This is a genomic window from Mesorhizobium shangrilense (assembly GCF_028826155.1).
GTDB lineage: Bacteria > Pseudomonadota > Alphaproteobacteria > Rhizobiales > Rhizobiaceae > Arvimicrobium > Arvimicrobium flavum.
Genome location: NZ_JAQGPN010000001.1, coordinates 4,154,563 through 4,381,313 on the forward strand (window position 1 = coordinate 4,154,563; position 226,751 = coordinate 4,381,313).

Annotated in this window: 209 protein-coding genes, 3 tRNA genes and 4 pseudogenes (2 of these 216 only partly in view); 97 read left to right on the plus strand and 119 right to left on the minus strand. The window is 65.0% G+C overall.

What is annotated here, in order from left to right; translation table 11 throughout:
* From PD284_RS20130 to fdnG, 6 genes are all read right to left on the minus strand, one after another.
* Positions 1-387: the 5' portion of a tetratricopeptide repeat protein gene (locus PD284_RS20130; RefSeq protein ID WP_411956236.1), read on the minus strand. 396 nt of this gene lie to the left of the window's left edge; only the first 387 of its 783 coding nucleotides appear in the window; the start codon lies at positions 385-387; its stop codon lies off the left edge, out of view.
* A complete protein-coding gene (gene selA / locus PD284_RS20135) occupies positions 362-1,762 on the minus strand; it encodes an L-seryl-tRNA(Sec) selenium transferase (RefSeq protein ID WP_274629914.1) in 1,401 nt (466 codons plus the stop codon). The genes PD284_RS20130 and selA overlap by 26 nt, the downstream gene beginning before the upstream one ends.
* A 15-nt stretch (positions 1,763-1,777) precedes the next feature.
* The gene (fdhE, locus tag PD284_RS20140; protein ID WP_274629915.1) at positions 1,778-2,695 is read right to left on the minus strand and encodes a formate dehydrogenase accessory protein FdhE; all 918 of its coding nucleotides are present in this window, start codon (positions 2,693-2,695) and stop codon (positions 1,778-1,780) included.
* 85 nt (positions 2,696-2,780) lie between these two features.
* Complete coding sequence (locus PD284_RS20145; RefSeq protein ID WP_274629916.1) at positions 2,781-3,527, minus strand: formate dehydrogenase subunit gamma; 747 nt, start codon at positions 3,525-3,527, stop codon at positions 2,781-2,783.
* A complete protein-coding gene (gene fdxH, locus PD284_RS20150; RefSeq protein WP_274629917.1) occupies positions 3,524-4,501 on the minus strand; it encodes a formate dehydrogenase subunit beta in 978 nt (325 codons plus the stop codon). The genes PD284_RS20145 and fdxH overlap by 4 nt, the downstream gene beginning before the upstream one ends.
* A 14-nt stretch (positions 4,502-4,515) precedes the next feature.
* The gene (gene fdnG / locus PD284_RS20155; RefSeq protein WP_274629918.1) at positions 4,516-7,596 is read right to left on the minus strand and encodes a formate dehydrogenase-N subunit alpha; all 3,081 of its coding nucleotides are present in this window, start codon (positions 7,594-7,596) and stop codon (positions 4,516-4,518) included.
* 197 nt (positions 7,597-7,793) lie between these two features.
* Between fdnG and selD the strand changes: the two genes are divergently transcribed.
* From selD to PD284_RS20175, 4 genes are all read left to right on the plus strand, one after another.
* Positions 7,794-8,846, plus strand: a complete 1,053-nt coding sequence (selD, locus tag PD284_RS20160; protein WP_274629919.1) for a selenide, water dikinase SelD — start codon at positions 7,794-7,796, stop codon at positions 8,844-8,846.
* A 68-nt stretch (positions 8,847-8,914) separates the two neighbouring features.
* Entirely contained in the window at positions 8,915-9,505 is a 591-nt protein-coding gene (locus PD284_RS20165) for a prolipoprotein diacylglyceryl transferase (RefSeq protein ID WP_274629920.1), read from the plus strand.
* 379 nt (positions 9,506-9,884) lie between these two features.
* Positions 9,885-10,829: a bifunctional enoyl-CoA hydratase/phosphate acetyltransferase gene (locus PD284_RS20170; RefSeq protein WP_274629921.1), complete on the plus strand. Its 945-nt coding sequence runs from the start codon at positions 9,885-9,887 to the stop codon at positions 10,827-10,829.
* Positions 10,826-11,938: an acetate/propionate family kinase gene (locus PD284_RS20175; RefSeq protein ID WP_274629922.1), complete on the plus strand. Its 1,113-nt coding sequence runs from the start codon at positions 10,826-10,828 to the stop codon at positions 11,936-11,938. The genes PD284_RS20170 and PD284_RS20175 overlap by 4 nt, the downstream gene beginning before the upstream one ends.
* A gap of 60 nt (positions 11,939-11,998) precedes the next feature.
* On the opposite strand, the gene PD284_RS20180 is transcribed toward PD284_RS20175, so the two are convergent.
* From PD284_RS20180 to PD284_RS20195, 4 genes are read right to left on the minus strand one after another with little or no spacing between them, the layout of a single operon-like run.
* Positions 11,999-13,030, minus strand: a complete 1,032-nt coding sequence (locus PD284_RS20180) for a hydroxyacid dehydrogenase (protein WP_274629923.1) — start codon at positions 13,028-13,030, stop codon at positions 11,999-12,001.
* Positions 13,031-13,074: 44 nt separating this feature from the next.
* Positions 13,075-13,998, minus strand: coding sequence for a ribokinase (gene rbsK / locus PD284_RS20185; protein WP_274629924.1), 924 nt, complete (start codon positions 13,996-13,998; stop codon positions 13,075-13,077).
* Between the two features lie 5 nt (positions 13,999-14,003).
* Complete coding sequence (locus tag PD284_RS20190) at positions 14,004-14,459, minus strand: RbsD/FucU family protein (protein WP_274629925.1); 456 nt, start codon at positions 14,457-14,459, stop codon at positions 14,004-14,006.
* 34 nt (positions 14,460-14,493) lie between these two features.
* On the minus strand, positions 14,494-15,552 hold the full coding sequence (locus PD284_RS20195; protein WP_274629926.1) for an ABC transporter ATP-binding protein: 1,059 nt from the start codon (positions 15,550-15,552) through the stop codon (positions 14,494-14,496).
* A 265-nt stretch (positions 15,553-15,817) separates the two neighbouring features.
* Here PD284_RS20195 and PD284_RS20200 point away from each other — a divergent pair, with 265 nt between their 5' ends.
* From PD284_RS20200 to PD284_RS20210, 3 genes are all read left to right on the plus strand, one after another.
* Positions 15,818-17,467, plus strand: a complete 1,650-nt coding sequence (locus PD284_RS20200) for an extracellular solute-binding protein (RefSeq protein WP_274629927.1) — start codon at positions 15,818-15,820, stop codon at positions 17,465-17,467.
* Positions 17,468-17,574: 107 nt separating this feature from the next.
* On the plus strand, positions 17,575-18,678 hold the full coding sequence (locus PD284_RS20205) for a carbohydrate ABC transporter permease (protein WP_274629928.1): 1,104 nt from the start codon (positions 17,575-17,577) through the stop codon (positions 18,676-18,678).
* Positions 18,675-19,592: a carbohydrate ABC transporter permease gene (locus PD284_RS20210; RefSeq protein WP_411956237.1), complete on the plus strand. Its 918-nt coding sequence runs from the start codon at positions 18,675-18,677 to the stop codon at positions 19,590-19,592. The genes PD284_RS20205 and PD284_RS20210 overlap by 4 nt, the downstream gene beginning before the upstream one ends.
* A gap of 5 nt (positions 19,593-19,597) precedes the next feature.
* On the opposite strand, the gene PD284_RS20215 is transcribed toward PD284_RS20210, so the two are convergent.
* The 7 genes from PD284_RS20215 to PD284_RS20240 all read right to left on the minus strand — a co-directional run bounded on the left by PD284_RS20215 (position 19,598) and on the right by PD284_RS20240 (position 24,269).
* On the minus strand, positions 19,598-19,867 hold the full coding sequence (locus PD284_RS20215) for a type II toxin-antitoxin system VapC family toxin (RefSeq protein WP_338036670.1): 270 nt from the start codon (positions 19,865-19,867) through the stop codon (positions 19,598-19,600).
* Positions 19,849-19,989 (minus strand): hypothetical protein, encoded by a 141-nt coding sequence (locus PD284_RS26885; protein WP_338036671.1) that lies wholly within the window; start codon positions 19,987-19,989, stop codon positions 19,849-19,851. The genes PD284_RS20215 and PD284_RS26885 overlap by 19 nt, the downstream gene beginning before the upstream one ends.
* The gene (locus PD284_RS20220) at positions 19,989-20,234 is read right to left on the minus strand and encodes a type II toxin-antitoxin system VapB family antitoxin (protein WP_274629929.1); all 246 of its coding nucleotides are present in this window, start codon (positions 20,232-20,234) and stop codon (positions 19,989-19,991) included. The genes PD284_RS26885 and PD284_RS20220 overlap by 1 nt, the downstream gene beginning before the upstream one ends.
* A 72-nt stretch (positions 20,235-20,306) precedes the next feature.
* Positions 20,307-20,861, minus strand: a complete 555-nt coding sequence (locus PD284_RS20225; protein ID WP_274629930.1) for an SIS domain-containing protein — start codon at positions 20,859-20,861, stop codon at positions 20,307-20,309.
* Positions 20,858-22,351, minus strand: coding sequence for an FGGY-family carbohydrate kinase (locus PD284_RS20230; RefSeq protein ID WP_274629931.1), 1,494 nt, complete (start codon positions 22,349-22,351; stop codon positions 20,858-20,860). Before PD284_RS20230 ends, PD284_RS20225 begins: the two co-directional genes overlap by 4 nt.
* Positions 22,348-23,451, minus strand: coding sequence for a M42 family metallopeptidase (locus tag PD284_RS20235; protein WP_274629932.1), 1,104 nt, complete (start codon positions 23,449-23,451; stop codon positions 22,348-22,350). Before PD284_RS20235 ends, PD284_RS20230 begins: the two co-directional genes overlap by 4 nt.
* Before the next feature lie 5 nt (positions 23,452-23,456).
* Entirely contained in the window at positions 23,457-24,269 is an 813-nt protein-coding gene (locus PD284_RS20240; protein WP_274629933.1) for a BtpA/SgcQ family protein, read from the minus strand.
* Between the two features lie 130 nt (positions 24,270-24,399).
* Between PD284_RS20240 and PD284_RS20245 the strand changes: the two genes are divergently transcribed.
* Both PD284_RS20245 and PD284_RS20250 read left to right on the plus strand, forming a co-directional pair.
* Positions 24,400-25,428: an aldo/keto reductase gene (locus PD284_RS20245; RefSeq protein ID WP_274629934.1), complete on the plus strand. Its 1,029-nt coding sequence runs from the start codon at positions 24,400-24,402 to the stop codon at positions 25,426-25,428.
* A gap of 214 nt (positions 25,429-25,642) precedes the next feature.
* Positions 25,643-26,488: an amidohydrolase family protein gene (locus PD284_RS20250; protein ID WP_274629935.1), complete on the plus strand. Its 846-nt coding sequence runs from the start codon at positions 25,643-25,645 to the stop codon at positions 26,486-26,488.
* A gap of 102 nt (positions 26,489-26,590) precedes the next feature.
* On the opposite strand, the gene PD284_RS20255 is transcribed toward PD284_RS20250, so the two are convergent.
* The 7 genes from PD284_RS20255 to hutI all read right to left on the minus strand — a co-directional run bounded on the left by PD284_RS20255 (position 26,591) and on the right by hutI (position 33,684).
* Entirely contained in the window at positions 26,591-27,073 is a 483-nt protein-coding gene (locus tag PD284_RS20255; protein ID WP_274629936.1) for a copper chaperone PCu(A)C, read from the minus strand.
* A gap of 74 nt (positions 27,074-27,147) precedes the next feature.
* Positions 27,148-27,474 (minus strand): hypothetical protein, encoded by a 327-nt coding sequence (locus PD284_RS20260; protein ID WP_274629937.1) that lies wholly within the window; start codon positions 27,472-27,474, stop codon positions 27,148-27,150.
* Between the two features lie 162 nt (positions 27,475-27,636).
* Positions 27,637-28,230: a HutD/Ves family protein gene (locus PD284_RS20265; protein ID WP_411956238.1), complete on the minus strand. Its 594-nt coding sequence runs from the start codon at positions 28,228-28,230 to the stop codon at positions 27,637-27,639.
* A gap of 40 nt (positions 28,231-28,270) precedes the next feature.
* Positions 28,271-29,947 (minus strand): urocanate hydratase, encoded by a 1,677-nt coding sequence (hutU, locus tag PD284_RS20270; RefSeq protein ID WP_274629938.1) that lies wholly within the window; start codon positions 29,945-29,947, stop codon positions 28,271-28,273.
* 148 nt (positions 29,948-30,095) lie between these two features.
* A complete protein-coding gene (gene hutG, locus PD284_RS20275; protein WP_274629939.1) occupies positions 30,096-30,914 on the minus strand; it encodes an N-formylglutamate deformylase in 819 nt (272 codons plus the stop codon).
* Positions 30,911-32,455 carry a histidine ammonia-lyase gene (gene hutH / locus PD284_RS20280; protein ID WP_274629940.1) on the minus strand — a complete coding sequence of 515 codons (1,545 nt, stop codon included), beginning with the start codon at positions 32,453-32,455 and terminating at the stop codon, positions 30,911-30,913. Before hutH ends, hutG begins: the two co-directional genes overlap by 4 nt.
* Positions 32,452-33,684, minus strand: a complete 1,233-nt coding sequence (hutI, locus tag PD284_RS20285) for an imidazolonepropionase (protein ID WP_274629941.1) — start codon at positions 33,682-33,684, stop codon at positions 32,452-32,454. The genes hutH and hutI overlap by 4 nt, the downstream gene beginning before the upstream one ends.
* 87 nt (positions 33,685-33,771) lie before the next feature.
* Between hutI and PD284_RS20290 the strand changes: the two genes are divergently transcribed.
* Together PD284_RS20290 and hutC are read left to right on the plus strand one after the other, a co-directional pair.
* Positions 33,772-35,124, plus strand: a complete 1,353-nt coding sequence (locus PD284_RS20290; RefSeq protein WP_274629942.1) for a formimidoylglutamate deiminase — start codon at positions 33,772-33,774, stop codon at positions 35,122-35,124.
* 56 nt (positions 35,125-35,180) lie between these two features.
* Positions 35,181-35,924: a histidine utilization repressor gene (hutC, locus tag PD284_RS20295; protein ID WP_274629943.1), complete on the plus strand. Its 744-nt coding sequence runs from the start codon at positions 35,181-35,183 to the stop codon at positions 35,922-35,924.
* Positions 35,925-35,977: 53 nt separating this feature from the next.
* Here hutC and PD284_RS20300 read toward each other — a convergent pair whose 3' ends face one another.
* Both PD284_RS20300 and PD284_RS20305 read right to left on the minus strand, forming a co-directional pair.
* A complete protein-coding gene (locus PD284_RS20300) occupies positions 35,978-36,322 on the minus strand; it encodes a RidA family protein (protein WP_274629944.1) in 345 nt (114 codons plus the stop codon).
* Between the two features lie 24 nt (positions 36,323-36,346).
* The gene (locus PD284_RS20305; protein ID WP_274629945.1) at positions 36,347-37,459 is read right to left on the minus strand and encodes an NAD(P)/FAD-dependent oxidoreductase; all 1,113 of its coding nucleotides are present in this window, start codon (positions 37,457-37,459) and stop codon (positions 36,347-36,349) included.
* A gap of 184 nt (positions 37,460-37,643) precedes the next feature.
* Here PD284_RS20305 and pcaD point away from each other — a divergent pair, with 184 nt between their 5' ends.
* Both pcaD and PD284_RS20315 read left to right on the plus strand, forming a co-directional pair.
* Positions 37,644-38,438: a 3-oxoadipate enol-lactonase gene (gene pcaD, locus PD284_RS20310; protein ID WP_274629946.1), complete on the plus strand. Its 795-nt coding sequence runs from the start codon at positions 37,644-37,646 to the stop codon at positions 38,436-38,438.
* Positions 38,439-38,560: 122 nt separating this feature from the next.
* Positions 38,561-38,902: a protein tyrosine phosphatase family protein gene (locus PD284_RS20315; protein ID WP_274629947.1), complete on the plus strand. Its 342-nt coding sequence runs from the start codon at positions 38,561-38,563 to the stop codon at positions 38,900-38,902.
* Between the two features lie 97 nt (positions 38,903-38,999).
* On the opposite strand, the gene PD284_RS20320 is transcribed toward PD284_RS20315, so the two are convergent.
* From PD284_RS20320 to PD284_RS20340, 5 genes and pseudogenes are all read right to left on the minus strand, one after another.
* A complete protein-coding gene (locus tag PD284_RS20320; RefSeq protein ID WP_274629948.1) occupies positions 39,000-39,281 on the minus strand; it encodes a HepT-like ribonuclease domain-containing protein in 282 nt (93 codons plus the stop codon).
* A gap of 21 nt (positions 39,282-39,302) precedes the next feature.
* Entirely contained in the window at positions 39,303-39,602 is a 300-nt protein-coding gene (locus PD284_RS20325) for a nucleotidyltransferase family protein (RefSeq protein ID WP_274629949.1), read from the minus strand.
* Positions 39,603-39,673: 71 nt separating this feature from the next.
* Positions 39,674-39,784, minus strand: a pseudogene (locus tag PD284_RS20330) (Lrp/AsnC family transcriptional regulator); the annotation flags it as partial.
* A gap of 18 nt (positions 39,785-39,802) precedes the next feature.
* On the minus strand, positions 39,803-40,339 hold the full coding sequence (locus PD284_RS20335; protein WP_274629950.1) for a hypothetical protein: 537 nt from the start codon (positions 40,337-40,339) through the stop codon (positions 39,803-39,805).
* Between the two features lie 53 nt (positions 40,340-40,392).
* On the minus strand, positions 40,393-40,863 hold the full coding sequence (locus PD284_RS20340; RefSeq protein WP_274629951.1) for an Lrp/AsnC family transcriptional regulator: 471 nt from the start codon (positions 40,861-40,863) through the stop codon (positions 40,393-40,395).
* A 131-nt stretch (positions 40,864-40,994) separates the two neighbouring features.
* On the opposite strand from PD284_RS20340, the gene hppD reads away from it, so the two are divergent.
* The gene (gene hppD / locus PD284_RS20345) at positions 40,995-42,107 is read left to right on the plus strand and encodes a 4-hydroxyphenylpyruvate dioxygenase (protein WP_274629952.1); all 1,113 of its coding nucleotides are present in this window, start codon (positions 40,995-40,997) and stop codon (positions 42,105-42,107) included.
* 104 nt (positions 42,108-42,211) lie between these two features.
* Positions 42,212-42,448, plus strand: a complete 237-nt coding sequence (locus PD284_RS20350) for a hypothetical protein (protein ID WP_274629953.1) — start codon at positions 42,212-42,214, stop codon at positions 42,446-42,448.
* Here the strand turns inward: PD284_RS20350 and PD284_RS20355 are convergent.
* The 4 genes from PD284_RS20355 to hmgA form a co-directional block, all read right to left on the minus strand.
* Positions 42,443-42,979: a DinB family protein gene (locus PD284_RS20355; protein ID WP_274629954.1), complete on the minus strand. Its 537-nt coding sequence runs from the start codon at positions 42,977-42,979 to the stop codon at positions 42,443-42,445. The two genes, PD284_RS20350 and PD284_RS20355, sit on opposite strands and share 6 nt — an antisense overlap.
* A 23-nt stretch (positions 42,980-43,002) precedes the next feature.
* Positions 43,003-44,010 carry a fumarylacetoacetate hydrolase family protein gene (locus PD284_RS20360; RefSeq protein WP_274629955.1) on the minus strand — a complete coding sequence of 336 codons (1,008 nt, stop codon included), beginning with the start codon at positions 44,008-44,010 and terminating at the stop codon, positions 43,003-43,005.
* Positions 44,011-44,020: 10 nt separating this feature from the next.
* Positions 44,021-44,374: a DUF1428 domain-containing protein gene (locus tag PD284_RS20365; RefSeq protein ID WP_274629956.1), complete on the minus strand. Its 354-nt coding sequence runs from the start codon at positions 44,372-44,374 to the stop codon at positions 44,021-44,023.
* A gap of 98 nt (positions 44,375-44,472) precedes the next feature.
* Positions 44,473-45,786 carry a homogentisate 1,2-dioxygenase gene (gene hmgA, locus PD284_RS20370; protein ID WP_274629957.1) on the minus strand — a complete coding sequence of 438 codons (1,314 nt, stop codon included), beginning with the start codon at positions 45,784-45,786 and terminating at the stop codon, positions 44,473-44,475.
* A 67-nt stretch (positions 45,787-45,853) separates the two neighbouring features.
* On the opposite strand from hmgA, the gene PD284_RS20375 reads away from it, so the two are divergent.
* The 3 genes from PD284_RS20375 to PD284_RS20385 all read left to right on the plus strand — a co-directional run bounded on the left by PD284_RS20375 (position 45,854) and on the right by PD284_RS20385 (position 47,919).
* Entirely contained in the window at positions 45,854-46,315 is a 462-nt protein-coding gene (locus tag PD284_RS20375) for a MarR family winged helix-turn-helix transcriptional regulator (RefSeq protein ID WP_274629958.1), read from the plus strand.
* Positions 46,316-46,392: 77 nt separating this feature from the next.
* Entirely contained in the window at positions 46,393-47,079 is a 687-nt protein-coding gene (locus PD284_RS20380; RefSeq protein WP_274629959.1) for a hypothetical protein, read from the plus strand.
* A gap of 3 nt (positions 47,080-47,082) precedes the next feature.
* Positions 47,083-47,919, plus strand: coding sequence for an alpha/beta hydrolase (locus PD284_RS20385; protein WP_274629960.1), 837 nt, complete (start codon positions 47,083-47,085; stop codon positions 47,917-47,919).
* A gap of 4 nt (positions 47,920-47,923) precedes the next feature.
* On the opposite strand, the gene PD284_RS20390 is transcribed toward PD284_RS20385, so the two are convergent.
* On the minus strand, positions 47,924-48,433 hold the full coding sequence (locus tag PD284_RS20390) for an HPP family protein (protein WP_274629961.1): 510 nt from the start codon (positions 48,431-48,433) through the stop codon (positions 47,924-47,926).
* Between the two features lie 334 nt (positions 48,434-48,767).
* On the opposite strand from PD284_RS20390, the gene PD284_RS20395 reads away from it, so the two are divergent.
* Positions 48,768-49,160: a type II toxin-antitoxin system VapC family toxin gene (locus tag PD284_RS20395; protein WP_274630714.1), complete on the plus strand. Its 393-nt coding sequence runs from the start codon at positions 48,768-48,770 to the stop codon at positions 49,158-49,160.
* Positions 49,161-49,163: 3 nt separating this feature from the next.
* Here the strand turns inward: PD284_RS20395 and tdh are convergent.
* The 5 genes and pseudogenes from tdh to PD284_RS20420 form a co-directional block, all read right to left on the minus strand.
* Positions 49,164-50,198 (minus strand): annotated as a pseudogene (gene tdh, locus PD284_RS20400) (L-threonine 3-dehydrogenase).
* Positions 50,199-50,328: 130 nt separating this feature from the next.
* Positions 50,329-50,703 carry a YybH family protein gene (locus PD284_RS20405; protein WP_274629962.1) on the minus strand — a complete coding sequence of 125 codons (375 nt, stop codon included), beginning with the start codon at positions 50,701-50,703 and terminating at the stop codon, positions 50,329-50,331.
* 219 nt (positions 50,704-50,922) lie between these two features.
* Positions 50,923-52,113, minus strand: coding sequence for a glycine C-acetyltransferase (locus PD284_RS20410; protein ID WP_274629963.1), 1,191 nt, complete (start codon positions 52,111-52,113; stop codon positions 50,923-50,925).
* 89 nt (positions 52,114-52,202) lie between these two features.
* Positions 52,203-53,150 carry a 50S ribosomal protein L3 N(5)-glutamine methyltransferase gene (gene prmB, locus PD284_RS20415; RefSeq protein ID WP_274629964.1) on the minus strand — a complete coding sequence of 316 codons (948 nt, stop codon included), beginning with the start codon at positions 53,148-53,150 and terminating at the stop codon, positions 52,203-52,205.
* Positions 53,151-53,384: 234 nt separating this feature from the next.
* On the minus strand, positions 53,385-54,587 hold the full coding sequence (locus PD284_RS20420) for an acyl-CoA dehydrogenase (protein ID WP_274629965.1): 1,203 nt from the start codon (positions 54,585-54,587) through the stop codon (positions 53,385-53,387).
* Between the two features lie 239 nt (positions 54,588-54,826).
* Here PD284_RS20420 and PD284_RS20425 point away from each other — a divergent pair, with 239 nt between their 5' ends.
* Positions 54,827-56,869, plus strand: coding sequence for a putative bifunctional diguanylate cyclase/phosphodiesterase (locus tag PD284_RS20425; RefSeq protein ID WP_274629966.1), 2,043 nt, complete (start codon positions 54,827-54,829; stop codon positions 56,867-56,869).
* Positions 56,870-56,935: 66 nt separating this feature from the next.
* Here PD284_RS20425 and PD284_RS20430 read toward each other — a convergent pair whose 3' ends face one another.
* Positions 56,936-58,981, minus strand: coding sequence for an NADH:flavin oxidoreductase (locus tag PD284_RS20430; protein WP_274629967.1), 2,046 nt, complete (start codon positions 58,979-58,981; stop codon positions 56,936-56,938).
* A 53-nt stretch (positions 58,982-59,034) separates the two neighbouring features.
* Between PD284_RS20430 and queF the strand changes: the two genes are divergently transcribed.
* A complete protein-coding gene (queF, locus tag PD284_RS20435; RefSeq protein ID WP_274629968.1) occupies positions 59,035-59,496 on the plus strand; it encodes a preQ(1) synthase in 462 nt (153 codons plus the stop codon).
* Positions 59,497-59,588: 92 nt separating this feature from the next.
* Here the strand turns inward: queF and PD284_RS20440 are convergent, their stop codons facing one another.
* Entirely contained in the window at positions 59,589-59,789 is a 201-nt protein-coding gene (locus PD284_RS20440; protein ID WP_274629969.1) for a type II toxin-antitoxin system RelE/ParE family toxin, read from the minus strand.
* Between the two features lie 274 nt (positions 59,790-60,063).
* On the minus strand, positions 60,064-61,629 hold the full coding sequence (locus tag PD284_RS20445; RefSeq protein WP_274629970.1) for a trimethylamine methyltransferase family protein: 1,566 nt from the start codon (positions 61,627-61,629) through the stop codon (positions 60,064-60,066).
* Positions 61,630-61,859: 230 nt separating this feature from the next.
* Between PD284_RS20445 and PD284_RS20450 the strand changes: the two genes are divergently transcribed.
* Complete coding sequence (locus tag PD284_RS20450; RefSeq protein ID WP_274629971.1) at positions 61,860-62,297, plus strand: YqaA family protein; 438 nt, start codon at positions 61,860-61,862, stop codon at positions 62,295-62,297.
* A 19-nt stretch (positions 62,298-62,316) separates the two neighbouring features.
* Here PD284_RS20450 and PD284_RS20455 read toward each other — a convergent pair whose 3' ends face one another.
* Positions 62,317-63,300 carry an NAD(P)H-binding protein gene (locus tag PD284_RS20455; RefSeq protein WP_274629972.1) on the minus strand — a complete coding sequence of 328 codons (984 nt, stop codon included), beginning with the start codon at positions 63,298-63,300 and terminating at the stop codon, positions 62,317-62,319.
* 79 nt (positions 63,301-63,379) lie between these two features.
* On the opposite strand from PD284_RS20455, the gene PD284_RS20460 reads away from it, so the two are divergent.
* The 3 genes from PD284_RS20460 to PD284_RS20470 all read left to right on the plus strand — a co-directional run bounded on the left by PD284_RS20460 (position 63,380) and on the right by PD284_RS20470 (position 66,574).
* Positions 63,380-64,315, plus strand: a complete 936-nt coding sequence (locus tag PD284_RS20460) for a LysR family transcriptional regulator (protein WP_338036672.1) — start codon at positions 63,380-63,382, stop codon at positions 64,313-64,315.
* Between the two features lie 63 nt (positions 64,316-64,378).
* Entirely contained in the window at positions 64,379-66,226 is a 1,848-nt protein-coding gene (mutL, locus tag PD284_RS20465) for a DNA mismatch repair endonuclease MutL (RefSeq protein WP_274629973.1), read from the plus strand.
* Between the two features lie 114 nt (positions 66,227-66,340).
* Positions 66,341-66,574, plus strand: a complete 234-nt coding sequence (locus PD284_RS20470; RefSeq protein WP_274630716.1) for a DUF2093 domain-containing protein — start codon at positions 66,341-66,343, stop codon at positions 66,572-66,574.
* A 5-nt stretch (positions 66,575-66,579) separates the two neighbouring features.
* Here PD284_RS20470 and lpxK read toward each other — a convergent pair whose 3' ends face one another.
* The 9 genes from lpxK to PD284_RS20515 all read right to left on the minus strand — a co-directional run bounded on the left by lpxK (position 66,580) and on the right by PD284_RS20515 (position 75,997).
* Entirely contained in the window at positions 66,580-67,596 is a 1,017-nt protein-coding gene (lpxK, locus tag PD284_RS20475; protein WP_274629974.1) for a tetraacyldisaccharide 4'-kinase, read from the minus strand.
* A 13-nt stretch (positions 67,597-67,609) separates the two neighbouring features.
* Entirely contained in the window at positions 67,610-68,923 is a 1,314-nt protein-coding gene (gene waaA / locus PD284_RS20480) for a lipid IV(A) 3-deoxy-D-manno-octulosonic acid transferase (protein ID WP_274629975.1), read from the minus strand.
* A complete protein-coding gene (locus PD284_RS20485; RefSeq protein WP_274629976.1) occupies positions 68,920-69,672 on the minus strand; it encodes a lysophospholipid acyltransferase family protein in 753 nt (250 codons plus the stop codon). Before PD284_RS20485 ends, waaA begins: the two co-directional genes overlap by 4 nt.
* Positions 69,673-69,687: 15 nt before the next feature.
* Positions 69,688-69,936 (minus strand): DUF4170 domain-containing protein, encoded by a 249-nt coding sequence (locus tag PD284_RS20490; RefSeq protein WP_274630717.1) that lies wholly within the window; start codon positions 69,934-69,936, stop codon positions 69,688-69,690.
* 67 nt (positions 69,937-70,003) lie between these two features.
* Positions 70,004-70,777 (minus strand): 3'(2'),5'-bisphosphate nucleotidase CysQ, encoded by a 774-nt coding sequence (locus PD284_RS20495; protein WP_274629977.1) that lies wholly within the window; start codon positions 70,775-70,777, stop codon positions 70,004-70,006.
* A gap of 10 nt (positions 70,778-70,787) precedes the next feature.
* Positions 70,788-72,131: a TldD/PmbA family protein gene (locus PD284_RS20500; RefSeq protein ID WP_274629978.1), complete on the minus strand. Its 1,344-nt coding sequence runs from the start codon at positions 72,129-72,131 to the stop codon at positions 70,788-70,790.
* Between the two features lie 135 nt (positions 72,132-72,266).
* A complete protein-coding gene (locus tag PD284_RS20505; protein ID WP_274629979.1) occupies positions 72,267-73,130 on the minus strand; it encodes a patatin-like phospholipase family protein in 864 nt (287 codons plus the stop codon).
* Positions 73,131-73,211: 81 nt separating this feature from the next.
* Positions 73,212-73,766 (minus strand): 16S rRNA (guanine(966)-N(2))-methyltransferase RsmD, encoded by a 555-nt coding sequence (gene rsmD / locus PD284_RS20510; protein WP_274629980.1) that lies wholly within the window; start codon positions 73,764-73,766, stop codon positions 73,212-73,214.
* Entirely contained in the window at positions 73,766-75,997 is a 2,232-nt protein-coding gene (locus PD284_RS20515) for a pseudouridine synthase (protein WP_274629981.1), read from the minus strand. The genes rsmD and PD284_RS20515 overlap by 1 nt, the downstream gene beginning before the upstream one ends.
* A 101-nt stretch (positions 75,998-76,098) precedes the next feature.
* Between PD284_RS20515 and PD284_RS20520 the strand changes: the two genes are divergently transcribed.
* The gene (locus tag PD284_RS20520; RefSeq protein WP_274629982.1) at positions 76,099-76,551 is read left to right on the plus strand and encodes a nucleoside deaminase; all 453 of its coding nucleotides are present in this window, start codon (positions 76,099-76,101) and stop codon (positions 76,549-76,551) included.
* 6 nt (positions 76,552-76,557) lie between these two features.
* On the opposite strand, the gene PD284_RS20525 is transcribed toward PD284_RS20520, so the two are convergent.
* On the minus strand, positions 76,558-77,253 hold the full coding sequence (locus PD284_RS20525; RefSeq protein WP_274629983.1) for a hypothetical protein: 696 nt from the start codon (positions 77,251-77,253) through the stop codon (positions 76,558-76,560).
* 228 nt (positions 77,254-77,481) lie between these two features.
* Positions 77,482-80,439 carry an isoleucine--tRNA ligase gene (gene ileS / locus PD284_RS20530; protein ID WP_274629984.1) on the minus strand — a complete coding sequence of 986 codons (2,958 nt, stop codon included), beginning with the start codon at positions 80,437-80,439 and terminating at the stop codon, positions 77,482-77,484.
* Between the two features lie 293 nt (positions 80,440-80,732).
* Between ileS and PD284_RS20535 the strand changes: the two genes are divergently transcribed.
* Together PD284_RS20535 and vapC are read left to right on the plus strand one after the other, a co-directional pair.
* Positions 80,733-80,942 carry a type II toxin-antitoxin system VapB family antitoxin gene (locus tag PD284_RS20535; protein ID WP_274629985.1) on the plus strand — a complete coding sequence of 70 codons (210 nt, stop codon included), beginning with the start codon at positions 80,733-80,735 and terminating at the stop codon, positions 80,940-80,942.
* Positions 80,939-81,334 carry a type II toxin-antitoxin system VapC family toxin gene (gene vapC / locus PD284_RS20540; RefSeq protein ID WP_274629986.1) on the plus strand — a complete coding sequence of 132 codons (396 nt, stop codon included), beginning with the start codon at positions 80,939-80,941 and terminating at the stop codon, positions 81,332-81,334. The genes PD284_RS20535 and vapC overlap by 4 nt, the downstream gene beginning before the upstream one ends.
* On the opposite strand, the gene PD284_RS20545 is transcribed toward vapC, so the two are convergent.
* From PD284_RS20545 to PD284_RS20555, 3 genes are all read right to left on the minus strand, one after another.
* Positions 81,331-82,137, minus strand: coding sequence for a MipA/OmpV family protein (locus PD284_RS20545; RefSeq protein ID WP_274629987.1), 807 nt, complete (start codon positions 82,135-82,137; stop codon positions 81,331-81,333). The genes vapC and PD284_RS20545 overlap by 4 nt on opposite strands.
* A 150-nt stretch (positions 82,138-82,287) precedes the next feature.
* On the minus strand, positions 82,288-83,274 hold the full coding sequence (locus PD284_RS20550; RefSeq protein WP_274629988.1) for a bifunctional riboflavin kinase/FAD synthetase: 987 nt from the start codon (positions 83,272-83,274) through the stop codon (positions 82,288-82,290).
* A gap of 8 nt (positions 83,275-83,282) precedes the next feature.
* A complete protein-coding gene (locus PD284_RS20555; protein WP_274629989.1) occupies positions 83,283-84,146 on the minus strand; it encodes a TIGR01459 family HAD-type hydrolase in 864 nt (287 codons plus the stop codon).
* Between the two features lie 187 nt (positions 84,147-84,333).
* Here PD284_RS20555 and PD284_RS20560 point away from each other — a divergent pair, with 187 nt between their 5' ends.
* From PD284_RS20560 to PD284_RS20575, 4 genes and pseudogenes are all read left to right on the plus strand, one after another.
* Positions 84,334-85,437, plus strand: coding sequence for an EAL domain-containing protein (locus tag PD284_RS20560; RefSeq protein ID WP_274629990.1), 1,104 nt, complete (start codon positions 84,334-84,336; stop codon positions 85,435-85,437).
* A gap of 137 nt (positions 85,438-85,574) precedes the next feature.
* Complete coding sequence (locus PD284_RS20565; RefSeq protein WP_274629991.1) at positions 85,575-87,446, plus strand: pilus assembly protein TadG-related protein; 1,872 nt, start codon at positions 85,575-85,577, stop codon at positions 87,444-87,446.
* A 224-nt stretch (positions 87,447-87,670) separates the two neighbouring features.
* Entirely contained in the window at positions 87,671-89,443 is a 1,773-nt protein-coding gene (locus PD284_RS20570) for a tetratricopeptide repeat protein (protein ID WP_274629992.1), read from the plus strand.
* 275 nt (positions 89,444-89,718) lie between these two features.
* A pseudogene (locus PD284_RS20575) lies at positions 89,719-90,750 on the plus strand (FecR family protein); the annotation flags it as partial.
* On the opposite strand, the gene PD284_RS20580 reads toward PD284_RS20575, so the two are convergent.
* Positions 90,639-93,131 (minus strand): CHASE2 domain-containing protein, encoded by a 2,493-nt coding sequence (locus PD284_RS20580; RefSeq protein WP_338036673.1) that lies wholly within the window; start codon positions 93,129-93,131, stop codon positions 90,639-90,641. The pseudogene PD284_RS20575 and the gene PD284_RS20580 overlap by 112 nt on opposite strands.
* Positions 93,132-93,546: 415 nt before the next feature.
* Between PD284_RS20580 and PD284_RS20585 the strand changes: the two genes are divergently transcribed.
* From PD284_RS20585 to groL, 6 genes are all read left to right on the plus strand, one after another.
* Positions 93,547-93,954, plus strand: coding sequence for an OsmC family protein (locus PD284_RS20585; protein ID WP_274629994.1), 408 nt, complete (start codon positions 93,547-93,549; stop codon positions 93,952-93,954).
* 28 nt (positions 93,955-93,982) lie between these two features.
* Positions 93,983-95,119, plus strand: coding sequence for a TRAP transporter substrate-binding protein (locus PD284_RS20590; protein WP_274629995.1), 1,137 nt, complete (start codon positions 93,983-93,985; stop codon positions 95,117-95,119).
* A gap of 6 nt (positions 95,120-95,125) precedes the next feature.
* Entirely contained in the window at positions 95,126-95,590 is a 465-nt protein-coding gene (locus PD284_RS20595; protein ID WP_274629996.1) for a TRAP transporter small permease, read from the plus strand.
* Entirely contained in the window at positions 95,590-96,894 is a 1,305-nt protein-coding gene (locus PD284_RS20600; protein WP_274629997.1) for a TRAP transporter large permease, read from the plus strand. Before PD284_RS20595 ends, PD284_RS20600 begins: the two co-directional genes overlap by 1 nt.
* Positions 96,895-97,223: 329 nt before the next feature.
* Entirely contained in the window at positions 97,224-97,520 is a 297-nt protein-coding gene (gene groES / locus PD284_RS20605; RefSeq protein WP_274629998.1) for a co-chaperone GroES, read from the plus strand.
* 76 nt (positions 97,521-97,596) lie between these two features.
* On the plus strand, positions 97,597-99,240 hold the full coding sequence (gene groL / locus PD284_RS20610) for a chaperonin GroEL (protein ID WP_274629999.1): 1,644 nt from the start codon (positions 97,597-97,599) through the stop codon (positions 99,238-99,240).
* A gap of 132 nt (positions 99,241-99,372) precedes the next feature.
* Here groL and PD284_RS20615 read toward each other — a convergent pair whose 3' ends face one another.
* Entirely contained in the window at positions 99,373-100,194 is an 822-nt protein-coding gene (locus PD284_RS20615; protein ID WP_274630000.1) for a M15 family metallopeptidase, read from the minus strand.
* Positions 100,195-100,462: 268 nt separating this feature from the next.
* Between PD284_RS20615 and PD284_RS20620 the strand changes: the two are divergent.
* Positions 100,463-100,645, plus strand: a pseudogene (locus PD284_RS20620) (TSUP family transporter); the annotation flags it as partial.
* 240 nt (positions 100,646-100,885) lie between these two features.
* Here the strand turns inward: PD284_RS20620 and PD284_RS20625 are convergent.
* Positions 100,886-101,509 (minus strand): DUF2239 family protein, encoded by a 624-nt coding sequence (locus PD284_RS20625; RefSeq protein ID WP_274630001.1) that lies wholly within the window; start codon positions 101,507-101,509, stop codon positions 100,886-100,888.
* A 103-nt stretch (positions 101,510-101,612) separates the two neighbouring features.
* On the opposite strand from PD284_RS20625, the gene PD284_RS20630 reads away from it, so the two are divergent.
* Positions 101,613-101,948 (plus strand): GIY-YIG nuclease family protein, encoded by a 336-nt coding sequence (locus PD284_RS20630; RefSeq protein WP_274630002.1) that lies wholly within the window; start codon positions 101,613-101,615, stop codon positions 101,946-101,948.
* A gap of 29 nt (positions 101,949-101,977) precedes the next feature.
* On the opposite strand, the gene PD284_RS20635 is transcribed toward PD284_RS20630, so the two are convergent.
* Entirely contained in the window at positions 101,978-103,087 is a 1,110-nt protein-coding gene (locus PD284_RS20635; RefSeq protein WP_274630003.1) for a metallophosphoesterase, read from the minus strand.
* Positions 103,088-103,352: 265 nt separating this feature from the next.
* Here PD284_RS20635 and fumC point away from each other — a divergent pair, with 265 nt between their 5' ends.
* The gene (fumC, locus tag PD284_RS20640; RefSeq protein ID WP_274630004.1) at positions 103,353-104,747 is read left to right on the plus strand and encodes a class II fumarate hydratase; all 1,395 of its coding nucleotides are present in this window, start codon (positions 103,353-103,355) and stop codon (positions 104,745-104,747) included.
* A 123-nt stretch (positions 104,748-104,870) separates the two neighbouring features.
* On the plus strand, positions 104,871-105,287 hold the full coding sequence (locus PD284_RS20645) for a DoxX family protein (protein WP_274630005.1): 417 nt from the start codon (positions 104,871-104,873) through the stop codon (positions 105,285-105,287).
* Positions 105,288-105,414: 127 nt separating this feature from the next.
* Here PD284_RS20645 and hisG read toward each other — a convergent pair whose 3' ends face one another.
* From hisG to PD284_RS20665, 4 genes are all read right to left on the minus strand, one after another.
* A complete protein-coding gene (hisG, locus tag PD284_RS20650; RefSeq protein WP_274630006.1) occupies positions 105,415-106,116 on the minus strand; it encodes an ATP phosphoribosyltransferase in 702 nt (233 codons plus the stop codon).
* A complete protein-coding gene (locus tag PD284_RS20655) occupies positions 106,113-107,231 on the minus strand; it encodes an ATP phosphoribosyltransferase regulatory subunit (RefSeq protein WP_274630007.1) in 1,119 nt (372 codons plus the stop codon). The genes hisG and PD284_RS20655 overlap by 4 nt, the downstream gene beginning before the upstream one ends.
* Positions 107,232-107,424: 193 nt before the next feature.
* A complete protein-coding gene (gene hisS, locus PD284_RS20660; protein ID WP_274630008.1) occupies positions 107,425-108,885 on the minus strand; it encodes a histidine--tRNA ligase in 1,461 nt (486 codons plus the stop codon).
* 590 nt (positions 108,886-109,475) lie between these two features.
* Positions 109,476-110,138: a DNA-3-methyladenine glycosylase I gene (locus PD284_RS20665; RefSeq protein WP_274630009.1), complete on the minus strand. Its 663-nt coding sequence runs from the start codon at positions 110,136-110,138 to the stop codon at positions 109,476-109,478.
* 200 nt (positions 110,139-110,338) lie between these two features.
* On the opposite strand from PD284_RS20665, the gene PD284_RS20670 reads away from it, so the two are divergent.
* Complete coding sequence (locus PD284_RS20670; protein WP_274630010.1) at positions 110,339-111,142, plus strand: L,D-transpeptidase; 804 nt, start codon at positions 110,339-110,341, stop codon at positions 111,140-111,142.
* Between the two features lie 164 nt (positions 111,143-111,306).
* Positions 111,307-112,227 carry a bile acid:sodium symporter family protein gene (locus PD284_RS20675; protein ID WP_274630011.1) on the plus strand — a complete coding sequence of 307 codons (921 nt, stop codon included), beginning with the start codon at positions 111,307-111,309 and terminating at the stop codon, positions 112,225-112,227.
* Here PD284_RS20675 and glcF read toward each other — a convergent pair.
* The 7 genes from glcF to PD284_RS20710 form a co-directional block, all read right to left on the minus strand.
* Positions 112,214-113,545, minus strand: coding sequence for a glycolate oxidase subunit GlcF (glcF, locus tag PD284_RS20680; protein WP_274630012.1), 1,332 nt, complete (start codon positions 113,543-113,545; stop codon positions 112,214-112,216). The two genes, PD284_RS20675 and glcF, sit on opposite strands and share 14 nt — an antisense overlap.
* The gene (locus tag PD284_RS20685) at positions 113,545-113,898 is read right to left on the minus strand and encodes a PIN-like domain-containing protein (protein ID WP_274630013.1); all 354 of its coding nucleotides are present in this window, start codon (positions 113,896-113,898) and stop codon (positions 113,545-113,547) included. Before PD284_RS20685 ends, glcF begins: the two co-directional genes overlap by 1 nt.
* Positions 113,895-114,119: a DUF433 domain-containing protein gene (locus PD284_RS20690; protein WP_274630014.1), complete on the minus strand. Its 225-nt coding sequence runs from the start codon at positions 114,117-114,119 to the stop codon at positions 113,895-113,897. The genes PD284_RS20685 and PD284_RS20690 overlap by 4 nt, the downstream gene beginning before the upstream one ends.
* 33 nt (positions 114,120-114,152) lie before the next feature.
* Positions 114,153-115,355 (minus strand): glycolate oxidase subunit GlcE, encoded by a 1,203-nt coding sequence (gene glcE / locus PD284_RS20695; RefSeq protein WP_274630015.1) that lies wholly within the window; start codon positions 115,353-115,355, stop codon positions 114,153-114,155.
* Between the two features lie 85 nt (positions 115,356-115,440).
* The gene (locus PD284_RS20700) at positions 115,441-115,866 is read right to left on the minus strand and encodes an endonuclease domain-containing protein (protein WP_274630718.1); all 426 of its coding nucleotides are present in this window, start codon (positions 115,864-115,866) and stop codon (positions 115,441-115,443) included.
* A gap of 91 nt (positions 115,867-115,957) precedes the next feature.
* The gene (locus PD284_RS20705; protein WP_274630016.1) at positions 115,958-117,454 is read right to left on the minus strand and encodes an FAD-linked oxidase C-terminal domain-containing protein; all 1,497 of its coding nucleotides are present in this window, start codon (positions 117,452-117,454) and stop codon (positions 115,958-115,960) included.
* A 106-nt stretch (positions 117,455-117,560) separates the two neighbouring features.
* Positions 117,561-118,880: a DUF3422 family protein gene (locus PD284_RS20710; RefSeq protein WP_274630017.1), complete on the minus strand. Its 1,320-nt coding sequence runs from the start codon at positions 118,878-118,880 to the stop codon at positions 117,561-117,563.
* Between PD284_RS20710 and PD284_RS20715 the strand changes: the two genes are divergently transcribed.
* The 4 genes from PD284_RS20715 to PD284_RS20730 all read left to right on the plus strand — a co-directional run bounded on the left by PD284_RS20715 (position 118,879) and on the right by PD284_RS20730 (position 121,893).
* A complete protein-coding gene (locus PD284_RS20715) occupies positions 118,879-119,070 on the plus strand; it encodes a hypothetical protein (RefSeq protein WP_274630018.1) in 192 nt (63 codons plus the stop codon). The genes PD284_RS20710 and PD284_RS20715 overlap by 2 nt on opposite strands.
* Positions 119,067-119,876, plus strand: coding sequence for an FCD domain-containing protein (locus tag PD284_RS20720; RefSeq protein ID WP_274630019.1), 810 nt, complete (start codon positions 119,067-119,069; stop codon positions 119,874-119,876). The genes PD284_RS20715 and PD284_RS20720 overlap by 4 nt, the downstream gene beginning before the upstream one ends.
* Before the next feature lie 72 nt (positions 119,877-119,948).
* Entirely contained in the window at positions 119,949-121,088 is a 1,140-nt protein-coding gene (locus PD284_RS20725) for an alpha-hydroxy acid oxidase (protein ID WP_274630020.1), read from the plus strand.
* Positions 121,089-121,140: 52 nt separating this feature from the next.
* A complete protein-coding gene (locus PD284_RS20730) occupies positions 121,141-121,893 on the plus strand; it encodes a metallophosphoesterase family protein (protein WP_274630021.1) in 753 nt (250 codons plus the stop codon).
* Between the two features lie 3 nt (positions 121,894-121,896).
* Here the strand turns inward: PD284_RS20730 and PD284_RS20735 are convergent, their stop codons facing one another.
* The 3 genes from PD284_RS20735 to PD284_RS20745 form a co-directional block, all read right to left on the minus strand.
* Complete coding sequence (locus tag PD284_RS20735; protein ID WP_274630744.1) at positions 121,897-122,028, minus strand: hypothetical protein; 132 nt, start codon at positions 122,026-122,028, stop codon at positions 121,897-121,899.
* Positions 122,029-122,233: 205 nt separating this feature from the next.
* Positions 122,234-122,941 carry a type 1 glutamine amidotransferase gene (locus tag PD284_RS20740; protein WP_274630022.1) on the minus strand — a complete coding sequence of 236 codons (708 nt, stop codon included), beginning with the start codon at positions 122,939-122,941 and terminating at the stop codon, positions 122,234-122,236.
* A 114-nt stretch (positions 122,942-123,055) separates the two neighbouring features.
* The gene (locus tag PD284_RS20745) at positions 123,056-123,544 is read right to left on the minus strand and encodes a hypothetical protein (RefSeq protein ID WP_274630023.1); all 489 of its coding nucleotides are present in this window, start codon (positions 123,542-123,544) and stop codon (positions 123,056-123,058) included.
* 412 nt (positions 123,545-123,956) lie between these two features.
* Here PD284_RS20745 and PD284_RS20750 point away from each other — a divergent pair, with 412 nt between their 5' ends.
* The 8 genes from PD284_RS20750 to PD284_RS26950 all read left to right on the plus strand — a co-directional run bounded on the left by PD284_RS20750 (position 123,957) and on the right by PD284_RS26950 (position 130,591).
* Positions 123,957-124,271 (plus strand): hypothetical protein, encoded by a 315-nt coding sequence (locus PD284_RS20750; RefSeq protein WP_274630024.1) that lies wholly within the window; start codon positions 123,957-123,959, stop codon positions 124,269-124,271.
* Between the two features lie 235 nt (positions 124,272-124,506).
* A complete protein-coding gene (locus PD284_RS20755; protein ID WP_274630025.1) occupies positions 124,507-125,175 on the plus strand; it encodes a hypothetical protein in 669 nt (222 codons plus the stop codon).
* 57 nt (positions 125,176-125,232) lie between these two features.
* Positions 125,233-125,967: a 16S rRNA (uracil(1498)-N(3))-methyltransferase gene (locus PD284_RS20760; RefSeq protein WP_274630026.1), complete on the plus strand. Its 735-nt coding sequence runs from the start codon at positions 125,233-125,235 to the stop codon at positions 125,965-125,967.
* A 112-nt stretch (positions 125,968-126,079) separates the two neighbouring features.
* On the plus strand, positions 126,080-127,453 hold the full coding sequence (locus PD284_RS20765; protein WP_274630027.1) for a glutamate--cysteine ligase: 1,374 nt from the start codon (positions 126,080-126,082) through the stop codon (positions 127,451-127,453).
* 347 nt (positions 127,454-127,800) lie between these two features.
* Positions 127,801-128,592 carry a phytanoyl-CoA dioxygenase family protein gene (locus PD284_RS20770; RefSeq protein ID WP_274630028.1) on the plus strand — a complete coding sequence of 264 codons (792 nt, stop codon included), beginning with the start codon at positions 127,801-127,803 and terminating at the stop codon, positions 128,590-128,592.
* A gap of 297 nt (positions 128,593-128,889) precedes the next feature.
* Entirely contained in the window at positions 128,890-129,801 is a 912-nt protein-coding gene (locus PD284_RS20775; RefSeq protein WP_274630029.1) for a DUF937 domain-containing protein, read from the plus strand.
* A gap of 96 nt (positions 129,802-129,897) precedes the next feature.
* Positions 129,898-130,287, plus strand: a complete 390-nt coding sequence (locus PD284_RS20780) for a hypothetical protein (protein ID WP_274630030.1) — start codon at positions 129,898-129,900, stop codon at positions 130,285-130,287.
* On the plus strand, positions 130,196-130,591 hold the full coding sequence (locus tag PD284_RS26950; RefSeq protein ID WP_411956282.1) for a hypothetical protein: 396 nt from the start codon (positions 130,196-130,198) through the stop codon (positions 130,589-130,591). The genes PD284_RS20780 and PD284_RS26950 overlap by 92 nt, the downstream gene beginning before the upstream one ends.
* A 135-nt stretch (positions 130,592-130,726) precedes the next feature.
* Here the strand turns inward: PD284_RS26950 and PD284_RS20785 are convergent, their stop codons facing one another.
* A complete protein-coding gene (locus PD284_RS20785) occupies positions 130,727-131,008 on the minus strand; it encodes a DUF1127 domain-containing protein (protein ID WP_274630031.1) in 282 nt (93 codons plus the stop codon).
* Positions 131,009-131,185: 177 nt separating this feature from the next.
* Between PD284_RS20785 and PD284_RS20790 the strand changes: the two genes are divergently transcribed.
* Positions 131,186-132,148: a LysR substrate-binding domain-containing protein gene (locus PD284_RS20790; RefSeq protein ID WP_274630032.1), complete on the plus strand. Its 963-nt coding sequence runs from the start codon at positions 131,186-131,188 to the stop codon at positions 132,146-132,148.
* 63 nt (positions 132,149-132,211) lie between these two features.
* Entirely contained in the window at positions 132,212-133,810 is a 1,599-nt protein-coding gene (gene xseA / locus PD284_RS20795) for an exodeoxyribonuclease VII large subunit (RefSeq protein WP_274630033.1), read from the plus strand.
* 24 nt (positions 133,811-133,834) lie between these two features.
* Here the strand turns inward: xseA and PD284_RS20800 are convergent, their stop codons facing one another.
* Positions 133,835-135,709, minus strand: coding sequence for a mechanosensitive ion channel family protein (locus PD284_RS20800; protein WP_274630719.1), 1,875 nt, complete (start codon positions 135,707-135,709; stop codon positions 133,835-133,837).
* Positions 135,710-136,276: 567 nt separating this feature from the next.
* The gene (locus tag PD284_RS20805; RefSeq protein WP_274630034.1) at positions 136,277-136,606 is read right to left on the minus strand and encodes a helix-turn-helix domain-containing protein; all 330 of its coding nucleotides are present in this window, start codon (positions 136,604-136,606) and stop codon (positions 136,277-136,279) included.
* Between the two features lie 161 nt (positions 136,607-136,767).
* Here PD284_RS20805 and PD284_RS20810 point away from each other — a divergent pair, with 161 nt between their 5' ends.
* From PD284_RS20810 to PD284_RS20820, 3 genes are all read left to right on the plus strand, one after another.
* Positions 136,768-140,415, plus strand: coding sequence for a beta strand repeat-containing protein (locus PD284_RS20810; protein ID WP_274630035.1), 3,648 nt, complete (start codon positions 136,768-136,770; stop codon positions 140,413-140,415).
* Between the two features lie 567 nt (positions 140,416-140,982).
* Positions 140,983-144,591 carry a calcium-binding protein gene (locus tag PD284_RS20815; protein WP_274630036.1) on the plus strand — a complete coding sequence of 1,203 codons (3,609 nt, stop codon included), beginning with the start codon at positions 140,983-140,985 and terminating at the stop codon, positions 144,589-144,591.
* A gap of 126 nt (positions 144,592-144,717) precedes the next feature.
* Positions 144,718-146,244, plus strand: coding sequence for a class I SAM-dependent methyltransferase (locus PD284_RS20820; protein WP_274630037.1), 1,527 nt, complete (start codon positions 144,718-144,720; stop codon positions 146,242-146,244).
* A gap of 343 nt (positions 146,245-146,587) precedes the next feature.
* Here the strand turns inward: PD284_RS20820 and PD284_RS20825 are convergent.
* Together PD284_RS20825 and PD284_RS20830 are read right to left on the minus strand one after the other, a co-directional pair.
* A tRNA-His gene (locus PD284_RS20825) sits at positions 146,588-146,664 on the minus strand.
* A gap of 268 nt (positions 146,665-146,932) precedes the next feature.
* Positions 146,933-147,394 carry a phasin gene (locus PD284_RS20830; protein WP_274630038.1) on the minus strand — a complete coding sequence of 154 codons (462 nt, stop codon included), beginning with the start codon at positions 147,392-147,394 and terminating at the stop codon, positions 146,933-146,935.
* Positions 147,395-147,638: 244 nt separating this feature from the next.
* On the opposite strand from PD284_RS20830, the gene PD284_RS20835 reads away from it, so the two are divergent.
* The 3 genes from PD284_RS20835 to PD284_RS20845 all read left to right on the plus strand — a co-directional run bounded on the left by PD284_RS20835 (position 147,639) and on the right by PD284_RS20845 (position 154,442).
* The gene (locus PD284_RS20835; RefSeq protein ID WP_274630039.1) at positions 147,639-151,406 is read left to right on the plus strand and encodes a histidine kinase dimerization/phospho-acceptor domain-containing protein; all 3,768 of its coding nucleotides are present in this window, start codon (positions 147,639-147,641) and stop codon (positions 151,404-151,406) included.
* 210 nt (positions 151,407-151,616) lie between these two features.
* Positions 151,617-152,657, plus strand: coding sequence for a Fe(3+) ABC transporter substrate-binding protein (locus tag PD284_RS20840; RefSeq protein ID WP_274630040.1), 1,041 nt, complete (start codon positions 151,617-151,619; stop codon positions 152,655-152,657).
* A 102-nt stretch (positions 152,658-152,759) separates the two neighbouring features.
* The gene (locus PD284_RS20845) at positions 152,760-154,442 is read left to right on the plus strand and encodes an ABC transporter permease (RefSeq protein WP_411956283.1); all 1,683 of its coding nucleotides are present in this window, start codon (positions 152,760-152,762) and stop codon (positions 154,440-154,442) included.
* A gap of 272 nt (positions 154,443-154,714) precedes the next feature.
* Here PD284_RS20845 and PD284_RS20850 read toward each other — a convergent pair whose 3' ends face one another.
* Positions 154,715-156,670 (minus strand): acetoacetate--CoA ligase, encoded by a 1,956-nt coding sequence (locus PD284_RS20850; RefSeq protein ID WP_411956239.1) that lies wholly within the window; start codon positions 156,668-156,670, stop codon positions 154,715-154,717.
* A gap of 169 nt (positions 156,671-156,839) precedes the next feature.
* Here PD284_RS20850 and PD284_RS20855 point away from each other — a divergent pair, with 169 nt between their 5' ends.
* Positions 156,840-158,702: an AsmA family protein gene (locus tag PD284_RS20855; protein ID WP_274630042.1), complete on the plus strand. Its 1,863-nt coding sequence runs from the start codon at positions 156,840-156,842 to the stop codon at positions 158,700-158,702.
* A gap of 129 nt (positions 158,703-158,831) precedes the next feature.
* Here PD284_RS20855 and PD284_RS20860 read toward each other — a convergent pair whose 3' ends face one another.
* The 6 genes from PD284_RS20860 to PD284_RS20885 form a co-directional block, all read right to left on the minus strand.
* Positions 158,832-159,650, minus strand: coding sequence for an ABC transporter permease (locus PD284_RS20860; protein WP_274630043.1), 819 nt, complete (start codon positions 159,648-159,650; stop codon positions 158,832-158,834).
* 5 nt (positions 159,651-159,655) lie between these two features.
* Positions 159,656-160,618, minus strand: a complete 963-nt coding sequence (locus tag PD284_RS20865) for an ABC transporter permease subunit (protein ID WP_274630044.1) — start codon at positions 160,616-160,618, stop codon at positions 159,656-159,658.
* A gap of 8 nt (positions 160,619-160,626) precedes the next feature.
* Positions 160,627-161,766: an ABC transporter ATP-binding protein gene (locus PD284_RS20870; protein ID WP_274630045.1), complete on the minus strand. Its 1,140-nt coding sequence runs from the start codon at positions 161,764-161,766 to the stop codon at positions 160,627-160,629.
* 61 nt (positions 161,767-161,827) lie between these two features.
* Positions 161,828-162,925 (minus strand): polyamine ABC transporter substrate-binding protein, encoded by a 1,098-nt coding sequence (locus PD284_RS20875; RefSeq protein WP_274630046.1) that lies wholly within the window; start codon positions 162,923-162,925, stop codon positions 161,828-161,830.
* Positions 162,926-163,078: 153 nt separating this feature from the next.
* Positions 163,079-164,032, minus strand: coding sequence for a DMT family transporter (locus tag PD284_RS20880; protein WP_274630047.1), 954 nt, complete (start codon positions 164,030-164,032; stop codon positions 163,079-163,081).
* A 186-nt stretch (positions 164,033-164,218) separates the two neighbouring features.
* Positions 164,219-165,664, minus strand: a complete 1,446-nt coding sequence (locus tag PD284_RS20885; protein ID WP_274630048.1) for a helix-turn-helix domain-containing protein — start codon at positions 165,662-165,664, stop codon at positions 164,219-164,221.
* A 241-nt stretch (positions 165,665-165,905) separates the two neighbouring features.
* Here PD284_RS20885 and aceA point away from each other — a divergent pair, with 241 nt between their 5' ends.
* The 6 genes from aceA (at position 165,906) to PD284_RS20915 (ending at position 171,481) form a co-directional block, all read left to right on the plus strand.
* Positions 165,906-167,195 (plus strand): isocitrate lyase, encoded by a 1,290-nt coding sequence (gene aceA, locus PD284_RS20890; protein ID WP_274630049.1) that lies wholly within the window; start codon positions 165,906-165,908, stop codon positions 167,193-167,195.
* Between the two features lie 102 nt (positions 167,196-167,297).
* Entirely contained in the window at positions 167,298-167,543 is a 246-nt protein-coding gene (locus PD284_RS20895; protein ID WP_274630050.1) for an SMc00767 family acetate metabolism repressor, read from the plus strand.
* A gap of 208 nt (positions 167,544-167,751) precedes the next feature.
* Entirely contained in the window at positions 167,752-168,204 is a 453-nt protein-coding gene (locus PD284_RS20900) for a DNA-binding transcriptional response regulator (RefSeq protein WP_274630051.1), read from the plus strand.
* Positions 168,205-168,266: 62 nt separating this feature from the next.
* Positions 168,267-169,700, plus strand: coding sequence for a glutamine synthetase family protein (locus PD284_RS20905; protein ID WP_274630052.1), 1,434 nt, complete (start codon positions 168,267-168,269; stop codon positions 169,698-169,700).
* Between the two features lie 68 nt (positions 169,701-169,768).
* The gene (locus tag PD284_RS20910; RefSeq protein ID WP_274630053.1) at positions 169,769-170,137 is read left to right on the plus strand and encodes a four helix bundle protein; all 369 of its coding nucleotides are present in this window, start codon (positions 169,769-169,771) and stop codon (positions 170,135-170,137) included.
* A 57-nt stretch (positions 170,138-170,194) separates the two neighbouring features.
* Complete coding sequence (locus PD284_RS20915; protein WP_274630054.1) at positions 170,195-171,481, plus strand: NAD(P)/FAD-dependent oxidoreductase; 1,287 nt, start codon at positions 170,195-170,197, stop codon at positions 171,479-171,481.
* Between the two features lie 73 nt (positions 171,482-171,554).
* Here PD284_RS20915 and PD284_RS20920 read toward each other — a convergent pair whose 3' ends face one another.
* Both PD284_RS20920 and PD284_RS20925 read right to left on the minus strand, forming a co-directional pair.
* Positions 171,555-172,367 carry a hypothetical protein gene (locus PD284_RS20920; protein WP_274630055.1) on the minus strand — a complete coding sequence of 271 codons (813 nt, stop codon included), beginning with the start codon at positions 172,365-172,367 and terminating at the stop codon, positions 171,555-171,557.
* 149 nt (positions 172,368-172,516) lie between these two features.
* Positions 172,517-173,266 (minus strand): SDR family oxidoreductase, encoded by a 750-nt coding sequence (locus PD284_RS20925; protein ID WP_274630056.1) that lies wholly within the window; start codon positions 173,264-173,266, stop codon positions 172,517-172,519.
* A 236-nt stretch (positions 173,267-173,502) separates the two neighbouring features.
* On the opposite strand from PD284_RS20925, the gene zwf reads away from it, so the two are divergent.
* The 5 genes from zwf to PD284_RS20950 are packed head-to-tail and all read left to right on the plus strand — an operon-like array spanning position 173,503 to position 178,260.
* A complete protein-coding gene (gene zwf, locus PD284_RS20930; protein WP_274630057.1) occupies positions 173,503-174,975 on the plus strand; it encodes a glucose-6-phosphate dehydrogenase in 1,473 nt (490 codons plus the stop codon).
* Positions 174,957-175,676 carry a 6-phosphogluconolactonase gene (pgl, locus tag PD284_RS20935; RefSeq protein ID WP_274630058.1) on the plus strand — a complete coding sequence of 240 codons (720 nt, stop codon included), beginning with the start codon at positions 174,957-174,959 and terminating at the stop codon, positions 175,674-175,676. The genes zwf and pgl overlap by 19 nt, the downstream gene beginning before the upstream one ends.
* A 52-nt stretch (positions 175,677-175,728) precedes the next feature.
* A complete protein-coding gene (edd, locus tag PD284_RS20940) occupies positions 175,729-177,549 on the plus strand; it encodes a phosphogluconate dehydratase (protein ID WP_274630059.1) in 1,821 nt (606 codons plus the stop codon).
* Positions 177,550-177,604: 55 nt separating this feature from the next.
* Positions 177,605-177,856, plus strand: coding sequence for an AbrB/MazE/SpoVT family DNA-binding domain-containing protein (locus tag PD284_RS20945; protein ID WP_274630060.1), 252 nt, complete (start codon positions 177,605-177,607; stop codon positions 177,854-177,856).
* Positions 177,853-178,260 (plus strand): type II toxin-antitoxin system VapC family toxin, encoded by a 408-nt coding sequence (locus tag PD284_RS20950; RefSeq protein ID WP_274630061.1) that lies wholly within the window; start codon positions 177,853-177,855, stop codon positions 178,258-178,260. Before PD284_RS20945 ends, PD284_RS20950 begins: the two co-directional genes overlap by 4 nt.
* A gap of 6 nt (positions 178,261-178,266) precedes the next feature.
* Here PD284_RS20950 and PD284_RS20955 read toward each other — a convergent pair whose 3' ends face one another.
* The 3 genes from PD284_RS20955 to PD284_RS20965 all read right to left on the minus strand — a co-directional run bounded on the left by PD284_RS20955 (position 178,267) and on the right by PD284_RS20965 (position 182,516).
* Entirely contained in the window at positions 178,267-179,229 is a 963-nt protein-coding gene (locus PD284_RS20955; RefSeq protein WP_274630062.1) for a GlxA family transcriptional regulator, read from the minus strand.
* Between the two features lie 61 nt (positions 179,230-179,290).
* Positions 179,291-180,190, minus strand: a complete 900-nt coding sequence (gene folD, locus PD284_RS20960; RefSeq protein ID WP_274630063.1) for a bifunctional methylenetetrahydrofolate dehydrogenase/methenyltetrahydrofolate cyclohydrolase FolD — start codon at positions 180,188-180,190, stop codon at positions 179,291-179,293.
* A gap of 109 nt (positions 180,191-180,299) precedes the next feature.
* On the minus strand, positions 180,300-182,516 hold the full coding sequence (locus PD284_RS20965) for a GumC family protein (protein WP_338036674.1): 2,217 nt from the start codon (positions 182,514-182,516) through the stop codon (positions 180,300-180,302).
* 382 nt (positions 182,517-182,898) lie between these two features.
* On the opposite strand from PD284_RS20965, the gene PD284_RS20970 reads away from it, so the two are divergent.
* Positions 182,899-184,194: a lipopolysaccharide biosynthesis protein gene (locus PD284_RS20970; RefSeq protein WP_274630065.1), complete on the plus strand. Its 1,296-nt coding sequence runs from the start codon at positions 182,899-182,901 to the stop codon at positions 184,192-184,194.
* Between the two features lie 28 nt (positions 184,195-184,222).
* On the opposite strand, the gene PD284_RS20975 is transcribed toward PD284_RS20970, so the two are convergent.
* Genes PD284_RS20975 through PD284_RS20985 form a run of 3 tightly spaced genes read right to left on the minus strand, consistent with a single transcriptional unit; the run spans position 184,223 to position 187,099 of the window.
* Positions 184,223-185,137: a DUF6492 family protein gene (locus PD284_RS20975; protein ID WP_274630066.1), complete on the minus strand. Its 915-nt coding sequence runs from the start codon at positions 185,135-185,137 to the stop codon at positions 184,223-184,225.
* 25 nt (positions 185,138-185,162) lie between these two features.
* A complete protein-coding gene (locus PD284_RS20980) occupies positions 185,163-185,930 on the minus strand; it encodes a WecB/TagA/CpsF family glycosyltransferase (RefSeq protein WP_274630067.1) in 768 nt (255 codons plus the stop codon).
* Positions 185,927-187,099, minus strand: a complete 1,173-nt coding sequence (locus tag PD284_RS20985) for a glycosyltransferase family 4 protein (RefSeq protein WP_274630068.1) — start codon at positions 187,097-187,099, stop codon at positions 185,927-185,929. Before PD284_RS20985 ends, PD284_RS20980 begins: the two co-directional genes overlap by 4 nt.
* A 196-nt stretch (positions 187,100-187,295) precedes the next feature.
* Here PD284_RS20985 and PD284_RS20990 point away from each other — a divergent pair, with 196 nt between their 5' ends.
* The 3 genes from PD284_RS20990 to proC are packed head-to-tail and all read left to right on the plus strand — an operon-like array spanning position 187,296 to position 190,445.
* Positions 187,296-188,288 carry a glycosyltransferase family 2 protein gene (locus PD284_RS20990; protein WP_274630721.1) on the plus strand — a complete coding sequence of 331 codons (993 nt, stop codon included), beginning with the start codon at positions 187,296-187,298 and terminating at the stop codon, positions 188,286-188,288.
* Positions 188,251-189,579, plus strand: coding sequence for an O-antigen ligase family protein (locus PD284_RS20995; RefSeq protein WP_274630069.1), 1,329 nt, complete (start codon positions 188,251-188,253; stop codon positions 189,577-189,579). The genes PD284_RS20990 and PD284_RS20995 overlap by 38 nt, the downstream gene beginning before the upstream one ends.
* 50 nt (positions 189,580-189,629) lie before the next feature.
* Positions 189,630-190,445: a pyrroline-5-carboxylate reductase gene (gene proC, locus PD284_RS21000; protein WP_274630070.1), complete on the plus strand. Its 816-nt coding sequence runs from the start codon at positions 189,630-189,632 to the stop codon at positions 190,443-190,445.
* A 5-nt stretch (positions 190,446-190,450) separates the two neighbouring features.
* On the opposite strand, the gene PD284_RS21005 is transcribed toward proC, so the two are convergent.
* The 9 genes from PD284_RS21005 to PD284_RS21045 form a co-directional block, all read right to left on the minus strand.
* Positions 190,451-190,696 carry a PIN domain-containing protein gene (locus PD284_RS21005; protein WP_274630071.1) on the minus strand — a complete coding sequence of 82 codons (246 nt, stop codon included), beginning with the start codon at positions 190,694-190,696 and terminating at the stop codon, positions 190,451-190,453.
* Between the two features lie 147 nt (positions 190,697-190,843).
* Positions 190,844-191,074, minus strand: coding sequence for an AbrB/MazE/SpoVT family DNA-binding domain-containing protein (locus PD284_RS21010; RefSeq protein WP_274630722.1), 231 nt, complete (start codon positions 191,072-191,074; stop codon positions 190,844-190,846).
* Positions 191,075-191,131: 57 nt separating this feature from the next.
* Positions 191,132-192,445: an NAD(P)H-dependent oxidoreductase gene (locus PD284_RS21015; protein WP_274630072.1), complete on the minus strand. Its 1,314-nt coding sequence runs from the start codon at positions 192,443-192,445 to the stop codon at positions 191,132-191,134.
* Positions 192,446-192,568: 123 nt separating this feature from the next.
* Positions 192,569-192,742, minus strand: a complete 174-nt coding sequence (locus PD284_RS21020) for a hypothetical protein (protein WP_274630073.1) — start codon at positions 192,740-192,742, stop codon at positions 192,569-192,571.
* A gap of 257 nt (positions 192,743-192,999) precedes the next feature.
* Entirely contained in the window at positions 193,000-193,776 is a 777-nt protein-coding gene (locus tag PD284_RS21025; RefSeq protein WP_274630074.1) for a SapC family protein, read from the minus strand.
* A 108-nt stretch (positions 193,777-193,884) separates the two neighbouring features.
* Positions 193,885-196,659 (minus strand): beta strand repeat-containing protein, encoded by a 2,775-nt coding sequence (locus tag PD284_RS21030; RefSeq protein ID WP_274630075.1) that lies wholly within the window; start codon positions 196,657-196,659, stop codon positions 193,885-193,887.
* Between the two features lie 182 nt (positions 196,660-196,841).
* Complete coding sequence (locus tag PD284_RS21035; RefSeq protein ID WP_274630076.1) at positions 196,842-197,009, minus strand: hypothetical protein; 168 nt, start codon at positions 197,007-197,009, stop codon at positions 196,842-196,844.
* A 27-nt stretch (positions 197,010-197,036) separates the two neighbouring features.
* The gene (locus PD284_RS21040; RefSeq protein WP_274630077.1) at positions 197,037-199,499 is read right to left on the minus strand and encodes a GcvT family protein; all 2,463 of its coding nucleotides are present in this window, start codon (positions 199,497-199,499) and stop codon (positions 197,037-197,039) included.
* Between the two features lie 167 nt (positions 199,500-199,666).
* Positions 199,667-199,741: transfer RNA gene (locus tag PD284_RS21045), tRNA-Thr, on the minus strand.
* 145 nt (positions 199,742-199,886) lie between these two features.
* Between PD284_RS21045 and PD284_RS21050 the strand changes: the two genes are divergently transcribed.
* The 10 genes from PD284_RS21050 (at position 199,887) to PD284_RS21095 (ending at position 205,875) form a co-directional block, all read left to right on the plus strand.
* Positions 199,887-200,072 (plus strand): hypothetical protein, encoded by a 186-nt coding sequence (locus tag PD284_RS21050; RefSeq protein WP_274630078.1) that lies wholly within the window; start codon positions 199,887-199,889, stop codon positions 200,070-200,072.
* 131 nt (positions 200,073-200,203) lie between these two features.
* Complete coding sequence (gene murA, locus PD284_RS21055) at positions 200,204-201,496, plus strand: UDP-N-acetylglucosamine 1-carboxyvinyltransferase (RefSeq protein ID WP_274630079.1); 1,293 nt, start codon at positions 200,204-200,206, stop codon at positions 201,494-201,496.
* A gap of 121 nt (positions 201,497-201,617) precedes the next feature.
* Positions 201,618-202,052, plus strand: coding sequence for a DUF2948 family protein (locus PD284_RS21060; RefSeq protein ID WP_274630080.1), 435 nt, complete (start codon positions 201,618-201,620; stop codon positions 202,050-202,052).
* A gap of 3 nt (positions 202,053-202,055) precedes the next feature.
* The gene (gene hisD, locus PD284_RS21065) at positions 202,056-203,348 is read left to right on the plus strand and encodes a histidinol dehydrogenase (protein ID WP_274630081.1); all 1,293 of its coding nucleotides are present in this window, start codon (positions 202,056-202,058) and stop codon (positions 203,346-203,348) included.
* Between the two features lie 7 nt (positions 203,349-203,355).
* On the plus strand, positions 203,356-203,841 hold the full coding sequence (locus PD284_RS21070) for a UPF0262 family protein (RefSeq protein WP_274630082.1): 486 nt from the start codon (positions 203,356-203,358) through the stop codon (positions 203,839-203,841).
* The gene (locus PD284_RS21075) at positions 203,838-204,290 is read left to right on the plus strand and encodes an arsenate-mycothiol transferase ArsC (protein ID WP_274630083.1); all 453 of its coding nucleotides are present in this window, start codon (positions 203,838-203,840) and stop codon (positions 204,288-204,290) included. Before PD284_RS21070 ends, PD284_RS21075 begins: the two co-directional genes overlap by 4 nt.
* 85 nt (positions 204,291-204,375) lie before the next feature.
* Positions 204,376-204,594 carry a translation initiation factor IF-1 gene (gene infA, locus PD284_RS21080; protein ID WP_085465451.1) on the plus strand — a complete coding sequence of 73 codons (219 nt, stop codon included), beginning with the start codon at positions 204,376-204,378 and terminating at the stop codon, positions 204,592-204,594.
* A 31-nt stretch (positions 204,595-204,625) separates the two neighbouring features.
* On the plus strand, positions 204,626-205,255 hold the full coding sequence (locus PD284_RS21085) for a Maf-like protein (RefSeq protein WP_274630084.1): 630 nt from the start codon (positions 204,626-204,628) through the stop codon (positions 205,253-205,255).
* Complete coding sequence (gene yacG, locus PD284_RS21090) at positions 205,252-205,467, plus strand: DNA gyrase inhibitor YacG (protein ID WP_274630085.1); 216 nt, start codon at positions 205,252-205,254, stop codon at positions 205,465-205,467. The genes PD284_RS21085 and yacG overlap by 4 nt, the downstream gene beginning before the upstream one ends.
* 332 nt (positions 205,468-205,799) lie before the next feature.
* Positions 205,800-205,875 (plus strand) — tRNA-Phe (locus tag PD284_RS21095).
* Positions 205,876-206,040: 165 nt separating this feature from the next.
* On the opposite strand, the gene PD284_RS21100 is transcribed toward PD284_RS21095, so the two are convergent.
* The 11 genes from PD284_RS21100 to ehuR form a co-directional block, all read right to left on the minus strand.
* Positions 206,041-207,267, minus strand: coding sequence for an MFS transporter (locus PD284_RS21100; protein WP_274630086.1), 1,227 nt, complete (start codon positions 207,265-207,267; stop codon positions 206,041-206,043).
* Positions 207,268-207,376: 109 nt separating this feature from the next.
* Positions 207,377-208,387, minus strand: a complete 1,011-nt coding sequence (gene doeB / locus PD284_RS21105) for a N(2)-acetyl-L-2,4-diaminobutanoate deacetylase DoeB (RefSeq protein WP_274630087.1) — start codon at positions 208,385-208,387, stop codon at positions 207,377-207,379.
* A gap of 55 nt (positions 208,388-208,442) precedes the next feature.
* Positions 208,443-209,624, minus strand: coding sequence for an ectoine hydrolase DoeA (gene doeA / locus PD284_RS21110; protein ID WP_274630088.1), 1,182 nt, complete (start codon positions 209,622-209,624; stop codon positions 208,443-208,445).
* A 41-nt stretch (positions 209,625-209,665) separates the two neighbouring features.
* Positions 209,666-210,658, minus strand: a complete 993-nt coding sequence (eutC, locus tag PD284_RS21115) for an ectoine utilization protein EutC (protein WP_274630089.1) — start codon at positions 210,656-210,658, stop codon at positions 209,666-209,668.
* A gap of 280 nt (positions 210,659-210,938) precedes the next feature.
* The gene (eutB, locus tag PD284_RS21120) at positions 210,939-211,955 is read right to left on the minus strand and encodes a hydroxyectoine utilization dehydratase EutB (protein WP_274630090.1); all 1,017 of its coding nucleotides are present in this window, start codon (positions 211,953-211,955) and stop codon (positions 210,939-210,941) included.
* Entirely contained in the window at positions 211,952-212,719 is a 768-nt protein-coding gene (gene eutA / locus PD284_RS21125; protein WP_274630091.1) for an ectoine utilization protein EutA, read from the minus strand. The genes eutB and eutA overlap by 4 nt, the downstream gene beginning before the upstream one ends.
* A gap of 136 nt (positions 212,720-212,855) precedes the next feature.
* Positions 212,856-213,515 carry an ectoine/hydroxyectoine ABC transporter permease subunit EhuD gene (gene ehuD, locus PD284_RS21130; RefSeq protein ID WP_274630092.1) on the minus strand — a complete coding sequence of 220 codons (660 nt, stop codon included), beginning with the start codon at positions 213,513-213,515 and terminating at the stop codon, positions 212,856-212,858.
* On the minus strand, positions 213,515-214,174 hold the full coding sequence (gene ehuC / locus PD284_RS21135; protein ID WP_274630093.1) for an ectoine/hydroxyectoine ABC transporter permease subunit EhuC: 660 nt from the start codon (positions 214,172-214,174) through the stop codon (positions 213,515-213,517). The genes ehuD and ehuC overlap by 1 nt, the downstream gene beginning before the upstream one ends.
* 168 nt (positions 214,175-214,342) lie before the next feature.
* A complete protein-coding gene (gene ehuB, locus PD284_RS21140) occupies positions 214,343-215,197 on the minus strand; it encodes an ectoine/hydroxyectoine ABC transporter substrate-binding protein EhuB (protein ID WP_274630094.1) in 855 nt (284 codons plus the stop codon).
* A 59-nt stretch (positions 215,198-215,256) separates the two neighbouring features.
* Positions 215,257-216,042: an ectoine/hydroxyectoine ABC transporter ATP-binding protein EhuA gene (gene ehuA, locus PD284_RS21145; RefSeq protein WP_274630095.1), complete on the minus strand. Its 786-nt coding sequence runs from the start codon at positions 216,040-216,042 to the stop codon at positions 215,257-215,259.
* A gap of 108 nt (positions 216,043-216,150) precedes the next feature.
* On the minus strand, positions 216,151-217,536 hold the full coding sequence (gene ehuR / locus PD284_RS21150) for a MocR-like ectoine utilization transcription factor EhuR (protein WP_274630096.1): 1,386 nt from the start codon (positions 217,534-217,536) through the stop codon (positions 216,151-216,153).
* Between the two features lie 86 nt (positions 217,537-217,622).
* On the opposite strand from ehuR, the gene PD284_RS21155 reads away from it, so the two are divergent.
* The 6 genes from PD284_RS21155 to PD284_RS21180 all read left to right on the plus strand — a co-directional run bounded on the left by PD284_RS21155 (position 217,623) and on the right by PD284_RS21180 (position 223,109).
* Positions 217,623-218,111 carry an Lrp/AsnC family transcriptional regulator gene (locus tag PD284_RS21155; RefSeq protein WP_274630097.1) on the plus strand — a complete coding sequence of 163 codons (489 nt, stop codon included), beginning with the start codon at positions 217,623-217,625 and terminating at the stop codon, positions 218,109-218,111.
* A gap of 74 nt (positions 218,112-218,185) precedes the next feature.
* Positions 218,186-218,437, plus strand: coding sequence for a type II toxin-antitoxin system Phd/YefM family antitoxin (locus tag PD284_RS21160; RefSeq protein ID WP_274630098.1), 252 nt, complete (start codon positions 218,186-218,188; stop codon positions 218,435-218,437).
* Complete coding sequence (locus tag PD284_RS21165) at positions 218,358-218,855, plus strand: type II toxin-antitoxin system VapC family toxin (protein WP_274630099.1); 498 nt, start codon at positions 218,358-218,360, stop codon at positions 218,853-218,855. The genes PD284_RS21160 and PD284_RS21165 overlap by 80 nt, the downstream gene beginning before the upstream one ends.
* Positions 218,856-218,997: 142 nt before the next feature.
* Complete coding sequence (locus PD284_RS21170; RefSeq protein WP_274630100.1) at positions 218,998-220,491, plus strand: NAD-dependent succinate-semialdehyde dehydrogenase; 1,494 nt, start codon at positions 218,998-219,000, stop codon at positions 220,489-220,491.
* A gap of 49 nt (positions 220,492-220,540) precedes the next feature.
* Positions 220,541-221,926 carry an aspartate aminotransferase family protein gene (locus PD284_RS21175; protein WP_274630101.1) on the plus strand — a complete coding sequence of 462 codons (1,386 nt, stop codon included), beginning with the start codon at positions 220,541-220,543 and terminating at the stop codon, positions 221,924-221,926.
* Between the two features lie 79 nt (positions 221,927-222,005).
* Positions 222,006-223,109: an alcohol dehydrogenase family protein gene (locus PD284_RS21180; RefSeq protein ID WP_274630102.1), complete on the plus strand. Its 1,104-nt coding sequence runs from the start codon at positions 222,006-222,008 to the stop codon at positions 223,107-223,109.
* Positions 223,110-223,241: 132 nt separating this feature from the next.
* Here PD284_RS21180 and PD284_RS21185 read toward each other — a convergent pair whose 3' ends face one another.
* Positions 223,242-224,777 (minus strand): UxaA family hydrolase, encoded by a 1,536-nt coding sequence (locus PD284_RS21185; RefSeq protein WP_274630103.1) that lies wholly within the window; start codon positions 224,775-224,777, stop codon positions 223,242-223,244.
* 155 nt (positions 224,778-224,932) lie between these two features.
* Positions 224,933-225,928, minus strand: a complete 996-nt coding sequence (gene galE / locus PD284_RS21190; RefSeq protein ID WP_274630104.1) for a UDP-glucose 4-epimerase GalE — start codon at positions 225,926-225,928, stop codon at positions 224,933-224,935.
* Positions 225,929-226,164: 236 nt separating this feature from the next.
* Between galE and hemA the strand changes: the two genes are divergently transcribed.
* On the plus strand, positions 226,165-226,751 hold the 5' end (the start) of the coding sequence (gene hemA, locus PD284_RS21195; protein WP_274630105.1) for a 5-aminolevulinate synthase. It continues 691 nt past the right edge of the window; 587 of the gene's 1,278 nt are visible here — the first part of the coding sequence; it begins with the start codon at positions 226,165-226,167; its stop codon lies beyond the right edge, outside the window.

The window sequence follows — 226,751 nt, forward strand, 5'->3', positions numbered from 1 at the left end:
CCACGACAGCATGTCCTGCGCGGTCGCATCGCCCTGATCGGCGGCGAGCCTATAGAGCCGCATCGCCTCGCCGTCGTCCTGCGGCACGCCCTCGCCGCGAAAGTGCAGCGTGGCGAGGTTGCGCTGCCCGACCGGATCGCCCGAGGCCGCCGAAAGCTGCAGCCATTTGGCTGCGAGTTCCGCGTTCTCCTCGACGCCGTATCCGCCGGAAAAACAGGCCGCGATGTTGTTCTGCGCCCGCGCGTTGCCTGCGCGCGCCTTTGGCTCCCAGATCGACAGTGCAGTCTGGTAGTCGCCAGCGCGGGCAGCTGAGAGCGCGGTCGCCATCTCGTCGAGGGCCGCGGTCGTTCGGCGGAAGCGGTCAAGCCAGGCCACGGCCGAGCCCATCGAGATTGGCGGCAAACGCCTGGGGATCTTCCAGGCATCGCAGGTCCAGAACCAGCGCACCATCGGAAATGCGGCCGATGACCGGAACCGGCAGGCCACGCAGCGCGGCGGCCAGTCGCTCGAGTGCGCCGCCGCTGCCATCTGCCGGCCGGAACGAAAGCCCGGAAGACGGCAGGGTGTCGAGCGGCAGCGCGCCCGAACCGATCTGGCTGGCGCAGGCGGCAACCTCGACCCGGTAGCCCGATCCGGCCGCAGCAGAGACATCCGCAAGCAGCCTCGCCGCCATTGCCTCAATGTCGTCCTGCTTGCGCGAAAGCAGCCGCAGCGTCGGCAGGCGTTCGGCGAGCCGGTCGGGATCGCGATAGAGTTTTAGCGTGGCTTCCAGCGCCGCCAGCCGCATCTTGTCGAGGCGCAGCGCGCGCTTCATCGGGTTGCGGTTGATCGCTGCGATCAGATCCTTCCTGCCGACGATGAAGCCAGCCTGCGGTCCGCCGAGCAGCTTGTCGCCCGAGAAGGTGACGACGTCCGCGCCTTCCGAGACCGCCTCGCGGACGCTCGGCTCGCGCCGCAATCCCCAGCGGGTCAGATCGGCGAGCGTTCCGGAGCCGAGATCGTTGACCAGCGGCACACCTGCCGCCCCGGCCATGCGCGCCAGCGCCGGAGCCGCGACTTCCCTGGTAAAACCTTCGATCCGGTAGTTGGAAGTATGGACCTTCAGGATGAGCGAGATCCCCTCCTCGTCGAGCGCCGCCTTGTAGTCCTTCTCGTGTGTTCGGTTTGTGGTGCCGACCTCCATCAGCCGTGCACCGGCGCGGGTCATGATGTCCGGCATGCGGAACGCGCCGCCGATCTCGATCAGTTCGCCGCGCGAGACGACGGCCCCGCCGCCATGGCCGGCAAGGGTGTTGAGGGTGAGAAGGACGGCGGCCGCGTTGTTGTTGACCAATGTCGCGTCTTCCGCACCCGTCAGTTCGCAGACCAGCGCCCGCAGATGATCGTCGCGCTCGCCCCGCTTGCCGGTATCGAGATCAAATTCGAGCCCCACCGCGCCGCGCATCGCCTCTACAGTCGCTTCGATCGCCGCTTCAGCGAGGAGTGCGCGGCCGAGATTGGTGTGAAGCACCGTGCCCGTGAGATTGAAAACCGGCCGCAGCGAACTCGTGGAGGATGTCTCCAGTTCGGTCAGCGTAAGCGCCCCCACTCCCTCGGCGTCGCGCAGCGCGCTGCCTTGCTGGGCGGCTGCCCGCTCGCGATCGAGCAGGGTGCGGATGCGTGCCGTTGCCTCCGCACGTCCGAATCTCTCGACAACAGCTTGGCCGGACGACGACCGCAGCACCGCGTCGACGGAAGGGATGGCGCGGAAGCTTGCGTTCATCACCCGACGCCTGCCCTAGTAGCCCAGCAGGAACGGATTGAATGCCGCGCGGCGGAACTTGGTCTCACGCATCAGGAGGTCGATGCCGAGGCTGCCGACATCGTCGGCGAACGGATCGAGCGACACGTCCTTCTGCTGGTTGAATATCTTCACGTAGCAGCTGCATTCGTCACAGGTTTCCGCCTTGATCGTGCCCGGCCCGTCCTCGATCTCCTGATAGCGGATGCCTTTCGTCGAGGAACAGATCGCGCATTTGATGCGCACGTGATGCCACAGCGTCCCGCATAGGGCGCAGGAGCAGAAGCGCGCGCCGCCTGCCTGCGGCCAGCCGACGATGACCGAACTGACCGGCGGCCCGCCACAGGCCGGGCAGGCCCCGTCTCCGACCGCCTTCAGCCGGCGCTCCGGCAGCGTCGACGCGGCGCGCGCGAAATGGAGTTGCAGGGCGGCGGCGACATAGGCGTATTCCGCCATCGATTCCGCAGGCACCGAATCCGCCATCAGGTCGCCGACGACAGAAGACATGCGGGCATGGTCATAGGCAGCTACCGCCGAGAGCGCGGATTGCGCCACAGCCGGCTTGTCCCCGCTCTCCAGCGCGCCGAACAGCCTATCGCTCAGCGATCGAAAGTCGTCGCCGGGCCGGAACGCATTGCGGTCGAGCGGCGGCATGCCGAACGCGACGGAGCGGTCGAGCTTCTCCTCGTCCATCGCTTCGGGTTCGGGCAGAGCTTCGGCAACCGCCTGCTGCGCTTCGGCTATCGCCGCCATGAAGCCGAGATAGGGTCCTATACCATCGGAATGTTCGAGTTGGCGAAACCGCCTTGCGCGACGCTCGAAGAGGCGAGCCGGCTCCGGCACGCGGGCGAAGGGGGGCGACTTGACCTCGCCAATCGCCGTCATGTCTCCCGCAACGGGTATTCTACGGGGCATTCACTCCTCCACGAGCCGCACGGGCCACGCGGCATTCTAGGGTAACGCCCGGCGTGCTGTCACGCCGGGCCAAGTTCGAGCCAGATCAGGCGGACTTGCCGCTGTCCGGCCGGTCGTCCCGCTTGCCGTAGGCGGCGAGCGCCCGCAGCCACTTGCGATGGTGCCGCCACGCCCATCCGCCGCTGACACTGCCGCGCGTCATCGCGCGGAACGTGCCCTGCACCCAGAAGGCGGCATACACGTGGATGATCCACACGCAGATGATGGCCACCGCGGCGATCGAATGGATCAGCACGGCGACGCGCATCTGCGGAATGGTCAGGTAGTCGGCGAAATACTGTTCCCACACGCCGAGGCCGGACAGGATCAGGACCACGATCAGGATCGACATCGCCCAGAACACGAACTTCTGACCAGCATTGTACTTGCCGACCTCGGGAAGCTTCTCCTCGTTGGCTCTCAACACGTCGCCGATGCGGGCGGCCCACTGCGCATCCTCCCGCGCCGGCAGATTCAGCCGGAAGAACCGGATGAACAGGCCGGCGAAGGAGAAGAACAGCACGACGCCGATCCATGGATGGATTGCCCGCGTCCACTGCCCGCCACCGAACAGGCTCGTCAGCCAGAAGAGCGAGGGGTGGAAGAGCGCCAGCCCCGACAGCGCCAGCAGGACCAGGCTGATCGCCGTGATCCAGTGGTTGAGGCGCGCCCATCCGGTGTAGCGGTCGACCACCACCTCCCGGCCGACCCGCAGCCGGTCGCTGCGATCGAAGTCGGCCTTGGTGACCGGCTGTGCGGGTCGATCGTGCCCGTGCATGGTACTGTCGGTCATGACAGCGGCTCCTGGCCCGGGTCGAGAGGCTCCGCGCCGGGCGCATTCCTGGCCAGGCGACGCGCCTCCTCGTCATCCTCGACCGATACCCGGTTGCGTCCGGAGATCGCCATGTGGACGACACCGGCGGCGGCCGCGATGCCCATCACGGCGAGACCGGCATACTTGGTCACGCCCTTCCAGGCCTCGACCACTGGCGAGATCCGCGGCTCGTCCGGCAGGCCGGCATAGATCGACGGCTTGTCGGCGTGATGCAGCACATACATGACGTGCGTCCCGCCGACGCCCGGCGGATCGTAGAGGCCTGCATTGGCGAAGCCGCGCGAGTTCAGGTCCTTGATCCGCTCGGCGGCGTGCGCCTTCATCTCCTCCTTGGTGCCGAAGACGATCGCCTTGGTCGGGCAGGCCTTGGCGCAGGCCGGCCCCTGGCCCACCGCGATGCGGTCGGAGCAGAGCGTGCACTTGTAGGCTCGGCTGTCGACCTTGGAGATGCGCGGGATGTCGAACGGACAGCCCTTTACGCAGTAACCGCAGCCGATGCAGTTCTCCTTCACGAAGTCGACGACGCCGTTTGAGTACTGCACGATCGCGCCGGGCGCTGGGCAGGCCTTGAGGCAGCCAGGATCGGCGCAGTGCATGCAGCCGTCCTTGCGGATGAGCCACTCGAGATTGTCCGTCTCGGGATTCACCCACTCGGTGAAGCGCATCAGCGTGAAGGTGTTCGGCGTCAGGTCATGCGGATTGTCGTAGACACCCGTGTTGACGCCGACTTCCTCGCGCAGGTCGTTCCATTCGAGGCATGCCGACTGGCAGGCCTTGCAGCCGATGCACTTCGACACGTCGATGAGCTTCGCGACCGGCTCGAGCTGGCGAGCCGGAGCAGGCACGGTGGATGCGGACCGCCGGATATAGTCCTGCGGCCCCATCTGCATGGCGGTGTCCGGGGCGACGGGAGGATTGACGTTGATGGTCATGGCTCAATCCTCCCTCATGCCGTCGCCGGTCCGTCGGACCGTTCGATGTTGACGAGGAACGCCTTGAACTCCGGCGTCTCGATGTTCGCATCGCCGACGAATGGGGTCAGCGAGTTCGGCCCCATGCCGTTGCGGGCCGCGCCCATGAAGCCCCAGTGCAGCGGGATGCCGACGATGTGCACCGGCTTGCCGTCGCACATCAGCGTCTGGATGCGCTTGGTGACAACCGCCTTGGCGAAGACCGTGCCGCGCTTGTTCCACACCCGGCACCAGCCGCCCTTGTCGATGCCCTTCTCCGCCGCGAGCGCTTCCGAGATCTCGACAAAGAATTCCGGCTGAAGGACGGCGTTCACCCAGACGTGCTTGGTCCAGTAGTGGAAGTGCTCGGTGAGGCGGTAGGAGGTCGCCGCATAGGGGAACTCCGCCGCGTCGCCGAAGGTATCGCGGTCGTTCTTGAAGACGCGGGCCACCGGATTGCCCCGGATCTCCGGCGCAATGACGTTGGCCACGGGCGACTCGAACGGCTCGTAGTGCACCGGGAACGGCCCGTCGCGCATCATGCCGCGGGTGAACAGTCGGGACTGTCCCTCCGGGTTCATGATGAACGGCCCGACATCGCGCGGATTGGACGTCGGCGGGATATCCGGCACGTCGTAGCCGGCCCACTTCTGCCCGTCCCACTCGATCAGCTTGCGGCTCGGGTCCCAGGCCTTGCCGTCGAGGTTGGCCGAGGCGCGGTTGTAGAGGATGCGCCTGTTGGCCGGCCACGAGAACGCCCACTTGGAATAGGCGCCCGTCTCGTCCGGATCGGTGTTGTCGCGCCGCGCCATCATGTTGCCGGCCTCGGTGAAGCTACCGGAGTAGATCCAGCAGCCGCTGGCGGTCGAGCCGTCGGCGCGCAGCGCCGCGAAGCCCGGAAGCTGCTTGCCGGCCTCGACCAGGACCTTGGTCGGGTCGTTCGGATCGCGAAGTTCTGTGACGGCGTAGCCGTTCATCTCCTTCGTGATCTCGTCCGACGTTGGCGCGCCCGGATCGGCATAGGGCCAGTGCAGGTTGACAATGGCGTCCGGGAACGGGCCGCCCTCGTCCTGGCAGAGCTTCTTCAGCCGCAGATACAGCTGCGCCATGATCCAGGTGTCGTGCTTGGCCTCGCCAGGCGGGTTCTGCGCCGGCCAGTGCCACTGCAGCCAGCGGCCGGAGTTGACCAGCGCGCCCTCGTCCTCGGCAAAGCAGGTCGACGGAAGCTGGTACACCTCCGTCTGGATCGAGGCCGTTTCCACGTCGTTGTAGACGCCGTGGTTCTCCCAGAAGCGCGCCGTCTCCGTCTCCAGCGGATCGATGATCACCAGGAACTTGAGCTTCCCGAGAGAGCGCGTGATCTTGCCGCGATCCGGGAAGGCGAGCAGCGGGTTGAAGCCCTGGCAGAAGTAGCCGTGCATCTGCCCCTGGTCCATCATCTCGAAGGCCCGCAGAACATCGTAGGCCGGCAGGTCGAGCTTCGGCAGGTAGTCATAGGCGAAGTCGTTCTGTGGCGTCGCCGCCGAGCCCCACATCGCCTTCATGAAGGAGACGAAGAACTTCGGGTAGTTCTGCCAGTAGCTGATCTGGTTCGGCCGGAGCGGCTTGAACCCGCGCGAGCCGATATAGGTTGCGTAGTCGACCTCCCTTTCGGTCGGAATGTTGAGATAGCCCGGGATCAGGTTCGACATCAGCCCGATGTCGGTCAGGCCCTGGATGTTGGAGTGGCCGCGGAGCGCGTTCATGCCGCCGCCGCGCACGCCGATATTACCCAGGATCAGCTGCAGCATCGCCATGGAGCGGATGTTCTGCGAGCCTTTCGAGTGCTGCGTCCAGCCCAGCGCGTACATCGACGTCATCGTCTTCGTCGGCGTCGAGCATTCCGAGATCATCTCGGCCACCTTCAGGAACTTGTCCTTGGGGGTGCCGCAGATGCGCTCCACCATCTCGGGCGTGTAGGTCGCGACGTGAGCCTTCAGGAGGTTCCAGACGCAACGCGGGTTCTGCAGCGTCTCGTCGACGACGGCAAAGCCGTCCTCGCCGATCTCGTAGTCCCACGTCGCCCGGTCGTATTCGCGCTTCTCCGCGTCGTAGCCGGTGAAGAGGCCGTCCTTGTAGGTGAAGCCTTCCTTCACGATGTAGGCGGCGTTGGTGAAGGCGCGCACGTAATCCCACTGCACCTTGTCGTTCTGGATGCAGTAGTTGATGACGCCGAGCAGGAAGGCGATATCCGTCCCCTGCCGGATCGGCGCGTAATAGTCGGCGACCGACGCCGAGCGCGTGAAGCGCGGATCGACGACGATCAGCTTGGCGCCACGGTTTGCCTTGGCCTCCGTGACCCACTTGAAACCGCAGGGATGCGCTTCGGCGGCATTGCCGCCCATGATGACCACCAAATCCGTGTTACGGATATCCGTCCACGAATTCGTCATTGCACCACGACCGAAAGTTGGGCCCAGACTGGACACCGTGGGGCCGTGTCAGACCCTCGCCTGATTGTCGAAGACCACGATACCGGCCGAACGCACGGCCTTGTAGGTCAGGAACGCCGTCTCGTTGGTCGTCGCCGACGCTGCGAGGAAGCCGGTTGAGGTCCAGCGGTTGACCTGGACGCCATCCATGTTGCGCTCGATGAAGTTCGCGTCGCGATCGTCCTTCATGTGACGCGCGATGCCGTCGAGCGCCTCTTCCCAGGAGATTTCCTCGAAGCGGTCCGAGCTGGGGCGGCGAACCTTCGGCTTCGTCAGGCGTGTCTCGGCCTTGATGAAGTCCATCAGGGCGGCGCCCTTCGGGCACAGCGTGCCGCGATTGGTCGGATGATCGACGTCGCCTTCGAGGTGGATCGCTTCCGCGTTGCCCTGGCTGATGTCGCCCTTGGAGTAGATGATGACGCCGCAGGCCACCGAGCAGTACGGGCAGGTGTTGCGCGTCTCGGTTGTACCCGCGAGCTTGTAGGGCCTCAGGCCCTCCACGAATGCGGCTTCCGCTTCCCCGAAGCCGAAGGCGCCAAGCGTCGTAACCGCGACGCCGGCCCCGGCTCCCTTCAGGAAACTTCGCCGAGAGATTTCCATATTCATGCAGAGACCTCCCTCTGACAGCGATCCCGATCACGCCCGATCGGATTCTGAGGTGGATGCTACTGTTGCACACATGTTCTGTCAAAGAACTAAAACATGACGATTATAGTCATGAATAGTCTTCGACGACACGCTCTGGACCTCGTTGCTTCAACGGGCCAGTATTGTCTGCTTTCGACCTCGAAAGGGAGAATGCGATGCACGCGCCCGTTGAGAAACCACGTCTTACCAGCCTCGCACATGGCGGCGGTTGTGGCTGCAAGCTGGCGCCCGCTGTACTTCAGGATCTCCTGAGCGAGATGCCCAAGGCCGGCCCGTTCGCCAACCTCCTTGTCGGCACCGAAACGGCCGACGACGCGGCGGTGTGGGACCTCGACGGCCGCACCTCGATCATCGCAACGACCGACTTCTTCATGCCCATGGTCGACGACCCGCACACCTTCGGCCGCATCGCCGCAACCAACGCGATCTCCGACGTCTATGCGATGGGCGGCACTCCGATCTTCGCGCTCGCCATCGTCGGCATGCCTATCGACAAGATGGACCCTGCGGACATCCGCCAGATTCTCGCGGGCGGCGCATCGATCTGCGCCGAGGCCGGCATTCCCGTCGCCGGCGGGCATTCAATCGACTGTCCGGAGCCTGTCTACGGCCTCGCCGTGATCGGCACGTGCCCGACCGCACAGGTCAAGCGCAACTCGGTCGCCAGGCCCGGCGACAGGCTGATCCTCACCAAGGGCATCGGCATCGGCATCTACTCGGCCGCAATCAAGAAGGGCCAGCTTCCGGAAGATGCCTACCCGGAAATGGTCGGGTCCACGACCTTGCTCAACCGCATCGGAGCCGATCTGGGCTCCGATTCCGCCGTCAGCGCGATGACCGACGTGACGGGCTTCGGCATCCTCGGCCACTCGCTCGAGATGGCGCGAGGCGCCGGCGCGACGATCCGCCTCGAGCTCGAAGCCCTCCCCTTCCTCGACCAGGCGGCCCGCCTCGCCGAGGCAGGCTTCGTCACCGGCGCATCACACCGAAACTGGAGGAGCTACGGCGACGGCGTGGTCCTGCCGGACGGCCTTCCGGACTGGCGACGCCATCTCCTGACGGACCCGCAGACGTCCGGCGGTCTCCTCGTCGCCGTGGAGCCGGGGCATGCGGACAAACTGGTGAAACGCATCCGCGACAGCGGCTATCCCCGCGCTGCGGTCGTCGGCAGCGTGGCGGCCGGAGCCGCAAGGGTCATCGTCTCCTAGCAACGCATTTGCGGGCAACGAAGTCGCGTCTCGCGAGTTCTATCCTCCACCGACCGTGGAGGTTCAGCATGAAACGCATTCTGGTTGCGCTCCCGCTCGCCGGCATGATGTTTGCCGCGCCGGGCGCATTCGCCCAATCTGCGCCACCGACCGCAACCGGCGAGGCCCCCCCTCAGCTTGGCGAACAGGCCAAACAGGACAGGCTGCAACCCAAGCGCGGTGACTGCGTCGACCTGACGGACGGCGCCGCAGCCGGCGCCCAGCAGCAGACCGGGGACAATGCAGATGCCGCGGCAGACACAGGCAACGAAACGGACAAGGCGACGGCCGCGATTGGCGGAGCCGCTGAGGAGGTGGCCCGGGCCCCTGCGCAGTCGGAAACCCAGCCGGTCGCCGGCCCCGATGCCGGCACCGCGCCGGGCGGATCAGGCTCGAGCGCCTGGACAGGCGGACTTGGAGGCTCGGACATCGGCACCAGCCAGGCGAAGGAACTCGACAGTTCGCCGAAAAAGGACCACCCGCCGGTCGCCTCCGGCCTCGATCCTATCAGCGGCGAAACGGCGGCCGAAGGTCCTCAGGCGCCGGCAACGCTCGACGGCGATGCTGCCATGACTCCGACCGCGCCCGCCACGGAGAGCTCGAAGGAAACTCCCTGCTGAGATCCGGCGGCGCGCCCATCGCGCCAGATCCCGGTGCCTGCCGACCAATTTCCTTCCCAGTCTCTCCGACCACAAGCACGCGAGCGCCCTCCCACAACGGGTGGTCAATAGTATTGGCAATAGCCTTTTGCAGGACGCGAGCAGGAGAGCCTTGCCCTGACCACTTTCGAACGAGACACTGCGTCAGTGAGCGCCCACCCGGCCGACCGCCAATCATTGCTTGCCAAGGGCGAACCCAAGCCCTCACTATTGGTACCGGCGGAAGGCAGGACGCCGGGATCCGCCGGAGGCGCGTCGGCTGCGGGCGTCGCGACCTGTTCACGTTCCCCCGGCAAGGACGCCCACCGTCCCGCCAAGCCCTGAGGAAAACGGCCGCCGCATGACGACCAGCCCGACCGTCGACCACTACCAGCAGATCCTGGGCCTGTGCCGGCCGCTGCCGCCGGTTCACACGGCCGTCGTGCATCCCGTCAAGGTAAATGTCCTCACGGCGATTGCCGACGCCGTCGCAGCGAAGCTGATCACGCCGACGCTCGTCGGTCCGAGGGAGCGGATCGTCGCAGCCGCCGCCGAGTGTGGGACGGACATCTCGGGCTTTGAGCTGATCGACACCGAGCACAGCCACGCCGCGGCCGCCACGGCTGCCGAGCTTGCCGCGGCCGGCAAGGTGCAGGCGATCATGAAGGGGTCGCTGCACACCGACGAGCTGCTGGGCGCCATCGTGGCGGCCGCGTCCGGACTGCGCACGGAGCGCCGCATCTCGCACGCCTTCCTGATGAGCATTCCCACCTATCCGAAGCCCTTCATCATCACCGACGCCGCGGTCAACATCGTGCCTGACCTGCCGGTGAAGGCCGACATAACGCAGAACGCCGTCGACCTGTGGCGGGTCGTATTCGGTTCTGACCGGAAGCCCAAGGCCGGCGTCCTGGCCGCCGTGGAGACGGTCAACGCGAAGATGCAGGCCACGCTCGACGCCGCCGCGCTCTGCAAGATGGCCGACCGCGGGCAGATCGCCAACGCCATCGTTGACGGCCCCCTCGCGTTCGACAATGCGATCAGCGCCGCGGCTGCCTTGGAGAAAGGCATCGTGTCACCGGTCGCGGGCGACGTGGACATCCTCGTCGTCCCGGATATCGAATCTGGCAACATGCTCGCCAAGCAGCTGATCTTCCTGGGCGGCGCGGATGCCGCCGGCATCGTGCTCGGCGCGCGCGTGCCGGTCATCCTGACCAGCCGCGCGGACGGGCTGCGCGCCCGCCTTCTATCCTGCGCGCTCGCTACGCTGATGGCCGAGGCGCGCCGCACGGGACAGCTGAAATGATTGACACGCTGCTGGTGCTCAATGCCGGGTCCTCGAGCCTGAAGTTCCAGGTCTTCGCGCTATCCGACCTCGCGATGCTGGCTGGCGGCCAGGTCAGCCGGATCGGCGGCGAGGCAACCTTCAAGGCCTCGCTGGCGTCCGGCGAGAAGGAGGCGGGCAATCTCGCCCCAGGCACAGACCACACGGCTGCTCTGGCCGCCGTGCTGGAGTTCGTCGACCGGCACGACGACGGCTGGCGCGTTGCGGCGGTTGTTCACCGCATCGTCCATGGCGGCACGCAGTATGTCGACCCGGTGTTCGTCACGCCCGAGGTGATGGACGACCTTGCCGCGCTGTCCCCTCTGGCGCCGCTGCACCAGCCGCACAATCTGGCGGCGATCACGGCTTCCGAGGCGCTCGTCGGCGACGTGCCCGACATCGCCTGCTTCGACACCGCCTTCCATGCGAACCGCGAAGACCTTTTCACCACCTTCGCGATCTCCGGCGATCTGCGCGCCAAGGGCGTGCGGCGCTATGGATTCCACGGCATCTCCTACCAATGGATCGCACGCGTACTTGCCGAAGAACACCCACGGCTCGCCGCAGGGCGGGTCGTCGCTGCGCATCTCGGCAACGGCGCGAGCCTCTGCGCGATCGAGCGAGGCAGGAGCGTGGACACGACCATGGGCATGACCGCACTCGACGGACTGCCGATGGGCACGCGCTGCGGCGCCATCGACGCCGGCGCCGTCATCTACATGCTGCGCGATCTCGGCATGAGCACGGACGAGGCGGAGGCCGAACTCTACAACCGGTCGGGCCTGCTCGGTCTCTCTGGCCTGACCAACGACGTGCGGGAACTGCTCGCCAGTGCCGAACCCAGCGCCAGCCTCGCGCTCGACTACTACGCGCTCAAGGTCGCCCAGCATTCTGCGATGATGGCCGCATCGATGGGCGGTATCGACGCCCTGGTCTTCACGGCCGGGATCGGCGAGCACGCGACACTCGTGCGCGAGGCTATCCTCGCGAGGCTCGGGTTCCTCGGCGCGTTCGAGACCCTGGTGATCCCAGCGAACGAGGAGCTGATGATGGCGATCGACGCGAAGGCGCTGCTGGAAGCTTCGGCCTGAAAATGCAGACGGGGTTTCGGGCCCGGCTCTCACAACACGGACGCTGATATTTTCCCCAGCCTAATTCCGATCGACGGGTTTTGAGCGCATCCGCGAAACGGTCTCGCGTTCGGCGCGCCGGCAGCGCATCGGCGGCAGACCGCGGTCCATCAGGTCGAAATCCTCCAGAACCATGTCGCCCATGCGCTTGAAAGCGATGTCCAGCGCGCCGGCGCGGTGCGCGGAACGCAGGAAGTTCGGCAGCGAGCGCACCCGATGGTCGATCGCAAGCGGTTCTTCCGGGAAGACGTCGCTGGCGGCGACGATGTCTCCGCTCTCCACCGCATCCATCAGCGCGTCGAAGTCGACGACGCCGGCGCGGCTGAGCAGGATGAAGGCCGCGCCCCTGCGCATCTTCGCGAAGGCTTCGGCGCCCAGAAAACCCTGGTTGTCGCTGGTCACCGACGCGACGACGAAGACGAAGTCGCTGCCTGACAGGACCTCGTCCAGCGATGCCGGCTCGACGCCGTGGTCGCGCAGCGTCGACGGCGGCAACCACGGGTCGTACACCTTGGTGCGCGTGCGGAACCCCGAGAGAACCCGGTTCAGCGCCTTGCCGAGGTCGCCGAAGCCGACGATGCCGACATCCGCGCCGGAGAGAAGCCGCGCCGTCTGGTTGCCGTCGCCGCCCCAGAGTTCCCTCCCCTGCCGGAACGCGAGGTCCGCATCGACAATGTCGCGCGCGAGGTTGAGCGCCATGGCGAGCCCGAGCTCGGCGACGGGCTCCGCAAACACCGAGCCGGGCATGATCACATGGATGCCGCGCTCGAACAGCGTTTCGTACGGCATGTTGTTGAGCAGGTTGGTCTCGACGTTCGCTACGCAGCGCAGCGAATTCATCTTCGCCAGCGTGTCCGCCGAAATTGGCGGCTGGCCGATGATGTATCGCGCCTCGGCGAGGGTCGCGTTGGGCAAGGAGGCGAACTCGGGATCCGTAGTCTCGACGATCCGGTAGTTCCTCCTCAGCAGCGCGAGTTGGTCCGGTGTGAAGATGAGCTCCAGCGAGCGCGGGGCCGGGCAACTGATGACGAGAGGTTTTCCGACGTCTGCCATTTTCGCTTCCAACGTATCGATTGCGAGCCGTTCGCGGCTTTGGATCAGCCGAGCAGGTTGCGGACTTCATCAAGCGTGGGCATCGACGGCGCGGTGCCCGGGCGCGTCACCGAGACGCCGGCCACGGCGCAGGCGAAGCGCACGGCAGCAAGCGGATCCTCGCCGCGGGCAAGCGCCGCCGCGAAGCCGCCGTTGAAGGCATCGCCCGCGCCGGTCGTCTCGACCACCGGCCCCGCATCGACAGCGGGAACCAGCTCGGAGACGCCCACCGCATGGTAGAGGGCGCCCTTCTCGCCGAGCGTGACGACCGCGGCGCCCGCGCCCTTGCCGATCAGCACGTCGGCGGCGCGGCGCGCGCCGTCGAGGCTGTCCACCTTCACTCCGGTCAGTCCCTCGGCTTCGGTTTCGTTCGGCGTGACGTAGTCGCAGAGCGGGAATATCTCTGCCGGCAGCGCCGCCGCTGGCGCCGGATTTAGGATGGTCGCAACGCCGGCGTCGCGCGCGATCTGAAGTGCCTTCAGAGCGGCAGCGATCGGCTGCTCGAGCTGGGTGACGAATACACCTGCGCCACGGATCAGCGCGGCATTGGCCTCGATGTCCGCCGGCGAGATCAGGGTCGCGGCGCCCGGACACACGATGATCGCGTTGTTGCCCGTCGTCTCCTCTACGAAGATGTAGGCAGCGCCCGTGTAGCTTTCGGGCGTCTCGATGACGGCCGGCTTTACGCCAGCGTCCCGCCAGGTGGCGAGCGCCATATCTGCGAACGGGTCGCGGCCGAGCCGGGTGATGAAGGAAACGTCGGCGCCCAGCTTGCCGGCCGCCACCGCCTGATTCGATCCCTTGCCGCCCGGACCAAGCTTGAATGAACTGCCGAGTATGGTCTCCCCCATGCGCGGAGCGCGCGGGGCACGATAGGCCGTGTCCGCGACGAAGACGCCGAGGATCACGATGGGTTTTTGGGCGGCCATGGCCATTAGCCCGCGTCCGGCGGAACGACGCCCTTGCGGAACGCGAAGCAGCCGTAGAAGCGTCGCTCGCCCGTCTGGATCACGGCGTAGGCCTGCTTGGCGCGCTCGTAGAAGGCATAGCGCTCGACGCCGATCATCGGCCAGGACTTGCCCTCGGCGGCGTCGACCGCCTTCTGCACCTCGGCCTGGACAGGCGGCACCTCGTCGGGCTTGCCGACGATCTCCATCCGGGCTGCGGCATCGTCAACGAAGGAATCGAGCGGATAGACGGAGAGCACCGCCTGCGCCACCTCGGCCGCGGTCGTGTTGTCGATGCGCAGCAGCTTTCCGAGCCGCGTCTGCCGCGCGACGGAATCGGCGGGGAAATTGGTGTCGCAGATGATCAGGTCGTCGCCGTGGCCCATTGCGCGCAGAGCGAAGAGCACGTCGGCATTGAGCAGCGGATGGATGCCTTTCAGCAAGTGATGTCCCCTCCCAGGGTGTGTTGTGCGTGGTCTAGAGCCGCCGTCCCGACGTCGGGTCAAAAAGATGCACGACGTCCTCGCGAGGCTTGAGATTGAGCGTATCTCCGGGCTTGAAGTTGTGCCGTTCGCGGAAGAGCGCCGTCAGTTCGTGGTCGCCGAAGCGCAAGAACACCATGGTTTCCGATCCGGTCGGCTCGATCACCGAGATCTTCGCCGGGAACCCGTCTGCGGCGATCTGCAGGTGCTCGGGACGCACGCCGTAGATGACCGGTTGGCCGTCCTGGACCTCATGCGCGCCGGAGAACGGAAGGAGGACGCCGCCAACCTCGACGCCGGGCCGGTCGCCGCCACGCACCACGCCCTTCAGCATGTTCATCGCAGGCGAACCGATGAAGCCGGCCACGAACAGGTTTGCGGGCTTGTCGAACAGTTCCAGCGGCGCGCCGATCTGCTCGATGCGGCCGGCCTGCATGACGACGATCTTGTCGGCCATGGTCATGGCCTCGACCTGGTCGTGCGTCACGTAGATGGTTGTCGTCTTCAGCCGCTGGTGCAGTTCCTTGATCTCGGTCCGCATCTGCACGCGTAGCTTGGCGTCGAGGTTGGACAGCGGCTCGTCGAACAGGAAGACTTGCGGGTCGCGGACGATGGCGCGGCCCATGGCGACGCGCTGGCGCTGACCGCCCGAGAGCTGGCGCGGATAGCGGTCGAGATAGGGTTTCAGATCGAGGATCTCGGCGGCCTTGTCCACCCGTTCGGCGACGATCTTCGAGTCTATCTTCCTGAGCTTCAGCGCAAACGCCATGTTGGCGCGCACTGTCTTGTGCGGATAGAGCGCGTAGTTCTGAAAGACCATGGCGATGTCGCGCTTGGCGGGCGGCAGATGGTTCACCGTGCGTTCGCCGATCTGGATGGCGCCGCCAGTTATGTTCTCGAGGCCCGCCACCATGCGAAGCAGCGTGGACTTGCCGCAGCCTGAAGGGCCGACCAGCACGACGAACTGGCCGTCGGCGATGTCGACGTTCACCCCATGTAGGACCTTAACCGCTCCGAACTCCTTCGAAACGTCGCGGATTGCAACCTGCGCCATGTTTGTGGACGTCCCTCCCGAAACTGCCGCAGAAGCTAGCCAAGCGTCAGTGCCGAGTCCACCATATTTTGGTCAGACCAATTCACCAAGTCGCGTTGACACTTCCGTGAATTCGCTCTTACTCTTCGCCTGCTGTTTGCAGCCTTGCATCCGGTCATGGCGGGGGGAGAATTCGGCCATCGGGCCTTCGAGGTCGCAGGAGCTTTTGACGCGTCCACATACCCAGCGTCGGTATGCGCGCAGCACACTTTGGGAGGAGTGAAACATGAAGGTAGATATCTACAACCAGCTTGTCCGCGCCAGCGCCACACGCCGCGACGTGTTGCGTGGCGCGGCAAGCCTTGCGGCGCTCGGCGCAGCTACCGGCACGGGGCTCGGCGCCCTCGTCGGCAGCGCTTCAGCGCAGGAAGACCTGCGCGCGCAGATCCTGCAAATTCCGGGCGTCGGCAAGGGATCGCCGACCGATGCAGACTGGCAAAAGGTCGGCGAGCTGTGCCTCGGCGCAACCAAGTCCAGCGTCAAGGAAGGCGAGTTCGCCGGCGTCGAACTCACCTTCATGGGCCTGAACAACCAGAACCTGCACAACTTCCTGTTCCGCGGCTTCCTGAAGCCCTGGGAGGCCTATACGGGCGCCAAGATCAACTGGATCGACCTCGCCCAGGCCGACTACAACGCGCGCCTGCAGCAGTCGATCGCCACAGGCACGGTCGACTTCGACGTTATCGAGATGGGTGCGCCGTTCGAGGGCGATACCGCCAGCAAGGGCCTGCTCGACGAGATGCCCGACTGGGTGAAGACCCAGATCGAGGCCGACGACATCGTCGGCTATCTCAAGCCTCCGGTCGGCACCTGGGACGGCAAGACGTACCGCATCACCATCGACGGCGACTGTCATACCTTCGCCTACCGCAAGGACTATTTCGGCGACGGGTCGATCACCGGCATGGCCGACGCACCGAAATTCTGGGACGAGGTCAACGCGGCCTCGATCGCCGTCAAGGGGAAGACCGATCCGCTGACCGGGCTTCCCGCCTACGGCTTCCTCGACCCGCTGAAGGGCTGGGGCGGCTTCGGCTTCTACTTCCTGGAAGACCGTGCTTCAGCCTACGCCAAGCACCCTGACGATCCGGCATGGCTGTTCGACCCGGAGACAATGAAGCCCAGGGTCAACAACCCTGCCTTCGTGCAGGCGATCCAGGACGTCATGGACCTGATCGCCGCGGGCGCCTATCCGCCGGACCAGATCAATGCCGACCCGGGCACGACCGCCTTCCAGCAGTTCCTCGCCGGCACCGGCGCTGCCCTGACATGGTGGGGCGACGTCGGCTCGATGGCGCGCACGTCGGACACGTCCGTCGTCGGAGACGTGGTCAGCTTCTCGATCAATCCGGGCGCTAAGAAGGTGTACAACTCCAAGACCAGCGCCTGGGAGGAGAAGGAGAACTTCGCGCCGAACATGGCCTATATCGGCTGGGGCGTCTATGTGACCTCGCGCGTCTCGGGCGACGAGAAGAAGCGCAAGGCGGCCTGGTCGGCCGCGGCGCATCTCGGCGGCAAGGACCTCTCGCTCTGGACAGCGGCCTATCCGTCCGGCTTCCAGCCCTATCGCCAGTCGCACTTCCAATACGACGAGTGGGAGAAGGCGGGCTATGACCGCGCCTTCGTCGAGGACTATCTCGGCTCCAACGCGGACAGCTACAATCATCCGAACGCCGCCATCGAGCCCCGCATCCCCGGCATCTTCCAGTACTACTCCGTTGCGGAGGACGAACTGGCGAAGGGTTTTGCCGGCCAGTACAAGTCGGCGCAGGAAACGGCGGACGCCATCGCCGCCGCCTGGGAGAAAATCACCGACCAGATCGGCCGGGAGAGCCAGATCAAGCTCTACAAAGCCTCGCTCGGCATGCAGGCATAAGACGAAAATGGGGGTGCGCGCGTACATTCGCGCGCGCACCCGCCTTCTTGTCCGGGCGGCTGCAAGGATGCCGCCTTTGCTGTTCCGGAAGTGATCATCGGGGGCGCATGAACCAGGCCGATCTCCTTCATGTCGTCACCGCGGACGACATATCCGACCGACGAAAACTGTTCGGGCGGGCTATCGTATGGGCGTCGGCGTTGATTGTCGCGCTGGTTGGCGCCGCTCAGGCGGCCCAGCAGATGGGCATTGCCCATTTCGGTTTCCAGACCTGGCGTCCCACCCTCTATGCCTACATCCTCTGGGCGGTCTGCCTCTGCTGGAGCCAGGTGCTGGTCCGCGGCGAGCATGGCAAACGCACGCTTTTCGTTTTGCCGGCCGCACTCTTCGTCGTCTCGCTGACGGTCTTCCCGCTGCTGTTCGGACTGGTCATCGCCTTCTCGAACTGGAACCTCTCCTCGCCGCTCGGCCGCCAGTTCAACGGCTTCGACAATGTCGTCCAGATGTGGAACGACCCGTTCTACTGGAACGCGTTGCGCAACATGGTCTGGTACAGCCTGGCCATCCTGGTCGAATATGCGATCGCCTTCGGCCTTGCCTTGCTGCTCGCCGCCGAGATCCGCGCTCGAAAATTCTTCCGCGTCGCCTTCCTGCTGCCGCTGATGCTGTCGCCGGTGGCGGTGAGCTGGATGGTCGGCAAGTCGATGCTGGAAATCCGTTTCGGTCCGATCTCGCGCTTCGCGCGCTGGCTCGGCTGGGACAGTCCGTCCTTCTTCGGCTCCCCCGAGATCGCCCGCTTCACCATCATGGTTCTGGACGCATGGACCTTCATCCCGTTCATGATGATCATGATCCTCGCCGGGCTGCAGGCCATTCCCAAGGAACTCACCGAGGCGGCCAAGGTCGACGGCGCCGGCCCCTGGAAAACGTTCTGGGAGATCACCTTCCCGCTGATGCTGCCGGTTTCGGTCACCGCCATCCTGATCCGCATCATCTTCAAGCTGAAGCTCGCCGACATCGTTATCAACCTGACCGCCGGCGGCCCGGGCGGGGCGACCGACACCGTCACCTCCTTCATCTTCCGCGAGTACCGTGACCGGTCGAATGTCGGGTACGGGACGCTGCTCGCTATGATCTACCTGGTCATCATCATCATCGCGATGACTATCCTGATGAAACTCGCCGAACGGTTTGCGAGGCCCCGCACATGAGCCACGCCATTTTTCGCGACAGCGATGCCGATCTGTCATTCCGTGCGCGGCGCTTCGCCGGCAAGACGATGATCTACACGCTGCTGATCATCTGGGCGATCGTCTGCCTGTTCCCGATCTATTGGACGATAACGACGAGCTTCAAAACGGCTCCCAACGTCATGCAGGGAGCGCTTATCCCCTGGGTCGACTACACGCCGGCCTGGCTCGGCTGGCGCTCGCTCGGCCTGTCGCCCGAAACGATCGGCGCCGAAAGCACCGTTCGCAGTGAGTTCATGAAGCGCTTCTTCAATTCCGCCACCACGGCGATCGCCTCTTCCGCCATCGCCGTGATGCTCGGATCGCTGGCCGCCTACGGCCTGTCGCGCTTCTCCTACAAGTTCGGCTTCATGCGGAACACGGACATCTCGTTCTTCTTCCTGTCCCAGCTCATCCTGCCGCCGGTCGTGCTCGCCCTGCCCTTCCTCGTGCTCTACAAGCAGCTCGCGCTGCTCGACACGCGGATCGGCCTGATCCTGCTCTACACGCTCACCGTGCTGCCCATCGTCATCTGGATCATGCGCGACCAGTTCGAATCTATCCCGACCGAACTGGAGGAAGCGGCGCTGGTCGACGGACTTTCGATCTGGGGCGCCTTTTTCAGCGTCATCCTGCCGATCGCGCTGCCCGGCATGGTTGCGGCGTTCATCCTCAGCCTCGTGCTCACCTGGAACGAGTACTTCTTCGCCGCCCTGCTGACATCGACCCACGCGAACACGCTGCCGGTCATGGTCGCCTCGCAGACCGGAAGCCAGGGCATCAGCTGGTGGTCGATGGCGGCTCTCTCCTTCGCCGCGATCGTGCCGCTCATCATCCTCGGCATCGCGCTCGAGCGCTACCTGATCAAGGGCATGACGGCGGGCGCCGTGAAGTAGGACGGTCAGGCGCGCACGATATCGGTAAGCGCGAAGTCGTCTCCCTTGTACAGCAGCGGCTGGCCGTAGTGCCGCGCACACGCGTAGCTGAAGCAATCGCCCATGTTTAGCTTGGCCGGATGCCGGCCCTTGCCGAAGCGGTCGAAGGCATCGAGAGCCAACGCTGCGACCTCTGGCGGAACAGCGACGGGCTCTATTTGCGCAAGCGCCAGGTATTCTTCGACGCGCTGCTGCGCAACCGAAATGTCTAGGGCTGCTATCCGCGATACGGCCACGGCAGCTTCCCAGACGGCAATCGGCGAGGTGATGTCTTTGCACGCTCGACCTTTGCAAAGAGTTCGAGCGCGTCATCTTCAACCATCATCAATGCCGTCAACGCCGAGGCATCGATGAACATCAATCATCCTCGTAGAGACTGTCGATAAAATCCTTGTCGGCAGGCTTGCCCAGTTCGGGGCGCCCCGTTGCGCGGAGACGTTCCGCGAATTTCCTGCTCTTTTCAAACAGGGAGGGCTGATGCGATGTCCGTTCCAGCTCGTTCTCCAACGCTGCATGCACGGCCTCGGTCAATCCCATGCCCTTCAAGGTGGCGACCTTGCGTGCCAAGGCATCGGTCTCAGGATTTCGAATGTGGAACGCCATCGGTTCGCCTCCATTGGGCTAGCCTAATATATGCGTGCGGCTAGCCGACGACAACCGTCACCGCGTTGGCGCTCACTCCATGTTCGTGTGCCGCGCGCGCATCTCGTCTGGCGACGCGGCAAGCAGGTCCTTGAGCTTCAGAACCATGACTTCGAACAGCACGAAGAGTGCGCCCTCGAAGGCAGATCCCATCGGCAGGACCGACGTCTTCGCCAGGCCCTGATCGGTCGCCATTGTCTGCGCGGGAACCAGCAGCGTGACATCTGCGAGCTTTGCCGCGCTGCCCTCGGCTTCGGCAGTCAGCAGGACTACGGTCGCGCCGGCCTCTTTCGCGACCTTCATCAGGGTCAGGATCGTGGTCGTCTCTCCCGGGCCTGATGACGTGAGGAACACGTCACCCGTCCCGAGCGGCGGCATCGTCATGTCGCCCAACACGCCGACCGGCATGCCAAGATGGAACATGCGCATGGCGAAGCCGCGCATCTGCAGACCCTCGCGACCGAGCCCGTGCGTGCCCACCTTGTTGGCTGCCGCAAGCAGGCGGCAGACCTCGTCAACGCGCGCCTCATCGATGCGTCCCAGGACAGCCGCCAGTTCATCCAGGGCCGTCTGGAACAGCGCCGTCATGAGAGCTCCGCCATCAGCCCCTTCGACTGTCCGTACAGATCTTTGAAGATGCGGTACTGCTTGTCGTAGACATGCCGATGCTTTGTGCGCGGGGTGACCTTGCGCGCCGACGGGTTCCACGCGCCGATGTCGCTCTTCTTCGCCGCCCCGACCGCCAGCGCGGCCAGGAACGCGTCGCCGTAGCTTGCGCCCAGAGTCCGCTCCCTCACCGTCTGCGGCAGGCCGGATACATCCGACGTAGCCTGCAGCCAAACCGGGTTCTTGGTGCCGCCGCCAACGGCCAGCAGCGTCTTGGGCGGCTCGCCGATCTCGCGGTAGGTCTCGAAGATCCTGTTGGTGCCGTAGGCGATGCCTTCGACCGCAGCCCGGTAGAGGTCGCCGCGATTGTGCGTGAGGTTGAGCCCGAAGATCACGCCCTTCGCATGCGAATCGTGGATCGGCGTGCGCTCGCCGGACATGTGCGGCAGCATGATGACCCCGTTCGCGCCCGGAGGCGAGGCGTTGGCTTCCTCGGTCAGGGTCCGGAAGGCGGTTTCGAACGGCAGATCCTTGGCGAACTGGTCGCGGAACCAGTGGGTGAGCGTGCCGCTCGTCGCCAGCCCCGACATCGACGCGTGCTCGCCGGGGAACAGCCACGGCGCATACCACAGCCGCCCGTCCTGAATGCGCTTCGATGACAGCATGATGATGAAGATGGTCGAGCCGTACATGACCATCATGTCGCCCGGCCGCGTGACGCCCACGCTGAGCGCCTCCGCAGCGGCGTCGATCGTACCGGCGATCACCGGCGTGCCGGCGGCAAGGCCGCTTTCCCTGGCCGCTTTCTTCGTGACCTGTCCCGCAACATCGGTCGTCCACATCACCCGCGGCAGCCGATCGAGGTCGACGATGTTCGGGGCCAGCGCATTGCTCCAGCCCTTCGCGTCGATTTCGTAAAGCGGCGAGAAGTTCGCCGCGGAGTAGTGATCGACGACGCACTCCCCGGTCAGCTTCTGCACCAGATAGGTGGTCGAGGTGACGATCTTTGCCGCCTTGTCGAACAGTTCCGGACGGTTCTTCTGCAGCCACAGGATCTTGGGCCCGACCGATTGCGTCGTCAGCGCATTGCCGCAGCGGTCCAGGATGCGTTCGACTCCGATCTGGACGTCGAGTTCCTCGATCTCGGCCACTGCGCGGTTGTCGACGCCGTAGAGCGCGGCGTTGGACATCGCCTCGCCATCCTGGTCGACCGGCAGCATGCAGGGACCGATAGCGCTGGTCCCGACCGCCTTGATCGCCTTCGGGTCGATCCGGCTGTCGGCCAGCATCTTCTTCGCGATGAAGCAGAAATCGCCCCACCAGTCCTGCTTCGGCCGGTGCTCGGCCCAGCCGGGCTGCGGCACCAGCATCTTGTGGGGGCGCGATGCCGTCGCGATCACATAGCCGGTATCGTCGACGATTGCGCCTTTTGACTCGAAAGTTCCAACATCGATCCCGAGGAAGTAGCTCATCCGACGTAATCCTCCCGATCGAGGCTGAAGTTCCTGTCGATTGCGCCGATGCTCGCCACGAGAAGGCGCGTCAGGGCCTCCAGGTCGGCGGGATCGACGACCTCGAGCGAGGAATGCGAGTAGCGCATCGGGAAGCCGAGATCGATCGACGCGACGCCGCCCTCGACCAACTGCACATAGGCGGAGTCGGTCAGCGCTCCCGTATGCGCGCTTCGCTGCAGCGGCATCTTCAGTTTCGCCGCGGTCCGGTCGAAGAGGGTGACCAGCGCCGGATGCGGGATGGTGCCGTTCAGCGTGCCGCGCCCGTGGAAGGAATACATGCTCATCGCCGGACCGCCGCCCATCCTCACGTCGCCGCGATAGCCCATGTCGGGCGTGTCGGTGGCGAGCAGCAGGTCGAGCTGAATCGAGATGTCCGGCTTCAGGACCTGCGCCGCCGTCAGCGCGCCGCGCAGGTTGAATTCTTCCTGCACGGAGAAGACGAAGTGCACGGTCGGCCGTGCCTTGGCTTCGACCAGGGCGCGCGCCACCTCCACGATGACGGCGCAGCCGGCGCGGTCGTCCACCGAGGTGCCCGCGATGCGGCCGTTCGCCAGCTCGATGACGTTCGGTCGGTAAACGACCGGCACGCCGATCTCGACACCGGCGGCCTTTGCCTCGTCGGCGCTCGCGAAGCCCGCGTCGATGTAGAGGTCCATGTAGGGCACGACCTTGTACTTCTCGTCGGGCGTCGTGGCGTGATGGCTCTTGTTCGCGATGAGGCCGGGAACATCCCTGCCCTCGCCCACGCAGATCGTCACCGCCTGCGAAGGCAATGCCCGCTCGGGCACGCCGCCCAGGCGCTCGACGCGCAGCAGCCCGTTCGCCTCGACCTTGCGGACGATGAAGCCGAGCTGGTCCATGTGCGTGAAGAGCATCACGCTCGGAGCGCCCTTGGCGCCGTCGAGCGTGGCGGTCAGGTTGCCGAGCCCGTCCGTTCTGGTCGTCAGGCCGAGTTCGACAAGCCGCTCCTTCAGATATCGCCGGACCCGTCCCTCATAGCCGCTCAGGCCGGGTATCTGCATCAGGTCGGTGAGAAGCTCCTTCAGGCGTTCGCGCATCCGGGTCACTCGCCGCGGGCCTGGCGGGCGAGCCGCATGAATTCCGCCGCACGGTCCGGATCGACCGCGTTCCACGTGTTGCCGTCGACTTTCAGCGAAGAGCCGACGATGCAGCCGTCGGCAATGCGCATGACATCCGCGATGGTGGCGTGCTTGACGCCGGTGTTGGCCAGCACCGGCGTGTCCGGAAGCACTTTTTTCACCGCCTCGAGATCGGCCATCTTCGCCGCCTCGCCGGTGATCTGGCCCGAAACGAGAATGGCGTCGGGGATGCTGGAGAAGACAGCCGAACGCGCACGGTCGGCGAGGCTCCGCTGATCGAGCGAATAGGCGAACTCGGCCGAAACGTTGTAGAGCAGCGCGAGGTCCTGGCGGTGCAGGCGGTCACGGTAGCGCATCGCTTTGCCGGCGTCCGGCGTCCATGGACCCATGTCCGAGGCGTAGGTGCCCGTGAATATCTCGCGTACGAATGCCGCGCCCGTCGCGGCGGCCAGCGCCACCGAGGACATCGGGTCCCACAGGACGTTGACGCCGAACGGCACCTTGATCCGGTCCCGCACGCGGCCGATCAGATAAGCCATCGTCGCCGTCGACGCGGTGTCCACCGCGAACTCGTAGGGCCGGTCGTTCTCGTTGCCGAACATGATCGCGTCGACGCCGGCCTTCTGCAGCGCGTCGAGATCCTTGACCACGCCGTCGAGAAGTCCGTCCAGTCCGCGAGTCGCGTCATGGAGCGGCGACCCCGGCAGCGCACCGATGTGCACCATCGCGATCACCGGCTTCTTGTTTCCGAAAATGCCCCTGAATTTTGTAGTCATTTCTTACTCTTGGCTTTCCCATTGCTCCTTGCTGTCGTAGCAATTGACCTAAAGTAAGCGCAACTGTTCACGACGATTCCGGGTGTTCCACAAGCCGGGCTGCGTCGGTCCAGCGACGTGGGGAGGGATGATGAAAACCAGGCATTTCGACCGCATAGGAAATGGCGGTCTCGACTTCACCGAACTCGGATTCGGCACCGCGCCGCTCGGCAATCTCTATCGCCCTGTTTCGGACGCCGAGGCGGAAGCGACGCTGGATGCCGCCTGGGAGTCGGGCGTCCGCTACTACGACACGGCGCCGCTCTACGGACTGGGCCTTTCCGAGACCCGATTGAACGCGTTCCTGCGCGGCAAGCGGCGGGACGACTACGTGCTTTCGACCAAAGTCGGCCGCCTGCTGCGCGTGTCGACGCCCGACCAGCGTACCGGCATCGGCAAGTTCTTCGACGTCCCCTCGCGGCGCGAGGTCTATGACTACGGATACGATGGCGTCATGCGATCCCTGGAGGTTTCGTTCGAGCGCCTCGGCGTCGACCGCATCGATATCCTCTTCGCCCACGATCTCGACATCTTCACCCACGGCAGCAAGGAAGCCTCGGACGCGCGCATCGACGAGTTCATGAAACCGAACTCGGGCTACGCTGCGCTCTTGTCGCTGCGCGACCAAGGCGTGATCAAGGCGATCGGCGGCGGCATCAACGAATGGGAAGTTTGCCAGACGCTGGCCCAGCGCGGCGATTTCGACCTGTTCCTCCTCGCCGGCCGCTACACGCTGCTTGAACAGGAGGCGCTCACCAGCTTCCTGCCGCTCTGCCAGAAGCGCGGCATCGGCATCGTGCTCGGCGGTCCGTACAATTCGGGCATCCTGGCGACCGGGGCGAAACCCGGCGCCTACTACAACTACGACGCGGCGCCCCCGCACATCATGGACCGCGTGAGCCGCATCGAGGCTGTGTGCAAGCGCCACGGCGTGCGCCTGATCGAGGCCGCGCTGCAGTTCCCCCTGCTGCACCCCAGCGTCGTCTCGATGATCCCCGGCGGGCAGAAGCCGGCGGAGGTGAAAGGCAACCGCGCCATCATGGACGCCGCGATCCAGCCGGAGCTGTGGAGCGACCTCAAGTGGGAAGGCCTGATGCGCGACGACGCGCCGACGGGCTGATCAGGTGTATTTCCATGGAATTGCGCTTTATCGACCCCACTCCGATTTGCTTCGCAAACCACCTCTCCCCCGATCGACGGGGAGAGGAACCCAATCTGGACAAGCGCCGGCATCGCGGCTGCTTTCTCTCCCCCATCGATCGGGGGAGAGGTGGCCCGAAGGGCCGGAGTGGAGGTCGACGATGTGCACTCTCCTTGATTGAACGGAGCACACCATGCGCGTCGATTCCCACCAGCACTTCTGGCAGCCGGCCCGCGGCGACTATGGTTGGATGCCCAAGGATGATCCCGTCCTCAGCCGACCTTACTTCCCGGCCGACCTCGCGCCGTTCCTGAAACAGGCAGGCGTTGGCCGCACCGTGCTCGTGCAGGCAGCGCCCACGGTCGAGGAGACCGAGTACATGCTGGGCATCGCCGACGCGACGCCCGCGGTCGCTGCCGTCGTCGGCTGGATCGATTTCGAGGACGGGAGCCACATCAGGCATCTCGAACGCCTGAAGAAGCATCCGAAGTTCGCAGGCGTGCGGCCGATGATCCAGGACATTCCCGATGTCGACTGGATGCTGCGCCCGGACGTTCAATGGGCCTACGAGGCCCTGCTCGACCTCGACCTAACCTTCGACGCGCTCGGCTTCTCGCGCCACCTCGCCAACTTCCTCGCTGTCTTCAAGCGCTATCCGAAGCTGCGCGTGGTCGTCGACCACTGCATGAAGCCGCAGATCCGCGACCACGGCACCGCGCGGGAGGAACTGGCCTCCTGGTCGGAAGGTATGCGGCGCATTGCCGGCGAAACCGGCGCGTTCTGCAAGCTCTCCGGCATCGTGACAGAGGCCAATCCCGGTTGGACCGTTGACGATCTCAGGCCCTACGCCGAGGTCGTGCTCGACGCGTTCGGACCTGAACGCGTCATGTGGGGCTCCGACTGGCCGGTCAGCCGCCTGCGTGGCGAATATGGAGACTGGCATGTCGCGGCGGAAACGCTTTGCGCCGGCCTCAGTCCCGCGGACCGGACAGCGATCTTCGGCGGCACGGCGGCACGATTCTACCGGCTGGAGGGATAGCGCCGCCTTCCGTTCTGCCTGACGGCCGGGGAACCGGGCCGCCCGCCAAGAATGCAGCGAACGAGGCTGCGGGCCTGTGCCCGCAACCTCCGCTGACGTTGACTAATGCGCGTCGTGGCTCTCGCCGATCGGCTCCGCCTTGAACTCCACCTCGACTTTGCCGGCCTTCTCGAAGGTCAGCGTCGCCTTGTAGCGTTCCTTTTCCACCAATTGCGTCTTCAGGCCCATGAACATGATGTGCAGGCCCTTGGGCGCCAGCTTGGCCTCGCCGCCGGCAGGGATCTCCAGCGCGCCCGCAAGCGGACGCATGGTCATCACGCCGGCGGGATCGACCGCCATCTCGTGGATCTCGGCCTTGTCGGCGATGTCCGTAGAAACCGAAACGAGGCGGTCGGGCTCGGAGCCTGAGTTTTTCACGGTCATGTAGCCGGCGGCCACCTTTGCACCCGGCAGCGTCGCGCGCGTCCAGGGATGGTCGATGTCCAGCGTGCCGGCCTTGTACTCGTGCGCGAAGGCGGTTCCGGCAAACGCGAGGACGGCGAGGATTGCGAGGGGACGCGCGACGGCGCGGAAGGAAAATGACATTGGTAGTCTCCACTTGATGCCGCATTGCGCGGCCTGACGATGCATGCTTGCCGGCCACGGGCCGGTCGTTCCGATCACGTCGTCAATGGAGGGGCGCGCGGGTTTCCGGGTTTCCACGCGGGTGCTGGATCGTGGACCGTTTTCGAGGCGCCGCGGAGCTTGGCGAAGAGCCGGATGCTCTGCGGCTGGGCAGCAGCCAGGTCCGGCGGCAGGACCGCAGCCGCAATGCCGGCGCAGGCCAGTTCACAGCAGGCTGAAAGCGCCTTGTGTGGACTGCTGTCGTCGGGCGCATGATGTTGGTTGGATGTGATGCAGAGCGGGTTGCCGAACGCATCGACCAGAACGGGACGGCTGCCGACGCCTTGCGCATAGGCCGACCCGAACGTCTGCACAAGGAACACCAGGGCCGCCAGGAGCGCCCATATTCTTGGTGACCGCCTCGACAAGTTCCTCACGGCTCCGCCCCTCGACCGGCGTCCTCTATACCATCCGCCGCCGGCGCGGCGAATGCGTCCGGCTGCGTCACAGCGTCATCGCTTAGATGCCAGAGCGGCAAACCGGTTTCATTGCGCTTGCGCAATCACCGCGCGCAATTCCACGACCACCAGTTCCGTGTGCTGAAGGGGCTCGACGTCCATCGAGCCTTCCCACCCGTCGATGCACAGGCAGTCCTTGGGACCGACCTCAAATCTGCGGTCGAGGCTGATGGCCGCCCGCCCCTCACTGCAGAACATGAGGATGATTTCGGCATCGCTCGCAAAGGCGGCCGCGTCGTCCAGCATCAGGCGACGGACATCGCAGGTGAAGCGGCCGCGCCGCACCATCACGTTCAAGTCGAGGATCGGGCCGTCGATCAGCGTGGACGAGGTCGATGCATCAGCGGGAAACGGGAGCGGATCGGATGTCCTGAGCAAGCCGATGGACGCCCTGTCTCCCACCTTGAGGATGATCCCTTCCCCCTCGAGGACAGTCAGGCTGCGATCGATGGCCGGGAAGACCGAGAACGGCCCGCCAGCTTCGACCCGCGCCATCGAGAGCCGCCAGTCGAAGTCTTCGAGGCCGGCACCCTCGGGCGACACGGCGATCTCCGTCGTCGTGCCGCCGCCGTTCTTCCACGGCATCGTCCTATGGTCCGCGGCGCTGAGCAGGCGGATCATCGCTTGCCGTTCTCCTCCTGAAGGAGGCGCGTGGCGCGCCTCATCCCAAAATACCCGGCAGATTCAGCCCATGCTCCTTGGCGCAGTCGAGAGCGATGTCGTAGCCGGCGTCGGCATGACGCATCACGCCGGTCGCCGGATCGTTCCACAGCACCCTTTCCACGCGCCGCGCGGCGTCCTCGCTGCCGTCGCAGACGACCACCATGCCGGAATGCTGCGAAAAGCCCATGCCGACGCCGCCGCCGTGGTGCAGTGACACCCACGTCGCGCCCGATGCGCAGTTCAGAAGCGCATTGAGCAGCGGCCAGTCGGACACGGCGTCCGAACCGTCCTTCATCGCCTCGGTCTCGCGGTTCGGCGAAGCCACCGACCCGGAATCGAGGTGATCACGACCGATGACCACCGGCGCCTTCAGTTCGCCCTTGGCCACCATCTCGTTGAAGGCGAGGCCGAGGCGGTGCCGGTCGCCGAGGCCGACCCAGCAGATGCGCGCCGGCAGACCCTGGAACTTGATGCGCTTGGCGGCCATGTCCAGCCAGTTGTGCAGGTGCTTGTTGTCCGGCAGCAGCTCCTTCACCTTGGCGTCGGTCTTGTAGATGTCCTCAGGATCGCCCGACAGCGCCGCCCAGCGGAACGGGCCGACGCCGCGGCAGAAGAGCGGGCGGATATAGGCCGGCACGAAGCCCGGGAAGTCGAAGGCGTCCTTCACTCCCTCCTCCAGCGCCATCTGTCGGATATTGTTGCCGTAGTCGACGGTGGGTACGCCCTGTTTGTGGAAGTCGAGCATGGCGCGCACGTGCACCGCCATGGACTTCCGCGCCGCCGCCTCCACTGCCTTCGGGTCGCGCTCGCGCCTGGTCTCCCACTCGGCCACGGTCCAGCCCTGCGGCAGGTAGCCATTGACCGGGTCGTGCGCGGACGTCTGGTCGGTCACCGCATCCGGCTTGACGCCGCGCCGCACCAGTTCCGGGAAGATGTCGGCGGCGTTGCCGAGCAGCGCGACCGAAATCGCCTTCTTCTCCTTGCCTGCACGGTCGATGATCGCCAGCGCGTCGTCGAGGTCCTTCGCCTGCACGTCGACATAGCCGGTCTTCAGGCGCATTTCGATGCGGCTCGCCTGGCATTCTACGGCGAGGCAGGAAGCACCCGCCATTGTCGCGGCCAGCGGCTGCGCGCCGCCCATGCCGCCAAGGCCTGCGGTCAGGATCCAGCGGCCGGAGAGATCGCCGCCGTAGTGCTGGCGGCCCATTTCGACGAAGGTCTCGTAGGTGCCCTGGACGATGCCCTGCGACCCTATGTAGATCCACGACCCGGCCGTCATTTGGCCGTACATCATCAGGCCCTTCCTATCGAGGGCGTTGAAGTGGTCCCAGGTCGCCCAGTGAGGAACCAGGTTGGAGTTGGCCAGCAGCACGCGCGGCGCATCCTTGTGGGTCCTGAACACGCCGACCGGCTTGCCCGACTGGACGAGCAGCGTCTCGTCGTCCTCCAGCTTCTTCAGCGCGCCGACGATACGGTCAAAGCTCTCCCAGTCGCGCGCCGCGCGGCCGATGCCGCCATAGACGACCAGCTCGCCCGGCTTTTCGGCGACGCCCGGATCGAGGTTGTTCATCAGCATGCGCAGAGGCGCTTCCGTCAGCCAGCTCTTTGCCGAGAGCTCGGTGCCGGTCGCGGCACGGATCACGCGGGCGTTGTCGATGCGGGTATGCGTGGTCATGTGTCGTCTCCCTGTTCGGTGCCCATTCCCGCCTTGCTGCACACGGTCGTCCTCTCCTGGTCCGGGAGCGTCGACCGGCTTGGTATCGGTCATCTGCCCTCGGCGGCCCGGAAAGAAACGCCGCGCCAGGCGCGGCGGTGGGATGGCCCTATACTCTTGCCGCCCAATCGCGGGCGGATTCCAGAATTCCCGTCAGCGTCCGCCGTATCGGGGCAGCAAAGTCCGGCTCATAGGCGACCGGCCAGTTGCCCGGATGGCGGGGCGCCGCCGGCTCGCGCAGATAGCCACGGCAGGAAAGCTCCATCTGCAGCGCATGGACGCCATTCGCAGGCTGACCGTGATGCCGCGTGATCCAGCCGCCCTTGAACCGGCCGTTGACGACATGGCTTTCGCCGGTCGCCGCCATCAGCGCGGCCACCGTCTCAACAAGGACCGGATCGGCGCTCCGTCCGTCATTGGTGCCGAGGTTGAACACCGGCAGCGTGCCCTCGAACAGCCGGGGCAAGACGGAACGGATCGAATGGCAGTCGTAGAGCACGATCTTCCCGTGCATTGCCCTTAGCCGCGCGATCTCGGCCTCCAGGGCCGCGTGGTAGGGCGCGAAATAGACTGCGCGCCTGCGGTCAATCTCGGACGGAGACGGCTCGTGCCCGGGTTTGTAGAGCGGCTCGCCGTCAAAACTCTCGGTCGGACAAAGGCCGGTCGTCGTTTGTCCCGGATAGAGCGACGCACCGGAAGGATCGCGATTGACGTCGATCACGGTCCGCGAGATCGCGGTATGCACGACGGTCGCGCCGAGGTCTGCTGCGAAGTCGTAGAGCCGGTCGATCCACCAGTCGCAGTCCTTGCGCGCCAGCCATGGCGAGACGACATCGTCCTCCACATGGGCGAGGTCGGTGCCGGTATGCGGCAGCGAGACGATCAGCGGGGCAGTGTTGCGGATGACGGTGAGCCAGGACGGGGTCATCGCGCCGGCTCCGAGACCGACGGCAGCGGCACCTCGCTTGCAGCCGCGATCACCTGGCCGCCGCGCACCAGCGCGTTCGCCTTCTCCATGTCTGGGTGGAAGTGGCGGTCGTCGTCGAGATGCGGCACCTGGCTCCTCAGCAGCGCGCGCACGGCCTCCAGCGGCGTGCTCGACGTCAGCGGCAGGTGGAAATCGCATCCCTGCGCCGCAGCCAGCAGTTCGATGCCAACCACAGCGGTGGCGTTCTCGATCATGCCGATCAGCCGCCTGGCGCCATGCGCAGCCATCGAGACATGGTCCTCCTGATTGGCGGAGGTGGGGATGGAATCGACGCTTGCCGGATACGCCTTCTGCTTGTTCTCAGACACCAGCGCCGCAGCGGTCACCTGCGGGATCATGAAGCCGGAGTTGAGGCCGGGCTTCGGCGTCAGGAACGCCGGCATGCCCGACAGCGCGGGATCGACCAGCATGGCGATCCGGCGCTCCGACAGCGAGCCGATCTCGCACACGGCAAGCGCGATCATGTCGGCCGCGAAGGCCACCGGCTCGGCATGGAAATTGCCGCCCGACAGCGCGGTGTCGTCTTCGGCGAAGATCAGCGGATTGTCGGTGACGCCATTCGCCTCGGTCTCCAGCGTGTCGGCCGCCTTGCGCAGCACGTCGAGCGCGGCGCCCATCACCTGCGGCTGACAGCGCAGGCAGTACGGGTCCTGGACCCGCTCGTCGCCGACGCGGTGGGATTCGCGGATGGCGCTTCCCGCCATGAGGTTGCGCAATGCGTCGGCCGTCTCGATCTGGCCCTTGTGCCTGCGCAGAAGGTGGATGCGCGGATCGAACGGCGCATCGGAACCCCTTGCGGCGTCGGTGGAAAGCGCTCCCGTCACCAGGGCCGACTGGTAGAGCAACTCCGCCTCGAACAGCGCCGCCAGCGCATAGGCGGTCGAGAACTGCGTACCGTTGAGCAGGGCCAGCCCTTCCTTTGCACCGAGCGTCAGCGGCTTCAGCCCGTGCGTCAGGAGGGCGACCTGCGCCGGCACGCGCCCGTGCGGCGTAAAACACTCGCCGTAGCCGATCATCGTCGCGGTCATGTGCGAAAGCGGTGCAAGGTCGCCGGAAGCGCCGACCGAACCTTGCGCCGGCACCACCGGAATGACGTCGTTGGCGAGCATCCCCTCCAGCATGTCCAGCGTCTCGGGTTTTACGCCCGACGCACCCTGCGCCAGGCTGGCGAGCTTCAGCGCCATCATCAGCCGCGCCACCGCAACCGGCATCGGCTCGCCCGTGCCCGCCGCATGGCTGAGCACGATGTTCTTCTGCAGCGTTTCGAGATCGGACGCAGGGATGCGCACGCTGGCAAGCTTCCCGAAGCCCGTGTTAATGCCGTAGACCGGCTCTCCCCTGGCGAGAATGCGGCCGACCGCATCGGCGCTCGCCTTGACCTTCGGCCGGCACGAGGGGTCGAGCCTTGGCGTTGCGCCACGATAGATCGCGCGCCAGTCGGCGAGCGTCGCGTTGCCTGGTTTCAGCACAATCTCGGTCATCCACCTCTCCAGATGCGTGCGTGCAGCGGATTGAATCCCATGCGATAGACAAGCTCGGCCGGGCGCTCGACGTCCCAGATGGCGAGGTCGGCGAACTTTCCGGCCTCAAGCGTGCCGATCTCGCCGGACATGCCAAGCGCGCGGGCGGCTTCCCGCGTGACCCCGGCAATGCACTCCTCGACCGTCATGCCGAACAGCGTCGCCGCCATGTTCATGGCCAGCAACAGCGAGGTCAGCGGCGAGGTGCCCGGATTGCAGTCGGTCGCCACCGCCATCCTGGTGCCGTGCTTGCGGAACAGGTCGATCGGCGGCTTCTTCGTCTCGCGGATGAAGTAGAACGCGCCGGGCAGCATCACGGCCACCGTGCCTGCCTTGGCCATCGCCGCAGCGCCCGCCTCGTCCGTATACTCCAGGTGATCCGCCGAGAGCGCGCCGTAGCGCGCGGCGAGTGCGGCCCCATGCAGGTTGGACAACTGGTCTGCGTGCAGCTTCACCGGCAGGCCGAACGCCTTTGCCGCCTCGAAAACCCGCGCCATCTGCTCGGGCGAGAACGCGATGCCCTCGCAGAAACCGTCCACCGCATCGGCCAGGTCGAGTTGGGCGATGGCCGGAAGAATCTCGTCCACGACCTTGTTTATGAAGGCTTCCTTGTCGCCGTCAGCTTCCGGCGGCAGCGCGTGTGCGCCGAGGAAGGTGGTCCGCACCGTAACCCGCCGCGCATCCTGGAGCCGGCGGGCCGCGCCCAAGGACTTAGCCTCGTTCTCGAGATCGAGCCCGTAGCCCGACTTGATCTCGACCGTCGTCACGCCTTCCGCAATGAGCGCGTCGAGACGCGGCAGCGACTGCCGGACGAGATCGTCCTCACTGGCAGCCCGCAGCGCCTTGACGGAAGACACGATGCCGCCGCCCGCCCGCGCCACTTGCTCATAAGAGGCTCCCGCCAGCCGCATCTCGAACTCGTTGGCGCGGTTTCCTGCCCAGACGAGATGGGTGTGGCAGTCAATCAGCCCCGGCGTGATCAGCCGGCCTTGGCAATCGGTGACGTCGGAGCCATCTGCGAACACGGCCGGCATTTCGGCCTGAGGTCCGGCGAAGAGGATACGCTCGCCCTCGATCGCGACCGCGCCGCGCTCGACCTCGCCCAGCCCCGCCTGCCCCTCTGCCAATGTTGCGAGGCGGGCATTGCGCCACACGCGCCGCAGCTTTCGATCGGACCCGGTGCTCGCCATTTTTCAGTTCCCATCCCTCGCCAATATGTCTATACATAATGAGCACATCTTGCAACCCGATCCGTCGAGAAATCTGGGGGACTACCGATGACCGCGATCTTCGCGCAGCAGGCTCTTCTGCCGACGGGCTGGGCAAGGAACGTCAGGCTGGAGATCGGCGGAGGACGCATCGCTTCGGTCGCGGCAGACGCTGCGCCGCAGCCGAGCGACGACCACTGTGCAGCGCTCGTCTCGGGGATGCCCAACCTGCACAGTCACGCTTTCCAGCGCGGCATGGCGGGCCTGGCGGAAGTCCGCGGCAACACGTCCGACAGTTTTTGGTCGTGGCGGGAGGTGATGTATCGGTTCGCGCTCTCGATGACCCCGGAACAGATGGAGGCGATCGCCGCGCAGCTCTATGTCGAGATGCTGGAGGCGGGCTTCACCCGCGTCGGGGAATTCCACTACCTGCATCACGACCGCGACGGTCGCCCCTATGACAACGTGGGCGAGCTCGCGGGTCGCATCGTCGGGGCGGCGGAGCAGACCGGCATCGCTCTCACGCTACTGCCGGTCTTCTACGCACATTCGGGTTTCGACGGCGCCGCACCCAACGAAGGGCAGCGCCGTTTCATCAACGATCTGAATCGCTTCGCCACTCTGCTTGAGAAAGTCCGCGAATCCGTTCGCGTCTTGAATCAAGGCGTGGTCGGCGTTGCGCCGCACAGCCTGAGGGCCGTCACCCCGGAAGAACTGGACGAAGTCGCGCGCCTCGCCGGCGACGGCCCGATCCACATCCACATCGCCGAACAGGTCAAGGAAGTGGAGGATTGCATCGCCTGGTCGGGCCAGCGGCCGGTCGAATGGCTGCTGGACAATGCCGAGGTCGACGACCGCTGGTGCCTCATCCACGCCACGCACATGACGGACGCCGAGACGGTCGCGGTCGCGCGTGCGGGCGCGGTAGCCGGGCTCTGCCCTCTCACCGAAGCCAATCTCGGCGACGGCACGTTTGCGGCGACCCTGTTCCGCGAGCACGGCGGCCTGTTCGGGGTAGGGTCGGACTCCAACGTGCAGATCGGGGTCGCCGACGAGATGCGCCAGCTCGAATATTCGCAGCGGCTTGCGCGCCGCGCCCGCAACGTCGTCGCCGAACCGGGAGGCTCCACCGGTCGTGCGCTGTTCGACGGCGCGCTTGCCGGCGGGGCGCGCGCGCTGGGCGCCGCGCCCGTCGCAATCGCCGAGGGTTCGTCAGCCGACCTCGTCTCACTCGACCAGTCCTACCCCGGGTTCGAAAGCTCGATGGGTGATGCCGTTCTGGATGCCTGGGTCTTCACCGGCCGCGTCCGCCCGCGCAGCATCTGGGTAGCCGGCCGCAAGCTGGTCGACGAGGGACGCCACCGGGATCGGGAGGCAGTCGCCGCTCGCTTCCGCAGGGCCATGCGCGAGCTTGCGGTTTGACTGAGGCGGATGATAGCGGGATGTCACCGCCCTCAAGCAGAACAGGAAGTCGATCCTTGGACGCACCGAACACAGGCGAAGGAGCGTCCACTCAAGGCTCGCTCCATCGACGCATCCTGGCGGACATCACGGACAAGATCCTTTCCGGCGCATGGCCGCCGGGCCACCGTATCCCGTTCGAGCACGTGCTGACCGAAGAGTACGGATGCTCGCGCATGACAGTGAACAAGGCGATGACCGAACTCGCCAAGGGCGGACTGATCGAGCGCCGCCGCCGTTCGGGCAGTTTCGTCAGCCGGCCGCGCTCGCAGGCGGCCATCCTCGAGATTCACGACATCGCCACCGAGGTGCACGCGCTCGGACTCCCCTACCGCTACGAACTGGTCGAGGGGCAGCGCCGCCCCGCCGCTTCTGCGGACCGCGAGGCGATCGACGTGGAGGAAGGCACGCCGCTGCTCCAGCTCACCTGCATCCATTTCGCCGGGGAGCGCGCCTTCTGCCTGGAGGAGCGGCTGATCAACCAGGCGGCAGTGCCCGAGGCTGAGGCGGCCATCTTCTCGGAATCCGCGCCCGGAGCCTGGCTTATCGCGCAGGTGCCGTGGAGCGCCGCCGAGCACAGCATCAAGGCGGCGGCTGCCGATCGCGTCGTCGCCAAGGCGCTGGACATTCCCAAGGGCGCGCCTTGCCTCCTGGTCGAGCGGCGCACCTGGAGCGGCGGCCAGCCCATCACGCGGGTGCGACTGACCTATCCGGGCGACAGCCACACGTTGATTGCGCGTTTCGTGCCGTCGCAGAAATGAAAAGGCGCCCGCCGCGCGATGCGGCGGACGCCTTCGAAGGGTCGTCGCCCGAATCAGATCGCCGCGGTGACGATGATCTCGACGAGGTATTCCGGTCCGGCCAGCTTGGCCTCGCCAGTCGCGCGGGCCGGCGCGTTCGGCCCGTCCACCCACTTGTCCCAGACCGAGTTCATCTCGGCGAAGTCCTTCATGTCGGAAAGCCAGATGATCGTCTGCAGCAGCTTCGACTTGTCGGTGCCTGCCTCGGCGAGCAGCTTGTCGATCGTCTCGAGGATGTCCTGCGTCTGCTGCGCGACGCTGCCACCCGGCTTGCCGACTTGGCCGGCCAGATAGACCGTGTTGCCATGGATCACGGCCTGGCTCATGCGGGGGCCCGCGTGCAGTCTCTTGATAGTCATGCTCAGTTCCTTCTTTCGATGCGATTACCGGAAGCGGTTGGGCGACAGTGCCGCGGTCCATGCCTCCATGCCTGCCGACGGCGCAACCCCGCGCAGCAGTTCTCCAGCCAGCCGGGACAGTGCCGGTCCGGTCTGTATTCCATAACCGCCCTGCCCCGCCAGCCAGAAGAAGTTTTCGGTCGTGCGATCGAAGCCCGTTACGGGCGTGCGGTCCGGCGCAAAGGTGCGCAGCCCCGCCCAGCTCCGCTCGACGCGCGTCACCGGAATGGTCACAGCCTGCTCGAACCGGTAGAGCCCCTCCGCCAACACCATGTCGTCGGCGAAGGCATCGTGCGGATCGACGGGATCCTCGTCCCCCGGCGAGACGAACAGGCGGCCGCCATCGGGCTTGCAGTACCAATTCTCGCGCGCATCGTCGATCAGCGGCCAGTCCTTCAGGTCGTAGCCCTCGGGCGCCGGCAGCACGGCCATGGAGCGCCTCATCGGCTGCAGGCCGATCGAGGTCACGCCGCAGGCCGCCGCGACCTTATCCGCCCACGCCCCGGCGGCGTTGACGATCGTCGCGGCTCGCACCCGCACGGACGGCGTTTCGATGTGCCAGGCTCCGTCTCGCCTCTCGGCCCGCGCGACCGGCGCCCGGGTGACAAGCTGCGCGCCGTTTGCCCGGGCCTTCTTCAGCCAGCCTTCATGGAGCGCGGCGACGTCGATGTCCTGCGCGTCCTCCTCGAAGGCCGCCGCCGCGAGCCAGTCGCGGTTGAGGATAGGGACACGTGTGATCGCGTCCTCGACGCCGATCTCGCGCAGGCCGTTCGATTGGGCGAGCAGGTCGGCAAGCGCTTCCTGACCCTCTGCGTCGGTCACGAACAGCGCGCCTCTCGGCGTCAGCAGGGGTGACGGAAACAGCGACCGGTCGCGCGCGTCGTAGTGGGCCGCGCTCGCCTGGGTCAGCGCGCGGATGACGTCGTTGCCATAGTTGCGCAGGAAAATCGCGGCGGACCGGCCCGTCGAATGGTAGCCCGGGCGTTCTTCCTGCTCCAGGATGGCGCAGCTCAGCTCGGCAGCGATCTCCGCGGCGATGCCCGCGCCGGCAATCCCTGCGCCTATGATGGCGACATCCACATGGATTTCATCAGTCATCGGCGCCTCGCAACAATCCCCAGGTTGCCGGCCACACATGTCACGTCCCGCGGAAAATGCAAACGCAATCGGTTGGGTCAGCTGCCGCCGGGCGGGCGCGCGCGCGGTGCTTCCTCAGGGTGTCGAAGAACGGTTGACCCGGCAGCGTCTTTCCCCGAATGTCGCTGCTTTCTGGGAGCCGCCCATGAAGTTTGCGCGCGTCAACGGCGTCGTCCTTCACTACGAGCTGACGGATCGTTCGGACCTGCCGGTCCTCGTCTTCTCGAATTCGCTCGGCACCGATCTTCGTATTTGGGACATGGTCGCGGAGCGGCTCGCCGACCGCTACCGCATCCTGCGCTACGACAAGCGCGGGCATGGCCTTTCCGAAATCACGCCCGCCCCCTACAACCTCATCGACCATGTCGAAGATTTGACCGCGCTGCTCGCCCATCTCTCGATCAGCCGCGTCGCCGTGGTCGGCCTCTCGGTCGGCGGGTTGATCGCTCAGGGCATTGCAGCGCGCCACCCGGATCTCGTCGCGGCTCTCGTCCTTTCCAACACTGCCCACAAGATCGGCACCGAGGACAGCTGGAACGAGCGCATCAAGACGGTCAGCGAGAAGGGCATCGCGGCGATCGCAGACGGCGTCCTGGAACGCTGGTTCTCGCCTGCCTACCGCTCACCCGACAATGCCGACTTCGCGGGATATGCCGCAATGCTGCGGCGCTCGCCCGTCGAAGGCTACCTCGGCACCTGCGCGGCGATCCGCGATGCCGACCTCACCGAGTCGACGCGCGCCCTCGCCGTGCCGGTCCTGTGCATTGCGGGCGAGCACGACGGCGCGACGCCACCGGATCTCGTGCGCAGCACTGCGGCGCTGGTCAAGGGCGCCGAGTTCCGCATCATCGCGGATGCCGGGCACATTCCCTGCGTCGAGCAGCCCGATGCCGTCGCAAGCCTCGTCGCCGGCTTTCTCAAGGGCGCGAGATACGCCTGACCATACCAAACAGGGTGGGTTTGCCGGAGACCAGGCGCTCAAACGACAACCCGCCCCCTTGCAATTTGCGCAAGCGGTCGCCAAATCGACGAACATCCAACTCCCGTTCAGGACCGCAAAGCATGAACTATCGTCAGATCGCCGAGGGCTATTCGGTCTCGTCGCAGATCACGCCCGAAGAGGTCGCCGAGATCAAGGCGGCAGGGTTCAAGAGCGTCATCTGCAATCGCCCCGACAACGAGGACCCAGGCCAGCCTTCCGCTGACACGATCCGCACGGCAGTTGAGGCGGCGGGCCTTGCCTTCCGCCATATCCCTGTGATCAGCGGCCAGCTCACCCAAGCGAACGTCGAGGAACAGGCGGCCGCGCTCGAGGAACTTGAAGGCCCGGTCTTCGCCTATTGCCGTTCAGGCACTCGCTGCACGAATCTTTATGCGGGCGCGCAGCAGCTGAAGGGGTTATAGAGGGCGGGCCGTCACCAATCGCCTGCCCGCCATTTCATTTACGTCCGATCGGTCCCGGCTCGATTGACGCCAACAGGCGCAAGATGGCCGGGCGCAGTTACGGGAGATGGGTATTGAGGATGTTCAGCATCACGTCCTCACGAATGCGATAGTACTCGTGGCGCAGCATGTTTCCGATGCTGATGATGTCTGACCACGGAACGTCGGGTTTTCGCTGACGGATCTCGCTGGAAAGCGACTTCGCGGCCTCGGAGATGATCTCGATCGCCCGCTCCAGAGTTCGCTGCATCACATAGTCGGCCACTATTTCCTCAGAAGACCGGTTCTGCGTCGCCGCCGTGATTGCGTCGATGCTGTAGGATATGGCGAAGTCTGACATGCGGCAGGCTGGTTGGCGACCTCAGAACACGCGTATCGCGCGTTGCTCGATATAGGGACGATAGTGCGAGACCAGTTCATCGCGCGTCCCGTAGCCGATTTCTACGTTTGGAAACTGCGCCTCCAACACGCGGTAGGGAACAAGGTAGCTGCTCAGGTCCATCCCCTTCCCGGACTGCAGATCGACCATGATATCGATGTCGCTGTCCGGCCGCGCTTCGTCGCGCGCATAGGAGCCGTAGAGGTACAACGACGCCACCCCGCGCGCCCGCAGGGCAGGTTCGGCGGCTTTCAGACGAGCGATGACCTCGGCACGGTTCATGGCCCTGATGATATAGTGCCTTCCAGTCATCGTCACGCCAGCTCTGTTCGCCCCACCGTGCATGCCTCGCCTCACAGCGGCAGCGCGCTCGTCTCCTTCAGCGTCTCCAGAACGATCGCCGTCTTCACGTGCTGCACGGACTCGTGCGGCAGGAGCACGTCGTTGACGAAGGCGGCCAGCGCCAAGCTTGAACTGTTGCCCTACATCTTCTTGCAGAAATTCAGCGCCAAGAACGGCGGTATCATATCGATTTCTTTAGACGCCCCGCCTATGGAAATAGTACGCGAAGTGATACCAACAACGGTATAATCCTTTCCTCCAGCGTTGAATTTATCTCCACTGCCCGAAAAGACGGGAACTTGTATGGTTACTTCCTGTTCTGGAAGCTCCTCAACCGTCAGTTTGTGCTGCTCGGAGCCGCCCACCGCCCGAAGCAGCCGGTTTGCAAGGCCCGTGCCGTGACCTGCTCCGATGATAAATCGCCCCGAGCCATCTTCGAATGCAGTCCAACCATCCGGACAGCCATCGCTGAGATCAAACGCTGCGACAGCACCTTTTGGCACGCCACCCAACAGAGTGATTAGCATCGGCCTCAGGAATAGCCACCAACCGAAGAGCGCTGCAACGCCGAGAATTACAATAGCTCCAAGAACCCACCTCGAAACTTGCTGGATAGCTTCTTTCCTTATGGCCGCTCTCAATTCCGAAGGAATCTGGTCGAAATCCCTAGTAGCCATTTGGATCACCTCCAACTAAACCCTAGGTTTAGTATCGTTCGTATTGATACAATTTACAATGGTAAACTCGTGGTCTCCTTCAGCGTCTCCAAAACGATCGCCGTCTTCACGTGCTGCACGGACTCGTGCGGCAGGAGCACGTCGTTGACGAAGGCGGCCAGCGCCTTCAGGTCGCGCGTGACGACCTTCAGGATGTAGTCCATCTCTCCCGTCAGCGCATGCGCCTCCTGGACCTCGGGCAGCCGGGAGACGAGTTCCGCAAAGCGGCGCGCATTGTCCCGATTGTGGGTGGAGAGCGTCACCGTCACCACGTTGACCAGGCCGAAGCCGAGGCGGTCGCGATCGAGCACCGCCCGGTAGCCGCGCACGTAACCTTCCTCCTCCAGCCGCTGCCGGCGCCGCGAGCACTGCGACGGCGACAGGTTTACGCGTTCGGAAAGATCGTTGTTGGTGAGCCGCGCATCATGTTGCAGCAATGCCAGTATCTTGCGGTCGAACGCGTCGATCTGCGTACTGTCCGGCATGATGCGCCTCCCAACGCACGAATTGCGCGCAAATCAAGCATTCGAAGCGATTGAATGCAAGCACGATGCAGAGGCTGAGGAGTAAGATCGCCGCAAATTGGACAATCATCCTGTCCCAAGGGAGATCAGACATGGGCCCGTTTCCGCACGACGCTCCGGCTGCCACGATCAGCGAAAAGAATCCCGCAGGGACGGATGGTTTCGAGTTCGTCGAATTCGCCCACCCGGAGCCGCAGAAGCTGGAGGAGCTCTTCGCCGGCATGGGCTACTCCCCTGTCGCCAGACACAAAATGAAGAACATCACTGTCTGGCGGCAGGGCGACATCAACTACGTGATTAATGCGGAGCCCGGCTCCCACGCGATGAAATTCGTGGACAAGCACGGTCCTTGCGCTTCGTCCATGGCCTGGCGCGTCGTGGACGCAAAGCACGCCTTCGAGCACTCCGTCTCGAAGGGCGCCACGCCCTACACGGGTGACGACAAGGCGCTCGACGTGCCGGCAATCGTCGGTATCGGCGGTTCGCTGATCTACTTCATCGAAACCTATGGCGAGAAGGGTTCGGCCTACGACGCCGAGTTCGAGTGGCTAGGCGAGCGCAACCCGACGCCGAAGGGCGTCGGCTTCTACTACCTCGACCACCTCACCCACAACGTCTACCGCGGCAACATGGACAAGTGGTGGGACTTTTATCGCGAACTGTTCGGCTTCAGGCAGATCCACTATTTCGACATCGACGGCCGCATCACCGGCCTAGTCAGCCGCGCGATCACCTCTCCTTGCGGCAAGATCCGCATCCCGCTGAACGAATCCAAGGACGAGACCAGCCAGATCGTCGAGTACTTGAAGAAGTACAAGGGCGAAGGCATCCAGCACATCGCAGTCGGCACGGACGGCATTTACGACGCCACCGACAGGCTGGCGAGCAACGGCCTGAAATTCATGCCCGGCCCGCCGGAGACCTATTACGAAAAATCGTTCGACCGCGTGAACGGCCATGACGAGCCGATCGAGCGGATGAAGAATCACGGCATTCTGATCGACGGCGAAGGCGTGGTCGACGGCGGCCTGACAAAAATCCTGCTGCAGATATTCTCGAAGACGGTCATCGGCCCGATCTTCTTCGAATTCATCCAGCGGAAGGGGGACGAAGGTTTTGGGGAAGGCAATTTCCGAGCCCTCTTTGAGTCGATCGAGGAAGACCAGATCCGCCGCGGCGTGCTGAAGGCCGAGCAGGCGGCATAGCCGAAAACTCGCATACCGGAGGAGGAGGTGGCGGCCGGCAGCAATGCCGGCCGCTTTGTTTTTTCGATTTTCGCGGTAAAGTTGTCCGCATCCGGGAAAACTCCATGCGGCCGCGCGATTTCTGGACAGAGACTGCCCCCGATCGCGAAGCACGCCTTCGACGACAGGCCGAAGGCCGGGCAGTTCTGGTCAATGATCACATGGAGCAGGTTTACTCGGATGACATGGATGAAATTTTCGCAGAACTGATCCGGCTGCACGGGATTGTTCAGGACCAACGCACGGCGGAGTTGATCAAGCGCGTCTTCGCCGACCGCCTGGACGACGACCTTCGTCTATAGCCCGAGCCTATCCACCTCAGCCTTCCGCAGCTTCCAGTCGAAATCCAGAAAAAACTCGTCGAGTTGCGGCGGCTTGACGGAGGTATCGGAGAGCATGGCGTGCACCTGGCCGCGATGGTGGATGTCGTGCTGGAAGAGATGCGCGAGGAGGTCGCCGATGCGTTCGGGGATCAGGCCGTCCTCGCCACGGTCCGTAGGTACGCGTCGGTCGAGGTCAGGCGCGCCAAGCCCTTCGCAGAAGGCGAGCAGGTCGCGGTCGAACGCAGCCTGCGCGGCGGCCAATGCCGCAGGATCGTCGTAGTCCTTCCAGACATCGAACACCCCGAGCCCGATGCCTCCCTCCCGCAGCATGTCGAGATAGTAGAGGTCGACGGAGAGGATGTGGTTCAGCGTCGCCTTGATGGACGGGAAGAAGCTCGTGCGCTCCGCTTCGAACTCGCCCGCCTTAAGCGCCAGCACGGCGCGGTAGAGCCGGTCGTTGGCCCACAGGCTGTTCGCGGCCATGCTGCGGAAGTGCTCGACAAGGTCCATCGGAGCGCCCTCCCCGCCTTCGTCTAGACCTTCTCTACCGCCTGCTCGATCGCGCCGAAGATCGAGTGTCCTGCCTTGTCCTTCATCTCGATGCGCACGGTGTCGCCCGCCTTGAGGAACGGCGTCCGCGGCTCGCCCGACGCGATCTGCTCAATCATGCGGATCTCCGCGATGCAGGAATAGCCGGCGCCGCCCTCCGCCACCGGCTTGCCGGGGCCGCCGTCCAGCTTGTTCGACACAGTGCCGGAGCCGATGATCGAGCCGGCGCAGAGCGGCCGGGTCTTCGCCGCATGCACGATCAGCCTCGGAAAATCGAAGGTCATGTCGACGCCGGCATTCGCGCGTCCGAAGGGCTTTCCATTCAGGTCGACACTCAGTGGCAGGTGAACCTTGCCGCCGTCCCAGGCATCGCCGAGCTCGTCCGGCGTCACCGTAACCGGCGAGAAGGCCGACGACGGCTTCGACTGGAAGAAACCGAAGCCCTTGGCCAGTTCGTTCGGTGTGAGGCCGCGCAGCGACACGTCGTTGACCAGCACGATGAGTCGGATTGCGCCCCGCGCGGCGTCCACCGTCGCCCCCAGCGGAACGTCGCCGACGATCACGGCCACCTCTCCCTCGAGGTCCACGCCCCACGTCTCGTCGACGAGGGGGATGGGATCGCGCGGTCCGAGGAAGGAGTCAGACCCGCCCTGATACATCAGGGGATCCGTCCAGAAGCTCTCGGGCATCTCGGCGCCCCGGGCTTTGCGCACCAGCTCCACATGGTTCACGTAAGCCGAGCCGTCGGCCCACTGATAGGCGCGGGGCAGCGGCGAATGGGCATCGTGCTCATGGAACCTGGTCGACGGAACCGCGCCTATTTCGAGCGATTCCGCCAATGACGCCAGATGCGGCGCAATGCGGGCCCAGTCGTCGAGGGCAGCCTGCAACGTCGGCACGAGGAAGGACGCGTCCGTGCATCGGGTGAGATCGCGCGATACGATCACGAGTTTGCCGTCCCGCGTCCCGTTCTTCAGCGTTGCAAGCTTCATTCAGGTTTCCTCACCTTTCCACGAACACCTTGAACCCGCCGTAGATCAGCCGCTTCATGTAGGCTGGCATGTTCTGCATGCCGGGCTGCATCCGCGGGTCCTCCATCACCTTCTTCATCACCTCGTCGCGGTGCTCCCGCGATTTGTAGGTGACGAAGGAGAATACGATTGTGTCGCCCCCTTCCTTATTCACCGCAAGCGGAAATGAGGTGATCTCGCCGTCCGGCACGTCGTCGGCCACTGCCTCCACATAGGAGAGCGCGCCATGGTCCATCCAAACCTTGCCGCCGAGTTCGGCATTATTCACATACTCGTCCCATTCGGATTTCGGCACCGGCAGAACGAAGCCGTCGACATAGGTCATGATCTGTCTCCTTCGAGGTTACGACGACCAAAGGACGTAGGCGATGACCTCGATCCGACAACCAGCGTTGCGCAAAATTCGACTCAGCTGCGCCTGGATCAGCTCCAGTCGCCTTCCGGCGTACCGTTGAAGCGCTTCTTCAGCCCCGCCCAGCAGTCGATGTAGTTGTCCTGGCGCGCCTCCGACTCTGCCGCAAAGCGCGTCAGCATCTGGGGAAAGCGGGTCTCGAACATGAATGCCATGGTGTTGTCGAGCTTCTGGGGTTTCAGCTCGGTCTTTGACGCCTTTTCAAAGCCCGGCGCGTCAGGGCCGTGCGCCAGCATCAGATTGTGCAGGCTGACGCCGCCTGGGACAAAGCCTTCCTCCTTTGCGTCATACTGGCCTTTGATCAGCCCCATGAACTCGCTCATGATGTTGCGGTGATACCATGGCGGCCGGAACGTGTTTTCCGCGACCAGCCAGCGCGGCGGGAAGATGACGAAATCGACGTTCGCCGTGCCCTCCTCGCCGCTCGGCGCGGTCAGCACCGTGAAGATCGACGGGTCGGGATGGTCGAACAGGATCGCGCCGACCGGCGAAAACGTCGCCAGATCATATTTGTAGGGCGCGTAGTTGCCGTGCCAGGCGACCACGTCCAGCGGCGAGTGTCCGAGTTCGGTCGTATGGAACTTGCCGCACCACTTTACGATCAGGCGGCAGGGCGTCTCCTTCTCCTCGAACCAGGCGACCGGCGTCTTGAAGTCGCGCGGATTGGCGAGGCAGTTGGCGCCGATGGGACCGCGGTCCGGCATGGTGAATTTTGCGCCGTAGTTCTCGCAGACATAGCCGCGCGCCGGTCCCGCCATCAGCTCGACCTTGAACACCAGGCCGCGCGGCAGCACGCAGATCTCGCCGGGCTCGACCTCGATCACCCCCATTTCGGTCACGAAGCGCACGCCCCCCTGTTGAGGAACAATCAGCAACTCGCCGTCCGCGTTGAAGAAATGATCGTCCGCCATGTCCCTGTTCGCGACGTAGATGTGCGCGGCCATCCCGGACTGACCGAGCGCGTCGCCAGCCGTCGTCATGGTGCGCATGCCGCTCACGAAATCGGTCGGCTCGTCGGGGATCTGCACGGGGTTCCACCGGAGCTGTCCCAGCGCCAGTTCGTGGTCGTCGAGGCAGGGCGCTGTCTTCCACTGCGGCAGATCGAACTGATGGAAACGCCCCGTGTGCTTCACGCTCGGCCGGATGCGGTAGAGCCACGACCGTCCGTTGGTGCCGCGCGGCGCGGTAAAGGGCGAGCCGGAAAGCTGTTCCGCATAGAGCCCGTATGCCGGCCGCTGCGGCGAGTTCCGCCCCTGCGGCAGCGAACCCGGCAGGGTCTCCGTCTCGAAGTCGTTGCCGAAACCCGGCATGTAGGAGAAAGACATTGCGACCTCCCGTCACTGGCGTCAGATAGTTGCTTTCGTAACCATTGAAAATGTAACCATCAACGCCATGAACGACGACAAACTCGACCTCGAAACATTTTTGCCCTACCGGCTGAACCGGCTCGCCGATGCAGTCAGCCGCGCGTTCGCGCAAACCTACCGCGACCGCTATGGCCTTACGCGACCGGAATGGCGCACGCTCGCCACCCTGGGCCAGTTCGGCACGGTGACGGCCACCGCAATCGGCGCACATTCGGCAATGCACAAGACGAAGGTCAGCCGCGCTGTCGCGGAACTGGAACGACGGATGTGGCTGAAGCGGCAGGCGGATGCCGGTGACCGCCGCGTGGAACACCTGACCCTCACCGCCGCCGGACGGCGCGCCTATCGCGAGATGGTGCCCATTGCGAAAGGCTTCGATGCCGGACTGCTGCAGGCGATGAACCTCGATGACAAATCATCGGCACTACACATCTTCGAGCGCCTGGAGGCCGCGCTTCACATACACCGTGGCTCTACTTCTGATTGACGTTTGCATCAATACAACTCTGCATTGAGAATCCACCGTCTCCGACTTATACTCTCGCAAAACTCGGGAGACTGGAGATGGAACCTGACCTTGGGGGACTTGCCTGGGGCGATATCGGCCATATCACCGCCCTCACCACCGCGCTGAGCACGGCCTCTGCCGGACTTGTCGATGCCACCAAGGCGTTCAGGGGCGGCATATCGAACATCGGCTACGGATTCATCGACTTGGCGCTTACGCCTTTCATGCCCGCGCTGAAACTCGTCGACGCGGAAGATCCGTCCGGCCCGATCAAGGCGAACTGGCTGAACGGCATGGACAAGACCGAACAGAAGGCGGCCGCCAAGAACCTGATCAGACTTGGCCTGACGCCGGCCACCGCAGCGACGATGGGCAAGGCGATACCGAACGTGGATGGAGCGGCTCTGGAGGGTGCTGCGCTAAAGGTAGCGAACGGATCGGTTCTGGAAGAACCCGAAGTCAATCTGCTTGCCCGTTTCGACGCGATCGTCGAGGCCCGGCTCGATGCAGCCTACGAGAGGGCCGAGCAGAAGTACCGGAATACGGCGCGCGTCGCGGCGGCGGCGATTGCGATTGTCCTGTCGATGGCGGGTTGGTTCCTCGTCTTCGAAACGCACACCATGCAGAACTTCCTGACGGCGCTGGCAGCAGGTCTGCTTGCAACCCCGCTCGCTCCGATCTCCAAGGATCTCATGTCGGCGCTGTCGACGGCCGCTGCCGCATTCAAGTCGTCCAAGAGCTGACCGATGACGCTTTTCGCAAGCTTCCGTGTCGAGCCGATCGGCGGGCCCATCCTGCGCGCGCCGCAACTCTTCGACAGCGATCCGTCATTTGCGCCGAAGCTGATCCTTCCAGGCCACGCATCCCCGCGGGCCCATGGCCGACACGTTCTGCTCGCGATCCACGGGTTCAACGTCAAGCGGGCAGCGGGAGTCGCCAGCCTCGGGCGGCTCGACGCACGGCTTGGTCTCGGCGGCGAGGCGCTGTTCATCGGCGTCCTGTGGCCCGGCGACTCACGGATTGGAGCACTCGGCTACGCCCGTGAGAAGCCCACGGCCCAGACAACGGGACGCCATCTTGCCAGCTTCTGCAACACGCACCTGAAAGAGGCCGCGAGCATTTCTCTCGTCGCCCACAGCCTCGGCGCACGGGTCGCCCTCGAGGCTGTTCGCCGTCTGAACCGCAAGGCGGAAATGGTCTGCCTGCTGGCGGCAGCCATTGAACGCAGTTGCCTCACACAGGAGTACAGAGATGCGTTCGCCAACGCTGCCAGAATTTCCGTTCTGGCCTCACGCGAGGACGGGGTCCTGAGACTTGCCTTTCCGTTGGGAAACCTCATTGCACATGCGATGGACCCGACCGCAAACCCGCTTTCCGGAGCGCTGGGCTATGCGGGGCCGCCCGGACCGATCGGCAATACGGTGCCTCCGTGGCAGATCGACCCTGCGCAGCGGTATGACCACGGCGACTATTTTCCGGATGGAGACGCCGCCCACGCCTACCCGGCGGAAGAAGACCAGACCGGGCAGCCGATCGAGTTCATCAAGCGCTGCTTCCTCAAGCAGGCGCACGCTTGGCCGTAGGCCTTCAGGGCTGCAGCGGCAGTCGCGGATACTGCACGCGCGGCGGGATCCGGTGGTGGACCAGCGCCAGGCCCACGAGGCTGACCGCGCCAAGCAGGATCGTCAGGAACAGCGACCCGCTCTGCAGCGGCTGGGCAAAGGCGACCAGCGGCACCGCGCCGGCAGGCGGATGGGTGACGCGCAGCGCCATCATGACCGCGATCGCAGCACCGACGGCGACCGCGGCGGCAAGCCATGCGCCGGGAAAGAAAAGCGCTGCCGTCACCGCGATCACCGTCGCCAGCAGATACCCGGCGAAAACGTTGATCGGCTGCGCAAGCGGGCTTTCCGGCTGCCCGAACAGCAACACGGCCGTGGCGCCCAGCGGCGCGATGAGCAACGACAGTCCGGTGAGGGCCGCCAAGCCGCCGACGGCGCCGATGCCGGCGATCGCGCCAACGCCGGACTTCAGGTGGAGGCCCACATGGCTGGATGGCTCATGCCTTGCGAGAAGCGATCTGACGTGGCAGCGCATTGACATACCCAGCGGAAGGGATGGTCCGTATCGCCGGAAACGTCTTTCACGCCAAGCACCAGACATTCGAAATGATGAGGAGAAGCGGGAATATTTTGCCCCGCGGCAGGCTGCGCTCCTTGTCCACTCCCGGGCGCCGACTGCCGACACGACATTCCAGCTGAGCGCGGCCGAGTCCGGACGAAAGATGCAAGATCCTTGAATTTTGAATGGTCATCTGAACATTCTAACCGGTCAACCGATGAAGTGGCTGCGATGAGAACGATTCAGGCCACTGAACTCAAGGCGAAGCTGTGTCGGCGCGAGCCGAAGGTCGTCCCTAGGGGCGGTCGTCATCGACAGTTCCATTGCAGCCTGTTGGGGTACACCGGACGAAGAATCCCAAGTCGCGGATTTGGCTCTGACGGCGGCTACCCAGCAAGGCATGATCGTCCCCGACATCTTCTGGCATGAGCTGCGCAACGTGTTGCTCGTGAACGAACGTCGCGGACGGTTGACTCAGGAGCTCTCCCAACGCGCGTTGGAGCTTGTAGAACGGATGTTTCCAAGGACAGACGGCAAAGCCGACCACGCCACCATCTTGAACATTGCCCGTCGTCATTCGCTGTCGGCGTACAATGCTGCATTCCTGGAACTCGCCCTGCCGAGCGGTGGCGAGTTGGCAACGCTCGATCGACGGCTTGCCGAGGCTGCGACCGCGGAGGGGCTTGGTCTCATTGCCGGCTGACCCTCACCAGTCCATCACCACCTTCCCCGAACTGCCGCTCTTCATCGCCTCGAAGCCCTCGATGTAGTCGTCGATGCCGATCCGATGCGTGATCAGGCCGGAGACGTCGAGCGATCCCTGCACAAGCGCGATCATCTTGTACCAGGTCTCGAACATTTCGCGGCCGTAGATGCCCTTGAGATGCAGCATCTTGAAGATGACCTTGTTCCAGTCGATCTCGAAGCCGGTCGGCGCGATGCCGAGGATGGCGATCTTGCCGCCATTGTTCATGGTGTCGATCATGTCGCGGAAGGCTGCGGCCGAGCCCGACATCTCCAGCCCGACGTCGAACCCCTCCCGCATTCCCTCCTCGCGCATGACGTCGGCGAGTTTCTCCTTCGAGGCGTCGACCACGTGATGCACGCCGAGCTTCCTGGCGAGCGCCAGCCGTGTCGGGTTGATGTCGGTGATCACCACCTTGCGCGCGCCGACGCACTGAGCGACCAGCGCGCCCATGATGCCGATCGGCCCCGCGCCGGTGACGAGCACGTCCTCACCCACGAGATCGAAGGAGAGCGCCGTGTGCACCGCATTGCCCAGCGGATCGAAGATCGCGGCGATCTCGTCGGGCACGTCGTCCGGAATCGGCACGACATTGTGCTGCGGGATGGACAGGTATTCGCCGAAGGCGCCCGGCCTGTTCACGCCGACACCGAGCGTGTTGCGGCACAGGTGCCCGCGCCCTGCGCGGCAGTTGCGGCAATGGCCGCAGACGATATGGCCCTCCCCCGATACGCGCTGGCCGACCTTGTACTCGGTCACCGCCGCGCCGAAGTCCGCCACGGTGCCGACGAACTCGTGGCCTGTCACCATCGGTACAGGCACCGTGTTCTACGCCCACTGGTCCCAGTTGTAGATGTGGACGTCGGTGCCGCAGATCGCGGTCTTGCGGACCTTGATCAGCACGTCGTTGGGTCCGATCTCGGGGATCGGCACGTTCTCCATCCAGATTCCCGGCTCAGCCTTGGCCTTCACGAGAGCGCGCATCATGTTGGACATGCTTGGGGGCTCCTGTTTGCCACCTGGACGCCGGCATCCCTCTCGATCCGCGGCCGGCCGAGCGACGTCACCGCGATCGAATGCAGCAAGGCTAGCACAGGTGGCCCCTGGAGCGAGTCCCGTCACATCATCATTGTGGCGCGGGCTGGCTCGTGTTCCAGATGTCGCGATAGAGTTGCCAGGCGCCGCCCGGCCCCTTTTTCCACACGACCACATATTTTCCGACATCTTCCATGAGCTTGCCATCGGCGCCGGGCGCCTTGAGAGTGTAGGCGCCCTCTTCGAACGCGATATCGCCCCCTTCCACGACTTCAAGCGCCTTCAGCGTCAGGCCGGTCACGCCGGCATCGATCCAGCCTTGCCATAGCTTCTGGATGTTCTCGCGTCCCTGGATGCGCTCCTCGTTCGGCGGCAGCATCGCGCCATCATCAGTGTAGTGCGCGGCGACGGCCGCCGCGTCCTTGTTATTGAAGCTCTCCATGAGCTGCTTGTTGGCTTCCTCCACCCCGCTTTGCGCCGTTTGGGCGAAGGAATAGGCCCCGCTCGCGCCTGTCATGCAAAGGGCGATCAAAACGACTGAGATCTTGCGCATTTCGCATCTCCAATCCTCATGAGTGGAAACGAAATCCCGCCGTCTCATTTTACTGCTCCGGCATTCGGCGCACAATCTGAACAGGCGACCGGCAAGGCGCGCCGCGAATGCGCTTCCTCGCATCGTTGCAGATCAGGGAATGACGCGCAGCTCGCGCCCTACCTCGCCGAACGCCTCAACCGCGCGGTCGATGTCCGCGCTCGAGTGCGCGGCAGACATCTGGGTCCGGATCCTAGCCTGGCCCTTCGGCACCACCGGGAACGAGAAGCCGATGACGTAGATGCCGCGCTCCAGCATCTTCTCCGCCATCGCCTGCGCCAGCGTCGCGTCGCCCAGCATCACCGGGATGATCGGATGATCCGCGCCGGCGAGCGTGAAGCCGAGCTTCGACATGGAAGAGCGGAAGCGTGCCGCATTGCCGTAGAGCTTTTGGCGCAGTTCGTCGCCGTTTTCGATGATCTCGAAGACCTTCAAGGACGCCGCGGCGATCGCCGGCATCAGCGTATTGGAGAACAGATAGGGCCGCGAGCGCTGACGCAGCCAGTCCACGACTTGCCTCTTGCCGGAGGTGTAGCCGCCCGATGCGCCGCCCAGCGCCTTCCCCAGCGTGCCGGTGATGATGTCCACCCGGCCCTCGACGCCGCAATGTTCCGGCGAACCGCGCCCGTGCGTGCCGACGAAGCCCACAGCATGGCTGTCGTCGACCATGACCATGGCGCCATGTTTTTCCGCCAGGTCGCAGACGCCGCGGAGGTTGGCGATGATGCCGTCCATCGAAAACACGCCGTCGGTGGCGATCAGCTTGAAGCGGCTGCCTTCGGCCTTCTTGAGCTCCTCCTCCAGCGCCGCCATGTCGTTGTTGGCGTAACGGAAGCGCTTGGCCTTGGAGAGCCTGACCCCGTCTATGATGGAGGCGTGGTTCAGCGCATCCGAGATGATCGCGTCCTCCTCGCCGAGCAGCGTCTCGAACAGGCCCCCGTTCGCGTCGAAGCAGGACCCGTAGAGGATAGTGTCCTCCATACCGAGGAAGGCCGAAATCCTGGCCTCCAGCTGCTTGTGCTCCTCCTGCGTGCCGCAGATGAAGCGGACCGAAGCCATACCGTAGCCGTAGCGGTCGAGTGCGGTCTTGGCGGCCGCCCGCAGATCCTCGTTGTCGGCCAGGCCCAGATAGTTGTTGGCGCAGAAGTTGAGGACCTTCGCACCGCCTTCCACCTCGATCTCGGCGGATTGCATGGAGGTGATCACCCGCTCGGGCTTGTAGAGGCCGGCGGATCTGAGGCCGTCGAGTTCGGCGGCGATGTAGGTCAGGAATGCAGCGCTCATGGGTGGAATGTGGCGCACGCCGCGCCGAAATTCCAATGGAAAAGCGAACGCCCTCGGTGGGCGCGGGAGATCCCTGATCGAGGGGCCCGCTAACCCGGCAGTTGATCCCGCTCAAGCCAGAACACCTCGCTCTCGCTGCCTTCGGTGTCGAGCCAGAGGAACGGCGTGTCCGGATACTCGGCCTCGAGCAGTTCGCGGTCGGTGCCGATCTCGCACAGCAGCCCGCCGCCGGGATTGAGGTGCTCCCGCGCGTCGGCCAGGATGCGGCGCACGATGTCGAAACCGTCCTCGCCCGCGGCAAGCGCCATCGCGGGTTCGTGGCGGAACTCGTCGGGCAGGACCTCCATCACTTCGCGTCCGACATAGGGCGGGTTGGTGATGATCAAATCATAGGCGCGCCGGCCGATGGCTTCGAACAAGTCGCCGTTCATGAGGGTGACGCGATCCCCCAGCCCGTGGTCGGCGACGTTCTCGGCGGCGAGCGAGAGCGCGTCGGACGAGAGATCGGCCGCATCCACGTCGGCGTTCGGGAACGCATAGGCCGCCAGGATCGCCAGCGACCCGCCGCCGGTGCACAGGTCGAGCACCGACGTCACCTCATCCGGGTTCTCCACCAGGGACATCCCCTCTCCCGAACCGTCGAAGAGCGGCGAGCGCAGCAGTTCGGCGATGAAGGAGCGTGGCGCGAGCGCGCGCGCATCCGATCGGAACGGCACGCCGGCGAGATAGCTTCGGCCGGTGAGATAGGCCGCTGGCAGACGCTTCTCGATGCGCAGCGCGATGCGCTCGCCGAGCAGCGCCTTTTCCCGCGCCGTCAGTCGCGCGTCGGCGAATGCGTTGAAATCGTCGATGGGCAGGTGCAGCGTTTCCAGGATCAGGAACGCCGCCTCGTCGATCGGCGTCGAGGAACCGTGGCCGTAGTAGAGATCGGCCGCGGAGAAGCGGCTCACCGCGTAGCGGAGCAGGTCGCGCAGCGTGACGAGTTCGGAGACTTCCGCGCGGGGGTCGCCTGCCGCCCCGCCAGCTATTGTGTGCATAACTTTCGGTCCTTTGTCGGCCGTATCCGCGATCGAAAACCGCTCTGGCCACCTCCCTCGTTTCCCGACCAGATGCTCCACCGGCGTCGCGGGCCCGGAAGCGCCTGCAGGGTATCGGAAACGGCTGGAGAGCGGCACCCTTTCGGCGATGCCGCTCTCCATTCTACTCCGGGTTGGCCCTGGCGACCGGCTTGCGTCAGGCCCGCCAGCGCCAACTCCTCGATATGGTCGACGTCAGAAGAACGCCTGCAGCCCCGTCTGGGCGCGGCCGAGGATCAGCGCATGCACGTCATGCGCGCCCTCGTAGGTGTTGACGGTCTCCAGGTTCGCCGCATGGCGCATCACGTGGTAGCCGATCTGGATGCCGTTGCCGCCGTGCATGTCGCGAGCCATGCGCGCGATGTCGAGCGCCTTGCCACAATTGTTGCGCTTGACGATCGAGATCATTTCCGGGGCCATCTTGCCCTCGTCCATGAGGCGGCCGACGCGCAGGCTGGCCTGCAGCCCCAGCGCGATCTCAGTCTGCATATCGGCCAGCTTCTTCTGGTAGAGCTGCATGCCGGCCAGCGGCTTGCCGAACTGTTTTCTGTCGAGCCCGTACTGGCGGGCACGATGCCAGCAGTCCTCGGCGGCACCCAGGGCGCCCCAGGAAATGCCGTAGCGGGCGCGGTTGAGGCAGCCGAATGGCCCCTTCAGTCCCGAGACGTTCGGCAGCAGCGCATCCTCGCCGACCTCGACATTCTCCATCACCACCTCGCCGGTGATCGAGGCGCGCAGCGAGAGCTTGCCGCCGATCTTCGGCGCCGAGAGGCCCTTCATGCCCTTCTCGAGCACAAAACCCCGGATCTGGTTGTCATGGGCGGCCGACTTCGCCCACACGACGAAGACGTCGGCGATCGGCGCGTTGGAGATCCACATCTTCGATCCGGAGATGCGGTAGCCGTTCGCGGTCTTCTCGGCGCGCGTCTTCATGCCGCCCGGGTCGGAGCCGGCGTCGGGCTCGGTCAGGCCGAAGCAGCCGATCCACTCGCCAGACGCCAGCTTCGGCAGAAACTTCTTGCGCTGCTCCTCGGAGCCGTAGGCATGGATCGGGTACATCACCAGCGAAGACTGCACGCTCATCATCGAGCGGTAGCCGGAATCGACGCGCTCCACCTCGCGGGCGACGAGGCCGTAGGTCACGTAGTTCGCGCCAAGCCCGCCGTATTCTTCCGGGATAGTGATGCCGAGCAGCCCGGCCTCGCCCATCTCGCGGAAAATCGCCGGATCGGTCGTCTCTTCCATGTAGGCGTCTTCGATGCGCGGGGCGAGCTTGTCCGCCGCAAAGGCCGCAGCGCCGTCGCGGATCATGCGCTCGTCCTCGGAAAGCTGATCCTCCAGCAGGAATGGGTCGTTCCAGACGAAATTGGCCTTGGCCGGCTTGGTCGCTATGTTCATCTTACTCTCGATTGGGTGGGTCTTGCCGTGCATTCTACGTCGAGGAGCAGTTCTATAGAAGGCGTTTCCGTTGCGCCACTATGGCCAGTCGACCCAAATTGCAAGGATTTGGAAAGGCCGCGCTAACCGTGCTTCTTCAAACCGGCTCAGCTGACGTTGCGGAATCGATTTCATTGCCAATGAATTAACGATCGATCCTGTAGCCAAGCATTATCGGTATTTTTGCGTAGGGCGGGACCATGGCGCAGAATGCAGCGGATCTTCAGGGATCCGCGCGGCTCATCATCGTCATCAAGAGCGCCTACTGGATCGGCCTGCTGATCATCGCGGCCATGGCGATGACGTCCTTCGTCCTGCTCAGGCAGCTGATGTCTCAACAGGAAATCGATGCTTCGGTCTCGCAAATGAACGGCTCGCAGATGGCGCTGTCGCAGCGCATCATCGTGCTCGCCAATGCGATAGAGACCTCCCCGCGCAATCTGCGGCCGCAGCTTCTGGACGAATTGCACAAAACCACAGCCGAGTTTGCGCGCAACCACGAAACGCTCGCCGAGCGGGTAAGGTCTCACGCTTCCATGTCGGCCGAGAAAGGCGACAGGCTTGCCGCAGAGGTCCTCGATTCCAGACCCTACATGCTGGAACAGTTCACCCAACGGCTTGTCGCCGACACGCAGCGCTTCATCACCGCTCACGAAAACTCGCCCTACTCGGTGATTGCCCGCGACGGCGCGCTTGACCTCGCCGCAGCGAATGCGACGCTCGGCGGATACAAGGAACTTGGACGTCGCGTCGACATGCGCTCCAATGAGCGGCTTGCAGAAATGCTGTCGCTCCACAAGGCGCTCTATTATGGAACCGTCGGCGTCATCGTCTTTGTGGCGCTGTTCATCTTCAGGCCGATGTCCAACGCGATCCTGCGCCGGACCTACGAGCTCGTCGATGCACGCAACTCGATGGCCTTCATCGCAATCCATGACGGCCTGACCGGCCTCTACAACAGGGCCTTCCTGAAGGATCACTTCGATACCCTGATCAAGGGAGCGCAGCGCCGGCGAGAGCGGCTCGCGGTGATCCAGTTCGATCTCGATCGCTTCAAGCAGATCAACGACACGCTCGGCCATGCCGCGGGAGACTATGTGCTGGTCGCGACGGCGCAGCGCATGCTGGGCTCCTGCCGCGCGTCGGACGTCTGCGTGCGCCTCGGCGGCGATGAATTCGTCATGATCCTCAATGCCGCCGGCACGACCGAGGACATCAATGCCCTGGCCAACCGCATCCTCTCCAGAATCAACGAGCCCATCAACTACCAGAGCGTGACGATCATGCCAGGCGCCAGCGCCGGCATCGCAGTCTATCCGGTTGACGCGGATAACGGGACTGATCTGCTGGTTCATGCCGATCTCGCCCTTTATGCCGCCAAGAAGATGGGCGGTGGAGCCGCTTCCTTCTTCTCCGAGGAACTGCGGCGCGAGCTGGACCACCGCAAGAAGATGGAGGCGGATCTCAAGGCGGCGATCGCGAGCGAGGCGTTCGAACCCTACTTCCAGCCGCAGATCTCGCTTTCCAGCAACCGCATCACGGGTGTCGAGGCGCTTGTGCGATGGAGACACGCCGAGCGCGGCATGATTCCGCCCGCCGATTTCCTGCCCGTGGCCGAAAAAACGGGGCTGATGTGCGACATCGGCCGCATCCTAATGCGCAAGGCCATCCGGAAAGCCGCCGAGTGGCATCGGGCCGGCATCGATTTCGGCAGGCTCGCCATCAATGTCTCGGGGACCGAACTGCGCGAGAACGATTTCGATACCTTCCTTTTCGATACGCTCCAGAAGGAGGGCCTGCATCCCAGCAAACTGTCGCTGGAGATCGTCGAATCGGTCATCCTCGACGACGAAAAGACAGGCATCGCCGCCAAGCTGCGCCACATGCGGTCAGCCGGGGTGTATCTCGAGCTCGACGACTTCGGAACGGGCTACGCATCGCTCAGCCACGTCAATCCGAATGAGATCGATCGCCTCAAGATCGACCGGCGCTTCGTCCAGAACATCAACGCCAATGGCGACAACACAAAGATCGTGCGCGCCATTACCGAGCTGGCGCGCGGCCTTGGTATCTCAATCATCGCCGAAGGCGCGGAAACCGAGGCCGAACTCGAGCTCCTCGAATCCATCGGTTGCGATCAGGTGCAAGGCTATTCGATCGCCTTCCCGATGCCGGGCCAGGAGGCGCAGGAGTGGCTGCAGCAATACGGTCGCAAGAAGCCGGTACTCACTGTGGTGGCATAGCAACTGCGGGCGCCGGCTGGATCGATCCGACCGAAGGCGCACCGGCACCCGGGCTATGCTACCAACTCAGAACCGGATCGCGTATCTGATGCCGTCATAGATCGCGGCGTGGATGTTGCGCGAGGCGACCGCATCGCCGATGCGCAGCAGCGTAAACGCGCCATCCGGATTGCGCACGGGAAACGGGTTCCCGTCGCCGACCAGCGCCTCGTAATCGATCTCGCCCAGGTTCATCGAGCGCGGCTTCAGCTCGAAATAGAGCTCTTCGAGAGGCGCGGTCCCATGCTCGACCACCACCTGGTCGACCTGCCGCTCCTCGTTCCATCCTGCCGCGAAATCCGAGCCGAGCGTCGCCACCAGCCCGTTGCCGTCGCGCCGCACCGATCTCAGCCGGGTGTTGATGGTGATGCGCGCGCCCTTCTCGTGGAAGGCCTGCATATAAGGCACGTGGTTCATGCCGCCCATCTCGGGCGCGAAGAAGCGCTCGGGCGAGACGAGTTCGAGGGACGAGCCCGCATCGGCGATCAATTCGGCCGCGCCCATGCCCTGATGGCCGCCATTGTCGTCGTAGAGCAGCACCTGCTCTGCGGGCTTCACGCTCCCCGAAAGGATGTCCCAGCTCGACGTGACGAGATCGTCTCCGGAGTTCAGCGGCGGGTTCTGCGGCAGGCCGCCTGTGGCGACAATCACCACGTCCGGTGAGAGCGCGACGACGTCTTGCGCCTCGGCCCAGACGTCGTACCTGACTTCGACGCCCAAGCGCTCCAGTTCGGTAAGCCGCCAGTCGACGATGCCTATGAGTTCCCGGCGTCGCGGGTTCTGCGCGGCGAGCCGCACTTGCCCGCCTGCCTGGCTCGCGGCCTCCAGCACTGTGACCGAATGGCCGCGCTCCGCCGCCACCCGCGCTGCCTCCAGTCCCGCCGGTCCTGCGCCCACCACGACGACGTTTCTCAGCGGTCCATCTGAACGTGCGATGACATGGGGGATCGTCGCCTCGCGCCCGGTCGCCGCGTTGTGGATGCAGAGCGCCTCGCCGCCCTCGTAGATGCGGTCGAGGCAGTAGGTGGCGCCGACGCAGGGGCGGATACGGTGCTCCTCGCCGGCCATCACTTTGGCGACGATGTAGGGGTCGGCGATGTGCGGCCGGGTCAGTCCGACCATGTCGAGCTTGCCAGAGGCGATGGCGTGCCGCGCGGTGGCGACGTCCGAAATTCCCGCGGCATGGAAGACCGGAAACTTCGTTGCCGCCCTCACCTCCCCGGCGAAATCGAGATGCGGAGCCGACCGCATGCCGGTGATCGGGATGACGTTGGTCAGCGCGGCATCGGTCTCGATGGAGCCGCGGATGATGTTCAGGAAATCGACTTTTCCCGACGCGGCCAGCCGCCGCGCGATCTCGATGCCTTCCTCCCTGGAAAGGCCCTTCTCGGAAACCTCGTCCGCCACCATGCGAATGCCCACGACGAAGTCACCCCCGACTGCCGCGCGCACCGCTTCGAGGACCCGCCACGTGAATCGCAGCCGGTTGTCGAGCACCCCGCCATATTCGTCTTCGCGATGGTTGGTGGCGGGCGACCAGAAGCCGTCCATCAGGTGCCCATAGGCTTCGAACTCGATGCCGTCGAGGCCCGCAGCCTGCATGCGCTGCGCCGCCGCCGCATAATCCGCGACGATGCGTTCGATGTCCCAGTCCTCGGCGGTTTTCGGAAATGACCGGTGCGCAGGCTCGCGCACCGGCGAAGGCGCCAGCACCGGCAGCCAGTCGGCCTTGTTCCAGCCGGTCCTGCGGCCGAGATGGGTGAGCTGGATCATCACCTTGCAGTCGTGCTCGTGGCAGGCGTCGGCCAGTTCGCGGAGCCAGGGCACGATCTCGTCACGGTAGGCGTGCAGATTGCCGAAGGCCGCGGGGCTGTCGCGCGAGACGATCGCGGAGCCGGCCGTCATCGTCAGCGCCATGCCGCCCTTCGCCTTTTCCGCGTGGTAGAGGCGGTAGCGCTCCTTGGGCATTCCGTCCTCTGAATAGGCCGGCTCGTGCGCCGTCGACATGACGCGGTTCTTCAGCGTCAGGTGCCTGAGCTGGAACGGCTGGAGAAGAGGGTCGGTGCTCGCCATCTTTTTCCCGCATTGTCGACGCTTGTCCCAGGCAGTTGACCGGAGTTCCAGCCATGACCGAGACGACCAACCTGACCCAACTCGGACGCAGTGTCGAGACGCCACCGGACCCGGAACATGCGGTCTTGGAAACCGTCCCGCTGGCGCGTGGCGACGGCCCGCCCGCCATCGTACGCTTCACCTGTCCGGAATTCACCTCGCTATGCCCGGTGACCGGCCAGCCCGATTTCGCGCATATCGTCATCGACTACGCGCCGGACGGCACGCTGGTGGAATCAAAGTCCCTAAAACTGTTCCTGACCTCGTTCCGCAACCACGGCGCCTTCCACGAGGAATGCACGGTGATGATCGGCCGGCGCATCGTGGCGGCGACGAAGCCGTTCTGGCTGCGCATCGCCGGCTACTGGTACCCGCGCGGCGGCATCCCGATCGACGTGTTTTGGCAGACCGGCGCGCCACCGGAAGCCGTCTGGCTGCCGGACACCGGCGTCCAGCCCTATCGCGGGCGGGGATGACGAGCCTTCGACGGCATGGATCTCGGGTTGCGGGCGCCATGGCGGACGGCAACAATCTCGGTCAAGGACGGCGACGTCCTGTAGCAGATCAGTTACGGATAGGGATGCGCATTGGCCAGTCGCATCGCCTTGCGGCTGGTGCGACGTCCCGTCTCGGGAAAGCCTTCTATCCTGCGAAACACCTCGTCAAACCTCTCGGCGACCGACGCGGCGCCTTCGGGCGATTTCGACCTCAGCCCGACGAGTATGGCTTCGATGTCCGAGATGGCAGACGGCGCGAGCCGAAACTTCATTTGCGATACTTCGCAAGCACGGCCTGCAGATCGTCCATTGTCGCGTATTTGTCTTCGTCCAGCTCCGCCAGACCACGGTCAATCGCCGCATTCTCCTCATCGGACAGCACGTACACCTCATCCTCCGTGCCATGGACGATCTCCAGGATGGTCCGCGCGAGTTCGTCCTGCTCCTCGGCGACAGATGCCTTGCTGCCTCGACGGCCATTTCAAGAAGCTTGGTCATGGGCCGATCCTAGCATTTCGCCCCGCAGACACATAGCGCGGCGCTCAATCAGTACCACGCGTCCGCCGCCGCCGCCTTGCGGCGGGCCATGAAGTCCTGGAGCGCCTCGTCGATGGCTTCGTCGAGCGGCGGCGCCTCGTACTCAGCCAGCGTCGTCTTCCAGCGCCTGTTGGCACGCGCCGCCGCATCGGACGAACCAGCCGCCTCCCATTTCTCGAAAGGCTCGTTGTCGGCGATTTCGCTGTCCCAGAAGGCGGTCTCGTAGTTCTGCATGGTGTGGGCGCAGCCGAAGAAATGGCTCCCCGGGCCGACTTCGCGGAAGGCGTCGAGCGCCAGTTGGTTGTCGTCGATCCTGACCCCGTCGAGGTAGGTGTGCAGCGCGCCGCAGAAATCGGCATCCATCACGAATTTCTCGTAGGACATCGACAGCAGCCCATCGAGGAAGCCGGCCGAATGCAGGATGAAGTTGGCGCCGCAATGCACGGCCGCCAGCATCGACATGGTGCCCTCGTTCATCGCATGCGCATCGGGCAGTTTCGACGTGGTGAAGTTGCCGGAACACCTGAGCGGCAGGTTGAGCCTGCGCGCGAGCTGGCCGATCACCATGGAACCGATCGCCGGTTCCGGAGTGCCGAAGGTCGGCGAGCCGGAGCGCAGCGACATCGAGGACAAGAAATTGCCGAAGACCACCGGCGCGCCGGGTCGCTCCAGCTGGGTCAGCGCGCAGCCTGCCATGGTTTCGGCCAGGGACTGGGCGATGGCTCCGGCATTGGTGACCGGACCCATGGCGCCGCCGAGGATGAAGGGCACCACCACCGCGGCCTGGTTGGCGCGGGCATAGGCGCGCAACGACAGCGTCATGGTGCCGTCCCAGACCAGCGGCGAGTTGACGTTGACGTTGCCGAGGATCACGCAGTTCCGGTCGACAAACGCATCGCCGAAGACAATCCGCGCCATGTCGATGGAATCTTCGGCGCGGCTTTCGGCCGTCACCGAGCCCATGAAGGCGCGGTCCGAATAGCGAATATGGCTGTAGACCATGTCGAGGTGGCGCTTGTTCACCGGCACGTCCACCGGCTCGCATATGGTCCCGCCCGAATGATGCAGCCAAGGCGATGACTGCGCCAGCTTCACGAAGTTGCGGAAATCCTCGATCGTGCCGTAGCGGCGGCCCTTGTCCAGATCCATCACGAAGGGCGAGCCGTAGGCCGGCGAGAACACGACGGACTTGCCGCCAATCTCGACCGACCGCGCCGGATTGCGGGCATGCTGGGTAAAGCTTGCCGGCGCGGTCTTGAGGACTTCGCGCAGCATGCCCGGCTCGAATTTCACCAGCACGCCGTCCACCTTGGCTCCGGCCCGCTTCCAGTGGTCGAGCGCTGCCGGGTCGTCGCGGAACTCGATGCCGATCTCGGCAAGGATGCGGTCGGCCGTCTCCTCGATCCGGAGGAGATTATCCTCAGACAGGATGTCGTAGGTCGGGATGTTGCGCACAATGTAGGGCCGGCCATGTCCCTTACTTCCATGCGAACGCATTTCGCGGCGCGCGTTCCGCCCGCCGCGCTCGCGCCGTCGTGGCGGCAACTCAGGGGACGTTTCGGCAGCGTTCGACATTCTTCCTCCCATCTTGACAGGAAGCCTACCCGCCTCGGCCTTCCGTGCAAGCTCCCTCATCCTTCGCATCGTTTCCAGTTGGCGCAAGACCTGTTCCGCTCGCTCCCGCCGGCGAGCGTGCTGCCAAAATCCGGGTAATGAACGGAACCGCAGGAAAAGTGCGGGACTGGCGGCCGGAGGACGCCTGAGCCGGCTTGCTGGACGCCGGAGCGCAGTGCACAGACTGCTTCATGACTACAATCGCCGTCTATGCGGGCCTCTTCGCCACGGCTTTCGTCGCCGCAACCATCCTGCCCGTCCAATCGGAAGCAATGCTGGTCGCCCTCCTGCTTACCGAAAGCTACTCGATCGCCGGCCTGCTCGCGGTCGCGAGCGCGGGCAACGTGCTCGGCGCTGCGGTCAACTGGCTGCTCGGGCGCGGCGTCGAACGGTTCCGCGACAGACGCTGGTTTCCGGTGAAGCCTGCCCAGCTCGACCGGGCGGCGGGCTGGTATCACCGCTACGGCCGCTGGACGCTGCTGCTCAGCTGGGCGCCTGTCATAGGCGATGCGCTCACCGTGGCAGCCGGCGTCATGCGCGAGCCGTTCTGGAGCTTCCTTCTCATCGTCACGGTCGCCAAGGTTGGGCGCTATCTGGTGCTGGCTGCGGCCACGCAGGGACTCCTCTGAGCAGCCGTCCGCACTGGCGTCACACCGTGAGGCAGCCCAGCCCGGCCAGGGTTCGTCGCATCGCGGTGTCCCAGTCGGTATGCGGCTCCTCGCCGAGGAAGCCGACCAGCTTGCGGTTGGTCATGCGCAGCGGGATCCGCCAGAGATAGCGCACCTCGAGCAGTTCCCGGAACAAGGCAACGACGGGCGAAGCGAGCGTCACCAGCCACCACGGGAAACGGCGCACCGGAATGTCCGGGTTTCCGGCGGCATTGCGGATCGCCGCGATGATGCGCGTGCCATCCGGGTCCCAGTGACCCTCCATGTGGAAGACCTCGAACGGCGAAAGCTCCTCCTCCCGGTCGAGAAGCCTTGCAACCGTCTCGCCCACGTCGGGCAGGTAGGCCCATTGGTGGCCGACGCCCTCGTCGCCGGGATAGCTGATCGAGTGTACCGGCCGCCCGGGCTTCACGAGCCCCTGCGAGAACCAGTTATTGGCTGCGTTCGGCCCGAAGAAGTCGCCGCAGCGGACGACGAGGCTCGGCGTCCCTGCCGTCGCGGCGTCGCGCAGCCGGCTCTCCATTTCGGCGCGGATCGCGCCCTTTCTGGTGGTCGGGTTCTGTGGCACGCATTCGAGCGGCCTGTCGAACACGTCGGGGCCGAAATTGTAGATCGTCCCGGGCAGCACGATACGTGCGCCGCACGCACTCGCTGCCGCGATGGTGTTGTCGATCATCGGCAGCACCAGCCTGTCCCAGTCGCGATAGCCGGGCGGGTTGACCGCGTGCACGATCACGGACGCGTCGGCCGCGGCCGACACCACGCTTTCGCGGTCCATCGCATCTCCCTTGACCCAGTCCGGCGTGACTGCAGCGCTCCAGCGCCTGTCTGCCAGGGCCGGGTCGCGCACGAGTGCCGTCACGTGCCATCCGCGGGCGAGCAGTGCCGCCGCGATCTCACCGCCGACGCCGCCATTCGCACCGAGAACCAATGCCGTCCTTTCACCAGTCGTCATCTTCGTCATCTTCGCCTCCGTCATTGCCCGACGAGGATGCGACGCGCGGGGCTGGAATGGAATTGCCAAACCCATGCAGGCGGCTAGTATGAAATATATGAGCCTGTCGACGTCGGACTGGGAAAATCAGCGCGCCTTCCTCGCAGTCCTGCGCAGCGGCAGCCTCTCGGCAGCAGCCCGCGAGCTCGGCGTCGCTCAGCCCACCGTCCGCCGCCGGCTGGAGGCGCTGGAACGCTCCCTCGGCGCGGCACTGTTCACCCGCTCCCCTGCCGGCCTGACCCCGACCGAGACGGCGCGTTCGCTCGGACCCCACGCGGAAGCCATGGCGGCGGCAGCGGCAGCCTTCGGCCGCGCGTCGGTGGCCGAGGCGGCCGAAGTCGGTGGTGCGGTACGCGTGACCGCAAGCGAGGTCGTCGGCGCTGAAGTCCTGCCGCAGAAGCTCTCTTCGCTGCGTGAGCGCCACCCGGCGCTACGCTTCGAGATCCAGCTCAGCAACCTGACGCAGGATCTGTTGCGACAGGAAGCCGACATCGCGGTCCGCATGGTGCGGCCCACCCAGGCGGCCCTGGTCATGAAGCACGTCGGCGCCGTCAAGCTCGGCTTCTTTGCGACGCAGGCCTTCCTCGAAACCCATGGCGCCCCGCAGTCGCTCGCCGATCTCCCTCAGTTTGCGGTGATAGGCCCCGATCGCTCGCCGGGAGATCTCCGGCTTCTCGCCCAGGTGTTCGGACCCTCCGCGGCGAAGCAGCTCGCCTACCGCACCGACAGCCACCTGGCGCAGCTTGCCGCCATCCGTGCCGGCGTCGGAATCGGCGTCTGCCAGGTGCCGCTCGCCCGGCGTCACCCGAAATTGGTGCGGCTGCTGGAGCACGAGTTCGACCACAGGCTCGACACCTGGGTCGTCATGCACGAGGACCTCGCCCGCGTCCCGCGCATCCGCGCGACCTTCGACCACCTCGTCCGCAGCCTGGGCGAATACTGCTCAGAGCGTCCGTCTGTCCTCGAAGCGAGCAAAAGGCCGTGAAGGCGAGAGCCGCACGTCGGGACAACCTTTCATAGCGGGATCGAATCCGGATATGATCTCCGCATGCCCATCCATCAACTCTCAGAAACGATGATCAACCAGATCGCCGCCGGCGAGGTCATCGAGCGGCCGGCGAGCGTGGTGAAAGAACTGGTCGAGAACGCGCTCGATGCCGGCGCGTCGCGGGTCGAGGTAGTCACCGCAGGCGGCGGCCTCAACCTGATCCGCGTTTCAGACGACGGAGCCGGCATTCCCCAGCCGGAGCTGCAGCTGGCGGTGGCGCGTCACTGCACGTCGAAGCTCAACCACGACATCCACGACATCCGCTCGCTCGGCTTCCGCGGCGAGGCCCTGCCCTCCATCGGTTCGGTCTCGAAACTGACGATACGCTCGCGCACGGACCAGTCCGATTCCGCCGCGGAGATCCTGGTGGATGGCGGCCGGGTTTCGTCGACGCGTCCGGCCGCCGCCAATCGTGGCACCATGGTGGAGGTGCGCGACCTGTTCTTCGCCACCCCTGCCCGGCTGAAGTTCATGAAGGGCGAGCGCGCGGAAAGCTCCGCCATCTCTGACGTGGTCAAGCGCATCGCCATCGCCTTCCCGGCCGTCCGCTTCTCGCTGTCGGGAAGCGACCGCACCCTGTTCGACCTCCAGGCCACGGCGGATCACGCGGAAGGAAGCCTTGCCCGCGTCGCGCAGGTGATGGGTTCCGAGTTTCCGGATAATGCCATCGCCATAGATGCCGGCCGTGAGCGCGTAACCCTGAGCGGCCACGTATCGATTCCAAGCTACACCCGCGCCAACGCGCTGCAGCAATACGCCTATGTCAACGGCCGGCCGGTGCGCGACAAGCTGATCGCCAGCGCCATCCGCGGCGCCTATGCCGACGTGCTGCCGCGCGACCGGCATGCCGTCACCGTGCTGTTCCTGACGCTTGATCCTGCGGACGTCGACGTCAACGTGCATCCGGCAAAGGCCGACGTGCGGTTTCGCGATCCCGGGCTCGTGCGCGGTCTCATCGTCGGCGCCATCCGCGAGGCGCTGGCCAATGCCGGCATCAGGCCGGCCTCGACCGGCGCCGCCGGCATGCTGGGCGCCTTCCGCACCGGCGGACCGGCATGGCCGCATGGTCCAGCCTCCGCTGGTCCGCGCACATCAGGCTATGGCCATCGTCCTGCGACGTCGCCTGCCGCCTTTGAGGCATGGCACGCCGCGCAGCGGCCATTCGAGCCAGGTTTCGCCGAACCCCGGCAGGCCGACTTCGATGCCGGTGCGGTCGAAAGCGCCGACACACGCGCCGGCTTCTCCGAGACCCCCGTCGATTTCGACCGGCTGGCGCTGGGCGCGGCCCGCGCGCAGGTGCACGGCAACTACATCGTCTCCCAGACCCAGGAATCTCTGATCATCGTCGACCAGCACGCCGCCCACGAACGGCTGGTCTACGAGGCGCTCAAGCAGGCGCTGGAAAGTCGCGACGTGCCGGCGCAGATGCTGCTCCTGCCCGAGATCGTTGACCTGCCCGAAGACGATGCCGAGCGGCTGGCGCTACACGCCGAGACGTTCCGCCGTTTCGGGCTGGGGCTGGAGCGCTTCGGCCCGGGCGCGGTCATCGTGCGCGAGACGCCGTCCATGCTGGGCGAGACCGATGTCGCGCAACTGGTCCGCGACCTTGCCGACGAGTTGGCCGACACCGACACGGCGGAAGCGCTGAAGGCCCGCCTCGACCGCGTCGCATCGACCATGGCCTGCCACGGATCGGTCCGCTCGGGACGGTTGATGAAGCCGGAGGAGATGAACGCGCTGCTGCGTCAGATGGAAGCGACGCCGGGCTCCGCCACCTGCAACCACGGCCGCCCGACCTATATCGAGCTCAAGCTCTCCGACATCGAGCGTCTCTTCGGAAGGCGGTGAGCTTCAGTTCCTGTTGTCGGATTGAAGACTGCCGTGGCGACGACGCCCAAGAATTCACCAGGCGCTTGACCTTGCCGCCCAATTGTGGCCGAAGACTTCGGCTCAGAGAGTGCCATGATGAACCGTTTTGAAGGCCCCGGCGCGCGCGAAGCGCGCATCCGCTATCTGGATGGCGACTTTCAGGTCACCAGCCCCGGCGCATTCGTGCGCTGTGCGGTCACCGGCGAATCCATCCCGCTCGACGAACTGAAGTACTGGAGCGTCGCGCGGCAGGAGCCGTACGTGAACGCGACCGTTTCGTTCAATCGCGAACTGCAGCTGAATCCGGACCTGCGCAAGCGCGCCTGACGGGCTCAGCCCTTCGATTTGCGCTGACGCGCCGCGGTCACCGCGGCCTCGATAACCCGCTTCGGCGTGTCCTCGACATCGAAGACCGCCTCGATCTCCAGCACATCCACGGGCACAGGTTGCATTGCGCCCAGCCTCTCGGCGCCGATGCGGACGGCGTCCTTCGCCGTGGTGACGATGCGCAGCCCTTCCTTCTCAGCAACCCGGGCAAGCACGCGCAATTCGTCGTCGCCATAAACATGATGATCGGCGAAAGAGCGCGTCAGCACCACCTCGCCGCCGGCGGCCGCCACCGTGTCGAAGAATTTTTCGGGATGTCCAATCCCTGCAAACGCGAGATAGCGGCGTCCGACAAGATTGCCGACCGGGCGAACTCCGGCGCGAAACACCGGCCTTCCGGCACGTGCGGCGGCGCGAATCGTCTCATCAGCCGCGTCGCCCTGCCCCATCACCAACAGGGCAGTTGCGAAGCGCATTTGATCGACCAGGTCGGCCCGCAGCGGTCCCGCCGGGAAAATGCGGCCGTTGCCGAGCCCATAGCGCGCGTCGATGACCAGGAGCGCATAGTCCATGTGCAGGTGCGCGCTCTGGAACCCATCGTCCATGATCAGGAAATCGCAGCCGCGCCCGGCGAGAAGCCTGGCGCCCGAAACACGATCCGCCGTCACCGCGACCGGCGCGGCGCGGGCCAGCAGCAGCGGTTCGTCGCCGACGAGCCTGGCGCTGTCGCGACGCGGATCGACAATGTGCGGCTTGGAAAAGCTGCCGCCATGTCCCCGCGAGAGGATGCCCGGCGACAAGCCAAGCCGCTTCGCTGTTTCAGCGAAGACGATCGCCGTCGGCGTCTTGCCGCTGCCGCCCACGGTGAAGTTGCCGATGCAGAGTACCGGAAGGTCGACCGGCTGGCGCTTGGCGCCACGCATGCGCCGCCCGGCCACGAAGCCATACAGCGCAGCGACCGGCGACAGCGCCGCGGCCCGCCAGTCGGGCTTCGTCCACCAGGAAGGCGTCGCGCTCGCCAAACCCGACCCCGGCCTACCGTCCGCCAGCCCCGAGCCGCGCCTGGACGGTCAGCGGCCGGATGAACGGATCCAGCGCCTTCAGCGTCCGCTGCAGCGCCCCGCGCATGTCCTGGACGGTCTGCGCGCCCGCCGCGATCATCTCGTGGCGCGCCACCTCGTTGTTGAGCAGGAAATTGACCGCCCCGGCCAGCATGTCGCGGTCGCGGACGAACTTCGCGCCGCCGCTTTCGATCAGCCGCTGGTAGGAATCGCGAAAGTTCTGCACGTTGCGGCCGGCAAGCACCGCCGTGTCCAGCATGGCAGGCTCGAGCGGGTTCTGGCCGCCCTCCGAGGTGAGCGAGCGTCCAACGAACGCAATCTCAGTCAGCCGCAGGTAAAGTCCCATCTCCCCGATGGTATCCCCGAGCAGGATATCCGTGTCTGGGGTGATCGCGTTGCCCGCGCTGCGTCTGGCCACGTTCAGGCCCAGGGCCTGGAATTGTGTCGCCAAAGCTTCGGCGCGGTCCGGATGCCTGGGCACTATGATGGTCAAAAGTCCGGCATGGCGGCCGCGGAGCATCGTATGGACCTCGGCGGCAACGGATTCCTCGCCGTCATGGGTGGATACGGCCGCCCAGGTCTTGCGGCGGCCGATCTCACGCCTCAGTTGCATCAAGGCCTGCTCGTCGACCGGCGGTGGCGGCGTGTCGACCTTGAGATTTCCCGAGACCGTGACGGGCCGGGCGCCCAGCGACCGGAAGCGCTCGCCGTCCGTCTCCGACTGGGCGACGACATGCGCAAGGTTTTCAAACAGTGCTTCCGCGATGTGGTGACGCTTCTGCCAGGATGCATAGGATCGGTCGGACAAGCGGCCATTGACCAGGACCTGCGGCACCCGCCGCGCGCCAAGCTCCAAGATCGTCATCGGCCAGATCTCGGATTCTGCGATGATGGCGAGGTCGGGCTGCCAGAAGTCGAGGAAGCGGCGCACCGCAGGCTTCAAGTCGAGCGGCACATACTGATGGATGACACGCTCGCCGAGCCGCTTCTCCACGAGGCCTGCCGAGGTCACGGTCCCCGTCGTCAGCACGACGTTGACGCCACAGGAGACGATGCTCTCGACGAGAGGGATCACGGCCAGGGTCTCGCCGACGCTGGCCGCATGAAACCAGACCAGCGGTCCGGCGGGACGGGCGCGGCTGGGATAACCGTAGCGCTCGCTACGACGCTTCGGGTCTTCCTTGCCCCTGCTGGCGCGCCAGGCGACGTAGCCGCCGATCAGTGGATAGGCCGCCGCGCCGGCGAGGCTGTAGATCCCGAGCATTCGGCGCGCCCAGCGTTCGCTCATGCGACACCGTCAACGATTTTCCGCGCGCGATCCGTTACCACGTTCATAGCGTCGGTCAGGGCAAGGCGACTGGCCTCCATCGCCGCATCGTCGGCATCGCGGGGCACCTGGATCGGCTCGCCGAAACAGATGGCACTGCGGCCGAACGGCAGATTGACCGTCGTCTTGTCCCAGGTCTTCTCCAAAACCTTGCGCCGGCTCGTGTTGAAGGCGACGGGCACGATCGGGCGACCCGACAGCTTGGCCAGTGTGATGATGCCCATGCCTGCGTCACGCGGCGTGCCGCTCGGAATGTCCGCGACAGTGCCCACCGACATGCCGGCGTCCAGCGCCTTCTTCAGGGCGATCAGGCCGCGTATGCCGCCCTTCTCGACCGCCTTCTCGCGCTCGCGTCCACCGGAGCCGCGGAACACCTTCAGTCCCAGCTTTTCCGTGCACAGGGCGTTGATCTCCGCATCCGCGCTACGCGAGATCATCGTCGCCATCGGATTTCCGCGCGGATGATAGACCGGGATAAAAATATGCTGACCGTGCCAAAGGCCAAAGATCGCATTCCTGTGGCGCATGAAGCCCTGCGTGGGGTCGTCCGATCCCTTCGCCATCGGGTTCGTCAGGCGCACCAGGCGAATATAGTTCGCAGCCAGCGAGGCTACGAAGTTCTTGAAGAACTTCGAATCCTGGATCGGCTTCCTTATGGAGCGCCAAAGCGACGGCTTGCGGCCGCCGCGCTCAACGGGCGCAATGGTCATGCGATCGTCCAAGATTCAGCCCTTGCCGCTCTTTTCATCGGGATCGAGCAGACGGTGGAGGTGCACGACGAAGTAGCGCATGTGCGCGTTGTCGACCGTCTGCTGCGCCTTTTGCTTCCATGCAGCCGCGGCCTGGGCATAGTTCGGATAGACGCCCACGATGTCCAGCGCGCTCAAGTCGCGGAATTCGGTTCCGTCCACCGACTTCAGCTCGCCGCCGAACACAAGATGTAGAAGTTGTTTCTGAGGGTCTTCTTCAGCCATAATCGCCCCGATTTGCTTTTCAGACCACGCGTCCCGCGTGGCGGTTTGGAACTCGGCTCGCCATTCGTCAAGACTCGAATTCGACAATCGCTCCGGCAATCTCGTCCAGAAGCGACCCGCTCCCGGCGACGAGCGCACCGTGCGTGACTTGGCGGCCCGCATACCGCGGCGGTTTGCCAGCCTCATTGAGGATGCGCCCGCCGGCCTCGCGCAGAATCACGTCGGCCGCGGCCAGATCCCAATCATGGGAATTTGGCTTCACGAAGGTGGCGTCGAGTTCGCCCTTCGCCACCATCGCCAGCCGATATGCGAGAGAGGGTATATAGGGCACATCCGGCAGCTTCGCACGCAATCCGTGCGGCAGCGCATCGATGATCGACTTCGGCCCACCAATGACCGGAATTTGCGCAGGCGTGCGCACCTTGATAGGCCGCCCGTCGAGCCAGGAGCCCCGTCCTTTCGCCGCTACGAACACGTTGTTCTTGGCGGGGCAGTCCAACACGCCGCACAAGGAGACGCCGTCCTCAACGACCGCAACGCTGATGCACCATGTCGAACGCCCGTTCAGGAAGGCGCGCGTGCCGTCGATCGGATCGACGACGAAAGTGCGCCGGGCCGAAAGCCGCGCCTCCCCGTCGACGGTTTCCTCCGAGAGCCAGCCATAGCCCGGCCGCGCGGCCAGGAGGGTTTCCCGCAGATAGCTATCGACGGCATAATCGGCCTCGCTCACCGGCGAGCGGCCGCCCTTCATCCAGACCTCAGGATCCCGCTTGAAGTAGCGCAGCGCGATCTGGCCGGCTTCCCGAGCCGCCTCCTCGAGCAAGCGGAGATCGCCGCCCATATCGGCCTGCTCAGCGCCCTGCAAGCGTCATCCCCTCGACGAGTAGCGTCGGCGCCGCGGTCCCGAAATTGCGGTCGAGATCGTCCGCCGGGACGAGGTTCAGGAACATGTCCTTCAGGTTCGAAGCGATCGTCACCTCCGAGACGGGATAGGCGAGTTCGCCGTCCTCGATCCAGAAGCCGGATGCGCCCCGGCTGTACTCGCCCGTGACCATGTTGACGCCCTGCCCGAAGACTTCAGTAACATAGAAGCCAGATCTCAAGGTTCTGATCATGTCCTCGGGAGACGTGGAGCCAGGCTCGATCGCCAGGTTCGTGGATGACGGCGTGACCGACGAAGCGGCCCGCACGCCGCGGCCGTTGGTTTCGAGCCCCAGCTCGCGCGCCGCGGACGTGGACAGGAACCAGTGGTTCAGCACGCCGTTCGTCACCATCTCCAGCTTGCGGCCTTCAACGCCTTCGCCGTCGAAGGGACGCGAAGCCTGTCCGCGAACCCTGAGCGGCTCGTCCGTGACTGTGATCGCGTCGGCAGCGACCTTCTTGCCCATCATGTCGCGCAAGAAGCTGGTCTTGCGGGCGACCGCAGCGCCATTGATGGCTCCGGCAAGATGGCCGGCTATGCCTCGGGCCACGCGCGGATCGAAGATGACGGTCACCGGACCCGTGGCAGCCTTCCGCGGGTTGAGCCGCTTCACCGCCCGCTCGCCTGCCTTGCGGCCGATGGTGTCCGGCGAATCCAGATCGGCGAAATGCTGGCGCGAGGAAAAATCGTAGTCCCGCTCCATGCCGGTGCCCTCGCCGGCGATCACGCTGACGGAGCGGGAGAAGCGGGAGGCCACATATTGCCCGAGGAAGCCATGGGAAGTGGCCAGCACCAGCCCACCCAGTCCGGCGCTTGCGCTGCTGCCGCTGGAGTTGGTCACGCCCGGAACGGCGAGCGCGGCCTCTTCCGCGGCGAGCGCATCCTCCCTCAGCCGGTCGGCCGAGACGGTCGTTGCGTCGAAAAGGTCCAGGTTCTTCGGCGACTTCACCAGCAGCGACGGATCGGCCAGTCCTTGAAAGGGATCTTCGGGCGCGACCCGCGCCATGGCGACGGCCCGCTCGGCAAGGGCTCCGGCATCGGACGCGGCCGTCGCCGAGACGCTTGCGACGCGCTTCCCGACGAAGACACGCAGCGAGACGTCATCGCTTTCCGACGATTCGGCATTCTCCACCTTGCCCAGCCGGACGGAAACGCCCGACGAGCGGCCGCGCACCGCCACCGCATCGGCGGCGTCCGCGCCGGCCTTCTTCGCGGCTTCGACCAGCGCTGCGACACGGTCGATCAGCCGGGCAGAATCAAGTGAGTCCGTCATGAAATGGTCCCGCACCGTGGAACTTGTGCGTGTTCCGAAACGGACACGCTGCCGTTGATCTATTGTTTCGCCCCCCGATGCGCAATGGAAAGCGACATCCCGCCGCCGTACCACGTGCGCGGGCCCGGATTTCGCTCAGCCCGCGGCGCACGCGGCAACCGCCTTCTCGATCTCCCGTTTCAGCTCATCCCGGATGGCGCGGGTCTCGTGCAGGACGGTTTCCACTTTCAGGAAATCAAGCGCGCGAAATGCCGAGACCGGGGGTCGCAACAGAATTTGCGGCGCGCTCTGGCGCAGCTTGGTGTCGTTGATGGACTGCATCATGAGTTGCGTTGCCCCGAACATCAGGTCGATGGATGTCGGTCGGCGCTGTCCCTCGGTCGGCGCTCCGACCACGTCGATGGCGATGGTGATGTCGGCTATGCCCTCCACCAGGTCGAAGGGGACGGGATTGTAGATGCCTCCGTCGATATAGAGCCGACCGTCCCGCGTTACCGGCTGAAACACGGCGGGTATGGCGGCAGATGCGGCGAGCGCGCTGCGCAGGTCGCCGCTGTCGAAGACCGCAAGGCAGTGGCCGTAGTAGTCGGTGCCCGTGACGCGAAGCGGAATGCCCAGCTCTCCGAAGGTTTCGGGGATCTCGTCGGGCAGGAAGGCGCCCAGGATGCGCTCGATGTTGAACTGGCCGACGCGGATGCCGCGCTCGAACATTTCCGTCAGGCTGCCGGGCCGCGCACGCCAGATCCGGCTCGCCAGTTCGGCGCGCCGTCCCAGGATTGCCCGGGCATAGGCATGGATTTCGGCGCCGCGCATGCCTGCCGCCATGCCAGCGCCCATGATCGCCCCGATCGACGAGCCGGCGATCATCACCGGGTGTATGCCCAGCTCGTCCAACGTCTCGATGACATGGATGTGGGCGAGGCCGCGCGCGCCCCCGCCGCCAAAGGCGACGGCGAAGGTCGGTCCGGATGGACGGTGCATCGCAGCGGTGTGGTTCATGTATTCGCCCTGTCTCGACGCCGTGAACATAGGAAGTGTCGCGGCCACAGGACAGGGCCGAATGTGGGCAATGTGCGGAACTCAGGCGAGCCGCAGGAACCTGACGATGGTATCGCCATAGTTGCGTTCATCTTCCAGGCGGAATCCCGCGACCGCGTCGAACACGGCCGAGGCAGCCTCCTCGACGACACAAAGCGCCGCCGGCCGCAGCCATCCGCCCTCTTTCGCCGCTTTCAGCGCCCGCTCGCCCATTCCCTTGCCATACGGCGGGTCGGCGAAGACGAGGTCGAAGGGCAGGATGGTGCCGGCGTCGCCGAGGCGCGTGGCGTCGCGGCGGAAGATCTTGGTGCGGCCCTGCAGCCCGAACGCCTCGATGTTGTCGCGGATCAGTCCCCTACCCTCCGCCGATTCTTCGATGAACAGGCAGTGGGCGGCGCCGCGCGACATCGCCTCGATGCCGAGCGCGCCGGTGCCAGCGAACAGGTCGAGCACGCGGGCTCCTTCCGGCGCTCCGTCGAAGCGGTGCGCCAGCACGTTGAACACGGCTTCGCGCGTGCGATCGCTGGTCGGCCGGATGTGATCGCCGCGAGGCGTCGCCAAAGCGCGGCCGCGCAGTTCGCCCCCTACGATCCGCATCAGGGCTTGCGCGGCCTTGGGCCACTGCGGCCCGGTCCGCCGGAACGCGGCGCCGGCTTGTCCTTGGCCTTCGGCTTGGAACCTTCGCGCTCCGGACGCGCGCCGGGAGCCATCCAGACATTGGCCTTGCGCTGGCCGGGTCGCTCAGGCTGAGCTTCGCGATCGTCGCGCTTGCCGCGTGCTCCTGGCCCGCCCGAGCGGAATGCGGGCTTGTCGCCGCGTCCGCCGAAGCCGCCCCGTTCCGGCCGCGTAGACAACTTCCCCAGCGCATCCTCGCGGGCATCCTCCCGCCGGCGCTTGCGGCCCTTGATCAAACCGCCCTCGCCGATCTCGACCGGCCGCGATTCCCTGCGGGGCCGTTCAGCATGGTCTTCGCGCGAGCGGTCGTCGCGCGGACGGCGCTCCTGGTCGGCCTTGTTGGAGAACGGCTTGCTGATGGGTGCATCGAAATTCGCGCCCGATTCCTCGATCAGCCGCTCGCCGAGCTGGTCGCGCAGCGTCCGGCCCTTGAGCTCCTGCACCTCGCCCTCGGGCAATTCACCAAGCTGGAACGGCCCGAAGGACACGCGGATCAGGCGCGTCACCTCGAGGCCGAGCGCGCCAAGCACGTTCTTCACTTCACGGTTCTTGCCTTCGCGAAAACCGATGTTCAGCCACGCATTGGTGCCCTGAACGCGCTCCAGCGAAGCTTCGATCGCGCCGTAGAACACGCCGTCCACGGCGATACCATCCTTGAGGCCGGCCAAAGCCTTCTCGTCCACCTCGCCATGAACGCGCACCCGATAGCGGCGCAGCCAGCCGGTCGCAGGCAGCTCGAGCACGCGCGCCAGCCCGCCATCGTTGGTCAACAGCAGCAGGCCTTCGGTGTTGATATCCAGGCGGCCGATCGTCATCAGCCGCGGCAAGCCCTCGGGCAACACGTCGAAGACGGTCTTGCGGCCTTCCGGGTCGCGGTTGGTCGTCACCACCCCAGCCGGCTTGTGGAACAGGAAGACCCGCGTCCGCTCGATAGGCGGAATCTCGGTGCCGTCGAGCTCGATGCGGTCGTCGGGCCCGACATTGACGGCGGGCGAACTCAGGACCTTCCCGTTCACCCTGACGCGGCCGGCCGAAACCAGGTCTTCCGCCTCGCGGCGCGAGGCGATGCCGGCGCGGGCCAGGCGCTTGGCGATGCGCTCGCCGGCCTCTTCGACGGCCTCGGGCCCGCGTGCACGCGGGCGGTCGGAGCTGCGCTTCGGCGCGTCATGAGACTTCGTGCCGTAAGAGCGCGGCTTGCCACCCTCGCTGTGCCCGGCCTCGGCGTGACGCTTCATGCCGAACGAACGCGGCCTGTCGCCACCGGCTTCGCGCGCGTCTCCGCGCTCGAAACGGCCCGGGCGCTGATTGCCGTGCTCGCCGTCCTGTTTCCACTCGGGACGCGGCTTGCGGAACGGGCGGTCGCCCCCGCGCTCACCTTCGGAGCCAGCTCCCTCGGTCCGCGCCGGGCGGTCCGCGCCAAAATCGCGGCGCTCACGGAACGGCCTTCCGCCATCGGCGTGATCGGGACGCGGCCCTTTCCGGAATGGCGGCCGGTCGCCCGATGCCGACCGGGCTGGACGATCGCCTTCGCCACGATCCGGTCTCGGGCCTTTCTGGAACGGGCGATCCGAGCCAGCGGCCCGCGGACGGTCAGCCGAAAACTCACGCTTCTCGCGGAAAGGCCGCCTGCCCTCGAACGGCGCACGCTCGCCGCCTTCGCCGCGATCCGGCCTCGGGCCTTTCTGGAACGGGCGATCCGAGCCAGCGCCGCGCGGACGGTCGCCCGAAAACTCGCGCTTCTCGCGGAACGGCCGCTTGCCCTCGAATGGCGCGCGCTCGCCGCCTTCGCTGCGATCCGGCCTCGGGCCTTTCTGGAACGGGCGATCCGAGCCAGCGCCGCGCGGACGGTCGCCCGAAAACTCGCGCTTCTCACGGAACGGCCGCTTGCCCTCGAATGGCGCACGCTCGCCGTCGCCACTGCGCGCCGGTCGTGGACCTTTGTGGAACGACGGCCTGTCGCCCTGCTCGCCGCCGGCCGCATGGTCGCGCGCGAAGGGCCGCCTGCCGCCGGCGCCCTCGCTCTTCCCTTTGTAGGGAGCTCGCGACGGCTTCGTGCCGAATGGCTTGCCGCCGGGTTTTCCGTCACGCCGGCCTGCCGGTCCGCTGTGCGGCCCCTTGCCCTTGCCGGTCTTATTCTTCTTTTCGTCGTCCATGTGGCCTTTGCCTTTTCTGGCGGCTAGATAACAGGCGCGCCCTGCGCTTGCGAGAACAATATCGGACCCGCTGCCGCTCCTGTGAGGGTTTTGAGAGTTAGATGAAGCGCCCCGACTTCATGAGCCTGGCACTTGACGAAGCCGAGGCCGCCGCCGAACGCGGCGAAGTGCCGATAGGGGCCGTGGTGACCTTGGGCGGCGTCGTGGTTGCGCGTGCCGGCAATCGCACCCGCGAACTCAACGATCCCACTGCCCATGCCGAAATGCTTGTCATCCGCGAAGCGGCCGCGCAGCTTTCGGCCGAGCGGCTCACGGATGCCGACCTCTACGTCTCCCTGGAACCCTGCACCATGTGCGCAGCGGCGATCTCCTTCGCGCGCATCCGGCGGCTGTATTTCGGCGCAGCTGACGAAAAAGGGGGCGCAGTGGTGAGCGGCGTGCGCTTCTTCGCGTCGCCCACCTGCCATCACGTGCCTGAAACCTACCCAGGCATTGGCGAAACACGCGCCGCCGACCTGCTCAAATCGTTCTTTCGATCGAAACGGGAAGGCTGAGGCGGCTTACAGGCCGGGAATGATGTCGCGCCAGCTGTTGCCGCTGCCCTTGCGGGCTTCGGCCTTGCGACGACGCTCCTTCTTCAGCTCGTCTTCGCCAACGTCGTCCGTCGCCGCAGTCGCGGCCGGCGCGCGGTAGACCAGCGGCGGCTCGCTCAGATACTTGCGCGACGTCGGACTGCCTTGGCGCTCTTCGGCAAGCCGCTTGTTGAACTGCTCGCGCTGCGCCTTGGTGTTGTACTGGTCGCCATAGCGCCGGCCCGCATCGTGCGCGCGGGGCGAGTCAATGTCGCCGCTGCCCAGCCGCCTGCCCGTCTCGGTGCTCGCCACGGCTCCGGCGATCGGCGAATCATAAGTCGGATTGTCGCGGTTTTCGGTGATTTCCTTCTTCAGCCGGGCGCGCTTGGCCTCGGGGGACTCCGGCCAGCTGGGATTGCCCGTCGACGCAAGCCTGTCCTGCGGCGCAGGCAGGTTGGCCTTCTGGCCGGCGGCGGGGCGCACCAGGTCGGGGCGCGGCTCGTAGGCGATCGCCTCCTTCTGCTTCGGCGTCAGCGAGAGCACGCCGGTCAGGTCCTCCGCAAGCTGGATGCTCGCGCTTCTTCCAGTCCCGTAGGTCGGGTCCGACATGCAGCCCGCGAGCAGGAGCGACGACGCGACCAGCGGCGCGCCGAGCGCGATCCGCAGACGGGCTGCGCCGTTCATGCCAACAATTCTCACCGCAAACCCTCTCGCTTGATGGTCGACGCCAAACGGCCCCTCGCCCCTCAGGTCAACTCTGGTCATCCGACGTGAATCCGGCGACAACATGGCGTCCGGATGTTCCGGCTTTTACCTTAACCGTCTATTAAGGGCAACGCGGCGGTTCTCATACAATGCCCTTGCGCGCCCGCCGCCGCCTTTCGGCGACAGCGGGGTCGCATTTCGTCAGTGTCAGAGGCGCCCCAGCGCCTGCAACTCGCGAAGCGTCTCGGCGTCGCGCTTCGAAACGTCTGGGAACGCCGGATCGGAGCCGACGTCGCTCGTGTAGCGCCACGAGCGGGCGCATTTCGTCAGCCCGCGGTCCTCGGCCTTCGCGATCACGACCGCCACGCCCGCCACGTCGTCCAGCCTGAACGCATCGGCCGGCGCTTCGCCGGAAGCGAATTCGATGTCGCTGGTGATGGCGATCTCGGCCAGGTCGACGTCCGACACCGCTTCGCGCAGCGCCGCGTCCGTGACGTAGACGACCGGCACCGCCTCCAGCGAGGAGCCGATGGTCTTCCTTGCGCGCTCGATCTCCAGCGCGCCGGTGACAACCCGGCGCACCTGCCTAACCTTGCGCCATTTTTCGGCTAGCGCCTCGTCGCGCCACTCGGCGGGGATTTCCCGGAACTGCTCGAAATGCACGGAGCGGGCGTCAGGATGACGGTCCAGCCAGGCCTCCTCCATGGTGAACGGCAGCAGCGGCGACAGCCAGACGACGACGTTTTCAAACAGATGCCGGACGACCTGCACGGCCGCCTTGCGGCGCACGCTCGACGGCGCGTCGCAGTAAAGCGCGTCCTTGCGCACGTCGAAGTAGAAGGCCGACAGGTCGACCACCATGAAGTCCAGCAGCGACTTGGCGACACGCTTGAAGTCGAAGGCGTCGTAGCCGCCGCGGACCACCTCGTCGAGCTCCGCAAGCCGGTGCAGCATCAGCCGCTCCAGTTCCGGCATGTCCTTCAGCGGCACCTTCGCGCCGTCATCGTGCGCCAGCGTGCCCAGCATCCAGCGGACAGTGTTGCGCAGCTTGCGGTAGGCGTCGATGTTGGTCTGCAGGACGTTCTTGCCGAGCCGCTGGTCCTCCCAATAGTCGGTGGTGGCGACCCAGAGCCGAAGGATGTCGGCGCCAGACTGCTTGATCACGTCCTGCGGGACGACCGTGTTGCCGAGCGACTTCGACATCTTGCGGCCTTCCTCGTCCATGGTGAAGCCATGGGTGACGACCGTGTCATAGGGCGCGCGGCCGCGGGTGCCGCAGCTTTCCAGCAGCGAGGAGTGGAACCAGCCGCGATGCTGGTCGGAACCCTCCAGATAGACGTCGGCCGGCCATTTCACGTCCGGCCGGTCCTCCAGCGTGAAGGCGTGAGTGGAGCCGGAATCGAACCAGACGTCGAGGATGTCCTTGACCATCGTCCACGGCTCGTTGGCGCGGCTGCCGAGGAACCGCTCGCGCGCCCCTTCGGCGAACCACGCGTCGGCGCCCTCCGCCTCGAACGCCTCGAGGATGCGGGCGTTGACAGCCTCGTCCATCAGCACGTTGCCGTCGGCATCGGCGAAGACGCAGATCGGCACGCCCCAGGCGCGCTGCCGCGACAGAACCCAGTCCGGCCGCTCGGCGATCATGGCGCGTAGCCGCGTCTGGCCGGCCGCCGGCACGAAGCGCGTCGCGTCGATCGCGGCGAGCGCCCGGCTGCGGAGCGTCGTGGCGTCGCCGAGGTCCTTGTCCATATAGACGAACCATTGCGGCGTGTTGCGGAAGATGATCGGCTTCTTCGAGCGCCACGAATGCGGATAGGAGTGCTTCAGGCGGCCGCGCGCGAACAGCGCATTGCGCTTGATGAGTTCCTCGATGACCGCCTTGTTGGCGTCGCCCTTCTTGCCGTTGTCGTCGATGACGCGGGCAGCGCCCCCTTCGCGATCCGGCCCGAAGCCCGGCGCATCCTTGGTGAAGAAGCCGGCGTCGTCGACGGTGAAGGGGATCGCAGGATCGATGCCACGCGCGCGCAGTCCCTTCGCCCCGTCCATCCAGGCGTCAAAGTCCTCGCGGCCGTGGCCGGGCGCGGTGTGCACGAAGCCGGTGCCGGCGTCGTCGGTGACGTGGTCGCCGGGAAGCATGGGAACCGGGAACTCGTAGCCGCCGCCGAGGCCCTTCAGCGGATGCGCGAGGGTCAGCGCCGCCAGTTCGTCCGCCTCGACCGCGCGCAGCTTCTTGAACTGCAGCTTCGACTTGGCAAAGGACTCTTCGGCCAGCGCCTCGGCGAAGATCAGCTTTTCGCCGGGCTGCGGCCCGAAATCGTTCTCCGCGGCCGTAACCTCGTAGAGACCGTAGGTAACGCGCGGCGAATAGGCCACGGCCCGGTTGCCGGGGATGGTCCAGGGCGTGGTCGTCCAGATGACGACAGCGGCCGCCAGAAGGTCTGGCTTAATCTGCGCACCTTCACGCGCCATGAAGAAGACCGGAAACTTCACCCAGATCGTGTCACTCTCGTAGTCGTGGTACTCGATCTCCGCCTCGGCCAGCGCGGTGCGCTCCACCACGCTCCACATCACCGGCTTGGAGCCGCGATAGAGCTGGCCGCTCATGGCGAACTTCAGCAGTTCGCCGGCGATGCGCGACTCTGCGTGGTAGGCCATGGTCAGGTATGGGTTCTTGAAGTCGCCGATCACGCCGAGCCGTTGGAACTCGTCGCCCTGCACCTTGATCCAGTGCTCGGCATAGCGGCGGCATTCCTGGCGGAACTCCACCATTGCCGCAGGCTCGGAAAGGTCCGGCTTCTGCTTGCCCTTGGAGCGGTAGTTCTCCTCCTCGATCTTCCATTCGATCGGCAGGCCGTGGCAGTCCCAGCCCGGGATGTAGTTGGAGTCGTAGCCGCGCATCTGGAAGGAGCGCGTGATGATGTCCTTGAGGATCTTGTTCAGCGCATGCCCGATATGGATGTTGCCGTTGGCATAGGGCGGGCCGTCATGCAGCACGTAGAGCGGGCGGCCGTGGGCGTCCTCGCGCAGCGCCTTGTAGAGATCCATCTCCTGCCAGCGCTTGACGATCTGCGGCTCCTTCTCGGGAAGGCCGGCACGCATCGGGAAATCGGTCTGGGGCAAGTAGAGGGTTTTCGAGTAGTCGAGCTTTTCGGCGGTATCGGTCATTGCGGTCTTGCCATCACGGGGTTGCCCGAAGTCGGCTTCGGGCGCCAAAGGTCAATCTGGTGGAAGGGCGCGTAAGGACGCGCAAAACCCGGATCCTCCGGCGACCGTTCAGGCCGCCCGGAGGACCGGGCCAATAATTCGTATTGTCGCCGCGTATGGCGCGAGCCGTTTCATGCTGGCGCTTTTAGCGGAGGAACGCCGGAGAATAAAGGGGGCGAATCCATCAACCGGCGTTGTAGCTCCATGCAGCAGTGTGTATAATTTCACCACTTCATACACATTGAGCGGCGAGCATGCGCACGAATATTGAGTTGGACGACAAGCTTATGGCCGAAGCCATGCAGATCACTGGCCTAAAGACCAAGAAAGCTGCGGTTGAGGAGGCGCTTAGGCGAATGGTTACAACCGAGCGTCGGCGGGCGGCGATCAAAAACCTTGCCGGCATGGGGTGGGAGGGAGACCTCGACCAAATGCGCAACGACGGCCCTCCCGAACGCATATGATCGTCGTCGATACCTCGGTTTGGATCGCGCACATACGAAACACGGACAGCGCTCCCGTCCGAACTCTGCGCTCGGTCACCGATCCCGATCAAGTCCTCGTAGGCGACATTGTGCTTCTAGAGGTACTCCGTGGCGCACGCGACGACCTCCACGCTCGCCGGATCGCCGTTGAACTCAAAAAGTTCGCAACTGTCCCGATGCTCGATGTGGCAATCGCGGTGACCGCCGCGCAGCATTATCGGTCGCTTCGGGCACTGGGCATCACGATCAACAAGACGGCGGACTTGATCATCGCGAGCTATTGCCTGCATCACGATCACCGGTTGCTCCACTTCGACCGAGACTATGAGCCCTTCGAACGTCACCTTGGGCTCAAGGTTGTACCAACCTAAAGATCGAAATCGAACCGGTACGTCGTCGAGATGCCGACCGTGAACTGGTCCACCGAGCCGCGCTCCTTCACCAGCGTGGAGTCTTCCGCCGGCCCGAGCAGCCGCGCATACTCGCCGAACACGCTCGCCGTGATCTTGTCGGTCGCCTGCCAGGTGACGGCGCCGCCGACGCCCGCTGCTCTCATGCCGCTGCCGGGATCGTAGGCGCCCAGCCCCGATGCGGCGGATTCCGCCGCCGACACGCCGTAGTAGGCGTCGAAATAGTCGGACGAGGCGAAGGAAAGCCGCGGGCCGCCCGACACGCGGATCGACGGCGTGACGTCCTGAAACGCATCCACCGCGACGTCGCCCACAATTCCGTCATGCGACCGGATCCCGTGCCGCACCTCGCCCCGCACACGCAGCCAGTCGAGCGGGTAGACCTCGGCGAACAGGCCGGCTTCCCCGCCCCAGCGCACCGGATCGAGCCCCGCCAGGTCGTCAGAATCGTCCGCGTCGCGCCCGAAGATGATCTTTCCGGCGACGCCCGCCCTGACCGTGCCGTTGTCGATCAGGCCGAGCGAGATGTTGTCGTTGCGCGAGGCGAACTTGGTCACCGTCCCGGTCTTGCCAAGCGACACCAGCGGCACCGCGCGGAACACCATCTTGTCGTCGCCCTCGTATTCGGGCGCGAAGTAGCCGGAAGCACCGAGCGTCAGCGACCAACTGCCCGAGAGCCAACCTCCTCCGTCCTCCTCGGCGAAAGCGGCACCCGCACTGCTGGCAAGGACAGCCGCGGCAGCGGCGAGACGAAAGGAATTCATGCTGAAACTGCCTGGACTACGAAAACACACTAAGCGTTCCGTTGTCAGTCAGCACGGTGAAAATTCGCTTAAAACGCGAAACAATTATCGGTTGTGCGCGCGGACGTTTAACCCATGTGAGCAGGGCGTGGGCGAAGGGCGGCGTGTACTCTAGAAGGCGATGGCGAGGTCCAGTTCCGAGAGCGGCCGCACGCCCGAAAGCAGCGCCCTCGCCTCGGCCTCGTCTCGATGGATCTGCGCCACCATGGCCTCGAGACCGTCGAACTTCTCCTCGCCGCGCAGGTAGCCGAAGAAGGAGACGGCGCAGATTTCGCCGTAAAGATCGTCTGCAAAGTCGAACACGTAGGTTTCCAGCAGCGGAACGCCGTCCGCGTCGACCGTCGGGCGACGTCCGAAACTCGCGACGCCATCGTGGAGACTGCCGTCGGCGCGGCGCAGCCGGACGGCATAGACGCCGTGCTTGAGACCGTTCGGCTCCGGCAGCGCCATGTTAGCGGTGGGAAAGCCGAGCGTGCGCCCGAGCTGCCTGCCGCGGATCACCTCCGCCTCCACCGTATAGCGGTAGCCGAGCAGCCCCGCGGCTTCGGCCACGTTGCCTTCGCCAAGCAGCTCGCGGATGCGGCTGGACGAGACAACCTCGGAGCCTTCGTCGCGGAAGGCGTCGACGAGCGTCACACCGAACCTCTTCTCCTTGCCCGCAGCCATCAGGAACGCCGGGCCGCCCTGCCGTCCCTTGCCGAAATGAAAGTCGAAGCCGGTGACGGCGTGCGAAATACCTAGATGGGCGACCAGCGTCTCCTCGACGAAGCGATCGGCCGAGTGCTGCGCGAACTCGCCGGTGAAGGGCTGCTCCACCACAGCGTCGAAGCCGAGCTGGGCGAGCAGGCGCGCCCGCATCGGCGCCGGCGTGACGACAAAAAGCGGATGGTCCGGGCGAAAGAAGGTTCTCGGATGCGGCTCGAAGGTCAGCACCAGCGCCGGAACCCCGAGGCGCTTGGCCTCGTCCAGCGCCCGCGCCAGCACCGCCTGGTGCCCGCGGTGGACGCCGTCGAAGTTTCCGATCGCGACGACGCCGCCGCGCAGCCCGGCCGGCAGGCTCTCCGAGCCGCTGATCCTGAGCACGCGCGCCGTCGTCATCATGATCCTCAGCGCAGGCGCGGAATCACCGCCACCGGATGGTGGCCGTGCTTTTCGAGGAAGGCCGCGAGGCGAGCCGGCTCCGGCTGATACGCTTCCTCGCCATACTCGCGCGAATGGATGCCGCCGGATACGTAGAGGACATCGATCCCGTTGTTTTCGGCGCCCTTGACGTCGGTGAGTACGCCGTCGCCGATCGCCACAACCTCGGTCTTCTCAACGGTGCGTCCCAGCACCTCGCCTGCCGCTTCGAGGGCAGCGTCGTAGATCGGCTTGTGCGGCTTGCCGGCGATCAGCGTGCGCCCGCCAAGCTGCGCGTAATCGCGGGCCAGCGCGCCGGCGCACCACATCAGCTCGTCGCCGCGCTCGACCACGATGTCCGGGTTGGCGCAGATGAAAGGCAGGTTGCGGGCCCTGAGCCGCTGCAGCATTTCGACATAGTCGTCCGGGGTCTCCGTGCGGTCGTCAAAGAAGCCGGTGCAGACCACGCCCTGTGCCTCGAACTCCTCGACCACCTCGACATCGATTCCGTCGTAGAGCGTCAGGTCGCGGTCCGGGCCGATATGGAAGATCTTGCGCGGCCCCTCGCGGACCAGTTCGCGCGTGACGTCGCCCGAGGTGACGATGCGGTCCCAGGCGCCTTCCGGCACGCCGAGCGCCGAAAGCTGCGCAATGATCGGCGGCGCAGGACGCGGCGCGTTGGTGATCAGCACCACTGCGATGCCCTTCTCGCGGGCCCGGGTCAGCGCGGTACACGCCTCGGCAAAGGAGCGCTCGCCATTGTGGATCACGCCCCACACATCGCAGAGGATCGCGGCATATCGATCCTCGATCTCGGCAAGCGCTGCAATCATCTTGGGCGAACCCGCCATGTCGTTCCTTTCGCAAGCTCGGGGGAGCGGACCGCTTCTCATACGATCCAGGCCACGCAATTAACCGAAGCCGTTCACCCTGTCACCAGCTTTCACTTAACAGCGCCCCGGGGGCAGGCGTATCGTCCGGCCAACGGGCAGATGCAGGGGTGCCGGCGGGCGCGGGCCGGACCGAAGAAGAACAACAATGGTTCGCTTGCTGTCCATGACCGGCCCAACCGCATTGGTTGTCGCCATCGGCTTCGCCTTCACGCTGTCGCTGGTCGCGACCACGCTCGCGTTGCGCGCGGCCCGCCGCGCCAATGGCATTGCTTCAGACATGAGCCGTCTCACCGCCTCGGTGGACGCGACGTTCAGCAAGTTTCTGGCGCTCAGGGCGACCTCGAACGGGTGGGAGCCACATCCGCAAGCGCACCCTGAACCGTCCCTCCCCGCACCACTCGAGCAGCCGCGGCCCGCGGCATCTGTCGCCAGGGATTCGGCGCCCGGGGACAATGTCGTGCGGCTTCCCCGCCTCTTCGCCGAGCGGCGGCGGGGGACGGATCCGGCATTGGTCAATGCCGTGCTGGCGGAAAGGACCGCGCTTGAGCGAGTCGAGCTCAGCCTGCAACCGATCGTGTCGGTCACGACCGGCCACGTCTGCGGCTTCGACGTATCCCGCGCGGTCCACGGCCGCGAGCGGAAACCGCTCGTGCTGCGACGCATTTCGCAGCCGCCGCCCGGCTTCGACATCGCCGCCTTCGAGCGGCAGACGATCGTCGCTGCGATCGAGGCCGGCGACAGCCAGCTTGCCGGCATTACGGACGGCCCGCTGCATGTGGCGATCTCCGACGGCCTGCTCGACGCCCGGCGCGAGCTCGATCTGGTCGTGGAACTGGCCCACCTGCAGCCGGCGGCTCGCAGCGCCGTCGTGCTCGTGGTCGAGGCCAGGCTGTTCGAATGCCCGCGCCTGTCGCTCGCGCTCCAACAGCTTGCGGACGCAGGCATCGGCTTCTGCGTCGAAGCCGATGGCGCGGGAGCGGCGAATGCCCTCGCCAACCCCGCTGTGAAATTCATCCGCGCGCCGGCCTCCCGGCTGATCGGCGACGGCGGGTCGGGCAGCATCCACGCCGCGCGCCTGCTCGCTGGTGCGGCTCGTGCCGACGTGCGCGTCATCGCGACCGACGTGTCCAACGACGACGACGCCATCGCGCTTCTCGATGTCGGAGTGGACCTGATGATGGGCGACCGCTTCTCCGGCCCCACGCGACTGACGCCGGAACGCGGCGGCGGCCAGTTGCTCCGGCCCTGACCCGACAGGCTGCCGCGCCCCACGGTTAACGCCCGGCAAATTGGGAGCGCGCGGTTTTAATGCTCTTCCGAACCGGTATCTTAAACATTTCGTGCGAGCGTCGCCGGATCACCTTCGGGCTTGAGGGGTTCGGACCTATGTTCCGCAAGTTTCTGAGTGACGTCCGCGGCAACTACATGATGCTGACCGGGATCGTGATGGTTCCGCTGCTCGGCGGGTTGGCCCTCGCGGTCGATTATGCCGACATGTCCCGCGAGCGGCAGGATACGCTGAACGCGCTGGACGCGGCCGGCATTGCGACGGCGCGGCGCCTGCTCGAGGGCAACGCGACGGATGAGCAGGTGAGAGCCTACGCCCGCGAGTTCTACAACGCCAATCTCGGGTCGGTGAAGCCCGAGAAATCAGAGCTCATCGTCCAGCTGCCGACCAACACCACCGGCGGCGGCCGCGTCAAGCTGCAGGCGATCACCGACTATGATCCGCATTTCCTGCCGCCGTTCCTCAAGCTGCTGAACGGCAAGGAGGCCGGCGAGAAGAAATGGTCCTTCCGGGCCGAGTCCGAGGTGCAGCTCAAGAACACCGTCGAGGTGGCGCTGGTCCTCGATAACTCGGGCTCCATGGGCGACCCGGGCAAGGATACGCGCGAGCCGCGTCTAAAGCTGCTCAAGTCGGCGTCCATCCAGCTCGTCGAGCAGATGGCGAACGCCGCCAAGCTGATGAAGGGCATCGAAAAGCCGGTCCAGTTCTCACTGGTTCCCTTCGCCGCGTCGGTCAACATCGGCGCCGACAACGCGTCCGAATCCTGGATGGACCGAGAAGGCATATCGCCGATACACCACGAGAACTTCAACTGGGCGACACTGACTGCCGCCAATAAGAAAATCCAACAGACCGCCACAGGGCCGTACCCATACAAGAAGGTTGGGAACGGCTGGGGCAGCGCGCAAGGGCAAACCGTATCGCGATTCACTCTGTTCGCTGACCTGCGGAACTCCGTCTGCGGCTCGAACTGCTCGTCGCAAGCGCTCCAGTCCTTTTCGTGGGGCGGCTGCGTAGAGACTCGACCTTACCCCTACAATACGGATGACACTCCGGCGAACTCGCCAGCGACGCTCTACGTGCCGATGTTCGGCCCGGACGAAGCAGGCGACTTCAAATGGGACGACGACAAGAACGACAATCTGCTGAACTTCAATGCTAACAACACTTGGTGGAACGACGCTACCTCCAACTCAGACGCCAAAACACGCCAGCGGTTTGCCGCAAAATATTACACGTCGCTACCCGCCGGCTTTTCCTTGCCGGCTTCCGGCAAGGGGCCGAACGCGAGTTGCACGACCACCGCCATCACGCCTCTCACCGACATTACCAAGACGACTGGCCTGAATGCCATCAAGGCGGCGATCAACGGCATGGCAGCGGGAGGCAACACCAACGTGCCGGAAGGCATGGCTTGGGGGTGGCGGACCTTGTCCAGCCAGGCGCCGTTCACAGGCGGCCGCTCCGAAACTGAACGCGGCAATGACAAGGTCGTGATCGTGCTCACCGACGGCGCCAACACCTACTCGTTCAACGACGCTGTCGGCAACAAGTCGACCTACGCCGCATACGGGTATGCACGTCTCGCCGATGGAAATCCTGGCCGGGTATTTTCCGGCACCACTTACGAGAACAACTTCAGGAACAGCTACTACAGCAGCGGAACTTATCCCAAGGCGATGAACCAGCATTTCCTCAAGCTCTGTGAAAACGCCAACGGCGGCGACACGGGCAATCGGGGCGCCGGCTTGATCGTCATGACCGTCGCGCTCGATCTCGATGCGAACGATGCCGAAGACAAGGAGCAGATCGCGATGCTGAACACCTGCGCGTCACGCTCTCGCTACGCGCGCGACCCGGACGATCCGACAAAGGGCAGGAAGCTGTTCTGGAACGCGACCAGCAAGAAGCTGAACGACGTTTTCAAGGAAATCGCTGACGAGCTGTCCAACCTGCGCATCGTCATGTGATCTTTTCCCTGTGCTTGCCCGCGCCAACACATGCGCAGAGGGGCACGGGGCGCAAGCAGTCCTGATTGACGCCGTTTCAAGCAACGTCAGCGCATCGACCTTTCTCTGGTCAGGCAAAACCTGACCCTTATTTTTGATTTGCCAGCAAGGCCGTGCGGGCGGATAATTCCGGCCGGCGATCCTGGGCGAGATCTGCCTCCCGTCAGAAATGCATGGAGGCTCTCATGAGGGTACCCGTTCTCCTGCAGAACGCAGGGCTGCCTGCACTGGTCCTGGTCGGGCTAGGCGTCGGCGGAGCCGCCGCCAATCTTGGCGCTGCCGGCGCTCCGGCGCAAACGCCTAAAATTCCCGCAGAACTTGCGGCAGCGCCGCACTGCCGGACGGCAAACATCCCCACGCAGATGCAGTCGCCGCAAGCCGCAAAGGCCTATGCGGAAGCCGAGCCGCCATTGTGGGACAACCTCGGCGCCCTCACTTATCCGGTGACGACGAAGAGCAAGGAGAGCCAGGCCTATTTCGACCAGGGGCTCAGGATGGCGGCGAACTTCAACCACGCCGAGGCCCGGCGCGCCTTTCAGAAGGCGCAGCGGCTCGACCCCGATTGCGCCATGTGCTTCGTCGGCGAGGCGCTGGTGCTCGGACCCAACATCAACGTCCCCATGGATCCGGAGGCCAACGCGCCCGCGATGGCTGCGCTCAAGAAGGCGCAGGCTCTCTCCGCCGGCGGCAGCGAGAAGGAGCGGGGGCTGATCGAGGCCGTCGCCGCGCGCTATTCGGATGATCCGGCCGCTGAACGCCCGAAACTCGACATGGCCTTCGCGGAGGCGATGTCGGCGCTTTCCGACAAGTATCCCGACGACCTGGAACTCGCCGTACTGGCCGCCGAGGCGGGCATGGATACGCAGCCCTGGGACTACTGGGAGCCGGGCGGCGTGCAACCGAAGGGCCGCACCGCAGACGTGCAGAAGCGCCTCGAGCACGTGCTCGCCAAGGCGCCGGAGCACCCCTCGGCGATCCACCTCTACATCCACCTGGTGGAGGCGTCAGACCGGCCGGAGCGGGCGGAGCCCTATGCCGACAAGCTCGCGGCGCTGATGCCGGGCGCAGGCCACATCGTCCACATGCCCAGCCACATCTACTATCGGATCGGCCGGTACGTGGATTCGCTGGAGTCCAACAAGGCTGCCTCGAAGGTCGACGAGGACTATATCACCCAGACTGGCGCGATGGGCGTCTACCCGATCGGCTACTATTCGCACAACGTGCATTTCGTGCTGGTGTCGGCGCAACTGCTCGGCGACAAGCAGACGGTACTCGCCCAGGCCGACAAGCTCGACAAATGGCTGACCAACGATGTCGCGACGGCAATACCGATCGCGCAGCCGGTGAAGGCGGCCCCCTATTACGCATGGGCCCAGTATGGCGACCCCGACATGGTGCTGGCGCTGCCCGACCCGCCCAATGCGCCGCCTTATGTGAAGGCCATGTGGCACTATGCGCGCGGCGTCGCGCTGGCGTCGAAGAAGGACACGGCGGGCGCTGCAAAGGAGGCCGACGCGATCCAGAAGATCGCGAGCGAGACGGACTGGTCGACGCTCGATGCCTGGGGCGTGCCTGCCGTGCCGGTCCTGGAGGTGGCGAAGAACGTCGTGCTCGCACGCGCCAAGCAGGCGGCAGGCGACAATGCGGGCGCCATCGAGCTCTGGCGCAGCGCGGCGGAAACCGAAGACACCATCCCCTACATGGAGCCGCCGTTCTGGTATTATCCGGTGAGACAGTCGCTGGGCGCCGCCCTGCTGAAGGAGGGCAAGGCCGACGAAGCGCAGAAGGAGTTCGACGCCGCGCTCGAGCACGCCAGGGGCAGCGCGTGGGCGCTCTATGGACTCCAGGAGGCAGCCAAGGCCAAGGGCGACGCGGCAGCCCAGCAGAAGGCGGCCACGGATCTCGCCAAGTCATGGCGCGGGGATGCGAGCCTGCTCAACCTGGAACGGTTGTAATCCAGGGTCGTCCGGCCGCCGCCTCGAATGGCGGCGGCCGGTTGAATAGAAACCGCCATCCGCCCCGCGGAAAATCTTCCCGCGGGGACGTGTTACTTTTTTCACGCAGTAGTCTAAACGACGCATCCCCTCATCTCCTGACGCGCTGTCCTGATAACATAAGCGTGTTCTAGAACTGACCTTCACACATCATGACCTCGGCAAATCCTGACCAAGTGATAGACTATCTCCACCGACATCCACTGTGCTAGGCTCGTCCATTGCTGGAGGGAGCGATGTCGTCCTTGCGTGGTGCGGCGATCGTAGCGTTGAGCGTTGTCCTGGGCGGCGCAGTTCCGTCGTCGGCGGCCGAAAAGGTTGGCGAAGCGGTCCGGATCAAGACCGATGTCACGGGCCAGAGCGGACCCATCGTCGTCAAGAGCCCGGTTTACCGCGACGAACGCATTCGAACGTCCAGCTCGGGTCTCGGCCAGTTCGTCTTCCAGGACGGCACCAAGCTCGCGGTGGGATGGGGTTCGTCGGTGGTCATAGACAAGTATGTGTATGACGATACGAGGACGGTGAAGAAGCTCTCCATCAAGGCCGCCAAGGGAACATTTCGCTGGATCAGCGGAAAATCGAAATCATCCGCCTACGAGATCCTCACGCCGGCAGGCACGATCGGCGTGCGCGGAACCGCGTTCGACTTCTTCGTGGCCCCGAACGGGACGACGGCGGTCGTCCTGCTCAACGGCGCGGCCCGCTTCTGCGGTGCGAGCGGCTGCACGATGCTCAGGCGTCGCTGCGACTCCATGGTTGCGACGCCCGGCGGCCGCATGACCGGCGCACGCCGCGTCGATCGGAGCATCCTCAGGACGCTTGGCAGCCAGCGCGCACTGCCGTTCCTGTCCGGCAACCAGCAGCTTTCGAGAGGGTTTGGGTTTGGCGGCGGCGGTTGCGGGCTTTCGTCGGCGTCGGCCACGACCAAGGAACAGCCCACGCAGCGCACGGAACGGAGCCAGCAGCGCCAACCGGAACAGCCCAACACGCCTGAGAAACCGAACACGCCGCAAACTCCGACCGAACCTCAGAAGCCAAACACCCCGGACAGGCCGAGCCCGCCGCAGCAGCCGCCGGACAGGCCGACACCACAGCAGCCACCGGACAGGCCGACACCGCAGGAGCCGGACAGGCCGACCCCGACCGATCCACCCAATCAGCCTGGCGAACCTGACGGTCCAGGGGAACCCGATGGCCCGGGCGGTGGCGATGATGGCCCGAGCGACGGCCCTGGCGGCGACGATGGCGGCGACGACGGGCCGAGCGATGGTCCGGGCGGCGATGATGGCGGCGACGACGGACCGAGCGATGGTCCGGGCGGCGACGATGGCGGCGACGATGGCCCGAGCGATGGTCCGGGGGGCGACGATGGTCCGGGCGATGGCGCCGGCGACGGGCCCGGCGAGGGTCCGGGCGACGCTCCAGGCACCGATTGAATGACGGACTGCTGGTTTTGGGCGACGGCTGCAGGCTGATCGCCCCCGGCATAGCCGACATCACCTCCCGCCGGTTCCGGAGCGAAGTGGGTGGCCCGCCGGCTAATGCGGCCGTAGAACTCCTGCAGCGGGGCGGTCAGGCCGCGGGCCTTGAGCTTGGCCATATTGACGATCTTCTGGGTGTCCGGCGACCGTGAGCGCATCGCCTGGACGAGGCGGCCGTGGACCTCCCGGAGCTCGGCGAATTGCGCCGTTTCAGCGACGCCCGCATCACCGACGACTGCAAACAGCTTGATCCGCCCGCTCTTGCCGCGCAGTTCCGGCGAACCTGCGTCGAGAAGCGCGTGGCCGTCCAGCGCAGCGGCCGTGGTTTCGGAAACGAGGATGTCGAAGGCGACCGACTTGCATGAGGCCTCTATGCGCGCGGCCGCGTTCACCGCGTCGCCGACCGCGGAGTAGTTGAACCGGCTCTCGGCGCCCATGTTGCCGACGCAGGCCAGCCCGGTGTGAATGCCGACGCCGATACCGACCTTGTGCTGGGGCCCAAAGCCGAACGCGTCCCGGGCATTGAGGGCGGCAAGCGTCTCCCGCATCTCTAGCGCGGCGCGGACGGCCCGGCGCTGGTGGTCGGCGACGTCGACCGGGGCATTCCAGAACGCCATGATCGAATCCCCGATGAATTTGTCGAGAGTGCCCTCGTTCGCAGTGACGTGGCGGCTCAGCGCATCGAGCAGCGTGTTCAGGAAAGCGACGACCGCGATCGGCGGCAGCCGCTCGCTGATCTCGGTGAAGTTGCGCACGTCGACGAACATCACGGTGAGTTCGCGATCGTCTCCGCCCAGCCGCAGCGCGTCGCGCGTGTGCTCGATGCGGTAGAGCAGCGACGGCGACAGATACTGGCCGAAGGCGCGGCGGATCTCGCGGCGCTGCCGGTCCGTCACCAGGAAACGGTAGGATGTGGCCGAGAAGTGTGTGATCGTCCCGGCGACGATCGGAGCCAAGGGGTCGAACAGCATCCCCGCATAGGCGTAGGCGAGCCATGATGCGACCAGGGCAAGGCCCGTGATCAGCAGGCCGCAGGCCAGTGCAATGGCCGGGCTGACGAAGATGGTGAGCAACACCAGCAGCGAGCCGGTCGCGGCAATCGCGAATATCTCCAGGCCGTTCGCCCAGTCCGGGCGGGACAGGAAGTTGCCTGAGAGTATCTGTTCCACCGTCTGTGCGTGGATGGAGACGCCGGGCACGTTCTGGCCGAGCGCGGTGGTGCGGATGTCCTGCAATCCCGCCGCGGAAGTGCCGACGAAGACGATGCTGCCCTCGATCGCAGTCCGCGCCGCATCCGAAGGACCGTTCGGAGCGAGCACGTCCCTGGCCGACACATATCGCTCCGCCCTGTCCGGGCTGACGTAGAGCCAGAGTTCGCCGGTCGACGTGACCGGGATGACGAACTCGCCATTCTTCACGAAGGTAATGGTGTCCGGCACGTCAGTCGCGCCGCCCAGCAGGTAGGTGGACGCGCCCTGCGCCACCCTGAGCGCCTCGAGCGCAAGATTGGGGTAGAGCTGCTCGCCGTCGCTCAGGAACAGCGGGACCGTTCGCACCATGGCCGACGATCTGCCGGGATTGAGGCTGATATGGCCGAGGCCGGCCGCGCCCTCTTCCAGCCTCGGGCGCAGCGGCGTTGCGCCGACGAGACGTGGCGGCGCCGCCGCCGGGCTCTCCCCCGTATAGGCGATGCCGGCCTTCACCTGGGGCTTGTAGACGCCTTCGTTGGAAAGGCCGAAACCGAACACGACGGGTTTGCCGACGATCGCGTCCGCGAAGATCTCGTCGTTGTCGGGAAGCTGCTGCAGGATCGAGGGGTCGATGCCGGGCACGTCGCGCACGACGTTGCGCGGCGACAAGCGGTCTGGCTCGGCAAACAGGATGTCGAAGGCGATCGCCGACGCGCCCATGTCGGTCAGACGTTCGACCAGGGTTGCCATGCGGTCCCGCGGCCACGGCCACTGGCCGAACTGTTTCAGCGAGGCCTCGTCGATGTCGACGACGCGGACCGGCATATCCTCGAACGGACGCGGCGCGATGCGCTGATACTCATCGAAGGTGGCCTCGCGCACCAGCTTCAGCGGTTCAGGATCGCCCGCGCGCAGGACGGTGAGCCCCGCCACGATGAGCAAACCGATGACGACGCCAAACAGCTGGGCGCGTGTCATGGCTGCGGCATCACGCTTTTCATACAGTCATTCCCAAGACAACTTGTTGCCAGGAAAGAATGATCGGCCCGTCCTTGACGGTGCGGCATGGTACGCTGCCCTTTTCCCCGAGCCTATGCAATCGGGAACATTGCAACGAATGGCTAGCAGGCGGGCGCCGAGCGTCAACGCCCTGAAACCTTTGCTTGCAGCTAGCCGCTCAGCCACTCCGCCCGTCACAAGCGGGCCAAGTCGGTAGAGCGAGAGATTCTACGTTTCGACAGGAACACGAAAATCAGTTCCTTCTGGACCTTCCGGGAACTTGCTAGTCGAGGGCTGTTCGACGGACGCTTGAATCGTTTGACAACAGGCGGACATTGTATTGATTCCTAAAGAAGCGCGGCCGGCGGGCGCCGCGCGTGCGACCGGGGGGTCCATGGCAGTCAGATCAGCGAAAGTTCAGGCGTCCAGCGATAGCGCGGCGCTGTGCAAGGTCGTCAACGATCGCGCCCAGAGCATCGACGCCGTGTTTTCCCCGTCGGCTCCCGGCTTCACCCCGCTGGAACTGCAGGCCGCGGCCCTTGCGGCTTGCATCGCGGCGAGCGTGCGCATCGCAGCGCGAAACAAAGGCCTCGATCGCCTCGGTTCGCTGGACGTGGAGGTCGAGGCGATCAAGGCCGAGGACCAGCCCTCGCGGCTCGGGACGTTCGTGGCGAGCGTCCGCTTCCGCGACGAAATCGACGAAGCCGTCAAGCGCGATCTCGTCGAAGCCGCCGAACACATCTGCACCATCAGCAACACGCTGCGAGCCGGTGACACCATCATCGTCGGCAAGCACGACTGACCCTACCTGTCCATTCTGGAGAGATTTGATGAAACGCATTCTGATGACGATCGCGCTATCCCTTCTGGCCGCTCCCGCCAGCGCCTTTACCGTCGAGGACTGGCTGACGCACAAGGCTCCCGAGGCCGAACCGAAGATGGAATATTCCGGTGATCCGGTATCGCTGAAGTTCTCGTCGCCGAATCCGGCTGCATCACTGGTCCCCTCCGTGTGGAGCAGGGGTTTTACCTGGCTCAAGGAAGCGACCGGCGGCAAGCTGGCGATCGAGGAGTTTCACGGCGGTACGCTGCACGCCGCCCCCGACGGATGGCGCGCGGTGCGCAACCGCGTCACCGACTATGCCGCCTGCTACACGTCCTATGAAGGCAGCGGCTTTACCCTGCACAAGGCTTTCGAGCTGCCTTTCGTCACCCCGTCGAACCCGGTCGTAGCGACGCGCATCATCCAGGAGCTTGCGCCGAAGTATTTCGTGCCGGAGTGGGAAGAGCGCGGGGTGCTCTACGGCTACACGGTCATCGCCGGCGTCTCCGACATCATGAGCAAGAAGCCGATCCGCACTCCGGAGGACCTGCGCGGACTGCGCGTCATTGCCCAGGGCTTTCCACCGGAAGCCGCCGAAGCGCTCGGCATCACGACGCTCAACATCCCCTTCCCCGAAATCTACACCGCCTTTCAGCAGGGCGTCGCCGACGCCGTGATCTGGGTCGACCCCGGCTTCGTACCGTTCAAGATCTACGAGCTGGCCAAGTACCATACGTCCCTCGGCCTCACCGCCCAGCACATCGACACCTGCATCAACCGCGACGCCTATGCGGACCTGCCGGCTGAACTGAAGCCGGTGTTCGCGCAGTTCCAGCAGAACATCGCCCATGCGGTCAGCCAGCGCCTCGGTGTCGAGTTCCGCCAGCAGGCGCTCAAGACCTACACCGACAACGGCGTCGAACTGATCCAGCCGAACGACCAGGAGAAGCAGGCCTGGCGCACGGTGCTGCAGCCGGTGCTCGACAAGTGGATCGAAACCAACGAGGCGGCCGGACTTCCCGCCAAGGCACTTATCGAGGACGTCCGCCGGCTTGAGGCCCAATACGGAGACGCCAGCGCGGAGAAGATCTTCGAGCTCACCGTGCAATCGCCCGTCAACGGGCTGCTGCCTGCCGCGAACTGAGGTTCCATGCGCCGTCTCATCGCAGCCTTCGACGGCTGGGTCGTCTATCTCCTGCTGCCGGCGCTGGTGCTGTTGGTGTCGGCGGATGTCGTGCTTCGCTATTTCCTCAACATTCCGCTGCGCTGGGGAAACGACGTCAAGGAATTGATGCTGCTCGTCATCGTCGTGGCCGGCCTCCCGATGGTCAGCCTCGAAGATCAGCACATCCGCGTCGGCCTGCTTGACCGCTTCTTCCAGGGTCGGATCGGACGGCTGTGGACGGTGGCGCGCCACGCGCTCACCGGCCTGGCGGCCCTGGCCGTCGCCTACGCCGCAGTGCGGCTGGCGATGGACATGTCGAAATACGGGGACGGCGCCGAAATGATAGACATCCCCTTCTGGCCGTTCGCCGCCTTCGTTGCGGCTGCCGCCCTCGTGTCGTGCGTTGCGGAATTCATCCGCGCCGCGGACTCCCTGCGCAGGACACCCTGATGGAACCCCTCACACTCGGCATCGTCGTGATGGCGGCCATGCTGGTCGTCGTCGTCATCGGAATGCCGATCGGCTATGCGCTGCTCGGCGCCGGCGTGATCGGCTATGCGGTGCTGTCGGGGCCTTCCCAGGCGTTGACGCAGATCGGGCTTGTCCTCTGGGACAATGGTACCAACTTCCTGTTCATCGCCGTCCCGCTCTTCATCCTGATGGGCCAGATTATCTTCCACTCCGGCCTGGCCGAAGACATCTTCGCGCTGGCGCAGCGCGGGACACGCAGGCTGCCCGGCGGCCTCGGCGTCTCCACCATCCTCGCCTCCGCCGGCTTTGGCGCGGTGACAGGCTCCAGCGTGGCCGCCGTCGCCACCATGGGCAACATCGCCGTGCCACAGATGATCAAGCACGGCTATTCCGACAAGCTGGCCGCCGCGTCCGTCGCCAGCGCCGCAACGCTCGCAATCATCATCCCGCCGAGCATCCCGCTGGTCATCTACGGCGTCTGGAGCGAAACCTCCATCGGCGCGCTGTTCATCGCCGGGATCGTTCCCGGCATCGTGCTGACGATTTTCTACGCGCTGACGGTGATGGTGCAACGCCGCCAATACCCGCCGACGTCCGCCATCGTCGACAGGCTGAAGCAGGAAGACATGCCAATGTCGCGCCTGCTTGTGGCGGCGCTGTCGATCGCGCTGATCTTCTTGCTCGTGATCGGCGGCATCTATGTCGGCATCTTCACGCCGACCGAAGCATCGGGCGTCGGCGTGCTTGGCGTCTTCGTCATTTCCGTCGTGGCTCGGCGGCTGACGGCTGAGGCCCTACGCGCCGCGCTGAAGGAAACTGTCCGCACCACCGCCGCCATATTCCTCATCCTCACCGGCGGCGTCATCCTCTCGCGCTTCCTGGTGCAGACGCGCCTGACCGATGCGGTGGTGAGCCTGGTCGCAGGTCTCGACGCTTCGCCGCAGGCGATCCTGATCGCGCTCGCACTCATGTATCTGCTGCTCGGCGCCATCATGGACACTTTCGGCATGCTCATCCTGACGCTGCCCCTGGTGCTGCCGATCACGATTGCGATCGGCTACGATCCCATCTGGACCGGCATCTACCTGACCGTGCTCATGGAAATCGCCATGTTGACGCCGCCGATCGGGTTGAACGTCTTCGTGCTGGAGAGAGTGACCGGCGTTCCGGCGCAGCGGGTCTTCGCCGGGGTCTGGCCCTTCGTCGCCGCCTCGCTGCTGCTCGTGCTGATCCTGATCTACTTCCCTGCGCTGGCGACCTGGCTGCCGCAGACCATGCAGTAGGCCAGCCTTTTGCCGCCAGGCGTCAAGGCTGCGGACGGGCGGCGTTCTTCGAGGGAGGGGTGCGTCTAGCAGTCGCCGCGGGCTTCTGCATCGGGCTATTTGAAATGCCTGGCACGGCTTCCTACCTGAACGGATCCGCGAAAATCCATCCAGCTCTCCGCAGTTCGAAACCGGGGAAAATTCCCCCCGCCGCGACTGCCGTCTCCTTGACAGAAATCCCCCTACCAACTATCTCAGCGCGGCGTTAGCACTCTCCCTGCGTGAGTGCTAACGGCCGGGCTCCGCCCGGCGCAAACGAATTTCATCATCCGCTTCGAGGATACTCCAAAATGGCAAAGACGAAGTTCCGCCCGCTTCATGACCGTGTGGTCGTCCGTCGGGTCGAATCCGAAGAGAAGACCAAAGGTGGGATCATCATCCCGGACACCGCCAAGGAGAAGCCGCAGGAAGGCGAGATCATCGCCGTCGGCTCCGGCGCCCGTGACGAGAACGGCAAGATCGTCCCGCTGGACGTCAAAGCCGGCGACCGCATCCTGTTCGGCAAGTGGTCGGGCACCGAAGTGAAGCTCGATGGCGAAGACCTTCTGATCATGAAGGAATCCGACATCATGGGCATCATCGGCTGAGCCGAAGACGCTTTCCTCAACAATCCGACATCCGGGCCGCGGATAAATCCCAGGCCCAGCCCAGGAGCTAGGAAATATGGCTGCTAAAGACGTAAAATTCTCCCGCGACGCCCGCGAGCGCATGCTGAACGGCGTCAACATCCTCGCCGACGCGGTGAAGGTCACGCTCGGCCCGAAGGGTCGTAACGTCGTCATCGACAAGTCGTTCGGCGCCCCGCGCATCACCAAGGACGGCGTCACCGTCGCCAAGGAGATCGAGCTCGCCGACAAGTTCGAGAACATGGGCGCCCAGCTCGTTCGCGAAGTCGCTTCGAAGACCAACGACATCGCCGGCGACGGCACCACCACCGCGACCGTCCTGACCCAGGCAATCGTGCAGGAAGGCCACAAGTCGGTTGCCGCCGGCATGAACCCGATGGACCTGAAGCGCGGTATCGACCTCGCCGTTTCGGAAGTCATCGCGGCTCTCTCGAAGTCCGCCAAGAAGATCAAGACCTCCGACGAAGTCGCGCAGGTCGGCACCATCTCGGCCAACGGCGACGAGTCGGTCGGCAAGATGATCGCCGAGGCGATGCAGAAGGTCGGCAACGAGGGCGTCATCACCGTCGAGGAAGCCAAGACCGCCGAGACCGAGCTTGAAGTCGTCGAGGGCATGCAGTTCGACCGCGGCTACCTGTCGCCGTACTTCATCACCAACCCCGAGAAGATGGTTGCCGAGCTCGAGGACGCCTACATCCTCCTCCACGAGAAGAAGCTCTCCAACCTCCAGGCCATGCTGCCGGTCCTCGAAGCCGTCGTGCAGACCTCCAAGCCGCTCCTCATCATCTCGGAAGACGTCGAAGGCGAGGCTCTGGCCACGCTCGTCGTCAACAAGCTGCGTGGCGGCCTGAAGATCGCCGCCGTCAAGGCTCCGGGCTTCGGCGACCGCCGCAAGGCCATGCTCGAGGATCTCGCCATCCTGACGGGCGGCCAGGTGATCTCGGAAGACCTCGGCATCAAGCTCGAGAACGTCGGCCTCAACATGCTCGGCCGCGCCAAGCGGGTGTCGATCTCCAAGGAGAACACCACCATCGTCGACGGCGCCGGCAAGAAGTCCGAGATCCAGGGCCGCGTCGCCCAGATCAAGTCGCAGATCGAGGAGACCACCTCGGACTACGACAAGGAGAAGCTGCAGGAGCGTCTGGCCAAGCTCGCTGGCGGCGTCGCGGTGATCCGCGTCGGCGGCGCGACCGAGGTCGAGGTCAAGGAGAAGAAGGACCGCGTTGACGACGCCCTCAACGCGACCCGCGCGGCCGTCGAGGAAGGCATCGTCCCGGGCGGCGGCGTCGCCCTGCTGCGCGCCTCCTCCGCGATCAAGGCTGCCGGCGTGAATGCCGACCAGGCTGCCGGCATCAACATCGTGCGTCGTGCGCTGCAGGCTCCGTGCCGTCAGATCGCCGCCAACGCCGGTGCGGAAGCTTCGATCGTGGCTGGCAAGATCCTCGAGAACAAGGGCGCGACCTTCGGTTACAACGCCCAGACCGGTGAGTATGGCGACATGATCACCATGGGCATCGTGGACCCGGTCAAGGTCGTCCGCACCGCCCTGCAGGACGCGGCTTCTGTCGCCGGACTGCTGGTCACCACCGAGGCCATGATCGCCGAGTCCCCGAAGAAGGACGCCCCGATGCCGGCAATGCCGGGCGGCGGCATGGGCGGCATGGGCGGCATGGACTTCTAAGTCCATCCTCGGGCATGACCCGAGGATCGCCGACCAAGGCAAGCTTCAAGGAAGGGCGGCAGCGATGCCGCCCTTTTTCTTTGGCCGCCCTCGCCCGAGCGTCTCGGGCCGGAAGCCGCCCCGCACCGTCGCCTACAGCATCTCCTTCGCCACCTCGAAATGCATGCCGTCCCGGGTGCCGAAATGGCCGCCCCAGTAGAAGCCGTTGGCGTGGCCGATCTCCACCATGTCGCGCAGGCAGCCGCGATCGCCCATCAGCGCCGGGACCGTCTTGCGCATGTTCCAGTGCGCATTGATGTCGAAGGCGGTGCCCCAGGCGTGGTTGGAGAGGTTCGCCACGGTGGCCGAGGTCGAGCCCCGCTTCAGCCTCAGATTGAACGAGCCGTCGAAGGTGAGGATGCGGTCCACGAGACCGGCGGCCTCCCAGTCGGCGAACAATTTCCTCAGCCTGTCCATGTGCTTCTTGTGGAAGCGGATCCTGCCATCCGTCTTGACGACGCCGCTGCCGGTCGGCACCACGCAGTCCCGCAGCTGGGGGATGTCGACGGCGGAGATATTGGCCGCCTCGAAGTTGTTGGTCACCTTGATATGCTCGGGATTGCCCGGCCTCGGGGCGTGCACGAAGCTGATGGTTCCGCACTTCGCCTGCATGGTGGCCCCGTCCGGCGAACTGAGCCCGGTTGGCCTCCTCGGCCAGTTTACCCCGCTCTTCGACGGGTGCGTGTCGAAATCCGGTGGCGCAAAGCCGCGATCCGCGGAAATGGCGAAGCACTGGTCATCGAATACCGGCGCTGCCGGGAGCCCGAAGCGGTTGCGGAAGCGCAGCACCTCGGCTTTTGTGTTGCCGCCGAAGGAGCCATCGAGAACCAGCGTCGACGACAATTCGCGGTTGAGATAGTCTTGCAACCGGCGCACGTCGTTTCCGAATGCGCCCACACCGAGCACGAGTGCCATTCCCACCTCCCTGTTGACGGCATGCCGACGCAGTGCGTCAGGCGCTCGCGATGTGCAGGGTCAGATCCGGCCCGCTCCGACAGACATTCCAAGGCGCGCCGCTGTGCGCGGCCCTCAACCGGCAGACCACCTTTGGTTGCTTGAGCGCGCTTCAATTCAATCATAAGTAGCGTCCCTTGACAATATTCAACCTTTGGATGTCCTCCTTCCCTACCCGACCGCATTTGATTCAGGATGGTGGTCAGGATCCCATGGCACGCCGCGCACGTTCGGCGTCACGCCGGCGCAGGCGTGCGCCTCCTTGCAGGCGGCCGAGCTGTTCACCACGGCCCCGTCGGGCAGTCCCCATCTCTACCATTGCAACATCGACTGGAACCTGTGTTGGCGCCTAATGCCGGCGGGCGTCGCCGGCGGATGCCTCGGCGCGTTCGTGCTGACTTCCATCGACGGCTCGTCGCCGTCAAAAAAGTTCCGTCGATGCGGAACCTTTCGCAAAGAGCCACGTTCTGTTCATGTCAGGGCAATCTCGAAGAGCAATCCGACAGATCAGCCAGACAAAAAGCGCCTCCTGCACGCATACGCGGTGCGGGAGGCGTTTTTCGTTTCCGGCGCCAGGTTGCAGTTTGGCTCCCGGTCGCCAGCAGCGCCGCGGAACGGGACACTGCCCGCTATGGCCGTGCGGGGCTTCCTGTCAAATATCGCCGTTTTCCCAAGCCATCCTGTTCACATGGGCGCGGATATCGGGCGGCCATCCGTCGGCATTGTGCCCGAACCGCGTCCGATCACCGGCGAACAGCGCCCGCGAGGCTTCCTCGAAGCCCGGAAGATCCCCCGCCATGGCGGACATGAACCTGTAGGCGGCCTCCGTGCGTGCACGCGCCTGGGCCCCTCCTCTGTCCGCGCGCATCGCCGTCTCCGTGAGCCGCCGCAGCGCGTTCGAGGCGCCACCCGGCTGCGCGGCGAGCCACTCCCAGTGGCGGGGCAGCAGGGTGACCTCCCTGGCCGTCACACCGAGCTTTGGGCGACCGCGCTTTTGCCGCGGCGCGTCGTCGGCCATGTGCTGGGCCGCGTCGTAGGCAGTCGGCTGCACTTTGGGCTCGCCGCGCTCACGGACACGCTGGACGATCTCCTCGTCGGTTCCCCTCAGGTCGAGATCCACCACCGCGCCGGTTGCGTCGTCGAACACCAGCACCGACATGTCGGGCGCTGCATCCAAGGCTGCCCGCACCGCGCATGCGACCTCGGCTAGCGGACCCGCCGCCAATTTCTGATTGGCCCGGAAGGCCGTCGCTGGCCTCGATGCAGACTCGGACATGCTTCAATCTCCAACGCCTACAATTTACCCGGATAAAAATCTTGCGTCAATATTACCCGGGTGATAATTGCGATCCAGCATTCGAAAGCGCAGGAAAGAGGACATGCTTACCGAAGGCAGGAAGGCGGCAATCGCGGCCTACAAGGAACGCAAGGTCGTGGCAGGCATCTACGCCGTTCGTTGTATCGCCAGCGGCCAGTGCTGGGCGGGCGCGGCGCCCGACCTCGCCACCATCGAGAACAGGCTGTGGTTTTCGCTGCGGCTGGGTAGCATGCACAAGCCGAGCCTCCAGACCGCATATGACGCTCATGGCCGGGAGGCCTTCAGTTGCGAGGCGGTCGAGCGCCTGCCCCAGGAGGAGGACGCCTATATCCGGGGAAAGCGGCTCAAGGAGCGCCTCGCCCATTGGTGCGCGTTGCTCGGCGCCGAGCCGCTCTGATCAGGAACCCACCTTGCGGTGCCCCGCCGCTACAGCGCCTTCGAAAGCGCGTGTGTGAACGTGACCGCGCCGGCATCGCCAACCGCTTCGCCGAGTACCACGTCCATGCGCGTGGCCGACACGCGCGCGACCGCGAACCCGCCCATATAGGCCGCCTTCGGCTTGAAGAGGTCGAGGCCCGCCGCTTTGTAGATCATCGGCGTCTCGTGCTGGTGGCCGTGGAAGAGGCCGATGACGTTGTAGCCGCGGATGACATCCAGAAGCGCCTGCCGCTCGGCCTCGGTCCACCAGTGCGGCGGCCCCTCGCCCGTGTCGTCGAAGGTCGTCCTGGCCGGATCCCAGCGCTCGGTCGAGAACGGGTCCCAGCCATAGTGCTGGAAGAGCGCGACCGGCCTGCCGTCGCCTGCGCTCCCTGCCAGATCCCGGCCTAGCCAATCCAGCGCACTGACGGCGCCCTTGCGGGTGTCGCCGCCGAAGCGGTGGAGTTGCACCAGGTGCAGATGTCCCCAGTCCCACGAGTAGGAATCGGAATCGACGTCGTAGTTTTCCGCGGGCACCGGCGGCTTGAAGAAGACGCCCGGCCGATGGTTGATCTCGACATAGTCGCGCAATTCGCGCCGGTACCAGTCCACGTGGTCCTTCGGGCCGTCCTGGTCGAGGTCGTGGTTTCCCAGCCCAGCATAGACCCGGGCATGCAGGCGGTCGTCGCCGACCCCCTCGCTGTAGCGGTGGCTGAACTGCAGCAACTGCGTGCCCTCGCTGGGCAGCGTGATCTGGCCGCCGCCGTCATCCGTCATGTCGCCGCCCACGACGATGCCGAGTGGCGTCGCAATCTTCTGTGCCGCCGACGCCAGCCCGGTGGGCTTGCCGCCGATTTCCGCCGGCCAGCGCGTGCGGTCGAGAGCGTTAAGTGCCCGGATGTGGCGGAGCAGGTTTGCATCCGTCTTGCCCTCCTGCTGGCAGTTGGGGCTCAGTCCGCTTGCCATGCGGCAGGCGTGCACGTCGCTGATGAAGAGGAACGTCGCGTCGTTGGCGGCGACGGCGGACTGTGCGTCGGCGCGGCCTGTCAGTCCTATCGTCCCGAAGGCCGAGACACCAGCAAGGAAGCTTCGGCGGGAGAGCCGGCTGCAAGCGGCCATGCCTTCATCTCCTGCGATCACGTTTCTCCGCCGCCATCATGCCGCCTCAGGGGCGCGTGCGGCAATGCTTCGGCGCACGAACCGCTCCTTCAACCGATTTGCCCGCCGCCGCCCTCTTGAAGCCCATTGTGCAACGCGATACGCCATCGCCGACAATGGACGAGGACAGTTTACTCTTGCAGCGCTCGGTCTAGCAGCTGATGGGCATTCAAGAGAGCAAAGCAAGACTGTCCCCGGCGCCACCCAAAGAGAGTTGGAGACCGCAGTGAGCAAGACGACGAGAACCGAGACCGATACGTTTGGACCGATCGAGGTCGCGTCCGACCGCTACTGGGGCGCACAGGCGCAGCGCTCGCTCGGCAACTTCAAGATCGGCTCCGAGAAGCAGCCGCTCTCGGTCGTGCGCGCGCTCGGCATCGTCAAGCGTGCCTGCGCCGAGGCCAACATGGCTCTCGGCCGCCTTGACCCGAAGCTCGGCGAGACGATCGTCGCTGCCGCGCAGGAAGTCATCGACGGCAAGCTGAACGACCATTTTCCGCTGGTCGTCTGGCAGACGGGCTCCGGCACGCAGTCCAACATGAACGCCAACGAGGTGATCTCGAACCGCGCCATCGAGATGCTGGGCGGCGAAATGGGCTCAAAGAAGCCCGTCCACCCGAACGACCACGTCAATATGAGCCAGTCGTCGAACGACACCTATCCGACGGCCATGCACATCGCCTGCGCCGAGCGCGTCATCCACAACCTGCTGCCTGCCTTGAATCATCTGCACAAGGCGCTCGACGCCAAGGCCAAGGCATTCGACCACATCGTCAAGATCGGCCGCACCCACACGCAGGACGCCACGCCGCTCACCCTCGGCCAGGAGTTCGGCGGCTACGCCGCGCAGGTCGCCTCCTCGATCAAGCGCATCGAGATGACGCTGCCCGGCCTGATGGAGCTCGCCCAGGGCGGCACCGCCGTCGGCACCGGCCTCAACGCGCCGGTCGGCTTCGACGTCAAGGTCGCCGAGCGCATTGCCGCGATCACCGGGCTCGACTTCAAGACCGCGCCGAACAAGTTCGAGGCGCTGGCTGCGCACGACTCCATGGTCTTCTCGCACGGCGCCATCAATGCCGCCGCCGCGGCGCTCTACAAGATCGCCAACGACATCCGCCTGCTGGGCTCCGGTCCGCGCTCCGGCCTCGGCGAGCTCGCCTTGCCCGAGAACGAGCCGGGCTCGTCGATCATGCCTGGCAAGGTCAACCCGACACAGTGCGAGGCGCTCACCCAGGTCTGCGTGCAGGTGTTCGGCAACAACGCCTCGCTCAGCTTCGCGGGCAGCCAGGGCCATTTCGAGCTCAACGTCTACAACCCGCTGATGGCTTACAACTTCCTGCAGTCGGTGCAGCTCATGGCCGACGCCGCCATCTCCTTCACCGACAATTGCGTCGTCGGCATCGAGGCGCGCGAGGACAACATCAAGGCGGCGCTGGAGCGCTCGCTGATGCTGGTCACCGCGCTCGCCCCGACGATTGGCTATGACAACGCGGCCAAGATCGCCAAGACCGCCCACAAGAACGGCACCACGCTGCGCGAGGAAGCCGTTGGCGGCGGCTACGTCACCGACGCCGACTTCGACCGCCTGGTGCGGCCCGAGGACATGACGCGCCCAGGCTGACGTCGGCGGGGGGAGCGGCGACAGTTCAGGATATGTGAACGATGTGTGCAATCTCGTGCACCTTCTGATGACGGCTTCCGGCTGTTATCTTTTGTGTCGAAACGCACCCATCGGAGCCCTCTCATGTCCATCTCTGCCACAGACACCGGCGCCAGCGCCGGCACCGCCGCTTCCGCCACCCTCCTCGTCGGCCGCATCCTCCTGTCGGCCATGTACATCATGGCCGGCTTCGCGAAGCTGACCACGATCGGCGCCACCGCCGGCTGGTTCGGGTCGATCGGCCTGCCCGCCCCGACGCTTGTCGCCATCCTCGTCGGCTTGCTCGAGCTCGGCGGCGGGCTTGCCATCCTTGTCGGCTACCAGACCCGCGTCGTGGCCGTCGCGCTGGCCGTGTTCACGGTCGCCGCGACGCTGATCGCCCACACCGACCTCGCCGACATGAACCAGATGCTGTTCTTCCAGAAGAACCTGGCGATCACCGGCGGCTTCCTGATCCTGGCCGTCTTCGGCCCGGGCGCCTGGGCGCTGGGCAAGCGCTGAACCTCGACTGCCTGAATCGAAAAAGCCCGGGGCGCGCCTCGGGCTTTTTCTTTTCAAGCTGAATCAACTGGTTCCCGGATTGATTCCGGAACTGCCGCCAAATGCCTGGAATCGCTTGCTCAGGCTTTTAGCCGGTCGCCGCGCGCACGCGTTCCGCGATCGCCTCAATGGCGCGCTGTTCGTCCTCGCCGCGGCCCTTGAGCGACGTCACCATGCAGGCCTGCGACTTCAGGATGACGCCGTCCGTCAGCACCTTCAGGTGGTTCGACTTCAGCGTCGAGCCGGAGGTGGTGATGTCGACGATGATGTCGGCGGAGCCAGCCGCCGGTGCGCCCTCGGTCGCGCCGAGGCTCTCCACGATGCGATACACCTGGATGCCGTGGGCGTGCGAGAAGAATTGCTGCGTCAGCCGCCAGTATTTTGTCGCGATGCGCAGCCTGCGGCCGTGCCGCTGGCGGAAGTCGGCAGCGACGTCGTCGAGATCGGCCATCGTCTCCACGTCCCACCAGCAGTCGGGAACCGCAACCACGACATCGGCGAAGCCGAAGGGCAGGCGTGCGGAAACCGCCACCTTGGCGTCGCAGTCCGCCAGCTTCTCACGGATCAGGTCCTCGCCCGTCACGCCCAGATCCAGGTTACCCGCGCCGAGTTCGGTGGCGATCTCGGATGCCGACAGCAGCTTGATCTCGATGTCGTCGCGCCCGTCCACTCGCGCGCGATAGGAGCGCTCGTCGCCCGCCTGGACCACGACCAGTCCGGCGTTGGCGAACACCTCGGTCGCCTGGTCCTTCAGTCGCCCCTTGGAGGGCAGCGCCAGCGTGATCGTCATGCGGCGTCTCCCGCCAGGCGCTCGATGCGGTCGAGCCAGACCGAAAAGCCGACGCCAGGAATCGGCGCGTCCGCTCCGAGCAGCGTGAGCAAGCGGTCGTAGCGCCCGCCGCCGGCAAGCGGCCGGTCGGCCTCTCCCGCGGAAATCTCGAAGACGAGACCGGTATAGTAGTCGAGCGGCCGGCCGAAGGCGGCGTCATAGACGACGTCGCCCGCCAGGCCGTGCCGGTCCAGTGCTTCCACACGGCGCGAGAACGTGTCCAGCGTCCGCGCCAGGGTCAGGTCGGCTGACTTGGCGAATGCGCCCAGCGTATCGGCGGCGCGGTCAAGCGGCGCCTTGATGGCAAGGAAGGTTTCCAGCGCCTCGAACGCCTCCGAGGACAGCCGGACGCTGCGCAGTTCGGCCTTTTCGATCAGCCGCCGCGCAATCTCTTGAGGCGCACGGCTCGAACGGGCGGAAAGCCCTGCGCGCTCCATGCCGGCCTCGATCTCCCGCGAAAGCGCCTCCTGGTCGCGATAGGCTACCAGCTCGGCTATTTCGGCGGGCAAAGCGCTGTTGCGCGGCGGATTGGCCAGGTCGGCGAGCGCTGCCTCCAGTTGATCCGGCGTGCCGAACGCGCGCGCCAGTCGCTTCTGCCAGCCGCGCGGCAGCCCGAGCGCGGCAAGCACCGCCTCGAAGATCGTCTGGTCGCCAAGCGTCACCGACAACGCGATTCCCGGCAGCGCCCGCGTGAGAAGCGCGTGGGCGTCGGCGATCGACCGCGCATCGGCCTCGGCCGTGTCCGTCTCGCCCAGATCCTCGATGCCGGCCTGGAAGAACTCGCTGCCGCCTTCGCGGCGCTGGCGGAACACCTCGCCCAGATAGGCATAGCGGTGCGGCGTCTCCGCTCGGGTGCGGATATGGTCCAGGCAGACAGGAATGGTGAACTCCGGCCGCAGGCACAGCGCATCGCCGGTCTCGTTCTCGGTCAGAAAAATGCGGCGACGCAGATCCTCGCCCGCCATGTCGAGGAACGGATCGGCCGGCTGGATGATCGGAACGTCGACCAGTTCCACGTTGCGCTCGGCGAAGAGCGACAGGATCGCCGGCGCGACGGAGGGATAGCGGAGGGTCATTGGAGCGTGATGCGAAACGCACCCCCCTCTGGCCTGCCGGCCATCTCCCCCTCAAGGGGGGAGATTGGCAGCTCGAGAGACAGCCTCTTCGCGGCAACGCTGCCGATTGGCGAAATCATCGGTGTCAACCGATCTCCCCCCTTGAGGGGGAGATGGCCGGCAGGCCAGAGGGGGGTCATCAGCGCCCAGCCCGTCACCGCCGTTCCGCCTTCTGCGCATCGATGATGCCGCGCACCGTCTCGACCAGTTCGCTCTCCGGCACGGTCACCTGGCCGGGACGCGCCTCCTTGTAGGCGTCGTGATCGGTAATGCCGGCGGCGAGTTTCGCGCCGACGACGAGATCCTTGATCTGCACCTCGCCCTCGGCCCGCTCGTCGCCGCCCTGGATCACGACGCAGGGCGCACTTCTGCGGTCGGCATACTTCATCTGCGGCTTCATGCCGGAACCGCCGAGATACATCTCGGCGCGGATGCCGGCCTGGCGCAGGTCCGAAACCATCTTCTGGTAGCGGCCGAGGCTCTCCGTGTCGCGATCCATCACCAGCACGACCACGGGGCCGATCTGGTCGGCATTGTCGAGCTTGCCGAGGTTCTTCAGCGCCGTGAGCAGCCGCGACACGCCGATCGAGAAGCCGGTGGCCGGAACAGGCTCGCCCCGGAAGCGCGACACCAACCCGTCATAGCGCCCGCCGCCGCCGACCGAGCCGAAGCGCACGATCTGGCCTTCGTCGTTGGGGATCTCCGCCAGCAGTTCGGCTTCGAAGACCGGGCCGGTGTAGTATTCGAGGCCGCGCACGACGGAGGGGTCGATGCGGATGCGATCGTCGCCATAGCCGGCGGCCTGCACGAGGGCCGCAATATCCTTCAGCTCGGCGACGCCCTCATTGTCCTCGATCTCGCCGGTCTCGACATAGGCGAGCACCTTCGAGATTGCGGCTTCGCCCAAGCCGGCGCCCTTCGTAAAATCGCCCTCGCCTTCCTTGCCGCCGTCCCAGCGGCCCGGCCCGAGCAGCAGGCGCACGCCCTCCGGTCCGAACTTGTCGAGCTTGTCGATGGCGCGCAGAACCGTCAGCCTTCGGCCGGCGTTTTCATCCCCGCCCAGCCCGATCGCCTCCAGCACGCCGTCCAGCACCTTGCGGTTGTTGACGCGGATCAGATACTGCCCGCGCGGGATGCCAAGGGCCTCCATCACGTCGGCCATCATCATGCACATCTCGGCATCGGCCGCGACGCCCGGCGTGCCAACCGTGTCGGCGTCGAACTGCATGAACTGGCGGAAGCGGCCCGGTCCCGGCTTCTCGTTGCGGAACACCCAGCCCGCTCGATAGCTGCGGAAGGGTTTTGGCAGCTTCTCGTAATTCTCCGCCACGTAGCGGGCCATCGGCGCCGTCAGGTCGTAGCGCAGCGACAGCCACTGCTCGTCGTCATCCTGGAAGGAGAACACGCCTTCGTTCGGACGGTCCTGGTCGGGCAGGAATTTGCCCAGCGCATCGGTGTATTCGATGAGCGGCTGGTCGGCCGGCTCAAATCCGTAGAGCTCGTAGACCTCGCGGATCGTCGCCATCATCTTCTCGGCGGCGCGAATGTCGTCCGGACCGCGATCCACGAAGCCGCGCGGCAGCCGCGCCAGCATTTTTGAGGATTTCTCGGCCATGAAAGTTGTGCTCGCGTAGAGTATTGGAGTGCGGCCGTGTCCTAGACGATAGGGTCTTTGGCGGCAAGAGTGGGCGCGCCGCAACGCCGCGCGCCCGCCAGCAGTGCATGGTTGGGCAGGCTGCCGAGACCTCACGGCATGGGTCCTAGGGTCGCGCTCCGCTTCGCTGCGCTTGCCCTAGGATGACGAAGGTTGGGATGTCGCTGCCAACCACGTCGCTACCAACCGCCAACCTTGGCGATTGGCCGCTGCTCCCTCTCCCCTCTTCGTCATCCTAGGGCGAAGCCGAGCAAAGCGAAGGCGGAGACCCTAGGACCCATGCCATGACGTGCCGGACAAGCGCCCAACGACGCAATGCTGGCCCCGTGCCGCAGCGCGGGCGAGCAAGCGGCCAACCGCTCAACTGAGACGCCTTGGCGATTGTCCCTGCCGCCCCCATCCACACGGCGGCGCATGGCAGCGCGTCGACTTCACGAAACTGATTGGACGAGGCTGCCATGCGCCGCCTCCCATGGAAAGGGGACACCACAGGAGGGCACCGACATCATAATGCTGGCACGAGGGCACAGCGGCAACCGGCCAGGGTCGAATCAGCCCGCCAGGACGCGCTCCCCACGGGCCGTCGGCCGCTTGAACTTCGTCCTGATGCCTTCGATCTCGGCCCGGCACACGCAACCCTCGACATGGTCGTTGACCATGCCCATCGCCTGCATGAAGGCGTAGACCGTGGTCGGGCCGACGAAACTCCAGCCGCGCTTCTTCAGTTCCTTGGAGATGCGGGTCGACGTCTCGGTCTTGGGCATGGCCGCGATGGCGGCCCAGGTGACCCTCGCCGGGCGCTCGGCGGGGCCCGGCTCGAAACTCCAGAACCAGCCGGCGAGTGATCCGACCTCGTCCACCAGTTCGATCGCGCGCTTCGCATTGTTGATGGTGGATTCGATCTTGCCCCGGTGGCGCACGATGCCGGCGTCCTGCAGCAGGCGCTCGACGTCGGCTTCGCCAAACTTGGCAACCTTGCGGAAGTCGAACCCTTCGAAGGCGGCGCGAAAATTCTCGCGCTTGCGCAGGATGGTCAGCCATGAAAGGCCCGACTGGAAACCTTCGAGGCAGATCTTCTCGAACAGCCTGAAATCGTCCGTCACCGGGCGTCCCCATTCCGCGTCGTGATAGCGCTGGTAGAACGCATCGCTTCCCGGCCACGCACAGCGCACTCTCCCGTCTTCCCCTTCGTGCAATCCCGATTTCTCAGTCATTTCAAATCCATTCATTAATGCCCTGCAACGCCGCTTTACGCCCGCTTTACCAGCTTCCTGCACCCGCCGGTAACCACACCGAAAGGTTTACGACGTCCACGGCCTTCGCGCCTAATTCGATTCACCATTTGGATTCCTGTCCGCCGCCAGAACAGAACCGACGCCGCGGGCCGGCGCCGAGTGTATGGGGTGAGGTGGGCGTGATGAAGGTATCTTTGCTTGCAGCGAGTTTCATTGCTGCCATGGTAATGTCAGCAGGCATGGCCGGCGCGAACGAGCGCTACGCAGTGCGGCCGCCGGTCAAGGTCAGTCCCGATCTGGCAGCCCCCTGGGTGATGCAGCTTCAGGACGGCCAGGCGCGGCGCACCGTGCCAACCACCCTGAGGCAGTCGCACCACATGAGGTCGCAGCCGACCCGCCCGAGCGCTGAACGCAACGCGAGGCCCCGGACCGAGCAGAACTATCGCGCACGCCAGCGTCAGGAAGCGGTTCGCACCCTTCCAGCGGCTGCCGCGCCGAAGGCCAGGCAGGAACGTCGCCACGCGCTCGATCCGAAGTTCCTCCCGCAGCAGGTGTCCTACGACACGTCGTATTCCGCCGGCACCATCGTGATCGATAGCGCGTCCAAGTTCCTCTACCTCGTGGAGGGCAACGGCAGCGCCCGCCGCTACGGCGTCGGCGTCGGCAAGGAGGGCATGGGCTGGACGGGAACCGAGACAGTGTCCCGCAAGGCGCAGTGGCCCGACTGGCGTCCGCCGGCGCAGATGATCGCCCGCGAGCGGGCGAAAGGGCGTCATTTGCCGAATTTCATGGCTGGCGGCCCCGAAAACCCGCTCGGCGCGCGTGCGCTCTATCTCGGCTCGACGCTCTATCGCATCCACGGCACCAATGCGCCGTGGACGATCGGCACGAACGTCTCGTCGGGATGCATTCGCCTGCGCAACGAGGATGTCGTCGACCTCTACGAACGCGTCCCCGTCGGCGCCAAGGTCGTCGTCATGTAGCTTCCCCACGGGAACGGCTGGCCAAGGGGGATCTGGCCAGTCAGCGAAAGGCGGCGCGGGAAACCGCAGCCGCCTTCTTCGCACCCGGCAACCCACCCTGCAGTTCACGCTTGTTCAAGCTGAACCAGATAGGCTCGTCCCCTGCATGGGTCATTGAGGTTCTCGTGGACGTATTCCTGAACGTGCTGCTACCGATGACGCTGTTCGTCATCATGTTCCTGCTCGGCCTCAGCCTCGTCATCGGGGACTTCAAGCGCATCGCCCAGGCGCCCAAGGCGTTTGCGGTCGGCATCTTCTGCCGCATGGTCGCCATGCCCCTCGCCGGGTTTGCCCTGGCGATCCTGTTCAGGCTCCCACCCGAGCTCGGGCTCGGCCTGGTGATCCTTGCGCTATGCCCCGGCGGCGCGAGCTCGGTCATCATGACCCGCGTCGCACGCGGCGACGTGGCCCTGTCGCTCTCTCTCACCGCAGTCAGCACGCTTCTCGCGGTCGTCACCATGCCCCTTCTGACCGAGCTGGCCGCTGACTACTTCATCGGCCTGGAAGCCGGTGACCTGGACGTGTCGCGGCTGGGCTTGTCGATGTTTGCGCTGACGACGCTTCCGGTGATCGCGGGAATGACGGTCCGCCGGCTTGCCCCTGCCTTCGCCCAATTGGCGGAACGACTGATCTCGCCGCTGGCGATGGTCCTGATGATCGTCGTGGTAGGGGGCATCCTGATGATCAACTGGACACTCTTCATCGAAAATCTGCCGCTGCTCGGTCCGAGCGCCATTGCGCTCAATCTGGTGACGCTGATCGTTGCGCTCGGGCTGGCGCGCCTGATGTCCCTGACTGAAGGCCAGGCCACCGCCCTCGCACTCGAGGTCGGCATCCAGAACGCGGCGCTTGGCGTCGCGGTGGGCACCCTGGTCGCCCACAGTGCGGGCGACGTGGCGCCGGCCAGCGTGCCCGCTGGCGTCTACGGCATCACGATGTACGCAGTCTGCCTTACGTTCACCTTCTGGCAGCGCAACCGTGCGGTGCGGTCGGATGACAGCGCGGGCTCCTCCGTCCAGCCGGACCCTGAACTCAGCTCGCGCTAATCGAAACGGGCCGCGCCTCCGGCCCCAGGCCGCGTGGCCGCCTCCCGCCATAGGCCCAGTCGAGCAGCTCGACCGTGTGGACGATCGGCATGCCGGCGCGGTCGGCGATCTGGGTCATGCAGCCGATGTTGCCGGTTGCGACGATGTCGGCCTGCGTCGCCGCGATGTTCTTCACCTTGCGGTCGCGCAGGCGGGTGGAAATCTCCGGCTGCATGATGTTGTAGGTGCCGGCCGAGCCGCAGCAAAGGTGCCCCTCGCGCGGCTCGCGGACGACGAAACCGGCCTTCGCCAGCAGGTCCTTCGGCTGGCGGGTGATTTTTTGGCCGTGCTGCATCGAGCAGGCCGAGTGATAAGCGACCGCGAGCCCGGGCTTTACCGCAGGCTCGGGAAGGTCGAGCGCGGCGAGATACTCGGTCACGTCCTTGGCCATCGCCGAAACCCGGGCCGCCTTCTCCGCATAGGCCGGATCGAGCCGGAGCATGAAGCCGTAGTCCTTGATCGTGGTTCCGCAGCCCGAGGCAGTGATGATGATCGCGTCGAGGCCCTTGTCCATCTCGCGAACCCACACGTCGACGTTCCTGCGCGCAAAATCCAGGGCAGCATCCTCGCGCCCCATGTGGTGGACCAGCGCCCCGCAGCACCCCTCGCCTTCCGGAACGACGACCTCGACGCCGAGGCGGGTGAGCAAGGAAACCGTGGCGTCGTTGATCCCCGGATCGAGCACCGGCTGCGCGCAGCCGGTCAGGATGGCGACTCGGCCCCGTCGCGCACCTGCCGCACCATGCGCGCCCGGCCTGGAAAGGGGAGACGCCGCCGGCACGCTCTTCGGCGCAAGGCGCAGCATCGCCGCCAGCGGCTTGAGGGGCGCGACGGAGGCAAACAGGCGCTCGAGCGGGCGGCCGAGGGCAGCCAGCTTGAGGGCGGCGCGGAAGCGCCCCGGATAGGGCAGCACCGCGGCCAGGAGGCTGCGGGTCAGGCGGTCCATCAACGGACGGCGATAGGTCTTTTCGATATGGGCGCGGGCATGATCGACCAGGTGCATGTAGTTGACCCCCGACGGGCAGGTCGTCATGCAGGCGAGGCAGGACAGGCAGCGGTCGATGTGTGTCACGATCTCGGCGTCCGCCGGACGACCGTTCTCCAGCATGTCCTTGATCAGGTAGATCCGGCCACGCGGGCTGTCGAGCTCGTTGCCGAGCGTGACATAGGTCGGGCACGTCGCCGTGCAGAAGCCGCAATGGACGCACTTGCGCAGGATTTTTTCCGATTCCGCGACATGTGGGTCAGTAAGCTGGGCGGGTGTGAAGGTGGTTTGCATTATGTGTCGCTGATCGGGCCGGACTTGTGGAACTCAATCTTCAGGACACCCTTCGCCGGAGTGGCATCTGAGCGAAGGGAGCGCGCAATTTGATCGACCTGCGGCAGTAGTGTAGCGAGGCGTTGGGTCGGCAATACCGCTAACAGTATTTCCAGCTGCCGCACGTTCTGCTGTCGGGCCATGTTCTTGTCGCAGGTCAGGAGACAATCGAACCCGGCTTGCTTGACCCGCGTCAGCAGCTCGCCGTTCTTGGTGCCTTTCCAGTGGTTGGGAAAGGACACGATCTCCAAGCCCAACGCACGTAACGCCTTGGCCAGATCGCGCGGCACGGATTCATCGAGAACAATCCTCAAGCCGCCCTCGGAAAATGACGCTTCACTTCATTCGCCAGGATTTGCAGCACCGCCTCGACCTGATGTCTTTCTACGGTCGGAAAATTGTCAACGAACTCCTCGACCGACATCCCGTCGGCCATGTTCTCAAACAACGCATCGACAGGCACACGCGTGCCTTTGAAAACGACTGCACCAGACACGACTTCGGGGTCTGAGCTCAGAACATCCGTGATTTTCATGCCAGCCTCCTGTTCCGGCAACGACGGGCCATCCTACCCCATCCTGCCCGGATTGAGCACGCCGTTCGGGTCGAACTCGTGCTTCAGGCGCCGCGACAGGGCGGCGAGCGCGGCCGGTTGCGGCTCGAAGACGTCCACCGAGCCTCGCCATGACGGCGCTGCGCGGACCAGCGTGGCATGGCCGCCGCCGCACTTCTGCACCAGGCGACGGATCAGGTCAGCCTCGGGATCGCCTTCCATCCGAAGCCATACCAGCCCACCCTGCCAGTCGAAGAAGGCGCTCGCAGGAGACTCCATGCGCAGCGCCAGCGAGAGCTTCCAGCCTTCGCTGGGCGCGACCGAAACCCGCCAGACCGGCTTTTCGGTGCCGTCAGCGAAGGGAATGCAGTCGCGGACGTCGCGCCACAGGGCCCGCGACTGGTCCGCCGGGATCTCGTCGATCTGTGGTGCTGCGCCCAACAGGTCCTTGAGCTTGGCCACCCTGTAGGCGACCGAGGGACCGAAGCCCTCGACACGCACCAGCGACGCCGATTGGCTGCCCAGCACGCCGCCGGCCACCTTGTCCGCGATACCCTCGGGCAGGTGTGCCGCTCCTGATACTTCGCAACTCGACCCCATCGCGATGGCGAGCGCCGACGCCATTGCGTCGTCCTCGAAGCCACGCACGGCGAGCGTCGTCTCGGTCTCGGCAGCGGGCAAGACCTTGAAGGTGACGTCGGTGGCGACCGCCAGCGTGCCCCACGAGCCGGCCAGCCCCTTGGAGAGGTCGTATCCGGTGACGTTCTTCACCACGCGACCGCCTGATTTGAACGCCTCGCCACGGCCAGACACGGCGTGGATGCCGAGGACATGGTCGCGCGCCGCGCCGGCCTTCAGTCGGCGAGGACCGGCAAGGTTCGCGGCCAGCATGCCGCCAATCGTCCCGCGGCCTGGTTCTCCACCAAGGAGCGGGCCGTAGTCCATCGGCTCGAACGCGAACTCCTGGCCGTTTTCCTTCAGCAGCCGTTCGATCTCCGCGACGGGCGTTCCGGCCCGCGCCGACAGCACAAGCTCCTCCGGCTCGTAGAGCGTGACGCCGGTGAGTTGCGACAGATCGAGCGTATGCTCGGCCTGCACCGGCCGACCGATGCCCCGCTTCGATCCGTGGCCAATGATCTCCAGCGGCGCGCCTTCCGCGGCTGCCCACTGGACGGCGGAGAGGACGTCGGCGGAGGTGGAAGGAGTGAAATTGGTCATGGGCATCTACGATCTTGAGTTCCTCGCCCCCGCAAAGCGGGGAAGAGGTGCCGAGCGAAGCGAGGCGGAGAGGGGGAGCATCATCTCAAAGGCCACCATCCCTCGGCATGCCTGGCTTGGCATAGACAAACCTCAGGTCCCAAGCGACGGTATCTTCCGCCAAACGTCCGTCCAGCGCGGCCAAGATCGTCTCACAAACGCTGGTTTTGCTTCGGAGCACGTCACTACTCCAGAACCGAATCACCGAGTATCCGCAACTTCGCATGAACTCGTCACGTCGCCGGTCGTACTCACTGTCCGCATGCTGGCTGCCATCGAGTTCGATGATGAGTTTTGCGCTGCGGCATGCGAAATCTGCGAAGTAAGGTCCGAACGGCATCTGGCGGACGAACTTGTGACCGCCGAGCCTACGAGCCTTCAACTCGTTCCAGAGGACTGCTTCCGCCTGGTTGTCGCCCCGTCGAAGCGAGCGAGCGCGCGCAATCTTTTCTGCGGTGCGTCGGCTCGCCAGATGCGTCTCCCCCCTCTCCGTCTCGGGCTTTGCCCGAGACACCTCTCCCCCGCGTTGCGGGGGCGAGGAACCATCTTTCGGAGAGATCACCTCAAAACCTCGGAATATCCGGAAACGCCACCTGCCCGCGGTGCACATGCATGCGGCCGAGCTCGGCGCAGCGGCGCAGCTGCGGGAACACTTTTCCCGGATTGAGCAGGTGGTTGGGATCGAACGCGCATTTGACGCGCATCTGCTGGTCGAGATCCGCCTCGTTGAACATCTCGGGCATCAGGTCACGCTTTTCCACACCGACACCGTGCTCGCCCGTGAGCACGCCGCCCACCTCAACGCAGAGGCGCAGGATGTCGGAACCAAAATCCTCGGCCTTCTCCAGTTCGCCGGGCACGTTGGCATCATAGAGGATGAGCGGATGCAGGTTGCCGTCGCCGGCATGGAACACGTTGGCGACGCGCAGGCCGTACTTCTCCGACAGGGACCGCATGCCGGCCAGCACTCGCGGCAACTCCTTGCGCGGGATCGTGCCGTCCATGCAGTAATAGTCGGGCGAGATGCGGCCGACCGCCGGGAACGCAGCCTTGCGCCCCGCCCAGAAGGCAAGCCGTTCCTCCTCGGAGGTGGAGATGCGGCAGAGCGTGGAGCCGTTCCGCGCGGCGATAGCCTCTACCGCGCCGATGAGGTGGTCCACCTCGTTCTTCGGCCCGTCCAGTTCGACGATCAGGAGCGCCTCGCAGTCCAGCGGATAACCGGCATGCAGGAAGTCCTCGGCGGCATGGATGGCGGGTCGGTCCATCATCTCCATGCCGCCAGGGATGATGCCAGCCCCAATGATGTCGGCGACGCAATGGCCGCCCTCTTCGCTGGTGGGAAAGCCGATCAGCAGGGCCCGCGCGGTTTCAGGCTTGCGCAGGATGCGCACCGTCACTTCGGTCACCACGCCGAGCAGGCCTTCCGAACCCGTCATGAGGCCGAGAAGATCATAGCCTTCGGCGTCGAGATGCTTGCCGCCGAGGCGCACGACCTCGCCGTTCATCAGCACCATCTCGATGCCCAGCACGTTGTTTGCGGTAAGCCCGTATTTCAGGCAGTGCACGCCGCCGGAGTTTTCCGCGACGTTGCCGCCGATCGAGCAGGCGATCTGGGAGGATGGATCGGGGGCGTAGTAAAAACCCTCCTGCTCGACGGCGTGGGTGATGCCGAGATTGGTCACCCCCGGCTGCGCCACCACGGCGCGGTTGGGATAGTCGATGTCGAGGATGCGGTTGAAGCGGCTCATGACAAGCAGGACCGCGTCCTCCAGCGGCAGCGCGCCGCCCGAGAGCGACGTGCCGGAACCGCGCGGCACCACGCGGATGTTGCGCTCGTTGCAATATTTGAGGACGCGCGAGACCTGCGCGACCGTTTCCGGCAAGACGACGACGAGCGGGAGCTGGCGATAGGCTGTAAGCGCATCGCTCTCGAACACGCGCATCTCGTTGACCGTATCCACCACCCCCTCGCCCGGAACGATGGTGCGCATGTCGGCCACGATTTCCTCGCGACGCGCAAGCGTCTTCTCGTCCGGTTTCGGCATCAACAGCCGCGACATAGCAAACTCCGCCCACTGGTAAAAAGGATTTACCAGTTTAGATGGACGCTTGCAAATACTGCATTGGCCGCATCCGGAAACGACAGGACGGGCCGCTGACGCAGCGTCAATTTGCCACTGTCCTGGGCTCCGAATGCCGCCGCCTGACGCGGCGCACCATCCACCAGACAGCGAGGATCGCGACCGGCACGGCCGATGCCGTCACCACTTCCGACTTCACCTCGACGCCGAAAAGCACACTGCCCTTGGCGAGATAGCCGACGAGGCCGACGACATAGTAGGAGACGGCGGCGACGGAGAGGCCCTCCACCGTCTGCTGCAGCCGCAACTGGAGTTTTGCGCGGTCGTTCATCGAAGCAAGCAGGTCGCGATTCTGGCTTTCGACCTCGACATCGATCCAGGTGCGCAGAAGCGTCGTGGCCCGGGTCAGCTTGCGCGACAGGTTGGCCTGACGCTCCTCCACCGAACGGCAGGTGCGCATGGCGGGCGCGACACGCCGCTTCAGGAAGCCGGCCCAGGTGTCGTAGCCTGGCACCACCTCTTCATCGAGCGCATTCAGGCGCTCCTCCACGATGCCGTCATAGGCACGGCTGGCCCCGAACCGATAGAGGCTGGCGGCAGCATCGGCCTCCAGTTCAGCCGCGAGCTCGGTGAGGTCGGCAAGCAGGACCGGGCTCTGGCGCGTTTCCGCCGCCTTCATCTCGCGCGTGATCAACGCCAGCCGGTCCTCGATGCGGCGAACGCGGGCCGAGAGCGACTGAGCGAGCGGCAGGCCAAGCATGGCCAGCGTGCGGTAGGTTTCGACGTCGATCAGGCGTTGCGTCAGCGCGCCGGTTCGGGCCGGGTTCAATCCACGGTCGAGCACCAGAATACGCGTCAGCCCGTCGCCATCCTGGCGAAAGTCGGTGATCACCGCCGCCTTACCGCCCTCGACCAGCGAATAGCAGAGGCTGGTCGGATCGAACCCGGCGATCAGCCTTTCGCTGGCAGGGTTCCAGCGCCGGATTTCCAGGCGGATGCCGGAGATGACGGTGCCGGGCGGCGAGAACCCGTTGCCGAAGGGCGATTCTTCAAGAGAACGGCCGTTCTCATGCAACGGGCCCTCCCAAAGATAGGTCGAAAACTCCGTGTGGCGCTCCCAGCGCAGCGTCCCCTGCCCCCATTTCATGGCATGGTGGCGCGCCTGACGGTCCGGAGCCGCGATCCCCAGCCCGCGTGACAGTTCCGCCAGCACGGCATGATCGACCCCGGAGCCGCCGTCGGTCATGAAGGAGAGCTGGATCAGGATGCGCGGCGCCTCGATCAGCGGATGCGGCCGCGCATGCACTTCGCCCAATGCGCCCGGACGGCCTTCATGTGCCGGGAACCCCAGCACGCTGCCAGACGTCTGCGTCTGAAACCGAAGACCTGGCGGCTCGATCGTCATGTCCCTCTCCAACGGGCGCACGATGCTCGCGCAGGAGATTGCGCCGGGAAATGGGCATTTGTGTCGCGCTGCGGCCGGCGTGATGCAACGGCAGTCCGGCAAAGTGGATAATTTTGTTGACCAGTCGCCGGTCTGGCCGGTATTTTGCTTGGGCTTGCCTCGCGTGACAGTATTTGCGGACCGCATGTGACAGAGATTTTCACCCCGATCGACCACGCGCGCACCGCCGACGAGGCGGCGCAGCAGATCGAGAGCCTGATCCTCGAAGGCGTGCTGCGCGTCGGCGATCGGCTGCCGGCCGAACGCGAGTTGTCCAAACGGTTCGACGTGTCCCGACCCATCCTGCGGGATGCACTGAAAAGCCTCGAGACGCGCGGCCTGCTCATGACGCGCCATGGCGGCGGGACCTATGTGGCCGACGTCATCGGCCAGGTGTTTTCGAAGCCGGTGATGGAGCTGATCGCGACCCATCCGAAAGCGTCGGCGGACTATCTGGAATACCGCCGCGAGATCGAGGGCGTGGCGGCGGAGTACGCCGCACGCCGCGCGACGCGCGAGGACCGCGCATTGCTGGACGAGATCGTCGGGCGCATGCAGGCGGCGCATGAGCGCGGCGATTTTTCCGAAGAGGCCGCGATCGACGTCGAATTCCACAACACGATCGGCGAATGCGCTCACAACATCATCCTGCTGCATTCGCTGCGCGCCTGCTACCGGTTGCTGGAAGACGGCGTCCTGCTCAACCGGCTGATGGTGTTCAACCTGCCGGGCGCACGCGAGCAGCTTCTGGCGCAGCATCTCGACATCCACCGCGCGGTGACTGCGGGCGATGCGCAGGCCGCGCGGCGGGCCGCCATGGACCACATCAGCTACGTCGAGCGCGCCATGGTCGAGGCCGCGCGCACCGGCGACTGGCAGCGTGTGTCGCGCCTGAGGCTCAAGCAGCGTGCGGAGACGGAGAGCGGCCGCTCGCGCGCGGCGGAAGGGCGCGATTGATGCCTTCGAAGATTTCAGATCAAACCCGGCGCGCCGCGGTGGCCGCCATCATTGCCTGTTTGCGGAGTTCCCATGTCCACCATCGTTGAAATCGCCGATCTGAAGGCGCTCGCCAGGCGGCGGGTGCCAAAGATGTTCTTCGACTATGCCGACTCCGGCGCCTGGACCGAAGGCACCTATCGCGCCAACGAGGAGGATTTCGCCAAAATCAAGCTCAGGCAGAGGGTCTTGGTCGACATGACCGACCGTTCGCTCGAAAGCACGATGATCGGCCAGAAGGTCTCGATGCCGGTGGCGCTGGCGCCGACCGGCCTGACCGGCATGCAGCATCCGGACGGCGAGATGCTTGCGGCGCAGGCGGCGGAGGAATTCGGCGTGCCGTTCACACTGTCGACCATGAGCATCTGCTCGATCGAGGACGTCGCGTCGGTGACGAAGAAGCCATTCTGGTTCCAGCTCTACGTCATGCGCGACCGGGACTTCGTCAACAACCTGATCGACCGGGCCAAGGCCGCCAACTGCTCTGCCCTAGTGCTGACGCTCGACCTGCAGATCCTCGGCCAGCGCCACAAGGACATCCGCAACGGACTCTCCGCTCCGCCGAAATTCACGCCCAAGCACATCTACCAGATGGCGACGCGGCCTGCCTGGTGCATGGGCATGCTGGGCACACAGCGGCGCACCTTCCGCAACATCGTGGGCCACGCCAAGGGCGTCGGCGACCTGTCGTCGCTCTCGTCGTGGACGGCGGAGCAGTTCGACCCGCGCCTGTCATGGGCGGACGTCGAGTGGATCAAGAAGCGCTGGGGCGGCAAGCTGATCCTCAAGGGCATCCTCGACAAGGAGGACGCGGTGATGGCCGCCAAGACCGGCGCCGACGCCATCATCGTCTCCAACCATGGCGGCCGCCAGCTCGACGGGGCCCCCTCCTCCATCTCGGTGCTGCCCGAGATCGTCGATACGGTCGGTGACAAGGTCGAGGTGCACATGGACGGCGGCATCCGCTCCGGCCAGGACGTACTCAAGGCGCTTTGCCTCGGCGCCAAGGGAACGTTTATCGGGCGGCCCTTCCTGTACGGGCTCGGCGCCTTCGGAAAGCGGGGCGTGACGACCGCGCTGGAGATCATCCGCAGGGAACTCGACGTCACCATGGCGCTATGCGGCAAGCGCGACATCCAGGACGTGGGGCCGGAGCTTCTCTACCGGGGATAGCCGCGGCGCGCAGCGGTTCGACTTGCGCGCCTGGCGTGGTAGCCTCGCGGGCATGGCGACAGGCGCTGACAGCAGCATCGATTTCGCAAGAGCCCGCGCGCCGGACGGCGTGCGGCTCTACGCAATCGGCGACATCCACGGCTGCCTCGTCCAGCTCAAGGCCATGCACGCCCACATCCACGGCGAGATCGCGCGGGACCGACCCGCCGACTGGCGGATCATCCATCTCGGCGACTACGTGGACCGCGGTCCCCAGTCGAAGGACGTCATCGCGTACCTCATTGAGGCGCGCCAGCGCGACCCGCGCCACGTCATGCTTCGCGGCAACCATGAGGCCGGCTTCGTCGAATTCCTTAAAACGGCTGTCCCCAACGGGCTGTTCGCCCATTGCGGCGGCCCGGCGACGGCGCGCTCGTACGGGGTCGCCCTCGACTTCTCGAACCGGTTCGCGCTCGAGCGTGGGCACGCCGCGCTGGTGCGCGCGCTGCCGCACGGTCACATCGGCTTTCTCCTCGACCTGGACTACTCGGCGCGTTTCGGCGACTTCTTCTTCTGCCATGCGGGCATAAGGCCGGGCGTGGCGCTCGAGCGGCAGACGCCCGAAGACCTGATCTGGATCCGCGACGAATTCCTCGACTACCCGCATCTGCACCCGAAGGTCATCGTGCACGGACATACGCCGTGCGATGCGCCGGAGACATTGCCCAACCGCGTCAACATCGATACCGGCTGCTACCGCACGGGCGTGTTGACCGCGCTTGCAATCGAGGGCGCGGAGAAACGGTTTATCGCAGTGCGGGCGTGACCGTCAGCGTACGGCGGCGGTGACCCCGTAGCCGTCGATCGCAACGTGATCGGCAGAAGCGTCGGCGGAGTAGATCCCGATACCCCACGCCGCAATGCCGGAGATCATGAACACAGTCAGGAGTAGGGATTTCAAGGGAGTCATCTCTGTTGCCGATCCTGACAAATTAAAGCACTCAGCGTTTCAAATGTGTTGCCGACCACCGCTGCGCGGCGGCGTTCTATGGGCCCAAACGCGGGAAATCGAGGCTTGGATCCGATATCCCACGCCTTTTTTCGGAGCGTGCCAAAATTGTCACGCTCGGGCCCGGGACCCGCTACGTCACCCGCGGCGGGACGCCTCAGATGGCGGCCACCCAGGCGCGCGCGATGGCCAGTCCGGCAGCGTCGGCGGCCGGTCCGTGGGCAGCGGATTCCGAATCGGAGCGGTCCGCCCAGTCGGGCTGGCGCTCCTCGATCCAGCCGGCGAAATCCCTGTTCCATTGGGCCACCAGGCTGCGATCGGCCTCGAAGTGGAACTGGAAGCCGTAGGCGGCGCGGCCAATGCGGAAAGCCTGGTTCGTTGCGACCGGGCTTGCCGCCAGATGGATGGCGCGCGCGGGCAGGACAAAGGTGTCGTCGTGCCACTGGAAGATCGGGAAGCTGCCGGGCAGCCCCGACAGAACCGCATCGCTCCTGCTCTCTTCCGTGAGCGTGACGTCGTGCCAGCCGAATTCGGTGGCGCCGCCGATGCGGTTGTCGCCGCCGAAGGCGCGCGCCATCAGCTGGCTGCCGAGGCAGATGCCCAGGACGGCGCGGTCGCGTGCTTCGAAGTCCCGGATGAGGTCGAGGAGCGCAGGGAAATACGGATGTTTGTCGTCGTCACGCGCATTCTGGCCGCCGCCGAGCACGACAATCGCATCGTGTCCGCTCGCGTCGGCCGGCAGCGGCTCGTCCAGATGCGCCATGACAACGTCGATCTCGATGCCCGCCTCTGCGAGCGCGGTCCCGAGATTGCCGAGGCCGGTGTGATCGAAGTTGTGGACGGCAAGGACGCGCTTCTGCGACATGGCGGGTTCCGGGCTGATACTTCTGGGCAACGCCGGTCACTCCCGCTGCCACCAGGCCTATCGTCAAAGCTATGTCGTCCCAGGTTGCCGTATCATTTGCCTGTGATGTCGCAGTCATTTGCCCCGCCCCCGCTCTAAATGAACAAACATTACCCTTGCCTGTAAGATCGCAAGGTAGAATGCGAATGAAAAGAAAATTATCTGTACGAGTAGGAACGAATAATAGTCACCTCTGCAGGCGATTCGTACAACACTGCGTGGACCAAAATTTAGATCGGAAAAATACAAAGTAAAATACGGAAGAAGAATAAGAACACCAAGGACGGCAAATAATGAAAAATTAAGATGAAACACTATGGAGACGCAAATAACTAAGGCAGTTGAAGCAACTATAACAAAGCCGAACCAAAAATGAAATGCATATAGGCTGCTGATGAGCCGATAGCTGGGCTCACTGCAGTGCAAAGCAAGCTCAGGGCTGTCAGGGTTCCAGTAATGTTCAAGCGGAAGAAGGCCCGGCGCGAAAACGATGAACAGCAATTGCAGGAATACAAAGGCAATTGTTGCTATATTCTGAAAGGAAAAATTAGTCGGTGCTATCAATGCGAATCTTCAAAGACCTGAGTGTTCTGAGTCGAAATATTTACGCGATAGGCACCAATCTCAATCAAAATGTCGTCATGCCGGATCGCTCGTTCTTCAAGTGCATTGCTAGGAGCTACGCTAACGCAAAGCCCGACTATCGTCGCACACAAGCCCCTATTGGGGCAACGCGCCTTGTAGTATATGTGCTAACAATCACATGCACTGTGGCCCAATGGGCCTGTTGCATTATCGCTCATGTGGCAGAGAACGCCAAAAAGTCCCAAAGCGGCTCCTTCCGCCGTGCCGGAACGGTCAGGGGACCGTCGCGGCCTTCGATGCTGGAAACTATCATCTACCGGCTCTGGTGACCGTGTTGACACGCTGACACAATGATGCTGCCTCAAGGTCGGGTAGGCGGAGGGCGAAAAAAGTGAACTTCTGGTTGCGGCTTCTGATTGTCGTCGTTGCTGCGACTGCAGGCGGGCTACTCTGGCCATATCTGCGATCGGAATGGGGTCTCTATGCCTTTATTGCCGGGGTGGGGCTGGTTACCTCAGTCGGCGCTGCCTGGCGCGGAAGAGGCAAGCCAATGAAGGTTTTCTTCGGCGCCGTTGTTGGCGCAGGGTTTGCCTTCGGCTTGTTGGTAACCGCTCATACCAACGCCTACGTAGGACTCGCCGTGATCGTGGGGCTGGTGTTTCTTGGTAGCAGAACGGGATTCTTTGATCGTGGACTGAAAACCTGAGCCGGGACATCTCAGGTGACGTGTTGCGCAGCCCAGATCCCAACAAGCCGGTGTCGCGATGGGCGCGCCGGCCGGGCAAGCCCGACAACCTCACCGTCGTCAGCGACATCAGCGAGGACAGCGTCATCGACGCCATCGAGGAGGCGGCAACCAGGACCAGCTTCGTCATCGTCGATCTCGAGGGAACCGCCTCGATGATGGTCGGCTACGCGGCCCGGACAGAAGGAGATCGATCGTGCCGCTCCAAAACCGCGTCGATCCGTTCGGAGAAATCCACGCAACGGCGGCGCGCGGCATCTTCACCGGCAACCGGGGCGTCATCCACGATCCGCGGACGAAAACCCTGCTGCGACGGCGCTGGAGCACCAGGGCGTGGATCATCTGCGTGTGCGAATTCCGTGGTCGCCGCCGGGACGTCATGGGACGCAATGCGCCGTCGGGTAATGCCGGGTGGACGGAGCTGTTCTTCCTCGACGAGGTGACGGCGCTCGCCGCCGGGCACCGCCCGTGTTTCTACTGCCGGCGCGAACAGGCTAACGCCTATGCCGAGGCGTTTGGCCGGGCGCTCGGGATCGCGCGGCCGAAAGTCGCCGAGATCGACGCGCGGCTGCACCGCGAGCGGCTCGCGTCGGGTGGGGTGCGGCGTCGCCTCGGCGTCGCGGATCTAGTCGCATTGCCCGCCGGGGCGATGGTCGCAACCGGCGCGGCGGCTTTCGCGCTTGGCGACGGCGTGGCCCATCGCTGGACGTTTGGCGGATACGAGGCAGGCGTCGGGATTGCCGACGCAGTAGGGACCGAAGGGGTGATCCTGCTCACACCGGTTTCGACAGTGGGTGCCCTGAGGAACGGCTACCGTCCGGTCTGGGCCGAAGACGCGTCGCCCGCAGGGAGCGCACGCAAATAAGCCGGATCGATCAGCCTCCCGCTTGACCGGAACGAACGCACCGCGCATGTCTTGCAGATGCGGGCAAACTACAGAATGCAGCGGCTCTTCGTGCCGGATGACCTTGAGGCGGGGCGGCGGTTCGAAACCAGCCCGACACAAAGCCACTATCTTGCCAACGTGCTGCGGCTCGCCGAGGACGCGGAAGTGCTGGTCTTCAACGGGCGCGACGGCGAGTGGCTGGCGCGCATCTCGGCGCGGACGAAGAAATCCATGCAACTGACCGCCGTGGAAGAGACCCGGCCGCAGCCGCCCCATCCCGACCTCATCTACTGCTTCGCCCCGCTGAAGCAGGGCCGGCTCGACTATCTCGTGCAGAAGGCGGTGGAGATGGGGGCCGGCGTGCTGCAGCCGGTCGCCACGCAGCACACGCAGGTGGCGAAACCTGGCATCGAGCGGCTGCGCGCCAATGTGGTCGAGGCGGCGGAGCAGTGCGGCATACTGGCCGTTCCGGACGTCCGCGAATCCGTGCGGCTGGATCGGCTGCTCGCCGACTGGGAGACGGACCGGCGGCTGATCTTCTGCGACGAGGACGCCGACACGAACAATCCCCTGCCAAAGCTCTCGGCGCTGCAGGATCGGAAGCTCGCACTGCTGGTCGGCCCGGAAGGCGGCTTCTCCGAGGACGAGCGGCGCATGCTGCGCGCCCTGCCCTTCGTCACCGCCATTCCGCTGGGTCCGCGCATTCTCAGGGCAGACACCGCAGCCGTCGCCGCGCTGGCGGTCATCCAGGCGACGGTCGGGGACTGGTGACCGGCATCAATTCCTGTTGAGCATCGGCTCAGGATTTTTTGCTTGATCGCGGCGTGGCGTCTCGTACATCACAGCCGCCAAGAGTCAGCGAGTGTCAGGAAGGACGGAGATCATGGCGCGCGATACATCGGATTTCCGTCCGATTGAAAAGCTCGACGAACTGGTCGACTACCTCGCAGCGGGCAACAAACCGCGCGAAAAGTGGCGCATCGGTACCGAGCACGAAAAATTCCCCTTCTATGTCGACGGAAACGCGCCCGTTCCCTATGGCGGGAATCGCGGCATCCGCGCCCTGCTCGAAGGCATGCAGAAGACGCTCGGCTGGGACCCGATCATCGACGACGGCCGCATCATCGGCCTGGTCGAGCCGACCGGCCAGGGCGCCATCAGCCTTGAACCCGGAGGGCAGTTCGAACTGTCGGGCGCGCCGGTGGAAACGATCCACCAAACCTGCCGCGAGGGCAACGCCCATCTGGCGCAGCTGCGCGAGATCGCCGAGCCGCTCGGCATCCGTTTCCTCGGCCTCGGCGGCAGCCCGAAATGGACGCTCGCCGAAACGCCGCAAATGCCGAAATCGCGCTACGAGATCATGACGCGATACATGCCGAAGGTCGGCAGCCACGGCCTCGACATGATGTATCGCACCTGCACCATCCAAGTGAACCTCGACTTCGAGAGCGAAGCCGACATGCGCCGCAAGATGCAGGTGTCGCTGAAGCTGCAGCCGCTGGCGACCGCGCTGTTCGCCAACTCGCCCTTCACCGAAGGCCGCCCGAACGGCTGGCAATCGTGGCGCGGCGAAATCTGGCGCGACACCGACAACCAGCGCTCCGGCCTCAAGGAGTTCTGCTTCTCGCCGGAGTTCGGCTTCGCCGACTATGTCGAGTGGGCGCTGGACGTTCCGATGTATTTCGTCATCAGGGATGGCCGCTACCACGACATGACCCACATGACTTTCCGCCAGTTCATGGACGGCAAGGCGCGCAACGAAGTGCCGAACGGCGTCGCGACGATGGGCGACTGGGCGAACCACCTGTCGACGCTGTTCCCCGACGTGCGCCTGAAGCGGTTCCTGGAGATGCGCGGGGCGGACGGCGGCCCCTGGCGCCGCATCTGCGCGCTGCCCGCCTTCTGGGTCGGCCTGCTTTACGATGCGACGGCGCTGGACGCGGCGGAGGCGCTGACGGCCGACTGGAGTTTTGAAGAGGTGCGCGAGATGCGCGACGCCGTGCCGACGCAGGCGATCGCGACCCGCTTCCGCAATCGGGACCTGCGCGAGTTGGGGCGGGACGTGCTGGCGATCTCGCGCGCCGGATTGAAGGCCCGCGCGCGGAAGAACCGCGACGGCTACGACGAGACGAGTTTTCTCAATACGCTCGACGAAGTCGTGGCGCGCGGCACCACCAGCGCGGAAGAGATGCTCAACGCCTACCACACCCGCTGGGGCGACTCGATCGAGCCGGTGTTTTTGGAGTACGCGTATTAGGGGATCAGGCGCGCAGGCGCGCGGCACTGCCGCTTCGGCGAACCGGACCGTAGAGAGGAAATCGGCGGCGAGCTTGTCGTAGTGGCGGCACGGAGGACGTGCTTCAGGTTTCGGGGAAGCGCAACGAGTCCTGAAAACCAGACATCGCCATCTGGCCCAGCGATTGGCCACTGATGAAGTCCTTGCCGTGAAAAAGCTCAACAGCTATCGTCAACCCATGATGATGATGAATAAGTCCACATTCTTCCCGCTGATCTGACGACTGAAAGTCGTCGCGGCACACACTAGTGCCTTTCAGATCATAAGCGGCCTGTCCCCGGGTGGAGGCCGTGCGGAGATTTAATAGAATGTCGGAAGCTTCTCATTCCGGTCTGAGCCAAGCTCAGATCGCGCACTTCATTGAACACGGGTATCTCAAGCTTCAGGATGCCTTCGATGGCGAACTTGCCAGGCAAGGGCGAAACCAGCTCTGGAGCGCCATGGGCCTTTCCCCTGACGCACCGGAGACGTGGACACAGCCCGTGGTCCGGCTGGGGTTCATGACGGGCAAACCCTTCGTCGAAGCCGCCAACACACCGCTTTTGCAGGGTGCGTACGATGCCTTGGTCGGAAAGGGGCGATGGTTGAAGCCCAAGGGTCTGGGCACATTCCCGGTCCGTTTCCCGTCGCCAAATGATCCAGGCGATGCGGGATGGCACGTCGATGCCAGCTTTGGCACCGACAATCCCGACTTTATGCAGTGGCGGGTCAACGTGAAAAGCAGTGGCCGCGCCCTGCTCATGTTGTTCCTCTTCTCCGGTGTTGGGGAAATGGATGCGCCGACCAAGATTCGGAAAGGGTCGCACCGCGCGATCGCCAAGCAGTTGCTACCACATGGAGAGGGTGGTCTCACGCTCGGCGAACTGGCCGCTGACTTCTTCGCATCGACTGCGGACTGTGAAGAAGTGCTGGCCATCGGACCAGCGGGAACTGTCTATCTCTGCCATCCCTTCCTGGTCCACTCTGCACAACCGCATCGCGGAGCCAAGCCTCGTTTCATGGCCCAACCTCCTCTACTGCCGAAGGGTGAGTTTGACCCGTCGCTACCACCCTCTCCGGTGCAAGTAGCCATCCGCAGGGCGATTGGGGCGGAGGTCTAGACGCCAGGGGCTTGGGACATACAGTTCCGGGCCCCACCCACCTTGCCGTGAGGGCAATGTCCACGCAGGTCGATTTGCCATAGCCGCCGTTACGCTTTCCACCCCTTCTCGACCGTTCACGCGAATGGGTTCACGACCTGGAGCTCGCCCCTTCCGGCTTCCTCAACCTTCGGCTGTACCGCCGCCGAAGATGTCTCGCGACCGCATTGCCACGAGTTCGCGGCTTGCAACGACAAATCATGGCAAAGTGCCGGCGTATTGGCTAGCGTAGAGGGAGCCCAGCGTGAGGAGGTTTCGATGCCCAATCTGTTCGACATGCTCAACCAGTCCCAGAACGGCCAGGGCATGGAGATGCTGGCCAGGCAGTTCGGGCTTTCGCAGCAGCAGGTTCAGCAGGCGGTGGAAGCGCTGCTGCCGGCCTTCAGCCAGGGGCTGAAGCGGAATGCCGCCGATCCCTATGGCATCGGGGGGTTTCTAACCGCGCTGGCAAGCGGCCAGCATTCGAGATATTTCGATGATGCTTCGGCTGCCTTTTCGCCTCAGGGCATGGCGGAAGGCAACGGGATTCTCGGCCATCTCTTCGGCTCGAAGGATCTCTCGCGCGCCGTGGCGAGCCAGGCCGCACAGGCGACCGGCATCGGCCAGGATGTCATGAAGCAGATGCTGCCGGCGCTGGCCTCGATGATCATGGGCGGCATGTTCAAGCAGTCCACCAACCAGATGCAGGCCGGCGGTTTCGAAGGCGGCAGCAATCCCCTGCGCGACATCATCGAGCAGATGATGCAGCAGGGAGGCGGTTCGACCGCGGGTGGTCAACAGCCCCGCCAACAGGCGCCCCAACCTTCAAATCCTTTCGACAATCCGTTCGGAAAAGTGCTGCAGGACATGTTCGGCGGCGGCGCGCAGAGCCAGGCTCCGGAAACGCGAGCCCAGCCACGCCAGCAGCAGCCCGGGCCTTTCGGCGACAACCCGTGGGGGAAGGTGCTCGAGGAGATGATGCGCGGCGGCGGCCAGGCACAGCCGGCGCCGCAGCCCCAACCTGCCCCGCGCCAGCGCCAGCAGGCCAATCCGAGCGGCCGGCAAAAGAATCCTTACGACGACATCTTTGGCGACATGTTCGAAACGGGCCGCCAGCAGCGCGACGAGTATCAGAAGGGCGTTGAATCCATCTTCGACCAGTTCACGCGGGGAATGGACCGGCATCGCTAACCTGCACGCATTTCGCGACTTACTGATGGACATTCTCGTTTTGGCTGCATAATCGCCTGGCTTGCTCTACTCTCTCCCGTAGAGAGGGAGAGGATCTTGGGCGATCCGAAGGGCTACTTCTTCAAGCTGCCACAGGCAGGCAGGCCGTCGCCATTCAAGATACCGGAGACGGTCTATTCGGACATCAGGTGGTTCAACGCGAACCGCGCTTCCAGCCGAGTCTACCACCCGATAGGCGGCATCGAAGGCGTCGTCATCCATGCGACCGCAGGCGCAAGCACCGCCGGCGCGTTGAATTGGTGGAAGCAGCCCGGAGGCAGCAAGGCCTCTGCCCACTGGATCGTTCCGGACGAGGATGAGGACGGGCACGGCAGTTCGGTGCTTGCTGCCGTCAGTGAACCCTTGGCCGACTGGCACGTTCGCAACAACGCGACGCACGCCAAGGTGCAACCGACAAAAGATCAATCACTGGACGCTCGGCATTGAGATCGTCAACACGCAGTCAGCGTCCGATGCTTTCTCGCCCTGGCAAACCAGCATGACCGCACAGATCGTTCGATACTGCTGGGCAAAGTACCCGAACCTCAAATACGTCTTCTCTCACGCACTCGTTGATCCGACGCGTCGAAGCAACCCGGGACGACACTTCGATTGGGAGACCTTCACGAGGCAGATCGTGAGTTCGGCCAACGACCCCGTGACCGATCCGGTCAACATGACGTTGACTGCGAAACTCAACGGCCCTTTGAGCGTAGCCGCAATCCGACCGGGAGCCTCCTGCTGCATGTGAGGGTAGCGGGCGCCGTTCCAGGCAGACCCCCACCCGGCACGAAAAAGCCCGGTCCTCGTGAGAGAACCGGGCATGCTGCAGGCCGCCGGAGGGAAGCCGGCTTGAGAGTCGGGGAACGCCTGCAGAAATCACGCCTCAGGCGGCCCGGCGTATGGACGCCTCTTCCGCACGCGCCTCGGCGATAACGCCCAAGCGTTCGGTCGGGTCGACGCCGAACGGCGAGCGGGCGGCCAGATGGAGATCTGCCCGGCGCAGGCCGATGTCAGCCAGTTCGGTGTCGGTCAGATTGCCGAGATGGTAGATGGCGCGGCGGTTCCTGTATGCCTTCAACGCGCTGACAACGAGTTCCGCGGCCCGGGTCGAAATCGCCGGACGCGCCTTGGGCGTTGAAAAATGGCTGTGTTCGATCGTGGTCATGACGGGCTCCATTTCGGCTGGGCATTTCTCTCCCGTTCGCACGCGTCCGTTTCCGGGATGCGTCCGCCTGATCAGAGATGCCAACTCACTGATGAAGCGAAATATGGTCCGGCGTCATTGATTAATCCAACGAATGTTTCTAATCTTCACCATCAACATTCGTGATGGATCAGTCCGATGGCTTCCGCTCCTCTCGATCTCGACCAGTTGCAGACGTTCATCAGCATCGCAGACACCGGCAGCTTTACCCGAGCCGCGGAAGAGGTGCACAGGACCCAGTCGGCCGTGTCGATGCAGATGAGGCGGCTTGAAGAGCGGATCGGCAAGGCGCTGTTCGAGAAGGACGGCCGCACCAACAGGCTGACCGAAGAAGGCGAGAAACTGCTCAGCTATGCGCGCCGCATGCTGCGCCTGAACCGCGAAACGCTGGCCGCGTTCGATGACAACAGCCTCGAAGGCCATATCCGGATCGGTACGCCAGACGACTATGCGGATCGCTTCCTGCCCGAGATCATGGCGCGGTTTTCGCGATCCAATCCACGGGTGGAGCTTTCGGTCATCTGCGAGCCGACGCCTGGGCTACGCGAGCACATGAAGCGCGGGAATCTCGACATCGCGCTGGTGACCCACAATGACGAGCACGTGCAATCCGAACTTGTGCGTCGCGAGCCGCTGCTGTGGGTGACCTCGGCCAACCATGCCGTGCACGAGGAAAAGCCCTTGCCGATGGCGTTCGGGCGTCCGAACTGCATCTGGCGGCGGGCAGCGTGCGACGTGCTCGACCGTAGCGGACGCGAGTATCGCGTGCTCTTCACGAGCTTTTCCGCAACCGTCATCACCGCCGCAGTGCTGTCCGGGCTGGCCGTCTCGATCCTGCCGGAATGCGCCCTTCGCCCCGGCATGAGGGTGCTGGACGAGGCCGACGGCTTCGGCCAGTTGCCTGACTGCATGATCGGCATCATGCGCGGTCCTACCGAGCGTCCGGACCTGGTGGAGGCGCTGGCGCGCCATATTGCCGAAAGCCTGGACAACATCACGGTTCCAGAGTCCGTTGCAGCGATCGAGTTCCCTTCGATCGCCGCGCTCAGCATGACGAGAGCCAAGCGAGGCAAGCCGGCGCTAATCTCACCGGGATGGTGAGATCAGAGCTGGACGCGTGGACGCTCGCCTTGACCGCCGCAGGCGGCGGCATTCAATAGCCCGATGGACGACTTGATCCCAGAATCACGGACGAACGCCGCCGAGTTCACGGTGAGCGAGATCTCGAATGCGCTGAAGCGCACGGTCGAGGACGCTTACGGCAATGTGCGCGTGCGCGGAGAAATTTCCGGCTACCGCGGCCCGCATTCGTCGGGCCATGCCTATTTCGCATTGAAGGACGATCGCGCACGACTGGAGGCGGTTGTCTGGAAGGGAACGATGTCGCGGCTTCGCTTCCGGCCAGAGGAGGGCATGGAGGTCATAGCGACCGGGCGCCTGACCACCTATCCCGGCTCGTCGAAATACCAGATCGTCATCGACAATCTTGAGCCCGCGGGGGCCGGCGCGCTGATGGCGCTGCTCGAGGAGCGCAAGCGCCGCCTGCAAGCGGAGGGGCTGTTCGATCCCGCACGCAAGCAGCTCCTGCCCTTCATGCCCCGTGTCATCGGCGTGGTGACGTCGCCGACGGGGGCCGTGATCCGCGACATCCTGCACCGTATCGCCGACCGCTTTCCTCTGCACGTGCTGGTCTGGCCGGTACGCGTGCAGGGAGAAACCGCCGGTGCGGAGGTGGCGACGGCGGTGGCCGGCTTCAATGCGCTGGAACGCGGCGGCGCCATCGCCCGGCCGGACGTGCTGATCGTGGCGCGCGGCGGCGGCAGCCTGGAAGACCTCTGGGGTTTCAACGACGAGGCGCTGGCCCGGACGGTCGCGGCTTCCGACATACCCGTGATCTCCGCGGTCGGACACGAGACGGACTGGACGCTCGTCGACTATGCGGCGGACGTGCGCGCGCCGACCCCGACTGGCGCCGCCGAATTCGCAGTGCCGGTGAAGGCGGATCTGGAGGCCACCCTCGCCGGTCTGTTCGCCCGGCTCAACAATTGCGTCGTGCGCCACATCGACAAGCGGCGACAGTCAATGCGCGCGGCGGCACGGGCGCTCCCCTCACCCGATACGCTTCTGGCCATACCGCGGCGCAGGTTCGACGAGGCGGCCGGACGCCTGACACGCGGGCTGACCGCCAGCACCGAGCGCAAACGGGCGCGGCTCGGTGCCTTACGGCTTTCTCCTGCGACCTTGCTGCGTCGCATCGGCGATATGCGGCGGCACGCCGACCGGGATTCGCAGCGGGCATTCAATGCGCTGGCGCGTCGACCGGAAGCTTGCCGCCAGGTGTTTACGCGGCTGTCCGGCCGGCTGAGGCCGGAAGCCTTGCTGCGCCGGCACGCCGACCTGAAGATCGGCCTTGCGAGGTTGCAGCGACGCGCAAACCAGTCGGAGGATGCAAAACTGACGCGTCTTCGCGCCCGCCTGACGCAGGCGGACCGCCTGCTGGCGACCCTGAAACTCTCCCATCAGTCGATCCTCGAGCGGGGATATGCGATCGTGAGCGACGCGCAGGGCAATGTTGTGAAGCGCGCCGCGGAGATCGGCGCCGGTCAGGCGCTGGTGCTCACCTTCGCGGACGGCAACGCTACCGCAACGTCCGGCGGGGGCGATGCCGCTGTCGCGACTCCGGCGACGGAGGCCTCCAAGGCGCGACAGAAACCTGCCGGCAAGGAGCGGCCGGAGAAAAGCGGGCAAGGCTCCCTGTTCTGAACGCGCCGGCGACGCGGCTCGCCATTATGCGCCGGCAGCGGCCGACTGCGTCGCCTTATGCTTGCGGATGACTTCCTGCGCCACGGCAGCGTCGCTGTCGCCACGGCCAGACACTTCGACGGTCGGGACGGCGATCTTGATGCCGTTCTCCTCGAAGGCCTTCTTGATCATTACGAGGGCCTTGCGCTTGATGCCGAACTGCTCGCCGGGCCGGGTCTTGAGCTTCAGCTTGAGCACGACGGCGAACTCGCCAAAACTGTCGACGCCCTGCATTTTCAACGGCTCGAGCGTGCTCGCGGCATATTCCGGATCGGCCGCCAGCTCGGCGCCGATCTTCTTGATCAGCTTGCGCGCAAGCTCCACGTCGGAATCGTAGGTGATGTTGATCGTCCATTTCTCCATGACCCAGTCGCGGCTCATGTTCTGGACCGCGCCCAACTCGCCGAAGGGAACCGTGAAGACCGGTCCGCGGTGATGCCGCAGCCGGACCGAACGCAGGCTGAACGACTCGACCGTGCCCTTGTAGCTGCCGCTCTGGATGTACTCGCCGACGCGGAAGGCGTCGTCGAGCATGTAGAAGACCCCGCTTAGGACATCCTTGACCAGCGTCTGCGACCCGAAGCCGAGCGCGACGCCGAAGATGCCGGCGCCGGCGATCAGCGGGGCGATCTGAACGCCAAGGCCCGCCAGGACCGTCAGCGCCGCCACGACGATGATGAAGACGGCGAGGCTGTTCCTCAGGATCGGCAGAAGGGTCCGCAGGCGGCCGCTTCGGGCCAGTTCTTCGGGATTGGTGAGACCCGCCTGCGTGGCTGCCTCCAGCCTGTAGTCGATGTAGGCCTTGGCAAGGTTCCAGAGCAGGTCGGCGACCAGCAGGACGATGATCGCGTTGACCGCGCCGCGAATCAAGCCATCGGCGACCTCTTCGCCCGACATGGCCCCGACGCTGCTGCGCGACACCACCCAGAGCCAGGCTGCAGCGGCAATGATGACGAGCGCCCTTGCTCCTCTCGAAACGAGGACCTTGGTCAAGGTGCCGCGCCAGCCCTCACCGGTATACGATCCGACATAGGCCTTGGTGAAGCGCCCTACCCCTGCCACCACCCTGGGCAGGAGGAGGATATAGATGCCGAGCCAGAGAAGCGCGGTCAGGTTGGCGACCCAGGCCAGCCAGAGGAAGCCCAGGAACAGCGTCAGCAGCACTGCCTTGCGCCGCGAGACGGGCTGCGCCCTCGGCCGTCTCCATACGATCTCTATGGCGACGGCCAGAAGGCCAAGGCCGAACGCATAGGCAATCAGTTCCTGCACCGGAACGGAAAACTGCAGGTGACGCATCAGGCTCACCAGGGCCCATCCGAACAGAAGGATGCCGGCAAAGAGGCCGATGCGAGAATGCCAGAACGCATCCCCGCCGGCGGGGATGTGAGCGACCTCGGCGCCGTCGGCCACAGGGCGGGATTCCGCAACGACGACACGCGTCACCGCCATCACCAGCCGGAACAGGATGAACGCCGCCAGCAAGGTGAGAACGATCTTGCGCAGCAGCGGAGGCCACTCGAACACAAGGAACAACCCCGCCGAGGCAATGGCAAAGACGAGCAGCGACGGCAGTTCGGTAAACACGCCGCGCTGCAGCGTGCTCGTCCCTTCCGCCGAGCGTCCGCCGATCGAACGATCGGCAAGCGCCCAGCGAACCACATACTCGGCCGCATATCCGAACAGGATGAGCCCGATGAGGATCGCCAGCACGAGTCCCGGGCGGCCGGAATTCACATCCGATCTCGCGATCGTCATGGCGCGCGAAAACTCTTCCGGCACACGCGGAATCGCTGCGAGAAGAGCGGAAAGATGCGACCGAATCAGGCCTTCCAACGATTCCATACGGTCCGCGACGGACATTTCCGCGGCAGTAACGGAGTTCGTCTGGGCGGCCGCGAGGGTGGCTGAAACACCCCATGCCGCCAAGCCGACGCTCCCGCGCTCGACCATGCGTCGCCAGCGCCGAAGTCGTCCGGACTGAAACGGCGTCATGACGGCCGCCATGTGATCGAGATCGGAACCCTTCGCCCCGAAGGTGCGAGCCGGATTCTGTCGTCAACTTCCAGTATCTGAGGCACCTGCACACCCCCTGCAGGGACAGCACGAACCGTCACTAGATACGCTTGATAGGCTACAATCAAGTATCGTCAACAATAAATGCCGGAAGTCGTCGCGCGGTCGTCGTCCGCGCCGCGCCTACCCCTTGCATCTGCGGCATCACCTGCGTTCGGCCGATACGCCGAGACGAGGACAACGAAAACAAGAAGGCCGCCACCAGCCCCGAAGGACCGGCGGCGGCATGCCCCCCAGGCAATCAGTGGTTGCTATTGCGAAGCTTGATCAGCTGCGCACAAAACGTCCCCGCGCGCCCCCTGCGGGACCAACAAGCATGACGTGTGCGCTGGAAGGTTGTGGACAAGGCCCGGCCTAAGCCACATCCGAATTCTGGTCGCAGACACCCATCGGTTGCGGAAACTCGCCGAAAAGCATCTCATATCCATAGGGATCATAATAGCGCATGAGCCCCTGCATGAACTCCTTCGGATCGACCTTCAGCACCTCGGCCCAGACCTTGTAGCGCTCCGGCGGGACCCGGCCGCGTCCGTTTTCTATCTGCGAAATGAAGGTGTAGTAGTCGGTGTTTACAGCGATCGCCAGGGCACGCTGGGTGAGCCCGGCATTCTCCCGCAACGACTTCAGCCACGCCCCGCCCTCACGGCGAAGCGGATGCTCCAGGTTCTGAATGTTGATGCCCATGATGCACGCCCGCGCTGCCCCTTATCAACCCCTGGTCGACGACATAGCATCCTCGAAATTCCATGTACAGTGGAATTGACAGTTACTTTCGGTTGAGTCTATACGGCATGCACCGGATCGGGCCTTACACGGTCCGGCTGTAACCTTCTCGAGGAGAAATCATGGCAACTCTGGCCGAATTGGATGCCCTCATTGATGGCAATCCCGATGCCTTTGCCGGCATCGCAGCCGCTTACGAAGTCTTGCTGGGCGGCGTTCCCAGCGTCGACGGCTTCATGTTCCTGATCAACAACGCGCTTGAGACGAATTACGGGTCCAACAACCCGAACATCGTGTTCAACACCGAAAACATCTTCATCAACAGCGTCAACGCGCTGTTCCAGGGCAACCCGGCCGCCGAGGCGAAGTTCGACGCCATCACCGCCGGCGCCGCCACCCTGCAGGACCAGCTCGTCGCCATCTACGAGGCCTATGTGCCGGCCGAGCACCAGACGGCGGAAGGCCTTGCCTTCTTCACCCGTGCGGAAGCCCAGGCGTTCTACACGGGCGTGGCTGCCGAGCGCGGCGTCCAGGGGACTGACGGCCCGGCCGTCGTGGCGCTGGCCTCGCTGCTCAAGATGCTGGTCGCCAACGACCAGGGCGTCGGCGATGCGATCAACGACCTGAAGGCCGCCATCGACGACGGCACGGCCAACCTGCCGGAAACCAGCGACGTCTTCATCCCGATCGAGACCGCCGACGGCACCAAGTACGACAACGACGACCCGGCTCCCGGCAAGACGCTGACCGTCAACGGCGACACGCTGTCGGGTGAGGTGTTCAACGCGCCGCGCGCCTTCACGCCGGGCGGCACCGACCAGATGAACACGCTGAACGACGACGACGTGCTGACCGGCACCGGCGCCCACAACGTGCTCAACTTCACCTTCGTCAACGACGCCGACACCGGCGACAACGACATCAACGCGACGCTCAACAACATCAACGAGATCAACGTCAACGTGCGTCTCGATGGTGATGGCTACCTGGATCTGCAGGACACCACCGGCCTGAAGAACCTCAACGTCGACGGCATCGACGGCAACCTGTTCGAGGCCTACAACATCCAGTCGGCCGCAGACCTCGCCATCAGCGTGTCGAACTCCAACGACGAGAACAGCCACGCTCACTTCTACTTCGTGAACAAGGCCGTCAGCGGCGATGCGGATGAGGTCAGCCTCACTCTCGACAGCGTGACCCTCGACGACATCCGCCTGGAGAGCAACGACGGCTCGCAGGGCATCGAGACCGTCAACCTGGCCTCGACCGGCGACGGCAACCAGGTCGACGAGATGTCGATGCAGGACGTCCGGACCCTGAACATCACCGGCGATGCCGAACTGTCGCTGGGCGAGAGCAACAACATCGTTCGCGGCAGCGGCCAGGTCGAAGCGTTCAGGTATGACGCCGCGATCGACAACGCCGCCGGCTCGCTGACGACCATTGACGCCTCTGGCCTGGACGCCGCCATCGAGATCAATCTCGGCGACGAAGTCACTGCCGACCAGGACGGCACCTCGGGCACCGAGGTCGACTTCTCGTTCATCGGCACCAAGCATGACGACACCATCCGTCTGCTGGGCGGCATGGACAGCGCCAACGACAAGATCGACGGCGGCGACGGCAACGACACCGTCCAGGTGTTCGCCAGCGTCACCAAGGGTTCGGTCACGGCGGTCGAGAACCTCGATATCCGCGGAAACGACTTCGGGGCCGGCAACGTGACTGTCGATACCTCGCTGTTCACCGACCTCGAGTCCGTGATCATGCGCAACGAGTCGAACAATGGCTTCAACGTACAGAATGGTCAGGTCGACTTCACCCTGAACAAGCTGTCCGCCGAGGTTGCGGCTGATCTGGTCATCCAGCACAGCACGACCGGCAGCAACGGCGTGGGCGACACGACGATCATCGCCAACCTGGCTGCCGACACCGCGTCCGACCTCGTCGGCGTGACCATCGTCGACCAGGCTGACGACGAAGTCCGCGGCATCAACATCGACCCGCGCTTCAACTTCACGCTGAACGCGGCGAAGGTCGAGAACGTCACCCTTACCGACACCGACTCGGAGTCCAACAGCGTCAGGATCGCCTCGATCGCCGACGTCAAGGGCACGATCACGGTGCTCGGCGAGAACCAGGCCGGCAAGTTCCTGAACCTCGACTCGACCGGCAACGCCCTGCAGCTCGACCAGTCCGGTGGCGAGTCGGACGGCACGGCGATCACGGATGTGGGCGCAGGCGCTGCCGAGCGCTTCAGCGGTGAGACGGTCGATGCCTCGGCCTATACCGGCGACCTGATCGTCCGCGTGTCGAACAATGCGGCCGTTGCCAATGGCGGGCAGACCATCCTGGGCGGCTCGGGCGACGACCACATCATCTTCGACGCCCTCAACAACACCACCGCGGGTCTGTCGATCAGCGACAAGGTGAACGGCGGCGAAGGTGACGACACGCTCTACCTCGACGGCCACGGCAAGCTGATCAACGTCAGCGCGTCGGAGTGGACCAACGTCTCCAACATCGAGACGATCCACCTCGTCGGCCAGGGCGGCGGCGGCACCAACCTGGCCACCGCGCCGGGCGCCAACGACGCCTACGGTCGGAACAGCTACAACCTGACGCTGACCAACGACCTGATCGCCAGCAACGGCGTGGCGGTCACCGGCGGCCGTCTGATCCAGATCGTCAACGACAACGATCCGGAGAACGACGATACGGGCTCCTTCAACCAGGGCGTGACCATCGATGCACGCAGCCTCAACGCGCAGTCGAACTTCAGCTATGACGGCGAAGAGTTCTTCGGCGAGACGGCGGACCGCTTCATCATGGCCGACGCCAACATGAACGGCCTGGCGCAGATCGACGGTGGCGCGGCTGCGCTGAGCAACGCGGGCAACTCCGACGTTCTCGAAGTCCGCAACTCGGCCGTCGTGACCATCGGCGACCTGGCTGGCGTGTCGAACGTCGGCACCATCGAGTTCACCAACGACCAGGCTGCGACGCAGACTGCCGTTCTCGAACTCGACAACGCGACTGTCGATCGCCTGGTCAACAGCACGCAGGAAGCCTCCGCAACGAACGGCGTCGAGACGCTGAACGTCTCCGCGCACGACAACCCGCTGCTCGCTGGCGCTGACACGGTTCTGAACCTCGATGCGTCCCAGATCACCAACGCCTTCCTGGCGCTGAATGTGACCGGTGGCGGCTCGGCCGACAACATCACCGGCGGTGCAGGCAACGACATCATCAACGGTGGTGAAGGCAACGACACGATCAATGGCGGTGGCGGCAACGACATCCTCATCGGTGGCCTCGGCAACGACACGATCGATGGCGGTGCAGGCGACGACCTGATCCACGCTGGCGTCGGCGTGAACAACGTCACTGGTGGCGCTGGTGCAGACACCTTCCTGTTCAACGCAGGCGACAGTTTCCACCAGTTCCTGAACAACTTCACCATTGTGACGGACTTTGCGACGGGCACGGACAAGCTCGATGTCGTCAGCGCGGGAGCTCCGGGCTACACCGAGTTCGACGCCGGTCTGGTGGGCGTGGGCAACTTCGCCGCCTTGATCGCGCAGGCCGATGCAGCCATGGCTGGTGGTGGCGACAGCGACATCTTTGTCGCCTACAACGCGTGGGGCTCGGGTGATGCTTTCGTCTTCGTCGACGACAACGGCGACGGCACGTATCAGCAGACCGAGACGTTCATTCAGTTGTCCGGCATCAACAATGCCGCCGCAATTGGTGCGCTCGACTTCATCTGATAGACTTCAAATGTGAGAACGGGGGTCTTCGGGCCCCCGTTTTTTTGTGCGCCTAGCCTTGAAGTTCAAGGATCGGGCACGCCGCACGAGAGTGGCCCGGCGACTCGGCAACCGGCCACGATTGCACTACGGCTTCTGGCGCGAGCGATCGCCAGGCCTCCTGTCAGCGGCGATGCGATGGCGGCACCTCGCGGCGCCGTCGCCCGACGCGAAACTCGCCTGTTGGGAGCCGGGCTGCGGGCGGCACTTGTCGTCCGCCCTCCTCGCCGCGGCGAAAAATGCCGCCACCAGCCCTGAGACGCCGGCGCGGCGTGCCCCCAGCAATCGGTGGTTGATATGCGACACTGGATCGGGCGCGCGCAAAACGCGAATCGGATGCTCCAGCTTTTGAATGTTGATGCCCAGGATGCACGCCCGCGCCGCGGCGTTATCAACCCCTGGTCGATCCGAGTCGCACCATCCAAACCGTTGTACAGTGGAATTGACAGTTACTTTCGGTTGAGTCTATACGGCATGCAGCGGATCAGGTCTTGCACGGTCCGGCTGTAACCTTCTCGAGGAGAACTCATGGCAACTCTGGCCGAATTGGATGCCCTCATTGATGGCAATCCCGATGCCTTTGCCGGCATCGCAGCCGCTTACGAAGTCCTGCTGGGCGGCGTTCCCAGCGTCGACGGCTTCATGTTCCTGATCAACAACGCGATCGAAACGAATTACGGGTCCAACAACCCGAACATCGTGTTCAACACGGAAAACATCTTCATCAATAGCGTCAACGCGCTGTTCCAGGGCAACCCCGCCGCAGAGGCGAAGTTCGACGCCATCACCGCCGGCGCCGCCACCCTGCAGGACAAGCTGGTCGCCATCTACGAGGCCTATGTGCCGGCCGAGCACCAGACGGCGGAAGGCCTTGCCTTCTTTACCCGTGCGGAAGCCCAGGCGTTCTTCACGGGCGTGGCTGCCGAGCGCGGCGTCGCCGGCGAAGACGGCGCTGCCGTCGTGGCGCTGGCCTCGCTGCTCAAGATGCTGGTCGCCAACGACCAGGGCGTCGGCGATGCCATCAACGACCTGAAGGCCGCCATCAACGACGGCTCGGCCAACCTGCCGGAGACCAGCGATACTTTCACCCCGATCGAGATCGCCGACGGCACCAAGTACGACAACGACGACCCGGCTCCCGGCAAGACGCTGACCGTCAACGCCGACACGCTGTCGGGTGAGGTGTTCAACGCGCCCCGCGCCTTCACGCCGGGCGGCACCGACCAGATGAACACGCTGAACGACGACGACGTGCTGACCGGCACGGGCGCCCACAACGTGCTCAACTTCACCTTCGTCAACGACGCCGACACCGGCGACAACGACATCAACGCGACGCTCAACAACATCAACGAGATCAACGTCAACGTGCGTCTCGATGGTGATGGCTACCTGGATCTGCAGGACACCACCGGCCTGAAGAACCTCAACGTCAACGGCGTCGACGGCAATGATTTCGATGCCTACAACATCCAGTCGGCAGCAGGTGTGTCGCTCAAGATCTCCAACTCCAACGACGAGGGCAGCGACGTCTCTTTCCTCTTCGTCAACAAGGCCGTCAGCGGCGATGCGGACGAGATCACCCTCACCCTCGACAGCGTGTCCCTCGATGACCTGCGCGTCGAAAGCAACGACGGCTCGCAGGGCATCGAGACCATCAACATGGTCTCGACCGGCGATGGCAACCAAGTCGACGAGATGGAGTTCCAGGATCTCGAGACCCTGACCATCACCGGCGATGCCGGGCTGACGCTGGGCGAGAAGTTCAATATCATTCGCGGCAGCGGCCAGGTCGAGGCGTTCCTGCACGACAACGCCTTCGACAACGCCGCCGGCTCGCTGACGACCATCGACGCTTCCGGCCTGGACGCCGCCATCGAGATCAATCTCGGCGACGAAGTCATTGCCAACCAGGACGGCACCTCGGGCACCGAGATCGACTTCTCGTTCACCGGCACCAAGCATGACGACACCATCCGTCTGCTGAGCGGCATGGACAGCGCCAACGACAAGATCGACGGCGGCGACGGCAACGACACCGTCCAGGTGTTCAACAGCGTCACCAAGGGCTCGGTCACCGCGGTCGAGAACCTCGACATCCGCGGCAATGGCGGCTTCGGCCTCCACACCGTCACGGTCGACACCTCGCTGTTCACCGACCTCGAGAGCGTGACCATGCGCAACGAGTCGAGCGTGGGCTCGTTCGTGCAAAACGGCGCCGTCGACTTCGTCCTCGACAAGCTGTCCGCCGAGGTTGCGGCTGATCTAGTCATCCAGCACAGCACCACCGGCAGCAACGGCCTGATCGACACGACGATCGTCGCCAACCTGGCCACCGACACGGCGTCCGATCTCGTCGGCGTGACCATCGTCGACCAGGCTGACGACGAAGACCGTGGCATCAACATCGATCCGCGCTTCAACTTCACGCTCAACGCGGCGAAGGTCGAGAACATCACCCTCACCGACAACGACTCGGAGTCCAACAGCGTCAGGATCGGCACGATCGCCGACGTCAAGGGCACGATCACGGTGCTCGGCGAGAACCAGGCCGGCAACTTCCTCGACCTGGACGCGGTGATCGGCGTGATGGATCGCGACCGGAACGGAGGCGATGCGGACAGCGCGGGCATCCGGGATCTCGGCAACTTCGTCTTCGCCCAGCGCTTCAGCGGCGAGAAGGTCGATGCCTCGGCCTATACGGGCGACCTGAGCGTGCGCGTGTCGAACAATGCGGCAGTCGCCAATGGCGGGCAGATCATCCTCGGCGGCTCGGGCGACGACCACATCATCTTCGACGCCCTCAACAACACCACCGCCGGTCTGTCGATCAGCGACACGGTGGATGGCGGCGCGGGCGACGACACGCTCTACCTCGACGGCCACGGCAAGCTGATCAACGTCAGCGCGTCGGAATGGACCAACGTCTCCAACATCGAGACCATCCATCTGGTCGGCCAGGGCGTTGGCGGCACCAATCAGGCCACCGCATTCGGCGCCAACGACGCCTACGGTCGGAACAGCTACAACCTGACGCTGACCAACGACCTGATCGCCAACAACGGCGTGGCGGTCACCGGCGGCCGTCTGATCCAGATCGTCAACGACAACGATCCGGACAACGACGGCTCGGGCTCCGCCAACGAGGGCGTGACCATCGATGCACGCGGCCTCAATGCGCAGTCGAACTTCAGCTATGACGGCGAAGAGTTCGGCGGCCAGACGGCTGACCGCTTCATCATGGCCGACGCCAACGTCAACGGCCTCGCGCTGATCGACGGCGGCGCGCTTCTGGACCTGAGCAACCTGGGCAACCAGGACGTTCTGGAAGTCCGCAACTCGGCCGTCGTGACCATCGGCGACCTGGCTGGCGTGTCGAACGTCGGCACCATCGAGTTCACCAACGACCAGGCTGCGACGCAGACTGCCGTTCTCGAACTCGACAATGCGACCGTCGATCGCCTGGTCAACAGCACGCAGGACGCGTCCGCGACCAACGGCAGCGAGGTGCTCTATGTGGCGGCCTTCGACAACCCGCTGCTGGCCGGCGCGCACACCGTCCTGAACCTTGACGCCTCGCAGGTGACCAATGCCCACCTGTCGCTCGTCGTGATTGGCGGCGGCGGAAACGACACCATCACCGGCGGCGCGGGCGTGGACCTCATCGGCGGCGGCGCGGGCAACGACGTCATCAACGGCGGTGGCGGCGACGACCTCATCAACGGTGGCGACGGAAACGACATCATCACCGGTGGCGCGGGAGCAGACAACATGACCGGCGGCGCGGGGGCGGACACCTTCGTGTTGCTCGATGCCTCCTCGGCGTTCACGCTTGCGGCGGCAGACGTCATCACCGACTTCACGACCGGCGTTGACAAGATCGACACGCAAACGGGCTGGGGTGTCGCTCCGATCGTCGATGGGGCGGCCACGATCGACTTCGCCGATTTCTTGGCGAAGGCCGACGTCGCCAACAACGCTAATGACGTCTACGTCGAGTGGAATGCTGCAGGCTCCGGCAATGCCTGGGTCTATATGGACCTGAACTCGAACGGGACTATCGACTCTGCTGACGCGGTTGCTGTCCTGGTTGGCATCAACACGGCTGCAGAAATCGCGATCGGCGATTTCATCTGATCGGATTCGGTCACTCAACTGCGAGCGGGGCCTTCGGGCCCCGCTTTTTTTAGAAGTGCATCGATCGGGCGCTTGCGGTGGCGCGGACGCTCTTGCAAGGTTGCGAAGTTCAGCGAGGGGATGCGAATGGCCGATTGGTCTGGGGGCTACGTTACCGATCTCGACTATACCTACGGCTTCTATCGCGAGCTCACGCCCGGCATCCTGTCACTGGCGCTGATGTGGCGGCAGATCGCAGCGCCTTCGCCTGACGCAAAACTCGCCTATTGCGAGCTCGGCTGCGGACAGGGCATGTCAGCCAACATCCTCGCCGCGGCGAACCCGCACATCGAATTCCATGCCACCGACTTCAATCCCGGCCAGATTGCCTTCGCGCGCGACCTGGCCGCGTCGGCCCGGCTGGGCAACATGCATTTCTACGAGGACAGTTTTGCCGAGTTCGCCGGGCGCAAGGACCTGCCGGACTTCGACATTATTGCGCTGCACGGCATCTACAGCTGGGTGCGCGACGAGTACCGCGCCAATATCCGCGACATCATCCGCCGACGCCTGAAACCCGGTGGCATCGTCTACGTCTCCTACAACTGCCTGCCGGGCTGGGCAGCCGCCGCCCCCATGCGGCACCTGCTCTATCTCCATGGCAAGAGCAGCGGCGGCCCGACAGCCGGCCGTGTCGGCCCGGCGCTCGACTTCGTCGGCAAGGTCGAGGAAAGCGGCGCTCGCTATTTCAAGGCGACGCCCGGCATCAAGGAACGGTTGGAGAACCTGCGCAAGCAAAACCACAACTATGTCGCCCACGAATACATGAACGACGTCTGGAAGATGATGTATTTCTCCGATGTCGAGGAGGAGATGCGCGACGCCAAGCTGACCTTTGCAGGCTCAGCTCACCTGCTGGACACGCTGGATCAGATCAACATCACGACAGCCCAGCAGAAGTTGCTGGCCGAAATCCAGGACCCCGTGCTGCGCGAGTCTACCCGCGACTACATGGTCAACCAGCAGTTTCGCCGCGACGTCTTCGTGAAGGGCCGCGTGGCCCTGCAACAGGACCGGCTGGAAGGGATGCTGCGCAACCTGCGCTTCGCCCTCACCGTGCCGCTGTCGGCGCTGAGCCTTAAGATCAAGGGCGCGCGTGGCGATGCAGACGCCAGCCCCGCCGTCTACAAGCCGGTGGCCGAGATGATTGCCGAGGCGCCCAGGAGTGCAGCCGAAATCGTCGCCGATCCCCGCGGCGGGCAGCTCAAGCCGGCGGAGGTGCTGCAATGCCTCTACATCCTCACCGCCTCCGGCCAGGCGCATCCCTGCCTCGCCGCGGCGGACCTCAGCGATCGCCACGCCTCGGCACGAGCGCTCAACGACGCCATCCTGCAGCGCGCGCCCGATTTCGCCGAACTGCGTTTCCTGGCCTCCCCGGTCACGGGCGGCGGTGTGGCTGTCGACCGGATGGCGCAGCTGTTCCTGCTCGCCGAACGCAAGAATGTCGACCCCAAGGAGTTTGCCGACAAGGCTCTCGCGCGGCGGGGCGAACAATTCATCGTGGACGGCAAGCCGGTCGTCGAGCGGGGCGAGCATCAAGCCGAGCTTGCCAGGCGATTTGCCGCGTATCAGCAGGAGCAGTTGCCCATGCTGAAACGACTGGGCATTGCGTGATTCGCGGCCAACCTGTCTTCTCGGCTCGGCCGTCAAAGATCGGCATCGTCAAGAACGATCATGTGCACCAATGTCTGCACGCTGGGCGATAAGGGCCGATCCGGACCTGGAGGTAAGTTGAGGCTCGCGCGTCGACGAACAGCCCCTCCTGGCTCGACGGGAGGGACGTTGCCTCCGATCTCCGTGTCAAAGCGGCTCCGAGCAAGCTTGACGACGCCCGGGGGCGATCAAGCCCGCAGCCGGAGCGTCTCACTGCGATTCAGGGTGCCGGCACGCGCCCTGCCGGCCGGAGGCTGACGGCAAGCGACGCACAGATGATACGGAAATTCAGGAAAAAAGAAGATGGTACGGTTGGCTGGGATCGAACCAGCGACCTCCGGATCCACAATCCGGCGCTCTAACCAGCTGAGCTACAACCGCAAGCCGTTCGGTGTCGGGTGCATACGGGCAATCGCGGCACATTTCAAGGCAAACATTTTGCCGCACCGCAAGTCTTTCGGTGTTCCCCAGAAATCCGATCGAAGGCGCGCCGCAGCCCAGTCGCCAGGCGACCAAAAAAGGAAAAGGCCGGGGGGAGGAGATCCCGGCCTTTCCTTTCAATGACCAGCGGGAGGAGGTGCTGGCCGCTTGGCCGCCAAGCGGAGGGAGGAGGATCCCGCTTGTCGGATATCGTGTTGCCTAGAATGCGTCAGGCGACTTTCAGTTCCCGGACGCTCCTCTCGAAGACATCCTTGATCGGCTTGGCGACCTCTTCGGCCGCCTTGGAGACGACGCCCTGCATGTCCCTCGCCTGTTCGACGGACAACTCGAAGCGCTTGCGGAAAAACGCCGTCTGCAGTTCGATGACCTCGGAAAGGGAACGGGCGGCGACCAGCGCCTCCAGATGCGAGAAGCTCGCCTCGGCATTGGTGCGCAGCGCAGCGATCGCCTTGAGCGACAAATCATTGCCCGCCGATCTCGCGTTCTCGAAGGTGCTCTCAAGCGCCTTGTGGGTGTCCTCCGCGCCGGCCTTCACCTTGGCGTAGACTTCCTTCGACTGCTCCACGCCCTTCTCGGCGATGACACGGAACTGATCGGTTGCCTTCGAAGCGTCGAAGGTCGGGAATTCGATGGTTTCAGAAACGTCTGCGATCTTGCTGGTCTTGGACATTTTCCTATCCTGTTGCTGGTCGGAAGGCTCTCGGAAGCCTTCTCGTTGCATCCCCGACAAACCTAGCAGAGGAATTTGTGCAATGCAACATTTATTGTGCAACGCACACTACCGCGAGCGCGCGAGATTAACCAAGCGGTCACTTCGAGGCTGCCATATGCGCAGATTTGTGGACGTCTGCGCCCGTTGCTTTTATTAACAATGCGTTAAAGTCCGGAAACGCAACCGGCTCAGGGGATCGCTTTTGGCTGCGGAAACGCACTCATTCATCGACATCGCCGCGCTTGACGACGTACGTCGCCATTTCGCATCTGGCGATGCGACGGTGATCCTTACGCTCGATCTCACGCAGGTCATATGGTGCAACGGGCCAGGCGCTTCGCTTCTCGGTTTCTCGGGCATCGAGACTGCGATCGGGGCGGAGTCCGGTCTCAGCCGGCAGGCCAGGCGTCAGATCGAATCCCTCCCGGCCTATCCCGAGATCGGCAAGGACCGTCCCGTCAGCGTGCGTCTCGCCGCCGGCATGATCAGCCAGATCACGGCGTTCCGGGCGAGCCGCATCGCATTGCCGGGCGGCGAGGCCGCGATCATGCTGCTGGTGCCGTTCGACGGCGCGGCGTCACACGCCGACACCGAGATCGCGGCGCACGCCATCGAGGGTTTCGAGGACCCCAGCAACTATCTTGCGCTGCTCGGCGCAAACGGCCAGCGGCTCGCCGTCACGCGCGGCTTTGAGAAGCTCGGCATCGGACGGGTCGTGCTCGACAAGCTGATCGCGGACGTGGCGACCGAGAGGGACCGCCTGCTGAAGCGCCTCGTCCGCATCGACGGGCGCGCCATGCCGGTCGGCTTCGCGCGCTTGTCCGAAGACCCGGCGCGATATCTGCTGATTACCGTCGACGATCGCCAGACCGAGGCCGACGACCTCGATTCGACCCCGGCCGGCGTGGTCGACGATTCGCAGGCGATGACGACAATCGCGACCGAACCCGCCGCCGGCGCTCCCGCAGGCGCGTCGTCGGAGGTTGCCGCAGCACCCGGCGACCACGCCCCCGGCGCACGATCCACGCAGGCTGAGCCCACGCCGGTCGCCACCGGTTCGCGCCCGTCAGAGACCGGCGACGGCGAAACGGAGGCAACCGCAGCCGCCCCTGAACCGCCGGTCACGCCTGCCGCTCCGCCCCCATCGCAGTTGGATCGGACGGCCCCTGCGCCCGCCGCATCGCACCACGACAGTTGGTATTTCAGCGCCGAGAACGACGCCGCCGGCGCGTCGCCCGTCGCCGATACGCAGGCCGGCGAATCTGCCGCCGGCAAGGCCGCTTTCGAACCGAACCCTCACGCGGCGCCCTTGCGCTTCGTCTGGAGGACCGATTCCGAAGGGCGGTTCAGTTCGATCTCTCCCGAATTCGTCGCCGCCGTCGGCGCAGACACAGGCGATCTGATCGGACGGAGCTTCGCCGATATTGCGAGGCGTCTCGCGCTTGATCCAAAGGGCGAGATCGCAGGGCTTCTCGAGCGACGGGATACATGGTCCGGCCGTTCGGTGCTCTGGCCGATAGCAGGAACTGCCCTGAGGGCGCCGGTGGACCTGGCCGCCTTGCCCGCATACGACCGCGACCGCCAATTCGAGGGTTTTCGTGGGTTCGGCGTCGCCAGAATGGGCGAAGCGGTCCAGGAATCGCAGGAAGCCGCCACGCCCCTCTCCAAATCCGCGGACACAGGCCACGACGCGAGCGAGCCGGGCTCGACGGAGCCAGTTCAGGCCGCGACGTCCGATGAGCCGGCGACGGAAGGCCGGCACTCCGCGCCATCGCCCCAGTTCGATCCGGAGCAGCCGGAGGTCCACGCAGAAGATTCCTTCCGGGGCGAGACGCCGGCGCTGGAGATCGGAGCCAAGCCCGGGCGCCGCTTCACCGACAAGGTGATCAGCCTTGCCGAGCACCGCACCCCGGCAAACGACAAGGGCCTGACCCCGCTGGAACGCAGTGCGTTCCGTGAGATCGGCGAACAGTTGAAGCGCTCCAGCCAAGCCGCGGCGCAGGCGGCGAAGTCCGACGCGACCCCACCTGCCTCGACGGGCGGTTCCAGGGACGACGCCCCGGAAGCAGCCGAACGGTCTCTGGAAACGCAGCCTGACAGGAACCCGGTCCCCTCCCCGGCAGACCGCCCCGAAACCGAACCCGAAGTTGCGGAGCCCGCCGCGCCCTCGCCCCGGGCGGATGAACGGCCGTCCGAAGCTGATCGAGCTCCAGCCGGCGCCAAGGACGAGGTCGCGGAGACGCGTCCCGCAGAAGAAGCCGCGACGCCGGCCGCGCGGGTCTCCCGCTCGCTGCTCGACTTCGCGTCGGCGGCCGAGCCCGGCGCGGATGAGGAGGCATCGCTTCCCGCAGCGAGCGATGTCACCGCCGCCACATCCGGCGACGGCGAAACGCCCCGGCAAGCCGAGGCGGCCGCACCCCAAACGCCAGGCGTCGCCCGCATTGCCATCAAGGACGAAGGCTTCATGCCGTCCGCCTTTGCGGAGCGCCGAACGGGCGGACGGCGCGCCGACACCTCCATCCTGGCGCAGTTGCCGATCCCGGTGCTCATTCATTCAGGCGATACGCTGCACTACGCCAACGAAGCACTCCTTTCGTTGACCGGCTACGGTTCGATCGACGAGCTTGCGGCCGCGGGCGGGCTGGACGCGCTCCTCTCCGGACCGGTCGAAGGCCGCAACGAGGGCGACAACCGCGTCATGCTCACGACGCGGGACGGCAGCGAAATTCCCGTCTGCGCCTATCTCCAATCGGTGCCATGGCTGGGCGGCAAGGCGTTGCTGCTGACGCTCATCCGTCCGCCCGCAGCAGCGAGCGTGGACCCGGCGGTGGCGACCGTCGAGGATGAGGAACTGCAGGCGCGCGTCGCGGAGCTGCGCACGATCCTCGACACGGCGACCGACGGCGTGGTCCTTATCGACAATGACGGCAACGTGCGCTCCATCAGTCGACCGGCTGAAGCTCTGTTCGGTTACGACAGCGACCAGGTCGCAGGCAAACCCTTCGCCTCGCTCTTCGCCATCGAGAGCCAGCGCGCGGCGGGAGACTATCTTGCAGGGCTCGCCGGCCACGGCGTCGCCAGCGTGCTGAACGACGGGCGCGAGGTGATCGGGCGCGAAGCGCAGGGACGCTTCATCCCGCTGTTCATGACGATCGGCCGCTTGCCCGGCAACACCGGCTACTGCGCGGTGTTGCGTGACATCACCCAATGGAAGCGCGCGGAAGAGGACCTGGTGCAGGCGCGGGCGCAGGCCGAGCGGACATCGTCCCAAAAATCCGATTTCCTGGCGCGGGTGAGCCACGAGATCCGCACGCCGCTCAACGCGATCATCGGTTTCTCGGAGCTGATGCTCGATGAAAAGTTCGGACCGGTCGCCAATGACCGCTATCGCGACTATCTCCGCGACATCAACCGGTCCGGCAACCATGTGCTGGATCTGGTCAATGACCTGCTCGACATTTCCAAGATCGAGGCCGGGCAGCAGGAGATGGATTACGAGGCCGTGGCCTTGAACGATGCGCTGGCGGAAACGGTGGCATTGATGCAGCCACAGGCTAACCGCGAGCGGGTCATCATCCGCTCGAGCTTCGCCTCAAAGCTGCCTGAGGTCGTCGCCGACCTCAGAAGCGTGCGCCAGATCGCACTGAACATCCTCTCCAATGCCGTCCGCTATACGCAGGCCGGCGGCCAGGTGATCGTGTCGACGGCGCACGAGCCCAACGGCGAGGTCGTCATGCGTGTGCGCGACACCGGTGTCGGCATGACCCAGGCCGAGATCGAGCAGGCGCTGAAACCTTTCAAGCAGGTCAATGCGCTGAAGCGTGCACGGGGCGATGGCACCGGCCTCGGCCTGCCGCTGACCAAAGCCATGGTCGAGGCGAACCGCGCGAAGTTCTCCATCTTCTCGACGCCCGGCGAAGGCACGCTGGTCGAGGTCGCCTTCCCCTCCACCCGCGTGCTGGCGGAGTGAGCGGCCACAAACGTGGAGCGCTCGTTCGGGCGTTTTCTCAGAAACTAGAGTAACTCATTGAAAAGCTGGGATGAAACTCCAGTTTAGAATTATTCTAAACATTTGAATTCATTGAGGTTTCACTTGACCCTCGCGCCGCTTGCGATCATAAGCCTCTCGTTTCTTGATAAGAAACGGAAGGTTTACGGCTCCACCGCCAAGGAGGGAATAATGAGACTCAACAGGCTTGCGCAGCTCGCGGCATTCGCCGCCGCCGGGGTCGCATCCACTGCCGCCCTCGCCGAGGGCACGGTCAACGTCTACACCTATCGGCAGCCGGAACTGATCAAGCCGGTTCTCGACGCCTTCACCAAGGAAACCGGAATTGCAACGCAGGTTCTGTTCCTCGACAAGGGCCTGGAGGAGCGGATCGCCTCGGAAGGCGAGAATTCGCCGGCCGACGTGATCATGACCGTCGACATCAGCCGCCTGACTGCCGCCAAGGAAAAGGGCATCACGCAGCCGCTCGTCGACGACGTCGTCAACAAGAACATTTCCGCGGAGTATCGCGATCCGGAAGGCCACTGGTTCGGCCTGACCAAGCGCGCCCGTGTTATCTACGCCTCCAAGGACCGCGTGACCCAGACGGAGATCACCTATGCGGAGCTGGCCGACCCGAAGTGGAAGGGCAAGATCTGCATGCGCTCCGGCCAGCACGACTACAATCTGGCGCTGTTCTCGGCGGCCATTGATCATTGGGGTCCGGAGAAGACCGAGGAGTGGATGAAGGGCCTGAAGGCCAACCTCGCCAAGAAGCCTGACGGCGGCGACCGTCCACAGGCGGGCGCGATCGCGGCCGGCGAGTGCGACATCGCGATCGGCAACACCTACTATGTCGGCCTGATGCGCAACAACGAGAAGGATCCCAAGGACAAGCAATGGGGCAACGCGATCAACGTGCTGTTCCCGACCTTCACCGAGACCGGCGGCACGCATGTCAACGTTTCGGGCGCGGCGCTCGCAAAGCATGCGCCGAACAAGGACAATGCGGTGAAGCTGATCGAATTCCTCTCCGGGCATGAGGCGCAGCAGATCTACGCCGAGAAGAACTACGAATATCCGGTCGAGCCGGGTCTGGAGCCGTCGTCGACCGTCAAGGAATTCGGCGAGCTGAAGGCCGACACGCTGTCTCTGGCCGACATCGCCAAGAACCGCAAGGCGGCGTCCGAGATGGTCGATCGCGTCGGGCTCGATGACGGCCCGAGCAGCTGATCGGATCCAACATAAGAAGCGCGAAGCCGGGCCGCAGGTCCGGCTTTTGCCGTTTGAAATGACCGAATGATGCAGACGACCGAACGCGCAGGTCTGGGCGGCATGGACGACCCGCATGCGGACCGGCGACCGCCGGCGCAGCGGCTCGTGCATCCCTGGTTGCTTTGCATCGCCATCCTCATTGCCGGGATCGTGCTGCTGCCGGTCATTTCGCTCGCGACCGTCGCGCTCACCGGTTCCGGCGAAGACTGGCCGCATCTCATCCGGAACGTCCTTCCCGGCGCGACCACAACGACGCTGGGGCTGCTGGCGATGGTGGCGGTCGGCACGGCGGTGGCGGGCGTCATTTCCGCCTGGTTGGTCGTCGCCTTCGACTTTCCCTTCAGGCGGACGATGTCGTGGGCGCTGGTCCTTCCCCTGGCCGTGCCGCCCTATCTGGCGGCCTACGCCTTCGCCGAGTTCTTCCACTACAGCGGGCCGGTGCAAAGCCTCGTGCGCGCCGTTTTCGGTTTCGAGACGATCCGGGACTACTGGTTTCCGGACGTCCGCTCGACCGGCGGCGCGGCGCTGGTGCTGACGTCCGTGCTCTATCCGTATGTCTACCTGACGACCCGCGTCGTTCTCCTGATGCAGGGGCGCAATATCGGCGACGTGGCGCGCACGCTCGGCGCACGCCCCGCCAAGGTCTTCCTGCGCGTGCTTCTGCCGGTGACGCGACCGGCGATCATCGCAGGCGTCGCGCTCGTCCTGATGGAGACCATCAACGACATCGGCGCATCAGAGTATCTTGGTGTTCGCACGCTGACCTTCGCGGTCTACTCGACGTGGCTCAACCGCGGCAGTCTCGAAGGTGGCGCGCAGGTCGCGCTGATCATCCTCGTGCTGGTGTTCGCCCTGCTGATGCTGGAGCAGCACAGCCGCAAGAGGCAGCGCTTCCACAACAGTCGCGGCACCCAGATCAAGGCGCATCATCCGCGCATCCCGCTCCACGGCCGGCGCGGCTGGACAGCGCTTGGCGTCACGCTGTCGCCGGTGCTTCTCGGCTTCGGCATCCCCCTCTTCGTCTTCGGTCAGTATGCGTCGCGGCGGATCGAACAGTTCGCCACGCCGGAACTCGGCGCGGCCTTCCTGACGTCGGTCGCCACATCGGCGGTCACCGCGGTGCTGACCGTCAGCCTCGCCCTGGTGCTGGTCAACGCCGTGCGCGTGGCGCGGTCCGGCGGGATGACGGCGCTGGTGCGGCTGGCTTCGGTCGGCTACGCGCTGCCGGGCGGTATATTGGGGCTTGGGCTGATCCTCGTGCTCACCCGCTTCGACAACGGCCTCGACGCGCTCATGCGGGTCGAGTTCGGCGTCTCTACCGGACTGCTCGTCTCCGGCAGCGCGGCTGCGGTCATCCTCGGCTGCACCATTCGTTTCCTGGCCCTCGCCGAAGGGGCGGTGCGCTCCGGCCTCGACAAGCTGCCCCCGCATCTCGACGAAGCGGCGCGCAGCCTCGGCAAATCGCCTACCGCAAGCGCGACGACCGTTTTGCTGCCCCTCCTCAAACCGGCAATCCTCACCGCCCTTGTGCTGGTGTTCGTCGATACGGTGAAAGAGCTTTCGGCCACCATCCTGCTCCGGCCGTTCGGCTTCGGCACATTGGCGACCTACGTCTACGAACAGGCCTCGCGGGGCGCGCCGGAGGACGGCGCCGCGGCGGCGCTGGTCATCATCCTGACGGCGATGGCTCCCGTGATCCTTTTGTCGGGGGCGCTGATGCGCGACCGCGAAGCCTCGATGTAGGGCGTTGCGCGCCGCCTGCCCGCCACATCCATCTCCCTCGCCGACCGCAAAGAAAAAAGGCGCCCCGAAGGGCGCCGCAAGTCGAGATGCTGTGACAAACGAAGCGGGCGAAACATTTTCGCCAAGCAAGGAATCCCTTGAACTCACGCACGACTATCGGGGCGATCCGTTACCAATTCCCTAACGGGACGCCTCGATGTTTATGAATGTGTATCACCTGTGAAGTCTCGGTAAATTCCGCGGATACCGTTCGTTAACGAAACGCCGCGCACCTACCTCGCAAGCTCCGGCAGGTCGCGGAACAGGTCGAGCGCTTCCGGATTGGCAAGCGCCTCCTGGTTCTTGACGGTGCGCCCGTGGACGACGTCGCGCACCGCGAGTTCGGTGATCTTGCCCGACTTCGTGCGCGGGATGTCCTTCACAGGAATGATCTTGGCCGGCACGTGGCGCGGGCTCGCGCCGCTGCGGATCTTCCGCTTGATCGTGTCTTCCAGCGCGGCGTCGAGCACGACGCCGTCGGCCAGCCGCACGAACAGGATCACCCGCACGTCGTTGTCAAAGTCCTGACCGATGCAGATCGCCTCCGCAACCTCCGGAAGCTGCTCGACCTGATTGTAGATCTCGGCAGTGCCGATGCGCACGCCACCAGGATTTAGCGTGGCGTCCGAGCGGCCGTGGATGACCATGCCGCCGTGCTCGGTCCATTCGGCGAAATCGCCGTGGCACCAGACATTGTCGAAACGCTCGAAATAGGCCGAGCGGTACTTTGCGCCGTCCGGATCGTTCCAGAACATGACCGGCATCGACGGAAAGGCCTTGATGCAGACCAGTTCGCCCTTGTCGCCGCGCACGGGCATGCCTTCATCGTCCCAGACGTCAACGGCCATACCGAGACCAGGCCCCTGGATCTCGCCCACCCAGACCGGTTCCGTCGGGACCCCCAGCACGAAGCATGCGGCGATGTCGGTTCCGCCCGAGATCGACGCCAAATGAACGTCCTCCTTGATGGCGTCATAGACGAAGCGAAAGCCTTCCGGCGCCAGCGGCGAACCGGTCGAGGAAATGGTTCGCACGGAAGCCAGGCTGTGCGTCTTCCTCGGCTCGAGACCGGACTTGCGTAGCGCATCGATGAATTTGGCCGAGGTGCCGAAATAGGTCATCTGCTCGGCATCCGCATAGTCGAACAGCACGTTGCCGTCCGGCGCGAAGGGCGAGCCGTCATAGAGAAGCAGCGTCGCGCCCGAGGCGAGACCCGACACCAGCCAGTTCCACATCATCCAGCCGCAGGTCGTGAAGTAGAAGAGGCGGTCGCCCTCCTTCAGGTCGGCGTGCAGCCGGTGCTCCTTTACGTGCTGCAGCAAGGTGCCTCCGGCCGAATGCACGATGCACTTCGGAATGCCTGTCGTGCCGGACGAGAACAGGATGTAGAGCGGATGCGAGAACGGCAGGCGCTCGAAGGAAACCGGCTTCGCGGCGTAGGGCCGGACAAAATCGGAAAGCGCCGCTGCATTGGGGATGGCAGCCGCCGCTTCGGAGGCCTTGCCGAGATAGTCGACGATCACCGTCTTCCGCACGCCCGGCAAGCTGGCGGCGATCTTGGCGACCTTGGCGGTCACGTCTACCTGCTTGCCGTTGTACCAATAGCCGTCGACGGCGACGAAAATCGTCGGCTCGATCTGCCCGAACCGGTCGAGCACTCCTTGCTCTCCGAAGTCGGGCGAGCAGGAAGACCAGACCGCGCCCAGCGACGCAGCCGCCAGCATGGCGGCGACTGTTTCGGGCATGTTCGGCAGCATCGCGGCAATGCGGTCGCCCGGCTTCACCCCCTCGGCCCTGAATGCCTGCTGAAGGCGCGAAACCAGCGCGCGCAGTTCATTCCAGGAGAAGCGCGCCGTGGCCTTGTCCTCGCCGCGGAACACGATGGCGTCGCTGGCGCCTTCCTTGCGGAGCAGGTTCTCGGCAAAATTCAGCTTCGCGTCCGGGAAAAAGCGCGCGCCGGGCATCCTGTCGCCATCGACCAGTTGCCTTTCGCCACGCTCGCCGACGATGCCGCAATAGCTCCATACGAGGGACCAGAAGTCGGCGCGCTCTTCGATGGACCAGCGGTGCAGTTCGGAATAATCGGCGATCCGAAGGCCTGAAACGGCCGACGCCCTGGCCATGAAATCGGCGAGATTGGTCCGCGCGATCTGCTGCGGCGTCGGTCTCCAAAGCGGCATGCCTGACATCAAGTCCTCCCCTTGCGGCAGGTCTTTATGCACAGCATCACACCCACCGACAAGATATCGGCAGCGCCAACGAACACATGCGCCCGCTTGACGCATGGCCGCCTTCGGCCGACCACATTTGCCTTGAAAAGGCTTGACTGGCGGGCTCAAACCGCTCTGGGGTGACCGCGTGCAAATCGAGCTGTCCAGAACCATTGCAAAGCTACGGTCCGGCCACCGCTGGATCGTGCCGGTGACGCTCGGCCTCCTAGCGGTAGCGCTGTTTCTCTACGTCATCGTGCCGCTGGTGGCGTCCACTCGCATCGTCAAGGAACGCATCGCCTTCGAGATGAGCGCTTGGAGTGGCTACCACGTATCGATCGGCTCCGCCCCCATCGTCAGGCTGTTTCCGCTGCGCGCCGTGCTGACCGACGTTACGCTGACCGAGTGGACACGCGACGCGGCCCCGGTGCTGGCCGCCGACCAGGCAATCATCAACCTCTCGCCTCTGGCGGCGCTGACCGGCGACATCTATTTCGCCAAGGTCAGGCTGGTGCGACCCGTACTGCGCGTGGAAAGGAACGAGAGCGGCATCTACCTGCCGCGTTTGCCGGGCGGCGGCCGCATGGCGAACGCCGTAAAAGACGCCCAGGTCCTGACCGCCGCCAACCCGGAGAACCCCGACCTGTCATCGCTGCCGGGCGATCCGTTCGGCACCGTCGAATTCCTGGGAGGCCGAATCGTCAGCGGGCCCGATGACGAAGAGGTGGTCGCGAGCCTGGAAGGCATCGCGTCCTGGCCGCGGCTTGACCGCAGCGGATTGCTGCGCGCCAGCGGCAGGTGGCGCGGCGAGACCGTCATCGTCGAACTGTCATCCTCGGAGCCTATGGCGCTGATTACCGGCGGCACGGCGCCGATACACGTCGCCTTCGCGGGGTCGCCAGGCAATGCTGCATTCGACGGCACCGCGAACCTTTCGGAAAAGCCGTTCTTCAGCGGTCAGGCGGCGTTCTCGACCTCCTCGCTGCGTCGCCTGCTCGAATGGTCCCATGCCGACATCGGCACGCGGCCGGAGGTGAACGCCGTCTCCGTACGAGGCCGCATCCAGGGCGGCAACGAACGGATCAAGTTCGAGGATCTCGAACTCTCCATGGACGGCAGCTCGGGCAGCGGCGTCGTCGACCTGGCGCTCGGCCAGCGGCGGCCCGCACTTTCCGGCACGCTGGCCTTCCAGCAACTCGACCTGAATTCGTTCGTCTCCGCCTTGGCGCCCGTGGGCAGCAACGGGGCGCGGAGCAGCGAGGTCGACACCACCTTCACCGAGCGGTTGAGCCTCGACCTGAGAATGTCGGCCGCGCGGGCGACCGTAGGAACGATCAGCCTCTCAGAGGTGGCGGCAACGGCCCAGATGCGCGACGGTCTGGCCATCTTCGACATTTCCGACGCCAGCGCCTTCGATGGGCGGCTGCAGGCCGGTCTGCGCTTCGACCGTACCGAGCAAGGGACCGAGGTGGAGACGAGCCTGCGCGCCACCGACATCGATGGCGCAGCCTTCGGACAGACCGCCGGCCTGTCGCGCGTGATTCCGACCGGCCGGGCCAGCTTCTCGTTGATGCTGAAGGGACCCGTCAGTCGCTGGGATGACTTCACCAAAAGCCTCGCAGGCACCGTGACGGCCAGCTTCGGGCCAGGCGCCATCCCCAATCTCGATCTCGCGAAATTCGTGGCGAAGACCCAGGAAGGCGGTTTCTTTGCGCTGCGCGAGGTCGCCACGGGCAGCCTCGCCATCAACAAGCTGGCCCTGAAGGCGTCCATCACCAACAACCTGGCGCGGATCAACATCGCACAGATCGATGCAGGGCAGAATGTCATCGATCTGTCTGGAGTGGTGTCTTATGCCGGTCGCGGCCTGGCGCTACGCGGCAGCATCCGCAACAGCACTGGCATCACGAGCGCGACGCCCGATGCAAGGGAAACCGCCCGCTTTTTCGTGGGCGGCACATGGTCGGAGCCATTCATTTCTCCGACCCCGGTTCCGCCGCGGACGGATTGAGCGTCCCGCCGGCCGCAGCCTGCCCTACCCGCTCACATCCATCGTCGTTGCGAAGCACCATCGTGCCTCCAAGGCTTGCTGCGATGGACGACAGGATCCTTGATGGCGGGTACTTCGATTCCCGTGGCGCTACGCCCGCTGGGCGGCCTGTTCGTCGCGCTGCCGCTGGATTTCGCGGCGCTTGTTGACGATGGACGCCGCGATGACCCCAACCGCCACGATGGCGATGAGGATGGTGCATGCGGCATTGATCTCGGGCGTGACGCCGAGGCGCACCTGACTGTAGATCTTCATAGGCAGCGTGGTGGCGCCCGGCCCCGAGGTGAAGCTAGCGATCACCAGATCGTCAAGCGACAGGGTGAAGGCAAGCATCCAGCCCGACACGATCGCCGGCAGGATGACCGGGAGGGTCACCTGGAAGAAGGTTTTTGCGGGCGGCGCGCCGAGATCCATCGCGGCCTCCTCAATGGAACGGTCGAACGTCATCAGCCGCGACTGCACCACCACCGCCACGAAGCACATGGTGAAGGTGATGTGGGCGAGCGTTACGGTCAGGAAGCCGCGATCTAGGCCGATCGCCACGAACAGCAGCAACAGCGACAGGCCGGTGATGACCTCCGGCATGACCAGCGGCGCAAACACCATGCCGGAGAACAGCACCCTGCCCCGGAAGCGCGTGTAGCGGGTCAAGGCAAGGGCGGCGAGCGTGCCGAGAACGGTTGCGACCGTCGCCGAGAAGAAGGCGACGCGCAGCGTCACCCAGGCGGCGTCCATCAGACCCTGGTTGTTGAACAGCTCGTAGTACCATTTGGTCGAGAAGCCGCCCCAGACGGTCACCAGCTTCGACTCGTTGAACGAGAAGACCACCAGGAGAACGATCGGCAGGTACAGGAAGGCAAAGCCCAGCACGATCGAGACGATGTTGAAGCGGGTCCAGGTCGCGTTCATCGCCTCTAGCGTCCCTGTTCCTGCGCGCGGGCCTGCGCGTTCTGGAAGATCATGATCGGCACCACGAGAAGCAGGAGAAGGATTACCGCCACCGCCGACGACACCGGCCAGTCACGATTGGCGAAAAACTCGTTCCAAAGCGTCTTGCCGATCATCAGTGTCTGCGAGCCGCCGAGCAGGTCCGGAATGACGAACTCTCCCACTGCCGGGATGAAGACCAGCAGGCAGCCTGCGACCACGCCGGGGAGCGAGAGCGGGAAGGTGATCTTCCAGAAGGCGCTGCCCGGCCGGCAACCGAGGTCCTGCGCCGCCTCGATCAGCGAGTAGTCCATCTTCTCGAGCGACGAATAGAGCGGCAGCACCATGAACGGCAGGTAGGAATAGACGATGCCGATGAAGATCGCGGTATGCGTGTTGAGGATGACCAGCGGCGTGTCGATGATGCCGGTGGCAAGGAGCAGCTGGTTGAGCAGGCCCTCGGGCTTGAGGATGCCTATCCAGGCGTAGACGCGGATCAGGAAACTCGTCCAGAACGGCAGGATGACCAGCATCAGCAGGGTTGGCCGGATCGCGGCTGGCGCGCGCGCCATGCCATAGGCGATTGGATAGCCGACCAGCAGCGTCAGGAAAGTCGCGACCCCTGCGATGATGACGCTCGACACATAGGCGTTGAAGTAGAGCGCATCCTCGGTCAGCCACACATAGTTGTCGAAGGTCAATTCGCCGAGGCTCTCAAAGAAGTTGTCGAGGCCGAACACCGGCGTGTAGGGCGGCATGGCGATCGCCGTCGTAGACAGCGAGATCTTGAAGACGATGATGAACGGGACGAAGAAAAAGACCACAAGCCACAAATAGGGCACGATGATCACGAGGCGGTTGACCACCGCGCCCAGCACGGACGTCCGCGCTGACCCCTGCTCCGCAAGAGGCGTGGCGATCGAAGCGGGGGTCGCGGTGCTGCTCGCCATCGTCGCTCCTAGCGGGTCAGAACGACGCCGGCGTCCGGCTTGAAGGATATCCAGGCCTGGTCGTTCCAGGTCAGCGGATCCTCGGTGACGCGGGAGGCATTCAGCGAACTCGTCTTGACGATCTGCCCGCTCGGCAGCTTCACGTGATAGACCGTCATGTCGCCGAGATAGGCGATGTCGAAGATTTCGCCTTCGACCGCATTGACGTTTCCAGAGGGCTTTTTCGAGGAGACCGCAATCTTCTCCGGCCGGATGGCGAAAGCGACGTCGGCGCCGGCGAGCACATCCCGCCCGCTCTCGGAGAGGATCTTCGTCCCGTCGGACACGGAGATCTCGATGACGCTGCCGTTCGTCCCGGCGACCTTGCCCTCGAACAGGTTGATATTGCCGACAAAGCTTGCCACGAAGCGCGATCCCGGCGCCTCGTAGATTTCCGGAGGCGTCGCCACCTGCATCACCTCGCCCTTGTCAAGGATGGCGATGCGGTCGGCCATCGTCATCGCCTCTTCCTGGTCGTGGGTGACGACGACGAAGGTAAGGCCAAGCGTCTGCTGCAGATCCATGAGCTCGAACTGCGTCTCTTCGCGCAGCTTCTTGTCGAGGGCGCCGAGCGGCTCGTCGAGCAGCAGCACCTTGGGCCGTTTGGCGACCGAGCGGGCCAGGGCCACGCGCTGGCGCTGTCCGCCCGAAAGCTGGTGCGGCTTGCGCTTGGCAAACTGCGTCAGCTTCACAAGCTTCAGCATCTCGGCGACACGCTGTGCAATGTCGGCCTTCGGCATGCCCTCCTGCTTCAGGCCGAAGCCGATGTTCTGCTCCACCGTCATGTGCGGGAACAGCGCATAGGACTGGAACATCATGTTCACCGGCCGCCGGTAGGGCGGGATGCCACGCAGATCCTGGCCGTCGAGGAGAATGCGCCCCGCCGTCGGCTCCTCAAAACCCGCAAGCATCCTGAGCAAGGTGGACTTGCCGCAGCCCGATGCGCCAAGCAGGGCGAAGAACTCCCGCTCGTAGATCGACAGCGAGAGGTTGTCGACTGCCGTGAAATCGCCGAAGCGCTTGGTGACGTTCTCGAAGGCGATGTACGGCCGGGCCTGGGGATCGGCCCACGGCGCGAACGATCTGCGGATGCTGCCCAGCGATTTCATGCGCCCTGTCCCTACCCCTTAGAACAAGGCCCCGGCGCTCATTTGCCGGGGCCTTGTCGGGTCACTGTCCCGTGACGATCTTCGTCCAGCTTCGCGTCACTAGACGCTGGGTCTTCGGATCGTAGGGCGATACGGTGAACAATTTCGAGAGGGTCGCCTCATCCGGGTAGATCGCCGGATTGTCCATGATCTCCTTCTCGATGAACTGCTGCGAAGCCTTGTTGCCGTTGGCGAAGTAGACGAAGTTCGTCGCCTTGGCGGCCACTTCGGGCTTCATGATGTAGTTCAGGAACTCGTGAGCCTCAGCCACGTTCTTGGCGTCGGCCGGGATCGCCATCTGGTCGAACCACATCTCGGCGCCTTCCTTTGGCACGACATAGTCGACCACCACGCCCTGGTCAGCCTCGGCAGCGCGATCGCGCGCCTGGAACACGTCGCCCGACCAGCCAACCGCCAGGCAGATGTCGCCGTTTGCGAGCGCGTTGATGTACTCTGATGAGTGGAACTTGCGGATGTGCGGGCGGATGGCCAGCAGAACCTCCTCCACCTTGGCGAAGTCTTCGGCGGTCTTCGCCTCCGGGTCCATGCCCAGATAATTGAAGGTGGTTGGGAAGATGTCAGTCGGAGAATCCAGCACGAAGATTCCGCAGTTGGCGAGCTTCGCGGCGTTCTCGGGCTTGTAGAGGACATCCCAGCTGTCGATCTTGTCGATGCCGAGGGCTTCCTTCACCTTGTTCACGTTGTAGCCGAGGCCGACGGTGCCCCACATGTAGTTGATCGAGTACTCGTTGCCCGGATCGTACTTTGCAGTGCGTTCGTTCACCACGTCCCACATGTTGGCGAGGTTCGGGAGCTTCGACTTGTCCAGCTTCTGGAAGACGCCGGCCTCGATCTGGCGAGACAGGAAATTGGCGGTCGGGACGACGACGTCATAGCCGCTGCTGCCCGCCAGCAGTTTGGTCTCAAGAAGCTCGTTGGAATCGAAGACGTCGTAAACGACCTTGATGCCGGTTTCCTTGGTGAAATCCTCGATGATCGATTCATCGATGTAATCCGACCAATTGTAGACGTTGACGACACGTTCCTGCGCGCCGGCGCCTATTGTTAGAAGCGCCGCGAAGGCGGTCGCGGTGGACAGCCGTATCAGGCTACGGATCATCGAAATCTCCTCTGTTTGCGCGCCCCGCCCCGGCTCTCAGAGCGATCCTTTGCGGCCGGGTATGTGGGCAAGCCTATTTACGATTCAGCATGCCGACAAGCACGAAAATCGTGCACTGTCCACGACATACACGGATCAATCGCGGGACCGAGATCAACGGGGCGCGGATAGGCCGATCGCCCCAGGCCTGGCGGGTTGCGACTGCCGCCGAAACTCCAGTACGAGATAGATCAGCAGCGCGAGGAAGACGACCGATCCGCCGATCATGGTGCGGGAAGACGGCACCTCGGAATGAGCGAGCCACACCCAGATTGGCCCGAGTATGGGCTCGAAGGTGCCAAGAAGGGCCGCAAACGACGCGGGGATGAGGCGCGCGCCGGTGGCAAACAGGGCCAGGCCGAGGCCGAGATTGATTGCGCCGAATGCGAACAGATACGCCATGTCGCGTGAGGAGACGGCAAAGCCGTCCGCCCGGCTTGCAGCGAACACGGCGGAGAAGACAACGGCGAGACACATTGCCGGCGTCATGCGGACGTGCGCGAAACGGCGGGTGATCACCGTCGCCACCGCAAAGACGACGGCTATGAGCAGCGCCAGACCGTCGCCGATGGGCGAGACGTCCCCGGCGAACGAGTCCGACACCATGATCACGACGCCGATGATCACAGCGGCAATGGCGAGCCAGGTGGAGAGCCGGATCCTCTCGCGGAACACCACCCAGGCGAGGAGCGCTGCAAAGAGCGGCCCGCCCGCCTGAATGAGAAGGATGTTGGCCACGGTGGTGTATTCCAGCGCAACCACGAAACTCGTGGACGCGGTGGCAAGGCAGCAGGCGACGGCCAGCCCCGGCAAGCCCATGGCACGAACCAATTGCGCGGTGCCGCGGACGCCATCACGCCAAAGCATGAAGCCGACGATGAAGACACCCGCCCAGACGGAGCGCCAGAACACCACCGTCCACGTGTCTCCCACCTCGATCGAGCGGGCGATGGCGCCGCCGAAGCTCCACAGCAGGGCCGACAGGAAAACGAGCAATGCCCCGACGCGCTCGCTGCCGACGGCGCTGACCGGCGGCATATTCGATGCGGCTGCGACGCGTTCGGTCATGAAGCAATGATCTTCCGCAGAGTCGCGGGGCGCAGCGCGCCTGCCAGCGACAGACATCGTCTCAGGCAGGTAGCCCGCCTGCGTCTCCCTGCCATGATCCACAATGCTTTAGCGCTTGTGGCACCGGGCGGGCGACAAGGCTTGTGGGCTTTGCCCTGAGCTTGAGCGGACGCGTGGCCGGGCGCATCACTGGAAGTCGAACGCGCTGAGCCCGGTCACCATCTCGTCGAGGCCGAGGGGCCGCGTAATCGGCGGTTCCGCGCGCGACAGGCAGCCAACCCGCTCGCACAGCCGGCAGGCCGGACCTACCGGCGTCGACGAAATCCCGGCCGGCTTGCCGCCGGGACCGGTTGCGGGCGGTAGGGCCGTGCCATAGACAATCTCGTCCTTGAAGCCGATGTCGCAGCCAAGGAGAAGCGCCGTGCGACGCGGCCGTTCACTGAACGCGCCCTGCGGCCCCTCCAGCGTGCGGGAGATTGTCAGAAACTCGGCGCCGTCCGGCAGTTCCACCGCATCGACCAGGATCTGGCCGGGCTGCGAGAAGGCGGCATGGACGCCGAGCTTCGGGCAGCCGCCGCCAAAGCGGCTTTGGGGAAAGCCCTGCGCGCCGGCCTTGCGGAAACGGTTCCCGGCATTGTCGACCTCGAGCATGAAGAACGGCACGCCGGACGCGCCGGTCCGTTGCAACATGGTGAGCCGGTTGGCGGCCTGTTCGAAGGAGACGCCGAAGCGCGCGCGCAAAACGTCGATGTCGTACCGGGTGCGCTGGGCGGCCGTCTGGAACGCGGCGTAAGGCATCATCAGGGCGTGCGCGGCATAGCGGGCGAGTTCGAATCGCGCCAACCGCCGCGCTTCGTCGGACGATAGTTTTAGCGCCTGTATCTCGGAGGCGATCGCCACCTGCATGCGGACGAGGCAGGCCTCCATCGCGATCTCGCGCAACTGGTCGAAGGGCGACAGGCGCTCAGAGATGAAGAGGCGCTGGGAATGGCGATCGTAGCGACGCCGCCAGTTCGGCATGGTGGCGACCGGCAGCACCTTCACCACGATGCCGTGCTCCCGCTTCAGCCATGCCTTGAGCGCGCCCGACAGGTCGCCGCCGGGATCAAGCAGCGTCGTGAAGGCCTCCGCCTCGTTCTCAATGCCGGCAAAATGGTTCGACCGGCGCTCGAAGGTCTCGCGCACCTCGTCTATGGGCAGGCGAGTCGCGGCAACCGCAGTCGCCCTGCCTTCGCGCGCCATGATCTCGGAAAGGTCGGAGAGACGGGCGACCTGTTCGCGATAGGCCCGGTAGAGCTTCACCATGGCCGCGGCAGCGTTCGGCGCGGCTTCGGCGATCTCGACCAACTCCTGGTCTCCCGGCAATTCGCCGGCGAGAAGGGGATCGGAAAAGACCTCCCTCAAGGCTGCCATCGAACCACCGGGCCCGCCCTGCAGTTCCTCCGGCTCGACCTTGTAGACGGACGCCAGCTTCAGAATGAGCTGGACCGTCAGCGGGCGCTGATTGCGCTCGATCAGGTTCAGATAGGACGGCGAGATGCCTAGGCCCTCGGCCATGGCAGTCTGGGTGAGGCCCTTGCCATTGCGGATACGCCGGATGCGGGGGCCGGCGAAGATTTTCTGTTCAGCCACGGGATTTACACATCTTTACAACCCTGACGAATTTCGCCGACACCGAGCCGTTTTACAATCATGACAACTTTACAATTGGGATCGGTCAAACTCAACACAGGTTTTCCCGATTGCACGTCCAAATTTGCCGATTTTCCTCGCCTCCTTCGCGCTGCAATGTAAATTCTGTCACGAGCAGCGGCGAGAGATAACGGGCGTCCAAACTCAAGCAGCGTTTTTCTGAACATCGGAGAATTTCAACATGACTGATTTTTACAACCTCGTCCCATCGGCGCCCGAGGGCCGCTTCGAGGGGATCGAACGCCCCTACTCGCCGGAGGACGTGAAGCGGTTGCGCGGATCGGTGCAGATCAGGCATTCGCTGGCCGAGATGGGCGCCAACCGGCTGTGGAAGCTGATCAACGAGGAGGACTTCGTCAATGCGCTGGGCGCCCTTTCCGGCAACCAGGCCATGCAGATGGTCCGCGCCGGCCTCAAGGCGATCTACCTCTCCGGCTGGCAGGTCGCGGCCGACGCCAACACCGCGTCCGCCATGTACCCGGATCAGTCTCTCTATCCGGCCAACGCAGCGCCTGAGCTTGCCAAGCGCATCAACCGCACGCTGCAGCGCGCCGACCAGATCGAGACCTCGGAAGGCAACGGCCTGTCGGTCGACACCTGGTTCGCGCCGATCGTCGCCGACGCGGAAGCCGGCTTTGGCGGTCCGCTTAACGCCTTCGAGATCATGAAGGCGTTCATCGAGGCAGGCGCGGCGGGCGTCCACTTCGAGGACCAGCTCGCTTCGGAAAAGAAGTGCGGCCATCTCGGCGGCAAGGTGCTGATCCCGACCGCGGCGCACATCCGCAACTTGAACGCCGCGCGGCTGGCCGCCGACGTGATGGGAACGCCGACGCTGATCGTCGCCCGCACCGACGCCGAGGCCGCCAAGCTGCTCACCTCCGACATCGACGAGCGCGATCGTCCGTTCGTGGACTACGACGCCGGGCGCACGGTGGAGGGCTTCTACCAGGTCAGGAACGGCATCGAGCCGTGCATCGCACGCGCCATCGCCTACGCGCCGCACTGCGACCTGATCTGGATGGAAACCGGCAAGCCGGACCTGGCGCAGGCCAGGAAGTTCGCCGAGGCCGTCCACAAGGCGCATCCGGGCAAGAAGCTCGCCTACAACTGCTCGCCCTCGTTCAACTGGAAGAAGAACCTCGACGACGCGACGATCGCAAAATTCCAGCGCGAGCTTGGCGCCATGGGCTACAAGTTCCAGTTCATCACGCTGGCCGGCTTCCACCAGCTGAACTACGGCATGTTCGAGCTGGCGCGCGGCTACAAGGATCGCCAGATGGCAGCCTATTCGGAGCTCCAGGAGGCGGAGTTCGCCGCCGAGGTCAACGGCTACACCGCGACGAAGCATCAGCGCGAAGTCGGCACCGGCTACTTCGACGCCGTGTCGATGGCGATCAGCGGCGGCAAATCGTCGACGACCGCGATGAAGGAATCGACGGAGCACGAACAGTTCCGCCCGGCCGCCGAATAGCGGCCGCGTGCGGACGGAGGACCGGTCACTCCCCTCGCGGGCCGGTCCTCCGCCGAACATCCAATTGCCTGGAAACGCAGCAATTTTGAAAGGAGCAGGCAGATGAACGCGCCCAAGACCCGCGTCAAGGAACGCGCAGACGAGCAGGCGTCGCTGATGACCGAGGACCAGCAGGCCGTGATCCGCATGGTGGCCAACGACCTTCACCGGCTCAACCAGGCAGTGATGAAGGCGGTCGACGCCGGGGTGTCGGTAGAGCTGGTTCGCTCGGCCCGCCACCATGGTGGGAACGGCAACTGGGGCGACCTGCTTATCCCCGTTATTGCGACCCAGACGAACAACATTTGATGCTGACAAGACATGGTCGTCGGCAGAGAGCCTCAGCCGACGGCCCATTCTCCGGCGACAACATGCAGGAGCGCCCTGCGAACGCCTTGCAAGTATGAGTTGAGATTGGCCTGCCAGTCGGCTACGCATATGCCCGCATTGTCCGGGAGATCTCCCGGGAGGAACTGAAGCCGACGCGCGGGGCGCGCGCCTTCACCTTGGGGAACGGATGATCAATCCTCCTGCGGAGACTGAAAACTGTGAGCAGTCCCTGCATCCGAATGGACGGACGCCCGTCGAATCCATCCACGAACCGGTGCTTGTCGTCGGCAGATCGCGTGTCAATCTCGTCGTCGTCTCAAAGATCGTGCATCGCTGCGGCTTGAAGGCTGCGACTGTTTCGATCGAGGACGCCGCCGGTCATCTGATGACGAGGCGCCCGGGGCTGGTGGTTCTCGACGGGGGCGCGGACAATCGCGATTGCGATGTTCTTTTCGCACATATCGCCACTTATCGACGGGCGAGCGAAGCCGGACTGCCCCGGGTCATCATGCTGTGCACCCGCAACGGCACCATCGACAGCCTGCCTCTCCCCTCGCTCGTGGACGAAGTCGTCAGCAAGCCGATCACGCCGGAACGCCTGCAGCCGGTCATAGATCGGCTGGCGCGCCGCCAAGCCTGACCACTTCCCTTTCCATCTTGCTCATGGGTATAGTGGCCCATCTGCAACAATTCTGGTGATTGATGCCCCCCACGAAGAAGGAAGTGCGCCCGGCCGGCCGTGGAGGGCGCTCGCGCACGCCCCAATTCGTCAAGAATCTCCGAGGCGTCAAGAATTGGCGCGAAGCAGCCGAATGGCTCGAATGGCGCGGTATCGAAGACATCGAGTGCATCACGCCCGACCAGGCCGGTGTCGCGCGCGGCAAGATGATGCCCTCGAGCAAATTCACCTCGAACACCTCTCTCGCCCTGCCCTCCGCGCCATTCATGATGACGATCTCCGGAGACTATCCCGAGGACGGGAATGGCTTCGCCTACCCCGAGGACGACGGCGACCTGAAGCTGGTGCCGGACCTCTCGACGCTGTCGGTGGTGCCCTGGGAAGACGACCCGACGGCACAGGTCATCTGCGACCTGGTGCACCAGGACGGACGGTCGGTCGAGTTCACGCCGCGCAACGTGCTGAAGCGAGTGGTCGCCGCCTATGACAAGCGGGGCCTGAAACCCGTCGTCGCGCCCGAGATAGAGTTTTACCTGGTGCGCAAGAATCCCGACCCGGACTATCCGCTGGTGCCGCCCGTCGGTCGCTCGGGCCGACCGATCGGCGGCGGCGCCGGTTATTCCATCGCCGGCGTCAACGAGTTCGACGAGCTGATCGACGACATCTACCATTTCTCCGAAAGCCAGGGCCTCGAGATCGACACGCTGATCCACGAAGAGGGCGCCGGGCAGCTGGAGATCAACCTGCGCCATGGCAATCCGATCGAGTTGGCGGACCAGGTCTTCATGTTCAAGCGCACCATCCGCGAAGCGGCGCTGAAGCACGAGACTTACGCCACGTTCATGGCCAAGCCGATCCAGGGACAGCCCGGCTCGGCCATGCACATCCACCAGTCGATCATCGACAAGAAGACGGGCAAGAACATCTTTTCCGGCGAGAACGGCGTGGAGACAGACGCCTTTCGCCATTTCATCGGCGGCATGCAGACGCACGTGCCGAACGCGCTGGTGATGTTCGCCCCCTACGTGAACTCCTATCGCCGCCTGACGCAGGCGGCGTCGGCCCCGGTGAACAACAAATGGGGCTACGACAACCGGACTACCGCCTTCCGGGTGCCTCGCTCCGATCCGGCCGCCCGGCGCGTCGAAAACCGCATCCCCTCCTCCGACGCCAACCCCTATCTGGCGCTCGCCGCCTCGCTCGCCTGCGGATTGATCGGCATGACGAAGCAGATCGAGCCGGAAGCCCCCGTGCTAACCACCGCCAATGAGGACGAGATCGACCTGCCGCGCGGACTTCTCGAGGCCGTCGACCTGTTCGAAGGCGACACCGACCTGCGCGAAGCGCTGGGCGACAACTTCGTCTCGACCTACGTGGCCATCAAGCGCGCCGAGTTCGAGACCTTCATGGAGGTGATCAGCCCGTGGGAGAGGGAGTATTTGTTGCTGAATGTGTGAGGTAGGGGAGTAGGGGAGTAGGGGAGTAGGGGAGTAGGGGAGTAGGGGAGTAGGGGAGTAGGGGAAAAATGGCCGACAGATCCGGTTCTTATCAAGACCTTGTCGTCTGGCAGCAGGCGATGGATTTGACGGTTACTGTGTATTCGACCACGAAATCCTGGCCGAAAGACGAGTTGTACGGGCTCACCAGTCAGGTTCGGCGCGCAGCAGCTTCCGTCCCTGCCAACATTGCCGAGGGTTATGGCCGCGAGCACCGCGGCTCCTATCTCCAGTTTCTCAGGATTGCCCAAGGATCACTGAAGGAGCTCGAAACCCATCTTCTGATTGCAGACCGTGTCGGGATCGCACCCAATGGCTCAACAGTTGCGCTCCTGGCAAGCAGCGAAAGTGTGGGCAAGCTATTACGACTTCTGCTGCGAAAGCTGGCGGGGAGCTAGCACTTCCCCTACTGCCCTACTGCCCTACTGCCCTATTCCCCTATTCCCCTGATCGCCATGCCCCACCAATCCCCCATCTCCCCCGGCTACTCCTGGTACGAAGCGACCGTTGGCGACCGTCCCGAACGTCCCGCGCTCGACGGCGACCTGCGGACTGACGTCGTCATCATCGGCGGCGGCTTCACCGGCTTGTCGGCGGCGGCGCATTTGGCCAAGGCCGGCGTCGACGTGGCGCTGGTGGAGGCGCACCGCTTCGGCGACGGCGCTTCCGGGCGCAATGGCGGCCAGCTCGGCACCGGCCAGCGCGCCTGGGCGGAGGAACTCGAGGCGGAATACGGTTATACCCGCGCCAAGGCGCTGTTCGAGCTCGCCGAGGAGGCGAAGGCGCATCTTTTTGATTTCGCGGCGGCGAACGCCATCGAGATCGACTTCATGCCTGGACAGATGTCGGTCGTACACAAGAAGCGCTACCTGAAGCACTACGAAGCGCATGCCGAGATCATGGGGACCCGCTTCGGCTACCCGCACGTCACCTACATGGACGCCCTGGAAACGGCGCGGCGGCTCGGTTCGGAACGCTACTTCGGCGGCGTGCGCGACACCGGCACCGGCCATATCCATCCGATGAAGCTTGTGATCGGCACCGCGCGGGTCGCCGCGGCGGCGGGCGCCAAGCTCTTCGAGAACACCCGTTCGACGGCGATCGCGTCGAACGGCGGGAACGTCACCGTGTCTACCGCGAAGGGTACGATCACGGCGAAGAAATGCCTGATCGCCGTCAACGCCTATGGCGGCGCGCTGGAACCCGTCAGCGCGGCGCATGTAATGCCGATCGGCTCATTCATCGGCGCAACCGTTCCGCTCGGGGGCGACAGCCCAATCCTGCCCGGCGGCGAATCCGTCGACGATTCCCGTTTCGTCGTCCGCTACTTCCGCCGGTCGAAAGACGGACGGCTGCTGTTCGGCGGGCGCGAGGTTTACGCAGTCGACGATCCCAAGGACATTCCGCAGCAAATCCGGCGGCAGATCATCGAGCTTTATCCGGCCTTGAAGGACGTCGAGATCACCCATGCCTGGGGCGGCTATGTCGGCATCACCATGCCGCGCAAGCCGTTCGTCCGCGAGGTGATGCCCAATGTCATCTCGGCCGGCGGCTATTCGGGGCATGGCGTGATGCTGTCCAACTTCGTCGGCAAGCTCTACGCCGAGACGATCGCCGGCAACCGCGACCGGCTAAAACTTCTGGAAGACCTCAAGATTCCGGCATTTCCTGGCGGCAGCCGCCTGCGCGCGCCCCTGCTCTTCCTGGCGCTGAACTGGTTCGCGCTGCGCGACCGGATCTAAAGCATCGCGCCGAAAAGTGGATGCCGGTTTTCGGCAGAAGCGATGCGAAAACAAAAGAGCTGAAGCGGCGGGGCTACTTCTTGGGCTTGGGCGCGGGCGGCGGATCGGGCTTGTAGTCCGGCAGACGGACGAGATGCGTCCAGTTTCCGGGTGAATCGAGACTGAAGCCGGGCGTTGCGCGCACGCCCAGGTCCGTGTCCTCCGCCTGGACCAGCGTCCCGTCCCTGGAGACGAAGCCGATGTGATGATCGGCCTGGATCAGCACGTCGGCATCCATCAGTTCCTTGGGTTTTTGGCCGGCGCGCATGTCGAACACCTGGCCGCCGGAATTGAACGGCTCGCGCCAGTACTTGATCTCCAGCTGGAGCACCTTTCCCATCGCCTTCCAGATGCAGAAGCTGATGAAGCCGATGCAATCGAAATGGCGCGCGCCGACACAGATCTCGCCCCAGACCAGCTTGCCGCCGATGTCGCCGCCGGGTCCCGGCCCGTAGGCGCGGCGCGGGCTCATCAGGATGGACGGGAACTGCCCAAGGCGCAGGTCGATCTTGCCAAAATAGTCGAGGAAGGTTTTCAGCTCGGGATCGAACTCCGAGATCTCGTGTCCGCCCTTCTTGACCGTGTAGCTGCCGGCGCAGACAGAGTATTTTCCCGGGTCGTTCTCATCCTTGCGGATCAGCGTCTGGGCGGCAAGCACGGCCATGTCGCTTTGCGGCTTGCCGCTCTTGGCCGGGTTCATCTGCTGATAGATCAGGTTGACCATGCCCGGACGGCAGGGACATCCGTCGGTTTTCCCCGGCGTCGCCCCGTAGCCGCCATGGATGTAATGTTCGCCGACATGGCTCATCGCCTCGGCGATCACCCTTGCGCCATTCTCGGGAGACACTTTTGGGTCACCTCGCGCTGATGGCGGGCACGTGACATTGCACCCGCCGCACGAGAACTATCCTACAGCGCGAGACCCTCGACAAGCGCGGATGCTCGTGTGGCCAAGCATCGAGAAACGGCGCGACACGAGGACACGACAGCGCCCCCTCAGATACACCTACCCCCGTCCACCTCCAGCGCGACGCCGGTGATGAACTCCGCTTCGTCCGAAACAAGCCACAGCGCGGCGTTGGCGATGTCGAGGGGCGTGGAGAGGCGGCCGAGGGGGATGGAGGCGCGGAATTTGGCCCTGAGTTCCGGCGTGTCCTCGCCCATGAACTGGGCCAGCATGCCGGTGTCGCCGGCGACCGGGCACAGGCAGTTGACGCGGATGTTCTTCGGCGCGAGTTCGACCGCCATCGACTTCGTCGCGGTGATCGCCCAGCCCTTGGAGGCGTTGTACCAGGTGAGACCCGGACGCGGCCTGAGGCCGGCAGTCGAGGCCGTAGTCAGGATCGAGCCGCCGCCCTGCTTTTCCATGATCGGCACGACAGCCTGCGCCGCATGGTAGATTGCCTTCATGTTGACGGAGTAGATGAGATCGAAGGTCTCCTCGGACACCCCGAGCATGTCGCCGTTGCGGTGGGTGTAGCCGGCATTATTGACCATGATGTCGATGCGCCCGAAGGCGTTCATCGCGGCATCGACCATTTCGACGAACTCTGATTTCTGGGACACGTCCGTGGTGACCGCGATCGCGGCTTTGCCGATCTCGCCCGCCACGCGCTCCGCGCCCTTTGCGTTGAGGTCGCACACCACGACCTTCGCGCCCTCCTCCGCGAAACGCCTTGCCATGCCCTCGCCGAAGCCGGACGCGCCGCCGGTGACGATCGCCACCTTGTCCTGGAGCCTGCTCATTCGAAAACCCCGCGGGCGCGGTCAGATAGGTGGCTGGTCAACGGAACTTCTCCCTTGTGTCGCGGATTTGCAGCCTTAGTGTGCGCCGCGAGATTTGTGGCGCGAGCCGCACAGATGTGAAAGCGTTGCACAACCATAGTGTCAAGACGGAACATGCGACACCTTGGCACTGGCATCTTTAAATCGATTAGATATCACTACAGGCTGCACTGGACGTGCTGAATTTGGAACCGACCATGACGAGCCAGACAATTCCCGTTGAGCCGTTCGATTTCATCGTGTTCGGAGGGACGGGCGACCTTTCGGAGCGCAAGCTCCTGCCGTCGCTGTACCACCGGCAGGTTGCCGGGCAGTTTTCGGAACCCACGCGCATCATCGGCGCCTCGCGCGGCAAGCTCACCGACGAGGAATTCCGCGAATTTGCGCACAAGGCGCTCAAGGACCACGTGAAGGCCGACGAGCTCGATCACAAGCAGGTGGCAGTGTTCCTGGAGCGGCTGAGCTACGTAACGGTCGACGCCACCTCCGGCGACGGCTTCGCTAGGCTGAAGAAGGCCGTCGGCGCCTCCGAGCGCGTGCGTGTCTTCTACATGGCGGTCGCGCCGCAGCTTTTCGGCGACATTTCGGTCCATCTGCGCGAACACCAGTTGGTCACCCCCAACTCGCGCATCGTGGTCGAAAAGCCGATCGGACGCGATCTCGCGTCCGCGCACGAACTCAACGACGTGATCGGCCACAATTTCAAAGAGCAGCAGATCTTCCGCATCGACCACTATCTCGGTAAGGAGACGGTGCAGAACCTGATGGCGCTGCGTTTCGGCAATGCGCTCTACGAGCCGCTGTGGAACTCGGCCCTTATCGACCACGTGCAGATCACGGTGGCCGAAACGGTGGGCCTGGAAGATCGCGTCACCTACTACGACAAGGCCGGCGCGCTGCGCGACATGGTGCAGAACCACATGCTGCAGCTGCTTTGCCTCGTCGCCATGGAGCCGCCCTCCTCGATGGACGCCGACGCGGTGCGCGACGAGAAGCTGAAGGTGCTGCGCTCGCTGAAGCGGGTCAACGGCCAGGAAGCGCCGAAGCACACCGTGCGCGGGCAGTACCGGGCTGGTGCGTCGGCCACAGGCCCGGTGAAGGGCTATCTCGAGGAACTCGGCAATAACAGCAGCCGCACCGAGACATTCGTCGCGATCAAGGCCGAGGTCGAGAACTGGCGCTGGGCCGGCGTGCCGTTCTACCTGCGGACCGGCAAGCGGCTGGCGTCGCGCGTTTCCGAGATCGTCATCGAGTTCAAGCAGATCCCGCACAACATCTTCGGCGAGTCGGCGGGCAACATCAGTGCCAACCAGCTGGTAATCCGCCTGCAGCCGAACGAGGGCGTGAAGCAATACATCATGATCAAGGATCCCGGGCCGGGCGGCATGCGGCTCAGGCCGACCTCGCTCGATGTCAGCTTCGCCGAAGCGTTGCCGGGCCGGAACCCGGACGCCTACGAGCGGCTGATCATGGACGTCGTGCGCGGCAACCAGACCCTTTTCATGCGGCGCGACGAGGTCGAGGCCGCATGGCAGTGGATCGATCCGATCCAGAGGGCCTGGGAGGACAACCGCCAGGACGCCCAGGGCTATACCGCCGGCACCTGGGGCCCTTCGGCGGCGATCGCCCTGATCGAACGCGACGGCAGGACATGGCACGAGAGCGTGTGAGCGGAACGGTGCGCGTCAACTGGAACGAGGCTGCGGACGGCAGCGCCCTGGCCGATCGTCTCGCGTCGACCGTCGCCGACCGTCTGGCGGCGGCGATCGCAACACGCGGCGGCGCAACGCTTGCCGTGTCGGGCGGGACGACGCCAAAACTGTTCTTCCAGGCATTGTCGAAGGCCGCGCTCGATTGGGCTCGGGTGACGGTCACCCTCGTGGACGAGCGTTTCGTCGGCCCGGATTCGCCGCGCTCCAACCAGCGCCTCGTCGCCGAGAACCTGCTCCATGGCCCGGCGGCGGCGGCGCGGTTTGTTCCGCTGTTCAGGGAGGCCGACAACATCGAGGAGACAGCCAAGGCGTCGGCCAAAGCACTGTCCGGGCTTGCATGGCCGCTCGACGTGGTCGTGCTCGGTATGGGAACGGACGGCCACACGGCATCGTTCTTCCCGGACGCCAAGGAGCTCGATGCGCTGCTGGATCCCTCGACCGACGACATCGTGCGCAGCGTCGACGCGCAGAGCGCGGGCGAGCCCCGCCTGACATTGACGATGCCAAGACTGGCCGAGGCCGGGTTGCTGGTCCTGCACATCGAAGGGCCTACCAAGCGTCAGGTCATCGACGACGCCCTGGCAGGACGCACCAACCCGCCGATCCGCACCGTGCTCGAGCACGCGCGGCATCCCGCGGAAATCTTCTGGGCGCCCTGAGGCGCCGCCCGAGCGGTTCCGGGCAGTGCTGGCCGCAACGAAGGACAGGATGATGACGGCAAGACGCGAGATCGAAGCGATCACCCAACGGATTCGCGAGCGCTCGAAGCCCGGCCGCGAGACCTATCTCGACCGCATCACCAGGGCGGCAGGCCAAACGGCGAACCGGGCGGTGCTGTCGTGCGGCAACCTCGCTCACGGCTTTGCCGCCTGTGCGCCGGGAGAGAAGGCGGATCTGTCGGGCGATCGCGTCCCGAACCTCGGCATCATCACCTCCTATAACGACATGCTCTCGGCGCATCAGCCGTTCGAGACTTTTCCGCAGCTCATCAAGCAGGCGGCGCGCGAAGCGGGCGGCATTGCGCAGGTGGCGGGCGGGGTGCCGGCCATGTGCGACGGGGTCACACAGGGCCAGCCAGGCATGGAGCTGTCGCTCTTCTCCCGCGACGTCATCGCCATGGCGGCGGCGATCGGCCTCTCGCACAACATGTTCGACGCCGCGGTCTATCTCGGCGTCTGCGACAAGATCGTGCCGGGACTGGTCATTGCGGCGCTGACGTTCGGCCATTTGCCGGCCTTGTTCATCCCGGCCGGGCCGATGACGAGCGGCCTCCCCAATGACGAGAAGGCGCGGATCCGGCAGCTCTATGCCGAAGGCAAGGTCGGCCGCGACGAACTGCTTGAAGCGGAGTCGAAATCCTATCACGGACCCGGCACCTGCACGTTCTACGGCACGGCCAACTCCAACCAGATGCTGATGGAGATCATGGGCCTGCATACGCCCGGCGCATCCTTCATCAACCCGAACACGCCGCTGCGAGACGCGTTGACCCAGGAAGCGGCGAAGCGGGCGCTTGCCATCACGCAGCTCGGCAATTCCTACACGCCGGTCGGCCGCATGATCGACGAGCGCTCCGTCGTGAACGGCATCGTCGGGCTGCATGCCACGGGCGGCTCGACCAACCATACGATCCACCTGATCGCCATGGCGCAGGCTGCCGGCATCACGATCACGTGGCAGGACATTTCGGACCTCTCCGATCACGTGCCGCTTCTGGCGCGCGTCTATCCGAACGGGCTCGCGGACGTGAACCATTTTCATGCAGCCGGCGGCATGGGTTTTCTGATCCGCGAACTGCTCGACGCCGGCTATCTGCACGAGGATGTCCAGACGGTCTGGGGCGAAGGGCTGCGTCCCTATGCGATCGAGCCCGCACTGGCTGCGGATGGAACGGTGGAGAGACGGCCAGCACCGAAGGAGAGCGGCGACAGCAAGGTTCTCGCCCCGGCCACCGAGCCGTTCCAGCCTACCGGCGGCCTCAAGGTGCTGAGCGGCAATCTCGGCCATGCCATCATCAAGGTCTCGGCGGTGAAGCCGGAGCGGCGCGTCATAGAGGCGCCGGCGCTCGTGCTGGACAGCCAGCAGGCGCTGAACGACGCCTTCAAGGCGGGCGAACTCAATCGCGACTTCGTCGCCGTCATCCGTTTCCAGGGACCGAAGGCGAACGGCATGCCGGAGCTGCACAAACTGACCACCGTGCTCGGCATCCTGCAGGACCGTGGCTACAAGGTGGCGCTGGTCACCGACGGCCGCATGTCCGGCGCCAGCGGAAAGGTGCCTGCCGCCATCCACGTGACGCCTGAGGCGGTGGAAGGCGGCGCCATCGCCAGGCTGCGCGACGGCGACATCGTGCGGCTCGACGCCGAGGCCGGAACGCTGGAAGTGCTGCTGCCTGCGGCCGAACTGGCGGCCCGGGCCCGCGCGACGGCCGACCTCTCGGCAAACGAGTTCGGCTTCGGACGGGAACTTTTCAACGGTTTCCGCCAACTGGCCGGCCGCGCCGATCATGGGGCGAGCGCGTTCGCAGCGTAGCCGGGACATTGAAAGTAAGGCAGATTTGCCTTACTTTCATGGTGCGAGGTGACAAATGCCCCAGCTTACCATCACGTCCAAAGGCCAGGTGACCCTCAAGAAGGAGGCGCTCCAGCATCTCGGCGCAAAACCGGGAGACACTATCCAGTACGAGCTGCTGCCGAACGGAAGCGTCCGCCTTCAGGCCAAGCCAAGAGGAACCCTGCCGATTTCAAGCATGTTCGGAATGCTGAAATATGACGGGCCACCGAAGACGTTGGAAGAGATTAAAACCGCGATCGAGGAGGGTTGGGCCGGCGAACGATGAGAGTGACGGCCGACACCAACGTGCTGTTGCGGGCGATCCTCGCTGATAACCTGTCTCAGGCCGCGATTGCGCAACAGACTCTCATGGCTGCCGAAATTGTGGTCGTCACCACGCCGACACTCTGTGAACTCGCGTGGGTACTTCACCGTACCTATCGCCAGGGCAGAGATGAGATTGCCAAAGTCATCCGAGGGCTTCTGACGACGGCAAATGTTGCCATGAACATCGCCGCCGCAAATGCGGGCCTCGCAATTCTCGAAGCCGGCGGTGATTTCGCAGACGGAGCAATCGCTTTCGAAGGCGACCAACTCGGCGGCGACATATTCGTGACATTCGACCGCAACGCCCATGTCCTTCTCGAACGCAGTGGCGCGAAAAGCCACCTGTTGATCACCGGGAACTGACCCACCTCAATACGTCGTCCGCCTCTCCTCGCTCGGCGGCCGCCCGAACTGCAGGCGGTAGCTCTGGGCGAAGTAGGAGTGCGAGGTGAAGCCGGTGGCGATCGCCACGTCGAGGATCGGCATGTTGGTCTGCCGCAGCAACTCCCGCGCGCGCTCCAGCCGCAGCCGCATGTAGTAGCGGCCAGGCGTCATGTTGAGGTGGCGCAGGAAGAGCCTCTCGACCTGGCGCACCGACAGTTTTGCCGATTTGGCGAGTTCAACAGCCGAGTAGGGCTCGTCGAGGTTGTCCGCCATCAGTTCGACGATCTTCCTCAGCTTCTCCGACTTGCCGGTCAGGTCGCGCTCGGGACCGACGCGCTGCCGGTCGCCCGCCGAACGTATGCGCTCATGCTGGAACTGGTTGGCGACTCCGTTGGCAAGGTTGACCCCGAAATCGGAGCGCACGATCTCCAGCATCAGGTCGATCGAGGTCGTGCCGCCGGCGCAGGTGTAGCGCTTGCGGTCGATCTCGAAGACGTTGCCGGTGCATTGGATCTCGGGAAAGCGCTCCGTGAAGCCGGCGCGATTTTCCCAATGGATGGTGCAGCGGTGGCCCTCGAGCTGGCCGGCCTCGGCGAGAAGATAGGAGCCGACCGAGAGCGCGCCCAACGCCCCTCCCCTGCGGCCCCAGTTGCGCAGCGCGCCGAGCACCTTGCTCTTGCCGGGGAAATCTGTCGTGAGTCCGACGCAGACGAACAGTATGTCGGCGTGGGGAATGTCGGCGACGCTGTAGTCGATCTTCAGCGGCAGGCCGTTCGACGCCATGACGGCGTCGCCGTCGGCCGACACCGTCGTCCATGAGTAGAAATCACGGCCGATCAGGCGGTTCGCCGAACGCACAGTATCGATGGCGGCGGCGAGCGAGAACATCGAGAACTTGTCGACCAGCAGGAACGCGAACTGCCGACCGGATTGCTGTGGCTCAGACATGACCGGACTTTGTACAGGTTTGGACAAACTGCGCAAATCCGCCCGGTCTTGCATGATCGGTCTAGAAGGTCGGCCGAGGGAAGCCTGCGGCAAGCGACGCCGACACGAGCGTGTTCGCCATCAGAAGTGCGATCGTCATCGGACCGACGCCGCCCGGCACCGGGGTGATGGCGCCAGCGTTCATCGAGGCCGCCTTGAAGTCGACGTCGCCGACAAGGCGGGTCTTGCCCTCGCCCTTCTCCGGCGCAGGTACCCGGTTGATGCCGACATCGATGACCGTGGCGCCCGGATTCACCCAGTCGCCCTTCACCATCTCGGGCCGCCCCACCGCGGCAACCAGGATATCCGCGGTCCGGCAGAGCGCCGGCAGATCCGCTGTGCGGCTGTGCGCGATGGTCACCGTGCAGTTGGCGGCCAGCAGCAGGTTCGCCATCGGCTTGCCGACGATGTTGGATCGCCCGACGACAACGGCGTTGAGACCCGACAGGTCCTTGCCGCGGACCCGCTCGATCAGGATCATCGACCCGGCCGGCGTGCATGGCACAAAGGCGGTCTCTGTCTCGCCGGTGCCGAGCTTGCCGACATTGATGAAGTGGAAGCCGTCGACGTCCTTCTCTGGTGCGATGGTCTGGATGACCTTGCCTGCGTCGAGGTGGCGGGGCAGCGGCAGCTGGACGAGGATGCCGTGGATGGCGGGGTCCGCGTTTAGATCGGCGATAAGCTCCAGGAGTTGCTCCTCTGACGTATCGGCGGGAAGCGTATGCTGGACCGAGTGGAAGCCGCACTCCTTGGCCTTCTTCGACTTGGAAGCGACATAGACCTGGCTGGCGGGATCCTCGCCGACGATGACAACGGCCAGGCCAGGGGCGCGATGACCGGCTGCGGTCAGTTCGGCCGTGCGCTTCCTGACCGTTTCGACGACGTCCTCAGCAACGCGCTTGCCATCGATGATGTCTGCCATGCTTCATCCTTCGTGAGCTCGTTTGTCCGGCCGCATATTGCCAAAAACGCTCCGGCGCAATCACGCCATTGCGCCGTCCCATGCCGTAAACCCGAAATCATCGGCAAAATCAAAGGAAGCGGCGCTTCTGCCGGCTCTCGGTGAGATCGCGCACCGCTTCCCGGAATTCGGCGAGGCTGGCGCGTATCTCGGCGATAGCCTCTGCCGAACCCGGCTCAACCGGCGACATTCTTGCTTCGGCAGCGCGCACGTAGCGCTCCGGGGAAGACCAGCCCTGGTATCCTGCTTGCTGCGACCGGCTCCGCGCGAGTTCGGGATAGGGAATTACCTCGGAGTACGGGTAGGCGGACGCGTGGCTCGCGATGGACGCGTTGTCGGCTGAAGGGCGCCCATGGATCGGAGATCTGTGGGACGACGGCCATGCGTATCCGTGCGCGTCGTTCGCCGCCGAGCGGAGTGCCCTGCCGTGGCCGTTTGGAAATCTGTCCGCCTGGTCGGGACGGACGGCTCCCTCTCCGGGGACCGGAGATTCGTGGTCGCTCCGCCGGGCCAGAAGCGGGCTTCTCTCGCCCGATGGCCCCGGCGATGACCCGCCCGGACCCGGCGAGAACGGAGCAGGCCCCCGTCTCCCGTTGCGGTCCTGCCGCCGGCGTTCGCGCAGGCTGTCATAGGCCCCACGCATGGCTGCCAGGCCGACGCCCGAGGCGAACCCAAGCAGCATGCCAGTCAGCGCGATGTTCGAACGCGACGGACCCGAGGGATCCAGCGGCGGATAGGCTTCGGAGATCACGCTCACGTTGGCCGTGTTGATGCCACGCTGTTCGCCTGTTTCCCTGGCGCGCAGCAGGTAGGATTCGTAGACGGCGCGCCTGGTGGACGCCACCCGCTCAAGTTCACGCAGCTCGACCAGTTCGCCGCCGAGATCGCCCTGCCTGACCTTCAGCTGAGCCAGGCGCTGCGCCAGTTGCTGCTCCAGTTCCACGGCGCGCTTGAGTTCGACCTGGATGGACGAGCCGATGCGGCGCAGTTCCGACGCGATCTGGTCGCGAGCGCCGGCAAGCTGGGCCTCAATGGCCTGTCGCTGGGGATGGCGCGGCCCCAACCTGACGGCAAGCCGGTCGGCCTCGTTCTTCAAGGCCGCGTACTGCGACCTGAGTTCGGTGATGACGCTGGAATTCAGGCTTTCGGGAATTGCGCCGCCCAGCACCGAATCGACGCCGACGTCGCGAACACTTGCCGCCCTGGCATTGAGCTCAAGGGTCCGGGCCCGCGCTCCAGTCAATTGCTCGTTCAGCCTGATGATCTCGTCATCGGTGATCAGCCGGCCTTGAGGATCGATGATGTCGTTCTCAGCCTTGAAGGCCGCCACCTTGCGCTCGGCCTGCTCGACCCCGGCGCGAAGCTCGTCGAGCCCCTTCGCCAATTCATCGGCCGCGCGACCGGCCGTCTGCGACTGTATCTCCCCGGACGTCTGCAGGAACACCTCCCGCATCTTGTTGGCGATGAGCGCCGACTTCTCCGGGCTCTCGCTCCGGGCGCCGATGGTGACGACGAAGGTCTTGCCGCCGCGCTCCACCGACAGGTTTCTGGCGAGATTCTCGATGGCGATGGTGTGGCGATGGTCCGCTGCCCCTCCGTCGTCGCTGCTGCGCGACAGCATCGCGCGCAGTTCGCCGATTAGGGAGCGCAAGCCGAACGACTTGCGCTGGCCGTTGAATTCGGGATCCTGGTCAAGCTTGAGTTCGTCAACGACCTTGCCCAGCACCGTGCCGGACGTCAGCACTCGCACCTGGTTCTCGATGATCGCAAGCGTCGCATCCGACGGGAGACCCTGCTGGGTCAGATCCCTGTCGGACAGCTTCAGGTCGCGGGGATCGACCAGAAGCTCGGTGATGGCCTCGTATTTCTTTGGTGTGGACAGAGCGATCCCGACACCGACCAACGTACCGACAATGGTGGCGGCAAGGATCAGACCCTTGGAGTCGAAAATCGCGCCGATGACCCGAAGCGGATCGATCAGCGGCGTCCACTGCTGGAACTCCTGGTTTACCTGCGGTGGGACGACGTGGCCCTGACCGGGCTCGTCAGCGGCGACGCGCATCGGGAACTCGCCAACGGCACGTTGCGTATCCGTCACCTCGTCCGTGCCAGGCGCCGACGCATCGGCGCGGCTCGTGCGCGATGGCGAAGGACCGAGCCAGCCGCGCACAAAATCCTTGGTGCGCTCAAGCGGACCTGCGGGCAGATCGACTGCCGGCTCCGCCGCGAGCCCTGCGGGGGCTTCGGTCCCGCCATATGGCTGCCGGTCCGACCTCCTCCGCTCCATGGCCGGCACCGGCTCACCGTTGGCCAAGGCATCGAGAATGGTATTGCGCTGGCCTTCGCGACGGGAGCGCGCCAGTCGATGGCGACTTACAGCGTCGTTCTGCAAGGTCGGGGTTGGAGATCCAGACGGCATTGGCAAGCGATCCGCGTCTGCCTCTTCGGCAACGCGGCTGAGCGAGAGAAGCGACCTTAGGTGCTGCCTCGCGCCAGTTTTCTCACCTTCATGCATAGAGACGCCAGTGGACTCCCCCGCCGTCCGGGACTCGGATGGCTCATTCGTTAAGGCACGCTAAAGGGGCGTGGAAAACAAAAGGTTAATTTCGGGCGAATTTTCGCCGCCGATACAGCCCGTTAAGCATTGGCGTATAGGCATGTCCGGGACCATGACGGATCTTGCAGACAGCGCTCCCGTAAGCAGGACGGCGAAGCTGAGGAGGCTCCTGACCGCCCGGCGCAACCTTCTGCGAGGCTATCTTTCAGCGGTCAGCGGCTCGGCCGGCCGGCTGGTCTTTTCGCTGGTCTACTTCGTTGCGCTCGCCAACTCGCTTTCGATCCCGGACTTCGGCCTTTTCGCCACCGCGAGCGCCGCAGGCGTGATGCTGTCGCGCATCCTGGCCTTCGGCTTCATCTCGCCACTCTACCGGGCCGCGAGCGTCAAGCCTCGGCTGATCGGCGTCTTCACCGGCGGCTTCCTGCTGATGTCCGCTCTCTCGCTGCCAGCACTCGCGCTGGCCTCGTTCGGGACCTACCTCCTGTTCTTCTCGCCCGAACTGAGCCTCCCGGTGTTCCTCACGGTGATCGCCGCCGAGGCGCTGCTGTGGCGTCCCTTCGAAGCTGTCGTCATCGTCAACAACGGACTGGGCTTGTTCGGACGCGGCGCGCTCCTGGTCATCATGGGAACGGCGTTCCGGGCTGCGGCGGCTGGCGTCTTCGCGTTCTGGCCGCATCACGATCTCGGCAGCTGGAGTCTCCTCTATCTGGCGGCCAATGCCGGCGCGCTGCTGATCGGCGCGGCGCTATGCTATCCAAGGCAGCGCATCCGCTTCCGGCCGGCGCTCTACTGGCGTCGCCTCCACGACGCCGTCACGGTCGCCGGCAGCGAGGTGCTGTTCTATCTGCAATCGGAGTTCGACAAGCTGATCGTGCTGGCGCTCGGCGGCCCCGCCCTCGCGGGCATCTATGCGATCGTCATGCGGCTGGTGGACCTCACCGCAATCCCGATCAGGGCCTTCTCCATGATGCTGGTCCAGAAGATGATGCGGACGCCGGAAATGCTGCGTGGCCTGCGCGCCAGGGCCGGCATCGAGGCCGCAATCTTCGCGGTGTCGACGGCCGCGCTTGCCGCAATGGCGGTAGTCTTGCACTTCTTCCCCACCGCACTCGGCCGAAACGTCGCCGAGGCCGCGCCGCTGGTCGGCCTCGCCATTTTTGTGCCTGGCCTGCGCAATCTCATCGAGTACCAGGCCGAACTCCTCTATGCACGCGGGCAGACGTTGCTGCGCGTCGTCAGCCTCGCCATGCTGGCAGCCCTCAAGGCGCTTATCTTGTTCGTCCTGATACGGGCGGCCTCGACGCCCGACGGCCTGATCTGGTCGCTCAATGCCGGGTTCCTCGGGCTTTATCTGGCGTCCGCAGCGTTCACCTATGCCGCGCTCACGCGCCCGGCCAGAACGTTCTGACCCAGCCCATGCGCCTCGACTGACGAGATCAGACCAGCCCGGTCAGCCGGCGAATGCGGCCCAGGTCAGTGCCGATGAAGGACTGCATGCCGATGGCGACCTGTTCGGGTGCCATCGTTGCGACGAAATCGGCCAGTTGTTCATCCGACATCGGGTCGCCGAACCATTTGACGTGGCAGAATTCGCGGTCGTCGTGGAAATGGTCCTGTCCGGCCAGGACGTCATCGACGAAACGGCCGTAGATCATGCATTCCGAGAATTTTCGCCGGGTTCCGGCGGCCGCGACCCAGTTGCGGCCCGACACCTTCTCCAGATGCTCGCACAAGGCCACCATGGTCGCGCGACGCCATGCGATCACCGTCGTGATGTAGTCGTCGTTCGAGATCGGCTCTACCGGAATCCCAAGCACACGCGCCGCATTGTCGGACCATGCCCGCTGATCTGCGATCTGGGGTTTCAGCAAGGCGTCCTTGTTGCGATAGAGCCTGACCTTGTCGTCGCGGTGAAACGCGGCGCAGTCGAAGGGCTTGAGGAACACCACGTCGGAATCGCAATAGACCAGCACGTCTTCCGTCGACGCCATGGCGATCGCCATACGCCGCAGTTGCTGCACGTGCCAGCCGCGCAGCGGCATGGTGAAGGGGCTCAGCCACAGTCGACGCTTGAACCCGCTCAGCGGATCGTCGATCGGCACCAGCCACCGCGGCAGCAGATCCCGTTCGCTGATGACGACGCGGCGCGGCGATTCCAGCGCGCGAAACAGGCTGACGTCGCGTTGCTCGACGAGCAGATAGTGCTTGTCGAATCCGGTGACGAAGTGATCGAGCGTCTCGCAGAGCAGACGGCAGCGCTCGAAGTCGGGCGCATAGCTCGGTGTCACGATGGCCGATGTCGGCCGGCGAGCCGGCGTCGATGCCGTCCTCGTGAGCGATTCGGTAGACATGAGACAATCGTCCATGATCGCTGCCTCAGCCTGCAATCTTCTGTTTCAGCACGCGCCACAGGAACTGCGGATTGCCGATAAGGTAGCGCCGCCACAAGCGGCCCGGTTCGATCCACAGGCGGAACAGCCATTCGCACCTCAGCCTGCGCACCCAGCCCGGCGCCCGCGGCACAGCCCCCGCGAAGAAGTCGAACAGCGCGCCGACGGCAAGCGGCAACGTCGCATGGCGCTGGTCGAGGTGCTGCGCGATCCATTTCTCCTGCTTGGGAACACCCATGGCGACGAGCAGGATGTCGGGCCGTTCGGCCGCGAGGTCGGCGCAGATGGCGGCAGTCTCTGTTTCGGAAAAGAAGCCGTCCGCCACCGCTCGATAGTGATGCTGGGGTATGTTGCGACGCAGGGCGGCGACTGCGCCATCAAGGTTGGCGCGGCGCCCGCCGATCAGCCCGACGGTGAGCGGTGTCTGCGTCTGCGAGAGCAGCGCCGGCACGAAATCCGTTCCGTTGAGATTGGCCGGCAACGGCTCGCCATGGAGAAGCTTCGACGCAATATCGACGCCGACGCCATCGGGCAGGACCAGGAAGTCGCGCAGCGCCTGCTTGAACTCACGGTCCGCGGCGGCGCAATTGGCGACATGCGCGTTGAGGAACGCCACCTTCGTGTGGTGTCGATCAGCGATGCGCGATTGCATCAATTCGATCGCAGCGCTCCAGTGCAGGGCCGCCACCCTCACGCCGACGATGTCCCGATAGGAGACCGGTGTCGCCGTCGAGGTAGAAGCTCGAACGTTCATGCGGCCGCCTCAAGCCGTCCCGCCTTCAGCGTTTCGAGGCCACGCCGGATGGTGGCGTCGAGGGCGGCGCGCTGCGCGGCATAGAACCGGCTGCCGTCGATGCAGTCCGGCTTCTTCGACGTCTCGACGAGCAGGCGCGCAAACTCCCTGGCGTCGTCGGTAACGGCGCAGTTCTCCGGAACGTTGGTGATGCCGCGCAGCGAACTCCTCGTCGCCACCGAAGGCAGGCCGAGTTCGAAAGTCTCGATCGTCTTCAACTGGACGCCTGTCCCCGCCCGGCTGATCAACGGCACCGCCGCGCCCGACAGCACGAATTCGGTGGCGTCCGGCACGCGCCCCACGAGGCGGACGCCCGGATGGTCGGATCGGATCCTTGTCGGGACGCTACCTGCGATGTTCACCCTGAAGTCAGACGGCAGATGCGGCACGACCTCGTTCAGGAACCATTCGAGGCCTATCAGGTTCGGGTGCCAGGTCCAGGTGCCGATCAAGGCGGCGTCACAGGCGATATCCCGCCTGGTCACCCGCTGCGGCGGCGTCAGTCGCGCCACCAGAGGCAGCCACGCGGACCTTGCATCCGAGGCGACGCCGAGCGGTGCGCGATCCTCCGGCGCCAGTGTGTAGACGAAGCTGGCCCTGTCGCAGAGGCGCTTCTCCACCGTCTCGAGCAGGCGCGCCTCGCGCCGGTAGAGAAAGCGTTCGACCGCGCTGTGGGCGGCTTCGGCATTCTCGGCGGCGGAACGGTACTCGACGTTATAGGGTGCGAAGAGGCTAGGCTTGTGGACGAAGCACTCTTCATATGCGGCGGCGAACTGCACCGAGTTCAACAGGAATCCGTCGAACGGCTCCAGCCGCGCCAGTTCCTTCTTCAGCGCAGCCGGTGGAATTGCCAGCAGCTTGGCCGACGAAAACGTCATGTTGGAGAGCATTGCCTTGCCGAGCCAGCGCAGTTTCGTGCGGGTGTCGGCGCGATCCGTCCTGACCTCGAGCGTCCCCAGCACCACGGTTTGGTCCGGATCTATGGCCTCACGGCCGGGCAGCTTGAAACCAACAACGGTCACGCGCACGCCCGCGCGACGCAACGCGTCGACGATGGCCGCTGTCGCGATCTCATAGCCAGACGTCATGGCGCCGTCAGGCACGAGGGAAGTGGCGAACACAAGATGCATGACCAAGCCTTTTGGCTCTGGATCGCAAACTCGGATAAATTTTCGCTTAAGTTGAGCGTGACAATGATCGGCAACCTCGTTCCGACCTCAGGTTGTGGGGACGGCGTTGCCGTCTTGGCGTTTCCGGGCAGCAATTCGCGGACCCCGCTTAACCGATCGTTATGCGCGCGATGGTATCGACCGATGGCCCATGGGAATGTTCGCTTTGCCGCCTTCCGTCAGCATTTTCGCCCGAACGCGCGGCCTCGATGAAGCCGCTGTGGAGGCGGTGGTCACGCTGCCGACCTTCAAGCGCCCGCAACAGCTCCTCGATACGCTGCGTTCGCTCGAGGCGCAGAGGACGTCACGGCGTTTCGCGATCATCGTGATGGAGAACGAGGCCGAACTGCGCGAAGGCGCCGCCGCCGCGGCTCCCCTCTTCGAAGGCGCGACGCTCCCCGGACTCGTGATTATCGCCCATCAGCGGGGCAACTGCAGCGCCTACAATGCCGGCTGGGAAACGGCGCTGGTGACCTTCCCCAATTTCCGCCACCTCCTCGTCATCGATGACGACGAACTCGCCGACCCGGATTGGCTGGAGCGGATGTGCGCCGCCGCCGACGCGCTTGGCGTGGACATCGTCGGAGGGCCGCAACTGCCGGTCTTTGCCGAGGATGCGGAGAACCGCTGGAGCGGGCATCCCGTGTTCGCGCCTCCCTATTCCGGCACGGGCCGCGTTCCGGCGCTCTATTCGTCCGGCAATCTCCTGGTCGGCCGTCATGTCCTCGAGCGCATGGGGCCGCCCTTCCTCGACCTTCGCTTCAACTTCATGGGCGGCGGCGATTCGGATTTCCTGAGCCGTTCCGTCCAGGCCGGCTTCAAGCTTGGATGGTGCGCCGAGGCGCCGGTCTACGAGGCGGTCCCGGCGAGGCGCACGAAGGCCGACTGGATTCGTGCGCGCAGCCTGCGCAACGGCGTCATCTCGACCTTGGTCGAGAAGAAGAAGCGGGCGGGCACGCCCTTCGCAGGTCTGAAAGTCTTCGCCAAGAGCCTCGCGCTGCTTGGCGCCTCCCCCTTTCGTGCCGCGGTGCGCCTGGCGCAGAGCGCATCGCCGCAGATCGCGGTCTATCCGATCTATGTGGCGCTCGGCCGCGTGATGGCGGAATTTGGTTATGCCAACGAACAGTATCGCCAGCCCGAGAAGAACTGACCGCCCGTGGCTGGCGCGCGCGCTGGCTTCGTCGGTCGTACCGACGGTTCTGGCGGCAGTCATCCTGACGGTCATTGTCATATCGTTCCGCCCGTTCCAACCGGGCGGCGCCACGCTGGAGCCGGATGCGGGAGGCGACATCGTCAACCAGCTGGGTTTCAGCGCCCTTGGCGGCCTGGCGCTGTTCGCCATGCTTTCCTGCGTCAACCCGCGCACGATTTCCGCCTTCTTCAGTCCATGGTGGCTGTTGATGCTCGGCTTCTTCGGCCTGTCGATCATGAATGCGACGGACCCCTCCGCCGCGGCGCGCGGGGGGCTGTTCACACTCATCGGAATCATCGCGGTCGTCGCCGTGCTTGCGCTGCCGCGCGACGGGCAAGCCTTTGCCTCAGTGTTCGCGGTCGCCGGGATCACGGTGGTGGTCATCAGCTACATGGGCCTGATTCTGCTGCCCGGCGCCGCGATGCATTCGGGCGCCGACGTCGAATGGGAGCATGCCGGCCTGTGGCGCGGCGTCTTCGCGCACAAGAACATCGCCGGACCGGTGATGGCCGGCTTCAGCTTCGCTGGACTCTATCTCTACCGACGCGGCTGGAAGCGCCGGGGCCTCTTCCTGCTGATCACCGCCATCATCTTCATGGCCAATACCGGCTCGAAGACGACCGCCGGCCTGGTGCCGCTCGCCATCCTCATCGTCATGGTTCCCGGACTGATCGGCATGCGGCGGCTTACGGTGCTGCTCGTTGCCCTGGCATTCGTCGGAACGGCTGTGGCGACACTCGGCATTGTCTTCATCCAGCCGGTAAAGGAACTCGTCCTCTCGCAGATTCCGGATCTCACCTACACGGGACGCACCTCCCTCTGGGAGTTCGCCGGCGAGATGATCATGAAGCGCCCGTGGACGGGATACGGCTTCGAGAGCTTCTGGCGGGGCGTCGCCGTGATGTCCACCGACCATCCGTTCGACCGTGCATGGGACGTCCGGACGATGGTCCATGGCCACAACGGCTATGTCGATATCGCCGTCGCCATGGGCCTGCCGGCGCTCTTGGTCGCGATCATGGCCTTCTTCATCGAACCGATGCGCGACTACATCCGGATCCCGCCGCTCAGAGAGAACATCCTCCTGGGCGACTTCTTCATGATGGTCTTCCTGTTCACGGCGCTGAACGCCTTCCTGGAATCCTTCTTCTTCCGGCGCGTCGACCCCGTATGGGTGTTCTTCCTGATCAGCGTGTTCGGCCTGCGCATGGTCGCGCGCCTGCCCGTGCCGAGCGGTTCCCTCCGATAGGTCTTTCGCCTCGTCCCGCAAATGACTAAGGGAGTGGGCGGAGGTGTCGGATGGCCACAAAGATCATTCTCGTCGGCTGCGGCAACATGGGCTACGCCATGCTTGCAGGCTGGCTGACGTCCGGGCAATTGCGGGCGGACGAAGCGTTTGTCGTAGAGCCCGCGGACGTGTTGCGGGCTCGAGCCGAGGCGCTGGGCGTCCGGGCGGCAGCCGAGGCGAACGCGGTTCCGGCCGACGCGGACCCGACGCTTGTCGTTCTCGCCGTCAAGCCACAGGTCATCCGTGGCGTAACCGAAGCTTATAGACGATTTGCCGGCGGCCCCACGACGTTCCTCAGCATCGCTGCCGGAACCGGGATGAAAACGTTCGAAGAGGTGCTCGGCGTCGACACGCCGATCGTCCGCTGCATGCCCAACACACCGGCGGCAATCGGCAAGGGCATGATGGTCGTCTATTCGAACTCGCAGGTTTCGGACGCGACGAGGCGCTTCGTCGCCGATTTGCTGGCGACCAGCGGCGAGGTCGCGACGATCGACGACGAGAGCCTGATGGACGCGGTGACGGCAGTGTCGGGATCTGGCCCGGCCTACATCTTCCACTTCATCGAATGCCTGACGGCAGCCGCCGAGGCAGCGGGTCTGCCGGCGAAGACGGCGAAACTTCTGGCGATGCAGACCGTCTACGGCGCCGCGTCGCTCGCGGCGGCAAGCTCGGAAGAACCGGGCGTTCTGCGCCAGCAGGTGACGAGCCCGAACGGCACGACCGCAGCCGCGCTTGACGTGCTGATGGGCGAGGACCGGCTGAAGAAGCTGGTGGGGGACGCAGTGGAGGCTGCCCGCAAGAGGAGCGTAGAACTGGGAATGTAGGCCGTCTAGTAGGCAAACGGGTTGCGGATTGTGAGCCGATCGTCGATCACAAGGCCGTCCTGCATGTGTTCGAACAGCAAAATACTGCATTCAGACGAGAACGCGGCCGCCACGATCATACCGTCAAAGATGGAAAGCTGGTAGCGCTGCGCCAGACGCAAGCCTTGCCGATGAACCGGCAGGGTCAGGGGGATCACCGCGAGCAGCAACTCGAATGGCTGCAGGAAGGCAAGGGTAGCGTCCCACGGCATCTGCATTTTTCGGCGCGCTACGTTGGTAATCTCGTTCAGAACTTGAACGCTGACGGTGCCGCCATCGCCTCAACGATGCGGGCTCTCGGCTCGTCACCAGAGGCTAGGTACAAAAGCACATTTGCGTCGAAGAACGGACTGGGCGCGCTATCGGGCGTTTGCCTCCTCCCGGTCGAACTTGAAGTCGGCCGGCAGCATGCCTCGATATTTCCGTAGCTGAAGGATCAGTTCCGCTCGTGTGGGCTGACGAACGACGCCGAATTCATCTCGATCCGCGACATGGATGTTAATCTCGTCGCCTTCATTCAGATTCAGGGCTTCGACGACCGCACCGGGCAGTCTGACAGCCAAGCTGTTGCCCCATTTCGCGACACGTATAGCGAACCTCCGAGGATATACGCTTGCACAGTGTATATCCGCCCGATCAGGCGTGCATCACGATCCGTAGAGCATCCCGTCCTGGAGCTGTCGCAATGCAAACAGCCGCGTCGTCGGATCGGGCGAGGCATTGTCGCGCGTCAGCGGTTCGCCCTTCCTCACTGGTCGCAGCACCTTGCCTCCTTCGAGCAGGCCGACAGGCACAGCGCCGACCGCCCTCGCCTCCTCGACCGTCATCGTCCAGGAACGGTAGCAGGTCTCGCCGATCGCATCGAAGGTCTCGCCGGCCGCCAGATCGCGCTTCGCCACGGCGCACACTTCCGCCACTGGCCGCGGCAAGGGCACCATGTCGGGCTTGCCGTGAAGCATGATGCGCGCCGCCGTCAGCGGCACTTCCAGTGAGGTCAGATGATAAGGCCGGAAGAAGCTGTAGTAGGGCCCCTTGCCGACATGCAGGTCGTCCATCCGCTCGATGATTCGCGGATGCGTGGCCTCGACGATGACGAAGACGCCCGGTGCAACGCCCTTGCCAATCGTGTAGTCGACAACGCCCTTCCGGCCGAGAATGCCGCCATCCTCGCGCGGGATAAGGACGCGAGCGAGCTGATCGCGATCCGCATTCGGCCCATGCATGCCCGCAATGTCGGGCACCAGCCCGGTGGCGTTGGCGATCGCGCACATCTCGACCATGGTCTTGGAGCCGTCGACGAACTCGACCAGCATGCGCGGGTTCATGTTCCGGCGCATGGCCTCCTCCCGGTAGTCGTCGGGGACCGCGTCGTGGTTGAGGGGATTGTTCTTGCCCTTGCCCGCCGAGACGATCGTGTAGCCGAGCGCGGTGGCGAACTCGATGAGTTCCATGCAGGAGGACGGTTCGTCACCGGCGCCCACCGAGTAGACGACCCCGAGCCGGTCGGCCTCGCGCTTCAGCCAAGGGCCGATGGTGACGTCGGCTTCGACGTTCATCATCACCACATGCTTGCCGTGCTGCATGGCCATCAGGTCGAAATCCGCGGCGACGCCCGGCTTGCCGGTGGCATCGATGACGACGTCGATCAGCGGATTGGAGACGAGCATTTCGTTCGAGGTGATGGCGATCTTGTTCGCCTCGATGGCGGCCGTCACCCGCGATGCCGTATCTGCCTCGGCCGCCCTCGCGTCGTCGCCATAGGCGATGCGGATGGCGTGCGACGCAGTGTGCGGACGTCGCGTGGAAATGGCGACGAGATCGACGCCCTTCATCAGCATGCACTGGGTGACGAGGTCCGTGCCCATCTCGCCGGAACCGATGACGCCGATGCGTACCGGCCGGCCCTCGTCAGCACGGCGGGCAAGGTCGCGCGCGAGCCCGGTGAGGGCGACATTGGTCATATGGGATATTCCGCCGTTTCGTAAGCGTCGGGCATAGCGCCCGCGCCCGACTTTGGCAATGAAGCGCGGTGTCGCGTCGCTCGGCGCGTCAGGTGACGGCGAGCGCGCTGCGCGGGTCGCCGATCAGGACACGCCCCTCCCATCGCCGTCAGACGCCTCGGCAGGGCGCTCACGCGCTCTCATTTTCCGCAGCAGATCGAGCAAATAGCCGATCTCTCCTCGCGTGATGACGGTGCCGTCCGTTTCACCACAAAGCTCAAGCAGTTGCTCCAGCAAGCTCACGCCACCCACGAGCATGTCGCTATCCGGCCGTTTCCCAACCATCGTAAGATTGACCCCAAACAATCATGGCGGCTCCGTGCATCTGGAGAACGACGAGCTTGCCCCGTTCTTGTTCACCTTGCCAAGGTCGCCAAAGAACACCCGCCGCATTGCCCGCCCGGCAACCATCGCGACTTGAGTTTTTCCCCGTATTTTCAGTACAGACCTATCTTCGTGACATCAATTTCATCCCTAGTGAAGGGTTAATGAGCCGCGCCCCGTCGTCCGGCCGCCTAGAAAACCAGACTGCCGTCGTCCTCGCGCAGGAAGTCCAGATTGACCTCCCTGCCGGGAGTCCCCGGCGCGGCGCCCGCGACCCTGGCATGGAACTCCGCCAGGCGGCTGAGCACCTCCAGGCGCGACATCGACAGCAACTGCGCGTAGGCGATCGGCAGGGCCGCGACCTTGCGCAATTTGGCGAAGGCAGCCTCATCGAGCGCGTTCAGCGCTTTCTCGTCTACGCGCAAGAGCCCGGCAACCGCCCTCTCCTGCCCGTCCTTCGCCTTGACCTTGATCTGCCACGGCGTCAGCACGCCTGCGTCGGAGAGCGCGGCAGCCGCGAAGGTCATCTGCTGGCGGCTCTTCTCGTATGCTTCCAGGAAGGAGACGGTCTGCTTGACCCCGGACGACAGGTTGCCGGCATCGTCATAGAGCGGATCTCCATCATCCCCGACGTACTCCTCGGCAACGCAAAGCGCCATGTCCTCCCGCCCCTCGACGCGCGCCAGCCGGAAGGGAAAGGAACGCAGGATGCCGGGCACGTAAGCCCCTACCCAGCGGCCGTCCTTGCCCACGAAGAGATTCGTGCCGGACTGCAGGCCTGTCACGGCGACGAGCTGGACCAGCCTGTCGTTCCTGACGAAGGCGAGCGGCATGTTGACGGCTGCAGCGGCCACCTCCAGCCCGACGACCGGCGCCAACGCCTCGCTGGACGCGAAGGCATAGTCTGCCGGCCGACGCCACGACTTCGCGGCGTGCAGGGCCTTGTTCAGGGGGACGAAGTTTGTCATCGGCGCTTGCCTCTCATGTTTGCTGTACACCTTTTAGGCAGCTTCGCGCAAAAGAAAACCCCGCCCTCGAAATCAGAGGGCGGGGCAGTTTGCCTCGGCGATATCTACTTAGACGAAATCGATGTTGCCTGCTGAGAACGCCGCGTAGTCGGCGGCGGACATCTCGACCGTCGCGAGCACGTCGATCGCATCGGCCGCGTTAATGAATACGGCCGGAGCGTTGATGTTGAACAGGATCATCACGCCTGCTGTCGCATCATACATCGACGCCATCATGTCCGTGACGCCGGCGGCCACGGTTATGATCCCAAGGCCAATTGCCTGATCGAAGGCTGCATCGGCAGTCGCCGCGCCCACCGAGGCGGTCGTGAACTTGATAAAGTTGCTGTCCCCGACGCCCGGCAGGTTGGCGTTGATCACCGTGCCGGCCGTGTAGTCGAGGAACAGCGCCGCATCCGCCGCGGCGGTCGCTCCGCCATCTGCCTGGTCGGCCTGCGACGCCTGGATCTGTAGGAGATCGTCGGCAATGCCGAAGCCGGTGACCCGGTGATAGCTGGCCAGCGGAGTCCCCGGCGCCGTGTAGGCCACACCGTCGAACCGCACGGTGTCGCTGCCGCCGAAGGTCAGGTTGATGACGTCCACGTCACCGGCCGCACCGGCAGCATAGCCGCCGCGGATCGCAATCACGTCATTGCCGGCGCCGCCGATGACCGTCTGGTTTCCACCGCCGACGCCGAGCGACAGGTCCGCGGTGAACGCCTGCGCATCGAAGACACCGGTGTCAAAGTCATAGCTGAAGCTGTCGAAGCCGAACCTGAAGTCGACGTCACCGGTCAGGATGATGTCGCTGTTGGCCAGATCGCCCGCCTCGATGACGTTGACGGCGGTGCCGTTCGGGTCGTTGCCGTCGCCCAGCGAAGCGATCGAAACCGCCTCGATGTCGGCGCCCGTAATAAGGGCGTCGTTGACGACGTTCAGGCCGCCCGCCGTGTTGTTCTGCATGGTGAGATGCAGGTTGTCGAGCGCGCCATCCACTGCCTGATCAAGGTTTATGTCGTCTACGGCATTGGCTGCTCCGCCTGCGGAGTAGATCACCGTTTGCGTGTTGGTCTGGTTGGTGATGGTGATGTCCAAGTTGTTGTAGTCGCCGATGAACTGGATCTCGGTCGCCGAGCCCATGAGGCTGAGATCGGCGGTGATGGCGGTCGTCGCGCCCGCCCCGGACGTGCTGTGGACGATCCGCTCGATGCCGGTGATGTTGGCGCCAACCCCGGCAAGAAGCACGCCGTTGTTGTTCGACTCGATCCCCAGTTCATCCAGATCCGCGCCGCCTTCCGCGGTGTCGTCGACATTGAACGACGCTCCGCCACCCCCGGTCGCCTGGAAGAACAGAAGATCTGCGCCCGCCCCGCCATTGGCGGTGGCATCGACCGCTGCGCTGAACGACATGAGGTCGGCGCCGCCGTTGCCATTGACGGTCACGAGGCTCTGGCCGCCCGTGACAGGTACGGTGGTGACCCCCAGGAAGTCAAAAGCATCCGCGCCCTCGCTGCCGTTCACCGTCACTGTGCCGCCGCCGGTGAAGGCCGCGGCGATCCCGGTGCCAGCCCCCATGCCCGTCGCGTCAAGCGTCTCCAAATTGCCGATGTTGAGCGCAGTCCCCGTCAATAGGAGATTGGCGTCGCCGGTGACGTTGACGGTCGTAGCGGCCGTATTGTTGAAATCCAGCATGTTGGCGTTGGCAGCATTCGCGACCGGGCCGTTGCTGGCCAGATTGATCGTTTCATAACCGGCGATGTTGAGCTGAGACCCCGTCGGCAGGTTGCGGATGGTGACGTCGAGCGTATCGGTAGTGCCGTTGGTGGCCGTGCCGAGATTGGTAATCGTGAACGTGTTGCCGCCGATGTCGTCGTTGAGACCGACGTCGGTCAGCAGGGTGCTGACGTTGTTGACGGTGATGCTGTTCGCCGGCGCGCGGAAGTTGATGGTGTCGAGCGCGTTGGCGTTCAGGACGTCCAGCGTAACCGGCGGCACGACGAAGCCCGGTGCGCCGTCGAGGTTCAGCACGTGGATGTTGGTGAGGCCCGCCGGGATTGTGAACGGGTTCACCAGTTGCGCCGTCAGTGAATTGCGGCCGGCCCCGCCATCGACGGTGTCGGTGTTGTTCAGCGTCTGGATCGGAGAGCCCGACGTCTGCTCGACCGGGGCGCTGAAGGTGTCGTTGCCCGCCGTGCCGACGATATTGTCGGTACCCGAGGTGAAGAGGATCGCCGGCCCCACGTCATCGCCGTCGAAGTTGGTGCCATCGGCAACCTCTATCGGAATGAAGGTCGCGCTCGTCTCGGGCAGAGCGGCGGAGCCGTCATCGATCGCGGCCACGAGGTCGTTGACGGAATCGCCGACGCCGATATCGGCCGTGACGAGGATGTTGAGAAGCGATGCGAGGCCAACGATGGCTGCGCCGTCAGCGCCGGCAACGCCGCGCTCGGCCGCCACGTTGGTGAAGAAGGCCTGAGCCTCGGCCCGCGTGAAGAAGGTGCGGCCGGCGTCGGTCTGGTGGTCCAAGGGTACGAACGCGTTGTAGATCGCCAGTAGCTTGTCCTGCAGGGTTGAAGCACCCCCGATGATGCCGGCGAACGCCGCCCCCGCATCCGTGTTGTCCTGGACCAGCGCGTTGGCGATGTTGATGAAGATGTTTTCCTTGTTGAACGTCACGGCCGGATTGTTCGACCCGAAGTTCGTGTTCACCGAATTGTTGATCAGATAGACGAAGCCGTTGATGCTGGGCACCCCGCCCAGCAGGACCTCGTAGGCTGCTGCGATACCGCGTGCAGCATCGGGATTGCCGTCAATGAGGGCGTCCAATTCAGCAAGGGTTGCCATGGTATGGTTTCTCCTCCGGTCGTCCGGGATCCATCGCCACCCACCTGTCGGAAAGCTAATTCCACGGGGGATAATGTGTCAAGTATGCTGTACGTCACTATGCTGTACATGGACACACCGACGATGAACCGAACCCCACGCAGCACCCGGCTTCTAGGTGCGGCAGCGCCTGATTGGCGCCGTCAAGTCAGTTTTTTCCGGACTGGAGAAAACCACGGCCGGGCGCTTCCCGAGCAAAAGACGACCGCCTCGGTGCGGGGACGTACCGCCACGATCACGACGCGCAGATCATTGACCGAATCGCCAATGCCGACGCGGCGAGCGCCACCATGATCCCGCCGGATGTCCATCGCCTCCTCCGCTGATGGGGTTCGGCCTCAGGCCCGGACGCGTTGCGATGTCGGATCGTAGAGCGGCGTCAGGCTCGCCATGGCGTCAATGCGGCGGCCGGCCACCTCGATCTGGTAGCGGCTGGCGAGCATCGCTTCCGGCGCTTCGCCAGGCTCGCGGCAGGGCACATAACCGAGACCGATAGCGGCGGCGAAGTGGTGGCCGAAGTTGCCGGAGGTGAGCACGCCCACGATGCGGCCGTCCCTGAGGATAGGCTCGTTGTGGTGGAGCAGAGGCTCGGGGTCGACGAGCTTGAACTGCACGAGCCGCGTCGACAGACCCGCCTCGCGCTTGCGCAACACCGCCTCGCGGCCGATGAAGTCGCCCTTGCCGGTCTTCACGGCAAACCCCAGTCCGGCCTCCAGCACATGGTCCTGGCCCGATATGTCGTGGCCGAAGTGCCGGTAGGCCTTTTCGATGCGGCAGCTGTCCATGGCATGAAGGCCGCAGAGCTTCAGCCCATGCGCGGCGCCGGCCGCCTCGATCGTCTCGAACACGTGGGCGGCCTGATCGGCGCTGACATAGATCTCCCAGCCGAGTTCGCCGACATAGGTGACGCGATGGGCGCGGGCGAGCCCCATGCCGATCTCGATCTCCTTCGCGGAGCCGAACGGGAAGGCATCGTTCGAGAAATCATCCGGCGAGCAGGCTTTTAGCAGTTCGCGCGACCTCGGCCCCATCAGGGAAAACACGGCCTCCGAGGCGGTGATATCTGTGATGACCGCGATGTCATCGCCAAGGCGCCTTCGCAGCCAGGCAAGGTCGCGCCGCAAAGTGGCGGCGGGAACGACCAGCAGGAACGCGCATTCGCCGAGGCGTGTCACGGTCAGGTCGGCTTCGATGCCGCCGCGCTCGTTCAGCATCTGGGTGTAGACGAGCCGGTTGACCGGCACGTCGACCTGGTTGGCGCAGACCCTCTGCAGGAATCTTGGCGCGTCCCGTCCCTCGACCCGCACCTTGCCGAAGCTCGACATGTCGAAGAGACCGACAGCTTCGCGCACCGCGCAATGCTCCTCGGCCTGATTCGCGAACCAGTTCTGGCGCTTCCAGCTATAGCGGTACTCGCGCTCCTGCCCCGGCTTTGCAAACCAGTTGGCGCGCTCCCAGCCGGCGGTTTCGCCGAACACGGCGCCCCGCGCCTTCAGGTGCTCGTGGATGGGACTGCGGCGCACCCCCCTGGCGCTGGCTGGCTGGCGATACGGAAAATGATCTGCATAGAGAAGACCCAGCGTCTCGCTGACCCGCTCGCGGAGATAGATGCGGTTCCTTTGGAAGGGCTGGGCGCGGCGGATGTCGACGTCCCACAGGTCGAAGGGCGGCTCGCCTTCCGCGATCCACTGCGCCAGCGCAAAGCCGGCGCCGCCCGACGAGGCGATGCCGATCGAATTGTAGCCCGCCGCGACCCAGTAGCCGGCGAGCTCCGGCGCTTCGCCGAGATAGTAGCGGTCGTCCGGCGTAAAACTCTCCGGCCCGTTGAAGAAGGTGTGGATGCCGGCCGTGGCGAGCAGCGGCATCCGCTGCAGGGCGTTCTCGAGGACAGGCTCGAAATGCTCGAGATCCTCGGGCAGGTGGTCGAAGCAGAAGGACTCTGGAATGCCGTCCATGCCCCAGGGCTTCGCCTTCAATTCGAAGGCGCCGACCAGCATCTTTCCGGCATCCTCCTTGTAGTATGTCGCCTCGTCGGGGACGCGCAGCACCGGCAGCCGGCCCAGCCCCTCGATCGCTTCGGTGACGATGTAGAAATGCTCGCACGCGTGGAGAGGCAGCGTGACGCCGGACCGCGCCGCGAGCTCCCTCCCCCACATGCCGGCGCAGTTGATGACGATGTCGGCGCGGACGGTCCCGGTCGCGCCGTCGTCGCCTTGCCAGGCGACGCCCGTGACACGTCCGCCGGTCTGGTGCACCGCCGTCACCTTGACGTTCTCGGTGATCCGCACGCCGCGGTTTCGCGCGCCCTTGGCGAGCGCCAGTGCGATGTTGGCGGGATCGGCCTGACCGTCCTTCGGCAGGTGCACGGCGCCCACGACGCCGTCGAGACAGAGGTGCGGATAGAGGTGCGGCAGGTCCGCGGGGCCGAGCTCATGCACCTCGACGCCGAAGGCGCGCGCCAGGCTTGCCTGGCGCAGGATCTCCTCGCGCCGCTCTTGCGTCAGCGCCACGGTGATCGAGCCGCACTGACGCATGCCCGTCGCCAGCCCGGTCTCCTTCTCGAGCTCCAGGTAGAGGTCGGCCGAGTATTTCGCGAGCCGCGTCATGTTCTCGCTAGCGCGCAGCTGGCCGACGAGGCCGGCCGCATGCCATGTGGTCCCGGAGGTGAGCTGCTTGCGCTCCAGGAGAACGATGTCGCTCCAGCCGAGTTTTGCGAGATGATAGGCGACCGAGCAGCCGGAAACGCCGCCGCCGATGATCACGGCGCGCGCGGCCGAAGGAACGCTGGGCTGAGTCGGCATGCTGATGCACCCCCTCGGCGGAGCCTGTTGCCGCCGCCCGGCCTCAAACGACCAAATCCTGGCCGCCGCGCACCCGCGAAGCTGACGCCGCGCCGGCCGCAGACAGCGTTAGATTGGACGCAAAGCGATGCGTGTTCAAGGCGGCCAGCGATTTTGGGGGGATGGACTGGTGCTGCGAGAGAGGATTGAACTCTCGACCTCTCCCTTACCAAGGGAGTGCTCTACCACTGAGCTACCGCAGCTGAAGTCGGGGCGCTTCTGCCATATCGAACGCAGGAGTGCAAGGCGTGTGTTGATATGTCGTGCAGGTCTTTTTATGGGCCTTTTCACCGCCACATTCCCGCAGCATGGTGACCCGCATCTCTCCTCTTAGAATCGTCGTCGCCCGTGGCCGAAGATAATCCCAGCAACCCGACCAAGTCCGCCGCGAAGGCCAACCAGAAGAGCCGGCTCGGGGCCGAGCTGAAGGCCAACCTCATGCGGCGAAAGGCACAGGTTCGGGCGCGGCGCACCGGCGAGCCAGACCAGCGACCCGAGGGACTCGATCCGCGCAAGTCAGCTTCGGACCAGTGACGACTGGTACAAGATCATCCCCCACCGCAACCCGCGCTTTTGTTGAATGCGGGGGGCAAATGATCTAGAGGCCGCGTTTATATCGATTTGACCTCAGTCCCGCACCCCTAACATCTAGCAAAGAGAGCTCAATGGATCGCATCAGGATTGTCGGAGGCAACGAGCTCAACGGCCGAATTCCCATCTCGGGCGCGAAGAACGCGGCGCTCCCCTTGATGATCGCCTCGCTGCTCACCGACGACACGCTGACGCTGGAAAACGTGCCGCACCTGGCCGACGTCGAACAGCTGATCCGGATTCTCGGCAACCACGGCGTCGACTACTCGGTCAACGGCCGCCGCGAGCGCCAGAGCGAGGGCTATTCGCGCACCATCCACTTCACCGCGCGCCACATCGTCGACACCACCGCGCCCTACGAACTCGTCTCGAAGATGCGCGCCAGCTTCTGGGTCATTGGTCCGCTGCTCGCCCGCATGGGCGTCGCGCGCGTCTCGCTGCCTGGGGGATGCGCCATCGGGACGCGCCCGGTCGACCTCTTCATCGACGGGCTGCAGGCGCTCTCCGCCGAGATCGACATCGACAGCGGCTATGTCGTCGCGAAGGCGCCAAAGGGCGGTCTCGTCGGCAATCGCTACGTATTTCCGAAGGTCTCGGTCGGCGCCACCCACGTGCTGTTGATGGCCGCATCGCTGGCCCGCGGCGAGACCGTGCTGGTCAACGCCGCGCGCGAGCCGGAGGTCGTCAATCTGGCGGACTGCCTCAATGCCATGGGCGCGAAGATTTCCGGCGCGGGCACGTCGACCATCACCATCGAAGGAGTGGACGCGCTTTCCGGCGCGCGCCACGCCGTCATCCCGGACCGAATTGAGACGGGTACCTACGCCATGGCGGTCGCCATGACCGGCGGCGACGTCATCCTCGAGAACGCCCGGCCGGACCTCTTGCAGAACGCGCTCCGGGTGCTGGAACAGACCGGCGCCGAGATCATCCCCGTCAATTCGGGCATAAGGGTGCGTCGCAACGGTGCCGGCATCTCGCCCGTCGATGTGAGCACCGAGCCTTTCCCGGGCTTCCCGACCGACCTGCAGGCGCAGTTCATGGGCCTGATGACGATGGCCAATGGCCGCTCGACGATCACGGAGACGATTTTCGAGAACCGCTTCATGCACGTGCAGGAACTGGCACGGCTCGGGGCGCGCATCACGCTGTCCGGTCAGACCGCGCATGTCGAGGGCGTACCCGTTCTGAAGGGCGCGCCGGTCATGGCGACCGACCTGCGCGCTTCGGTGTCGCTGGTCATCGCGGGACTGGCTGCCGAAGGCGAGACCACCGTCAGCCGCGTCTACCACCTCGATCGCGGTTTTGAGCGGCTGGAGGAAAAGCTCTCCGGCTGCGGCGCGACGATCGAGCGTATATCAGGCTGATCCCTTCTGGGCGGCGACGTCCAGCATAGTCTCCGCCGCCCACCGCCCTCCCCTCCGGGTTGCGCCTCCTGCCAAGACCGCCTAACAGTCCGGGAAGCATCAACCCGAGGCGCTGCACGCCATGCCCCCGCTCAAATTGGTCGCCCTCGACGAGAAGGACCTGGAGATCGTCTCGGCGTACACGCAGGACGCCGTGATGAAGGTCGGCGACCTCAATTTTCTCGCAGACGCCAAGAGCTTCGTCGTGCCGATGAACCGCTTCGCCTGGGAGGCATCCCAGGGCTTCTTCAAGCAGCGGCACGAGCGGCGGCAGAGCGTGCTGCATTTCGACCGCGTGGTTTCCGCAAAGCTCGCCGGCATCGATCGGTCGAAAGGCGACGACATCCTGTCGCTGCTGGCGATTCGCTTCGACGCGGCGGAGCCGCCCGCCGGCGTCATCCAGCTTATCTTCTCAGGCGGCGCGGCGATCCGGCTCGACGTCGAATGCATCGAGGCGCGCCTCACCGATCTCGGCGCCGCCTGGGCCACCGATTCACGTCCCCAACACAAGGCCTGATCCATGGCCATCCGGCTTATCCAGAACGACCCCAGCTTCGAGGCGCAGTTCCAGCGCTTCCTGACCACCAAGCGCGAGGCGTCACCCGATGTGGAGGCGATCGTCAGCGACATCATCAAGCGCGTGCGCACCGAAGGCGACGCTGCGCTCATCGACTACACGCGGCGCTTCGACAGGGCGGACCTCGGCCAGCTCGGCATCGCGGTCGGCGCGGACGAAATCGCCGAGGCTTACCGCAAGGCCAATCCGGAGACCGTCAACGCGCTGACTTTCGCGCGCGACCGCATCCATGCGCACCATGCGCGTCAGAAGCCGGCGGACGACCGCTACACGGATCATCTTGGCGTGCAGCTGGGTTCCCGCTGGACCGCCGTCGAAGCCGTAGGCCTCTACGTACCCGGGGGGACCGCCAGCTATCCGAGTTCGGTGCTGATGAACGCCGTGCCCGCCCGCGTCGCCGGGGTGGAGCGCATCGTCATGGTGGTGCCGACGCCCGACGGCCAGCTCAATCCGCTGGTCCTGGTGGCGGCCGACCTTGCCGGCGTCTCGGAAATCTACCGCGTCGGGGGCGCGCAGGCGGTCGCCGCGCTTGCCTACGGGACCGAAACCATCCGGCCGGTGGCGAAGATCGTCGGGCCGGGCAATGCCTACGTCGCGGCGGCCAAGCGCCAGGTGTTCGGCACCGTCGGCATCGACATGATCGCAGGGCCTTCCGAGGTGCTGATCCTGGCCGACGCCGACAACGACCCGGACTGGATCGCTGCGGATCTTCTTGCCCAGGCCGAGCACGACACCGGGGCGCAATCCATCCTGATCACGGACGACGAGGCCTTCGCCGGAGCGGTGGAGAAAGCGGTCGAACGGCAGCTCGTCACCCTGCCCCGCGGCGAGACGGCGGCGGCAAGCTGGCGCGACTTCGGCGCCGTGATCCTCGTCGACGACTTGACCGACGCCCTGCCGCTGGTCGATCGCATCGCCCCCGAGCATCTGGAACTCGCCCTCGACGACGCCGACGTGTTTTCGGAGCGGGTCCGCAACGCCGGCGCCATCTTCGTCGGGCGGCATACGCCGGAGGTCATCGGCGACTATGTCGGCGGCTCCAACCACGTGCTGCCGACGGCGCGTTCGGCGCGATTCTCGTCCGGCCTCTCGGTGCTCGACTTCATGAAGCGGACATCGATCCTGCGGCTTGGCTCCGACCAGCTGGCCGCCCTGGCGCCGGCGGCTATCGCGCTTGCCGAGGCCGAGGGACTGAGCGCCCATGCGCGCTCCGTCTCCATCAGGTTGAACACGTGACGCCGCGATGGGACGCGGCGGTCTCGACAAGAACAGGCTGATCGACGTCGAGCTTGACGAATCGATCGGTCGCTCGACGCCGGACGTCGAGCATGAGCGCGCCGTAGCGATCTTCGACCTGATCGAGGACAACAGTTTCCTGCCCGTCAACGACAGCGGCGAAGGCCCCTACCGGCTGAAGCTGTCGCTGGTCGATGCGCGGCTGGTCTTTGCCATCAGCCGCCAGGCGGGCGACGAAGTCGCCACGCACATCCTGTCGCTGACGCCCTTCCGGCGCATCGTCAAGGACTACTATATGATCTGCGAGAGCTACTATCAGGCCATCCGGTCGTCGACGCCCAGCCAGATCGAGGCGATCGACATGGGTCGGCGGGGCCTGCACAACGAGGGCTCGCAGACGCTGATGGACCGCCTTTCGGGCAAGATCGAGATCGATTTCGACACCGCGCGGCGTCTGTTCACCCTGGTCTGCGTGCTGCACTGGCGCGGATGACCAGCGCTTTGGCCTCCGCCCTGCCCCGCTCCGTCCTGTTCATGTGCAGAATGAACGCGGTGCGCTCGCCGATCGCCGAGGCGCTGGCGCGAAGCATGCTTCCGCCGACCGTCTTTGTCGCGTCCGCCGGGGTGCGGGCCGGGGAGCCCGATCCCTTTGTCGCAGCCGTGCTGGCCGAGGACGGCCTGAGCCTCGCCGACCACGCGCCGCGCACGCTCGCCGATCTCGAGGACAGCTATTTCGACCTGATCGTGACGCTGGCGCCGGAAGCCCATCACGCCGCGCTGGAACTGACCCGTTCGATGGCCGTCGAGGTGGAATACTGGCCTACGGCCGACCCGACCACGGTTTCTGGCACACGCGATCAGATCATGGCCGCCTACCGCGACGTGCGGGACCGGCTGAAGGGCAGGATCGACGGCCGCTTCATGCCGCACGCGACACAATAGGCGTTTCCAAAGATCGCGTCTTCATATAGGTTCCGCCCGATTTCCGGCCCAGCGGCCGGCCTCCTCTCCAAACCAAAGGTACCTAATGCCGAAGGAAGAAGTCCTCGAATTTCCCGGTCTTGTAACCGAACTGCTGCCCAACGCCATGTTTCGCGTCAAGCTCGAGAACGAGCACGAGATCATCGCCCACACGGCCGGCCGGATGCGCAAGAACCGCATTCGCGTGCTGACGGGCGACAAGGTGCTGGTCGAGATGACGCCCTACGACCTGACCAAGGGCCGCATCACCTACCGCTTCAAGTGAGCCGCGGCCGCGCCGCCACGACGCAACCCGGATGACCCTTTCTCAGAAGCTGGTGCTTGCCTCGGGCTCTCCGCGCAGGATCGAACTCCTGCAGCAGGCGGGCATCGAGCCCGACCATTTGTTTCCCGCGGACGTCGACGAGAGGCCGCAGCGCGCCGAGCATCCGCGCTCGCTGGCCAAACGTCTGTCTCGTGCGAAGGCCGAGAAGGCGCATGCCTCCCTGCAGGGCGAAGCCGACTTCTCCGGCGCCTACATACTGGCCGCCGACACTGTGGTGGCGGTCGGCCGCCGCATCCTGCCCAAGGCGGAAGTAACCGAGGACGCCACCAACTGCCTCGGCCTCCTGTCCGGCCGCTCGCACCGCGTCTATACCGGCATCTGCCTTGTCACGCCGGACGGAAAATTCCGCCAGAAGCTGGTCGAGACCCGCGTGCGCTTCAAGCGCCTCTCGCGCGAGGACGTCGACAGCTACGTCGCGTCCGGCGAATGGCGCGGCAAGGCGGGCGGCTACGCCGTGCAGGGTCTGGCGGGAACCTTCGTCGTCAAGCTGGTAGGTTCCTACACCAACGTCGTCGGCCTGCCGCTCTACGAGACCACCGCGCTGCTCGCCGGCGAGGGTTTTGGCGTGCGTCACGGCTGGATCGCCGGAGGGACGGCGTGAGCGCCGCCGGCAATGTGACGCCGCTGCGCCCGAAGCGGCCCTGCCCTGAATGCGGCAAGCCGTCGGCGCGCGAGCACTACCCGTTCTGTTCGACGCGCTGCAAGGCCGTCGACCTGAACCGCTGGCTTTCCGGGTCGTACGTGATCCCGGGCCGGGCGGATGAGGAAGAAGCGCAGGACGCGCCCCGCACGGAAGACGACCAGGACCGCTAGCCCGGATCCGCCCGGACTGACTGATTCTGCGTGCATCCTGCAGGGGACCCGGTTCGGCGGGTGTCATGCCAGGTCAATGAGCATCGATCCGATTCGATGGACGCCACTGCCCGCTGCCGCGGGCAATTACGCCGTACGCACGTTTCATCGGCTGCCGACGGCAGCGTACGGGGCTTCCGGAGCCGGGGTTTTTCACAGAGTCGCAATTGCCGCAGAAAACGCGTCGACAGGCGCTGGACAGGCGAAAATTGCGTGCTATAACCCAGCCGCTTTCGCAGGCGCCGCTGGCGCTCTCGCGACAACGGGCGCCGGGAAATCCGGGTCCCGTAGATGCCCAGGTAGCTCAGTTGGTAGAGCAGCGGACTGAAAATCCGCGTGTCGCTGGTTCGATTCCGGCCCTGGGCACCATATCTTCAACGACTTCACCGTTGCCGCGCCGTTTTCTGTTGCGCCATGCTGCAGATGAAAATGGGGGATCTGCCGCCTTCTCAGCCCCGCCGATCGTCGAAAACGCCATCGCGTGGCAAGGCCCCGCGAGTTGATCCGGCCGCCCTCCCTCTTCCTGCCCAAAGCCTACGCCTGCGCGCTGCTGGCCCGCAGCGCGCTCCGCGAGAGCAGCCAGAGCATCACCGAGATGTTGAGCAGGCTCCATGCGATGCCGTTGAGGAAGGCCATGGCGTAGGAGCCGGTCAGGTCGTAGATCCACCCGGACATCCACCCGCCCAGCGCCATGCCTAAAATGGTCGCCATGATGACGGTGCCGACACGGCGTCCGGCCTCTGCCGCGGGCATGTACTCGCGCACGATGAGGGCATAGCAGGGCACTATGCCGCCCTGGCTGAGGCCGAACACCAGCGAGACGATGTAGAGCGACGCCAGTCCGTCGAACGGCAGATAGAAAACGAGGGAAGTGGCCTGCGCGATCGAGCCGATCAACAGTGTCTTCAACCCTCCTATGCGGTCGGCGAGGAGGCCGGACGCGAGGCGGCTCACCACGCCGGCGGCCAGCATGATGGACAGCATCTCGGCGCCGCGCGCCACGCCGTAGCCAAGGTCGAGGCAATAGGCGACGATGTGCACCTGCGGCATCGACATGGCGACGCAGCAGGCGACCCCCGCCACCACCAGAAACGCCTGCAGCGCGCCGGGCGAAATCCCCATGGACCGTGCAGACGCCGACGCCGTCCCCGAAAGCGCCGCGGCGGGAGGCTGGCGGCGCAGCATGAGGACGAGCGGGGCCATCGACACCAGGCATATCGCGGCGATGGCGAGGTAGGTTCCGCGCCAACCGTAGGCCGACATCATCGGCGAGATGAGGACCGGCCAGATCGCCCCCGCGACATAGTTCCCTGATGCGGCAAAGGCGACGGCGATGCCGCGGCGACGCCGAAACCAATGCGTGATGTCGGCGATCAGCGGGCCGAACATGGCCGAGGAACCCGCTCCGACCAAAAGTCCCTGGACGACCGAAAAGGCGGCGATCGAATGGGCCAGGCTGCCAAGGGCAAAGCCAAGCGCCATCAGCAGCGACGCGGCGAGAGCCGGGATCCAGAAGCCGATCCGGTCGATGGCGCGGCCGATGACGACGTTGCCGAACGCAAAGCCGAGCATCGTGGCCGTGTAGGGGAGCGAGGCGTCGGCGCGGTCGACCCCGAACTCTTCCTGGATAGCCGGCAGCACGACCACAACCGACCACATGCCGACGCCGCCGATGGTGGCGAGCAGGGTCGAGACGGCCAGCCGCGTCCATGCATAGCGACCGTCCAGGTCAGAATCGGCCAGATGGAGTTTGTCATGCATGGTGAGGCGTGGCACCCGACTGTTGCGCTGTGGTCGCTAGATGCCCCTCAATCGGCCGCGGCAGCAGGACCACGGCCCTGCAAGGTTGAAGCCAGCGCCGGCGTGCCGCTCACTGCTCCTGCCCGACCGCGATGACCGCCGCGCAGTCGCCGGCCTTGACCAGGCCCGGAAAATGCCGCGCCGCCAGAAGGCCCGACATCTTGGCGCGGACTTCCTGCGGCGCGACGCCGGTGCGGCCGACCGCGTGGATGCGGGCGACGACCTGCCCTTCCTCCACCGGCTCGCCCAGATCGACCATGGTCTCGATCATACCGTCGTCCTCGGCGAAGGAGAAACAGTCGCCGGAGGGCATGTCGAGCCAACGGGTCGGACGGCGCTCGACCTCGCCCGCAACGAGGCCGGCGTGGCGCAGCACGTTCATCAGCCCGAAGCGGGCGATGCGAACCGTCTCGGCGCGCGAGGTCCCCCCGCCGCCGAGTTCAGTCGTGACGAAAACCTTGCCCATCTCCTCGGCGGCGGTGTCGTACATGCCGACCGCGTCGATCTCCAGCATCTTCATCGAATAGGGCGCCGAGAACGCCTCAACAGCGGCGAAGGCCTTTGCCTCCTGCGCCTTGTCGGGCAGGATATGGGCGGCGCAGAAGGGCACGAAATCGAGCGTCCTGCCGCCGGAATGGAAGTCGAAGACCAGGTCCGCGCGCGGCAGAAGCTCACGTTGGAAATAGTCGGCGATCTTTTCCGTCACGGCGCCGTCCGGCCTGCCTGGAAAGGAGCGGTTCATGTTGCCCTTGTCGATCGGCGACGTGCGCGTTCCGGCACGGAAGGCCGGGTAGTTCATGGCCGGCACGATGATCACCGCGCCGCGCACCTCCTTCGGATCGAGCGTGCGGGCGAGTTCGAAGAGCGCCAGCGGTCCCTCGTACTCGTCGCCGTGATTGCCGCCGGTGAGCAGCGCCGTCGGCCCTTCCCCGTTGCGGACGACGCAGATGGGGATCATGACCGAGCCCCAGGCGGAATCGTCGCGACTGTAGGGCAGCCGCAGATGACCGTGATGCACGCCCTGTGCATCAAGGTCGATGGTGGGCGAGATGGGAGAGGGTCGCATGTGATGGTCGGTCATTTTCGTTGGTCGGAAGCTGAACGGAGTAAGGGCCCCGCCCAATTCCCCTATTCCCCTAATCCTTCACCACCAGCCTGCGCGGGACGTTGGCGAGGCACTCGACGCCGGTCTCGGTGATCAGGATGGATTCGGTGATCTCCAAGCCCATGTCCTGCAGCCACAGCCCGGTCATGAAATGGAAGGTCATTCCGGGCCGGAGCTCGGTGCGGTCGCCGGGGCGCAGGCTCATGGTGCGCTCGCCCCAGTCCGGCGGGTAGGAGATGCCGATCGGATAGCCGGTCCGGTTGTCCTTGACGATCCCGTACTTCCTCAGCACCGCGAAGAAGGCGTTGGCGATGTCCTCGCAGGTGTTGCCCGGCCGCGCGGCCTCCAGCCCCGCGTCCATGCCCTCCAGCGTCGCCTTCTCGGCGTCGAGGAAGGCCTGCGTGGGCTTGCCCAGGAAGACGGTGCGCGACAGCGGGCAATGGTAGCGATTGTAGCAGCCGGCGATCTCGAAGAAGGTGCCTTCGCCCGCCTTCATCGGCTTGTCGTCCCAGGTGAGGTGGGGCGCCGAGGCGTCGGCGCCCGACGGCAGCAGCGGCACGATCGCCGGATAGTCGCCGCCGATGCCCTCCACGCCGCGCGTACCGGCGTCGTAGATCTCGGCCACGAGGTCGCATTTCCTCATGCCGACCTCGATCTTGTCGACGATGCGGGCATGCATTGCCTCGACAATGCGCGCGGCCTTGCGCATGTAGTCGATCTCGGTCGGGCTCTTGACCGCACGCTGCCAGTTCACCAGCGCCGTGACGTCGACGAATCTCGCATTCGGCAGATGCTTCTGCAGTGAGGCGAAGGCGGCGGCCGAGAAGTAGTAGTTGTCCATCTCGACGCCGATCGTCAGCCGGTCCCAGCCGCGCGCGGCGATCACCTCGGCCAGGTAGTCCATCGGATGCCGCTCGGTCGACTGCACGTAGTGATCGGCATAGGGCACGATATTGTCGTGGGAGAGATAGGCCGTGCGCTTCGCGCCGTTGGCGTCCTGGCCGCGGCCATACCAGACCGGCTCGCCGGACGGCGGCACCAGAACTGCCTGGTGCACGTAGAACGACCAGCCGTCATAGCCGGTCAGCCACGCCATGTTGGAGGGGTCGGAGCAGATCAGGAGTTCGACGCCCTTCGCCTCCATGGCGCGGCGCGTCTTCGCCAGGCGCTCGGCATACTCGGCGCGCGAAAACTTCAGGTTCGGCATTGTCATGATGCTTGGTGGTCCTCGTCTTCGGGCCAGTGCGGCCGCAGTCAGCTCTCAAAAATGGTTCCCGCACCCGACGCCCGGGCGCGATCGCGGGCCAGCGTGGCAATCGCGGTGTCCTGCACCCCGGTCCCGGTGAGGTCGGCGACAGTGAGATCGCCAGGCGTGCGGCGGCCATGCTTCAGCCCCGCAACGATCTCGCCGAGTTCCGCCGCCTCCGCATCGGCCGCGATCAGCCCGGCCTCGATGGCGTGATGCAGTTCGCCCAGGCGTCGCGTCTGCCTGGCGCTGTCGGCGACGTAGAGGTCGGCCATGCGGATGATGGCCGGCGCGAGCTCGTTCTTGTGCTCTGCGTCTGAGCCCATGGCGGTGATGTGCTGCCCGGACGAGACAAAGCCGGGCGCGATCAACGGCTCGCTGGACGGCGTCGTCGTGACGATGATGTCGGCGCCTGCTGCCGCCCTTTCACGGTCGGTCTCGGCGCGCACGGGAATGCCCAGGCGTTCACGCAACTCGCCTGCCGCGGCTGCGGACCTGGCGGCATCGCGCGCCCAGATCCGTGCTTCGGCGATAGGCCGCACGAGTTGCAACCCTTGCAGCTGGAGCCTCGCCTGCACGCCTGCTCCATAAATGGCGGCAACGGCAGAATCCTCGCGCGACAGGTGCTTCGCCGCCACAGCCCCCGCCGCCGCGGTGCGCACGTCGGTCAGGTATCCGTTGTCCAGCAGCAGCGCCTCGACGAGGCCGGTGTTTGCCGAAAGCAGCACCATCATGCCGCTGACGGACGGCAGCCCCAGCTTCGGGTTGTCGAAGAAGCCGGGGCTGATCTTGATCGCGAAGCCGTCGATGCCCGGCACATAGGCGGTCTTCACGTCGACCTCGCCGCGGTGCTCCGGAATGTCGAGACGCAGGATCGGCGGCATGGCGACGGGGAGCGTGGCGAGCGCGCGAAACGCGTTTTCCACGCAGGCGACGGCGTCGAGATCGAGTTTGACGATCTGCCTGAGCTCGGCCTCGGTCAGGATGGTCATGCGAGGCATGGCACGTCCTTTCCCCTCCCCCTTGAGGGGAGGGTCCGGCCGAAGGCCGGGAGTGGGGTCAGTCCGGCAGCGCTCGAGGCCCCTTGAGCGACGCCCTCTGAGGTTCCCTCCTCTGTCGCCTTCGGCGGCATCTCTCCCTCAAGGGGGGAGATCGGGTCCTCGCTACGGCTTCGCCATTCTGCAACGCTGGAGGAGGAGCGACGCAGATGAAGCTGCCAATCTTTCCCAGTGAGGGGGAGATGGCCGGCAGGCCAGAGGGCGGTGAATGCACGCAGAGGACTCACGCCGCCCTCCCCTGCCGCTGCCCGGCGTCCGCCTTCTCGAATTCCGTCTCCTCCCCGCAGACGATCCGCCGGTGAAGATCCATGTCGATGTTGCGGCCGGAGACGACCACGACGGCCGGACCGTCGACGCGAAGCTTGCCGGCGAGGAGTGCCGCGACGCCGACAGCGCCGGCGCCCTCCACCACCTCCCGTTCCTCGGCGTAGAGGTGTCTGATGCCCGCGGCGATCTCAGCCTCGGAGAGCAGGACCACGTCGTCCAGCAGATGACCGCACATGGCAAAGGTCAGCCGGTTGGCAAGCCCGATGCCGCCACCGAGCGAATCCGCCAGCGTCGGCTGTTCCTCGACCAGCACGGGCCGGCCCGCATCGAGGCTCGCCTTCATCGCCGCGCCGCGCGCCATCGAGACGCCGATGACCCGGATGGCAGGTCGCAGAGCCTTCACTGCGGCGGCGATGCCGGCTGCAAGGCCCCCGCCGGAAACCGGCACCACCACCACCGCGGCGTCAGGCACGTCCTCGAGCAGTTCCAGCCCGAGCGTCCCCTGCCCCGCGATCACCGCCGCATGGTCGAAGGGCGGCACCATCGCAAGACCTTCGTCGGCGACGAGCCGATCGACCTCCTCCTGCGCGTCGTCCTGGCTGCTGCCGACGATGCGGATGTCCGCGCCGAGCCTGCGGATCTCCGCGACCTTGTTTGCGGGCACCAGCCGCGACATGCAGACGACGGCGCGGATGCCCTCCAGCTTCGCCGCGTGGGCCAGCGCGCGTCCGTGGTTGCCGGTCGATGCGGCGACCACGCCGCGCCGCCTTTCGTCGTCGGCAAGTCGGGCGATCGCATTCGACGCGCCGCGCAGCTTGAAGCTGCCGGTGGCCTGCCGGCTTTCGAGCTTCAGATGGACAGGCGCGCCGGCGATCTCGCCGAGCGAGGTGGAAAGGACGGTCGGCGTGCGCTCGATCCTGCCGGCGATGCGACGGCGCGCGGCTTCGATGTCGGAGAGGGTGACGGCGGTCATGACAGGGCCACCGTCATCAGCTTCCCGAACTGCGGCCGCACGCTCTGGTCCCCGCAGAGCCGAAGGCAGCGCCACGCGGTCGCCTGGTTGCTGCTGACCACCGGCCGGCCCAGCACCAGCTCCATGGCCGAAATCACCAGCGCGGCGCGCAGCGCGGTGCACGACACGAACAGCGCCTCGGACTGGGGAGCCATCGCCTCGCGCGCAAGTTCGGTGAGCGCGGCCGGTGCGATCCGCGCCATCTCGCGATCATCCTCGAAGCCGAGACAGGTGAAACGGTCAATCTCGAAGCCTTGCCCGACGAAGTAGTCGGCCATCGGCCGGCTGGTTTCGACCGTGTAGGGCGTCAGCACGCTGATGCGGCGCGCACCGAGCGCCTTCAAGGCGTCAACCGCAGCGAGCGGCGGCGTGACGACCGGAACGCCCGGCTTCGCGGCCTGCAGGGCGGCCTCGATCTCGGCATCGCCGATCACCACGGAAGCGGAAGTGCAGGAATAGCAGATCGCGTCGAGCTGCTCGCCGGGCAGGATCAGCGCCGCACCCTCGGTGAGCGACGGCTGCATCCTGCGCAGGTTTTCTGGCGTCGTCGGATTGGCGTAGGGAATGCGCGCGACATAGACGCCGATCCGCTCGCCGGCGACGATGCGGCGGAAATCCGGTTCGGTCGTGTGGTCGGTTGCGAGCACGACCAGGCCGACGCGCTTCGCAAGCGGGCGGTCGTCGAGCGCGGGGCGTACGGAGTGGAGATGGATGGGGATCGTCATGGCAGACGGGGCTCCTGACGCGGCATGACACTCCACCCTGGTCTGCGGATCATTGCGGTTTCCCCTTTCCGTCCAGGCCCAACCGGGGCGAGATGGACTGCGCAAGGGGCGTTCATCATCGAGGTTCGCGCCATCGTCACCGCTCGATCCTCCCGTAGCGGCGCTCCAGCCAGCGCAGGGCGAACACCGAGATCAGGCTGATCACCAGGAAGAACGCGCCGACCAGCGTGATGGGCTCGATGTAGCGGTAGTAGGTGTTGGCGACGCTTTTCGCCTGGTTCATCAGCTCCAGGATGGTGATCGCCGACAGGAGCGGCGTCTCCTTGAACATGGCGACGAAATAGTTGGCCAGCGCCGGGATCATCGGAGGGATCGCCTGCGGCAGGATGATGCGCGTCCAGGTCTGCAGGGCGGAGAGGTTGCAGGCTTTCGCCGCCTCCCACTGGCCACGCGGCACGTTGTCGATGCCGGCTCGATAGACCTCGGCAGTGTAGGTGCCGTAGTGCAGTCCCAGCCCGATGACGCCCGCCAGCAGCGGTGGCAGCAAGATGCCGATGTCGGGCAACACGTAGAAGATGAAGTAGAGCTGAACCAACAGCGGCGTGCCGCGGATGAACTCGGCGACGAAGCCGACGCTGCGCGACACCGCACGGTTCGGCGAACGGCGCAGCAGCGCAATGGCGAGGCCGACGACCGCCGCCAGCACGGAGCCGAGCAGCGTCGCCAGGATGGTGATCTTCACGCCCTCTATCAGGGTCGGCATGATCTGCCAGACGAAATTCCAGTCCCATTCCATCAGGCGCGCACTCCGTCGAGGCCGCGCGCCATGCGCCGCTCAAGAGCGCGGATGGCGGACGAGATCATCATCGCGAAGATGAAGTAGAGGACCAGGATCGTCGCGAAGGGCACCAGCGTATTGCCGGTCTGCGAGCGCACGATGTTGGCCTGGAAGGTCATGTCGGCGAGCGAAATCAGCGATACGACCGATGTGGCCTTGAGCAGCTCGATCGCGTTGTTGCCGAAGGTCGGCAGCATGACGAGCAGCGCCTGCGGCAGGATGATGCGCCGCATGCACTGCCAGCGGCTGAGATTGAGCGCGACGCAGGCTTCGTACTGTTCCTTGCCGACCGACTGGATGGCGCCGCGGACGACTTCGGCGGCATAGGCGCCGACGTTGAGGCCCAGCGCCAGCACGCCCGCCTGCAGCGGGGTGAGCGAAATGCCCATGAAGGGCAATACGAAATAGGCGAAGAAGAGCTGCACAAAAATGGAAGTGCCGCGGAAGAACTCGATATAGGCCGTGGCCAGCCAGCGGAGGACGGCGTGCTGCGAGATGCGCCCGAGCCCAGCGATGAAGGCCATGGCGAGCGCCAGCACGGAGCCCATCACGGTCAGTTGCACCGTGACGAGCGCGCCCTGCAGGATCAGGTTTATGTATCCGGACCAGTCGGTCATGGAGTGAGTACGGTTGCCCTTGTGATTAGCGCGGCGTCCAGTTCCCCATTGCGGGGAGACCGCGTCGCAAACGGGGTGGGTATTCCGCCAGACCTCTCGAAGTCAGCGCATCCCCACCAGGGGTTGAGCGCCGCCCTCCCCCTCGAGGGAGGAGGGTCGGCAGCGCCATTATTGCGGCGCGCAGAGCTTCTCCATCGACGTCGACATTGCCGCCGCCGCGGAGAACCCGTACGGCTCGATGATCTTCGCGAACTCTCCGGACTCCTTCATCTTGGCGAGTTCCACGTTGAAGGCGTCGCGCAGAGCCTCGTCGCCCTTCTTGAAGGCCGCGCCGTCGCAATAGACCGGCGCGCCCACAACGGGCGCCACAACCTCAAGGTTCGGGTCGTTCGCCTTCTTGATCAGATCGTTGATCGAGAGAACAGGAAGCGAATAGGCGTCGATGCGGCCGTCCTGAACCATTTTCAGGCCGCTCTGGCCGTCCGGCACCACGATGACCCGGTCACGCGGCACGCCGGCTTCGAGCGCCAGCTTTTCCTCCGTGCCGCCACCCGGAGCGCCGACCGTCGCGGTCGTGTCCTTGGCGATGTCGGCGTAGCTCTGGAAGCCCTTCGGATTGCCCTTCTTGACGAGCAGCGCCTCCGCATCGCACAGCACCGGCTCCGAATAGACGACCGCGGCGCAGCGCTCGGGCTTCATGAAGAGACCCGCAGTGACGACGTCATGCCGACCCGCCTGCAGTCCGGGGATCATGGCCCCGTATTCGGAAATCGACGCGACGATCTCCGGCACGCCGAGACGCTTGAAAATCTCCCGCGCCACGTCCGGGGCCGCGCCCGACACCTTGCCGTCGGCGGCGACTGCCGTATAGGGCGGCTCGTTGGCAATGGCGACGCGCGCGAAGCCCTGCGCCTTCAACTGCTCGAGCTTGCTGTTGTCCTGCGCCGACGACGGCAGGGAAACGGCAAGGGCCGCGGCGACGGCAACTGCGCCCGCACCGGCCAGAACTGCGAATTTCCTCATGGTTCCCAACTCCTTTGGTTCTTTTTGAATGTTAGCGGCGTTCCGCCGCGGCATTGCGGTCAGACGCGGTGTCCGGCCGCGATGATCTTGCGCAGGAAGGTCTGCGTACGCTCCTGCCTGGGATTGCGGAAAATCTCGTCCGGCTTGCCTTCCTCGACGATCTTGCCGCGGTCGAAAAAGAGCACCCGGTCGGCGAAGTCGTGGGCGAAGCCCATCTCATGGGTGACCAGCAGCATGGTCATGTCGGTCTCGGCGGCCAGCTTGCGCATGACGTTCAGCACCTCCTCGACCAGTTCCGGGTCGAGCGCCGAGGTCACCTCGTCGAACAGCATGATCTTCGGGGAAAGCGCGAGCGCCCGAGCGATGGCGACGCGCTGCTTCTGCCCGCCCGAAAGCTGCGCCGGCATCGCCTTCGCCTTCTCCGCCATGCCCACCATGTCGAGCAGTTCCATGGCGCGCTTTTCCGCCGCGGCCCGCGCGACGCCCTTGGTCAGCATCGGGGCCAGCGTCACGTTGTCGAGCACGCACATGTGCGGGAACAGGTTGAAGAGCTGGAAGACCATGCCGATCTTCTGGCGCATCCGGGTGAGATGGCGCTCGTCGGCGGCAACCAGGCCGCCGTTCTTCGGCATGTGATAAAGCTGTTCGCCCTCGATCTCGATATGACCGCCGTCAATGCGTTCCAGCGTCATCAGGATGCGCAGGATGGTCGTCTTGCCCGATCCGGACGGCCCGATCAGCGCCAGCTTCTCGCCGGGCATGACCTGCATGGAAAGCCCATCCAGCACCTTGAAGGCGCCGAAGCTCTTGCTGATCGCGTCGATCGCGATGATGGGCGCCGGCATCGTTCCTCCCAGCTGCGGTGTCCAACGCGCGAACGATGGGAAAGTTACCAAATCATGTCAATTGCCAAAATAAAATCATGACAATAAACTTGATTGGCGTGTTGCCGCTCAGATGGCGAGCAGAAGATGCTCGGGCTCTCCCATCAGAAGCTTGGCGATGATCCCCAGGCCGGCGCGCAATTCACCCTCGGTCGTCGACCCCAGCGAAATGCGCACCGCCGGCATCCAGGGGGCGTCCGAAGTGCGAAATGACGCGCCCGGCGCAATCGCCACGCCCTGCAATCTCGCCTGCGCGACAAAGCCGTCCTCGGTGCGGTTCTCCGGCAATGGCAACCAGAGGTGCAACGCATGAGGATGGGTCAGGAAGCCTTCGTTTCCGAGCACTTCCGACACGATCGCGTGACGGCGCGCGAGGGCGTCGCGCTGCCAGTGGACGAGCTCCATGGCAGTGCCGTCAGCCACCCATTTCGAAGCGATCTCGGCGACCATCGGCGTCGCCATCCAGTTCGAGACCAGGTGCCGGTTGGCGACCGCGGCAGCGTAGCGGTCGGGCGCGACCAGATACCCAATGCGCAGGCCGGGCACCACGATCTTGGTGAACGTCGTGAAATAGAGCGTGCGCTCCGGCGCGATGGCCGCGATCGGAGGCGGCCGGTCGGCGACCATGGGTCCCAGCACGTCGCTCTCGATGATGGCGATGTCGTGCTTGCGGGCCACCTCGGCGATCGCCGTGCGGCGCGCCTCGCTCATCAGGGTCGCCGTCGGATTGATGACGGAGGGCTGCACGAAAACGGCCCGGATGTCGGCTCCCCGGCACGCTTCGTCCAGGGCCTCCGGGACGATGCCGTCGCCGTCGATCGGCAGGCCGTGCAGGTGGAAGCCGAGATAGGTGGAGAGCGGCACCAGCGTATGGTGGCCGATGGCTTCGGTGGCGACCGTGGAGCCGGGCGGCGCCGCGCTCATGAGCGCCACCGTCATCGCCGCCGTGGCGCCGTTGGTCAGGCTGACGTTCTGCGGCGACACCGCGAGCCCGCATTCCTTCAGCCAGTCGACCGCGATCGCGCGATGGCGCGGAAAGACGACGTTGGGCCGGAACGAAAGACCCGAACTCGACGGCAGGCTTTCGCTCAGCCAGGCAAGCGCCTGCTTGAGACGCTCGAGATGCATCGGCTCGCAGACGGGCTTCAGGATCGACAGGTCGATCACCTCGCCCGGCCGTTCCGGCAGGTAGGGCGGTTCCACTTCCGCCCTGGCCGTCTGCACGAAGCTGCCCCGTCCAACCTCCCCCGAGATCAGGCCCCTGCGGATCAGCTCGTCATAGGCGCGGCTCACCGTCTGCACCGACAGTTTCAGCTCATAGGCCAGGCGGCGATGCGTCGGCAGCTGGGCGCCGTTGGGCAGCTTCCCGTCATGAATGGCGCGCGCGAACTGGTCCGCCAGCGAGAGATAGGCCGGGCGTCGAATGAGCGTCGGATCGGGGCGCCATATTGTCATGACGCATTAGAGATCCAAATCAGTGCAATTGACAATGGGCCACGTGACGCACCATGGTCGTTCCGACGGCATGTCCCCGGACAATCATGAACGCTCCAAAGCTCGACGACATCGACCTGAAGATACTGGACGCCATCCAGCGCGACGGGCGCATCACGAAACTGGCCCTGGCGGAGAAGGTCGGGCTGTCGCCGACGCCCTGCTGGATGCGCCTGAGAAGACTCGAGAAGGCGGGCATCATCAGCGGCTACCATGCCAGGGTCGCGTCGCGGACCATCGCGCCGGTGGCCAACGTGCTGATGGAGGTCACGCTGGGAAACCACCGCCAAGCCGATTTCGACCGGTTCGAGCGCGCGGTGCGCCAGATGCCCGAGATCGTCGCGTGCTGGTCCGTCGGTGGCGGCGTGGACTACATCCTGAAGGTCATGACGCGCGACGTCGACGCCTATCAGCGACTGGTCGACGGCATGCTGGAGCGCGAGATCGGCATCGAGCGCTATTTCACCTACATCGTGACGCGCACGGTCAAGGAAGAGACCGTATTGCCGATGGCGGAACTCGTGGTCAGGTCATAGCGGCCTGCCCCAGACGCCGCCTTGTGGCGTGCGGGTGCGGGTGGCATGATGCTCGATTATCCGGGAGCGTTGCGATGGATCGGATCAATCTCGACGACACGCAAGAAAGCCTTGCCGACGTGATCGCGCGGGTGGAGGGTGGCGAGACCGTGATCGTCACGCGCGGGGATGCGGTTGTCGCCCGCATCGAGCCCGTGGCGCGCGAATTCAAGCTGAAAAAGCCGATCGACTTCGAGCGGTTGAAGCGTGTCGCCGACTCTCTGCCGTACCAGGAACAGTCGGCTGGAGAGTTCATGCGCCGTCTGCGCGACGACGCGCGCTATTGAACTACTATATAGATACATCGGTTCTCGTCTCCGTCCTCACCGAGGAGAGCCAACGGCGCGTGCGGAGAAATGGCTGGCCGAGCATGGCGGCGACACGAAGCTGATAAGCTGGTGGGTAGAGGTGGAATGGAGCTCCGCCATCTCGATGAAGGTCGACAACGCGACGCTGGACCAGGACGGCCGCATCCTCGTTGATTCCGCGTTCCACCAGCTTGTTGGCGCGTCCTTCATTTCCATCCCCGTCGAGCACAGCCACTTCACCGCAGCGAGCGATCTGGCCAGCCGATCGAACGGCCTCCGCGCCGGGGACGCACTCCATCTCGCCATAGCCGCCTCGCAGGACGCCACCCTCTGCACGCTCGATGTCGGCATGGCGCGCGCTGCCGAAGGCCTCGGTCTGTGCGTATCCGCAATCTGACACGACGCAAGCAGTTGGAGACATTCCCCAAAATCCAGGCCCGCGTGTAGAGAAAATCTCTACGACGGGTCGCCAGAATGGTCCGACTCTCGGCGGGGCGCGGCTACGCTTGCGGGAGACGCCACCGGAGCGCAGTCGTCCCATGTCCGCCCATTTCGCCCATCCCGTCCGCCATGCCGCCCTCGATCGACTCGCCGACAGGCGCCTGCTGCGCGAGCTCGCCTATGTGGACGGCCGGTGGACCGCCGGCGCTTCCGCGCAGAGTTTTGAGGTCACCGACCCCGCCAGTGGCGGCACGGTCGGCTGGGTCGCCGCGCTCGACGCCGGCCAGACGACCGCCGCGATCGATGCGGCGGCGGGCGCCCTGCCGCAATGGCGCGGCCTGCTTCCCCAGGAGCGGGCGGCGGCGCTGCGCAGGTGGTTCGAGCTGATCCTCGCATCGAGGCAGGACCTCGCGCTGATCATGACGCTCGAGCAGGGCAAGCCGATCAAGGAAGCGCTCGGCGAGATCGACTATGCGGCATCCTTCGTCGAATGGTACGCGGAGGAGGCGAAGCGGGTGAATGCGGAGAGCGTCACCAGCCATCTGCCCGGCGCGGAGATGCTCGTCAGGCGCGAGCCCCTCGGCGTCGTCGGCCTCGTCACCCCCTGGAATTTTCCGTCCGCGATGCTGACGCGCAAGGCCGCCGCGGCGCTCGCCGTGGGATGCACCGTCGTCGCCCATCCATCGTCGGAGACGCCGCTGTCGGCGCTGGCGCTGGCCGAGCTCGGCGAGCGGGCAGGCCTGCCGGCCGGCGTATTCAACGTGGTGACGGGCGACGCCGGGACCATCGTCGGACGCATGTGCGAGGACAGCCGCATCCGCGCCATGAGCTTCACCGGCTCCACCGAGATCGGCCGCCTGATCGCCTCGCAATGTGCGCCGACGATGAAGCGGCTGGTCATGGAACTCGGCGGGCACGCACCGCTGATCGTCTTCGACGATGCCGATCTGGAGCGCGCCGTCTCGATCGCCGTCGATGCGAAGTTCGCCACGTCCGGCCAGGACTGCCTGGCCGCCAACCGCATCTATGTGCAGCGCGCCGTCTACGACCGCTTCTGCGTCGCCTATGCCGAGCGGATCGCAGCATTGAAGGTCAGGCCCGGGCTCGACGACGAAGCGGAGATCGGCCCGCTGATGCATGCGCGCGCGGTGGCGAAGGTGGAGGAGCATGTGGCGGACGCGCTCGCCAAAGGCGCGCGCTGCCTTGCCGGCGGGGCGCGCCACAGCGCCGGGTCTCTGTTCTTCGAGCCCACGCTGCTCGTCGACGTGGCGGACGATGCCGCCATCATGAAGGAGGAGACGTTCGGGCCCGTTGCGGCAGTCGCCTCATTCGAGACGGAGGAAGAAGTCGTCGTCCGCGCCAATGCCACCGAATACGGGCTGGTCGCCTATGTCGTGACGGAAAGCGGAGCCAGACAGCTGCGCATGGCGCGTGCGCTCGACTACGGTATGGTCGCGATCAACCGCGTGAAGATCACCGGCGCGCCAATCCCGTTTGGCGGAGTCAAACAATCGGGCCTCGGCCGCGAAGGCTCGCGGCACGGGGCGGAAGCCTTCACCGAGCTGAAATACGTGTGCCTCGACGCGGGCTGAGATGCCACCTTCGGACAACGAAAACCACCGGAAATACAAGGATACAAGCATGCTCGACCGCTCGAACGAACGCACCGCCTGGGACCGCGACCACTTTTTCCACCCCTCGACCCACATGGGCATGCATGCGCGCGGCGAGAGCCCGACGCGGGTCATCGCGGGTGGTGAGGGTGTCTACATCACGGACGTGAACGGGCGGCAGAGCCTGGACGCCTTCGCCGGCCTCTATTGCGTGAACGTCGGCTACGGCCGCCAGAAGATCGCCGATGCGATCGCCGCGCAGGCGAAGGATCTTGCCTACTACCACGCCTATGTCGGACACGGCACGGACGCGTCGATCACGCTCGCCAAGATGATCATCGACCGCGCGCCGGCCGGCATGTCGAAGGTCTATTTCGGCCTCTCCGGTTCGGACGCCAACGAGACCAACATCAAGCTCATCTGGTACTACAACAACGTGCTCGGCCGCCCGGAGAAGAAGAAGATCATCTCGCGCTGGCGCGGCTATCACGGGTCCGGCGTGATGACCGGCTCGCTGACCGGCCTGCATCTCTTCCACAATGCCTTCGACCTGCCGCGCGCGCCCATCCTGCACACGGAAGCGCCCTATTATTTCCGGCGCGAGGACCGCTCGCTCTCCGAGGAACAGTTTTCGCAATTCTGCGCAGAAAAGCTGGAGGAGATGATCCTGGCCGAAGGGCCGGACACCGTCGCGGCGTTCATCGGCGAGCCGATCCTCGGCACCGGCGGCATCGTACCCCCGCCGGCCGGCTACTGGGAGAAGATCCAGGCCGTGCTGAAGAAGTACGACGTGCTGCTGGTCGCCGACGAGGTGGTCACCGGCTTCGGCCGGCTGGGCTCCATGTTCGGCTCGGACCACTATGGCATCCGGCCGGACCTGATCACCATCGCCAAGGGCCTGACGTCGGCCTACGCGCCGCTCTCCGGCGTCATCGTCTCCGACAGGATGTGGCAGGTGCTGGTGAAGGGATCGGACGAACTCGGCGCGATCGGCCACGGCTGGACTTATTCGGCGCACCCGCTCTGCGCGGCGGCCGGCGTCGCCAACCTCGAGCTGATCGACGAGATGGGTCTCGTCGAGAACGCAGGCGTGACGGGCGCATACTTCCGCCAGCAACTCGCCGGGGCGCTCAGCTCTCATCCTAATGTGGGCGAGGTTCGCGGCGACGGGCTGCTGGCCGCCGTCGAGTTCGTCGAGGACAAGGACGATCGCAAATTCTTCGATCCGGCCCAAAAATTCGGTCCGCAGGTCGCAGCCGCGCTGCTCGAGCGCGGCGTCATCGGCCGCGCCATGCCGCAGGGCGATATCCTTGGCTTCGCACCGCCGCTGTGCCTGACGAAGGAAGAGGCCGACGTGGTCGTCGCTGCGACCGCTGACGCCGTGAACGCGGTTTTCGGATCGGATCGGTCGTAGGTATTTGGCAGCCGCCTCCCCGCCTCCATTGCCCGGCAGAGGGGCGGCGCCGTCGAAAGGAAAGGCTGAGACCGGACAGATGTCGGAAAATCGCTCCCTCCCGTCCACCATGGCGGCCGTGCTCCTGACCGGACACGGCGGCATCGACAAGCTCGTCTATCGCACCGACGTCCCGCTGCCGAAGCCGGCTTCGGGCGAGGTGCTGATCCGCGTCACCGCCTGCGGCATGAACAACACCGACGTCTGGGTGCGCCAAGGCGCATACGGCACCGAGTCCGATCCGGACGCCGTGTCCACCTGGCGCAGGCAGGGCAACACGCTGACGTTCCCGCGCATTCAGGGAACAGACAGCGTGGGCCGCATCGTCGCCGTGGGCGAAGGCGTTCCGTCGTTGCGCATCGGCGAGCGGGTGATGGTCGATTTCTCGATGTACAACCGGGACGACGATTCACTGGCCGACATCGACTACATGGGCCATGGCCGCGACGGCGGGTATGCCGAGTACCAGACGCTGCCGGCCGCGAACGCGCATGTCGTGGACACGGACCTGACCGACGTCGAGCTGGCCACCTTCTGTTGCGCCTATCTGACGGGGGAACAGATGCTGGAGCGGGCCGGTCTCAAGGCCGGCGAACGCTTGCTGGTGACAGGAGCTTCCGGTGGCGTCGGCTCCGGCATCATCCAGCTGGCGCGGGCGCGCGGGGCCATTCCCTATGCGATCGTCGGCGAAGGCAAGGAGAAGGACGTCCTCGACATCGGCGCCGAGGCGGTTATCACGCGCGGCGCAGGCGGGCTGTTTGCCGCAGTCGAGAAGGCCACGGGCGGGAAGCCCGTCGACGTGGTCGCCGACCTGGTGGGCGGTCCCATGTTCAACGAGCTGCTTACCATCCTGCGCCCGGAAGGACGCTACACGACGGCGGGCGCCATCGCCGGTCCTGTCGTCCAGCTCGACCTGAGGACCATGTACCTGAAGCAGCTCCAGCTTCACGGCTCCAGCCAGGGCACGCGCGGCGACTTCCGCCGCATCGTTCGCTACATCGAGCAAAAGAAGATCCGCCCGCTGGTCGGCGGCGTCTACAGGCTCTCCGACTTCCACCGCGCCCAGACGGATTTCATGGCGAAGAAGTTCGTCGGCAAGCTGGTGGTGGTGCCGGACGCGGCGGCGGATCTGACCGCGGCTTAGAGCACCGTGGTCGCCAGGTCCCTGACGGCAGCGCGCCGCCTGAGTGCGAGCATCCTGTTCCCGTCAGCGGAAACAAGGCGACGGCAGGGGCGTCAGGGCGGAGGTGACCCGTCCGCCCCGCAAAAACCGTCCCTACATCGTCGCGCCGATCTGCCAGGGCACGAACTCGTTGTCGCCGTAGCCCAGTTCCTCCGACTTCGACTTCTTGCCCGACGCCACGGCGAGGATCTCCCGAAAAATCTCCTCGCCCTTCTCCTGCAGCGTCACGCCGTCGAGGATGTCGCCGCAGTTGATGTCCATATCGTCGATCATGCGTTCGTACATCGGCGTGTTGGTGGCGAGCTTGATCGACGGCGTCGGCTTGCAGCCATAGGCCGAGCCGCGGCCGGTGGTGAAGGCAAGGATGTTGGCTCCGCCCGCGACCTGGCCGGTCGCAGCGACCGGATCGTAGCCGGGCGTGTCCATGAACACGAAACCCTTCTCCGTCACCGGGTCGGCATAATGGTAGACGGCGTTGAGCGTCGTCGAGCCGCCCTTCGCGGCCGCGCCCAGCGACTTCTCCAGAATGGTCGTCAGCCCGCCCAGCTTGTTGCCCGGAGACGGGTTGTTGTTCATCTCCATGTTGTTGCGCTTGGTGTAGTCTTCCCACCAGTGGATGATGTCGACCAGTTTTTCGCCGACCTCCTTGCTCCGTGCGCGGCGGGTGAGCAGGTGCTCCGCGCCATAGATCTCGGGCGTCTCCGAAAGGATCGCTGTGCCGCCGTGGCGCACCAGGATGTCCGCCGCGACGCCCAGCGCCGGGTTGGCCGTGATGCCCGAGTAACCGTCGGAACCGCCGCACTGCAGCGCCAGCACCAGCTCCGAAGCCGGCACGGTCTCGCGCTTCGCCTTGTTGACGGTCGGCAGCATCGCCTTGACCGCCTCGACGCCGGCCTCGACGGTCTTCTTCGTGCCGCCCACCTCCTGGATGGTCATGGTACGGAACGTCTCGCTTTCCTGGACGCCGTAGGCTTCCTTGAAGCGCGGGATCTGAAAGCCCTCGCAGCCGAGGCCGACCATGACGACGCCGCCCATGTTCGGGTTGGTCGCATAGCCCCAGGTCGTCTTCTTCAGCGTGTCGAAGATGACGCCGCGATAGTCGATGACGCAGCCATTGGCCTGCTTCAGCGCAACGATCCCGTCGATGTTGGGATAGTCGTCGAGGATGCCGGAGCGCTCGATCTCCCTCGCGATGAACCCCGCGACGGTGGTCGAGCAGTTCACGCTGGTGAGGATGCCGATATAGTTGCGCGTGCCGACCTTGCCGTTGGCGCGCCGAAAACCCTGGAACGTCGCCTGCTGGTCCACCGGCAGGACGTCCTCCGGCCGCGCCGCCTCGGCGAATCGGTAGTCGCGCGAGAAATCGTGCATGTAGACGTTGTGCTCGTGCACCCAGTCGCCCTTGGCGATCGGCTCCTTGGCGAAGCCGATGATCTGCCCGAACTTGACGATCGGTGCGTCCTTGTCGATTGCCTGCACCGCCATTTTGTGCCCGAAAGGGATGCGCTGCAGCGCGACCACGCCTTCGGACGTGCTGGCGCCCTTCTCGATGCGCTCTCCGGCAACGACGATGTTGTCCTCGGGGCTGAGGCGGAGGCTGCGCGCGGAAGCTTGGATAATCGTGTCCATTTGGGTCCTCGGGGGCGTGCGTCCGGACGGGTCGTCCGCGTTCGCCGGATCAGGGAAAGAGTTCGCCCGCCTGCCGACGGATCGACGCTCCCGGTGTTCTTAGCACGACCACTGCGGTTCGGGGTAGATGGTAGCGCAACCCAGCGCCGCCGATCTCAGCCCGCGCTGGAGTTCTTTCGCGCCAGAACGCGTTCCCATTCGAGTGCGCTGGTGACGATGCCATCAAGGTCGTCGTGCTGAGGCGTCCAGGCGAGTTCGCGGCGGGCGAGATTGGAATCCGCAATCACGGAGGCGGCGTCGCCCGGCCGGCGCGGGGCCATCGTCACCGCCAGGTCCGATCCGTGAACCCGCCGTACCGACTCGATGACGTCCAGCACCGAATAGCCGTGGCTGTAGCCGCAATTGGCGACCAGGCTCCCGCCCCCTTCCCGCAGGCGCTGCAGGGCCAGGCGATGGGCGGCGACGAGATCGCTGACATGAATGTAGTCGCGTACGCAGGTGCCGTCCGGAGTCGGGTAGTCCGTCCCGTAGACTTGCATGGCCTTGCGCTTGCCGGTGGCGGTCTCGCAGGCCACCTTGATCAGGTGCGTTGCGCCAGCGGTCGACTGGCCTGTGCGGCCCCGGGGATCGGCGCCGGCGACGTTGAAGTAGCGCAGCGCCGTGTAAGTGAGCGGATGCGCGGCGGCGGCGTCCGCCAGCATCCACTCGCACATCAGTTTCGAGCGGCCATAGGGCGATTCGGGCGCCAGCCGCGCATCCTCCACGATCGGCTCCAGCCCGGCCGATCCGTAGACGGCAGCAGTCGAGGAGAAGATGAAGTGCGGCACGCCGCCCCTCACCGCCTGCTCCAGCAGGGTGCGCGTCCCGGCCGTGTTGTTGCCGTAGTAGCCGAGCGGGTCCGCCACCGATTCCGGAACAACGATAGAGCCGGCGAAGTGGACGATCGCATCGACGGAGTGCTCTCGAAGGATCTTCGCAACCAGCGCGGCGTCCGCGATGTCCCCCACATAGAGCCTGGCTTCTGGCGCAACCGCCCAGTCGAAACCGCTCGACAGCCGGTCGAGCACCACGACCTCCTCGCCGCCGCCGAGCAGTTCCCAGACCATGTGGCTGCCGATGTAGCCTGCTCCCCCCGTCACCAGAACCGCCATCAAAAACTCCCCACGATGATCTCACCGCCATAGCGGCAAATCTCTAACTTTCCTTGCTTTGTGCCAATTGTTGGGGCGCGCGCATGTGAGAATTTGCAAATCCGTTGCGGATTGACTGAAATCAAAGCTGCCGCGGCGTCGTTATGGTCGAAAGGGCGTGGCATTTTGCCCAAAAGGCGAGAATGGACGCATCCACAGCGCGTCACTATGATCCGGACACCCAACGAGCAGGCATCATGAACTATCAGCGTTTCTTCGAGGAAGCCGTCGATCAGGTCCACGCGGAGCGACGCTATCGCGTCTTCGCCGATCTCGAGCGCATCGTGGGGTCCTTCCCGAGAGCCATTTGGCGCAACAACGGCCAGACCAAGGAGATCACCGTCTGGTGCTCCAACGACTATCTCGGCATGGGCCAGCATCCGGACGTGATCGCCGCCATGCAGAACGCGGTCGGCCGCATGGGCTCGGGCGCCGGCGGCACGCGCAACATCTCCGGCAACAACCATCCGCTGGTCGAGCTGGAAAACGAGCTCGCCGACCTGCACGGCAAGGAAGCCGGACTCGTCTTCACTTCCGGCTTCGTCTCGAACGAAGCATCCATCTCCACCATCGGCCGTCTGCTGCCGAACTGCCTCATCCTCTCCGACGAGCTGAACCACGCCTCGATGATCGAGGGCGTGCGCCGCTCCGGCGCCGAGAAGAAGATTTTCCGCCACAATGACGTCGCCCACCTCGAAAGCCTGCTGCAGGCGGCGGGCCGCGAGCGCGCCAAGCTGATCGTGTTCGAGAGCGTCTATTCGATGGACGGCGACATCGCGCCGAT

Bases quoted from the DNA above. Each gene is read 5' to 3' on its own strand.
- selA (WP_274629914.1), bottom strand. From the start codon at position 1,762: ATGAACGCAAGCTTCCGCGCCATCCCTTCCGTCGACGCGGTGCTGCGG.
- fdhE (WP_274629915.1), bottom strand. From the start codon at position 2,695: ATGCCCCGTAGAATACCCGTTGCGGGAGACATGACGGCGATTGGCGAG.
- PD284_RS20145 (WP_274629916.1), bottom strand. From the start codon at position 3,527: ATGACCGACAGTACCATGCACGGGCACGATCGACCCGCACAGCCGGTC.
- fdxH (WP_274629917.1), bottom strand. From the start codon at position 4,501: ATGACCATCAACGTCAATCCTCCCGTCGCCCCGGACACCGCCATGCAG.
- selD (WP_274629919.1), top strand. From the start codon at position 7,794: ATGCACGCGCCCGTTGAGAAACCACGTCTTACCAGCCTCGCACATGGC.
- PD284_RS20165 (WP_274629920.1), top strand. From the start codon at position 8,915: ATGAAACGCATTCTGGTTGCGCTCCCGCTCGCCGGCATGATGTTTGCC.
- PD284_RS20170 (WP_274629921.1), top strand. From the start codon at position 9,885: ATGACGACCAGCCCGACCGTCGACCACTACCAGCAGATCCTGGGCCTG.
- PD284_RS20175 (WP_274629922.1), top strand. From the start codon at position 10,826: ATGATTGACACGCTGCTGGTGCTCAATGCCGGGTCCTCGAGCCTGAAG.
- PD284_RS20180 (WP_274629923.1), bottom strand. From the start codon at position 13,030: ATGGCAGACGTCGGAAAACCTCTCGTCATCAGTTGCCCGGCCCCGCGC.
- rbsK (WP_274629924.1), bottom strand. From the start codon at position 13,998: ATGGCCGCCCAAAAACCCATCGTGATCCTCGGCGTCTTCGTCGCGGAC.
- PD284_RS20195 (WP_274629926.1), bottom strand. From the start codon at position 15,552: ATGGCGCAGGTTGCAATCCGCGACGTTTCGAAGGAGTTCGGAGCGGTT.
- PD284_RS20200 (WP_274629927.1), top strand. From the start codon at position 15,818: ATGAAGGTAGATATCTACAACCAGCTTGTCCGCGCCAGCGCCACACGC.
- PD284_RS20205 (WP_274629928.1), top strand. From the start codon at position 17,575: ATGAACCAGGCCGATCTCCTTCATGTCGTCACCGCGGACGACATATCC.
- PD284_RS20210 (WP_411956237.1), top strand. From the start codon at position 18,675: ATGAGCCACGCCATTTTTCGCGACAGCGATGCCGATCTGTCATTCCGT.
- PD284_RS26885 (WP_338036671.1), bottom strand. From the start codon at position 19,989: ATGTTCATCGATGCCTCGGCGTTGACGGCATTGATGATGGTTGAAGAT.
- PD284_RS20220 (WP_274629929.1), bottom strand. From the start codon at position 20,234: ATGGCGTTCCACATTCGAAATCCTGAGACCGATGCCTTGGCACGCAAG.
- PD284_RS20225 (WP_274629930.1), bottom strand. From the start codon at position 20,861: ATGACGGCGCTGTTCCAGACGGCCCTGGATGAACTGGCGGCTGTCCTG.
- PD284_RS20230 (WP_274629931.1), bottom strand. From the start codon at position 22,351: ATGAGCTACTTCCTCGGGATCGATGTTGGAACTTTCGAGTCAAAAGGC.
- PD284_RS20235 (WP_274629932.1), bottom strand. From the start codon at position 23,451: ATGCGCGAACGCCTGAAGGAGCTTCTCACCGACCTGATGCAGATACCC.
- PD284_RS20240 (WP_274629933.1), bottom strand. From the start codon at position 24,269: ATGACTACAAAATTCAGGGGCATTTTCGGAAACAAGAAGCCGGTGATC.
- PD284_RS20245 (WP_274629934.1), top strand. From the start codon at position 24,400: ATGAAAACCAGGCATTTCGACCGCATAGGAAATGGCGGTCTCGACTTC.
- PD284_RS20250 (WP_274629935.1), top strand. From the start codon at position 25,643: ATGCGCGTCGATTCCCACCAGCACTTCTGGCAGCCGGCCCGCGGCGAC.
- PD284_RS20255 (WP_274629936.1), bottom strand. From the start codon at position 27,073: ATGTCATTTTCCTTCCGCGCCGTCGCGCGTCCCCTCGCAATCCTCGCC.
- PD284_RS20265 (WP_411956238.1), bottom strand. From the start codon at position 28,230: ATGATCCGCCTGCTCAGCGCCGCGGACCATAGGACGATGCCGTGGAAG.
- hutU (WP_274629938.1), bottom strand. From the start codon at position 29,947: ATGACCACGCATACCCGCATCGACAACGCCCGCGTGATCCGTGCCGCG.
- hutG (WP_274629939.1), bottom strand. From the start codon at position 30,914: ATGACCCCGTCCTGGCTCACCGTCATCCGCAACACTGCCCCGCTGATC.
- hutH (WP_274629940.1), bottom strand. From the start codon at position 32,455: ATGACCGAGATTGTGCTGAAACCAGGCAACGCGACGCTCGCCGACTGG.
- hutI (WP_274629941.1), bottom strand. From the start codon at position 33,684: ATGGCGAGCACCGGGTCCGATCGAAAGCTGCGGCGCGTGTGGCGCAAT.
- PD284_RS20290 (WP_274629942.1), top strand. From the start codon at position 33,772: ATGACCGCGATCTTCGCGCAGCAGGCTCTTCTGCCGACGGGCTGGGCA.
- PD284_RS20300 (WP_274629944.1), bottom strand. From the start codon at position 36,322: ATGACTATCAAGAGACTGCACGCGGGCCCCCGCATGAGCCAGGCCGTG.
- PD284_RS20305 (WP_274629945.1), bottom strand. From the start codon at position 37,459: ATGACTGATGAAATCCATGTGGATGTCGCCATCATAGGCGCAGGGATT.
- pcaD (WP_274629946.1), top strand. From the start codon at position 37,644: ATGAAGTTTGCGCGCGTCAACGGCGTCGTCCTTCACTACGAGCTGACG.
- PD284_RS20315 (WP_274629947.1), top strand. From the start codon at position 38,561: ATGAACTATCGTCAGATCGCCGAGGGCTATTCGGTCTCGTCGCAGATC.
- PD284_RS20320 (WP_274629948.1), bottom strand. From the start codon at position 39,281: ATGTCAGACTTCGCCATATCCTACAGCATCGACGCAATCACGGCGGCG.
- PD284_RS20325 (WP_274629949.1), bottom strand. From the start codon at position 39,602: ATGAACCGTGCCGAGGTCATCGCTCGTCTGAAAGCCGCCGAACCTGCC.
- PD284_RS20335 (WP_274629950.1), bottom strand. From the start codon at position 40,339: ATGGCTACTAGGGATTTCGACCAGATTCCTTCGGAATTGAGAGCGGCC.
- PD284_RS20340 (WP_274629951.1), bottom strand. From the start codon at position 40,863: ATGCCGGACAGTACGCAGATCGACGCGTTCGACCGCAAGATACTGGCA.
- hppD (WP_274629952.1), top strand. From the start codon at position 40,995: ATGGGCCCGTTTCCGCACGACGCTCCGGCTGCCACGATCAGCGAAAAG.
- PD284_RS20350 (WP_274629953.1), top strand. From the start codon at position 42,212: ATGCGGCCGCGCGATTTCTGGACAGAGACTGCCCCCGATCGCGAAGCA.
- PD284_RS20355 (WP_274629954.1), bottom strand. From the start codon at position 42,979: ATGGACCTTGTCGAGCACTTCCGCAGCATGGCCGCGAACAGCCTGTGG.
- PD284_RS20360 (WP_274629955.1), bottom strand. From the start codon at position 44,010: ATGAAGCTTGCAACGCTGAAGAACGGGACGCGGGACGGCAAACTCGTG.
- PD284_RS20365 (WP_274629956.1), bottom strand. From the start codon at position 44,374: ATGACCTATGTCGACGGCTTCGTTCTGCCGGTGCCGAAATCCGAATGG.
- hmgA (WP_274629957.1), bottom strand. From the start codon at position 45,786: ATGTCTTTCTCCTACATGCCGGGTTTCGGCAACGACTTCGAGACGGAG.
- PD284_RS20375 (WP_274629958.1), top strand. From the start codon at position 45,854: ATGAACGACGACAAACTCGACCTCGAAACATTTTTGCCCTACCGGCTG.
- PD284_RS20380 (WP_274629959.1), top strand. From the start codon at position 46,393: ATGGAACCTGACCTTGGGGGACTTGCCTGGGGCGATATCGGCCATATC.
- PD284_RS20385 (WP_274629960.1), top strand. From the start codon at position 47,083: ATGACGCTTTTCGCAAGCTTCCGTGTCGAGCCGATCGGCGGGCCCATC.
- PD284_RS20390 (WP_274629961.1), bottom strand. From the start codon at position 48,433: ATGCGCTGCCACGTCAGATCGCTTCTCGCAAGGCATGAGCCATCCAGC.
- PD284_RS20410 (WP_274629963.1), bottom strand. From the start codon at position 52,113: ATGAGCGCTGCATTCCTGACCTACATCGCCGCCGAACTCGACGGCCTC.
- prmB (WP_274629964.1), bottom strand. From the start codon at position 53,150: ATGCACACAATAGCTGGCGGGGCGGCAGGCGACCCCCGCGCGGAAGTC.
- PD284_RS20420 (WP_274629965.1), bottom strand. From the start codon at position 54,587: ATGAACATAGCGACCAAGCCGGCCAAGGCCAATTTCGTCTGGAACGAC.
- PD284_RS20425 (WP_274629966.1), top strand. From the start codon at position 54,827: ATGGCGCAGAATGCAGCGGATCTTCAGGGATCCGCGCGGCTCATCATC.
- PD284_RS20430 (WP_274629967.1), bottom strand. From the start codon at position 58,981: ATGGCGAGCACCGACCCTCTTCTCCAGCCGTTCCAGCTCAGGCACCTG.
- queF (WP_274629968.1), top strand. From the start codon at position 59,035: ATGACCGAGACGACCAACCTGACCCAACTCGGACGCAGTGTCGAGACG.
- PD284_RS20440 (WP_274629969.1), bottom strand. From the start codon at position 59,789: ATGAAGTTTCGGCTCGCGCCGTCTGCCATCTCGGACATCGAAGCCATA.
- PD284_RS20445 (WP_274629970.1), bottom strand. From the start codon at position 61,629: ATGTCGAACGCTGCCGAAACGTCCCCTGAGTTGCCGCCACGACGGCGC.
- PD284_RS20450 (WP_274629971.1), top strand. From the start codon at position 61,860: ATGACTACAATCGCCGTCTATGCGGGCCTCTTCGCCACGGCTTTCGTC.
- PD284_RS20455 (WP_274629972.1), bottom strand. From the start codon at position 63,300: ATGACGAAGATGACGACTGGTGAAAGGACGGCATTGGTTCTCGGTGCG.
- PD284_RS20460 (WP_338036672.1), top strand. From the start codon at position 63,380: ATGAAATATATGAGCCTGTCGACGTCGGACTGGGAAAATCAGCGCGCC.
- mutL (WP_274629973.1), top strand. From the start codon at position 64,379: ATGCCCATCCATCAACTCTCAGAAACGATGATCAACCAGATCGCCGCC.
- PD284_RS20470 (WP_274630716.1), top strand. From the start codon at position 66,341: ATGATGAACCGTTTTGAAGGCCCCGGCGCGCGCGAAGCGCGCATCCGC.
- waaA (WP_274629975.1), bottom strand. From the start codon at position 68,923: ATGAGCGAACGCTGGGCGCGCCGAATGCTCGGGATCTACAGCCTCGCC.
- PD284_RS20485 (WP_274629976.1), bottom strand. From the start codon at position 69,672: ATGACCATTGCGCCCGTTGAGCGCGGCGGCCGCAAGCCGTCGCTTTGG.
- PD284_RS20490 (WP_274630717.1), bottom strand. From the start codon at position 69,936: ATGGCTGAAGAAGACCCTCAGAAACAACTTCTACATCTTGTGTTCGGC.
- PD284_RS20495 (WP_274629977.1), bottom strand. From the start codon at position 70,777: ATGGGCGGCGATCTCCGCTTGCTCGAGGAGGCGGCTCGGGAAGCCGGC.
- PD284_RS20500 (WP_274629978.1), bottom strand. From the start codon at position 72,131: ATGACGGACTCACTTGATTCTGCCCGGCTGATCGACCGTGTCGCAGCG.
- PD284_RS20505 (WP_274629979.1), bottom strand. From the start codon at position 73,130: ATGAACCACACCGCTGCGATGCACCGTCCATCCGGACCGACCTTCGCC.
- rsmD (WP_274629980.1), bottom strand. From the start codon at position 73,766: ATGCGGATCGTAGGGGGCGAACTGCGCGGCCGCGCTTTGGCGACGCCT.
- PD284_RS20515 (WP_274629981.1), bottom strand. From the start codon at position 75,997: ATGGACGACGAAAAGAAGAATAAGACCGGCAAGGGCAAGGGGCCGCAC.
- PD284_RS20520 (WP_274629982.1), top strand. From the start codon at position 76,099: ATGAAGCGCCCCGACTTCATGAGCCTGGCACTTGACGAAGCCGAGGCC.
- PD284_RS20525 (WP_274629983.1), bottom strand. From the start codon at position 77,253: ATGAACGGCGCAGCCCGTCTGCGGATCGCGCTCGGCGCGCCGCTGGTC.
- ileS (WP_274629984.1), bottom strand. From the start codon at position 80,439: ATGACCGATACCGCCGAAAAGCTCGACTACTCGAAAACCCTCTACTTG.
- PD284_RS20535 (WP_274629985.1), top strand. From the start codon at position 80,733: ATGCGCACGAATATTGAGTTGGACGACAAGCTTATGGCCGAAGCCATG.
- vapC (WP_274629986.1), top strand. From the start codon at position 80,939: ATGATCGTCGTCGATACCTCGGTTTGGATCGCGCACATACGAAACACG.
- PD284_RS20545 (WP_274629987.1), bottom strand. From the start codon at position 82,137: ATGAATTCCTTTCGTCTCGCCGCTGCCGCGGCTGTCCTTGCCAGCAGT.
- PD284_RS20550 (WP_274629988.1), bottom strand. From the start codon at position 83,274: ATGACGACGGCGCGCGTGCTCAGGATCAGCGGCTCGGAGAGCCTGCCG.
- PD284_RS20555 (WP_274629989.1), bottom strand. From the start codon at position 84,146: ATGGCGGGTTCGCCCAAGATGATTGCAGCGCTTGCCGAGATCGAGGAT.
- PD284_RS20560 (WP_274629990.1), top strand. From the start codon at position 84,334: ATGGTTCGCTTGCTGTCCATGACCGGCCCAACCGCATTGGTTGTCGCC.
- PD284_RS20565 (WP_274629991.1), top strand. From the start codon at position 85,575: ATGTTCCGCAAGTTTCTGAGTGACGTCCGCGGCAACTACATGATGCTG.
- PD284_RS20570 (WP_274629992.1), top strand. From the start codon at position 87,671: ATGAGGGTACCCGTTCTCCTGCAGAACGCAGGGCTGCCTGCACTGGTC.
- PD284_RS20580 (WP_338036673.1), bottom strand. From the start codon at position 93,131: ATGACACGCGCCCAGCTGTTTGGCGTCGTCATCGGTTTGCTCATCGTG.
- PD284_RS20585 (WP_274629994.1), top strand. From the start codon at position 93,547: ATGGCAGTCAGATCAGCGAAAGTTCAGGCGTCCAGCGATAGCGCGGCG.
- PD284_RS20590 (WP_274629995.1), top strand. From the start codon at position 93,983: ATGAAACGCATTCTGATGACGATCGCGCTATCCCTTCTGGCCGCTCCC.
- PD284_RS20595 (WP_274629996.1), top strand. From the start codon at position 95,126: ATGCGCCGTCTCATCGCAGCCTTCGACGGCTGGGTCGTCTATCTCCTG.
- PD284_RS20600 (WP_274629997.1), top strand. From the start codon at position 95,590: ATGGAACCCCTCACACTCGGCATCGTCGTGATGGCGGCCATGCTGGTC.
- groES (WP_274629998.1), top strand. From the start codon at position 97,224: ATGGCAAAGACGAAGTTCCGCCCGCTTCATGACCGTGTGGTCGTCCGT.
- groL (WP_274629999.1), top strand. From the start codon at position 97,597: ATGGCTGCTAAAGACGTAAAATTCTCCCGCGACGCCCGCGAGCGCATG.
- PD284_RS20615 (WP_274630000.1), bottom strand. From the start codon at position 100,194: ATGGCACTCGTGCTCGGTGTGGGCGCATTCGGAAACGACGTGCGCCGG.
- PD284_RS20625 (WP_274630001.1), bottom strand. From the start codon at position 101,509: ATGTCCGAGTCTGCATCGAGGCCAGCGACGGCCTTCCGGGCCAATCAG.
- PD284_RS20630 (WP_274630002.1), top strand. From the start codon at position 101,613: ATGCTTACCGAAGGCAGGAAGGCGGCAATCGCGGCCTACAAGGAACGC.
- PD284_RS20635 (WP_274630003.1), bottom strand. From the start codon at position 103,087: ATGGCCGCTTGCAGCCGGCTCTCCCGCCGAAGCTTCCTTGCTGGTGTC.
- PD284_RS20645 (WP_274630005.1), top strand. From the start codon at position 104,871: ATGTCCATCTCTGCCACAGACACCGGCGCCAGCGCCGGCACCGCCGCT.
- hisG (WP_274630006.1), bottom strand. From the start codon at position 106,116: ATGACGATCACGCTGGCGCTGCCCTCCAAGGGGCGACTGAAGGACCAG.
- PD284_RS20655 (WP_274630007.1), bottom strand. From the start codon at position 107,231: ATGACCCTCCGCTATCCCTCCGTCGCGCCGGCGATCCTGTCGCTCTTC.
- hisS (WP_274630008.1), bottom strand. From the start codon at position 108,885: ATGGCCGAGAAATCCTCAAAAATGCTGGCGCGGCTGCCGCGCGGCTTC.
- PD284_RS20665 (WP_274630009.1), bottom strand. From the start codon at position 110,138: ATGACTGAGAAATCGGGATTGCACGAAGGGGAAGACGGGAGAGTGCGC.
- glcF (WP_274630012.1), bottom strand. From the start codon at position 113,545: ATGCAAACCACCTTCACACCCGCCCAGCTTACTGACCCACATGTCGCG.
- PD284_RS20690 (WP_274630014.1), bottom strand. From the start codon at position 114,119: ATGAAAATCACGGATGTTCTGAGCTCAGACCCCGAAGTCGTGTCTGGT.
- glcE (WP_274630015.1), bottom strand. From the start codon at position 115,355: ATGACCAATTTCACTCCTTCCACCTCCGCCGACGTCCTCTCCGCCGTC.
- PD284_RS20705 (WP_274630016.1), bottom strand. From the start codon at position 117,454: ATGTCGCGGCTGTTGATGCCGAAACCGGACGAGAAGACGCTTGCGCGT.
- PD284_RS20715 (WP_274630018.1), top strand. From the start codon at position 118,879: ATGTCCCTCTCCAACGGGCGCACGATGCTCGCGCAGGAGATTGCGCCG.
- PD284_RS20710 (WP_274630017.1), bottom strand. From the start codon at position 118,880: ATGACGATCGAGCCGCCAGGTCTTCGGTTTCAGACGCAGACGTCTGGC.
- PD284_RS20725 (WP_274630020.1), top strand. From the start codon at position 119,949: ATGTCCACCATCGTTGAAATCGCCGATCTGAAGGCGCTCGCCAGGCGG.
- PD284_RS20730 (WP_274630021.1), top strand. From the start codon at position 121,141: ATGGCGACAGGCGCTGACAGCAGCATCGATTTCGCAAGAGCCCGCGCG.
- PD284_RS20740 (WP_274630022.1), bottom strand. From the start codon at position 122,941: ATGTCGCAGAAGCGCGTCCTTGCCGTCCACAACTTCGATCACACCGGC.
- PD284_RS20760 (WP_274630026.1), top strand. From the start codon at position 125,233: ATGCGGGCAAACTACAGAATGCAGCGGCTCTTCGTGCCGGATGACCTT.
- PD284_RS20765 (WP_274630027.1), top strand. From the start codon at position 126,080: ATGGCGCGCGATACATCGGATTTCCGTCCGATTGAAAAGCTCGACGAA.
- PD284_RS20770 (WP_274630028.1), top strand. From the start codon at position 127,801: ATGTCGGAAGCTTCTCATTCCGGTCTGAGCCAAGCTCAGATCGCGCAC.
- PD284_RS20775 (WP_274630029.1), top strand. From the start codon at position 128,890: ATGCCCAATCTGTTCGACATGCTCAACCAGTCCCAGAACGGCCAGGGC.
- PD284_RS20785 (WP_274630031.1), bottom strand. From the start codon at position 131,008: ATGACCACGATCGAACACAGCCATTTTTCAACGCCCAAGGCGCGTCCG.
- PD284_RS20790 (WP_274630032.1), top strand. From the start codon at position 131,186: ATGGCTTCCGCTCCTCTCGATCTCGACCAGTTGCAGACGTTCATCAGC.
- xseA (WP_274630033.1), top strand. From the start codon at position 132,212: ATGGACGACTTGATCCCAGAATCACGGACGAACGCCGCCGAGTTCACG.
- PD284_RS20800 (WP_274630719.1), bottom strand. From the start codon at position 135,709: ATGTCCGTCGCGGACCGTATGGAATCGTTGGAAGGCCTGATTCGGTCG.
- PD284_RS20805 (WP_274630034.1), bottom strand. From the start codon at position 136,606: ATGGGCATCAACATTCAGAACCTGGAGCATCCGCTTCGCCGTGAGGGC.
- PD284_RS20810 (WP_274630035.1), top strand. From the start codon at position 136,768: ATGGCAACTCTGGCCGAATTGGATGCCCTCATTGATGGCAATCCCGAT.
- PD284_RS20815 (WP_274630036.1), top strand. From the start codon at position 140,983: ATGGCAACTCTGGCCGAATTGGATGCCCTCATTGATGGCAATCCCGAT.
- PD284_RS20820 (WP_274630037.1), top strand. From the start codon at position 144,718: ATGGCCGATTGGTCTGGGGGCTACGTTACCGATCTCGACTATACCTAC.
- PD284_RS20830 (WP_274630038.1), bottom strand. From the start codon at position 147,394: ATGTCCAAGACCAGCAAGATCGCAGACGTTTCTGAAACCATCGAATTC.
- PD284_RS20840 (WP_274630040.1), top strand. From the start codon at position 151,617: ATGAGACTCAACAGGCTTGCGCAGCTCGCGGCATTCGCCGCCGCCGGG.
- PD284_RS20845 (WP_411956283.1), top strand. From the start codon at position 152,760: ATGGACGACCCGCATGCGGACCGGCGACCGCCGGCGCAGCGGCTCGTG.
- PD284_RS20850 (WP_411956239.1), bottom strand. From the start codon at position 156,670: ATGTCAGGCATGCCGCTTTGGAGACCGACGCCGCAGCAGATCGCGCGG.
- PD284_RS20860 (WP_274630043.1), bottom strand. From the start codon at position 159,650: ATGAACGCGACCTGGACCCGCTTCAACATCGTCTCGATCGTGCTGGGC.
- PD284_RS20865 (WP_274630044.1), bottom strand. From the start codon at position 160,618: ATGGCGAGCAGCACCGCGACCCCCGCTTCGATCGCCACGCCTCTTGCG.
- PD284_RS20870 (WP_274630045.1), bottom strand. From the start codon at position 161,766: ATGAAATCGCTGGGCAGCATCCGCAGATCGTTCGCGCCGTGGGCCGAT.
- PD284_RS20875 (WP_274630046.1), bottom strand. From the start codon at position 162,925: ATGATCCGTAGCCTGATACGGCTGTCCACCGCGACCGCCTTCGCGGCG.
- PD284_RS20880 (WP_274630047.1), bottom strand. From the start codon at position 164,032: ATGACCGAACGCGTCGCAGCCGCATCGAATATGCCGCCGGTCAGCGCC.
- aceA (WP_274630049.1), top strand. From the start codon at position 165,906: ATGACTGATTTTTACAACCTCGTCCCATCGGCGCCCGAGGGCCGCTTC.
- PD284_RS20895 (WP_274630050.1), top strand. From the start codon at position 167,298: ATGAACGCGCCCAAGACCCGCGTCAAGGAACGCGCAGACGAGCAGGCG.
- PD284_RS20900 (WP_274630051.1), top strand. From the start codon at position 167,752: ATGATCAATCCTCCTGCGGAGACTGAAAACTGTGAGCAGTCCCTGCAT.
- PD284_RS20905 (WP_274630052.1), top strand. From the start codon at position 168,267: ATGCCCCCCACGAAGAAGGAAGTGCGCCCGGCCGGCCGTGGAGGGCGC.
- PD284_RS20910 (WP_274630053.1), top strand. From the start codon at position 169,769: ATGGCCGACAGATCCGGTTCTTATCAAGACCTTGTCGTCTGGCAGCAG.
- PD284_RS20915 (WP_274630054.1), top strand. From the start codon at position 170,195: ATGCCCCACCAATCCCCCATCTCCCCCGGCTACTCCTGGTACGAAGCG.
- PD284_RS20925 (WP_274630056.1), bottom strand. From the start codon at position 173,266: ATGAGCAGGCTCCAGGACAAGGTGGCGATCGTCACCGGCGGCGCGTCC.
- zwf (WP_274630057.1), top strand. From the start codon at position 173,503: ATGACGAGCCAGACAATTCCCGTTGAGCCGTTCGATTTCATCGTGTTC.
- pgl (WP_274630058.1), top strand. From the start codon at position 174,957: ATGGCACGAGAGCGTGTGAGCGGAACGGTGCGCGTCAACTGGAACGAG.
- edd (WP_274630059.1), top strand. From the start codon at position 175,729: ATGACGGCAAGACGCGAGATCGAAGCGATCACCCAACGGATTCGCGAG.
- PD284_RS20945 (WP_274630060.1), top strand. From the start codon at position 177,605: ATGCCCCAGCTTACCATCACGTCCAAAGGCCAGGTGACCCTCAAGAAG.
- PD284_RS20950 (WP_274630061.1), top strand. From the start codon at position 177,853: ATGAGAGTGACGGCCGACACCAACGTGCTGTTGCGGGCGATCCTCGCT.
- PD284_RS20955 (WP_274630062.1), bottom strand. From the start codon at position 179,229: ATGTCTGAGCCACAGCAATCCGGTCGGCAGTTCGCGTTCCTGCTGGTC.
- folD (WP_274630063.1), bottom strand. From the start codon at position 180,190: ATGGCAGACATCATCGATGGCAAGCGCGTTGCTGAGGACGTCGTCGAA.
- PD284_RS20965 (WP_338036674.1), bottom strand. From the start codon at position 182,516: ATGGAGCGGAGGAGGTCGGACCGGCAGCCATATGGCGGGACCGAAGCC.
- PD284_RS20970 (WP_274630065.1), top strand. From the start codon at position 182,899: ATGACGGATCTTGCAGACAGCGCTCCCGTAAGCAGGACGGCGAAGCTG.
- PD284_RS20975 (WP_274630066.1), bottom strand. From the start codon at position 185,137: ATGTCTACCGAATCGCTCACGAGGACGGCATCGACGCCGGCTCGCCGG.
- PD284_RS20980 (WP_274630067.1), bottom strand. From the start codon at position 185,930: ATGAACGTTCGAGCTTCTACCTCGACGGCGACACCGGTCTCCTATCGG.
- PD284_RS20985 (WP_274630068.1), bottom strand. From the start codon at position 187,099: ATGCATCTTGTGTTCGCCACTTCCCTCGTGCCTGACGGCGCCATGACG.
- PD284_RS20990 (WP_274630721.1), top strand. From the start codon at position 187,296: ATGTTCGCTTTGCCGCCTTCCGTCAGCATTTTCGCCCGAACGCGCGGC.
- PD284_RS20995 (WP_274630069.1), top strand. From the start codon at position 188,251: ATGCCAACGAACAGTATCGCCAGCCCGAGAAGAACTGACCGCCCGTGG.
- proC (WP_274630070.1), top strand. From the start codon at position 189,630: ATGGCCACAAAGATCATTCTCGTCGGCTGCGGCAACATGGGCTACGCC.
- PD284_RS21005 (WP_274630071.1), bottom strand. From the start codon at position 190,696: ATGCCGTGGGACGCTACCCTTGCCTTCCTGCAGCCATTCGAGTTGCTG.
- PD284_RS21015 (WP_274630072.1), bottom strand. From the start codon at position 192,445: ATGACCAATGTCGCCCTCACCGGGCTCGCGCGCGACCTTGCCCGCCGT.
- PD284_RS21020 (WP_274630073.1), bottom strand. From the start codon at position 192,742: ATGCTCGTGGGTGGCGTGAGCTTGCTGGAGCAACTGCTTGAGCTTTGT.
- PD284_RS21025 (WP_274630074.1), bottom strand. From the start codon at position 193,776: ATGACAAACTTCGTCCCCCTGAACAAGGCCCTGCACGCCGCGAAGTCG.
- PD284_RS21030 (WP_274630075.1), bottom strand. From the start codon at position 196,659: ATGGCAACCCTTGCTGAATTGGACGCCCTCATTGACGGCAATCCCGAT.
- PD284_RS21035 (WP_274630076.1), bottom strand. From the start codon at position 197,009: ATGGACATCCGGCGGGATCATGGTGGCGCTCGCCGCGTCGGCATTGGC.
- PD284_RS21040 (WP_274630077.1), bottom strand. From the start codon at position 199,499: ATGCCGACTCAGCCCAGCGTTCCTTCGGCCGCGCGCGCCGTGATCATC.
- murA (WP_274630079.1), top strand. From the start codon at position 200,204: ATGGATCGCATCAGGATTGTCGGAGGCAACGAGCTCAACGGCCGAATT.
- PD284_RS21060 (WP_274630080.1), top strand. From the start codon at position 201,618: ATGCCCCCGCTCAAATTGGTCGCCCTCGACGAGAAGGACCTGGAGATC.
- hisD (WP_274630081.1), top strand. From the start codon at position 202,056: ATGGCCATCCGGCTTATCCAGAACGACCCCAGCTTCGAGGCGCAGTTC.
- PD284_RS21070 (WP_274630082.1), top strand. From the start codon at position 203,356: ATGGGACGCGGCGGTCTCGACAAGAACAGGCTGATCGACGTCGAGCTT.
- PD284_RS21075 (WP_274630083.1), top strand. From the start codon at position 203,838: ATGACCAGCGCTTTGGCCTCCGCCCTGCCCCGCTCCGTCCTGTTCATG.
- infA (WP_085465451.1), top strand. From the start codon at position 204,376: ATGCCGAAGGAAGAAGTCCTCGAATTTCCCGGTCTTGTAACCGAACTG.
- PD284_RS21085 (WP_274630084.1), top strand. From the start codon at position 204,626: ATGACCCTTTCTCAGAAGCTGGTGCTTGCCTCGGGCTCTCCGCGCAGG.
- PD284_RS21100 (WP_274630086.1), bottom strand. From the start codon at position 207,267: ATGCATGACAAACTCCATCTGGCCGATTCTGACCTGGACGGTCGCTAT.
- doeB (WP_274630087.1), bottom strand. From the start codon at position 208,387: ATGACCGACCATCACATGCGACCCTCTCCCATCTCGCCCACCATCGAC.
- doeA (WP_274630088.1), bottom strand. From the start codon at position 209,624: ATGACAATGCCGAACCTGAAGTTTTCGCGCGCCGAGTATGCCGAGCGC.
- eutC (WP_274630089.1), bottom strand. From the start codon at position 210,658: ATGCCTCGCATGACCATCCTGACCGAGGCCGAGCTCAGGCAGATCGTC.
- eutB (WP_274630090.1), bottom strand. From the start codon at position 211,955: ATGACCGCCGTCACCCTCTCCGACATCGAAGCCGCGCGCCGTCGCATC.
- eutA (WP_274630091.1), bottom strand. From the start codon at position 212,719: ATGACGATCCCCATCCATCTCCACTCCGTACGCCCCGCGCTCGACGAC.
- ehuD (WP_274630092.1), bottom strand. From the start codon at position 213,515: ATGGAATGGGACTGGAATTTCGTCTGGCAGATCATGCCGACCCTGATA.
- ehuC (WP_274630093.1), bottom strand. From the start codon at position 214,174: ATGACCGACTGGTCCGGATACATAAACCTGATCCTGCAGGGCGCGCTC.
- ehuB (WP_274630094.1), bottom strand. From the start codon at position 215,197: ATGAGGAAATTCGCAGTTCTGGCCGGTGCGGGCGCAGTTGCCGTCGCC.
- ehuA (WP_274630095.1), bottom strand. From the start codon at position 216,042: ATGCCGGCGCCCATCATCGCGATCGACGCGATCAGCAAGAGCTTCGGC.
- ehuR (WP_274630096.1), bottom strand. From the start codon at position 217,536: ATGACAATATGGCGCCCCGATCCGACGCTCATTCGACGCCCGGCCTAT.
- PD284_RS21155 (WP_274630097.1), top strand. From the start codon at position 217,623: ATGAACGCTCCAAAGCTCGACGACATCGACCTGAAGATACTGGACGCC.
- PD284_RS21160 (WP_274630098.1), top strand. From the start codon at position 218,186: ATGGATCGGATCAATCTCGACGACACGCAAGAAAGCCTTGCCGACGTG.
- PD284_RS21170 (WP_274630100.1), top strand. From the start codon at position 218,998: ATGTCCGCCCATTTCGCCCATCCCGTCCGCCATGCCGCCCTCGATCGA.
- PD284_RS21175 (WP_274630101.1), top strand. From the start codon at position 220,541: ATGCTCGACCGCTCGAACGAACGCACCGCCTGGGACCGCGACCACTTT.
- PD284_RS21180 (WP_274630102.1), top strand. From the start codon at position 222,006: ATGTCGGAAAATCGCTCCCTCCCGTCCACCATGGCGGCCGTGCTCCTG.
- PD284_RS21185 (WP_274630103.1), bottom strand. From the start codon at position 224,777: ATGGACACGATTATCCAAGCTTCCGCGCGCAGCCTCCGCCTCAGCCCC.
- galE (WP_274630104.1), bottom strand. From the start codon at position 225,928: ATGGCGGTTCTGGTGACGGGGGGAGCAGGCTACATCGGCAGCCACATG.